Here is a 223,294-nt window from a genome sequence, read left to right on the forward strand (position 1 = left end):
GGCAGTTACACGCTGGACGACTTCGACCGCGCGCTGCGCCATGGCATCGCCGCCAATGGCAACAGCCTGTACCCGGCCATGCCGTATCCGGCTTACGCGCGAACCAGCGATGACGACGTGCGGGCGCTGTACGCGTACTTCATGCACGGTGTCGCGCCGGTCTATGCAGAAAACCGCGCCAACGACGTGCCCTGGCCGTTGTCGATGCGCTGGCCGCTGGCGGTGTGGCGCAAGGTCTTCGCACCCGCCCCGCAAGACGTGGCGTTCAACCCGGCGCGGTATCAGGATCCGCAAGTGGCGCGCGGCGCCTATCTGGTGCAAGGGCTGGGGCATTGCGGCAGTTGCCACACGCCACGGGCGCTGACCCTGCAGGAGAAGGCGCTGGATGAATCCGGCGACGCCTTCCTGTCGGGTGGGCCAGTGATTGATGGCTGGCTGGCCGTGAACCTGCGTGGCAATCCTGCGGACGGTCTGGGTAATTGGAGCGCCGATGACATCGTGGCCACCCTGCGCAGCGCGCGCAGCGAGACCCACGCGGTACTCGGCGGGGCGATGGGCGACGTGGTGGTGCACAGCACTCAGCACCTCAACGACCAAGACCTGAAGGCTGTGGCCGCCTACCTGAAAACCCTGCCGGGGAGTGCTCGTCAGGTGTCCACGTTCGAGGCCGACCCGTCCACTGCCAAGGCCCTGCAAGCGGGGCAAGAGGGCAGTCGTGGTGCCGAGCTGTACGTCGACAACTGCGCAGCTTGCCACCGCACCGACGGCCAGGGTTATCAGCGGGTGTTCCCGAAAATCGCCGGCAACTCGTCGGTGCTCTCGGAAGACCCTGTGTCGATGATCCGCCTGGTGCTAGCGGGCAGCAAACTGCCAGCCACCGCCACTGCGCCTTCGGAACTGGGTATGCCCGGTTTTGCCTGGAGGATGTCGGATGAGGAAGTGGCGCAGCTGCTGACCTTCATCCGCGGCAGCTGGGGTAACCACGCGCCTGTCGTCAACGCAGGGCAGGTGGCGCAGCTGCGGGCGACCTTGCCCGAGACGTCGCCGGCGGTGGACCGTACGGACATAGCCAAGCCGTAACCACGTGAAGCGATCATCCGGACGCTGCAACGGTGTCTGGACGGTCGCATCGCGAATACATTAGCTCTCACAGGTTTGCGCGCGATTTCGCCATGCGATCTACCCTGTGGGAGCGAATTCATTCGCAAACGGTTTTTCAGGCGAAATCAATGGCACGGACGAGCCATGGCATCAGATATCCGTCGACTTGGTCACCGCTTCCCACGCCGTGATCTCAGCCTGCAGCTGTTCCAACTTGTCCCGCACCAGCTTCAACGCATCGCTGCCCAGCAACAAATGCGCGGGCGGGGCGTCGCTGGCGATCAGCGTCAGGATCGCGTTCGCGGCCTTGACCGGATCACCCGGTTGCTTGCCGCTGCGCTCTTCCCGGGCCTTGCGGATCGGGTTGAAAGACTCATCGTAATCGGCGATCTGCCGGGGCGAGCGCTGCATCGAGCGACCGGCCCAGTCGGTGCGGAAACCGCCCGGTGCGACGGCGGTCACGAATACGTTGAAGGGCTTCAATTCCTTGCCCAGCGTCTCGGAAATGCCTTCCAGCGCGAACTTGCTGCCGTGGTAGAACGAGATCCCCGGCATGGTGATGAAGCCGCCCATGGACGTGATGTTGATGATGTGCCCGCTGCGGCGCTGGCGGAACAGCGGGACGAAGGCTTTGGTGATCGCCACGGCGCCGAACACGTTGACGTCGAACTGGTGACGCATTTCCTCCAGCGTCGACTCCTCGAACACGCCTTCGTGGCCGTAGCCTGCGTTGTTGACCAGCACGTCCACCGGGCCAAAGGCCTTGTCGACATCGTTGACCACACTGTCGATGGCGGCGAATTCAGTCACGTCCAGCAGCACGCCGTGGGCGCGGCCAGGGGCCTGGGCTTCGAAGTTTTCGATGGCGTCCTGATTGCGCAGCGTGCCGATGACCTTGTGTCCCGCCGCCAGTGCCTGAGCGGCCAGTGCCTTGCCGAAACCTGTGCTGACGCCGGTGATGAACAGGGTTTTTGTCGAACTCATAGCGTTTCCCTCTCGAAGCGTGTTGCGGTTACTGAAAGTCCCCATGGTAGGAACAGCAGACCGAAACCCGCTCACCCAGTTCTACGCGATGATTGCCTGATTCTGCCGTGGCTATCGACAACGCCACACGCCCTCTGTGGGAGCGAATTTAGTCGCGAATGGATTCAGGCGGTGGAGACGGGTGGCGTGAACCGGCCCTTCCTCGGATTGCCGCCCAACATGAAGTCGCTCCCACAGGTTCTGTGCCGGTTGCCTGATCGGGGCTCAGACCCGAGGATTCGCCGTGTTTTTAGTCACCAACCGCAACCCGCTGGCAATACTGCCCACCGCCGCGAACCCCGCACCAATGCTCAACGCCAGCACCGGCCCGTGGGCGTTGGAAATGCCGAAACTCAACGCCACCAACGCCGCGCCGGTGGCTTGCCCGATCAAACGGGCGGTGGCGATGGTGCCGCTGGCACCGCTGGAGCGTTCCTTCGGCGCGCTGGTCATCAGGGCTTTCTGGTTCGGCGCCTGGAAGAACCCGAAACCGATGCCGCACAGAATCATCCGCACGATGATCGAGATCACGCTGGCGTCGGCCGGCATGGTCGCCAGGGAAATCATGCCGACGCAGAGCATCGCCAGCCCGATCCCGCCCAACAGCCCCGGCGGATAACGGTCCGACATACGCCCGGCAAACGGCGCGATCATCGCCACCACCACCGACCACGGCGTCATCAGAAACCCGGTCTGCACCGGGTCGCGGCCCAGCGTGGTTTCAAAAAAGAACGGCAGCGACACGAACGCCAGGCCTTGGGTTGCGAACGAACAGAAGGCTGTCAGCGCCGAGAGGGCGAACATCGGGCGTTTCAACAGATCCAGCGGAAACATCGGCGCCGGATGCCCGGCCTCGCGCTTGAGCATCGCCGCGCCGCCCACCAGAAAGATCGCCAGCGCAATCAACACGCTGCTCATCGACCCCAATTGCGCTGCCTGGCTCAAGGCGAAAATCAGGGCGCCGAAGGTGATGACGTTGAGGATTGCAGTCACGCGGTCGAAGGTCAGGCTGCCGGGTTTGGTCACCGGCAACGAATTCCAGGCGAACACCAGCGCGAAAATACCGATAGGCAAGTTGATCGCGAACAGCCACGGCCAATGGGCCACCGACAACACCAGCGAGGCGATGGTCGGGCCGATGGAGAACGACGTGCCGACCACCAGCGCGTTCATCCCCAGCCCGCGCCCGAGGCGTTCGGCGGGGAAGATCGAGCTGATCAGCCCGGCGTTGACGCTCATGATCGCGCTGGCGCCGATGCCTTGCAGCACGCGGGCGACGGTCAGGGTCGGCAACGACCAGGAAAAGGTGCACAACGCCGACGACACCACGAACAGAATCAGGCCGCCGAGGTACACCTTGCGCTGACCCAGCACTCCGCCCAACGCCGCGAAGGGCAGCAGCGTTGCCACCGCCGCCAATTGGTAGGCGTTGATGATCCACACCGACGCGGCGGGGGAAGCGTTGAGGTCGGCGGCAATGGCCGGCAGGGCGGTGTTGGCGATGGCCGTATCGAGGGTGGCGAGGGCGATGGACAGCAGAATCGCCACCATGCCGCGAAATTCTCGAGACGTGAGTTTATCGCTGACGCGCGGCGGATTTTGAGGGGCGGGCTGAGGGACAGGTTGGACCATTATCGACAACGCTCCGGGAAAAAGTGCAAGCAAGGCTGCATACGCAACCAGAAGCGTGATGGTGCCGGTTTGTTAGGGGGCTATGCAATGGACAGAGCGCAGGAATTGAAGCGGATTATTGGATGATTCAAAGGAGGGGGTAAGCGATCTCCTACGCGGGATCACGATCACCTGTAGGAGCCGGCTTGCTGGCGAAGGCGGTGGGTCAGACACGAGCAGGGTGCCTGATACACCGTCTTCGCCAGCAAGCCGGCTCCTACAACGATTTGTGGTGTGGATTAACCCCCGGGCGTATCGATGTCCCGATCCGTCTCACCCGTTTGCGACTCGTCCTTGGTCTTGTCCGGCGACTCGTGCTCTTCCGGCTCGAAGTCCGGGGTGAAGCTGTTCTCGCCTGAACGGTTGCCGTTGTTCTCCTGGCTTTGCGCGCCGTTGTTGCTCTGGCTTTGCGACCCTCCCGACGCCGGTGGCTTGTCCTGACCCATGTGATTGTCAGGGGTGTCCGGGTCGATGGCCGGGTCGTTGCGGTCGTTGGTTTGACGCGTGTCTTGGGTAGCCATATGCACCTCTTCTTGATACCGGATTCTCCGGGGCTTACCGATATCGAGGGCATTGCGAGGCTGGCGTTCGATGAATCTGCCGAGCGGTTGTCAGCTGTCGCGGTAAGCGCCAGTCACGGGCAGGCGGCTGCCGAGGCGATAGCGGGATGAGGGGTGAGCGAGGCGCACGTAGGTGACGACGCGGCCGTTGTTCCAGGTGCGGCGGATCAACACCAGACAGGGTTCGTCGGCCTCGATTTGCAGGTGCTTGAGCTCGTCGGGAGAGGGGTGGCTGGCCTCGACGATGTGCTCCATTTCGTCCGGCTGGATGATTTTCAGCAGGTAGCGCGCCGACTGCAAGGTGTCGCCGAACGGCTGTTGCAGGAACTCCGGTGCGCTCTGCGGATTGACGTAGCGGTCTTCCAGCTGGACCGCCACGTCGTCTTCATAGTGCACGCACAGCAGATGAAACACCGACGCGCCGGTGGGCAACGACAGCGCTGACGCAATAGGCATCGACGCCGATTCCCGCGCCAGGTGCAGCACGTGGCAACGATAGCGGTGGCCCCGGGCGAGGATTTCGTCGGCGATGTTGGTGATGTGCAGCAGGTTTGACTGCGGTTTGCTCTCGGCGACGAACGTACCGACCCCGGAGATTCGCAGCAGACGGCCTTCTTCGGTCAGCTCGCGCAGCGCCCGGTTGACCGTCATGCGCGACATGCCCAGCTCCAGCACCAGCCGGTTCTCCGACGGGATCAGGTCGCCCGGTTTCCATTCCCCGGACACCAGCTTGCCCTGCACGAAATCCTTGGCCTGGCGATACAGGGCCTGGGGTGCGGGTTTGTCCATCATTGACCTCCCAGGACCTGTAGGAGTGAGCTTGCTCGCGATGAAGATTTACCTGTCAACGCATGCGTCTCACACACCTCTATCGCGAGCAAGCTCATTCCTACAGGATTCGCGTGTATTCAGATCGACCCGTCTACGATTTTCCGTCCTGCCAAAACGCGTTGCGGTCCAGATAATTCTGCAAAAACTGCTGCAACCTCGGCTGTTCGGCGTTGTGGAAGATCTGCTGCGGTGTACCCCGAGCGACCACTTCGCCTTGATCGAGGAAGATCACCGAATCCGCCACCTGCGCGGCAAAGCCCATTTCGTGGGTCACCACGACCATGGTCATGCCTTCTTTGGCGAGGGTCTTCATCACCTGCAGCACTTCGCCCACCAGTTCCGGGTCCAGCGCCGAGGTCGGCTCATCGAACAGCATGATGTGCGGCTCCATCGCCAGCGCCCGGGCAATCGCCACGCGCTGCTGCTGACCGCCCGACAACTGCGCCGGGTAGGCCGTGGCCTTGTGCGCCAGCCCGACCTTATCCAGCATCGCCATGCCGCGTTTGTTCGCTTCATCGGCGGACAATTTACGCACCCGGCGCAGGGCCTCGCAGACGTTGCCGATGGCGGTCATGTGCGGCCACAGGTTGAATTGCTGGAACACCATGCCGACGTTGCGGCGCACCTGATTGATCTGCGATTGCGGCGCGCGGCGACGGCCCTTGTCGGTGTCCTGCCAGCCGAGCAGCTGACCTTCGATGTGAATCGAGCCTTCGTCGTACTCCTCAAGGAACGCCATGCTGCGCAACAGCGTGCTCTTGCCGGAGCCGGACGGGCCGATCAGGCACACCACTTCCGAGCGCTGCACCTGCAAATCGATGCCCTTGAGCACACGCAGGGTGCCGAAGCTTTTGCCGACCTTGTTCAGCGTCAGAATGGTGGGCTGCTCGCCGGGTGGGCTTGCCGAAGTCTTCATGCGTTCACCTTGTTTCTCGCGTGTATTGTCGGACACGGCGCCGCTGGGAATCAGGAGGCTGTTCATCGTGGTTGCTTGTTCATGAAGCGGCCGACACGGCTTTCCAGGAACATGCCCAGCCGCGAGCACAGTTCCACCAGAATCAGGTAGCCGATGCACAGCATCAGCAGGGTTTCGACGAAAGCGAAGGTCTCCGAACCGATGCCGGTCAGGACCATCGTCAGCTCCGGAATGGTGATGATCGACAGTACGGCGGTCTCCTTGCACAGCACGGTGATCATGTTGATCAGCGCCGGAAGGATGATCACCAGCATCTGCGGCACCTGAATCCGCCAGATGCATTGCAGGCGGGTGATGCCCAGGCAATCCGCTGCTTCCAGTTGACCGCGGGCGACCGAATCGAAACCGGAGCGGAAGATTTCGGCGAAATACACGCTGCCGTACACGCCCAGACCGAGGATACCCGCCGGGATCGGATCGAGGCTCAGGCCGAACGACGGGCCGCCGTAATAAACGAGGAACAACTGCACCAGAAACGGCGTGCTGCGGATCAGTTCGATGAACACCCGCAGCGGGGCGCGCACCAGGTTGTTGCCGAAGATTTGCGCGACGGCGATCAGCATGCCCAGCACGATGCCGAGCACCACGCCGCTGCTCCAGGTGCCGAGGGTGACCAGAAAGCCCGAACCAATGTCGTCCAGGTGATCGGTGATGATTTGCGGGTCGAAGATCATGCGCCTTGCTCCTTCAACCGGCGTTCCAGCACGCCGCCAAAATACGCCAGCGGGATGTTGATCAGGCAATAGAAGCCCGCGAGCATTAGGTAATCCTGCACGAACATGTAGTCGCTGGCGGCGAGGTTTTGCGCGGTGCGGGTCAGGTCAGCCAGGCCAACCACCGACACCAGCGACGAGGCCTTGATCAGCAGGATCATTTCGTTGACCAGCGCGGGCAGGGTCAGGCGCACGGCCTGGGGCACGCGGATGCGCACCAGCATCTGGCTGGCGCTCAGGCCCAGCAGACCGGCGGCTTCCAGTTGGCCGCCCGGAATGGCCAGGAATCCACCCCGCAGAATTTCAGCGGTATAGGCGCCTGCCGCCAGCGACAGGCCGATCACGGCGGCCACGGTGGGCGAGACGTTGGGCAGGCCGACGCGGGGCAGGAAGTAATAAATGAACAGCAATTGCACCAGCAGCGGAATGCCGCGGAACACGAAAATATAGGCCCCGCCCAAACGACGGAACAGGGGAATCGGCGACAGGCGCAACGCCCCGACGACCACGCCAATGACGAAGCCGATCGCCAGCGCGGCGATGGACACCTGCAACGTCACCCACAGGGCGCCGAGCAATAAAGGTGCGTTCTGTTGCAGCAAGGGCCAATCAAACACGGTGTGACTCCAGCTGTGGATCGGTGCTTATGGAAAATCTCGGCAGTCAGATCGCGCTCAATCTTGACCACTGCTAAAAACACTGTAGGAGTGAGCTTGCTCGCGATAGCAGCGGGTAAAACACATCATCGGCTATAACCAAGCTCCGATCGCGAGCAAGCTCACTCCTACAGAGAGGTGCGTCCTTCCCGCGAAAATGGAACGACGCCAAGGCTTACCAGGTCGGTTCGAAATCACCCTTCGGCACGTCCATCTCGGCGCCCAGCCATTTTTTCTGCAGGGCAGCCAGGCGGCCGTCGTCGTGCATTTTGTTCACGGCGGCATCGAGCGCGGCGATCAGGCTGTCGGCATCGGCGTCCTTGCGGCCCAGGTAGGCGAAATAGGATTTCTTGCCGAACGGCGGCTGCACCACTTTGTACAGATTGGCTTTCTGGGCGGCGACGAACGAGATGTTCGGCAGCGAGTTGGCCACCGCGACAATACGCTTGGCGGCGAGGTCGGCGTAGGCCTGGTTGTTGTCGACGTATTCGCGAATGGTGACCTTCTCTGGCAGCGTCGCGGCGAAGGTTTTCAACTCTTCCAGTTGCGCCGAGCCTTTGCCTGCCCCGACGGTCTTGCCCGCGATGTCTTCAGGCTTCTTGATGCTGTCGTCCTTGGCGCCGACCATCAGCGCCACGGTCGCTTCGGCAATCGGCGAGACGAAGTGGTAGCGCTCTTTGCGCGCCTTGGTCACGATGATCGGACCGGCCACGACGTCGAATTTCTTCGCCTCCAGGCCCGGCAGCACGCTTGGCCATGGCAGGTCGAGGAACTTGATCTTGACCCCCAGTTCCTTGCCCAGCTCGGCGAACAGCTCGGCGTTCAGACCCTGCTGTTTGCCTGCTTCGAGAAAGTCGAACGGGGCGAACTGCATTTCCGTACCGACCACCAGCTCACCGGCTTTCTTCACATCGGCCAGTTGGTCGGCGTGGGCGGCCAGAGGCAACAGGGCGAGTGCCACTGCCATGCTCAGGTTTTTAACTGTCTTGCTGAACACGTGTGTACCGAAGCGGGAATCGAGTTGCATGGGGTCACTCCTCATTCATCAGATGCAGTGTGGTGTCGTCGTGATCGGGGTCAGGTGGAACGGTTGTGTGATGTGAATGTGCAGTTAGCGTGCCATACCGGTCTATACAACCCGCACAGCGTTTAACCGAAGATTTTTCCCGGATTCAAAATGCCGTTGGGGTCAAAGCTGCGCTTGAGCTCGGCCATGGTTTGCAACGCTTCGGCGCTCACGGAGTGGTGCAGAAACTCGCGCTTGAGCAGGCCGATGCCATGCTCCGCCGACACCGCGCCGCCCAGTTGGCCCACGGCGCGGTACACAAGGTCTTCGATTTCAAAGACCGGCGCGGGCTGGGGCAGGCTGTTCAGGTCCACCGTGAGGTGCAGGTTGCTGTCACCGATGTGGCCGAAATACACGCTGTGATTGCCCGGCCAACTCAGGTCCAGACGCTGGCGACACAGGTCGGCGAATTCACCGATCTGGCCGATGGGCAGGCTGATGTCGAAGTTCAGCGGCGCCAGGCGCACCGGGAATTCGCCGGTGGCTTCGCGAATCTTCCACAGGCTGCGGGCCTGGGCCTGCGAGCTGGCGAGGATCGCATCCACCACTTCACCGGCCTCAAGGGCCGCGTTCAACGTCTGTTCCAGCACCTCGGCACTGGCCGATGATTCCAGCAGCACGTACAGCGGATGATGATCGGGCATCGGCGCGACGGGGTTTTCAAGCCATGACACGCCCATGCGGTAGAAGTCCTGCCACATCAATTCGTAGGCTTGCGGTGTCCCGGCGCTGCGCTGCACACGACGCAAAAAGGCGACGGCGCTGGCGTAGTCGGGCAGGGCGCACAACAGCGTGGTGCTGTGGCCGGGTTGCGGCGCCATTTTCAGCACGGCGCGGGTGATCACCCCAAGGGTGCCTTCGCTGCCGATGAAGCACTGTTTCAGGTCATAACCGCAGTTGTTCTTGATCATCTTGTTCATCAGGTTCAACACGCGACCGTCGGCCAGCACCACTTCCAGGCCGAGCACCAGATCGCGGGTCATGCCGTAGCGAATCACCGCGTTGCCGCCGGCATTGGTCGCGATGTTGCCGCCGATCTGACACGAACCCCGCGCACCCAGATCCAGCGGAAACAGATAGCCCGCGTCGGCGACGGCCTGTTGAATCGCCTGTAATGTGGTGCCCGCTTTCACGGTCACGGTGGCCGCCGCTTCGTCGATCTCTTCGATGCCTTGCAAGCGATCCAGCGACAGCGCGATGTCGGCGGGACGTGGGACCGCGCCGCCCGCCAGGCCGGTCATGCCGCCTTGGGGCACCACCGATTGGCGCGCCGCGTTGCAGATGCGCAGGGCCGTGGCGACTTGCTCGGTGTCCGTGGGCAGGATCAAGGCCGCCGGACAGGCGGGTGCGTGACGGGTCCAGTCGGTGTGATGACGCGGGCTGATGGCGTCGCCGGTCAGCACCTGGGCATCACCCAGCGCGGCGCGTAGTTCTTTGAGGGTGTGTTGCACGTCACTCATAGGGTCAACTCACGGAAAAGGTCGCGTCAGCCTTCGGGCTCACACGCAATTGATTCAGGTCGGGCTGGCCGAGCAGGGTCAGGGCCAGGTGCAGTTCCCGGCTCAGCAGGTCCAGCGCATGCCCGGCACCGGCCTGACCGCCTACCGCCACGCCATACAACGTGGCGCGGCCCAGCAGCACGGCATCGGCGCCCAACGCGCAGGCCTTGAGAATGTCGGTGCCGCGACGAATGCCGCTGTCCAGCAGGATGCTCAACTTGCCCTTGGCCACGTCCGCGATGGCGGGCAGGCAATCGAGGCTGGCGGGCACGCCGTCCAGCTGTCGGCCGCCGTGGTTGGTAACGACAATGCCGTCCAGCCCCAGCTGCACGGCCTGCTCGGCGTCCTGCGGGTGCATCACGCCCTTGAGCAGCAGACGATGAGGCCAGCGGTCGCGCAGGCGGGCGAGGAAGTCCCAGCTCAGCTGATTCTCCATCTTCGCGCCGATGAAATGCGCGGCCCCTGCGGCATTGCGCTGATCGGCGGGCAGGTAGCGGTCGAGGTTGGCCATGCTTGGCATGCCGTGGGGCCAGAGGGTTTGCCGGACCCAGCGCGGGCGGCGCAACACGTCGAGCTTGTTGCGCAGGCTCAACTGGCGCGGCCGGGAGAAATTGCGTTTGTCCCATTCGCGATTGCCCAGCAGCACGGCGTCGGTGGTCAGCAGCAGCGTGCGACAGCCCACGGCGTCGGCCCGTGCGAGCAAGTCTTCCTGCACTTGCGGGTCGCTCATGGCGTAGAGCTGAAACCACAGGTTGACGTCCGGGACGGCCGCGACAATCTGCTCCAGCGAGCTGGTCGACACGGTGCTGAGGGTGAACGGCAGGCCGCGCTCGGTGGCGGCCCGGGCCAAGTGAATGTCGGCGTCGCGGTGCAGCATGCCGTTGTAGCCGGTGGGGGCGATCACCATCGGCATCGGTTGTTCGCGGCCGAACAGGGTGCGGCGTGTGTCGGGCGTCTTCCACGGCACCAGCGTGCGCGGCAACAGACTGACGTCCGCGAAGGCCTGACGGTTACGGGCCAGGGTCAGCTCTTCTTCAGCGCCGCCGTTGAGGTATTCCCACGCGAAATGCGGCAGCCGCCGACGGGCCATGTCGGCCAGTTCGGCAATGCTGTGCGCGCGCAGGCAATCGGAACCGGTGTGATAACGACGCATGGGAGTCCTTGGACGAGCTGTATAGACAGCTGAGGCAAGATGCAGGCCAGTTGAGATTAGCCAGCGCCCCTCCCGTGGCAGGGCCGTTCGGTTCAGACGAGGTGAGAAAGGTGTCACCAAAAGTTGCACCGAATGGGCCTGGCGTGCCCGCTGTTGGGGCGTTGCGAAACCGGCCACGTCACAGACGGTAGGAGCGCGCTTGCCCGCGATGGTGGTGTGTCAGAGATCGATGTGGTGTCTGATCCCTCCATTCGCGGGCAAGCGCGCTCCTACAAACCCTGCATTCGGCGCGCGGCATACAAAATGCTTCCTCCTGTCTATACAGCCCTATTTCCCCCTTCACAGGAGCCCCCATGACTGTCACTGCCAATCTCCCGCTGATCGACATGGCCGGTGTACACGAAGGCGACGAGGCCGCGCTGCATCGGGCCGGCGAGGCCATTCGCAAGGCCTGTAGCGAAACCGGGTTTTTTTACATCATTAACCACGGAGTGCCGCAAGCGGTGATCGATGCGGCGATGGCGGCGGCGAAAACCTTCTTTGCCTTCCCGCCCGAAGTGAAGCGCCAGGTGGCGGTGAACAAACGCCATCGCGGCTGGCACGCGTTGGGCGGGGCGTTGATGTACGAGGCGACCAAGCCGGATTTCAAGGAATTCTTCAGCATGGGGCTGGAGCTGCCGGAAGACGATCCGTGCGTCCTGGCGGGGGAGGCGCTGCGCGGGCCGAACCAGTGGCCGGATTTCATGCCGGAACTGCGCTTGGCGCTGGACGCCTATTACGAGGCGATGGGTCGGGCGGGGGCGGATTTGTTGCGAGCGGTGGCGGTGGGGCTGGGCATCGAGCCGGAGTTTTTTTCGCCGAAATACGGCAAGCGTTTGCAGCGCACGCAGATGGTGTATTACCCGCCGCATCCCCCGATGGCAGAGTCCGATCAGTTCGGCGTCGCGCCGCACACCGATTACGGGTGCATCACGTTGTTGTATCAGGACAACAGCGGCGGGTTGCAAGTGCGTGAATTGTCCACTGACAGCTGGATCGATGCGACGCCGATCGAAGGCAGCCTGGTGGTGAACGTGGGGGATCTGTTGGCGCGCTGGTCCAACGACCGCTTCCGCTCGACGTTGCACCGGGTCATCAATAAGTCCGGGCATGAACGGTATTCGATTGCGACGTTTTACGACCCGACGTTCAGTGCGGTGGTCGATCCCTGTGATTTGGGCGTGGACACCGGGTCATACCCTCCGGTGACAGCCGGGGCCTATATATTGAAGCGGATCGATGATTCGATGGCCTACCGAAAAAAGGCGCAATAACGCCTTTTCATTAAGGCGAAGCCCCATACCCGCCTCACTGCCGCACGCGCGGCGCACGAGCCACTGCTGACGGGCCTCGATCCCGTCTGCGCATGACTCTTTACGCTTTCTTTATGGGTTTGGCGCCCCGTCGATCTCGTTCCTTTACACCCTCCGATCCGACAATTCCCTCACACGGCAATCGCCGTATGACGGAGAGTTTTTCATGAGCGTTCTGGATGGGGTGTCTCTGCTGTTGGCGGCAGGGTTGTTCGTGTATTTGCTGGTGGCGCTGCTGCGTGCCGGCCGGGTCGAGGAGTGACGGCCATGCACGGGTATGACTATCTGCTGATTCTGGCGTTCTTCGCGCTGGTGCTGTTGCCCGCGCCGCTGTTGGGCCGCTTCTATTACAAGGTCATGGAAGGCAAGCGCACGTGGCTGAGCCCGGTGATGGGGCCGGTGGAGCGTGTGTGTTATCGCCTGTCCGGCGTCGATCCCACGGTCGAGCAAAACTGGAAAACCTACACACTGGCCCTGCTGGCGTTCAACCTGGCGGGCTTTGTCGTGCTGTTCGCGATTTTGCTGTTCCAGGGCGCGCTGCCCCTCAATCCGCAAGGCCTGCCGGGGATGGAGTGGTCGTTGGCGTTCAACACGGCAATGAGTTTCGTCACCAACACCAACTGGCAGAGCTACAGCGGCGAATCGTCCCTGAGCTACCTGAGCCAGATGGCGGGCCTGACGGTGCAGAACTTTGTCAGCGCCGCCACCGGCATTGCCGTGCTGGTTGCGTTCTGTCGCGGGATCGCCCGTCGCTCGACGCAGCACCTCGGCAACTTCTGGACCGACATGACCCGCGCCACGCTCTACGGCCTGCTGCCGCTGTGCATCGTGCTGGCGCTGTTTCTGGTCTGGCAGGGCGTGCCGCAAACCTTCGCCCATTACGTCGATGCCGTGACGCTGCAAGGCGCCGACCAGACAATTCCCCTCGGCCCGGCCGCCAGCCAGATCGCGATCAAGCAACTGGGCACCAACGGCGGCGGCTTCTTCGGCGTCAACTCCGCGCACCCGTTCGAGAACCCCACCGCGTGGAGCAACCTGTTCGAGATGGCATCGATCATTTTGATCCCGGTGGCGCTGGTGTTCACCTTCGGCCATTACGTCAAAGACCTGCGCCAGAGCCGCGCCATTCTGGCCTGCATGCTGGTGCTGTTCCTGATCGGCGGGGCCACGGCGTTGTGGGCCGAATACCAACCCAACCCGACGCTGAACCTGGCCTCGGTCGAGCAGACCGCGCCGATGGAAGGCAAGGAAACCCGCTTCGGCACCACCGCCACCGTGCTGTGGGCAACCACCACGACGGCGGCCTCCAATGGTTCGGTCAACGGCATGCACGACAGCCTCAACCCGCTGACCGGCATGATCGCGCTGGCCAACATGATGGTCGGCGAAGTGATCTTCGGCGGCGTCGGCGCAGGCTTGTACGGGATGCTGCTGAACGTGCTGATCGCCGTGTTTCTCGCCGGATTGATGATTGGCCGCACGCCGGAATACCTCGGCAAGAAATTGCAGGCCCGAGAAGTGAAACTGCTGGTGGCGACCCTGATCGTCATGCCCGTCGGTGTGCTGGTGTTCGGTGCGCTGGCGGCGTCGTTGCCCGGCCCTGCGGGAGCGGTGAGCAACCCCGGCGCCCACGGCTTCAGCCAGCTGCTGTACACCTACACCTCGGCCACGGCGAACAACGGTTCGGCGTTCGGCGGGTTCAGCGCCAACACCCTGTTCCACAACCTGATGCTCAGCCTGTCGATGTTCATTGGCCGCTTCGGCTACATCCTGCCGGTGCTGGCGCTGGCCGGTAGCCTGGCGGCGAAAAAGACCGCGCCCCTTGGACTGAACAGCTTCCCGACCCACGGCCCGCTGTTCGTCACCCTGTTGACCGTGACCATTTTGCTGGTGGGGGGCCTGACGTTCCTGCCGACCCTGGCGTTGGGACCGATTGCCGAACACTTGAGTCTGGGCTTCTGAGGACCGAATCATGAACATGCATGCGCCTGTGACAAAGAACCCCGAGCACACCGCCGAACCTGCGAAAACCGCCATCGCCGCCTTGTGGCGTCCGGCGCTGGTTCAGGCCTTCGTCAAACTTGACCCGCGCCAGCTGCAACGTGCGCCGGTGATGCTGGTGGTCGAGCTGACCGCGATCCTCACCACCATCCTGTGCCTGATCCCCAACCCGGCCGTGCCGACCTTCGTCGCGGTGCAGATTGCGGTGTGGCTGTGGTTCACCGTGCTGTTCGCCAACTTCGCCGAGGCCTTGGCCGAAGGCCGTGGCAAGGCCAGGGCGGACAGCCTGAAAGCCGGGAGCGAAGGCCTGAAAGCCCGCCTGCAAGGGGCGAACGGCGCGTTTATCACGGTCAACGCCAGCACCTTGCGCAAGGGCGACGTGGTGCGCGTCGAAGCGGGGGAGCTGATTCCCGGCGACGGCGAGGTCATCGAAGGCATCGCGGCGGTCAACGAAGCGGCGATCACCGGTGAGTCTGCGCCGGTGATTCGCGAGTCCGGCGGCGACCGTTCCGCTGTCACCGGCAACACCCGGCTGGTCTCGGACTGGCTGCTGGTGCGCATCAGCGCCAACCCCGGCGAGTCAACGCTGGACCGCATGATCGCGTTGGTGGAAGGCGCCAAACGCCAGAAAACCCCCAACGAAGTCGCACTGGACATCCTGCTGATCGGCCTGACCCTGATCTTTCTGCTCGTGGTCGTGACCCTGCAACCCTTCGCCCATTTCGCCGGGGGCAGCCTGCCGTTGGTGTTTCTGGTGGCGCTGCTGGTAACGCTGATTCCCACCACCATTGGCGGCTTGCTGTCGGCCATCGGCATCGCGGGGATGGACCGATTGGTGCGCCTGAACGTCATCGCCAAATCCGGCCGGGCCGTGGAAGCGGCGGGGGACGTGCACGTGTTGCTGCTGGACAAGACCGGCACCATCACCTTCGGTAATCGTCGCTGCGCAGCGGTCTATGCGGCGCCCGGCGTGAGCGGCAAGGAGCTGAGCGAAGGCACGCTGCTGGCCTCGCTGGCCGACGACACTGCCGAGGGCAAGTCGATTGTCGAGTACCTGCGGGGCCTGCACCCGATGGCCGAGCCAGCACCGAGCCAGTTGACCGCCGTGCCGTTCAGCGCTGAAACGCGGCTGTCCGGGGTGGACTTCAACGGCCGCGTGTACCGCAAAGGCGCTGTCGATTCGCTGCTGACATTCATTGGCCGTGACCGCGCCGACTTGCCGCAAAGCTTGGCGCGGGAGATCGACAAGATCGCCAAGACCGGGGGCACGCCGCTGCTGGTATCGGTGGATCACACGCTGCTGGGCGCGATTCACCTCAAGGACGTGGTCAAGCCAGGCATCCGCGAGCGTTTCGACGAGCTGCGCAAACTGGGGATTCGCACGGTCATGGTCACCGGCGACAACCCGTTGACCGCCGCCGCCATTGCTGCTGAAGCGGGGGTAGACGACGTGCTGGCCGAGGCCACGCCGGAGAAAAAACTGGAGCGCATTCGTCAGGAACAGAACGACGGGCGTCTGGTGGCGATGTGCGGCGACGGCGCCAACGACGCCCCGGCGCTGGCCCAGGCGGACGTCGGCATGGCGATGAACGACGGCACCCAGGCGGCGCGGGAAGCGGCCAACATGGTCGATCTGGACAGCGACCCCACCAAGCTGCTGGACGTGGTGCAAGTGGGCAAGGAATTGCTGGTCACCCGAGGTGCGCTGACCACGTTCTCCATCGCCAACGACGTGGCCAAATACTTCGCAATCCTGCCCGCGCTGTTCGCGGCGATCTACCCACAATTAGGCGTGCTCAACATCATGGGTTTGGCGAGCCCGCAGAGCGCGATTTTGTCGGCCATCGTGTTCAACGCGCTGATCATCGTGGTGCTGATTCCGCTGGCCTTGCGCGGGGTGCGGGTGCAGGCGGCGAGTGCGGCGCACCTGCTGCGTCGCAACCTGTTGATCTATGGATTGGGTGGGATTCTCGTGCCGTTCGTGGGGATCAAGGCGATCGACCTGCTGTTGACCGGTCTGCATCTGGTGTAAGCGCTGTTTTTCGGCGGCGGAGTTGGCGTGTCCTGCCTCGTCGCGACCCGATTTGATTGAGGAATGAATGATGTTGACTATAGTGCGTCCCGCTGTGAGCCTGATCGTGCTGATGACCCTGATCACCGGCGTGGCTTATCCGCTGGTGGTGACGGGCGTTGCGCAAGTGGCGTTCCCGGAACAGGCCAACGGCAGCCTGGTGTATGACGATCAGGACAAGGTGCGCGGCTCGGAATTGATCGCGCAGAATTTTACCGGCGAAGAATGGTTTCACCCGCGTCCGTCGGCCGGGGCTTATGCCACGGTGGCGAGCGGCGCGAGTAACCTGGCCCCGAGCAATCCTGCGCTGGCGACCCGGATCAGTGATGATGCGGCGAAAGAACAGGTGGAGGGGCAGGGGCCGGTGCCGTTGAACCTGCTGACCACGTCGGGCAGCGGTCTCGACCCTCATCTGTCCCCAGCCGCTGCCGATTATCAAGTGACGCGGGTGGCGGCGGCGCGGCATGTGTCTCGGGAGACCGTGCAGCGGCTGGTTGTCGCCAACACCGAAAGCCCGTTGATTGGCCCGGCGGTGGTGAATGTGCTGGCGTTGAACCAGCGTTTGGGTGAGCTGCGGGTTGGCCAGTAGCTGGATGCGTCCGCCCTTCTCCTGTAGGAGTGAGCTTGCTCGCGATGGCGATGTATCTGTAGGAATTGCAATGACGGCACGACGCATCGCGAGCAAGCTCACTCCTACAGGGTATGCGTACGGCGAAAGCGATCAGGCGTAGCAAGATACAGGGACAAAACGTGAACCGCGTTATTACATCAGGACAACCCCCCGTGAACTCAGACACCCGCGCCGATGCCTTGCTGGCCACGCTTCCTCGGGATGACCGTGGCCGCTTGAAGGTGTTTCTCGGCGCTGCTCCCGGCGTGGGCAAGACCTTCGCCATGTTGCAGGCCGCGCACACGCAACTGCGCCAAGGGGTGTCGTTGTTGGCCGGAGTGGTCGAAACCCATGGCCGCGCCGAAACCGAAGCGCTGCTCGGCGGCCTGCCACAACTGCCCATGCTGCGCTCGGAATACCGGGGCGTGGTGCTGGAAGAAATGGACCTCGACGGCCTGCTCGCGGCCCGGCCAAAGCTGGTGCTGGTGGATGAACTGGCCCACAGCAACGCGCCGGGCAGCCGCCACGCCAAACGCTGGCAGGACATTCAAGAGCTGCTATCGGCGGGGATCGACGTCTACACCACGGTCAACGTGCAACACCTCGAAAGCCTCAATGATCAGGTGCGCGGCATCACGGGCGTGCAGGTCCGCGAAACCCTGCCGGACTGGGTGCTGCAGGAAGCCTACGAATTGGTGCTGATCGACCTGCCGCCGCGAGAACTGCTGGAGCGGCTGCGCGACGGCAAGGTCTACGTGCCGGAGCAGGCGCGGGCCGCCATCGACGCGTTCTTCACCCAGACCAACCTCACCGCCCTGCGCGAACTGGCGATGCAAACCGCAGCGGCCCAGGTCGATAACGATCTGGCGCTGGGTTATCGGCAATTGGGCCAGTCGGCGCCTGCCGTTCGTGGACGCTTGCTGGTGGGGGTCGATGGCGATGCCCAGGCCGAGCGTCTCGTGCGACACGCCAGCCGCGTGGCTCAGCGCAGGCATCTGCCGTGGACGCTGGTGCACGTCGACAATGGCCGGTTTTTCGACGAACTGGCGCGCAGCCGCCTGCAAAGCGCGCAGCAGCTGGTGGAACGGTTGGGCGGCGAAGTCGTGGTCCTGCGGGCCCCGGAGGTGGCGAAAACCCTGATCCAGCACGCCGCCGAACGCCGCGCCAGTCTGGTGCTGGTGGGGCAGTCGCGGCCTTTATTGCGTCGGCGGGTGTTCGGCGGTGGGCTGGCGTCGCGTCTGCTGCGTAACGCCCACGGCCTGGAAATCAACGTGCTCGACAGCGAAGCACGTCCGGATCAGCCGCACTCCACCACGCCCCGCACGCTTAGCGGATTCGACTATCTGTTGGCCGTGCTGGCGACGATCTGCGCCAGTGCGCTGGCCTGGGCGGTGTCCAGTGTCTTGGCCTTGCCGAACATCTCACTGGTGTTTCTCGCAGCGGTGTTGCTGGTGGCGGTGCGCAGCACCGTGGGCCCGGCGATGGTTTGTTCGGTGCTGTCGTTTCTGGCCTATGACTTTCTGTTCATCCCGCCGAATTTCTCCCTGAGCATTCAGCGCGAAGAAGACGTGCTGACCCTGCTGTTCTTCCTGATGATGGCCGCGCTGACCGGCAATCTCGCCGCCCGCCAGCGTCGCCAATTGCAGGCGTTGCGCGACACCCAGGAAGAGACCAGCGAGTTGCTCGACCTGTCGAAACGCCTCACCGCTGCGACCGACCGGCAAGCCGTGCTCAGCGCCGCCGACCATCACCTGGCGGGCTGGAAAGAGCTGAGCGTCTGCATGCTCGACCGGGACGGTGATCAAGGCTGGAAGGTCGAGGTCGGCGGCGCGCTGGAGTTTTCCGAGTTCGAACGCGCCGCCGCCGACTGGGCCTGGCAACACGGCCAGCCCGCAGGCCGAGGCACCGGCACGCTGCCGTCGGGTGAGTGGTGGTGGCTGCCGTTGTGGGTCGATGAGGCGCCGCTGGCGCTGCTCGGCGTTCGGGCGCGTCCGGGGCAGACGTTCAGCGCCCAGCGTCGGCGATTGTTGACGGCGTTGAGTCAGCCGCTCGGGCAAGCCTTGGCCCGTGCGCGACTGGCCGAAGACCTGGAAGCCGCGCGTCTTCACGGCGAAACCGAACAATTGCGCAGCGCCTTGCTGGCCTCGGTGTCCCACGACCTGCGCACCCCGCTGACCGCGATGCGCGGCAGCATCGACAGCCTGTTGGCGCTGGGCGAGGCGATTCCGATGAACGACCGCCGCGAGCTGTTGGAAGGCACTCGCGACGAGGCCGAGCGGCTGGACCGCTACATCCAGAACCTGCTGGACATGACCCGACTGGGCCACGGCGCGCTGAAACTGGCGCGGGACTGGGTCTCGCCGGGAGACATCGTCGGCAGCACCCTCAACCGCTTGCGTGCGGTGCTGGCGCCGTTGCAGGTCAGCACGGAACTCTCCGCCGAACTGCCGCTGCTGTACGTGCACGCGGCGCTGATCGAACAAGCGCTGATCAACGTGGTGGAAAACGCCGCGCGCTTCTCGCCGAGCCAGGGCCGCCTGCAGATTCGGGTCGCCGCGTCGAGCGATGAGCTGACCTTTGCGGTCAGCGACGAAGGGCCGGGGATTCCGGAAGCCGAGCGGGCGAAGATTTTCGACATGTTCTACACCGCCGCCCGGGGGGATCGCGGCGGGCAGGGCACCGGGCTGGGGCTGGCTATCTGTCAGGGCATGGTCGGTGCCCATGGCGGGCGGATCAGCGTCGGCGAGGGCATCGACGGACGCGGCACCTGCATCTCGCTGCACCTGCCGTTGCAGGCCCAGCCGCAGGCGGACGTGGAGCAGGTTGTTTGAGCCGGCAATGGGTTACGCTTGTTGGCGACAACACGCCCACATACGTGGAATGGACGGGCTTGTCGGCATGGCACATGAGTCTGTAGGAGCGAATTCATTCGCGAGAGGCCGGTACATTCGATACAAATGGGTCGTCTGTGGAGCCGTCTCGCGAATGAATTCGCTCCTACAGGGTCGTGCTCTGCTACAGGCCAAGGGTGACAACGTGACAGGAAAACCATGAGCCAGACCGCAACCATTCTGGTGATCGACGACGAACCGCAGATCCGCAAATTCCTGCGCATCAGCCTCGCCTCACAAGGCTACACCGTGATCGAAGCCGGAACCGGCACCGAAGGCCTCACCCAGGCGGCGCTGAACAAGCCGGATCTGCTGGTGCTCGACCTCGGTTTGCCGGACATCGACGGACAAGACGTGCTGAGCCAGTTTCGCGAATGGTCGACCGTGCCGGTGCTGGTGCTGTCCGTGCGCGCCAGCGAGGCTGAAAAGGTCCGCGCGCTCGACGCCGGGGCCAACGATTACGTGACCAAACCGTTCGGAATTCAGGAGTTTCTGGCGCGGATTCGCGCATTGTTGCGGCAGGCACCGGACACCGGGCAGGCCGACTCGGCGCTGGTGATCGGCCAGCTGACCGTGGACCTTGCGTATCGGCGGGTGCTCCTGGACGGCAACGAAGTCGCTCTGACCAAAAAGGAATACGCGGTGTTGGCACAACTCGCGCGGCATCCGGGGCGGGTCATCACCCAGCAGCAATTGCTCAAGGACATCTGGGGCCCGACCCATGTGGAAGACACCCATTACCTGCGCATCGTCGTCGGGCACTTGAGGCAGAAACTGGCGGATGACCCCGCTGCACCCCGGTTCATCCTGACCGAGGCGGGGGTGGGGTATCGGTTGGTGGGGGGCTAATGTTTGCTCGGGACCGCACCCTTTTCGTGGAGGCCACTCAGGTTCCGGACATGACCTTGGACTGTGGGAGCCGGCTTGCTGGCGAATGCGGTGGACCGGTCAGAGATAAATGGGCTGACCGAACGCTTTCGCCAGCAAGCCGGCTTGTATGTTTAGACTTGATGGGGTGGGAGGGACGGAAAGCCGAATCTGACTCTAGCCAGTACAGACCGTTGGGAGACTTCCAGCCCCACCCTGTCACCTACAAGCGCCGATATGGAATGCATCGGCCTGGACCGACGATAGAAGCAAGCCAGCGCTTACGGTGAACCCCCAGCAAGCTCTTCAACCCTAACTCGGAGGGTGTGACATGGCAATCCTTGATGCAGCGGCGATTGTGGGTGTCGATGTGGCGATGGCGGAACTTGTCACCGCTCAGCGTGGTGTGGATAAAACTCATTGTTTGGTCAATGAGCGAACTTCGATTCACCACTGGCTCAAGACATTGCCTCAAGGCAGTGCCATCGCCCTCGAGGCGACCAATACCTACCATCTGGACCTAGTGGAAATGGCCCATGACATGGGGCACCTGGTGTTTGTCGTCGATGCGGCACGCGTAAGCAAATATCGAGAAAGTCTGGGCAAGCGCGCCAAAACAGATGCGTGCGATGCACATCTGCTGGCTCGCTATCTGGAAAAGGAAGGTGACGAGCTGCGTCAGTGGAGCCCGCCACCCCAGTTGCACACCCAGCTCAAGCATCTGCTGCATCGCAGGGCCTCGCTGGTCAATAGCCAGACGTCACTGCGCCAAGGCTGGAAGGATGAAAAAGACCTCAGGAAGGGGTTCGAGAAGTTGATGCGTCGCTTCAGCCATCTGATCAAAGATATCGAGAAACAGCTCAAGCAAGTGCTGATCAAGTCCGGTGAAATGGATCAGGTCAAACGTTGCCAGGGCATCGAAGGCGTCGGGTTCCTGACCGCCACAGCGCTGTTTGCGGCATTCCTTCGAGGCGAATTCAAAAACGTAGATGCGTACATCGCCTATCTGGGGCTGGATTTGCGGGTGTCGGATTCCGGGAACAAATCCGGTCGCCGCCGGCTAAGCAAGAAAGGCGACCCCGAGGTACGCCGGCTAGGCTACAACGCTTCAATGGCCGCCTGCCGATCGGCGACATGGAAACCGTATTACGAGAAGAAAATAGGCGAGGGGAAAGCCAGAACTGAAGCGTTGACGATATTGAGCAGGAAGCTCGCAGGGGTGGCCTTCTCGCTGATGAAGAAACGGGAAGAGTACGACTCTACGAAACGTTTGGGGGTTGCCCCCCAAACATAGAATCTCCTACAAGGGATCGGGGGTGCAGGCCAAATCCTCTTCCATCGCTGAACCTGTGGGAGATGCCGGAGGTTATGTCGGCACGGGCCGCGATCGGGCGAAGGCGGTGCATCAGTCTCACCCTTGCTCTCAATGCTCCCGCTCATACCGATCCAGCGTATCCCGCGCAATCTCCCGTCCCAGTGCGATCAGCTCCGGGGCCTTGTAGAACTCGAAAAACCGGCACACGCGCTTGGGCACGTTGATCAGGATGTCTGGCGGATACCCGGCGATCTTGTACTGCGCCAGGGACGTCTGCATTACCTCGAAACTCTGGTTGATCAAATCGAGCAGGGACGCAGGCCCGACGTTGTCGATGATCACCGAGCCGCTGGCCGACTTCGGAGCGCCCGGTTCGGTCGGCGCGGCGGCGGGTTGCTGGCCTTGGGGATCAGCAGCGTCGGCGTCGTGTTGGCCCAGCCAGGAGTCGGGCAGGGTGGCCGCCGTGGTCTTGAGGCTGTCCTGTTCCAGACGCAACACATCGCCCGCCGCCACGTCCATTTTGCGGCGAAACGGCAGGTGCGAGCCGATGGAGTTGATCAGGGCGTCGAAGCGTTTCTTCACGGCTGGCGGGCGTTCGATCACCGGCAAGTGGTACTGCTTCTGGTTGGTGGAGTTGAGGTTGACCGCCACGATAAGGTCGCAGTGGCTGGACACCACCGGCACGATGGGCAGCGGATTGAGCAGGCCGCCGTCCACCAGCGTGCGATTGCCCTGAACCACCGGGGTGAACAGGCTGGGAATCGCCGCCGAGGCACGCATGGCCGAGTGCAGGTTGCCTTCCTGGAACCAGATTTCCTGTTGGTTGGTGAGGTCCGTGGCCACGGCGGTGTAGGGAATACGCAGGTCTTCGATGTTGATCTCGCCGACGATCTCCCGAATCTGCCCGAAGACTTTTTCCCCGCGAATCGCCCCCAGCCGAAAGCTCACGTCCACCAGCCGCAGCACGTCGAGGTAATCCAGGCTCTCGATCCAGGCTTTGTATTCCGGCAGTTTGCCCGCTGCGTAAATCCCCCCGATCACCGCGCCCATCGAGCAACCCGCGATGCAGGCGATGTCGTAGCCGCGCCGCTCCAGTTCTTCGATCACCCCGATGTGTGCATAGCCTCTGGCGCCCCCGGACCCCAAGACCAGCGCGATTCTTTTTTTCATTCGCAGGCTCCCCGTTTCAGTGGCTCTACCCTACGCCCAAGGGTGCTGTTTTTCATCCGGCGCGTGTATAACCGCTACGACAAAAAACAACGGCCCTGCGACCTGTCGTTATGGCACTTTTACATCGCCGCATCGTCAAACCCGCATCGTTGATTCCATTGTTGACTTTCCACCCTTGAGGAACACCCGATGAAAGCCTGGATCTGCCTGCCACTGCTCGCCCTTGTTCTCACAGGCTGCGCGGGGAAAACCGCTTATCGCGACAGTTGCGCCACCAACCTGGACGCCGCCTGGCACGAACTGGACCTCGCCAAAGCCGAAGGTTTTGCCGGGACCGTCAGCTACTCCAAAGCGCTTTCGCTGTTGACCGGCGCCAAGACCCAGCAACAGTTCGAAGCGTTCGAAGGCTGCAATGAGAAAGCCGAGAAGGCGCGTTTCTACATCCGCGAGTCCCGCGCCGGGCGATAAGCCTCGCTGTCGGCTGATGCGCCGGTATTAGCGGACACGCACATCCCCTGTGGGAGCGAATTCATTCGCGAAAGGATTTGGCCGGCCCTCATCTGTGCCAGACGTACCGCCTTCGCGAATGAATTTGCTCCTACAGAGAGGGCCAAAGGGAGATGCATCCGCGAATCCCGCGCCGGGCGTTGATGCTTTCCTGCCAATGCCGAATGATTCGGGGCCGGTGATCTGTAGGAGCGAATTCATTCGCGAGACACGGGGACAGACGATAGAAACCTGTCGAACGTACTGGCCTCTCGCGAATGAATTCGCTCCTACAGGTCCCGGCCAGGCCTGAAAATCTCGCGTCAGAACGCCTGTCCCCGCATCCTCCTCATAAATCCTCCCGATTCCCCTCATCCGCTCTGGCGAAAAGGCCTACGCTGACTTTAAAGTGGCTGCACGTCTGGCATCTGCTGCAGTCCTATTAGCCAAGAGCTGTCGCCTGGGGAGGCTTTCCGATGGGCAGAAAACTGGATGCGTGTCTCAACGCAATCAATGAAGTGGTGTTGGGCAAGGAGCCTCAAGTCCGTCTGGCCCTGACCTGTCTGTTGGGCGGCGGTCATCTGCTGATCGAAGATTTGCCCGGCATGGGCAAGACCACCCTGAGCCACACGCTGGCGCGGGTGCTAGGGTTGAGCTTTCAGCGGATTCAATTCACCTCCGACCTGTTGCCGGGAGACATCCTCGGCACGTCGATTTTCGACCGGGAAACAGGGCAGTTCACCTTCCATCCCGGGCCGATCTTCGCCGAACTGGTGCTGGCGGACGAGATCAACCGCGCCACGCCGAAAAGCCAGAGCGCGTTGCTCGAAGCCATGGAAGAGGGGCAGGTGACCATCGAAGGCGCCACCCGGTTGCTGCCTGATCCGTTTTTTGTCATCGCCACGCAAAACCCGTTCAGCCAGGGTGGCACCTTCGCGTTGCCCGAGTCGCAACTGGATCGCTTTCTGATGCGACTGTCGTTGGGCTATCCGGCGCGCTCGGCTGAAAAAGCGTTGCTGCTGGGCGAATCGCGGCGGGAACTGCTGCCGCGCATCGAGCCGATTCTCGACCACACTGAACTGGTGACCTTGCAAGCGGAAGCCCGTCGGGTGCGAGCCAGCGACGCGCTGGTGGATTACGTGTTGCGGTTGGTGGACGCCACCCGCAGTCAGCCGCAGTTCGCCTACGGCCTGTCGCCCCGGGCGAGCCTGGCGATCCTCTCGGCGGCGCGTGCGTGGGCACTGCTGATCGGGCGCGATTACGTGATACCGGAAGACGTTCAAGCGATCCTGCCCGCAGTGATCGGTCATCGCCTGCGCGACCGCAGCGACCCGACCGGGCATGGCGGCGGGGCGTTGGTTCAATGGCTGCTGCGTGAGGTGCCGGTGCTTTGATGCCCCAATTCAAGCCGTTCTGGCAGCGCTGGGTGGGCCGTCGCATCCCCCCGGCTTCGCGGATCGAGCTGAATCACCGTCAAATCTTCATCCTGCCGACCCGGGCGGGGGGCACGTTCATGCTCGTGCTGTTTCTGCTGCTGTTGGTGTCGATCAACTACCAGAACAGCCTCGCCTACGGCCTGACGTTCCTGATGTCGTCGGTGGGCATCCTCGGCATTCTCCATACCTACCGCAATTTCAGCGGGCTGGTGCTTAGCGCGACCCATGCCCGTTCGGTGTTTGTCGGCGAGCCGGTCCAGTTGCGTCTGCGTCTGGAGAGCGCGTCCAACGGTCATCAGGCTATCGCCTTGGGCTGGGACACCGAAAAACTGGAGCAAACCGATGTCGAGCCTGAACAGCAGGTGGAGGTGGCGCTGACCTTGCCCGCGCTCAATCGCGGCTGGTTGCGGGCACCGCGTCTGCGGGTCGAGAGCGTGTTTCCGCTGGGTATCTTCCGTGCCTGGAGCTGGCTGGACCTGGAGCAGACGGTGTTGATTTACCCGCGCCCGGTGGCGGGCAGTCTGCCGTTGCTGCAAGGGGTTCAGCCCCACGCCGACGACGATGGCCAGGCGACCCAGGGGCAGGGCGTTGATGATTATCAAGGCTTGCGCCCTTGGCAGCCGGGGGATTCCATGCGTCGCATGCACTGGAAAGCCTGGTCGCGGGGGCAAGGGTTGATGGTCAAGGAATTCACTGACCTGAGCGGCCACGACCTGTGCCTGGACTTCATGGCCTTGGGCGGCGACATCGAAGAACGCCTGTCGCGGCTGTGCTATTGGGTGCTGGAGTTGTCCCACCGACAGCAGCCGTTCGCCCTTCGCTTGCCGGGTTTTCTGTCGGCGGTGGACAGCGGCGACGCTCACCGCGAGGCCTGCCTGCGGCAATTGGCGCTGTACGGGGTGCGGGCATGAAACCGAGCCTCAAGGTGGCGCAGGCATGACCTCCGCCAACCTTGCCCAGCCGATTCCCCGGGTCAGCCTCAACTGGCTGCTGATCGCTCAGGCCCTGGTCATCGTGCCGTTTTCGATGCACATCCCTATCGCCTTAGTGGTGCTGTGGCTGGTGTGCAGTTTCTGGCGCATCCAGATTTTTCGCATGCGTGTGCGGATGCCTGGTACCTGGATCAAATCCGGGCTGCTGGTGGGCACGGCGGGCGGGATTTTTCTGGCGCGGGGCAGTCTGGTCGGGCTCGACGCTGGCGCCGCGCTGCTGATCGCCGCGTTCATCCTCAAGATGCTGGAAATGCAGACCCGGCGAGACGCGCTGGTGCTGATCTTTCTCGGCTTTTTTTGCGTGGCGGTGGGCTACCTGTTCGAAGACGCGCTGCTCTGGGGCCTGTTTACGCTGCTGCCAGTGGCAACCCTGTTGGCGGGGCTGATCGGCCTGCAGCAGTCCAGCCTGTCCAGCAAACCGGCGGGCACCCTGAAACTGGCGGGCAAACTGCTGTTGCAGGCAGTGCCACTGATGTTGCTGCTGTTTCTGTTCTTTCCCCGTCTTGACCCCCTGTGGTCCCTGCCGCAGCCCAGCAACAAGGGGCTGACAGGGCTTTCTGACACGATGGCGCCGGGGGACGTGGCCGAGCTGAGCCGGTCGGCGGCGCTGGTGTTTCGCGCCAGTTTCGAAGGGCCGGTTCCACCGCGCAATCAGCAGTATTGGCGCGGCCTGACCTTGGAGCAGTTCGACGGGCGTCGCTGGTCGCAATCGTCCCGCGCGCTGGTGCCCGATGCGCCTGACTGGCGGAAGACCGGTGAAAAAGTCAGCTACAGCGTGGTCATGGAACCCAGCGGCAAGCCGTGGCTGATGACCCTGGACGTCGGCGAAACCGACCTTGTCGGTGCGCGACAGATGAGCGATTTCCGCTGGCAGCGTCGGCGGCCCATTGAGCAGTCGGTGCTGTACAGCGTCAACGCATGGCCCGCTGCGGTGCGGGAAACCAGCCTCAGTGACGGAGCGCGCTCCCAGGATTTGCAACTGCCCGCCAAAGGCAATCCTGAGGCCCGGGAATGGGCGGCGGACATGCACCGGCGCCACCCCAAGCCTGACGCGCTGGTAGAGAGCCTGCTGGCGTACTTCACCGAACAGCCGTTCCGCTACACCCTGAAACCGCCGACCCTCGGGCCGAACGGCATCGATGATTTCCTGTTCGGCAGCCGCGCCGGGTTCTGTGAGCACTACGCGGGGGCCATGACCTTCGTGCTGCGGGCAGCGGGCATTCCCGCGCGGGTGGTCGCGGGCTATCAGGGCGGAGAGCTGAACCCGGACGGCAATTACATCAGCGTGCGCCAGTTCGATGCCCACGCCTGGGTCGAGTATTGGCAGGCGGGTGTCGGCTGGCGCAGCGTCGACCCGACCGCCGCCGTGTCACCGGCCCGGATCGAACAGGGGCTGGAAGCGGCACTTGGCGATGATGAAGCGTTTCTTGCAGATTCGCCGATGTCAGTGCTGCGTTACCGTCACCTGGCCTGGATCAATTCGATTCGCTTGAGTTGGGATAACCTCAACTACGGCTGGCAGCGCTGGGTGCTGGGGTATCAGGGGCAGCAGCAATTGCAGGTGCTGGGCCGTTGGTTTTCGGGCTTTCAGGCGCCGGTGTTCGCGGGCGGCGCGGTGGTCATTCTCGGGCTGCTGGCGCTGTGGCTGTTCAAGCCGTGGCGGCGGGAGAGCGATTCGCAGCTGCGCCTGTTCAACAGGTTCGAACGTCTGTTGGCGCGGCACGGTCTAAAACGTCAGCCGGGGGAAGGGGCTCGGGCCTTCGCATCCCGCGCCGCCCAGCGCTTCCCGAATCATGCCGAGGCCATCGAAGGGTTCGCTCAGGAATTCGAAGCCCAGCGTTATGCCGGTGTGTCCGGTTCGGTGGGGCACCTGCGTCGGCGTCTCAAACACTTGCGTCGCCGTTTGCCCTGGCGCTTGTCAGCGGTCAAAGACAAGCCGTCGTCATGAAAAACCAAGGAGTGTTCAATGTCTGCCATGGTCGATCACCTGATCGCCGAGATTCTCAGTCTCAATGTCAAGCTGCTGGCATGCCATGCCAGGTTGGCCGCGTCCACCGACAGCGAAGCGCTGCATGACCTGCGCACCACGGTTCGGCGTCTGCGCAGTGTGCTGCGGCCTTTGCGCGGGTTGCCCGGATTGGACCAGGTCGAAGAAGCCGCCAAGGGTGTCGGTGCCCTGACCACGCCGCTGCGTGACATGCAGGTGCTGGCCGCGTTTTTGGTGGAGCAGGGCCAGGGTCAGGCGGCGCTCAAACGCACGACGTTTCTGAACACCGCCTGCCCTCAGGTCGCAACGTCTCCGGAATTGAACCGGCTGTTCGGGGTGCTCGATCAACTGCCCGCGTTCCTGCGCGCCCAACAGCGTCACGGGTTGCTCAAGAAACTGCGCCAGCGCATTGAAAAGCGCATGGACAAACAGTGGAAGAAACTGCGCGAAGCCATGGCCGACCCGGCTCACGATCGGCATCGTCTGCGGCTGTTGATCAAGCGCGTGCGTTACGCCGCCGAAGCCTACCCCGAACTCAGTCACCAACCCGACGGCATGCAGAAACGCTTGAAGTCGGCGCAAGGGGCGCTGGGCGACTGGCACGATCACCTGCAATGGCTCGCCCAGGCGGAACATCAGGACGACCTTTCGCCCTGTGTGGCGGGCTGGGAATTGGGCATCCTGCGTGCCGAAGAGAAGTCGGATAAGGCATTGGACAAGCTCGCCCACGCTTGCTTTGGCGATGCCCCGAGGCATTGATCCCGATCAGGCCGCAGAATTGGCAGTTATGAGCGCTGTTCGGGAAGCAGCGTCTCGCTAAGATCCGGGCATGTTTCCAGTGAACCCCACGGAGTGCCCATGACCTTTTCCGAACTGCTCGACGCCGTTCGCGCCCACCCGCAGGCCGTGACGATTCCGGCGTCCTGGTCCCAGGGGCGCTCCTGTTTTGGCGGCTTGATGGCGGCACTGCAATTCGAGGCCATGCGCGCCAAAGTGCCCGCCGACCGCCCGGTGCGTTCGCTGGCCATCTGTTTTGTCGGCCCTCCCGCCATTGATGTGCCGATCTCGTTCGAGGTGGAAATCCTGCGCGAAGGCAAGGCGGTCAGTCAGGTGCTGGGGCGGGCGGTGCAGAACGGCGAGACGGTGACCTTGATTCAAGGCAGCTTCGGCGCGCCTCGGGAGTCATCGATTGCCGTCGCGGCCGAGCCTGCGCCCACGTTGAAACCCGTGGAGGACGTATCGCCGTTCCCGTTCATTGCGGGCGTGATGCCGGAATATTTGAAATTCATCGAGATGCGTTGGGCGCTGGGCGGCTTTCCGTACAGCGGCACGCCATCGCCAGCGATTGGCGGGTATGCGCGGTTGCGGGACGTGAAGGACGAGCCGTTGACCGAGGCCCATCTGCTGGCGCTGGTCGACACCTGGCCGCCTGCGGTCCTGCCGCACCTGAGCAAACCGGCACCGGGCAGTTCGTTGACCTGGACGATTGAATTCGTGCAACCGCTACCGGCCCTGACCACCCATGACTGGACGCACTACAAGGCGGTGATCGAGCACGCGCGGGATGGTTACGGCCATGTGGCCGCCGGGTTGTGGACGCCGAGCGGGGAGTTGGTCGCGATCAGCCGTCAGACGGTGACCGTGTTTGGCTGATGGACAAGTGGGGAGGGAGCATCCCGAGACCGTTACTGGCCTCGGGTTTTGATCGCCTGCGCGGCAATGAGCCCCAGAATGCCGATGCCCGCCGAGGCGATGCTGGCGCTCAGCGCACCGTCGAGCAGCAACAGGCCCGAGACGATCGACAGCGGAAACGCCAGAGACGACAGCACCAGATTCGACGACAGCCCGGACTTATGGGCGCTGGAGAAGAACTCTTCAAGGTGCAGGTTTGCAATGAATTTGGGCATGACGTTGACCTCACAAAGCCTAATAAGAACCGTTTTCGATGGGTTCAGAATAGGCCCGTGATCGCACGGCGGCGAATCGAGGTTTGCTATGGGCGTCATAGGTGGAATGGAGGAAAGCAATCGACCCCACGCAGCCTTGTAGGAGCGCGCTTGCCCGCAAAGGCGGTGTGCCTGTGATGGATGATGCGCCTGACGCAGCGCTTTCGCGGGCAAGCGCGCTCCTACAGTCGTGTGTCGACCACCCGTTCGGGTTCCACCCAAAAAACCTCCGGCGTCTTCCACAGGGAGTGGGTTGAACCTTGCAAATGTGCTCGGCGGGTCAACCCCGCAATTTCAGCTGCCCGATCGCCGTATTCAATTCCCCCGCCAGGGTCGCCAGTTCATCACTGGTATTCGCTGAATCCACCGTCTGGCGCACGGTGCGTTCGGTGACGTCGCGGATGCTGACCACTGCCCGGTTCATCTCTTCCGCCACCTGACTCTGCTGCTGCGCCGCAACGGCAATCTGCGTGTTGCTTTCACGCATCTGGGCGACGGCATCGGCAATGGCCGTCAGGGCCTCACCGGCTTCCTGAGCGTGCTGCACACAGTCATCGGCCTTGTACGAACTCTCCTGCATGAAATCCACCGCATCGCGGGTGCCTGCCTGCAACGCGGCGACCATGGTGGTGATTTCGTCGGTGGAGGTCTGCACGCGCTTGGCGAGGTTGCGCACTTCGTCGGCGACCACCGCAAAACCCCGCCCCATTTCCCCGGCCCGGGCCGCTTCGATGGCGGCGTTGAGGGCCAAAAGGTTGGTCTGCTCGGCGATGCTGTGGATCACGTTGACCACGCCGTTGATCTTCTGGCTGTCTTCGGCCAGGCGCTGAATCATTCCTGCTGTTTGCTGTACGCCGCTGGACAGCCCGGCAATCGAACTCTGCACCCGGTCCACCACGGCCTTGCCGCTGCCTGCCAGGGCGTCGGCGCTTTGCGATTGGTCGCGGGTGGCGTTGGCATGTTGGGCGATGTGATAGACCGTGGCGGTCATTTCGTTGATCGCCGTGGCGACCTGGTCGGTTTCGCTTTGCTGACCGAGCATGCCTTCGCGCACATCGCTCATGCCGGTCGCCAAGTGCACCGCGCCCTGATCCAGCCGCGCCGCCGACTGCGCGACAGTGCCGACGATGCGCTGATAACCGGCCTGCATGGCGTTGAACGCCTTGGCCATTTGCCCGACTTCGTCTTCGCCCATGAGGGGCACACGCGCCGACAGATCGCCGGTGCGCTCGACGTGCAGCATCACGTCTTTGAGAGTGTTGAGGTGGGTCAGGAGAAAACGGATCAACAACTGCGACGCGCTGAGCATGGCGAGCATCAGCACCAGCACGGCCACCGCGTATTCGGTGAAATGTTCGGCCAGCAGGTCGTTGAGTCCCGGGACGACGGGGAGCGGCGGGGGCGTGGGCGTCGGCTGCCCGGCAGGCCACGCGGCCAACAACTGCGCCTGAGCCTGGGCCGCGACCCTGGCATCCTCGGCGCGGCTGTGCTGCTCCAGGTTCAGTGCGTAAAGCACCAACAGCAAGGTGGTGATGAACGCGACGGCGTTGACCGCCCAAAATTTGTATTTCAGCGAGATGTTGCTCAACCAGCGGCCCATGAGGAAGCTCTTCTGTGATCGCACGTGATAAGGCAAGGTGCCACCAGTGTTTCAGCTGTGCATGACAGACGTGTTGATCTGTATCAATTTCCCGAATCGCTGGGACTCGCAATGTTTTCGTGCGACGCCGAACGTGTGGGAGCAGCCGGAGGTTACGACGGCCGCGAATGCGTTGGATCAGCACAGGATGAGGCGCCTGATACTCCGCTTCGCTGCCGTCGTAACCTCCGGCGTCTCCCACAGAAATCGGGCGCGACGTAGGCTTCGTGGTGGGCGCGGATGGCGACCCTCGATCACATCACAGGCAGCGAAAAGAACGCACGCGCACAGGCGGTGGTGTGGGCAGCGAGGTCTTCCGGGGTTTCGCCCCGGTGCAACGCCACTTCCCGCAGCACTTCCGGCAGGTACGCCGGTTCGTTGCGGCCGTTTTTCGGTTTGGGCCGCAGGGTGCGCGGCAGCAGATATGGCGCGTCGCTTTCCAGCATCAGGCGGCCTTGCGGAATTTCGCGCACCAGCGGGTGCAGGTGGGTGCCCCGGCGTTCGTCGCAGATCCACCCGGTGATGCCGATGTACAGGTCCATGTCCAGATAATTGAACAGCGCGCGTTTTTCGCCGGTGAAGCAATGCACCACCGCGCCGGGCAAGTGATCGCGATACTCGCGCAAGATCGCCAGCAACCGTTCGTCGGCATTACGCTCATGAAGAAAGACCGGCATGTTCAAGGCCACGGCCAGCGCCAGATGGGCTTCCAGTACCTTTTCCTGTTGCGGGCGTGGGGAGAAGTCACGGTTGAAATCGAGCCCGCATTCACCCACCGCGCACACCGAACTTTCTTTCAGGAGGCCGTGCAACTGTTTTTCAGTGTCCAGTGTCCAATCGCTCGCCGAATGGGGGTGAACCCCGGCGGTGCTGAACAATCGCTGGCCGCTTTCGTCCAGTTGGCGACACATCTGCAAGGCCTGTTCGCTGCCCTCGACGCTGGTACCGGTGAGGATCAATTGGTCCACGTGGGCGGCGTAGGCGCGGTCGAGAACGTCGCGTTCCTTACCCGCAAAACTGGGATTCACAAGATTGACGCCGATATCAATTAGTTGCATGGTTCATCCTCAGCGAGACGGTGTAAAAACTGCTGCGCTCGGCGATGCTGCGTTAAAAACGGGTTCGGAATGCTCATTTAGGGGCCTAAACTCCGCTTCCTCACCCGTTTTTGCCTTGCCTAGCCTTCGCTCGCGACGTTTTTACAGCGTCTCGAGGAGGCCGAGAAGAATACCAGAGCGATTGAAGCCATAAAAAATCAAGCAGCCTCAACTGCTTGGCATGATTAGAACCCTGTGATGTTGCCAGCTCAGGCGCACGCCTGAAGCGAACGCAGCTGCCTGACACAGACTTCAAGCCCGTTTTTTCGGCATTTTCCCGGAGCGTCAATGATCCGAGCCTCATTCATTTCGCTGTGCCTGCTGCTCATCAGCCATCCGGCATCCGCCCAGGCCTCGACCCGCCCGGCAGGGCCACCGGTCATCGTCAAGAAAACCCAGATTCGCGACCTGTCGGCCATTCGCAGCAGCAAAGTCCTGCGCGTCCTCGTCAATCAGAGCCGCAACAGCTCCGGTGAAGTGCAGGGTGAGCCGATTGGCGTCGAATACCGCCGCCTGCAAGCCTTCGAAAAATACCTCAACGGCCACGCCCGCGACGGCCAGAAAGTCTCGATCAAACTGATCCCCAAAGCCAAGGACCAACTGCTCGCTGCGCTGCAACGTGGCGACGGGGACATGGTGGCCCCTGGCGAACTGCTCGACGCCAGTGCTGCCCATTACGTCGATGCCACTGAACCGGTGGTGAGCCATGTGCCGCTGGTCGTGGTCGGTGTGCGGGGCGAGCGGGTGTTCAAGCGCCCAGAGCAACTGTCCGGCCGGACGGTCATGCTGACCAATGGCAGCGCCGCCGACGAAGCCCTCGTGCAACTGAACCAGAAGCTGGCCTTGCGCAAACTGCCGCCGGTGAAAATCGAATGGGTCGATCCCAGCCTTGCCGTCGAAGACGTGCTGGAAATGGTGCAGGCCGGAATCTACCACCTGACCGTGGTCGAACAGCCGATTGCCGAGCGCTGGGCGCGGGTGATGCCCAAACTGCGTGTCGATCGTGGGCTGTCGCTGAGCGATCCGGGGGACATGAGTTGGTTCGTGCGCAAGGACGCGGTGATGCTCCACGCCACGGTGGACCGTTTCCTCGAAACCTACGAACCGCCCGCCAATCAAGACGCTGCGTTCCAGAAGGCTTACAAGGATTTGTATCGCGTTCACTATCCGCTGGCCCGTGAAGACCGCCAGCGACTGGAAAAACTGCGTCCGACCCTGCAACGCCACGCCGATGCGCAGAAAATGGACTGGCTGGACCTGGCAGCGCTGGCGTTCAAGGAGTCTCAGCTCAACCCGAGCGCCAAGGGCGGCAGCGGCGCGACGGGTTTGCTGCAAATCACCCCGTCGGCGGCGCAACGGGTCGGCGTGGGCAATATCCACGACGTCGATGGCAACGTGCAGGCCGCGAGCAAGTATTTGGCGATGATTCGTCACAAGTTCTTTGCCAGCCCGAAGATCAACGAACGCGAGCGCATGGCATTTACCCTGGCCGCCTACAACCTGGGTCCGGAGCGGGTTCAAGCGATGCGCACCGAAGCGAAGCGTCAGGGCCTGAACCCCAATCAGTGGTTCTTTCAGGTGGAGCGGGTAGCGATGGAGCAGGTGGGGATGAACGTGGTCACCTACGTCAACAGCGTGAACAAGTACTACCTCGCTTACGATCAGGAACGCAGTTCGCTGGAGAGCCCTTCGCCGCGCAAGGTGGCGATCCGCGAATGAATGTTCCCGAAACAATCGACAAACCCTGACACACTCAATTGACAATCCCCGTGCGGCTTCTCTAGGATGCCGCTCATGCGCCGATTTAAACAGCTACTTGCGGGGCGCCGGGTGTCGTGAACAACGATACCGAAATACCGCTAAAGCGCTGGTTCGGTGTTGCCTCTCACCGCTGCCCAGCGGAACACTGAGGCCGAGAAACGACACTATGAGCAGTAATTCCAGCCCCCGCCCCCTCGTTCGTCTGGCGCCCATCGGCAGCCAGTTCAGCCGTCGCAATCCGAAAATCCTGCTGGGCGGTTCTCACCAGCCCACGCTGTTGCGCTACCTCGATGGCTGGCCCCGTCGCCAGCACGGCCCCCACGCCTTTCTCATTCAATTCATAGACCTTCACGACACCCTTGAGCGGTTTGGCAATGACCAGTTCGACCTGGCCGTCGTTCAGTCGCCGACCGCCGAAGACGCCGACGGGGTGATCCGCCATCTGACGCGCATTGCACGGCAAGGGCTGATCACTCGCACCTGAATCAGCCGCTGAGGGCGGTATTGGCTACGGCTGCATGCCGGAACGCTTTACCGCACCCGCAACACTACACGGCCCCTCACTGGGTCCTCGTCCAGATGGTTGTGCGCCTTGCCGAACTGTTCGAACGGCCAGGTGCGATGAATGTCAGGCTTGAGCTGCCCGTTGACGGTCAGTTCATTGATGACCTCCAGAGCGCGTTTCATCGCCGCGCTGTCCTGTTCGATCCCCAACTCCGCTTTACCGGTGAAGTTTTCCAGGCAGTGCACGAAGAAGCGCATGTTCTTCTTGAACGCCTGCAGGGCCGGGAACGGCGTGCGGTTGCCACCGCGCAGGCCGTACAGCACCAGGCTGCCCCGAGGCGCAAGAACGTCACCGAGCATCGACATCTGCATGCCGCCAAAACCGTCAAACACGGCTTCGATGCCTTGGCCCTGGGTCAGGGCGTCGATGCGCAGACAGATGTCGTCCTCATCGGTCACGATCACCCGCTCCGCGCCGTTGGCGAGCAGGTATTCGCGGTCTTCGGCGTGCTGAGTGGCCGCAATCACCCGCAGGCCGAGCGCCTTGCCCAACTGTACGAACGCGATGCCCGGGCTGTAGGCGGCATCAGTGACCAGCACGGTCTGACCCGCCTGAACATGGGCCAGGTCGACAAGGGCGAAGTAGGCCAGCAGCATGGGCGTGTAGTGAACGCTGGCTTCCACCGGCGTCAATACGTCGGGGTAGCGGACCAGAGCGTTGCGCGGCACCAGCACGTGGTCGCCACACACCGGGTAGTCGTTGGCGCTCATCGCCTTGAAGCTGGCGACCTTGTCGCCGACTTTCAGATCGGTGACGTCCGGGCCTACAGCCTCGACGATACCGGCCATTTCGCTGCCAATGCCCGCAGGCAGTTGAACGGGGGCGAGGGCCAGGTTCTGCCGCCACAACACATCGTCCCAGCTGATGCCGATGGCTTCGGCACGAACCAGCACTTCCTGTGGACCGGGTGACCGGTCAGGCTGCTCCTCGCAACTGAGCACATCGGCTTTGCCGAAGCGATGAAATTTGATGGCGCGGGACATTTCCAACCTCGACTCATGTGATTAGGGTTGTAATGACTTTACGGAGGTAGGGCTTTATCGACTATTTCTGTCTGTCGATACCGGACATGCCCGTTATCAATTGGGGTTTTTGGAACTCTCGGCACCGGCGTCCACATAACGTGTTTTTCGCGGCGCCCATCGCGACGTTCTTTCATCGTTCAACCACAGCAACAGGAATCAGGAACCGGCCATGTCGTGTGATCTTCGCTTCAAACAGGCGTGCGAGCAGTTGGGTTATGACTTCGAGGGCGAGATCAAGATCGGCGGCAATTACGTGCCGTTGGTGCGCCATGAGGACCAGCTGTACATCAGTGGGCAGATTCCTCGGGTCGGCGATACCGTCATGGTGACCGGGCGCGCGGGGGGCGATGTCACCCTGGAACAGGCGCAGTTGGGTGCGAAGATCAGCGCCCTGCGCGCCATCGCATTGTTGCAGCGCAGCCTGGGCAGCCTCGACCAGGTTAAACGGGTGCTGCGCATGACCCTGTTCGTGCAGTGCACCGACAGTTTCACCCAGCAGAGTGAAGTGGCGGACGGCGCCTCTGAGTTGCTGTTCTTCGTGTTCGGCGAGGCGGGGGCTCACACGCGCAGTTCGGTGGGGGTGTACCAATTGCCGAAGAACGCGACGGTGGAAATGGATTTGATTGCGGTGGCGGGGTAGCGAAATTCACCTTAGCTTCCTGTGGCGTGCCCGGATGTCGGCGCATGAACCCCATCCCCCGCGCCGCCAGGGGCACTATCCCAGCACGCCGCATACCTTGTGGGAGACGCCGGAAATACGACGGCAGCGACAGCGTCGTGTCAGGGTTGAATGCATTCGCTGACACACCGCCTTCGCGGCCGTCGCACAGCTCCGGCTGCTCCCACAGGTTTTGTGCCAGGCCCCACTTCCGTAGCGACGGAGATTCTGTAGGAGACGCCGGAGGTACGACGGCTGCGACAGCGTCGGGTCAGGGTTGAATGCATTCGCTGACACACCGCCTTCGCGGCCGTCGCACAGCTCCGGCTGCTCCCACAGGTTTTGTGCCAGGCACCACTTCCGTAGCGACGGAGATTCTGTAGGAGACGCCGGAGGTACGACGGCAGCGACAGCGTCGGGTCAGGGTTGAATGCATTCGCTGACACACCGCCTTCGCGGCCGTCGCACAGCTCCGGCTGCTCCCACAGGTTTTGTGCCAGGCCCCACTTCCGTAGCGACGGAGATTCTGTAGGAGACGCCGGAGGTACGACGGCAGCGACAGCGTCGTGTCAGGGTTGAATGCATCCGCTGACACACCGCCTTCGCGGCCGTCGCACAGCTCCGGCTGCTCCCACAGGTTTTGTGGCAGGCACCACTTTCGTAGCGACGGAGATTCTGTAGGAGACGCCGGAGGTACGACGGCAGCGACAGCGTCGGGTCAGGGTTGAATGCATTCGCTGACACACCGCCTTCGCGGCCGTCGCACAGCTCCGGCAGCTCCCACAGGTTTTGTGCCAGGCCCCAATTACGTAGCGACGGAGATACTGTGGGAGACGCCGGAGGTACGACGGCAGCGACAGCGTCGGGTCAGGGTTGAATGCATTCGCTGACACACCGCCTTCGCGGCCGTCGCACAGCTCCGGCTGCTCCCACAGGTTTTGTGCCAGGCACCACTTTCGTAGCGACGGAGATTCTGTAGGAGACGCCGGAGGTACGACGGCAGCGACAGCGTCGTGTCAGGGTTGAATGCATTCGCTGACACACCGCCTTCGCGGTCGTCGCACAGCTCCGGCTGCTCCCACAGGTGCGGTGTTGGTCGCAGACTTTGAGCCACCCCCGCTGCGGCGTGCCCGGTTCCGGCTTTTCATTTCCCCCACGCCGCCAGGGCGCTCTCGACGAAATGCCTGACCTTGGGCAGTCGGTAGCGGTCCTGGGGGTACATCAGCCACATCGGGCGGCTCGGTGGCGTGTAGGCCTGCAATAACGGAATCAGGGTGCCGGCCTTCAAATCCTCGCTGATCAGCACGTCCGGCAGCATCGCCACGCCCATGCCCGCCAAGGCCGCCTGACGCAGGGCGGGGGAGCTGTTGACGATCATCGGGCCGGACACCGGAATTTCCATCACGCCTTCAGGCCCTGTCAGCTTCCACAGCTTGTCGGCGGCGCGCCAGTCGTCGCCTGCGGGGTAGGCGAACGCCAGGCAGTTGTGATCGCGCAGGTCGTCTGCCGTGTGCGGCGTGCCCCGGCGGTTCAGGTAATCCTGCGACGCGCAGATGGTCAGGGTGTAGTCGCGCAGGGGGCGGGCGATCAAGGCCGATGACTCGGGGACGCCCAAGCGGATCGCGGCGTCAAACCCGTGCTCGACCAGGTCCATCAATTGGTTGCTCAGCACCAGTTCCACCTTGATTTCCGGGTAGCGCTGGGTGAACGCACTGAGCATCGGCGACAGCCGTTCAGCGCCAAACGCCGGGGCTGCCGTGAGGCGCAACGTGCCGCTGGGCTGGGTCTGCACGTGTTCGGCCATGCGCTCGGAGTCATTGACCAGCCCCAGCACCTCGACACAACGGCGGTAATACTGAATGCCGAATTCCGTCAGGTTCTGGCGACGGGTCGTACGCTGCAACAGGCTCACGCCCAGACGTTGCTCCAGCGCCTTGAGGTGATTGCCTACCATTGTCGTCGACATTTCGCACTGGCGGGCGGCCGCGGTCATGCTGCCGGTCTCCACCACTTTCACGAACACGGTCATCGCCTGGAACACGTCCATTATCAAGTCCTGCTTAAAAGTCACTCAAGAATGTCGATCTTTATACAGGAAAACGGGTTAACGATACTGGCGTCACACACCACTGCTGGAGCGAAACCCATGACCGCCGCCTGCCTGATGAACACTTACAAATCGATGCCCTTGAGTTTCGTCAGAGGCGAAGGCGCGCAACTCTGGGACGACACCGGTCGCCAATACCTCGATGCCGTGGCGGGCGTCGCCGTGACCAACGTCGGCCACAGCCATCCGCAGATCGTCGCAGCCATCACCGAGCAGGCGGGTTTGCTGCTGCACACCTCCAACCATTACCGCATCGACTGGCAGCAGCAACTGGCGGCCAGACTGACGCAGCTTGCCGGGCTGGATCAGGCGTTCTTCAACAATTCCGGCGCCGAGGCCAATGAAACGGCGCTCAAACTGGCGCGGCTGTATGGCTGGGCCAAGGGCATCGAGCAACCGCTGGTGCTGGTGATGGACAACGCGTTTCATGGCCGCACGCTCGGGACGTTATCGGCCAGTGACAACGGTGCGGCGCGGCTGGGGTATCAGCCGATGTCCGGGGAATTCATCAAGGTGCCGTTCGGCGACATGGGCGCGATCAAACAGGCCGCCGCGATTTACGGCGAACGGATCGTCGCAGTGATGCTGGAGCCGGTGCAAGGCGAGGGCGGCGTGGCCGTGCCGCCGCCGGGGTATTTGAAAGCCGTGCGCGCCCATTGCACGCAGAACGCCTGGCTGATGATCCTCGACGAAATCCAGACCGGCATCGGGCGCACCGGGCGCTGGTTCGCGTACCAACACGACGGCATCGTTCCGGATGTCGTGACACTGGCGAAAGCGCTGGGCAATGGCATCCCCATTGGCGCCTGCCTTGCCACCACGGCTGTGGCCCGGCTGTTCACCCCTGGCAGCCACGGCAGCACCTTCGGCGGCAACCCGATGGCGTGCCGGGTCGGCTGCACGGTGCTGGACATCATCGAACGCGAAGGCCTGCTGAACAACGCGGCCGGGCAGGGCGAACGGCTGCTGACCCTGCTGCGCGATGCCTTGGCCGGGCACCCGAATGTGGTGCAGGTGCGCGGGATGGGGTTGATGGTGGGGATCGAGTTGAAGGCGCCGGTGCGGGATCTGTGCCTGATGGTGGCGCAGGAATATGGCGTGTTGATCAACGTGACGCGGGGCCAGACCATTCGGTTGCTGCCGCCGTTGATCATTGATGACGGGGATGTGGAGCGGATCGTGGCGGCTATGCTGGGAGTGTTGGGTGGAACGGGCAGGGATTGATGTTGTTTTCGTCTGGCGAGGTGTGTCAGGCAGACCGTGTGCACAGGGTTTGCTGTCGCTTCGCGACAGATCGCGAGCAAGCTTGCTCCCACGGCCTCCGGCCAGAAGCAGGAGCCATGGCCGCGTCGTGCCCAGCTTCTGCCGAAAGCGTGGGACTGCCGGGGTGGCACCCCACCTTGCTTGCGATCTGCCGGGAACCGGCAGCAGGACCGGATACCTCGATTGCATCAGGCAGACCTTACTTCTCCGCCGACAACGTCATGATCATCGCCGCCGACAGGTACAGCCTCGGGGCGATGCTGGTCAGGTCGGAATACTCGTCATCCGCATGTAGCCCGGCGCCGACGACGCCCAAGGTTTCCAGCACGGCAGGCTTCTGGTTGTCCGGGACGTAGGCGTAACCGGCATCGGTGCCAAAGCGCATGGCGATGGGTTCGATGGAGCGACCGATCTTGCCGTACAGCGTCTGTGCGGTTTTGGCGAGGTCTTCGCTGGCGGGGTTTTTCACCAGGGGTGGACGGCCCTTTTCGAGGCGGAAGGTGACCTCGGTCCCGTCGATCAGCTTGTCTTTCACGATGCGTTCACCGTCGGCCTGCACCCGGTCCGATTCACTCAGGTCCGAATAACGCATGTCACCCTCGGCCGAGGCGCTGGAAGGAATAATGTTGCGCTTTTCGCCACCCTTGATCAGCGTCCAGTTCACGGTCGTGCCCTTGGCCGGGTCGCCCAGGTCCTTGAGTTGAACCAGCTGGTGGGCCAACTCCATCGCCGCGTTGCGGCCCGCTTCAGGCGCCGATCCTGCGTGGGACGACTTGCCCTTGACGTCGACGAACACCCCGTTGATGCCGTTGGTGGCGACGGTCACGGCGTCTTTGTCCGGCGGCTCGTACGAGAACACGTAGTCGTGCTTGCGCGCGAGGTCGGCGATCAGTTTTTTCGAGCCTGCCGAGCCGGTTTCTTCATCGGGGTTAAACAGCACGGTAATCGTGCCGAAACCTTTGAATTTTTGATCTTGCAGCAGTTTCAGCGTGTGCAAGACCATCGCCACGCCACCCTTGGCATCCGCCACGCCCGGACCGTAGGCCCGGTCGCCATCGATGCGGAACGGGCGCTTGGCGGCAGTGCCCGGGCCGAACACGGTGTCGTAGTGAATCATCAGCAGAAAAGTCTTGTTGCCGGTGCCTTTGATTGTGCCGACGATGTTGTCCCCGGCAGACGGGGTGGCTGGCGTCGTCTCGACCGTGGCGCCCAGCGACTTGAGCCGGTCCACCAAGACCGCGCTGACGGTTTTCAGCCCCGGCGCCTGGCCGGTGCCAGTGTCGATGTCCACCAATTGCTTGACGGTGGCCAGGTAAGGCTTCTGTTCAGCTTCGGCTTTTTTCAGCAGTTGATCGGGCGGCAGGTCGGCCGCGAAGGCCATGGAGCAAAGCAGCGAGGCGGCCACGGCGGTCGCCAGGGAAGTACGTCGAACGAGCATGCTGGATCCCTCAGATGATGTGCGAGTCTCGTAGGGTCTGATCACCCGTGGTTCGGCATTGTTCCCCTCGAATGAATGGGTGAGCCGTGAAGAGGCGTGTACGACGCGCTTTCCCACACCGATCCCCGTAGAATCCCACCTCGGCACGTGAGTTTTCGAGGTTGCAGCGGTGGATTTACAGCAGGGCTTTGTCCTGACCCGGCAATGGCGTGATACGGACGCGGGGACGGAGGTGGACGTCTGGTTGGCCACCGACGACGGCCCGCGTCACCTGCGCTTGCCCCTTCAAACTTCCACGGCGTTCATTCCGGAACAGCACCGGGCGAGGGCCGAGGCGGTGTTGCGGCAGGAACAGGGCGTCGAGCTCAAGCCATTGCAGCTCTGCGATTTTCGCCACCGTCCGGTGCTGGGCCTTTACACACAGCACCATCGCCAATTGATGGGGTTGGAGAAAGCGCTGCGTCAGGCCAGTGTCGACGTCTACGAAGCCGACATCCGTCCGCCCGAGCGCTACCTGATGGAGCGTTTCATCACCGCGCCGGTGCAGTTCAGCGGCACCCCCGATGCCGACGGTATCTGGCAGAACGCGCAACTCAAACCCGATCCTCACTATCGCCCGCGCCTGAAACTGGTGTCTTTGGACATCGAAACCACCGAGCGCGGGGAGCTGTATTCCATCGGACTGGAAGGCTGCGGCGAGCGGCAGGTGTACATGCTTGGCCCGCCCAATGGCGATGATTCCATCGTCGATTTCAAACTCGATTATTGCGACAGTCGCGCGCAGTTGCTGGAACGGCTCAATGACTGGATGGCCTTGCACGACCCCGACGCAATTATCGGCTGGAACGTCGTGCAATTCGATTTGCGCGTGTTGCACGAACACTCCCGCCGCCTCAACGTGCCGCTGCGTCTGGGGCGTGACGGCGAGGCCATGGGCTGGCGTGAACATGGCGCGCGCAACAGCCATTTCTTCGCCTCGGCAGCGGGGCGTCTGATCATCGACGGGATCGAGGGCCTGCGCTCGGCGACCTGGAGTTTTCCGTCGTTCAGCCTGGAAAACGTGTCGCAGACCCTGCTGGGCGAAGGCAAGGCCATCGACACGCCTTACCAGCGCATGGACGAAATCAACCGCATGTTCGCTGAGGACAAGCCCGCACTGGCGCGCTACAACCTCAAGGACTGCGAGCTGGTGACGCGGATTTTCGAAAAGACCGAGCTGCTGACATTTCTGCTCGAACGCGCCACGGTCACCGGCTTGCCTGCCGACCGCAGCGGCGGTTCAGTGGCGGCGTTCGAGCATCTTTACATGCCGTTGATGCACCGGCAGGGTTTCGTCGCGCCGAACCTCGGCGAACGCATGCCCGAAGCCAGCCCCGGCGGGTTCGTCATGGATTCTCGCCCTGGCCTGTACGAGTCGGTGCTGGTGCTGGACTACAAGAGCCTGTACCCGTCGATCATTCGCAGTTTTCTCATCGACCCGGTGGGCCTGATCGAAGGCCTGAAACACCCTGATGACAGCAAGTCCGTGGAAGGCTTTCGCGGCGGGCGTTTTTCCCGCACCCGGCATTGCCTGCCAGCCATCGTCGCCCGGGTCGCCGAGGGCCGCGAGGTCGCCAAACGCGAGCGCAACGCGCCGCTGTCCCAAGCCCTGAAAATCATCATGAACGCTTTCTACGGCGTGCTCGGTTCCAGCGGCTGCCGCTTCTTCGACACCCGGCTCGCGTCGTCCATCACGATGCGCGGCCATCAGATCATGCGACGGACCCGCGAACTCATCGAAGCCCAAGGCTACGAGGTGATCTACGGCGACACCGACTCGACCTTCGTCTGGCTCAAGCGGCGTCACGGTCAGGAAGAGGCGGCGCAGATCGGCAACGCGCTGGTCAAGGGCGTCAACGACTGGTGGCGCGAGCATCTGCAGGCAGAATACGGCCTGGAAAGCGCCCTTGAATTGCAATTCGAAACCCACTTCAAACGCTTTCTGATGCCGACCATTCGCGGCGCGGAAGAGGGCAGTAAAAAGCGTTACGCCGGGCTGGTCACCCGCGCCAATGGCGAAGACGAGATGGTCTACAAAGGCCTGGAGGTGGTGCGCACCGACTGGTCGCCGCTGGCCCAGACCTTCCAGAAAGAACTCTATCTGCGCATCTTCAACAGCCGGCCGTTCGACGACTATGTGCGTGATTACGTGCGTCGCACCCTTGCCGGGGAACTGGACGACCAGTTGATCTACCGCAAACGCCTGCGCCGTCCGCTGGACGACTACGAACGCAACGTCCCACCCCACGTCCGCGCCGCCCGCCTGGCCGATGAATACAACCGTCAGCAGGGGCGCCCGTTGCAATACCAGAACCGGGGCTGGATCAGCTACGTCATCACCCTGGCCGGGCCGGAGCCGCTGGAAGTCCGCACCGCGCCGATCGACTACGACCACTACATCACCCGGCAGCTGCAGCCGATTGCAGATGCGATTTTGCCGTTCGTGCAGGAAGATTTCGCGACGTTGATTGGGGGGCAGATGGGGTTGTTTTGAACCTGGAGGGCCGTTGAAAACCAAGGTATCCGGTCTGATATGACGAGACCCACAATCAGCCCGCCTTTCATCGCCCTCAAAAAGCAAGCGCTTGCGTGAATCGATTCAGCTGTTCTAGAGTGTTTCAACGTTATTCCCGAGCGCCACCCGAACATGAGGTGGATCGCCGATAAGAACAAGAAACCTCGGAGAGACCCATGAACAGCTTTTTGGCTGGATTTTCGCGTGTTTTCCCTGCGCTTTATGCGCTGTTTTCCCCTGTTTCAGGCACTCTCACATGAGTGCCGTCCTCGCTGAACATCCCTTGCCCGTGCTGGAAATGAACGCCATTTCCAAGACCTTCAACGGCCTGCGCGTGTTGAAAAATGTCGCCCTGAAAGTCTATGCCGGTGAAGTCCATGCGCTGATGGGCGAGAACGGTGCGGGCAAGTCAACATTGATGAAAATCCTCTCGGGCGCCTATCAGGCCGATGCTGGGGGTGAGATTCGCATTGGCGGTCAGACGCTGGCGGCGTTCGATCCGCTCACTGCCAAAGCGCAAGGCATTGCGGTGATTTATCAGGAACTGAGCCTGTGCCCGAACCTCAGCGTCGCCGAAAACATTTATCTGGGAAGAGAACTGCGTCGCGGCTGGAGCATTGATCGCAAGGCGATGGAGGCCGGTTGCGTCGAGGTGCTGATCCGCTTGGGTGCGGATTTCAAACCTTCGACCAAGGTCAGCGTGTTGTCGATCGCCGAGCGCCAACTGGTGGAGATCGCCCGCGCCTTGCACGCCAACGCGAAGATTCTGGTAATGGACGAGCCCACCACCCCGCTGTCGTCCCGGGAGACGGACCGGCTGTTTGCGTTGATCAAACAGCTGCGGGATCAGGGGCTGGCGATCATTTACATCAGCCATCGCATGGCGGAAATCTACGAGCTGTCGGATCGCGTGTCGGTGCTGCGCGACGGCGAGTACGTGGGCATGTTACAGCGCGACGGGCTGTCGGCGGACGTGCTGGTGAAGATGATGGTGGGCCGCGATCTGTCCGGGTTTTACAAAAAAGAACACGCGGCGTACGACCCTGGCGAAGTGGTGATGCGCGTCCGCGACATGGCCGACGGCAAGCGGGTCAAGGCGTGCAGTTTCGACCTGCACGCGGGTGAGGTGCTGGGCATCGCCGGGTTGGTCGGGGCAGGGCGCACAGAGCTGGCACGACTGATTTTTGCCGCCGACCCGCGCACCTCGGGCACGCTGGAAGTCGCCGGAAAACCGGTCACGGAGCTGCGCAATCCCACCGATGCCATTCGTGCGGGTGTGGTGTATCTGACTGAGGATCGCAAGGCTCAGGGCCTGTTTCTGGACATGAGCGTGCGCGACAACATCAACGTCTGCGCCTGTGTGCCCGATGCCCATGCCGGTGGCGTGCTGGATCGTGGACGCGGGGCGCAGCGGGCGGTGGAAGCGATTCGTTCGCTGTCGATTCGCGTGGCGTCGGGCAAGGTCAACGTCGGCGCGCTGTCCGGTGGCAATCAGCAGAAAGTGCTGCTGGCGCGGCTGCTGGAGGTCAAACCTCACGTGCTTATTCTCGACGAACCGACCCGTGGCGTGGACATCGGCTCGAAATCGGAGATTTACCGGATCATCAACGAACTGGCCAAGGCCGGGGTCGGCATCGTGGTGATTTCCAGCGAGCTGCCAGAGATCATCGGCACCTGTGATCGGGTGCTGATCATGCGCGAAGGACAGTTGGTGGCGGAGGTCGGCGGCGCGTCGGGGCGAGCGATTTCTCAGGAGCGGATCATTGATCTGGCGACCGGTGGCGAGCAGGTACCGGGTATCACAGCCACCGCGTGACCTGTAGGAGTGAGCTTGCTCGCGATGACGTGGGCTCGGACGCATGAGATGTTTCGGATGTACCGGCCTCTTCGCGAGCAAGCTCACTCCTACAAGGGATCTGCGCCCGCTCTAAACATTATCTACAACAATAAAAAGGAACCCAGGCCATGAGTCTGCCTCTGGAGAACTCGCCCACCGTCGCCGCGATCAGCAAGCGCGAGCGGGTGCGTGAGCTGATGCGCACCATCGGCATGTTGCCGGTGTTGATCCTGCTGCTGATCGGCTTCGCGCTGATGACTGACAGCTTCATGACCCTGCAGAACCTCTCGATCATCACCCAGCAGGCGTCGGTGAACGTGGTGTTGGCGGCGGGCATGACGTTCGTGATTCTGACGGCGGGGATCGACCTGTCGGTGGGCGCCATTCTCGCGGCGTCGGCGGTGGTGGCGTTGCAGGCCTCGATGTCGCCCCAATGGGGCATGCTCGGGATTTTCGCCGGGGTCGGGTTCGGCCTGTTGCTGGGGCTGGTCAACGGCGGACTGATCGCCTTCATGCGCCTGCCTCCCTTCATCGTCACCCTCGGCGCACTGACCGCCATGCGCGGCCTGGCGCGATTGCTGGCCGACGACAAGACCGTGTTCAACCCCGATTTGCCCTTTGCCTTCATCGGCAACGATTCGGTGCTCGGCGTGCCGTGGCTGGTGATCATCGCCGTGGCCGTCATCGTGATCTCCTGGTTCATTTTGCGGCGCACGGTCATGGGCGTGCAGATCTATTCCGTGGGCGGCAACCCCGAGGCGGCGCGGCTGTCCGGGATCAAGGTGTGGAAGGTCTTGCTGTTCGTCTACGCCGTGTCCGGTGCGTTGGCGGGGCTAGGGGCGGTGATGAGTGCGTCACGCCTGTTCGCCGCCAATGGCCTGCAACTGGGGCAGTCCTACGAGTTGGACGCAATTGCAGCAGTGATCCTCGGCGGCACCAGTTTCACCGGCGGCGTTGGCACCATCGGCGGCACGTTGATCGGCGCGCTGATCATTGCAGTGTTGACCAACGGCCTGGTGCTGCTCGGCGTCTCGGACATCTGGCAATACATCATCAAAGGCATCGTGATCATCGGCGCGGTGGCGCTGGATCGTTATCGCCAGTCCGGTGCGCGGACCTGATTCGTCATTCTGGCTGTACGCGTTTCATCCTTTGGCTCTGACAATAACCACAAGAGAGGCATCATGAACTTTAAGCGCAAATTCCCTGCTGTCGTGTCCCTGTGCCTGGCGGCGCTGTTGTCCCAGGGCGTCGAGGCCCGCGAACTGAAATCCGTGGGCATCAGCCTGGGTTCATTGGGCAACCCGTATTTCGTGACCCTGGCCGACGGTGCCAAGGCCAAGGCGTTGGAGATCAACCCCAACGCCAAGGTCACCTCGGTGTCCGCCGATTACGACCTGAGCAAGCAGTTCTCACAGATCGATAACTTCATTGCGGCGGGGGTGGACCTGATCCTGATCAACGCCGTGGACCCGAAAGCCATCGCGTCGGCGATCAAGAAAGCCCAGGCGGCAGGTATCAAAGTCGTGGCCGTTGACGTCAGCGCCACCGGTGTGGACGCCACGGTGCAGACCGACAACGTCGAAGCGGGCAAGCTGGCCTGCCAGTTCATCGTCGACAAGCTCTCGGGCAAGGGCAACGTGATCATCGAAAATGGCCCGCAAGTGACCGCTGTGACTGACCGCGTGACCGGCTGTAAATCGGCCTTCGCTGCGGCGCCGGACATCAAGGTGCTGTCCGACGATCAGGACGCCAAAGGCTCCCGCGACGGCGGCTTGAACGCGATGCAGGGCTACCTCACGCGCTTCCCGAAAATCGACGGCCTGTTTGCAATCAACGACCCGCAAGCCATCGGCAGCGACCTCGCGGCCCGTCAGCTCAAACGCAGCGGCATCGTCATCACTTCCGTGGACGGCGCGCCGGACATCGAACACGCATTGAAATCCGAATCGTCGATTCAGGCCTCCGCGAGCCAGGACCCGTGGGCCATGGCGCAGCAAGCCGTGGTCATCGGCAATGACCTGCTCAACGACAAGAAACCGGCCGAAGCCGTCACGCAACTGACGCCGAAGCTGATCACCCGTGACAACGTCGGTTCGTACACTGGCTGGTCGAGCAAGCGCTGAAACGGAAAGCGGAGGGAGTGAACGCAGTGGTCAAAATGGAGGACGTGGCGCGACGGGCGCGGGTGTCGACGTCGACGGTGTCTCACGTGCTGAACGGCACGCGCAAGGTGAGCCCGGAAACGGTGGAGGCGGTGCAGCAGGCGGTGCGGGAGTTGGGCTACATCCCCAACACCCTCGCGCGCTCGCTGGCCCGCTCGCGCACCAACACCATCGGCGTGGCGATTTCGGCGCTGTCCAACCACTACTTCAGCGAGACTGTTCACGCCATAGAGACCGAGTGTGCGCGCCACGGCATCATGATGCTGTTCGTCGACACCCACGACGACCCCGCGCAGGAATTGCGCGTGGTCAGGGCGCTGCACCATCGGCGGGTGGACGGCATCCTCCTGGCCCCCTCCAGCGATCCCGAACAGGCGGCGCTGGCCTATCTCCAGGCCAATGCCATCCCCACGGTGCTGGTGGATCGGCTCGCGGCAGACGGCTTCGATCAGGTCGGCGTGGAGAACCGCGACTCGACGCGCGAACTGGTGACGCACCTGATCGGCCACGGTCACAGCCGCATCGCCATGATCGCCGGCCATCGCGGCCTCAGCACCACCGAGGAACGCATCGACGGTTATCGCCTTGCACTGGAGGATGCCGGTCTTGCGTTCGACGACACGCTGCTGGTGAATGGCGAATCCAACAGCGAGTCGGCGCGCAAGGCGGCTGCGGGATTACTGGCTCTGGCCACGCCACCGACCGCGATCATGGCCGCCAACAACCTGATGACCATCGGCGCGATGCACGCCTTGCGAGACGCAAACATCGCCGTGCCCGAGCAGATGGCGTTGGTGGGTTTTGACGATTTCGACTGGGCGGATTTTTTCCTGCCACGTTTGAGTGTCATTGCGCAGCCGGTGCAAGCCTTGGGTGAGCGCGCTGTGCAACTGCTGCTGCAACGCATCGACAACCCGGAGGGCCGACGAGGCTCGGAGCGATTGGCCGCGACGTTACGCATCCGAAACTCATGTGGATGCCCTTGAGCCTCTTTCGCTGACAGGAACTGAACAACGATGAGTCATGCTGTTTCTCTGGGCATCGATCTGGGCACCTCGGAACTCAAGGCCGTGCTGATGAGCGCCGAGACTGAGGTGTTGGGGCAGGCGGGGGCGCGGATCAGCGTGTCGCGCCGCCAATCCGGCTGGTCGGAGCAGAATCCTGCCGATTGGTGGCAGGCCTGCGTGACCGCGCTGGATCAACTGCGCGCCGAACAGCCCGAGGCGTGGAAACGCATCGAATGCATTGGACTGTCGGGGCAGATGCACGGCGCGGTGTTGCTCGATCAGGCAAACGAGGTGCTTTATCCCGCCATCCTCTGGGACGATTCCCGAGCGATGGCGCAAGCCGAGCAATTGAACCGCGACTTTCCCGATTATGCCGAAGCGACCGGCAGCCTGGCGATGGCCGGGCTGACGGCGCCGAAGCTGTTGTGGCTCAAGCAGCACGAGCCCGCGTTGTTCGCCCGTATCCACTGCGTTTTGTCCCCCAAGGATTACCTGCAATTGCTGCTGACCGGCGAGCGGGTCAGCGACATGTCGGATGCGGCGGGCACTCTCTGGCTCGACGTGGCCAGGCGCGAATGGTACGCGCCGATGCTCCACGCTACCGGCTTGACCCTGGCACAGATGCCGCGCCTGCTGGAAGCCGATCAATTGTCGGGCCACCTGACGACTGAAGCGGCCTGGCAGCTCGAACTCCCCGTGAGCCTGCCCGTAGCGGCCGGGGGCGGGGACAACCCGGTTTCGGCGGTGGGCATCGGCGCCGTCAACGCCGGGGATGCGTTCGTCACCCTCGGCACCAGCGCCGCCATCGTCGCGATCACCGATCACGCAGCGGGTCATCCACCGAGCGCCGTGCACAGTTTCTGCCATGCGCTGCCGAACCGCTGGTACACCATGGGCGCGATGCTCGCGGGCGCCAGTTGTCTGCGCTGGGTGACACGCTTGCTCGGTCAGCCGGACGAACAAACGCTGCTGACGCTGGTGCAGACAGCCCTGCCAGTGGACCAGCCTGTCGCCGAAAACGCACCGCTTTTCTTGCCGTACCTGGCAGGTGAGCGCACGCCACACAATGACCCGTTGCTGCGGGGCGGTTTCATGAACCTGGGTCACGACAGTACGCCCGCGATGCTCGGTTACGCGGTGCTGGAAGGCGTCGGTTTCGGGTTGCTGGATGCAATGAACGCCGCGCTGTCGGCAGGCGCATCGGTCAACGCCTGCGCGCTGGTGGGCGGTGGCGCGCGCAGCGAATACTGGGCGCAGTTGCTGGCCAACATTTTGGAGCGGGAAGTCTTCACCTTGCAGGGCAGCGAATTGAGCGCGTGCATCGGGGCCGCGAAACTCGGGTTCATGGCGATCGGGCAGGGGGCCGATCTGCCACGGCAAGGTCTGCCGATCAAGGCGCGGTATCAGCCCATGCTATCGACACAACCCGTTTTGCAGGCGCGGTACAGGAAGTTTCGGGGGCTGCTGCCCGCTGCACGCGGGTTGCACGACTGAAAAACGGCGGACCAGAGCGCTCTGGTGGCTTTTTTTTTGGAACCCGTTCAGCGGGGCGGTCGTGAAAGAAGGCCAAAAGGCCGTGCCGTCAGTGGGAGAAGACCGCTGAATGTGCCTTGCCAAGGCCTTCGAGGCGGTGCACGGTCCGCGATTCGAGTCATCAAACGAGTGCACCGCGATGACCATGGTTCCATTGCGGAGCGGGGCGTGGGCAATTTCGCAGAAGAAGGTGGGTCATCGACGATCCATTGAAAACCCTCCACCTCCTCGCACGGCCATGTAAAGCGCGAGAAACGCCATCAACACCGGGTATTCGATGCCCCGGTCGACCCACGGCCAGGTTGGCCCCAACGCAAGGCTGATGCCGACCATTTCCATCGCCACGATCAGCGCCACCGGTCGAGTCCACCAGCCGACAGCGAGCATGATGGCGCCCAGCGTTTCCAGCAGCATGACAAGGAACGCCAGTTCTTGGGCGAATGGCAGCCCAAGCACGTTCTCCATCAAGTTGATCGAACCCGCCATTGGATCGGCCATGGAACCATGGGAGATTCCGAGGGCTTTCGGCAGACCGTGGGTGAACAGAATCACCCCGAAGCTTGCACGCAACAGCGCGTACAGGACGGGTTCGGCGCGTGCGTAAAGCGGCGCCAAAGACGGAATCAGCAGGCGTTCCGGGTCGAGGCCCGCGTGCGGGCGGCGCGACCGGTTTTCAGGTGTCGAGGTGTTCATGGTCACAGCTCCTTGCTGTTGCGGAGGATGGAAATGAACTGGCGGTGACCTTGCTCACCGACTCTGCGCCCAGCAGGTTGATCAGTTCGCCTAGGGCAGGGTGGTGGAAGTGGCGCTCCATGGCCTGCGTGGATTCCCAAAGGCCGGTGATGATCCAGAGACCGCTTCGTCCAGGGTTGTGCAGCGCCTGATAGGTGATGCACCCCGGCGCGTCGAGCATGAGGGTCGCGAGCGACGAGAGCTGCGACGCGCACGACGAGGCGGCAAGGTGTCGGGTGTGAACCTCGATAATGCTGATCGCTTCTGTCACGGGGGCATTCCTCATGGGATCGTCTCAGGCGAAGCCGCCGTTGGCGCGCAGCACTTGCGAATTGATCCAGCCGCCGTCCGGGCCTGCCAGAAAGGCCACCGCACAGGCGATGTCTTCCGGTGTGCCAAGGCGTTCCAGCGGGGCCAGTTGCGCGATGTGCTGAATCTGCTCCGGGGTTTTGCCATCAAGGAACAGATCGGTGCCGACAGGGCCGGGGGCCACGGCGTTGACGGTGATGCGACGACCGCGCAGCTCATTCGCGAGCACGTGGACCAGCCCTTCGACACCGGCCTTGGAGGCGATGTACGGACCGTAAGCCGGGAACGATTTGGCGATCACGCTGGTGGACAACGCAATGATGCGGCCGCCGTCTTCGACATGAGCGGCAGCCTGGGCCAGCACTAGAAACGCGCCGCGCAAATTGGTTGCGATCACCTTGTCAAAGTCAGCGAGGCTGGCTTCGCTGATGGTCGCCATCGGCATGACGCCAGCGCTGTTGACCACCACATCGATCCTGCCGAACGCGTCTTTGGCGGCGCCGAACAAGGCGGCGACTTCGTCCGGCTGACCGACGTCGGCCTGCACTGCGATGGCTTTTCCGCCTGCCGCCTCGATGGTCGCGACCGTTTCCTGCGCCTTGGTAGCGTTGTGGGTGAAGTTGACCACCACGGCGAACCCGTCGGCGGCCAGGCGAGTGGCGATGGCTTGGCCGATGCCACGGGAACCACCGGTGACGATGGCGGTGTGCACAATCTTGTCGGTCATGAAGAACTCCAGTCATTCGAGTGGGTGGGCATGTACGCCCTGTGATGCCCATGGTGCTTGTTTGCGGCTGCCGGATAAATATGTCTAGATTGGCAACACTATTCAGCCGGGGACAACAATGCATGGACCGTTTCGACTCGCTTCAGCTGTTCACCCGCATCGTCGAGCTGAGCAGTTTCAGCCGGGCGGCGGCGGTGCTGAACATCCCCCGCGCAACCGCGACCCACGCGATCAAGGCACTTGAGAACAGGCTGGGCATCCGCTTGCTGGAACGCACCACGCGACACGTGCGCCCGACCGTCGACGGACAGGCGTTCTACGAGCGCTGCGTGTTTGTGCTGAGCGAGCTGGACGACGCCGAGTCATCGCTGCGCCACGTCGCTTCGAATCCGCAAGGCGTGTTGCGGGTGGACATGCATGGCACGCACGCCACCAAAATCGTGCTGCCGAGAATCGACGAATTCAGGGCGCGCTACCCTGGCATCGAACTGACCGCCAGCGGGGGAGACCGGCTGGTCGATCTGGTCCAGGAAGGGGTGGATTGCGTCGTGCGCGCTGGCACCCCTCGCGACTCGACGCTGGTCGCTCGACCGCTGGCCGTGATGCCACAAATCATCTGCGCCAGCCCGGACTACCTGAAGCGGTTCGGCACTCCCCGGACGCCGGACGACCTGGCGACCCAACAGGTCGTCAAATTCTTCTCCAGCACCGGGACGTCGAGTTTCCCTCTGGAGCTGATCATCGACGGCCAGATCCGCCCGTTCGACCTCGACGGCTGGATGGCGGTCAACGACGCGGAAAGCTACGTGGTCTGTGCACTGCGCGGATGCGGCTTGATTCAGGTGCCGCGTTACCACATTGAGGAGGCGTTGAATGATGGGCGACTGGTCGAGGTCTTGCGTGATTGCCAAAGCCCGGGCCTGTCGGTGTCCGCGATGTACCCGCACCACAGGCATCTGTCGCCGAGGGTGCGGGTGTTTATCGACTGGTTGAGCGAGGTGTACCGCGACCGGTTTGGGACGTTGTCGGGGGATTATCGGAAGGCGACGTGAGTCGCTCGGCGTTGGCGCGGGGGATTGCTGCTGGCGTGCCGTTGTTGCAACCTCGTCGTTCATTTATCTACGAGGTGGGGCATGGACTGGAGCGACATGCGGATCTTCCTGGCGATTGCCCGCAGCGGCTCGCTGGGTGGCGCTGCCCGGCAGTTGGGGGTGAGTCATCCGACGGTCGGGCGTCGGTTGCAGGTGCTTGAGCAGACCAGTGGGCAGCCATTTTTTCTGCGGACTGCGCAAGGGCTGGTCCTCACCGACAGCGGTGAGCGAATTCTCGGTCTGGCGCAAGACATGGAACACAGCGCGCTGGCCATCGAACGTCGTCTGGCAGGAGACAGCGATCAGCCGGAAGGGCTGTTGCGCATCTCATCGGCCGACTGGTTCGCTTGTCATGTGTTGTCACCGGTCCTGAGCGAACTGGTGCGTCGGTATCCATTGATCGTTCCCGAAGTCATTGCCGGGCATCGACTGTTCGACCTTGCCCGGCGGGATGCCGACATCGCCTTCCGCATCGTGCCCTTCACCGAACCCGACGTCGTGCACCGCAAGTTGACAACCTTGCCATACGGACTCTATGCCGCTGTGCATGCGCCGGCGCCCCACCCGGAGGGCGAAGGTGTGGGCCTGATCCTCATGAGCGTCGCCCAGGCTCACTACCCGGACGTGCTCTGGCTTCAGCAGCGCTATCCGCAGGCGCGCACCGTGTTCACCAGCAGCAGCCGGACCGTCCAGGCGCAGATGTGCGCGATGGGCCATGGGATTGCCGTATTGCCACGCGTCCTGGGCGATTCGGTGCCGGGACTGCGACTGCTGGATGGGCACGAGCCCCCGCCGGGTCGGGACATCTGGATGGGGTATCACCAGGACATGCGCCAGATGGACCGCCTGCGAGCGCTGGCCGACCTTGCGTCGAGCATGATCGGCTCGGGTTAGAGCGTCCATGCCCTTCAGGACGAGCGAACCCCTGACACCTCCGATGCCAGGGTCGACTCCCGCGCCAGGGTCAGGCTCAGCGCAGCACCGACCGCCAGGCAAGCCGCGATGCACAGCACCGAAATCGTAAACGCGTGAGTGATGTTGGCCGCGGTTGTCTGGTCTCCCAGCAAGGTATAAAAAACGCCGCCGATCAATGCGACGCTCAGCGATGTGCTGATCTGCAACGTGGCGCTGGTGATGCCCGCAATCATCCCGGAATACGCCGGTGCGACCCGGCTGGTCACCATGCGCATCAAGGTCGGCAAGGCCAGCCCTTGTCCAAAGCCGATCAAGAAAAGAATGGCGGCCAGCGACGTGAGCGGCGGGGCGAGGGCAGGTGGCGTCACTGAAACGAGCCAGCCCAGCCATAGAAACCCCGCCACTTCCAGTGCCATGCCCACGGGATTCACGTAGCCGCCAAGGACGCGTCTGAGTTGAGGGACCGACAGGGGGCCCAGCAGGAATCCTGCGCCAAATGGCAGGAAAATCAGCCCGGCTTGCAGCGCGGTCATTCGTAGCGCGCCTTGCATGTACATCGAGAACAGCAGGAAAAATACCCCGATGGCATAGAAGCACAGCGCGACCAGTAGCGCTCGGCCCAGGCCGGGTGCTTTCAGGGCGGCGGGCGCGAGGATGGGGGTTCCGCCAGCACGGTGCAGCTGGCTTTCGTAACGCCAGAACACGACTGCCAGCACGGCAGCGGCGGCGAGCGACAACCATGCCCATAGAGGCCATCCCGCCTCACGGCCTTCAATCAACGGCACGACGAGGGCGGTCAGGCTCAACATCGACAATGCTGTGCCTACCAGATCCAGCTTGCTGGCGTGCCGGGCGCGGGTTTCCTTGAGCAGAGGGACACCGAACGCAATGACCAGCAAAGCGATCGGCAGGTTGACCAGGAAAATCGCCCGCCACCCCATGCCCAACACGTCGACCGCAATCAAAACGCCGCCCAGCGCTTGACCGATCACAGACGCCAGCCCAAACACCGCTCCGTACATGCTCAATGCCAATGGCCTTTCCGACGCCGGGAAAATGGCCTGTACCGAAGCAAGCGCCTGAGGCGCCATCACGGCAGCAGTGACGCCTTGCAAGGCGCGTCCGAGGATGAGGACCCAGGGCGACGCCGCCAGGCCGCAGATCAAGGATGCGGCAGCGAAGCCCAGCAGGCCAAGAAAGAACATCCGCCCGCGACCGTACAGATCACCGAGCCGGCCGCCGGTAATCAGCGTCACGGCGTAGAGCGTTGCATAGGAAGAGATCACGAGCTGCTCGGCAGAGGACCCGGTACCCAGATCTCCCTGTATCGAGGGCAGCGCGACATTCACGATGAAGAAGTCCAGGGGGGGCAGAAATGCGCCGACGAGCAAGATGGCGAACATCACCCAGCGCCGTGGCTCGGACACTTCGGCTTCAATTTGAGACATGACAGGCATCCTGTGTGGCCACTCAGGTTTCACGGCGAACGAGCGACGTCGATTGAAAAACAGGCTCGGTCGAGCAGGTTTTTCGCCGACTCGGGTCAAGCCGATTGCCGCCGATTTTGAAGATCACTCGCCGTTTTTGCGCCTTACAAAACTGCACGGCCGTCGTTCATTCGTGGCAGTGCCGCTCCGCTCCAGGGATGTTCACCATGGGCGTGTCGTTCCAAACGACCGTTTATTAATGTGGATCAATCAGGGGCATTCAGCCCCACAGGAGAACACCATGGACATCGAAACCCTGAGCGCTCGACTCGACGCACTGGAAAGCCGCGCCGCGATCGATCGACTCATCAGCGCTTACTCGAACGCATTCGACCGCATCGATGCGAGGCTCTTGAAGGACATCTGGCACCTCGACGCCAGCCTCGATCTACCGGGGTTCGGCACCGCGACGGGCCGTGATGGAATCCTCGCCATGGCTGAAAACAGCTGGCGCCAGATGCCCCACATGCACCACTGGATGGCCAATCCTCTGATCGAGATCGCAGGGGACAGCGCGACAGGCACCGTCGCCGCGGACTGCCTGTTTCATGACGTCGACAAAGGCCCGGTGCAAGTCAGCGGGCTCTATCACGACCGGTTCGAACGCCGGGCAGGGAAATGGGCGTTCGTGTCCAGGCGGTTCGAGCTTCACTTCCTGACCCCATTGAACGACTGGCAGCCCATTGCAGGCGTGGAGTCATTTGCAACGCTGCCACCAGAGCCACCGCAGGGTTGAGCGCGGCATGCGGTCCGGTGCCGTGTCATTCAAGCGCGAGCTCAATGCACCGCCCAAGACCGCGGCGCAGGCGTATGGGAAAACTTCGAAATCCCTTTCACCCAGAATCGCCGGTGAGAGGTCTGGTCCGGTGGTAGCAGCGGCTGGCTGGACCATTGATGCTGACGTTTCGATTCTTCGCGGTAGGCCTTCCACTCCATCGCTTCTGCCGTGTCTTTGGCCGCGCGCTCGTCATCGAACCAGCCCAAAACGGAAACTTCGCCCTGATCGCGGCCGTGTTCTACCAGCAGATAAATGTCGTACATGCCTGTGCCTTTCGTTCATCAAGTCCGGCCCGGTGTTCGGGCTCTACTGATGGCTTATCGACAGTTGACCGAAAAAATTGAGTGCTGCGTGATGGGGCGCTGACCGGCGGCGCCGTGTGCCAGAGCGCCGCGAGGGTCGACGTCGAGGTTACTGCGGCAGTGGCGTCAGCACCTCGCCGTTGTCGTCCAGCAGGATGAACACCAGCAATTTCGCCGGTTGTGTGGCACTGGCGTTGCGCGATTCGTAATGTTTCGATCCAGCGGGTTCGTACCAGGTTTGCCCTGCCTTGTAGGTGATCGCCTTGCCGTCGTTGACCCGTGAAACGACTTCGCCTTCGAGCACATAGGCAATGGCGCTGCCAGTGTGGCTATGGGGAATGGACGCCTGGCCGGGCGTGTAATCGACGGTCAGGACCATGGCCTTTTTGCCCGGCGCGTTGAGCATCGGGTGATTTTCCAGGATCGTGATTTTTTCGTGTGTGTCGTCGTGGGCTTGCGCGTTGAAGGACAGCGACAGGGAAAGCGCGAGGCAGGAGAGGGTGGCGGCCAGCAGTTTCATGAAGGGTGCTCCGAAAAGGGGTGACAGGTGACACGCTATGCCTCGCGTGCCACCGGTCACACTGCCAATCCGGGGAAAGATCAGGGGGCCAATTGCAGTGCCCCGTTTTAGAGGACAGAAATGGGGTAGTCGACGATCAGGCGAAATTCGTTCTGATCCCCCTCGGCCTGATCGGCGTTGCCGCGATGCCAGGCCTGGCGGATGCGGAATGACAGATCCTTCGCCGGGCCGTCCTGAATCACGTATTTGGCTTCCAGGTTGGTCTCGTGATGTTTGCCGTCCTCACCGTAGCCATAGGCGCGGTAGGGGCTGTCGGCGGCCATTTTGGTGCCGTCGATGTCGCGGCCGTTAATGTAACGCGCCATGAAACTCAAGCCGGGCACGCCATACGTCGCCATCGACAAGTCATACCGGGCTTGCCACGATTTCTCGCCCGGGCCGTTGAAGTCTGAATACTGCACGGAGTTGGCGAGGAAGATCGAGTCGCCAGTGGTGCCCGGGCCGTTGTCGCCGAAAGACACGTAGTCGAACGGCTCGTCGCCATGGACTTTCTGGTAGGCGAGGGTGAAGGTGTGTCCCGCCAGAAAACTGTAGGCGGCCGCCAGCGACCAGGTGGTGTTATTGATTTCGCCAGCCTTGGCCTGACCTTCGTCGTTGGTGCGGTAGAGGTTGAAGTCAAAGGTCACCGACTGATCGCTGGGCATCGCCAGCACGTAGTTGGCGTTGGCGTAGTACTGACGCCAGACGTCTTCGAATTCGGAACCGTATAACTGAACGGACAAGCTGTCGTTGATCGCGTACTTGCCACCGACGAAATCGACGCTGCTCGTGGTCACCCCGGCATAACTGGCGTACAGCTCGCCGCTAGAGCTGGTGTGCTGCGGCCCGTTGCCTGCGGTGAAGTGGCCGCCTTCAAGGTCAAGCCCTTGTATCTCGCTGCTTTGCAGGCTGAAACCGGTGGCGGTCTGCGGGAACAGCCGGGTGCCGCCTGCCGCAAAAACCGGCGCGGTGGGCTGCATCGTGCCCCACTTGAGTTCGGTCTTGGAGATGCGCGCTTTGATTGCACCGCCAGCGGTGGCGAATTCGTCTTCAGGGTTGCCGCTGCTGTCGACCGGAATATTGCCCGTGCCGGAGTGGCCCGCGCCGCCGTCGAGTTTCAGGCCGTACCAGCCGTAGGCATCGACGCCGAAACCGACCGTGCCGGGCGTGAAACCGGAGCTGAAGTTGGCCATGGCCGCCTGGGACCAGTCCCGACGATCCCCGGCACCGCTCTTGCCATCCCGGTTGAAGTAATAGTTGCGCAACAGCACGTTGAGTTTGGCGTCCTCGACGAAGGCCTTGGCATCGGCCTGGTCACTGACAAACGCCTCGGCGGCTTCCACCGATTGGACATATCCCGCTGAAACCGCCAGTGCGATCAAGCTCAGACTTAGCATTCTCATAATGGCATGACCTCTCAATTTCCTGAGGCAACGTGCTATCACGGTGTGCGTGTGATAGCGCCCACTTGCCTGCAAGAGCAGAAGCGTAATCCGGCTTTTTGAGTTCGCCACTTTCCGCGCGCAATCAGCCCCTCCACAGGCAGTTTTTCTGACGATTGGTTTAGTTAACAGGCAATTAAGCGGGGTCGTTAAAGTGTTTGTTCAAGGGGAATTACTGCCCGGACGCTCAACGGCTTGTTGGAAAGTTGCAATGTTCAGCGTCGCTCTCAAACGCCACCTGACGCACGAAGCAGTTGCTTAGCAAGCCGTTCAAGCCTTCATTGCTCGGTTTGGCGAAGTGGGCGGCCATGACTTCGCAGGACGGCCAGCGCACGTCGATGATCCACAGATCCTGGTCTGCTTCGTCGCGGTTGAGGGTGCTGCTCAGGCAGCCGGACACGGAAGGGAGGTTTTTGACGACACTGGCCAGGTACTCGCCCAGTTCTTGAGAGCGGCCATGAGCGGCGTGAATCCGAACGGTGTTGCAGGTTTCCAGGGTCATGCGAATGTCTCCGTCACAAACGATATCGTCTTTCAACGGAGCCATATTAGTGGGGGACGGCGCAAATGCCAGTGGCCAATTGGAGGATTGGGCGGGAGGCCAATGCTGTGGGAGGGAGGTAAGGTCCTGAGGGAGTGTCAGAAACGGCGGGGGAGCGAATCATCTCGCTCCCCCTTACTGCGATTCAAGACTGCTCATAGACAGTCGCAACAGCGCGCACAGCTTGGGGCTTACAGCTCGCCACTCAAGGCTGGCAGCTCGCTGCCCTTTATTTGCTACCGCTGGAGCCGCCGGTGCCGCCCGCGCCACCGCCGCTGCCGCCCATGCCGCTGCCATTGCTCATGCCGCCGCCCTGGCCAGCGGCGCCATTACCGTCCGAGCTGCCCATGCCTTTGGTGCCTGGGGTGGAACTGTTGCCGGCTTTCGGCGTGCCGTCTGTATTAGGGCCAGCGCTGCTATTACGTGGGCCGGTGGTGCTGGAGTTGGTATCAACCGGATTGGTCGGGCCGGTGGACCCTGCAAACGCAGAACCGGTTGCGATCGCCATCAGGCTGGCAAGGGTCAGAGCCGTCAGTTTTTTCATGATCATGATGTGAATCCCTTTCTGTTGTGGATACACATTGGTCTGGTAGCCGTTCGTAGACGTGCCGTGGTCCCGACGAACGGTCATTTCGAGCGGTCTGAAAAACCTGGAAACACCTTTACGACTTCATCGCAACGTTCTGTTGACCCATCGCACGCAAGACCGACATCAACACCGGTCATCCTGACACCGTTTTGTCATCTTCACGCCGAAAACACGGGGTTTCAGAGCCGTTATCGAGCCGATTGTGGCGCATTGATATTAATTTCTAAAACGTGGACAACCCGGTTGGGAGTCAATGAATTCGGGGGTTTTGTTTTAACAGGGTGTAGGAAATAACCTACAAAATCGCCTCGATTCAAGGGTATGTCCCAAGACTGTCATCAAACAGAAATGTTTCGGGTTTTAAATCTGCATCGGGTCTTCAACTGCGACCACACATACACATTCTCTTGCTGAGGTATTGCCGTGAATCTGCTGACAAAAACACGCCTGTCACTCCTGCTGGCTTCGATGGCCTTGTCCGGAATGGCACACGCTACGGACGTCACTGGTGCTGGTTCGAGCTTCGTGTTCCCAGTCATCTCGAAATGGGCGACCGAGTACAGCGCAAAGTCCGGCAACAAAGTTAACTACCAGTCGATCGGTTCCGGCGGCGGTATCGCACAAATCAAGGCAGCCACCGTTGACTTCGGTGCTTCCGACGCCCCCCTGAAAGCCGAAGACCTGCAGGCTGCTGGCCTGGGTCAGTTCCCAAGCGTGATCGGCGGTATCGTTCCAGTCATCAACGTTGAAGGCATCGAAACCGGCAAGCTGGAACTGAGCGGCAAAGTTTTGGCTGACATCTTCCAGGGCAAGATCACCAAGTGGAACGATCCAGCCATCGTTGCGCTGAACAAAGGCGTGAAACTGCCAGAAACCGCGATCACCGTGGTTCACCGTTCGGACGGTTCGGGTACTTCGTTCAACTTCACCAACTACCTGAGCAAAGTCAGCCCGGACTGGAAAGCCGGTCCTGGCGAAGGTTCGGCTGTTCAGTGGCCAGTCGGTGTGGGTGGCAAGGGTAACGAAGGTGTGGCTGCTTACGTGAAGCAGATCAAGGGTTCGATCGGCTACGTGGAATTCGCCTACGCCAAGACCAACAACATTTCCTACGTCAAGCTGGAAAACGCTGCTGGCAAAACGGTCGAGCCTAGCGCCAAAGCGTTCGCCGCTGCCGCTGCTACTGCTGACTGGGCAAGCGCCAAGGACTTCAACCTGATCATGACCAACGCCCCGGGCGCTGAGGCATGGCCAATCACTGCCACCACCTGGATCATCATGTACAAGCAGCCGAAGAAGGCTGAAGAAAGCAAAGCCGCTTTCGACTTCTTCAAGTGGTCTCTGGAAAGCGGTCAGGCTCAAGCCGAGTCGCTGGACTACGTTCCACTGCCTAAAGAGCTGGTCAGCAAGATCGAAACCTACTGGAAAGCCGAGTTCAAGTAAGAACTCGACGTTATCCGGCTAACCCCTGTCACCGAGCGCTCGGTGACAGGGTTTCCTTGCGAGTGGACCCACCATGACTGAGAACACCCAATATATGTCCGCTGTGATTCCGGATGCTGAATCCGAGAGCGAAAAACGCGCGGCCCGCGATCACCGACACGACGCCTGGTTCCGGCGCACGATGCTGGGAGCGGCTCTGTTGGTGCTGCTGTTGCTGGCGAGCATCGCTGGCTCGACGCTCTGGGGCGGTGCCCTGGCGTTTAAAACCTTTGGCTTCGAATTTCTTACCAGTACCGAATGGGACCCGGTCGCCGGTCATTTCGGCGCATTAGTGCCAATCTACGGCACGCTGGTCACCTCTTTCCTCGCGCTGCTGATCGCCGTTCCGGTGAGTTTCGGCATCGCGATTTTTCTGACTGAAGTGGCGCCGCCCTGGCTGCGCACACCGATTGCTTCCGCTGTCGAGTTGCTGGCGGGCATCCCCTCCATCATCTACGGCATGTGGGGCCTGTTCGTCTTCGGCCCCTTCATGGCGGCCTACCTGGCGCCCTGGATCAACGACAACCTCGGCGCATTGCCGCTGATCGGTCCGGTCTTCCAAGGCCCGCCGCTCGGCATCGGCATGCTCACCGCCGGTATCGTGCTGGCGATCATGATCACGCCGTTCATTACCTCCGTCATGACGGAAGTGTTCCGCAGCGTGCCAGTGGCCCTGAAAGAGTCGGCCTACGCACTGGGCGGCACGACTTGGGAAGTGGTCTGGGACATCGTCCTGCCCTACACCCGCTCGGCGGTGGTCGGCGGCGTCTTTCTGGGGCTGGGTCGCGCACTGGGTGAAACCATGGCCGTGACGTTCGTACTGGGTAACGCCCACCAGTTCTCCGCATCACTGATGATGCCAAGCAGTTCGATTGCGTCTGTGATCGCCAACGAATTCAGTGAGGCGTACACCGACCTGCATCGCTCGTCGCTGATCGCCCTGGGCTTCTTGCTGTTCGTTGTTACGTTCATCGTGCTGGCCATTGCCCGCCTGATGCTGTCCCGTCTGTCGCGCAAGGAGGGCCTATGAGTAAGGTCGACAACGAAAACCTGTATCGGATGCGGGCTTTCAAAAACAAGCTGGCGATGGTCCTGAGTTGCGGCGCGACCGTGTTCGGTCTGCTGTGGCTGGTGTGGATTCTGATCACCACCCTGGTCAACGGTTTCCAGGCGCTGAACCTGCGCCTGTTCACCGAAATGACCCCGCCGCCAGGCGCTGAGGGCGGTCTGGCCAACGCGTTCTACGGCAGCTTCCTGATGTCCGGCATCGGTCTGTTGATCGGCACCCCTATCGGCCTGATGGCCGGTATCTGGCTGGCGGAATTCGCGCGCCACACCAAGCTGGGCAACGCCGTTCGCTTCATCAACGACATCTTGCTGTCGGCGCCGTCGATCGTACTCGGTCTGTTTGTCTACACCGCCGTGATCCTGCCGATCAGTGCCGTGACCGACCACCGCATAGGCTTTTCGGCCTTCGCCGGTGCGCTCGCTCTGGCGTTGCTGGTGATTCCGGTCGTGGTGCGTACCACCGACGAAATGCTGCAACTGCAACCGGCGACCATGCGTGAAGCGGCGCTGGCCCTTGGCGTTCCGCAGTGGAAACTGACCCTGCAGATCGTCCTGCGTGCCGCCCGTGCCGGTGTCATCACCGGTATCTTGCTGGCCCTGGCGCGCATCACCGGCGAGACCGCGCCGTTGCTGTTCACAGCATTTGGTAACCAGTTCTGGAGCGGTAACCTGCTCAAGCCGATCGCCAGCATTCCCGTCGTGATTTTCCAGTACGCCATGAGCCCGTTCGATGACTGGCACTCACTGGCCTGGGCCGGTGCCCTGATCATGACCCTGTTCGTACTGTTGCTGAGCCTCAGCTCCCGTCTCCTTCTTCTGCGCAATAAGGCATCCTGATGAATAACCTTTCGCTTGCCGACGAAAAAACCAAGATCCAGGTTCGCAACCTCGACTTCTACTACAACGGCCACCAGTCGTTGAAGTCCATCAACATGACCATTCCCGAGAAGCGCATCACGGCGATCATCGGCCCGTCGGGTTGCGGCAAGTCGACCATGCTGCGTGTGTTCAACCGGATCTACTCGATGTACCCGAAGCTGGAAGCCAAGGGCGAAGTGCTGCTCAACGGCGAAAACATTCTGGCGCCGGGCTACTCGATGAACCGTTTGCGCAGCCACGTTGGCATGGTGTTCCAGAAGCCGGTGCCGTTCCCGATGTCGATCTACGACAACATTTCGTATGCCGTGAAGCACCACGAAAAGCTGTCGCGTCGTGAGATGGAAGAGCGTGTCGAAGAAGCCCTGCGCGGGGCCGCGCTGTGGGATGAAGTGAAAGACAAGCTCAAGCAAAGCGCTCAGAGCCTGTCCGGTGGTCAGCAGCAGCGTCTGTGCATCGCCCGCACCATCGCACTGCGCCCGCAAGTGCTGCTGTTGGACGAACCGACTTCGGCACTCGACCCGATCTCCACCGGTCGCATCGAGCAACTGATCACGGAGCTGAAAGAACAGTTCACGGTGGTTATCGTGACCCACAACATGCAACAGGCCGCGCGCTGCTCGGACTACACCGCGTTCATGTTCCTGGGCGAGTTGATCGAACACGGCGACACCGACACCATCTTCACCAAGCCGACCAAGACCCAGACCGAAGATTACATCACCGGTCGTTTCGGCTGATTCACGCTCCACGCCGTTGCCTGTGGCCGCTCAACCGGGTTGCCACAGGCACGACCCCGAACATCTTGTAGACCTGCAGCACCACGAAACCCCTGTAGGAGCGAATTCATTCGCGAAGGGCCGGTACATCCGACACTGCTCTATCGGATGTTTGAACGCCTAGCGAATGAATTCGCTCCTACAGTTGGGCTTGCTTCACCTCAGCCTTTGGGCAGCGGCGGAATCGGGCTGTAATCCCCCATGAACTGCTCCAGTCGCTTGCGCAGCCAGCGCTCGGCCGGATCAGTGTCCATCACGCTCAGCCAGACCATCGACAGCTCCAGGTTCGGGGTAATGAACGGCAGCGGCTCCCCCCTCAATAGTCCCGAATTGCCCATCGCCAACGTCAGATGATCCGGCAGGTTGCACAACAGGTCGGTCCCGGCCATCAGAGCGGGCAGGGTGCTGTATTGCGGCACAGACAGGACGGCCTTGCGCTTGCGCCCGATGGCCGCCAGCCACTCATCCGCGAAGCTTGAAATGTTCGCCACGTGAGAAACCACCACATGCGGCCGTGAGCAGTATTCGTCCAGGGTCAAGGGTTCGGGCGAATCGTCTGCCCGCACCACCATCGGCTGCACGCTGCGCAGCAACTTGCGCTTGGCGTTGGCCGGAAGTTCGCGGGTCAGGCACACACCGACCGTGATCTCACCGGACATGAGCAATTCGGAGACATTCCAGTAGCTGACCTGCTGAATGACGATCACGACGCCCGGTGCTTCCTGGCGAATGGCGCGCAACAGGGGCGGCAACAGGCTGTATTCGACATCGTCGGACAGACCGATGCGGAAGGTCATGTCGCTGCTGGCGGGATCGAAGTCGCGGGTCAGGCTCAGCGCCACCGACATCGCGTCCAGCGCCGGCGAGAGGTGATGGATGATCTCGTTAGCGCGGGCCGTGGGTTCCATGCGATGGCCAACGCGGATGAACAAGGGATCGTTGAACAACGCTCGAAGCCGGTTCAGGGCGGCGCTGATGGTGGGCTGGCCAAGGAACAGCTTCTCGGCGGCTCGGGTCACGTTGCGCTCTTGCATCAAGGTCTCGAACACCACCATCAGGTTGATGTCGGCCTTGCGCAGCTCGTTGCGATTCATACCTGATCCCCGTTACGCGACATTCGTCACCCTGCTCGTTGAAAGCCTGCGAAATGATGACCGGCAGTTTATGAAGCACCGTCATCCGCCGTCCAGCGTAACCGTATGTTTCGCGGACCGGTTGGTTAACGAAGGGCTCTGCGCCCTGTGGCTGTCGACCGACGCACAGACCTGTGGGAGCGAATTCATTCGCGAAAACGGTATGCCAGGCGAAGGAGATGCAGCGTCTGCGCCGACGATTCGCGAATGAATTCGCTCCCACAGCGGTTTACCTGCGCTGCGGCGTCTGAGCCAGACACAAACCTCCCAAAGGTTTGGATCGTGTCCAGCCTGGCGACATCCGCAATGAACTTCCATCCAAGGCCATCAGTCAGCATTTAAACGCTCATCTGAGGCTCGACATTCCATGCAGATTTCCTTGAAAGGCCAGGTCGCGCTGGTAACCGGTGCCAGCTCTGGCTTGGGCCTGGGCGCGGCCCGAGGGCTGGCGGCTTCCGGCGCCGCGGTCGTGGTCAATTACCACTCCCAACCCGAACCCGCAGAAAAACTGGTAGATGAGATATTGAAAGCAGGCGGCCAAGCCATTGCCGTCCGCGCCGACGTGTCGAAAGAGGAGGAGGTCGAGGCCCTGTTCGCCGAAACCCTCAAGGCGTTCGGTCGGCTGGACATCCTGCTCGCCAACTCGGGCCTGCAAAAAGATGCCCCTATTGCCGAACTCAGCCTCGACGACTGGAACACCGTGATCAGCGTCAACCTCACCGGCCAGTTTCTCTGCGCCCGTGCGGCGTTGCGCCAGTTCGCCAAACAGGAAATCCGCCCCGAGATTTCCCGCGCACTGGGCAAGATCATTCATATGAGTTCCGTGCACCAGGTGATTCCTTGGGCCGGGCATGTCAACTACGCCGCCTCTAAAGGCGGAGTGGACCTGCTGATGCGCTCCATTGCCCAGGAAGTCGGCGAGCAGCGCATCCGCGTCAACAGCATCGCGCCGGGAGCCATTCGCACGGCGATCAACACCAAGGCCACCACCGGCGATGCTGAGAAAGCACTCCTGAAACTGATCCCCTACGGCCGCGTGGGCGAAGCCGAAGACGTCGCCAACGCCGTGGTCTGGCTAGCCTCCGACGCCTCCGATTACGTGCACGGCACGACGCTGTTCATTGATGGCGGCATGAGCCTGTACCCGGAGTTCCGCAACAATGGCTGAGCCTTCCCGCACGCAACACGACCCGCGTGACGAGCCGCAGAATGCCATCGAGAACCACGGCATCATCGGCGACATGCGCAGCGCCGCATTGGTGGCCGATACCGGCAGCATCGACTTCTGCTGCTGGCCGGATTTCGACAGCCCGAGCATCTTCACTGCGCTGTTGGACACCCCGGACGCCGGGATCTTCCAGCTGTCGCCCATCCTTCCCGACGCACGCCGTCAGCAGTTGTACCTGCCTGAAACCAATGTGTTGATGACCCGCTGGATCGCCAAGGATGCCGTGGTCGAAGTCACCGATCTGATGCCCATCGCTGACGAAGTCGAGGACCTGCCACGGCTGGTGCGGCGCATTCACGTGCGCCATGGCACGACGAAAGTGCGGATGCTGTGCCGCGTCCGCCACGACTACAGCCGCGCGGAAACCACCGCGCAGATGGAGGGCAAGGACGTGCGCTTCGAAGCCCAGGGCCAACCGGCCATGCGCCTCTGCGCTACGGTGGACCTGTCGCTGGACGGACACGCCGCCATTGCCGAATTTGAGATGAAGCAGGGCGATATCGTCGAATTCATGCTCGGCGGGGCGGACGACGAAAACGTCCGCGCCACGCAATGCGATTGCGACCTCAAAAGCACCGTCGATTACTGGCAGCACTGGAGCCGCCACTCCAATTACCGGGGTCGTTGGCGCGAGACCGTCAACCGCTCCGCGCTGGCCCTCAAGCTCCTGACCTCGCGCAAGCATGGCGGCATCGTCGCGGCGGCCACGTTCGGGCTGCCGGAAGAAGAGGGCGGCGAGCGCAACTGGGACTACCGCTACACCTGGATTCGTGACGCGTCGTTCACGGTCTACGCCTTCATGCGCCTGGGCTACACCGACGAAGCCAACGCGTTCATGCACTGGGTCCGCGAGCGCATGGGCGACTGCTGCGACGACTCGACCAAGCTCGGCATTCTCTACTCCCTCGCGGGCCAGGAGGAACTGCCCGAAGAAAACCTGACGCACCTGTCCGGCTACGGCGGCGCGACCCCGGTGCGCATCGGCAATGAAGCCTACAAGCAAACGCAGCTCGATATTTACGGCGAGCTGCTGGACGCCGTGTACCTGGCCAACAAATACGGCGAGGCCATCTCCCACGAAGGCTGGAAGCACGCCACTCGATTGGTCAACGAACTCTGCGAAAACTGGCGCAGCAAGGACGTCGGCATCTGGGAAATGCGCGGCGACGACCAGCATTTCCTGCACTCGCGACTGATGTGCTGGGTGGCGCTGGATCGCGCGCTTCGTCTGTCGTTCAAGCGTTCGCTGCCTGCGCCGTTCGAGCGCTGGACCAACGAGCGTCAGGCCATTCACGACGACATCTGGGAAAACTTCTGGGACGCCGACCTGGGGCATTTCGTCCAGCACAAAGGCAGCAAAAACCTCGACGCCTCGATGCTGCTCATGCCGCTGGTGCGGTTCGTCGGCGCCAGCGACCCGAAATGGCTGCAAACCCTCGACGCCATCGAACGCACCCTGGTGCGCGACGGCATGGTCTTCCGCTACCGCAATGACGATGATTACGGCGACGGCCTCGACGGCCTCGACGGCGATGAAGGCGCGTTCGTCGCCTGCTCGTTCTGGTACGTCGAATGCCTGGCCCGCGCCGGGCGCGTGGAGCAGGCGCACCTTGAATTCGAACAGTTGCTGCGCTACGCCAATCCTTTGGGCCTCTACGCGGAAGAGTTCGACACCCATGGTCATCACCTCGGCAACACCCCGCAGGCGCTGAGCCACTTGGCCCTCATCAGCGCCGCCACCTTCCTCGACCGCAAACTCGAAGGCAGCCAGACCCTCTGGCAACCCTGAGCGTTAACAAGGAGCAACCCTATGACCCATAAATTTAAAAAAGGCGATCACGTGCGCTGGAACTCAGACGTGGGGCATGTGGTGGGGGTGGTCACCAAGGTGCACACCAAGGATGTTGAGTTCATGGGCAAACACCGCCCTGCGTCGGAAGATGAGCCGCAATATGAAGTGAAGAGCGACAAGACCGGGCATCTGGCGATGCATAAGGAAGGGGCGTTGGTCAACGTCTGATCCTGTTCTGTCTCCCTACTGCCTGTCTGTACCCCGGATCTAAACCTGTAGGAGCGAATTCATTCGCGATGCTGCTTTCCTGGCGATATGGATGCGTCGCCTGCCACATTTTTTCGCGAATGACTTCGCTCCCACAGTGAATCGCGGGGTCTTCGAAACCATGCTACTTCACCCGCAACTCATACCCCACCGGCAACGTCTCCAACGTAAACCGATCCGCAATCATCCCGCAGTAACTCGTCCGCGCCAGATACGCCCCTGGCCCTTTCAAATACGCATCAATATCCTGCACTTCCTCACACAACTCAAACGTCCTTCCCTTCAGCAAGCCACTGGCCTGGGCCGAGCGCAACGCGCCGTTGGGGGTCCAATCGGCGATGATGAGGGCGCCTTCGGGGGCGGAGATTTCGTAGCTGCGCACGAACTCTTCGGCGGAGCGGTCGGTCAGGTACGGCACCATGAAGTAGTGAATGTCGTCGCGAAACGGCAGGGTTTCCTTGTGCACGGGCAGCTGAATGGCGCCACTGGCGTAAACGGCGAACACCGCGAGGATGACCACGGGCGCGGCGAGGGGCGAGGCGGTGGCAAGACCTGTGGCGTTGCGCGGCAGCAGGGCGTACAGCTGAATCACGCCGATGATGCTCAGCAGCACGGCCCCTGGCAGGAAGAACGTGAAGCGGTCGGTGACGTTGTAGGAGACCGCGAAGATGAAGTTCATCATTGCCGCCGCCCACAGCACCCGCACCGCCGGACGCTTGGGAAACAGAAGCAGGCCGACGAGTTGCGGGCCGATCAGCGACAGCATCAGCAACACCACCGAGTTTTTCTCGTGCCACATGTCGTCGAAGCGGAACAGCGAGCCTTGCCAGCTCTGCTCGGTGGTCCGGTCGGGGATGCCGATCAGGTAACGATGGCCGATGTCGTAGAGGCTCAGCCCGTTATGCATTTCGTTGATGACGCCGGGGATTGCCACCCCGAAACCCACCACGAAACCCGGCACGGTGATGAGAATCCGCGCCTTGTGCTGCCAGAGCATCTGCACGTACAGCGGGAACAATACGATGAAGGTCAGTTGGTGAATCGCAGCGGCGAGGCCGGTCAATACGCCGATCAGGAACAGCGCGGGCATCACGCCCAGTCGCTGTTTGTCGTTGAACTGGATCATGTAGGCGAAGATCACCAGCACCGTGTGCAGGATGTAGACCTCGGCCTTGGTCGAGACCCAGAACACGCAATGACACAGCACGGCAGCGGCCACGGCGATCAGCGCCTGCTGGGTGGTGGCGCCGACCCCTTTGGCCAGGCGGTAGATCGCCCAGCCCAGCGGGATCAACAACAGCGAATTCATGAAGCTCAAGACCAGCGGCCCGAAGCCGGCAAACAGCGCGGTGCTCACGAATAGATAAAGCGGGTGGTCCAGCGGGCCAAGGGTTTGGCTGAAGAAATGGCCTTGGGACGCATCGGCGAGGAACATGCCGTTGTCCATCCACTGGATGGGCCCGCTTGACGCGAGAAAGCTGGCGAGAATCGCCCCGATCATCAACAGCGCGGAAATCAGCATTGATCGATTGCGTACGGCTGCCACCATGAGTTGCACTCCTGTCCCTGTTTTTGCATGACGCGCAGCCGAACGGCGGTGCGCGTGAACCTTACTGAACCGCTTCGCGCCGAGGCGCCGTTTCACCTTTGAGCTTGAACAACATGACTGCGCCGATAGCCACGGCGAACCACAACGTCGCCAATCGAATCAGCACCGTCGCGGCCACGGCGTCGGCACTGTTCATGCCTTTCCACACCAGCAGCCCGACCATCACGGCTTCTGCGCCACCGAGGCCGCCCGGCATGAAGCTCACCGCCCCCGCGAGCATCGCCAAGGCGTACACGAACACCGCGAAGGTCAGCGGAATCTCGGCGCCCATCCAGTGCAGAATCCAGTCGAAGGCCAACGCTTCCGCGCTCCAGGCCACGACGCTCAACGCGGTCAGGCCGAGCATCAAGCGCAGGCGGTGACATTGCTGGGCATGCACCAGCACTTGCAGCAGATGACGTAACAGACCGATGACCTTGCCGCCCTCGGTGGGCACCATCAGCATCAGGCGCTCCAGCAAGCGCCGCTGCGACAGCACCAGCAGACCCACCAGCACCAGGCTGACGGCGACCACGATCATCGGCATCGCCTCGGGGTACAGCGACAGGCCGAACAGGGTCAGCAGCACCACGGCGAACAGGTCCGACAGGCGCTCGCTGAAGAACGCCGCGAAGCTTTGCGGGTAGGGCACGCCCCAGCGTTTCAGCAGTACGCCGCGCAACGCTTCTCCGGCCTTACCGGGCGTGGTGGTCAGGGCGAACCCGGCCAGGTAAATGTTCAGGCTCGGGCGCCACGGCATGGGATGACCCAGCACCTTGAGGTACGCCTGCCAGCGCACGAAACGCAGGCCGTAGTTCACCGACGACATGAACAGCGCGATGACGATGCCGATCAGGCCGACTTCGCGCACGGCAGCCCCCACCGCCTGCCAGCCGCCCCACAGCGAGAAGGCCAGATAACCCAGCGCCGAGCCCACCACTGACAGCACGACAGCGCGGTAGCGCCAGCCCGAGAGCTGGACCGGTTCTTCGGAGGCTGTCGCGTTCACAGGTTCAGCCTCTTGAACACCGGCTGCGGGATCGAGCGGATGATCAGCATGATCAAGGCCCAGAACCCTGGCGCGTACAGGGTCGGCACTTTGTTAGCGATGCCTTTGACGATCCGTTGCGCGACCTGTGCCGGTTGCGCCAACAGCGCGGCGGGCAGCGACAGGCCTTGGGTCATCGGGGTATCGACGAAGCCCGGCTTGATCGTGGTGACGTGTACGCCGAGCTTGAACAGCCGTGCTTGCAGCCCTTCGCAGTAGGTCGAGACCGCTGCCTTGGCGCTGCCGTACAGGTAGTTCGACGGTCGCCCGCGATCCGCCGCCACCGACGAAATGATCGCCAGGCTGCCACAGCGCTGGGTCTCGAATTGCGTTGCCAGCACCGTCAACAAGGCGATCACCGACGTGCAATTGTTGGCGAATTCACGCAAGGCCAGATGCACATCGCGTTCGCAGGCTTTCTGGTCGGGGAGGGTGCCGTGGGCGATCAGCGCGATGTCGATCTGGCCCAGGGCGGTCAGGCAGCGGCCCATCATCAGCGGGTGGGCATCGATGTCGTTGGCGTCCATTTCATGCAGTGTGACGTTCTTCGCGCCCCGGGCCTTGAGATCTGCGGCGGTCTGTTGAAGTTTGTCGACGTTGCGCGCGACCAGAAAGAAATCGCTGCCCTCGGTGGCCCACAAACGGGCGCAGGCGGTGGCGATGGCCGATGTCGCGCCAATGATCAGCACTTTTTTCATGTGGGGTGTGTTCATAGCAGCACGCGGCTCCAGAAACGGGACATCAGAGAGGGATCGCGCAACGCTTCCAGTCGCTCCCAGTCGGGGTACGCCCGACGAAAGTCCGCGCCGCTCATATGGGCATCCTTGGCCGGATACAAGCGGCCTCCCGCAGCCCGAACGATGTCATCCAGGCGCGGGAATACAACGTCTTCCAGGTGTTCGCTCTGGGGGAAATCCAGCGCCAGCGAGGTGCCCGGCATCGGGAACGACAGCAAGCCCGGCGAGCGTACGTCGCCGCAGCGCTTGAGCACCGCGAGAAACGAGCCCTGCCCCGCATCGGCGATGGCGCGCAACAACTCACCCATTGCCGCTTCGGCGTTGGCGGTGGGAATCACGCATTGATACTGCTGAAACCCCCGGCGACCGTAGATGCGGTTCCAGTGCAGGATGCGATCCAACGGGTAGAAAAACGGTTCGTAGGCGCTGCGCCCTGGTGTGCGCTTGCTTGGATGCACGCGCCAATACAGGTTGTTGAAGGCGCTCAGGGACAGCTTGTTGATCAGCGACACCGGCGGCGTGACCGGGATGCTCAATTTGGCGCGAGACTCGGTAGCCAGCGACCCGTACTGCGCGTGATCGCCGACGATGAACACCCCGCGCCCGGTTTCGGCGCCTTTGGCCAGGCAATCGACCCAGGCGACGCTGTACTCGTGTTTGTCGTCCAGTTCATCCGAGAGCGCGAAGAATTCGGCGAGGTTGGCGAAGCGCACGGTGGTGGTGTCGATCTGGCTGGCGCGGATCGGCATCAATTGGATTTGCGCCCAATGAATGATCCCGGTCAGCCCCAGACCGCCAATGCTGGCTGCGAATAATGACGCGTTGACGCTGGGAGAACAGACCATCTCCGGCTGGCCATGGCGCAGCAGACCGAAGCTGCGCACGTGACGGCCAAAGGTGCCGCGCACGTGGTGATTCTTGCCGTGTACGTCGTTGGCGATGGCGCCGCCGACGGTGGCGAATTGGGTGCCGGGGGTGACCGGGAGAAACCAGCCGTGGGGAATCGCGACGCTCAGGACTTCGGCGAGGGTGATACCCGTTTCGACCTTGAGCACGCCGTTGTCCCAGTCGGCCTCGATCAGCCGGTCCAGCGAGCGCATGTGCAGCACCTGATCGCTGGCCGCGAGGCAACTGTCGCCGTAGCTGCGGCCATTGCCATAAGGCAGGCTGCTGCGGTGATCATCGATCACCCGGTCGAGGTGCGCGGGCAGGTCGTCGAGCCAGACACAGCTGTGACCCCGTTGCGGACTCTGGGGGAAACGGCCCCAGGAATACAGGGGTGTGCTCATGCGGCGATCCAGAACATCAACAGGAAAATTGCGCCGATCAACTGGCTGGTGCGGTCGCGGATGGCGAACACCACCGGGTCTTCGTTCATCTGCCCGCGATGGGTCAGCATCCACACGCGGGTGACCCAGAACAGCAGCAGCGGGCACGCCAGCCAGATCACGTGAGGCGTGACGTACAGCGCGGTGGTCTTGGCGTCCTGGATGTACAGCGCCAGGACCATCACCGCCAGGTAGCCGGACGACGCGCCGAGGGAGGCGATCATGTCCAGGTCGCCGGGGTAATAGCCGCGTCCTCGGGCGAAGGTGTTCACTTCCCGAGCGCGGGCGTCGCGCAGCTCGGCGTAACGCTTGACCATCGCCAGGCTCAGAAAGATGAACATCGAGAACGCCAGGATCCAGAAGGTCAACGTCAGGTTGAACGCGGCAACCCCGGCGATGATGCGTGCGGTGTAAAGCATTGCCAGCGCGATCACGTCCCAGGCCATCAGCCGTTTCAGCTTCAGCGAGTAGGCCAGCGTGAGGCCGTAATACGCGGCCATGACCGCCGAGAACTGCCAGGGCAACAACAGCAACGCGGCGCCGAAGGCGGTGAGCAATAGCGTCGGGACGAGAATCAACCCGGCCTTGATCGACAGCCGCCCGCTGGCGAACGGGCGGTTGCATTTGCTCTTGTGGTGGCGGTCGTCGCACAGGTCCAGCAGGTCATTGAGGATGTAGACGCTGGAGGCGCACAGGCCGAAACAGAAGAAGGCGAAGACCCCGTCGCGCATCAGGTCGAATTGCGCCAGGCGGTGGGACGCCAGCAGTGGCACGAAGATAAGGGCGTTTTTCAGCCACTGGTGCATGCGCAGCGCCTTGCGCCAATCCCGCAGGCTGGCGGTGTTGGTGCGAATCGTCGGTTCGACTTGGGTCATGGCCTCGACGCGGGACTCAACCCCTGAATCCGGGTTTACCACATAGGCTTGGCGGGAGACTTTCCAGATCGGCAAATCATCTTTCGAGTTGCCGATGTAATCGAAGCCGCCTTCACCGTAGTGCGCAACTAAGAGGTCACGTTTGTTATTGCCGGACAAGTTGCGATTGGCATTGGACGCTAATACCAGATCAAACAGTTGAAGGTGTTCGGCAATCTTCTCCGCCAGACTGACATGGCTCGCCGTGGCCAATACGATCATCCGTCCCTTGGCTCTTTCGGCCTGGATCATTTCAATGATCTGGGGATCGTACGGTAATACGGATACATCGATTTCCGTCCCCAGCGCCAAGCCTTCCTTGAGCGCCGCCTTGCCTTTGAGCAACCACCGAAGGAGGCTGAACGCCTTGAGTGGCGTACCTCTGACAAAGGCCATGGCCGTTTCCATCAGCAGATCGGAACGTAACAATGTGCCGTCCAGATCAACGACCAGCGGGGGAAACGTTTCCTGAACTCTTCCCTGAATTCTTGCCATGTTCGGGTGCTCCTTTGGGGATCAGCCCGACTATAAACAAAAATGTTTTCTCGAAACTTCATTTAAATTAAAGGGTCTCGCGCGGTGCGACGAGTGTCTGACGTCAGAATAAAACAGCGATTTAAATCGGCACTATGCAGTGCAAATGTCTCAAGGGTGAAACAGCGCGCGGCGATTAATTGGCGACCAACTAATGACGTACGCCCGGGCGGTTGCGTGGGTGAAATCGTGCGAATTGGCCCTGGCGGCGCTTCGGGCCAGTGTCATAATGACAACGTTTTTTCGGCGCTTAACCGTGTTCTGGAGTTCTATGACCCACCCCTTGCTGCTGGCCCTCGTGCCCCTTGTGGCGGACTTGTCCCGCGATTTGCCAGACCAGGAACGTTATCGGCGGCTGTTGCGCTCGCTGCGACAGTTGCTGCCCTGTGATGCCGTCGCGTTGCTCCGGCTTGAGGAGGACGTGCTGGTGCCGTTGTCGGTCGAGGGATTGAGCCCTGACACCCTGGGCCGCCGCTTTCGGCTTGGCGAGCACCCGCGGCTGGACATCATCGTGCAAAACCGCGAGCCCACGCGCTTTTCCACCGACTGTGACTTGCCGGACCCCTACGACGGTCTGGTAGACGGCGTGCATGGGGACCTCGAAGTGCACGATTGCCTCGGCTGTCCGCTGTACGTGCAGGACACGTTATGGGGCGTCATCACGCTGGACTCGCTGGACCCGGCGCGTTTCGGCAGCGCTGATCTACGTGATCTGCAAGCGTTTGCCAGCCTCGCTGCGGCGACGGTCATGGCCAGCGAACGCATGAGCCTGCTGGCCCGCAGCGTCGAAGATCAGCGGCAACTGGCTGAAGTCTACAAACGCGCTGCGGGAGGGCGCGGGCCCCGAGAGTTGATTGGGCAAAGTGCGGTGCATCGCCGCTTGCAGCAGGAAATCCAGCTGGTGGGCAACAGCCCGCTGACGGTGTTGATCACTGGGGAAACCGGGGTCGGCAAGGAGCTGGTGGCCGAAGCCATTCACCTGCAATCGCCTCGTGCCCAGAAGCCGCTGATCAGCCTCAATTGCGCCGCGCTCCCTGAGTTACTGGTGGAAAGCGAACTGTTTGGCCACGTCAAAGGCGCGTTTTCGGGGGCCATCAGTGGGCGCAGCGGCAAGTTCGAACTGGCCGACGGGGGCTCGATCTTCCTCGACGAAGTAGGGGAGTTGCCGCTGCCGGTGCAATCCAAGTTGCTGCGGGTGTTGCAGAGCGGGCAATTGCAGCGGGTGGGGTCCGATCAGGAGCATCGCGTGGACGTGCGCATCATCGCCGCGACTAATCGTGATCTCGCGGAGGAGGTGCGCGCCGGGCGTTTCCGGGCTGACCTCTATCACCGTCTGAGCGTGTACCCGTTGGTGGTGCCGCCCTTGCGCGAGCGAGGCCGGGATGTGTTGCTGCTCGCCGGGTATTTTCTGGAAGAGAACCGCGCGCGGATGGGCTTGCGCAGCCTACGGATGAGTCCCGAGGCGCAAGGGGTGTTGCTGGGTTATTCATGGCCGGGCAACGTGCGCGAACTGGAGCACCTGATCAGCCGCGCTGTGCTGAAAGCGCTGTCGGCCCACAGCGAAAGGCCGCGCATTCTGACCATCGAGGCGCCCGCGCTGGGGCTGGAGGATGAATCGCCCGTCGCCCTCGGTACGCCATCGCTGCTCGCGGACGTGCACCCGGTGGTCAAGCCGGGCGAAGGGCTGAAAGAGGCGGTCGACGGGTTTCAGACGATGTTGATCAACGAGGCGTTGAGTCGGCACAACGGCAAATGGGCCGAGGTGGCGCGAGAGCTGAACCTGGACCGCGCCAACCTCAGTCGGTTGGCGAAGCGGTTGGGGATCAGGTGAGGCGGTAGGCCGTCGCATCAGACATCCTGGCCATCGCCGAAATTTGTGGGAGCAGCCGGAGGTTACGACGGCCGCGAAAGCAATGGTTCAGTGACTAATCCGTTGGCTGACACACCGCTTTCGCTGCCGTCGTAACCTCCGGCGTCTCCCACATGCAATGGCGGCGTGGCGGGAAGCCAGTGAACAGTGCGGCTCCCCCTCACCGATGCGCAATATCCTCCAGCGCCAGGTTCCGCGTTTTCGGCCCGAACGCGCCGATGGTGATGATCACGATCAGCATGCTGACGACGATGAAGGTCAACACCCCCGGCGTGCCGAAATGGTCGAGGAACAGGCCGATCAACAGGCTGCTGAACACCGTCGACAACCGACTGAACGAATAGCAGAACCCCACGGCGCGGGCGCGGATGTTGGTGGGGAACAGTTCGCTCTGGTACGAGTGATAGGCGAAGCTCAGCCACGCATTGCAGAACGTGATCATCACCCCGCAGACAATCAGCCCCACCGCCGTACTCTGTTGCGCGAAGAGGGTGCCGAAGATCATGGCCCCCAGCGCTGAGCCGACGATCTGCCACTTGTTCTCGAAACGGTTGGCGAACTTCACGAACAGCAGCGGCCCCAGCGGGTAGGCGAGGGTGATGATGAAGGCGTATGCCAGGCTGTGGGTGACGCTGACGCCTTGACCCGAGAGCAAGGCCGGCAGCCAGTTGCCGAAGCCGAAAAAGCCGATGGCCTGGAACACATGAAACACAATGAGCATCAGCGCGCGACGGCGGTAGGGCGGCTGCCAGATGTCAGCGAAACGGCCTTTGCCTTCGACGGCGACGTTGTGGGTTTCCGGGGCGTCCAGCGCCTGGCCATGGTCTTTCACGCAGCGCGCTTCAAGGTCGTCCATGATCTTCTCGGCCTCGGCAAATCGTCCGTGCTGCGCCAGCCAGCGCGGCGATTCCGGCAACCGTGAACGCAACCACCAGATGAACAGCGCGAACACCGCACTGGCGATCACCACCCAACGCCAGCCCGCAATGCCGAACGGGTCCTGCGGCACTAGCCACCAGGACATCAGTGCCACCGACGGCACCGACAGAAACTGCACAAAGAACGCAAAGGCGAACGCCGAACTGCGCATGCGCTTGGGCACCAGTTCCGAGAGGTAGGCGTCGATGGTCACCAGCTCGATGCCCAGGCCGATGCCCACCAGAAAACGCATGCAGATGATGCCCAGCGCTGAGGTCTGGATGCCCATCAGCACCGTGGCGACGGTGTACCAGATCAGCGCGAAGGTGAAGATTGCACGGCGGCCAAAGCGATCGGCAATCGGGCTCAGCAGGCTGGCGCCGAGAAACAGGCCGAGAAAGGTCGCCGAGGCGAAGGCGGCCTGGTCGGAAAAGCCAAACACACCTTGTGCGCCCGTGGCGAAGAGGCCGTCGCGAATCAGACCGGGGCTGATGTAGGCGGTCTGGAACAGGTCGTAGAGTTCGAAGAAGCCGCCGATGGACAGCAACGCCACCAGTTTCCAGATCGTTGAAACGGCAGGGAGGCGATCGATGCGCGCAGAAATCCGGGGGGCGCGAACGGGGTCGATGCCATCCATTAGGGTTTGGGCAGGGTCGGAGGAGGGCGAAAGCGAAGACATTATTGTTTTCCAGTTCCGTGGGACGACGCATGTTAGAGCTTTTGCAGAGATTCAAGACAAAATATTTCCCGGCGTTTAAGCTTCATGGCTGATCGCAATCACCCGCCGGACTCCCGTGAAATACAAACTCCCCACCACCGCCACCGCGCCGTTTTGCCCCTCTGCCGTGACCGACAGCGTCGCGATTCCGGCCAATGCTTCGTTCCTGCGCAAGCTGATGTTGTTCGTCGGGCCGGGCCTGCTGATCTCCATTGGCTACATGGACCCCGGCAATTGGGCGACGGCCATCGAAGCGGGGTCGCGTTTTGGGTACGCGCTGCTGTTCGTGGTGGTGCTGGCGAGCCTGTCAGGGATGGTGTTGCAGAACCTGTGTTCGCGGCTGGGGATCGCCACCGGGCGCGACTTGGCGCAGCTGTCGGCTGAACGCTACAGCCGTCGTGTGGGGATGGGGCAGTGGATTCTGGCCGAGCTGTCGATTCTCGCGACGGACCTGGCGGAAGTATTGGGCGCGGCGCTGGCCTTTCACTTGCTGCTCGGCGTGTCGATCACCACGGGCGTGGCGTTGACGGCGTTCGACACGGTGATTGTGCTGGCGTTGCAGGGCGCCAATTTTCGTCGTCTGGAAGCGATCATTCTGGGCCTGATCGCGACCATCGCTACGTGTTTTTTCATCGAGCTGGTGCTGATCAAACCCTTCTGGCCGGACGTCGTGGCAGGCCTCAAACCCTCGTGGGATGTGCTGAGCCAGCAAGAGCCGTTGTACATCGCCATCGGCATTCTGGGCGCGACCGTGATGCCCCATAACCTCTATTTGCATTCGTCAGTGGTGCAGACCCGGGTCAACGGCACCTCTGTCGAGAGCAAGGCCAGTGCGATTCGTTATGCGCGTGTCGACACCATCGCCTCCCTGAGCCTGGCGCTGGTGATCAACGCGGCGATCCTGATCCTTGCTGCGGCGGCCTTTCATGGCAACGGCCATTCCGACGTGGTGGAAATTCAGGACGCCTACCACCTGCTCGATCCGCTGGTGGGCGGCGCCCTGGCCAGCGTGCTGTTCGGGATTGCGCTGCTGGCGGCGGGACAGAGTTCGACGTTCACCGGGACCATCGCCGGTCAGGTGGTGCTGGAGGGTTTCCTCAACGCCAAGATCCCGTGCTGGCAACGCCGCCTGATCACCCGGGCGCTGGCGCTGATTCCGGCACTGGCCGGTGTGATCTGGTTCGGCGACGGGGCGGTGGGCAAGATGCTGGTGCTGAGCCAGGTCGTCCTCAGCCTGCAACTGCCGTTCGCGTTGTGGCCGCTGATCCGCTTCACCAGCGACAAACAGCTCATGGGACTGTTTGCCAATAACGCCGTGACCAAGGTGCTGACGTGGGGGCTGTTCGGCCTGATCTCGCTGGCGAACGTGATGTTGATGGTGTTTTGGGTGAGTTAAGAGAGGTCGTGGTCCGTCTCGGTAGTGAACCTTCGTTTGTGGGCATCCTCAGGTCCGCGATGATGCGTCGGTCCCATTTAGGCGGAACGAAGAAAATCCCGTGGGAGCCGCCGGAGGCACGACGGCCGCGAAGCGGTGGGTCAGGCAATGGACAGCCGTCGCCTGATCGATCGCCGTCGCTGCCGTCGTGCCTCCGGCGTCTCCCACGGGAACAGTGTTGAGCCTATGTTTATTGGCATCCTCAGGTCCGCGATGATGCGTCGGTCCCGTTTAGGCGGACCGGAGAAAATCCCGTGGGAGCCGCCGGAGGGACGACGGCCGCGAAGCGGTGGGTCAGGCAATGGACAGCCGTCGCCTGATCGATCGCCATCGCTGCCGTCGTCCCTCCGGCATCTCCCACAGGTTATGCGTCGCGCGATGGCTGGATGCTCAGCTCAACAAAATCCCTCGCGCCATCCCCGTCGCCGCAACCACGATAATCACCATCAACGCCGCTTCCATGTGGCTGATGCGGGCGAAACGCCGGGAGCGGGAGGTGTCGATGGGTTGCTGTTTTTTGAACGCGATGCGCCATTTGATCAGGGCGAACATCGGCACGACTTCCAGCGCCAGAATCGCCACGAAGGCCGTAATCTTCAGGTGAAACAACGGTTGGTGCAGGTAGTAGAACGAGCCCTTCTCCAGCCCGCCGAACGCACGAAAGGCGCCGGTGATCAGTAGAATCCCCGCTGACACCGCCCAGATGTTGTCGACCACGAACACGTCGCGAAAGGAACGGGGATCGTCCGTGCGCAATCTGCGCAGTGCGCGCCCTCTTGCCAGAACCGCCGCCAGCGCGAAACCGAACGCCAACAGATGCAACGCAGCCACTATCCACTTGACGACCATGGTGCTACTCCCCCGAGCGGTATCCGAAACAAGCCGATACACCTCAAGCGTAGCGGGTCGCGGCCATTATGCGCGGCAGGATTGATGAAACTGTTGTCAGTTCCGCAGCTTAGCGCTGTCCGGGGGGCGGGGAAGATGGCGCCTTGACGGGCGCCAACGAGGGCAAATCCGATGAAGCGAAGCGTCGAATCAATCCGAGGCTTGCAGGCCTTTCTGCTTCATGACCAGATTCTTTTCCTTCTTGTACTGCAACGCGACTTCCGGCGCCGGACCGCTCTTGCCGGTCTCCATCCACAGGCGCATACGGCTGGCGTCCGCGAAGTGGGTGAATTTGCCGAAGGCGTCCAGAATCACCACCGACACCTGACGGTTGGCCATGCTGGTCAGCAGCACCAGACAATGCCCGGCCTGGTTGGTGAAGCCGGTTTTGGTCAGCTTGATGTCCCAGTTGGACTTGCGCACCAAGTGATCCGTGTTGCTGAAACCCAAGGTGTAGTTGGGTTTGCGGAAACTCACGGTTTTCTCCTGGGTGGTGCTCAGCTCACGCAGTAATGGGTAGTTGCGCGCCGCCAGGGCCAGTTTGGTCAGGTCGCGGGCGGTGGACACGTTGAACACCGACAGACCGGTCGGCTCCATGTACACGGTGTGGCTCATGCCCAGTGCCTTGGCCTTGGCGTTCATGGCTTTGATGAACGCCGGATAGCCGCCCGGGTAGCTGTGTGCGAGGCTCGCCGCTGCGCGGTTTTCCGACGACATCAGGGTGATCAGCAGCATGTCGCGGCGGTTGAGTTCACTGCCCAGTTTCACGCGGGAAAACACGCCTTTCATTTCGGCGGTCTGGGAGATGTCGACCTTGACCATCTCGTCCATCGGCAACTTGGCGTCGAGGGTGACCATGGCGGTCATCAGTTTGGTGACCGAAGCAATCGGCACGATGACGTCGGGATTGCTGGAGTACAGGACCTGGCCGGTTTGCAGGTCGGTGATCATGGCGCTGCCGGAAGCCAGATGAAGATTGGCCGGGTCACGATTGAAAGCGGCGGGTTCGTTCGCAAGGGCACCGGTGGAAAGTGCCGAGCCTGTGAGCGCAAAAAACAGGCCGATGAGGGTTGTGCGAATGTTCAAGAGCGAAGCTCACTTAAAAAGAATGGAGAGGGCGTGGACAGTCGGACTTTTTTCAAGAGCGACAACAAGATGGGCGCATTTTAGGAGCATGTTTCTAACTATGTCGATGGCCGGCATAGGACGTTTTGGTATTAAAAACCCCTTGTATGGCGTCCGTTCAGGTTAAGGGCGGAAAAAACCTGTATTTGCGGTGGGCGCGTCGATATTCATGGCACGGCGGCCAGTCACGAATTAGCATTCGACGCCATTGATGTTTATTCCTCAAATGACCTAGGAGTTGTGCAATGCCCAAAGGGTTTATCAGCAAGGATTACGCGTCGTTGGTGTTCGGTGCGGCCATCGTTGCGGTGCTCTTGCTCGTCGCGGGCCTGTTCGTGCGACCGTCGGACTGGGCGGGCTGGATTCAGGCCATCGGCCTGATCGTCGGTCTGATGATGGCGATTGCGGTGCCTGCGATTCAGAAACGTCAGGACTTGGCGTTGCAGCGCAAGCAATTGCGGGATCGCGAAACCGGCTATGCGCGGCGGATGCAGTACCTGTGTGGCGAGCTCAATGAGCTGCTGGCGAAAATTACGGTGAACCTGGTGCATTTGCGGGCGGCGGATCGGCATCGTTTGCAGCGCACGCTTGAGGATTACCTGCACCGGCTGTTCGAGTCGCACAAGCTGGACCAGAACGACGACCGTGTGGTGATCGCTCATGAACTGCGGTTAGTGGCGAATGAGATGATCGAAGAACTGGAAAGTGGCCGTTCGGACCGGGTCGTCCTCGGGGCGTTGGAAAAACGGTTGCAGAAATTGGCACATCGCTGCCAGGTGAATGCGACCCAGGCTGAGCGGGTTTGATTCTGTTAAACAGGCGGATTCCGCCGGCGTCTACCGCGAAAAAAAAAGCCCGCATCTGGGATGCGGGCTAAAGGGAAGTGCGGAGCAACGCACGATTCAGGGAGTAACGAATTCAGTTCAGCTGTTGAGCTTGCGGGTTTCAAATTGCTGGGACAGGGCTTGGGCCGCAGGCAACGAGGGCAGAGGACCGCTGACCGGTTCGCCGTTCTGGACCAGGTACCAGCAGGCCAGCAAGCCGCGTTCGCGAAGCGATGCGGGAACTGCGCTGCCGACAACCGACATGATCTGAACCTTGGTCATAAGTGCCTCCATCAATCTATGGCGCTACTTTACGGCGCGATCCCGATCAGCAGAAATCACCGCTCTCGATAGTCGTCATTGATGAGTGACAGGTCAGTTTTTTTGCTGCCGGGGCAAAGGAATTGTGCATCCGTTCTCATCCGAAGCCTGTGACCCCTTCAGAATCGAGCGCCACGGTCGACACTCAGCAGAAACGAAAACCCCGCCGGTTAGGCGGGGTCTGGTATTCGGGAGGCTGCCGATCGAAGACCGGCAGTTTGGATTCAGGGCATCGCTGTTACCAGCGACCGCCACCGTGATAACCGTGGTAGTAGCCCGGTGGTGGGCCGTAGTAGCGTGGCGGACCGTAGTAGCGTGGGCCATAAACGACGGGACGCTCAACCACGTAGGCCGGTTGATAGTAAACAGGCGGTGGCGGCGGTGCGTAGTACACCGGCGCTGGCGCTGCATACACCGGAGCCGGTGCCGCGTAGACAGGGCCGGAAGCCACGGCTGCACCCACCACGCCGCCGACGACTGCGCCGATCACTGCCGCTCCACCCCAGCCTGGGCCGCCGCCATGGGCTTCAGCCTGACCTGCGAGGGCGAGGGCACCTAACAACAAGGCAACCTTGGGGATGTGACGAATCATGACTGTTCCTCGGTGTTCAGTCCCGTTGTCGCGAGCCTGCGTTACGCTCAGGCACTGCCACGGGATAACTGATCAGACAGCGACTTTCGGGAAATCTGCGAAGCCGCTGCGTAAATTTTGTGTAAGGTATTCGGTGACTTTGATGACAATTGCTTCGGTTAATGCCGCAAGCAACTGAATTCTACGCTTTTCTCAGGGCGTAAACGCATACCGTTCGGGAGATTTCATGTTAGTGACTGCAAGCAAGGAAACGCTGTTATGTATGTCCCTCGCCGGGCGCCCCGGCAACTTTGGGGTGCGGTTTCATAACTATCTGTATCAACTGTTGGGCCTCAACTTTTATTACAAGGCCTTTTCCCCGACTGACTTGCCAGCCGCCATCGCGGGCATGCGCTCCCTGGGCATTCGCGGGTGTGGTGTGTCGATGCCGTTCAAGGAGGCCAGCATTCCGTTGATCGATGAGATGGACCCCTCGGCGGCGGCGATTCAATCGATAAACACCATCGTCAATACCGACGGACATCTGAAGGCTTACAACACCGATTACATTGCCGTCGCTCAGTTGGTGGATACCCATGCCGTGCCACGTACCCGGTTTGCTTTGCGCGGCAGCGGTGGCATGGCGAAAGCCGTAGCCTGCGCGATGCGGGATGCCGGTTTTACCGATGGCCTGATCGTGGCGCGCAATGAACAGGCGGGCAGGGCGCTGGCGAAGACCTGCGGGTTTGAATGGCAAGCGGACTTGGGCAGCGAGCGGCCGCCCTTGTTGGTCAATGTGACGCCCTTGGGGATGGCCGGGGATCAGGCGGATGCCTTGGCCTTCGAGAAAGCGGCCATTGAAGCCGCCGACACCGCGTTCGACGTCGTCGCCACCCCGGCCCGTACGCCTTTTATCGTCGCGGCGGAAAAAGCGGGCAAGCGTTTGATCACAGGGGATGAAGTCGCCGCGATTCAAGCGCTGGAGCAGTTCGTGCTCTACACCGGCGTCCGCCCCACCGATGAGCAATATCAAGCCGCGGCGACTTTTGCTCGCGGCTGACGCGTACAGCCAACACATGGGTGTCGCCTGATAAGCCTTTCGCGAATAAATTCGCTCCCACAGGAATCCGTGCGCATCGAGATGTTGGGTCTGACGCAGCTCAACTGTGGGAGCGAATTCATTCGCGATGCGGCGGACCAGGCGACAGAGACAGATCGCTCAGACAATCAAGTCGCGGCTGTCTGTAGCCGTTCAACCTCCAGCTTCGCCAGCCGCTCTTCCAGCTCGTTAATCCGCGCTTCTAGCGCTTCGACCCGTTCCGCCAGCGCCGAGCTGCCGCCACTGGAACGCTCCAGCGGAGTCTGCCGCGCTGCAAGAATGGCCTCCATGTCTGCCGGATCCCCCAGCGCGTGCATGTAACGGTCTTCCCGTTGCCCGGCCTGTTTCGGGATCAGCACCGCCAGCCCGCGACCGATCAGGCGCTCCAGTTGATGGATCACCGCGTCGGTGTCTTCAAAATCGTGCATGCGGTTGCTGCGCGTCAGCAGTTCGTTGACGGTTTGCGGGCCGCGCAGTAGCAACAAGCCGGTGAGGATGACCTGCGCCGGAACCAGCTCCAGCGTCTTGTCAGCCCGGTGTTCCCAGCGGTCGGCGCGGCTGCCCATCACCAGGCGTGTCAATTGCAGGCTTTCCAGCGCCCGCAGGCTTTGGCCGACCTGACCGGGCGTCAGGTTCATCACCGGCTCGCGGCTGGTCTTCTGGTTGCAGGCCAGGACCAGTGCGTTGAGGGTCAAGGGGTAGGTTTCAGGGTTGGTCGCCTGCTTCTCGATCAGGCAGCCCAAAATACGCACTTCGGTGCTGTTCAGCTGCAGCGTGTCTGCGTCGTCGCGACCGTTATCGGAATCCAGCTCGGTGGACATGGCCCGTTCCCTGTGTGTTGAAAAGGCTATGAGGGTAGGGGGTGGATGAGGTAAAAGACAAGCCGCGTTCGCATGTCACTCATGCCTCCTCAATGCGACTCACTCCATCAGGAACTGTCATGACCATTTCTCTGTACGCCGCTTCGATTCCTGTCTTCAAGCAAATGCTCACCGCGCTGAGCGCCGTGCTGGCCAAGGGTGAAGCCCACGCCACCGCGAAAAACATCCAGCCAGACGCACTGCTGCAGGCGCGTCTGTTCCCGGACATGTTCCAACTGGTCCGTCAGGTGCAGATCGCCGTCGACTTCGCCAAGGGCGCGAGCGCGCGTCTGTCGGGCATCGAGCCGCCGAAGTACGAAGACACCGAAGTCACCTTCGCCGACCTGCAAGCCCTGTTGACCAAAGTGCTGGCCTTCATCGACACCGTCACCCCTGAACAGGTCGACGGTCACGAAGAGCGCGAAATCGTGTTGCGCCCAGGCACCGACAAAGAGAAGCGCATGAGCACTCAGAAATACCTGCTGCACTACTCGCTGCCTCAGTTCTTCTTCCACGTCACCACCGCGTACGACCTGCTGCGTCACAACGGTGTGGAAGTGGGCAAGCGCGACTACATGGGCACCTACTGATACAGCCCGTCAGCCTGCGCTGAACCTCTGAATCCGGCCGCCGTCCGATCTGTTCGGGCGGCGGTTTTGTTTTTGTGCGCCGGTCGACCGACCCTGGCGCCGATGTCTGGTACCCTCCGCGCTTCGCACTACGTCATTCCGATTGGCCACTCCGCAAGGACTGGTCTCTTGGTCGTTTTTGGAGATTTCATGTTTTTCCCTATTTACCTGTTGTCGGCCGCTGGCTTTACCGTGCTGACCACAGAGTTCGTCATCGTCGGCCTGTTGCCTGCCATCGCCCGCGACCTGGCCGTGACGATCCCGCAAGCCGGTCTCCTGGTGACCCTGTTCGCCTTCACCGTGGCCTGCTTTGGCCCATTCCTGACCGCGTATTTTTCGCGCTTCGAGCGCAAGCGTCTGTTCATTTCGGTGCTGATCATGTTCGGCGTCGCCAATGTGGTCGCGGCGTTCGCGCCGAATATCTGGGTGATGGCCGTAGCCCGGCTGATTCCGGCGCTCGGGTTGCCGGTGTTCTGGGCGCTGGCCAGTGAAACGGCGGTCGATATCGTCGGCCCCGATCACGCAGGACGGGCGATCGCCAAAATCGGCTTCGGTATCGTCTGCGCCACGGTGTTCGGGATTCCCGTGGGCACGCTGATTTCCGACGGGTTCGGCTGGCGCGCCGCGTTCGTGGTGCTGGCGGTGATGGCCTTCGCCAAGGCGTTGCTGCTGTTTATTTACCTGCCGAAGAGCATGCACAAGGATCAAGCGTCGTTCAGCAGCCAGTTTCGCATCTTGCGCAGCCCCATCATGCAGGGCCACGTGCTGCTCTCGGTGCTGGTCTTCAGCGGCATGTTCACGGCCTACACGTACCTGGCCGACATGCTGGAACGCCTGGCCGGGTTCAACGGCACCGTGGTGGGATGGTGCCTCATGGGCTTCGGCGCCGTGGGCCTGCTGGGCAACTCGCTAGGTGGCCGCCTGGTGGACCGGCATCCGCTGATCGCCAGCCTGACGTTCTGCACGTTCATGATTGGCGGGATGGTGATGGTGGCGCCGAGCATGCATTCGCTGCCTGCCCTGGCGTTGGCCCTCGCAGTCTGGGGCGTGACGCAGGCGGCGTTGTTCCTGGTCAGCCATGTCCGCTTGATGAAAGCCGCCCCGGAAGCCCCGGCATTTGCCGCGTCGCTGAACATTGCCGGGGCGAATCTGGGGATCGGTATCGGTGCCATCGTCGGTGGACGGGTGATCGACCACCTCGGTCTGGCCAACCTCGGGTTCGCCGCCGCCGGGATTATCCTGCTGTCGATTCTGCTGGCCCTGCTGCTGATGACCTTCAAGCCGCGCCCCGTCGGCTGCAACGCTTAGTCGGTGAACAACTGGCGTCGCGCGCCTTCGGTGATGGCGACGATGCCGGGGTGCTTGACCTTGCGCTCGACCGAGATCGCGTAAAACGACTCGGTCACCGCATCGGTCTGGCCGATCAGTTCGACGTCGTACTGAGCCATCACTTCATCGGCGATCACGCTCGGTGCGATGAAGATGCCACTGCCGGACTTGCCAAACGCCTTCATGAGCGCGCTGTCATCGAACTCGCCGACGATCCTCGGCTGCACGTTCTGTTCGGCGAACCAGCGCATCAATCGGCTTCGCACCACGGTCTGCTGGCCGGGAATCAACAGCGGCGCGCCCTGCATGCCGTGGGGGAAATCCTGGCCGTAGGTGCGCGCCAAGGCAGCCGTGGCGAAGAAGCTCACCCCGCATTCCCCCAGTTTCTGGCTGTAGCCCTTGATGTCCAGATGCGAAGGCATGGGGCTGTCGGAAATCACCAGATCCAGCCGCTGAATGGCGAGGTCGGCCAGCAGGCGTTCCAGTTGGTCTTCTCGGCAGGTGATGCGAATCGGCTCGCTCAATTCCATCGTCGGAGCGATCAGCCGGTAAACGATGGATTTGGGCACCACGTCCGCGACACCGACCCGGAACAAAATCTGCTGCTCATCCGGTTGTGCCCGGAGCAATGCTTCCAGATCGCCCCCCAACTGAAACATCTGCTCGGCATAGGGCAGGGCGATGCGGCCCATCTCCGTCAGCTCCAACTGGCGTCCCACCCGCTTGAACAGCTCCACCCCGTAGGTTTGCTCCAACAGGCTAAGCTGACCACTGATGGTTTGCGGCGTGAGGTTCAGTTGCTCGCACGCACGCACGATGCTGCCAGTCTTGGCCACCACCCAGAAATAGTGCAACTGACGGTAATTGAGCATAGGTTTGCCTGTCTCTGACACTTCGTAAAAAGCGAAGTATACGCCTGATAAATACGAATTTTTCTGAAGTGTTTCAGTCCCTAGAATGCGGCCTTGTCTCATCAACGCGACCCAAATGGATACCGGCACATGGAATACCTTTTAGAACTGGCTGCAAGCCCCACCGCGTGGATCGCCCTGGCCACGCTGGTGGTCATGGAAATTGTCCTCGGCATCGACAACCTGATCTTTATCTCGATCCTGACCAACAAGCTGCCGGTTCATCAGCGCACGAAGGCGCGCCGCATCGGCATCAGCATGGCGCTGATTCTGCGGCTGGGCTTGCTCAGCACGGTGGCGTGGATCGTCCAGTTGACCGAGCCGGTCATTGATGTGTTCGGTCAGGTGTTCTCGTGGAAAGACATGATCCTCATCGCCGGTGGCTTGTTCCTGGTGTGGAAGGCGACCACCGAAATTCATCACAGCATGGACATCAAGACCGAGGAAGAGGCCGCGATTTCCAAAACCGTCGTGATGAGCATGGCGGCCGCCATCGGGCAGATCCTCATGCTGGACCTGGTGTTCTCTATCGACAGCATCGTCACCGCCGTCGGCATGACCGAGCATTTGCCGATCATGGTCATCGCTGTGATTGCCGCTGTAATCGTGATGCTGGTCGCGTCCGAGCCCTTGGCGAAGTTCATTAACGAAAACCCGACGGTGGTCATGCTGGCCCTGGGCTTCTTGATCATGATCGGCATGACGCTGATTGCCGAAGGTTTCGGCGCTCACGTACCGAAGGGCTATGTCTACACGGCGATGGCGTTCTCGGCGCTGATCGAAGTGCTGAACATGCTGGTGCGTCGTTCCCGGCAGCGTAAGCTCGACGCGCAAGCAGCGGCGGTTAAAAGCTAAAGGGCGGGCGTAATGAAAACGGTCGGGATGGGAACTCCATCACCGACCGTTTTTTTAGGCTTTTTTTTGTGATCCGATCAGATCGGATGGGCGTCAATGCGCCGTGGCATGACGGGGTTTGCGCGCATTCATGGGCGCGGATTTTGGGGTGGTTTCTGGGGTCCGATAATGCGGGTGATGACGACGGGAAATCCGCATCACCCCCCACAGCATGGCACCGGCCACAGCCAGCCAGGCAGCGATCAACATCACAATGGTCATTCCGAGGCTCATGTGTTCCTCCGGCTCTGCGCTCTTCGTTCTCTCAGTAATCGACAGTCTAGTACGTGGGTTGTTGCTGAAAATTGACCGATGGTAGGAATTCTGTGACCGATTTGTTCTATCCAGTTCCACCGACTGTGCAGAGAGGCTATACCCGGGCCCTCGGCGGCTCTATGATCGGCGTCCAGGCCGGGTTGCAGGTTGCCCCGGCACCTGACAAGTGAGTGAAGAATGTCTCGAATGGAAGTCTCTGGAAGCAAACGGATGTGGTGGGGCCTGGCGTTGACGTTGATGCTGGCGGGGTGTGCCGACCCTCACGCGTACAAGCCGGGTTATCCGCCGGTCTATAAAAGCCTGCCGGACCGGGTCGAGCTCAACTCGGTGCCGTTCTTCCGGGGCAAGTCTTACCAGAGCGGACCGTTCGCGTTGGCGAGCATGCTGAGCGTGCGCGGCGTGCAGACCACGCCTGGCTTGCTGGAAAAGCCGCTGAAGCTGCCGGCGTCGGAGAAAACCCTCGAACTGAGCATGACGAACGTGGCGCGCGAATACGGTTTCGTGGTGTACCCGGTCGATCATCAACTGCCTGATCTGCTGGCGCAGGTGTCCGCCGGTTATCCGGTCATGGTGCGGTTCAGCGAGGGCTCGTTCTGGTGGAAAGAGCAACGCTATGGCGTGCTTGTCGGGTTCAACCAGAACAAACGCAACATGCTGATCTACACCGGGCTGGGCCGCTTGACCGTGAGTTTCGACGAGTTCACTTCGGACTGGGACAACGCGGGCAACTGGGCGATTTTGGTGCAGGGGCCTCGTCAGTTGCCGTCCCCGGTGGATCGCGAACGTTGGCTCAAGGCTGCGAATGATCTCGCGCAGGCGGGGCAGGAGCAGGCGGCGGGTGAGGCGGTGAAGGCGTTGAATGCCGCGCATTGAGAATGCGGCCTACGCCAGCACGTCGATGATGGGCATTTTGGCTACAGGGTTCAGGTCGGGCGCAAGAAGCCCGGCGCAGCCCACCTGTGGGAGCGAATTCATTCGCGAATAGGCCCGTGCAGGCCACGCACCTCCAGCGCCTGAAAGATCTTTCGTCGGATTGCCGCCCAGAATGACTTCGCTTTCACAGTGGAAAACACGTCATAAAGGGGGCATCTCATCGCCCCCGAGACCTTTTGCCGCGTGGATTGATCAGAACCCCAGCTTGTCCCGCAAACTGTAATACCAGGCACCCAGCGCCGTCAGCGGCGTGCGCAGCAGCTGCCCGCCAGGGAAGGGGTAGTGCGGCAGTCCGGCGAACGCATCGAAGCGCTCCGCCTGCCCGCGCAGCGCTTCGGCCAGCACTTTGCCCGCCAAGTGGGTGTACGTCACCCCATGGCCGCTGCAACCCTGCGAGTAATAGATGTTGTCGCCCAGACGGCCGACTTGTGGTAGGCGCGACAGGGTCAGCAGGAAATTGCCGGTCCACGCGTAATCGATTTTCACGTCCTTCAGCTGCGGAAACGCTTTGAGCATTTTGGGACGGATGATGGATTCGATGTTCGCCGGGTCGCGCGCGCCATATACCACGCCGCCGCCGAAGATCAGGCGCTTGTCAGCGGAAAGACGGTAATAATCCAGCAGGTAATTGCAGTCTTCGACGCAGTAGTCTTGCGGCAACAGCGTGCTCGCAAGCTCCTCGCTCAGCGGCTCGGTCGTGATGACCTGCGTGCCGCACGGCATCGATTTCGCGGCCAGTTCCGGTACCAGATTGCCCAGATAAGCATTGCCCGCAACGATGATGAACTTCGCCCGCACCTTGCCTTGGGCGGTGTGCACCACCGGGCTGGCGCCACGATCGATCTTGATGGCGGCCGATTGCTCGTAAATCACGCCGCCCAGCGACTCGACGACCGCCGCTTCACCGAGTGCCAGGTTCAGCGGATGGATGTGGCCGCCGCTCATGTCCAGCATGCCGCCGATGTATTCATCGCAGGCCACCACTTCGCGGATGCGGCGTTGGTCCATCAGCTCCAGCTGGGTATGGCCATAGCGCTCCCAGAGTTTTTTCTGCGCCTCCAGATGACCCATTTGCTTAGGGGTGATGGCTGCGAACACACCGCCGTCTTTCAGGTCGCACTGAATCTGGTATTTGGCCACGCGTTCACGGATGATACGTCCGCCTTCAAACGCCATCTCGCCCATCAACTGCGCCTGTCTTGCACCGACCGTGCGCTCGATGACGTCGATGTCGCGGCTGTAACTGTTGACGATCTGGCCACCGTTCCGGCCCGACGCGCCGAAGCCTACCTTGGCCGCTTCCAGCACCGTGACCTTGAAGCCGTTCTCCAACAGGAATAGCGCGCTCGACAGCCCGGTATAACCGGCGCCGATCACGCACACATCCGTCTCCACCTCGCCTTGCAGCGACGGACGTTCAGGGGCGTGATTGGCGGACGCGGCGTAATAAGACTGAGGGTAAGCGGTGTTCGTCATCGAGTGGCCCTGTTTAATATTTTTTACGAATGGGGCGATCCTACCTGAGATAAATGGCGGTCACCAGCGGGAAAAAGGCCGTTGGGTGTCTTATATATGTGCCACTTGGCATGAGTGTTCTGCAAAAAACGATAGTTATCAGCCGGTTAGAAAAAATACCCCGTTGACAGGCTGTTGAATATCCGTAGAATGCCGCTCCACAGCAGGCACGTAGCTCAGTTGGTTAGAGCACCACCTTGACATGGTGGGGGTCGTTGGTTCGAGTCCAATCGCGCCTACCAGTTGTAAGCCCCGAAATACGCGGGCTGTAGAAGGGCGATCAGAAATGGTCGCCCTTTTTTTTGCAAAACTTTTGCAAAACCCCCACCCATATTTCGGGTAAGAGGTGCATTTCTGGCCCGGCCTGCGAGGGCAGAGGGCGAGTCCTGCACCTACCTCGACGTACTCGATTTCCTTGGTGCGATGTCCCACCTGGTATTCTTTCGTCATCTTCTCATCAGCGTGGCCCATGAGAGCCTGAACATGATCCGCGAGCGCGGCGCGCTGTCCGACATTCTCGTCGGCAACATCGCCGCCGCGATCGACAAGGTGTCGAACATCTGCGCAAGTCTGCCAGGTGCTGGTTATGGCAAGCACGAACACCGGCTAGAAGATTTGCTGGCGCGATATCAGGCGGCGGGCGGGATACTGGCCCCTTCGGTTTAATCGAATGCATCCATCCATCATTTCAGGTGATGAAAGAGTGAATTGTGGTGGGCGCGAGTTCTGCACCAAAAAAGATCGGCAGATACTCCATCGCCTGGCCATAGGCCAACCCTCTTTTCTTAATCTTGATGGAAAACCCCATGCTCGGTCGCACGTTCCCCCTAGCTGTTCTCATCAGTTTCGCCACTGCTTTTTCTTCGGCCTTCGCCGCTTCTAACGCTGCGCCAGATACCACCCTGACGGTACCCGTCAGTGCAATGCACTTCTATCAGAACAAAGAGGGGCTGACTATTGCGAATGGCTGGGGCGACCCAGCAACGGGAGAGCACAGTAACTTCATCAAAATGCCGGGTAATACGGCAAGCCCGCTGCATAGTCACAGTTTCAGCTATTACGGTGTTGTCATTAATGGCGTCGTTGCAAATGAGCCTGCCGTTAATTCACCAGACCATCCCTTGGCTGCCGGATCGTACTGGTATCAAAAAGGCGGCGAATCGCACGTCACCAAATGCATATCTCAGACAGAATGCCTGTTCTTCGTGACATCCAAAGGCGCGTTCGATTTCAGCAAAACTAAATGAGTGGCGTTGATCCAGGAGGTGATATGTCTAAATCCGACGATCATGGGCAAAACCCATTGTTCGAACCCATCCGGGTAGGTCCGTATCTGTTGCGTAATCGTATCGTCAAATCGCCAATGTCGCGCATGCGTGCCGCGCAAAACGATATGCCAACAACCCTCATGGCCGAGTATTACAGCCAGCGAGCAAGTGCCGGTCTGATCATCACTGAATCAGTGCAGATATCGCGTCAGGGCAAGGGTTATCGCAACTCTCCTGGCATTTATAACGACGAGCAGATGAGGGCTTGGAAAACCATCGCAGACGGCGTGCACGCGCGCGGCGCGGTGATCTTTATGCAATTGTGGCATTGCGGCAGGCTCTCTCACCCAGATCTACAGCTGAATGGTGGCCAACCTGTTGGTCCTTCAGCTATTCGGCCTAACGTAGAGGTCTACACCGACTCCGGCCCGCAAGCGGTGCCAGAGCCCCACGAAATGGACTCTGACGAAATCGCGCAGGTTGTTGATCAGTATTTTCAAGCTTCGCTACGGGCCAAGAAAGCCAACGTCGACGGCATTGAGGTCCATGCAGGGAATGGTTTCTTGCTGGATCAATTTCTTCGAGATGGCACCAATCGACGAACAGATCATTACGGAGGCTCTGTCGAAAACCGAGTTCGGCTTCTGATCGAGGTCGTGGAAGCGATCATCCCGATCTGGGGGGCCGATAGAATTGGTGTAAAGATGTCTCCGCTGTCGACCTACGGCGATATCCGTGACAGCAGCCCCGAAGCGCTGTACTCGCATCTGGTTAGTCGACTGAACGGGTATGGGCTGGCCTATCTGCATTTCGCGGAAGGGGAGTTGCTGTCCAGTCGAGATGTTCCGGGTTTGGATTTCGCTCGATTACGCAGGATGTTTCATGGCCCCGTCATTGGCAACAACTGTTACGACTTGGTCCAAGCCACCGAAGCACTGCAAAGTGGCAAAGTCGACATGATTGCCTTCGCTCGCTTATTCGCCGCCAACCCAGATCTCGTTGAGCGGTTTCGACTCGGTGCTGAATTAAATGAGCTTGACGTGACTACGTTGCAGTCCGGCGGAGCCAAAGGTTACACAGATTACCCAAAGCTGCTTTAGAACAGCTGTCGAAAACTGCGGATTCACTGTAATTATCCCGTATAAGGACTTGACCTTCATGTTCGAAGCAATGTTCAAATTCAAGCAGAAATCCAATCGTGAAGCACTTGAGGGCCTTGCCAAATCAGGTACTGAAATAAGCCAGCCTGATGGCCTTACTGCATTCCGATTCATGAACCACATAAATGTTGTAGATCAGATTTTCAAGGCGCATCTCACAAACACGCCCCATCCTTTTGAGGCCGCGAACACGCCGGAAACTCCAAGCCTCGATGAGCTTCGAGCGCGAATTACAGAGCTTGATGAGTGGTTCGTTGGTTACGCGTCGTCGATGACGACAGAGCAATTGAATGAGCCAATCGAATTTACTTTCACTGACGGCAAACAAGGTCGCATGTTGCGGGAAGAAATCCTGCTCCATGTTTTGGCTCACGGGATTTACCACCGAGGAGCCGTAGGATTGATCTTGCAACGGCAGGGTGCGATGCCGCCTCCCGAGACGTTTACACGGTACCTGCATGAGTTGGAGCCGTTCAGGCGAGACGCCGTTTGATAGATGGCCTGATACTGGCGAAAACTCAAACGTTCACACGTTAACCGAACACTTATTCAGGCCTGAAGAATTTGCAAAACCCCCTCGTAAGTTATTGATTCTTATGGAGTGAAAGGGGCGTTTTTGAAGGTGGCCGTTTAGGTGGTGATTTCCAATGAAATCAGCAAGTTAGATGTGATTTGCCGCCCACCTTGACATGGCGGGGGTCGTTGGTTCGAGTCCAATCGCGCCTACCAAACAAATCCGCTCTGCTGGGCGGTCATGAGAAGGGCGATCCGAGAGGGTCGCCCTTTTTTGTTGTCGAACGTGTCGAGCCTGAACACGCTAGGTCTCCGCTTTTCCCCGCGTAATCCGTCCCGCCTTGATCTCATCCACATACGCCCGTAACCGATCCGCGTCCTTGTACTGCTGGTTCATCAGGTGCAGCACCGCCACGACGTCTACATCGTTGATACGCTCGGCCAAACGGCTGATTTCCCCGGCTGTGCGTTCAAGATTACCGGCGATGGCGTTGAGGTCGCGCTTGAGTTCCAGCGCTGATTTTTTCATTCCCACGATCATGTTCCCCAGCTATCGACAGGGCAGGGCGAGAGGTTCTGCCTTTAATACCCCTGCGATGTAACAGGGATGTGATGATACGTCAGTTCCGGCTTTTTTCCGGCCATGAAAAAGGCGCCGATCGGGCGCCTTTTCATGAGAGGGGGCCTGGGTCAGCCACCAGCACCGCCTGCGCTGGAGGAGCCGCCTGACGAGCCTTTGGAACCGCTGCCAGACGAACCGCTGCCGGTGGTTGAGCCGCCTGGCAAATCGACGTCATTGCTGCCGCCGGTGCCGTTGCTCATTGCGCCGGTGTTCATGCCGCGACGAATGCCGTTGGCTGGATTCGCTGGGTCCATGTCAGTACCTTGTCGTTCGATGTCCGCGCCTTGTGTCCGTGGATCCTGGCCCGTCTGCGAGGGGGGTGGTCCCACGGAGGGAGACGCCGCGCCAGCCAGCGCTGCCATCGAACCACACGCCAGCGCACAACCCAGCGCCAGTGCCGCAAATGATTTGTTCATCGGGAGATCTCCATGTCTAGGGTCCTGTCTTGACTTGGGCTCTCGGGAATCGAACGGAGTGCCGTCATGGCGACCAACGGTCATGGGGCGGATCGGAGCGCGGTGGAAACGCGTCCGCGACGCCTCTGCAAAAAATTCGCATATTCATAGGGTTAACGTGAAAAAAGACGTTGACACACATTTGAATATCCGTAGAATGCCGACCCACAGCAGGCACGTAGCTCAGTTGGTTAGAGCACCACCTTGACATGGTGGGGGTCGTTGGTTCGAGTCCAATCGCGCCTACCAAACAAAATCCGCTCTGCTGGGCGGTCGCGAAAAGGGTGAGTCGAAAGACTCACCCTTTTTTGTTGTCGGTGGTTTTACGTTCCTCGAAAAGCTCCGGCTCAGGTGTGCCGGTGGCTTCAGGCATTTCTCGTCTATTTCTCAAACCCTTACGCAGAAAAAAATCCTGATTTTTCAGTCTCTCGGCTGGACCTTTTGCCACGATGCGCGATCATCAGTGCATGGAAATCGAAAGGAGGTGCGTATGTTTACTCGGTCGCTGACCCTTGCCGTTCTGTTGGCTGTTGCCGGTCCCCTATTGGCAGCGGATGCAGACACCCCACTGGCGCAGGAGCGTGGCAAGTCGCGTCCGCTGATCATCATCGCTTCCAGTTCTGTGGACCCGACGCTGGTGACGCTGAAGAAAAGCCTCGATGAGCCTGCCAATAAAGAAGCCTTCGCCAAGCGCAACATGGTGCTCTACACCATCGTCTCTCTGGCCGGGCAGCGGAACGGTAAGGACATGGACGCGCAGTCGACCATGGCGCTGATCCGGGAATTGAAACTCGGCGTGCTGGACAAAAGCCAGGCCCAGGTGATTCTGGTGGGCAAGGACGGCGAGAAGAAGATCGATCACAAAGGCGCGATCGATCCCAAGGAGATTTTCAGCACCATCGACCAGATGCCGATGGCTGAGAAAGAGGCCGCAGCCGCTGCACCGGTCGCGCCCGCGGCAGAGCCCAAAGCCGCGACTCAGGGTGGCAAACCGGGCAAGGCAGGTAAAGCGGCCCCTGCCGCGCCCCCCGCCGGGCTGGATGACTGATCAGGCGCAGTCAACGCAGGCAATGCGCATCATGTCAGTAGGGCATGGGTACGCTTGCTGGTAAGATCGCTCCTTTTTTATCGAAGGGACTGTCATGAAACATTGGGCGGGAGCTGTGGCGTTGGCGCTGCTGACGGGGTGCATGGGCTTGAATCAAACGCGTTCGGCCGGGCCTGCGCAGGTGTATGCGAGCCAAAAACCCGCCGCTGCGGTGGCCGAATGTATCAAGGTCAGTTGGGGCAATGTGCAGCTGTTCGGTGATGTCGCCGATGTCTTCATGGAGCAGGGCAAGCCTGGGGAGTTCACGGTGTACACCACCGAAGGCGAGTACTTCGCGGACGTGAGTGCGAAGGGCGGCTCCACCGCAATCAGCTTCTACGCCAAACCGGGCGGCAAGGCGGTGGACCAGCGTGGAGCAATGGTGGCGACGTGCTTGTGAGGCATGCCCTCTGCTTACTGAAACGCTGTTTAAGCGCTTTTGATTCTGGCCACCCGGCCAGAATCAAAGCGGCGTGAGTGTCTCACATCGGCGGTGTCACGCCATTCTCACCCGCAGAAATCGACAGCGCGCTCAACGAGCCGTCCGCTGCCGGTTGTGCTTGCACGATGGCCTTCACGCCCGGCTTGAGCAGGCTGCGGTCGCCGGGGACCAGATTGACGATGGGCACGTCGTCCGGGATCACGATCTTCTTCTGACCACCTTTGTAGTTGACGGTAATGGTGCGGCCGTTGCTGGTCACCAGATCGCCCACCGAGCCATTGGTCATCGTGCTGTCCTTGCCCAGGTCGAACGCCCGATGGCCGTCGCCTGTACCTGCCATTTCCGGCGGGAACACGTGCACTTCCAGCGCTTTCAGCGTGCCGTCGGCCTGGGGCACGGCGGCTGAACCCACGTAACTGCCCGGTTTGATATCGGCGACCTGTGCCAGCGTCACGCCGCGCACTTGTGTGTCTTTGGTCAGCTTGACCAGCAGGTCTTCGTTGCGGTTGCTGTGAATCTTCAGTACATCGCCGTCAATCGCGGTGATTGCCCCGCGGACGCGGGTCGGCTTCGCATCTTCTGCCTGAGAGGGTCCGGCCATCAGCATGGCGGATGCCAACAGACTGGAAATCAGCAGGGTGTCACGCAGTCGCTTGCCTGTTGTGATCTTCATGGTGCCGCAATCCTGTGTGGTGAATCAGAACGCCGAGCTTAGCGTTACCCGCACAGGAAGTGGATGACATCACTGTCAGAATTGGCAGCCTGCGCTTGAAGCGTGTCAGGGCATGGCGCGGGAAATGGGGGCGCGAGGCCGTGCAAAGCAGAGAGGGGAGTCAGGCGCGCCGTCGTGAGACACGACAGCGCGCCGCTCGAAGGGCGTATTACTGTTGCAGCGAGATGGACGTGTTGGCCAGTTTTGGCTGATTGAACATGCTCACCAGCACTTCATCGAGAATCGACGAGGCACCCCATGGGCGAGCGTCGTTGAGGATCGCGACCACGACCCAGGTGTTGCCGTTGCTGTCCCGACTGAACCCGGCGATGGCGCGAACGGTATTCAGGGTGCCGGTCTTGATGTGCGCTTCCCCGCGCAGCGCGGTGCGTTTCAGGCGTTTGCGCATGGTGCCGTCCATACCCGCCAGCGGCAGCGAGCTCATGAACTCGGCCTGGTACGAGCTGTTCCACGCGGCCTGAAGCATTTGCGCCATTTCACGAGCGCTCACCCGTTCAGCCCGGGACAGGCCAGAACCGTTCTCCATCACCAAATGCGGCGCGGTGATGCCTTTCTTCGCCAGCCACTGACGGATCACCCGTTGCGCGGCCTTGGCGTCATCGCCATCCGCTTCGTTGCGGAACTCGGAACCCAGGCTCAGGAACAGTTGCTGGGCCATCGTGTTGTTACTGAACTTGTTGATGTCGCGAATGATTTCCGCGAGGTCCGGGGAGTAGGCCTTGGCCAGCAGCTTGGCGCTGCCCGGCACGACGTCCAGACGGTCCTTGCCGAGAATGGTGCCGCCCAGTTCTTGCCAGATGGCGCGCACGGCACCGGCGGTGTAGGTCGGGTGGTCGAGCAGCGACAGGTAAGTCTGCGAGTTGCAGCCGTCGCCTAACTGACCGGACACCGTGACGGTGATGCCGCCATCGGCCTCAGGGACCGGGTTGTACAGCACATCGCCGGTACACTTGTTCGACGACAGCGCCTTGACCTGATTGTTGATGTGAATGGCGGCGATCGGTGGCTCGACCGACACCAGAATCTTGCCGCCGTCATTGCGGGTCACGAAGCGCAGGGCCTTGAGGTTGACCATAAGCGAATCGGGGCGGACCAGGAACGGTTTGTTCTTGTCATTACCGTCGTCGTCGAACACCGGCAGTTGCGGCTGGATGAAATGGCTGCGGTCCAGCACCAGATCGCCCGTCACTTGCTGCACGCCATTGGCGCGCAGGTCACGCATCAACAGCCAGAGTTTTTCCATGTTCAGCTTCGGATCACCGCCGCCCTTGAGGAACAGATTGCCGCGCAGGACGCCGCTGCTCAGGGTGCCATCGGTGTAGAACTCGGTCTTCCACTGGTGGGTCGGGCCGAGCATTTCCAGTGACGCGTAGGTGGTGATCAGTTTCATGGTCGACGCCGGGTTCACCGAGACGTCAGCGTTGAAGACGGTGGGAGTGCCAGGACCGGTCACCGGGAGCATGACCAGCGAGAGCGCATCGTTGTTGAGTTTGGCGGCCTTCATGGCCTCCTGGACCTTGGGGGGTAACGCGGTGTTGATCGGGGCAGCAGCGACAGACAGCGAAATCGGTAGAAGCAGGGTGGCAAAAAACAACGGACGCAAAGACTTGATCATTCAATAAACCCTACTGCAATGAAGAGGGACAACCGGAGGGGATGGATTCCCTCGTGACATGAAAACGGCCGCGACTGAAAAGTGTCCCAGCCCTACGGGCAGAAAATAGCGCCCGGTGACAGTGCGGCATTATGCCCCAAGCTTTCGTGACTTGCGCCGGGGGACAGCCGTCAAACCGCGCTATTTTTTCAAATCGTGTCGAATTGTCACGTGAAACGACAGGCTTCTGTCTGTTTTCGCGAAATCGGCGGCCGTGAAAAACCACCTTTCAGGGGGGCTTCTTGTCTTGGCAGAGGCGGAGGAAATCAAGAATCCCGGCTCAGCGCACCCGTCAATAAGGTGTGCCCTGATCCCTTTGCTGACGCAACGCCTCGGCATACCACTCGAACTCATCGAGAAACCTGTCCATCTGCTTCAACGTCCGCTCATCTTTCGGTTGACCGTCATCGGCCAACGCCTCGCCAATGCGCGGGATGGAAAAGAGGCTTGGAATGCTCGGCATGCCCAGCTCCCCCAAAATCATTCGAAGCTGCATCGCCGCACGCACGCCGCCGAAACCACCTGCCGAGTAGCAGGCAATCGCAGAAGGCCGCCACAGGTACTCTTCCAGAAAATGGTCCAGCAGGTTTTTCAATGCAGGGGGGACGCCGTGGTTGTATTCGGCACTCACTAGCAGAAAACCATCGGCACGGCGATAAAGCGCGGCCAGGTTTTCCAGATCGGCAGGTGCGGACCCTTTGGGGTATTCCTTGTACATGCGGTCCAGCAACGGAAGGCGCGTGACCATCGGGTCAACGAGAACGGCTTCATGTCCTCGCGCTTCGAGGGCGGTCAGGAGCAATCGAGCAGCCTTTATGCCTTGTCTGTCACTGCGAACCGAGCCTAAGAGAACCGCGACGGTGAGGGGGGGTGGGGTCGGCATGGGGTGCTCCTGAATCATGGGTCTTGGCGAATGTGTAACGCTGAACTCCAACACTGGACCTGCCCTAGGTTTGACGCGGATGACCCCGGGCAAGGCTTTAAGAAGCTATAGACCATGAGAGAAGGAAGCATGCAGATCGGCAACCGTTCAGGATGGCCCGTGCGCGCTGATTCAAACGCGGCAGGCCGCAATCAGCAGGCAGTGCGTCGCGGCGTCAAAGATCACCAGCCATCCTGACGCCTGACTCTGGTAGACTCCGCGCCGTAATTACTTAGAGGATTATTTCATGGCTACCAATCGCTCCCGCCGCCTGCGCAAAAAGCTCTGCGTGGATGAATTTCAAGAGTTGGGTTTCGAACTGAATCTGGAATTCAAGGAAGACCTGTCCGACGAGGCGATTGACGCGTTCCTGGACGCTTTCCTCTCCGACGCGATGGACGCCAACGGTCTGGATTATGTCGGTGGTGATGACTACGGCCTGGTGTGCCTGGCCAACCGCGGCTCCGTGACCGAAGAGCAGCGCGCCACCGTGGAAGCCTGGCTGAAAGGCCGTAGCGAACTCGTGAAGGTTGAAGTGAGCCCGCTGATTGACGCCTGGTACCCGGAGAAGCCGATCGAAGCTGCAAAGTAATCGCGCCTTGATCCGGCTTTTAATGCCGGGTCTCGATCACGCCACCCTGACGGGTGGCTTTTTTTTGTCTCGATCCGGGCGAAACACCCTTCATCCCGCCGTGCGCCCTGTCAGTCAAGTGCTTGCGCGTGCCCTGCGTCTGCCTGTCTTTCAGCCGGGCTCGACCCTGTGTTTCTCCGCGCATCTTCCCGTTTTGATCCAAGGTCCTTCGCAGTCTGGCCGGATTATCAATGAAGCGACGAGCGCTCATAGTTCGATCCCTTGAAATGACGTGCGCCACAGGGGATCGACCGTGTCACGACTCACCGTTCCAACCCGCGATGATGCGCCCGAAGGGGCACGACCGCTGTTGGACGACATTTACCGACAGTTTGGCCGGGTGCCTGCCGTCTACCGGCTGATGGCGACGAGCCCGGAAATCCTCAAGGTTTTTTTTGCGATGGGCAGCGCCATCGATTCGACTCTGGATCTGAAATTGCGCCTGCGCATTTCCATCGCTGTCGCTCAGGCCAACGGCTGTGACTATTGCCTGTCGGCCAACCGCTTCGTGGCGGTCAATCGCGCGCGTATCGGTCCGGACGAAATCGAGCTGAATCGTCAGGGCGCATCTTCGGATCCGGTTTCCGACGTGGCGGTCCGGTTCGCGACCCAGGTCACGCATCGCAGAGGTCGGGTCGCTGACGACGAGGTGCGACAGGTCCGCGATGCGGGCTACAGCGAAGCCCAGATTGTCGAGATCGTCGCGTTGGTGGCGCATTGTACGTTTGCCAATTACCTCAACGAAGTGGCGCAAACGGACATCGATTTCCCTGTACTTCGCACGCAAGAGCTCAAGTCCTGACGGCGGCGTCACCCGTTGCCGTCATTCACGCACAGCGCTGACCACACCCAGCGTTCGTACAGTTGTTCATCCCCCTCCACCGAGGAGTATCACTATGGATCGGCGCCTGCTTGCTTTGGCGATGAGTATGTTTTCACTGGGCACCGGCGGTTTTATCGTGGCCGGACTGCTGCCACAAATCGCCGTCTCGTTCAGCGTTTCAGTGGGCGTCGCGGCGCAAATGCTGACGGTGTTCGCAGTGTCTTACGCGCTGCTGGCTCCCACCGTCGCCGCGCTCGCGGCAGGTATTCCCAGGAAAAAGCTGTTGCTGAGCGGCCTCGCACTTTTCGTGATTGCCAACCTCGCGACAGCCCTTGCCCCCAACTTCGGGTTTGCGTTGGTCGCCCGCGCGATCGCCGGACTGGGCGCGGCCATGTTCGCGCCGACAGCCACCAGCGCCGCGACCCTTTTGGTCCCGCCGGAAAAGCGCGGCTTCGCGCTGTCGATGGTGGTGGCAGGGCTGACTGCGTCGACTGCGCTCGGCTCTCCCATCGGCACCGTGATCGGAGGATTAGGTGACTGGCGCTGGTCGATGGTCTTTGTGGCCTTCATGTCGGCGATGGCGGGGCTGGGGGTGATGGTATTGATCAAGGACATTCCGATGCCGCCAAAGGTGACCTTGCTCAAGCGACTCGCCCCGATGGTCGATCCTCGCATCGCGCTGACCCTGTTCACGACCTTTTGCATTTTGTCTGCCATTTTCGTCGTATACACCTACTTCGCCATCGTCTTCGACCGCGCCTACAACGGCAACTCGTTGATCCTCGCGCTGTTGCTCGTGTTATGGGGTGCGGGTGGCACCATCACGAATCTGGCGGCGGGTCGAGTCATCGACACCATCGGCGAACGCAAGGTGCTGATCGTGATGCTGACGCTGATGATCCTCGACCTGCTGACCCTGCCGTGGACCAGCGCGAACCTCTGGACGGCCGGCGTGGCCATTCTGATCTGGGGTGCCTGCGGCTGGGGTTTGCTCGTGCCACAGCAGCACCGGCTGGTCTCCATTGCGCCTGATGCCGCAGCGATGGTGTTGGGCCTCAACGTGTCGTTCACCTACCTCGGCATTTCGGCCGCAGGTGTGATTGGCGCCTTCTTCATTCCGCTGGTGGGGGGCTACAACCTGGGACTCATCGGCGCAGGCTTCGCCGTGCTGGCCTTTGCGTTGTCGGAGCTGGCGACCCAAGTCATCCATGCTCGTTTTTGCGTGGCCGAGATCTAAGGGGAGGGGGCGAACACCGGCTGATCGCGGAATAAAAAAGATGACGTGCCAAACCGGAGCGGCACGTCATCTGGCGTGGTTAATACCTCGATTGTCCCAGAACATCGAGGCGTGTAACCGAAGAGGGATGCCGTAAATTAGAAGAAACGGTCATTCACGTAAAATGATGATTTGTGATCCTTTGAATCACAAAAAATGAAGCCAGGAAGGCTGTCACTTCTCGCCTCTGGGCGTTGATTCAACCCTGCTTTTGCAGCCATTTGGCACGTTCAGCCAGCCGCCTTTTCCATTCCTCGTTCAAGCCGCGCGTCGCCTGCAAGTCGAGCAAATCGTCGATGTTGGGCCGATGCTGCAACTGGATGTTCCAGAACTCATCAATCGAAAAACGGTGAGTGGCTCGGTCCAGCAGATGAATCAGATCCCCCTCCTGAATCAGACCCGGCTGAATGACCCGGTAATACCAGCCGGTTATTCGCTCCCTAGCGATAAACAGGGACATGTGTTCCGTGTCGAAGCGATGATTGATTTTCCAGCACGGCGTACGGGGTTGTGATACTTGAAGAATGCTGGTGCCTAACAGGTAAATGTCGCCGATGAATACGGTTTTTTCGGTCAAGTCATAGGCCGAGATATTTTCACCCAAACTTCCTGGCACGCATTCATCGGCACAGTGGGTGAAGCGAGCTGCCAGTTTTGAGTAATGTTCGGCGGGATAGTGATGCACGGCTTTTTCCGGGCCGCCGTGTACTCGGGTATCGGCATGTTGGTCCCCAACGATACCGTTTTTCTGTACATGCACGGCGCCAGACACTGGCCGCTTGTACATGCCGGTGGTTTGGCCTTCGGGTTTGAGTATTCCCAACCCGCCAGCACAGAGACGTTCTATTTTGGACACTAATGTCATGGGGGAAGACCATTATCATCTGCAAGTTTTAATGACTTTACGCACCCTCGCGGAACGCCGTAAACTAATGACTCCTGATGCGAATCATCACTTTTAATGATGGATGGCAATAATCATGGAAATGCGTCAACTAAAAATATTTTGTGCCGTGGCCGATCTGGGCAGCTTCACCTCAGCCGCCTTGCAGGTGAACACGGTTCAATCCAATGTGACGATGCGGGTCAAAGAGCTTGAGATCGAACTTGATCGGGAACTGTTCGTTCGCAAGAAGTCAGGTGTCGTTCTGACGGCAGCGGGTGAAACCTTTCTGGGGTACGCCAGGCGCATCCTGCAGTTGACCGATGAGAGCCGCAGCGCGCTGATGGACACCGGTACTCCGGTGGGCCTGCTCCGTCTGGGGTCCATGGAAACCACTGCCGCCATCCGCCTGCCACAGATCCTCACCAAATACCGTGAGAGTTTCCCTTCTGTTCAGCTTTCACTGCAAACGGGCACGACCTCGGAATTGCTCAAGGCCGTGGAAAGTTATCGCCTTGACGGTGCGTTTGTGGGGGGCTATCACCAGAACGCGGCATTGGTACAGGAAGGCGTATTCGAAGAAGAGTTGGTATTGGTCAGCAGCCATGCGTTCACGTCATTGGCGACGTTGATCGAGAAAATGCCCCAGCAAACCGTGCTGGTCTTTCGCACCGGTTGTTTTTACCGTTCGACCCTTGAAAACTGGTTTTACCAAGTTGGGCTTATTCCTAATCAAATCATGGAAATGGGAACCCTTGACGGCATCTTGTCATGCGTGGCTGCGGGCATGGGGGTGACGTTATTGCCGAAAGCCGTGGCTGAAAGTTCAAGTTTGCGGCATTCAATTCATTGTCATGCTCTGCCACCCGAGTTTGCACATATTTCAACCGTGTTCGTGCGTCGGAGTGATTCATTGATGACTTCCGCGATGAGCGCGTTCATTGAGTTGGCGCAACATCAACTTCCTGTTGCCGCTGTTGCCTGATGATCAATAACGGCCCGGAATGACCGGGCCGTTTAACAGACGTTCTTATTGTTTCAGTGCCATCCCAGGGGGCGAACGATATTGGATTCGTTATGCAGGGCGTAAGGAAGTTCAAACACTTCCTGCCGAAGTCGCGTGACCGACGAAGGCAACCCCAGCGCCAACTCCGCTACCCGCTCCGCCGCTGGCACCACGCCGTGAATCTTGCCGACGCCCTGGCCCGCATACAGTGACAGTTTCTTTGCCATCCTGGCTTTGTCGATGGCCCGGGCGCCGCCGCCGATCAGGCGAAGCAGGTTCCACTTGTCGCGATTGGGGATCACTCGATGCGGCGTTCCCCATGTCCAACCGAACGAATAGCCGGTGCGGTATTCGGTGTCGTCGGTGGTCGCCTCCACGATCTTCTGTTTATAGAGCGGGTGCGCGTTCGATTCGTCCGTCGCCACGAACGCCGTGCCCACAGTCACGCCGGATGCACCCAGGGACATCAGCGCCCGCACATCGTCGCGGTTGACGACGCCACCCGCTGCCAAAACGGGCCGACCTTGCGCGACCTCGATGATCGAAGGCAGCAGCGACATGATGCTGATGGTGCCGCGATTCAAATGGCCGCCGCTCTCACTGCCTTGGGCAATGATGATGTCGGCACCGTTGGCGATGGCTTTTCTCGCCAACGCCACGGAACCGGCTTGCACCATCACGATCATCCCTGCGTCCTTGGCGCGGGGAATCATGTCGGCGGCGTAGGCTTCGGCGTAGAACAGGGACAGCAGCCTGGGTTTTTCCTTGAGCACTACCTGAAATTGCGCCTCGAACACATCGGGACCGCCGAACTGAGGGACGAGGTTTACCCCGAACGGCTTGTCGGTGAGCGATCGGGCTTCCTGAAGCCAGCGGCGCAGAGTCAGGGGTGGAAGACGAAGGCCGCCCAGCACCCCCATTCCACCTGCGTTGGCCACGGCCGCCACCAGTGGCGGACTGGAAATGGCGGCCATACCGCCGAGAAAAATGGGGTACTGCACCCCACAGAGTCGCGTCAATGCATTGCCTGAAAATGTGACTTCATTCATGGTCATAACTCCACATGTTTTCCGAGCATCCGTTTCAGCGTGGTGTTTTTCAGCAGGAAGTGATTTTTGATGGCGCCAAATAGATGCAGCGCCAGCCCTGCCACGAACAGCGTGGCGCCGATGTTGAACAGCACGTCCACCAGGCTTTTCAGCCCTGGACTGGTGGGCAGCAGCGCCGGAATCGACAGGCCGCCAGGCAGGACGGTCGGTTCACCCCCTGCGGCCCTCGACGCCCAGATGGCGATGGGCAGCAGCACCATTGCCAGCGCCAGGCCAGCTGCCACGGAGCGGCTGACGATGACCTCAATAGGGTTGGGTGTCCCGACCGGCAACGGGTGATAAGACGTGACCCGCGCCCAGAATCGGTAGATCGACACCAGAAACAGGATCAGCCCCACCAGGTTTTGCAGGTGAGAAAACGAGGCGCGTGCGGCCTCATCCGAGGTGAACGCGATCTGGATCTGCAGGCCCAGCAGTGCCAGCAGCGTGAACGCGACCAGCCAGTGGAGCGCGATAGTGATGGGCGAAAAGCGTAAACCGGTATCTCGCAGTTGCATGACAGCCTCCTGATGGCCCGAGCAGCCAAGGACAGAGATGCGCTATTGAATGGGGTGAAGCCGACGCGTCAGTGGTTGACGGCCTGAGCGGCGCCGATACCCGTTCGGGCACGGACCAGTTGGTCGTCGAACGCGCCTCGCTCTCGTTGCGCCGCGACACTGCGGTCCGTAACGGAACCGAGCCAGGTGAAGAAGAACGCCACGTTCATCGAGATGATGGCCGGGTAGTCGAACGGAAAGATGGCATCGGGATGACCGAGCACCTTGACCCACACGGCAGGGGACAGGATCACCAGCGTGACCGAACTGATCAGACCGGCAACGCCGCCGATGAGCGCACCACGGGTCGTGAGGCCTTTCCAGTACATCGAGAGCGCAAGGATCGGGAAGTTGACCGAAGCTGCGACGCCAAAGGTGAGGGCGACCAGGAACGCGATGTTCTGGTCCTTGAACAAAATCCCGAGGACCACGGCGACGATGCCGATCCCCACCGACGCGATCCTCGATACGCGGCGCTCATCACTGGCCCCGGCGCGGCCTTTTTTGTAGACCATCAAATAGAGGTCGTGGGAAATCGCCGAGGTCCCCGCCATGGTCAACCCTGAAACGACGGCCAGAATGGTTGCGAACGCCACGGCGGAGATGAACCCCAGCAGCCAATCGCCACCCACTGCCTGCGCCAGGTGCATGACAGGCATGTTGCTGCCGCCGATCAGCTTGCCGCCGACGATGCCACCTTCATAAAAAGCCGGGTCTTTTCCGACAATGACGATGGCCGCCAGGCCCAGGATGCCTACGATGAGGTAGAAGAAGCCGATGAAACCGGTGGCCACGAATACCGATTTTCGAGCTTCCCGAGCATCGGGAACGGTGAAGAAACGCATGAGGATGTGAGGCAGGCCCGCCGTACCGAACACCAGCCCGACCGACAGCGAAATCAGCGCCAACGGATCAGCCACCAGCTTGCTCGGCAGCAGAATATGCTCGCCGTCCTTGTGCGCGGCCACGGCACTTTGAAAGAGCGACTCGAACGAAAAACCGAATCTGCTCATCGCCAGGATCGCCAGCAGCGTGCCGCCGATGAGCAGCAAGCCGGCCTTGATGATTTGCACCCACGTGGTGGCAACCATGCCTCCGAACGTCACGTACACCGCCATCAACAGCCCGACCGCGATGACTGCGTAGTGATAGGGCAGGCCGAACAGCAGTTGTATCAGTTGCCCCGCGCCCACCATTTGCACCACGAGGTAGAAGCACACCACGGTCAACGATCCGAATGCCGTCAATGTCCGGATGCGGTCCCGGTCCAGTCGAAACGACGCGATGTCGGAAATGGTGATGCGTCCGAGGTTGCGGATGCGTTCGGCGAACAGGAACAGCAGCAACGGCCATGCGACGAAGAAGCTGATCGAATACAGCACTCCGTCAAAACCGTTGAAGAAGAACATGCTGGTCACGCCCAACAGTGCGGCCGCCGACATGTAATCCCCAGCGAGCGCCAGGCCGTTTTGAAAGCCGGTGATCCCGCCGCCGGCGTTGTAGAAGTCATCCATCGACCGGGTTTTCGAGGCTGCCCAATAGGTGATCCCCAGGGTGACCGCGACGAACACCAGAAACATCGAAATGGCCGTCACGTTGATCGGCTGTTTCACGACGTTTTGCAGTGCCTCAGCCGATGAAGCGGCGGTGGAGAACAGGCCTGACACGGCCAACGAAATGAAGCCGCGAGTGAGCGCTTTCATGCCAGTGCTCCTTCGCGAAGTTCAGCATTGACTTGGGCGGACTCGCGAAGCTCGGCGTTGAGTCGGGTGAACTCGCCGTTCGAGCGAAGAATGTAAAGCCCTGTGAACAGCCAAGCCAGAATGATGAAGGCGGCTCCCAGCGGCCAGCCGATGCTGATCATGCTGGTGGGGGAGAGTTTCAGGGAAAGCAGGTGAGGGGAAAACGCTGCGACGAGTATGAAACTGAAGTAGGGGACCAGTGTGGCCGCTGTCAGTATCGCAACGAAATTTCGCTGCTTGGACACCAGTTCCTGATAACGGGGATGATTACGGATACGGATTGATTCATGGTCGTTATTCACGATGACTCCGTGGTGCAGTGGAAAATTATTGTTGTTCCACAACCTCAGATCCGATGAGAATCTGCCACTGGTTGCGGTTTGAGTGCCAGGTCAACGTAAGCCCGTGTATGCATCATGTAAATTAATTAATCGAGATGCTATCGATCTGTTTTCGTGAATCGAGACGTGCGGGGGGGGTATGAAGCGGTGGGGTAGCGATCAAGTGTCCGCCCCCGCCGTGGCGCTGATCGAAAGCGCAGAGCTGCCGTCACAGGGCGAACCTCTTGAGCACCTCATTCACGCCCGTGGCCAGTTGCGTCAGTTGAACGCTGGCGACAGCCCGGAGAATGGGTTAACGCGGGTGCAACAGGGCGTCGCCGGGAAGCGTGAGCGGTCGGGCATCACGTCGCGGGACGCCCGGGGCAGCCTATCCGCTACGCACTCAGAACCATTCTGAAATGCCGCTCAATGGCTGAGCGAAAATGTACAGAGGTCCCGCGGATGATCAATCCAGCGCTGGCAACGCCTCCAGGTTCGGTCGACTTGCCGGATCGGTGTCCTTGAACGTCGCGGGGCTGATGCGGCGGCGGTCGATGGTCAGGTCGAACACGTCGAAGCGGTTGTAGTAGCCGGTGATGTCGTGAAACTGCTTCGGCTCGATGCAATCGTTGAGGTTGAACGTGGCATACGCCAAGCCTTCCTCGTTCTGTAGAGTATCGCCAATGGTCGCGCCGGTGGGGTCGAGGAACTGCGTCGCGGCGCGAGGGCTGTTGTCGAGCACATCGATGGCCACCGGGTCGCCACTCTTTTTCAGCAGGTCGAGCATCGAATCATCGACGAAACCGGCGTTGAGGATGCCAAACACTTTCGCTTCGAACGAGTGAGCGCCCGCACGAATGCGGTTTGCCGCCAGGTTATCGAAGTTCTGGCCTCCGGGTTTGCGCGTCGGCCAGATGGCCGGCCACGCGGAAATGTGGATGTGTTCGCCTTGCGCCGCCAGCGAATAGCGGGCGAGGGGGTTGGTGTTTTCGCCGCAGATGAGCGCGCCGATGTTGCCGATACGCGTATTCGAGACCTGCAGGCCGTGGCCGTCGCCAGGTGCCCAAACCATCTTTTCGTAGAAGGTCGGGACGAGCTTGCGGTGGTGATTGAGGACCGTGCCTTCCTCGTCGATCAGGACGTTCGAGTTCCAGATGCAACCCACGCTTGCCCGTGTCGATTCGCTGAAACCCAACGACACGATGATCTTGTGGCGACGGGCTGCGGAACGGATCGCGGTGATTTCCGGGCCGTCGATCATCACGCTGTTTTCCACCATCAGACGAAACCAGTCGTGGTTGTAGATGGGGGCCCAGAGTGCCGCCCAGACCGGGAAACCGGGGATGAACGATTCCGGAAACACGACGAGCTCCGCGCCGTTGGCGGCGGCCTCTGCGATGAACGAACAGGCTTTGTCGACGCAGGCGGCCTTGTTCATGTAAACGGACGCGGCGTGCGCGGCGGCGACTTTGACAGTGGGGAGTGCCATAACCTTTACCTTATTCAAACGATTTAGTGATGTGCCGCTTCGGCGACGCCCAGCCCGGTCTCGCGCCGGACGGAAAATTCAACCCAGCGCGACTGAGAGAGCTGGCTCGGGAACAGCAGCGAAAACAGCACCACCAGCAAGAAGCCCAACGGGATGGAAATCAGGCCGGGGTTGCGAAGCTGGATCAACGGCTCGCTCAGGCCGACAAGGCTGGTGGCCAAGGCTGGAATCCCGTTCGCGATGGCCGTTTGCGCGGCGGCATCGCTGACCCATTTGGCGCGCTCTTCCGGTGTCGCTTGCAGGCTGCCGTTGTCGATCTTCTCGACCTTGGTGCTGGCGGCCGTCGCCGCGCTGATCGCCGCCTGTTTTTGCATCAGCGGGTAGGTCATGTTCGGCGACACCAGTACCAGTCCGATGGACAGGATCGTCCCGCCCAGCAACCCGGCCACCACGCCAGCGGTGCTGCAGCGTTTCCAGTACAACGTCAGCAGGAGGGCAGGCAGGTTCGCCGACGCTGCTACCGCATAACCAAGGCCGACGAGCTGCGCGACGTTCTGACCCTTGGCGGAGATGCCCGCCAGAATGGCCACGGCGGCGATGGCCAGGGTCGCGATGCGTGCGGCGTTGGTCTGCTCCCGTTCGGTGGCCTTGCCTTGGCGAACCGCCCCGACGTACACGTCATGGGCCAGGGTGGACGCGGCGGCGAGGGTGAGGCCTGCAACCACCGCGACGATGGTGGCGAAGGACACCGCCGCGACGAAGGCCAGCATCAGGTTGCCGGCGAGGCTGTCAGGGCCGCCCCCGAGGAATTGCGCGAGCATCGGCGCTGCGAGGTTGCCGCCTTTGTCCATGGAAACTACCGCGAACGGCCCGAGGTGCAGCGCGGCGGAGAAGCCGATCACCACGATGAACAGGTGGCAGAGGCCGATGAGCAGCATCGCGGTCAGCGCCGAGGTTCGGGCCTGCTGGGCGTCGCGCACCGTGAAGAAGCGCATCAGAATGTGTGGCATGGCGGCCGTGCCCAGCACCAGCGCCAGGCTCAGCGAGATCTGCTCAACCGGGTTTTTCAGGTACAGGCCAGGCTCCATGAAGCGTTGGCCGGCCTGTTCAAACGACAGATTCGACACCCCGTTCAGCAGCGTTCCGAGCACATGTTTCTGTACGGCGGCGTTGCCAACAAGGTCGCTGAAAAACGCGCTGATATTGAAGCCATAGGGTGCCCAACTCAGCACCACCAGCAAGAAGCAGAACGAGATCAGCAGGGTGGCTTTGAGAATCTGTACCGAGGTAGTCGCCCGCATGCCGCCGAACAGCACATAAATCAACATCAGACCGCCCACCGACACCACCGATATCTCGAACGGAATGCCAATCAACGCGGCGATGATGACGGCGCCGCCGACGATTTGCGGGACCATGTAAAACAGCGCCACCAGCACGCTTGATATGGCCACGGCAGACTTGGACGCACGGAAGCTGTTGCGGAAGGCGAGCACGTCACCGAGGGTGAACTTGCCCAGATTGCGGCAAGGTTCTGCCACTAATAAAAGGACCGGAATGAAAGAGATGAAGAAGCCGATGACGTAGGTGATGCCGTCCAGGCCGTAAATGGCAATCAGGCCGGACACGCCAAGAAATGCGGCAGCGGACAAGTAATCACCCGCAATTGCCAGCCCGTTCATTTTCCCGGAGAGCGCACCGCCGGCGGTGTAGAAATCCTTGACGGAATTGTTCTTTCGCGCAGCCCAGTAAGTAATCGCCAGGGTAATAAAGAACAACAGTGCGAACACGCTAAAGGTCATGGCCCGGTTGCCGTCCGACACTAAGGTCGCGGCCTGGCTGTGAGTGGCAACCACGGAAAGTAGGGCAGCCGCCAGGAGTTTCGCCTTGCCTGAAACATGAGCGGATGCGCGAGGGGAGCAGAGGAGGCGTGCGGAATTAATGTTTGACATGTTCATCCTGGAATCTCACGGAAACTTCAGTCACGAGGGAGGCGGCCATGCGATCAATGCCTTTCAGGCGATAGGCGTAGAGCACGGCAATGGCGGCGCCGAAAAAGTACTGGCCCACGAGATAAATCAATCCGACGTTAATTGCGCCGATGACCTTGTAAGCCAGAAACTCGGGGAAGTAGGCGGACAGGACCGGGATCGCGAAGTACACGGCCATGCTGACAAACATCAAAAGAGACACCAGCCTTCTTCGGCGTCTAATCAATACGGCGAAATCGGGGTGCGCATAAATGGCGTTCCAGATGTTTTCAGGTTTCATGAACAGGCCTCGCAAGTGTGCAGTACGTTGGCGAGTCTAAATCAATGAAATGCTTCGCCAATCAGCAATGCCACAAGGCCTGTTGCATTCCTGCATCCCTATCTCAGTGCCCTGAAACCGGATGTGCGACACTTTGGTGCGATTTGAAAATGCGAGGTGCTGACGGCGGCTAAATGGGCTGTCAGTGCACTGCTTAAAGGCGGGTTGAGAATAAGGTCGGGACGATCGGGCGCACGTGGGCGGGGCAGCGTGTTTGCATGCGCTGGGTTTTAAACACTAAGAAAGGGGTAGGCCTGTACTAAGCGTTTTGGAAATGCTCGTCGTTTTTAAACAGCCGGGTCAAATAAGCGGTCATGGTTTTGATGCGGGCAATGTAACGCAGGTCCTGATGAACGCTCAGCCAGAGTTCTCGGGTAATGGCTGGGGTCGTCAGTTCGATTTTCCGAAGGCCGAAGCGCTCGGCTTCAGAAAACGACGGCAACATGACCAGGCCCACGCCCGCCGCCGCGGCGAACATCTGCGACAGCATGCTATTGGAGTAAAACACGATGTTCGGCTTTTGGATCAGGTCATCCAGCCAGCGCACGGCGCTGATCTCGATCAGCTCTTCGACGTAACCGACGAAATCGTGTTCGGCCAGATTCTGCGCATCTGGCAAGCCTTTCTGGGCGATGTAATCGTCTGAGGCGTAGAGGTTCAGTTCAAAGCTGGCCAGCCGTTCGGAATGGAAGCCATGACCCTTGGGTTCGAAGAAGCCGAGGAAGACGTCAGCCTCGCGCCGGGTGACCTGCAATTGATGGGTCGACGTCACCAGCTCCAGGGTCACGTTCGGGTGCAGCGCTTGAAGCCTGGGAATCTGCCGGGTGAGGTACAGCGAAGCGAGCCCTTCCATTGTGCCGACTCTGACGCGGCCCGCGATTTCGTTGGTGCCTGTGTACAGCTCGTCCAGCAGCCCGGAAAAACCGGCGCCCATCAGTTCGACCTGCGCCAGCAGCCGGGCGCCCTGATCATTCAGTTGCAGCCCGGTGTTGCCGCGTTCGAACAGGCTGAACCCCAGGCTGTATTCCAAGTGATTGAGTCGACGGCTCACCGTCGATTGATCGACCTTGAGCTGCTTGCTGGCCTTGGACAGGTTTTCGCAGCGGGCCACGTGCATGAAAATCCGGAGGTCGTCCCAGCTTAGATTTTCAGCTCTCATCGATACGTCCTGGCGGGAGAAAGGCGAGGCTCATTATCGAGTGGCCCTTGCTCAAGCTCAAGGGCGTATATCACCGGGGCGTCTGGCCTGATCAGGTCACCTTGAAACGCTGCACCAGCGCCGTGAGTTCGATGCTCAGGCGCGACAGTTCGGCACTCGCCTCTGTGGTCCTCAAGCTGTTTTCCACCGACTCGTCCGCGATGTCGCGCACCTGCACCAGACGGCTGCTGATCTGTTTCGAGGCTTCGGTTTGCTGGTCCGCCGCGGCTGCAATGTTCAGGTTCATGCTGTGAATCGACGCCACCGAGCCGCGGATTTCGCTCAGCACCTGTCCGGCAGCCCGGGCCAGTTCCACGCTGGAGTGGCTCATGCTTTCGCTTTGCGCCATCAGCGCCGTGGCGTCCCGTGCCCCGTTCTGCAATGACAGGATGAGTTGCTCGATCTCTTGAGTGGATTGCTGCGTGCGCTGTGCGAGGCCGCGAACTTCATCGGCCACGACCGCAAACCCTCGTCCACTTTCGCCTGCACGTGCGGCTTCGATGGCCGCATTGAGGGCGAGCAGGTTGGTCTGGTCGGCGACTTCGCGAATGACGCCCAACACCCCGTCGATCTGTTCGCTGTCATGGCGCAAGCGAGTCATGGCCGTGCTGCATTGCGTCACGTGGGTCAGCAACTGATCGAAGTGAAGCAAGGCCTGGGCGATGATCTGGTCGCCCTCGACAGTGCGTTGCTCCGTCACCTCGGTGGCGTGGGAGGTGTCTCGGGCGTTTTGCGCAACGTGCTGCGCGCTGGCGACCATGTCTGCGACCGCCACGGCCACTTGCGAGGTCTGCTCCCGTTGCTGTCCGGCACCCACGTCGTTTTGCGTGGTGATAACAGACAGTGCCTGGGCGGCCGAGGTCAGGCGCTCGGCACCGCCGCCAATACGGCCGATGATTTGCCGAAGCTGTTCGCCCATGTCCTGCATGGCCGTCATCATCTGGCCGATCTCGTCCCGGTTGTCGGTGCTGAATTCGCTCGACCCGAACTGGCCGGTCTTGCGCTCGCCGGTCACATCCCCCGACGCGATCTGACGGGCAAGCAGCAGGGCGCGGTTCAACGGCGGGATGATTTGTCGCGTGATGAGCCACGCGGCGCCCAGCCCCAACAACAGCGTCAGCGTGGCGGTGGTGAAGAGGAACCATTGCGCGAAACGCACATCCGCCTGACGCCCCTCGACATGCTGGCGATAGAGGGTGTCGCCCAGAGTTTGCAGCTCCTTCGCCTGTGCAAGCATCTGCGCCTTGGCCTCCAGGCTGGTTTGCATGTCCTGACGGAATTGCGCCACCTGATCCTGATACACCAGCACGGTGCTGAGGGCTTCTTCCAACAGTTGCTGGAGGTTTTCGTTCGGCAACTGCTCCCACAAGTCGTTGCCCTGCTGGCGAATGCTGTCAGCACTGGAGGACAGCATGCGGTGAGCGTCGTCTGTCGGGTTCTGCACGTAACTGTCGACCTGATCCTGCAACGTGGCAGTCAGTGATTGCAGTGTCACGGCGGACTGAAGGGCGGCGCCAATGCGCACAGGGTCACCCGCCAGCGCGTCGAACAGTCCGCCGGTGACGTGCTCCAGTCGGCTTTTGATCTTGCCGATCACCGGCGTCATCAGGTGTTGGGCGTCTTGAGCGTGACGACGGGCCGCGACGAATTGGTTGAACGTGTCCTGATAGTGACCGCGCACGGCCCTGATGCGCTGGACGGACGCCAGAGCGCGGTCACCGGAATCGCTCTGGACGCTGGCGACGATCTGGTCGAACCGTTCGATTTCCTGGTGAAAGGCTTCAACCGCCGACGCCTCCATGCCGCGGTCGAAGTCATGCTCCTGAAGGCGAATCTTCGCGATCTGACTGTCCAGGGAAATGCTGTCCACCAGCGACTGGCTGCGGGTGGCGAGTTGGTTGACGTTATACAGCGCGCTCCAGGTCAGCAGCGCGGTCAACAGCAGTACCGCACCAAACCCGGCGATCAATTTGCCCCTGACCGACGTCATCATGCCGGGCCTGCCTGCACCAGACGGATGTCCACTTCCCGGTCGACGAATTGCCATTCCGCCGATTCGCGCAATTGCGCCAGCAGATCGTCGAACGCGGCACTGTCCGCAGGGGCAAACTCGAACCAGGTGACGAAATCAAAGGGCTGAGCCATGGCAAGGTCGCGGCAGTGGTACAGCCGGCGGGCGATGGCGGGGAGGTAGCGCATGCCGATGGCAATGTGGTTGGACTGCGTTTCGATGATCGCTCGGCGCTCGTCCTGGGTCAGCGCCCACCACGCCGGATTCTTGCGCAGCGCGATCAAGGCCGCGCAGGTGGCGGCGGGGCGCCCGAGATCGGGCTGGCGGGCAGCGAGCGCGGTTTTCTCATCGCGGGTCACGTAGCGCTCGTTGCTGGTAATGCCTTGCAGGTGCCAGACGGACACGCGTGGGGCCTCACCTGCGACGCCCGGCAGAACCGACACGCGCGCGGCATCTGGCAACGGCGCCCCCGTAAGGTTTGTCTGACGCTGAATCTGCCAGGACCCTTGTTCCCCGCCGATAAAACTGAACAGCCGTTGTGATGTTGCGCTCATCGTGAATACTCGAAGAAGACTGCACGGCTCGGGTGCAGCGTGTGGATGAACATCAGGCAGCCACCGACGGTGTGAGCCGTTGGGCGAGGTGCTGGATCAACGCCTGATCGGGGACCGGTTTCAACTGGTCAGCCGTGCCTTTTTTGCCGGTGCCACGGACCCTGAGCAGGTTCCCCTGATCGGGCCGATAAAGTTCGTAACCCATTTCGCAGGCCGGGCAGAACACCAGATCGCCTGCGCCATGGGTGCGCGACACGACGACCGTGGGCCCGCAGTTCTCGCAGCGCCTGAGCGGAATGCCGGCATCGGTATGGCCCAAAATGTGCTGCAACCCGCCTTCACGGCCCAGGCTGACGAACAAATGCGCATAAGCCTCGTGAAACTGGCTGCCTGCGCTGTCCTCGACGATCTTCAGTGCGTCATCGAGTGGCATGCCCTTGCGATAGGGCCGGTCGCTGGTCATTGCGTCGAAGGCATCGCAAATGCCGGTGATGGCGGCCATTCGCGGAATCTGGTCGCCGCTCAGTCCTCGCGGATAGCCCCGTCCGTTGGGCATTTCGTGGTGGGACCAGACCGCATCCATTACCAGCCCGGCCAGCGGGTGGGTTTCCAGTAAACGTTTGCCGATCTCGGGATGGGTCTTGATGACGTCGTATTCGTTCTCCTCAAGCCGACCTGCTTTGCGCAGCACCGCATCGGGAATGCCGATCTTGCCCAGGTCATGAACAAAACCTCCCAGCGCGATCAATTGCACCTCGGTCGCGGGCAGACCGGCTTTATCTGCCAGCAGCGCGCAATACTGAGAAACCCGCCACAAATGCCCGCCGGTGTAGGGGTCCCGTGCTTCCACCAACCAGGCCATCGACAACAGGCTCGCCAACAATGGCGTGTCGGCGGAGGGCGATGGGGGCACTGGCGTTCCCAGCCAGTCGTTCAACCTTTGCATCAGTTTCATGGGGTATCGGCTTCCGAAGGAGGAGTGAGCACGGCTGGCTTTGTGCCGCTATGCCACCCATTTCGTTGGCGAAGAGCGTTTGGTTACAGGCCTTTGAAATATTTTTTTGGGGGCGGCGTGGAGGTGGCAATTTTGGTGAGTCGGCTGTGGCACAGGCTGAGCAAGCTCATCGGAGCCTGTGCATTTTTTATCAGCCGTTGAGATCAGATGGTGAATTTTCAAGTGCCTTTGGCGAACCTAAAATCGACTCCCCTGTTTGAATACGGCTGTTCTGCAATGACCTGCCGATCTTTTTTGGAGAGTAGAACCATGAGAAATTCGCAAAAAGTCGCCATCGTCACCGGCGCATCCCAAGGTCTTGGCGCGGCAATCGTCGCGGGCTATCGCAATGCCGGTTTTGCCGTGATCGCGAATTCCCGGAACATCAAGCCATCGTCGGACGCGGGCGTTATCGCCGTGCCGGGTGACATCGCCAGCCGCGAAACGGCGCAGAAGCTGATCGACACCGCCATTGAACGTTTCGGTCGCGTCGACACGCTGATCAACAATGCCGGCATCTTTATCGGTAAGCCGTTCACGGAATACACCGCCGATGACCTGGCCCGCATGCTGCAAACCAATATTCACGGCTTCTTCAACATTACCCAGCTGGCCATCCCGGAAATGCTGAAGCACAAGAACGGCCACATCGTTCAAATCACGACCACCTTGGTCAACCAGGCGTTGACTGATATTCCAGCGGGCCTGGCACTGATCACCAAAGGGGGCCTGGACGCGGTCACTCGCGGTCTGGCCATCGAATACGCGACTCAGGGCATCCGCGTGAATTCCGTGGCACCCGGCATTATCAAGACGCCAATGCACGGTCCGGAAAATCATGAGTTCCTGGGCAAGCTGCACCCAATGGGCCGTATGGGTGAAGAGCAGGAAATCGTTGATGCCGTGATGTACTTGGAAAACGGCGCGTTCGTCACCGGCGAGCGCTTGAACGTCGACGGCGGCCAGCACGCCGGTCGCTGGTAATCGACGGCTTGTCGACGCGGGTCGTGGATCACGCGGCGCCGCTCTGAATGCGCGGCTCGCAGCACGGTGTTTGGTGTCGCACTTGAGAGCGAGTCGGGGGTGGTTTCGGAATGAAGGGCGGGGCGGGAACTCGCGGCCTCGCTTGATTTCGAAAGGGCCACACCCGGTTGTCATTCCGGGCCCAGGCCTCACGCTTTAACGCTGTCTTAACCAGCGAGTGGAAGCCTGCCTTTTTTCAGAGGGCTTTTCATGTTGCGATCAGAACTCTCGCGCCTGGCGTTCGCCTGTGCGTTCATTGTCACGGCAACCACCGCCGCTGCGGCCGATGCTTCCACGTCCCGCTATGGGGAAAATCTGGAAGGCTTCAAATACCCTTATCCGTTGCATTATTTCGCCTTCGAATCCCAAGGCACCCAGCTGCAAATGGGCTACATGGACGTGCCGCCCACAGCGAACGCCAACGGTCGAACGGCGGTGTTGATGCACGGCAAGAATTTTTGCGGCGCCACCTGGGAAGACAGCATCAAATCCCTGAGCGCTGGCGGATATCGCGTGGTCGTGCCCGACCAGATCGGCTTTTGCACCTCGACCAAACCGGATCACTATCAATACAGTTTCCATCAGCTGGCGGACAACACCCATGGGTTGCTGGCCAGCCTCGGCATCAAGAACGCTGACATCATCGGTCACTCTACGGGCGGCATGCTTGCCGCTCGCTACGCGCTGAGCTACCCCGAGCAGACCGCTAAACTCGTCATGGTCAACCCCATCGGCCTGGAAGACTGGAAAGCGAAAGGGGTGCCGTGGCGCAGCGTCGATCAGTGGTATCAGCGTGAAATGAAGCTTAATGCCGACGGCATTCGCAAATACGAGCAGGCGACCTATTACGCTGGCCACTGGAAGACGGAATACGAGCGCTGGGTGGACATGCTCGCGGGGCTGAACGCGGGTGCCGGGCATCAGAAAGTGGCGTGGAACTCCGCGCTGATCTACGACATGATTTTCACCCAGCCGGTCGTTTACGAGTTGCCCAGCCTCAAGGTGCCCACGGTGTTGCTGATCGGTGATGCCGACACCACGGCGATTGGCAGCGACATTGCGCCACCCGAGGTGAAAGCCCGGATCGGGCATTACAACGTCCTGGGCAAAGAAACCGCCAAGCTCATCCCGGGCGCCAGGCTGGTGGAGTTCCCCGGGAAAGGACACGCACCACAAATGGAAGATCCGGTGCTGTTCAACAAGACGCTGCTCACCGAGCTGGACCGCAACTGATAGCGTGAGGTGCGTAAAGGGAAGCCGCTGTCGGGGGGCTTCCCTTTTTTGTATTCGGTTCTCAGCGCTCACCGCTAGGATTGGCGGTGCTGAAGCAATGCGCGTTCGAGCCTCATCAGTGCGCCTCTCAATGCCTGTGCGTGATCCTTCAGCGTGATCGGCGGGCTTTCGTCGTCACAGGCGTGTTCAAGCTGGTCGCAAAGAGCAATGACCTCACTGGCGCTGATGATCCGCGCGGCGCCTTTGATCTTGTGTGCAATGTCGCGCATCTCCTGGCGATTGCCCCGTGTGCTCACGTCGTTCAGCTCTTGGGCATCGTCACGACAGCTGCTGATCAACTGTTTGATCAGGTGTTCGATCATCGTCGGACGGTCGCCGGTCAGCGCCAGGATACTGCCCATGTCGAATGGTGGATTTTCGGTCTTGAGCCCCCGGTAGCGCTGCCCGACCCCGATTCGTGACAGCCGATCATTGAGCGCGGTGAGGCTGATCGGCTTGAACAGGCAATCGTCCATGCCGGCCTCGCGGCAGCGCAGGATCTCCTCGGGTTGTGCATTGGCGGTGAAGCCGAGAATGGTGCACGGTTGCTGACCACCCTCACGTTCGTGGGTGCGGATTGCCCGTGTCAGGTCGTACCCATTCATGACGGGCATGTTGCAATCGACGATCACCAGATCGAAGTGTCGGGCCAGCCAATGCTCCAACCCTTGGGCCCCCTGTTCGGCCACCTCGCAACGATGCCCCAGGAACTCCAGTTGCTGGCAGAGCAACAGGCGGTTGGCGGGATGATCGTCGACCACCAGAATGTCCAGCGTCGCGCTGTCATGCTCGCCGTTCTCCTTGACCACGGGAAGGTTGGCCAGCGGGTCGAGAGGCGTCAGGTCGAACATCATGTGCACGCGGGTGCCCTGGCCGGGCTCACTGTCGAGGGTCAGGGTGCCGCCCATCATTTCGCACAGACTGCGACAGATGACCAGTCCCAGCCCGGCGCCGGTTCGGGCCAGTTGCCCGCTGTTGTCCGCCTGAGCGAAGGGCGCGAACAGCCGGGCCTGATCCTCCCGTGTAATGCCGATGCCGCTGTCCTGGATGACCACGTGCAGGCGAACCTGTTGCTCGGTGGCGGAGTCCTCGGCTTGCAGGCTGATGCGGACCTGGCCCTGCTGGGTGAACTTGATCGCGTTGCTGATGAGGTTGGAAAGAATCTGCTTGAAGCGCAGGGGATCGATGAGCACATCGATGTTGATGCGGCTGTCCAGGTCCAGTTGCAGCGACAGGCTTTTTTGCCGGGCAAGGCCGTCGAAAACCCGGACCACCGACTCTACCAACTGCCGAAGATTCGCCCGCTCAGGACTGAGGGTCAGGCGGCCCGATTCGATGCGCGCGATGTCGAGAATGTCGCCAATCAGCTCCAGCAGGTCCTTGGCGGAGCTGTACGCCACTTCAATGGCAGGACGGTCGAGCTGACCCTGATCCGCACGTTTGAGGGCCAGTTCGAGCATGCCAATGACAGCGTTCATTGGTGTCCGGATTTCATGGCTCATGGTCGCCAGAAAAGTACTCTTGGCGCGGTTCGCGTCGTCAGCCTGTTGTTTGGCTGTTTGCAGTTCCTCGATCAATTGGCGGCGTTCGCTGATGTCGATCCAGCCGCCGATAATGCCTTGTACCTTGCCGAGGGAATCCCGGAACGGAAGAATCCAGTGGTAGATGGTTAATGAGCGATCACCGATGTGCAGCGAACGGTCGAGGATCAGCGGCGTGTCGTTCTGCATGACCTGTTGATAGTCAGCAACGTACTGCCGGGCTTCCTGGGCATCGCTCAGCACCCCGTCGAGGATGCTCTTGCCGATCACGTCTTCGCGGTTAGCCGAAAAGGCGGTCAGGTAGCTGTCGTTGCACAGTTGCAGCAACCCGGCACTGTCGCGCACGTAGATGGGGTGGGGCGTGCCGTTGACCAGCGCGCTCATGAATTCGAACTGGTCACCCAGCGCACGTTCGGCACGTACGCGCTGCTTGATCTGACGCCGCATCCAGGCGTTCCAGGCCAGCAAGCCGAGCAGCAACAGGCCCGCGCCGATGACGATCTGATAAATCAGCAGTTGATAGTCCTGCCAGGCGCCACCCCCTGAAGGGACATAAGTGCGCCAGCGGTTGTTGATCACCGCCAGGTCTTCCGGCGCAATGCTCGACAGCGCCTTGTCGATGATGCCGCTCAGTTCCGGGGCGTTGCGCGACGTTGCCATGGCGATGCGCGCCGGGTCACGGCCCACCGTTACCCGCATCTGCAAGGCATCGCTCAGCCCGCGTGATGAGATGAAATAATTGGCGCTGAACAACGAGGTGATAGCCCCTTCCACGCGACCATGGGCCAGCATGTCGAGCGCCTGGGCGGGATTGTCGACTTCCACGGGGTAAATGCGCGGGTACGCTTGCTGGAGGTATTCCATCACCGGGCTGCCGAGGGTGAGGGCAATACGTTTGTCTTCCAGTTGATCGAGATTGGATGGACTGGACGTTTCCTTGCGGGTCACCAGCACAAAGGCGTTGTCCATGTAGGGGCGACTGAAGTTGAAGCGGTTTTCGCGTTCGTCGCTGGGCACCATGGCGCCGATAAGGTCGGCCTGCCCTTGGGTCAGCCGGTTCATCATGTCGCGCATGCTCGGCGCGTGACTGACCTCGAAGCGCAGCCCGGTGCGCAGCTTGACAAGGTCCAGCAGGTCCGCCGTCAGGCCGCGAAAGTTACCGTTGACGTCGAAAAAAGTCAGCGGTGCGTAAGCGTCGTTGATCACCACCCGAACCGTTGGATGCTGGGCGATCCAGCGTTCCTCGCGTTGGGTCAGTTGCAGTTTCTGGTCAGTGAGCAGCAGGTCGGCCCCTGCACCCCAGCGTTTGGAAATGGCGATGCGTTCCTCGATGGGAATGCCTTTGAGGACCAGGTTGACGATCTCCAGCAGCGCTGTGTTGTCGCCTTTGACGGCAAAGCTGAACCCGTTGGGCTCGTGCTTGCCAAAGTTGGCCATCTGAACGTTGTTGAGGTAACCCTTGTTGATGACGTAGTGGGTTGAAATGGCGTCGCCCAGAAAGACGTCGGCCTGATTGAACGCGACCGCATTGATCGCGCTCTGGAATGACGGGAATGTCTGCAAGCTCGCCTTGGGGTAAAGCGCGCTGATTTCGTCCGGAGGCAGGTAGTGATAGACCATGCTCAGGCGCAGGCCATTGAGACCATCGGTCAGACTCCGGTTCTCGCCCGTACGCGTCACCAGTACCGGCTGGTCAACGGCGTACGGAGACGAAAGCTTGAGTTCGGACGCAGCGGCCTCGTAACCGTTGGCGCTGCCCAGCAGGTCGATTTCCCCGCTCAGCAGTGCGTCGATGGCCGCGTTCCTTGAGTCATAGCGCAGGACCCTGATGGGCAGGTCCAGTGCCCGCCCCAGAATACCCGTGTAGTCGGCGGTGAAGCCTTCGTAATCACGGCCGGTGAGGGTCATGTCGAAAGGGGGGTAGTCCGGAGCGGAAGTGCCCAGAACCAGCTCGCGCTTGTTGCGCACCCACTGCCACTGCGTCCGGTCCAGCGTCACATCCATGTGCGCCGGGTTGGCACGGCTGAGCAGGGTATAGCGTTCGGCCGCAGCCGATCCGGCATGAATACCCATGCTCAGGCACGCCAACACGCATGCTATCCAATAGTCCTTTAGCCCCTTAGACATCCTATCTCTCACACTAGCGAATTGCGTTTTGCCATCTCGATAAGTTCTACGAGCGTCTTGACTTTCAATTTTTGCATCAGACGGGTTTTATAAGTGCTCACCGTCTTGTTGCTGAGAAACATGCCTTTGGCGATTTCCTTGTTTGTCCGCCCCTGGGCAAATAGCTGAAGGACCATCAGTTCTCGGTCATTGACTATTTTGAAGCGCTCCAGTTCTTCGGGAATTCCGTCTGTCTGCAACCTTCCCAGCGCCTGACTCGGGAAATAATTGTAGCCAGAGAGTACCGCTTTCACCGAACTGACAAGTTCGCTGAGGTCTTCTTGCTTGCATACATAGCCCGCGGCGCCGTTTTGCATGCAACGGATGGCGAACAAACTGGGTGCTTGTCCGGTCAGTACCAGAATCTTTGCTGGCAGATTCATGGCATTGAAGCGCGTCAGGACCTCAAGGCCGTCGAGTTTGGGAATGCTGATGTCCAGGATGATCAGGTCCGGCATGCATTCGCGGACCATCTGCATGGCATCCACCCCGTTGTCGGTCTCGCCCACGATCTCGTAATTCTCATTCTCAAGCAGCATCCGGATGGCGAGACGAATCACAGGATGATCATCGATGATAAAAACTGTTTTCATAATTCAATCCATAACGAGCAACGAAGAAAGCGCGCACCTTATCTCAGAAACTAGAGGGCGCGCATGAGCTGAAAGGGCTCATGGCTGTATATAGGAAATGTCCTACAAAAAATGGCGTATTGCCGTACGTCATTACTCAAGCGGCTCAAAAAAGTTTAAAAAACGAGGGATATAGTCGTCGAAAAAAAGTTATCAGGCGCATGGCGTTTATTGCGAATCGGAATGATCCTACATTGAAGTCAGGCGCTGACTACATATTTAAACCACTCAAAAAGGTGATGCAGCAACGCCTACCCTCAAAATGGGGTATTCATTAACGACTGGGCAGCGTGATGTTATTAACTTGCCAGCGATGCAAGTGCCAATGAGATGCCGCGATAGCGTCAGCAGTCACCGGGAACGGAAGAAATAAGTCGGAACAGTTCCAGCGTGTTCAACGGTTTGATCAGGCAACCGAGTAATGGGATGCCGTTTCTGATGGCCTGGGTTTCGATATCCCGCAACTGCGACGGTTCCAGACCACTCAGCAAGACGGCCTCTCTTACCAGGCACTGTCGGCTTGCCTGTTCGATCAATTCGATGCCGCTCATGTCCGGCAGGCGTTGATCGCAGAGCAGGAGGTCGTAAGGGATGTCGCTGCGCTCCATTGCCGCCAGCGCTTCACTGGCGGTCAGGGCGGGGGTCACGCGGTAGAAGCCGTGGTTGTTGAGCAGGATCTGCAGCGCGATGAGCTGAAACGGATGATCCTCTACCAGCAAAATGCGAAGGGTGTGTCTGGACATCGTGGGTACCTGGCAGAGCGAGGGGTTCGCATCGATGCGCAGCCTTGGCGCAGTAGATGGGAACACACAGGATTGAAGCGCCTTGGCGGGCGAATAAGCGGCGCCCCCAGCGTTTGAGGGCTGCCGGATTATTCGGTAGCGGTCTGAGGGCTGCGATAGGGTATTTCCTGATCGCGTGTAGGACGTTTCCGAAGATTCTGTTTTCTTTTCTCTTGAGCACGCAAAGAAAAGCCCGAACTCCAATAGGATTTCGGGCTGTGAAGGCAGCGTCCGGTCGTGGGATCAGTGGATCGGGTTCGAGCGCCCGGTCATTTCCCTCGCCATCTCGCTGGCGTAGCTGTCAGTCATGCCGGCGATGAAGTCGATGACCCTGAGGAATGAGGTGTGTAGCGACCAGTCGGGATCAGGCGCATTGTTGCCCAGCAGGTCAAGGATGCGGCGGCTCTTGAATGACGGCGTGTGGCCACCGAACTGTTCCAGCGCAGCGCCGCAAAAAGCGTTCAGCAGGATTTCCAGCGTGGTGTAGGCGCCGATTTCGTGGAGGGTTTTGCGTTTGTCCTGAAAGATCTTCTTGCGGGCCATGTCCTTGGCGCTGAGGACGCAGCGTTTGGCCGGGCCGTGCATGTGCTCGACCAGATCGCCTTGCAAGGTGCCTGCGAGCAGGGCGTCCTGCTGTTCGACGAAGGCACGGGCTGCGGCGTTGGTCAGGTGTTCGATCGCCTTGCCACGCAGGATCGCCAGTTTGCGTCGGCGCGAGTCATTGGGCCCCAGTTGGCGGTACGTCTCCGGCAGGTCATCACCCACCAGCCCCAGCAGCAGGGACTCGACTTCCGGGTAGCTCAGCAGCTCCATCTCAAGGCCGTCTTCGAGGTCGATGAGCGCGTAGCAGATGTCGTCGGCCGCTTCCATCAGGTAGACCAACGGGTGCCGCGCCCAGCGTTGTTCTTCCAGTTGCGGCAGTCCGAGCTTATGGGCGATCTGTTCGAGGATCGGCAGTTCGCTCTGGTAACAACCGAATTTGTGTTTTTTGTAGCCCAGCGAGTCGGCGTGGCGGGCGGTCCACGGGTATTTGAGGTACGTGCCGAGGGTGGCGTACGTCAGCCGGGTGCCGCCTTCGAACTGGTGGTATTCCAGTTGCGTCAACACGCGAAAGCCCTGAGCGTTGCCCTCGAAATTGAGGAAGTCATTGCGCTCGACGTCGGTCATCGCGTCAAGCCAGCCGCGGCCCGCTGCCTGTTTGAACCAGTTGCGGATGGCGTCTTCGCCGGAGTGGCCGAACGGCGGGTTGCCGATGTCGTGGGCCAGACAGGCCGATTGCACGACCATGCCCAGGTCGCTTGGCTCGCACCAGTCGGGCAGGGCGCCGCGCAGGGTTTCACCGACGCGCATGCCCAGCGAGCGGCCCACGCAGCTGACTTCCAGCGAATGGGTCAGGCGCGTGTGGATATGGTCGTTGCTGGTCACCGGGTGGACTTGGGTCTTGCGTCCCAGCCGCCGGAACGCCCCGGAAAAAATGATGCGGTCATGGTCCTTGTGGAACGGGCTTCGCCCCAGTTCTTCAGGGCTGTGCAGGGTCTTGCCGAGGCGCTCGCGGGTGAGCAGGGTCTGCCAATCCAAGGCCGGTACTCCATCGAGTGATTACCGGGCTAGCTTCCCGGTTCGTCTGTCGGGCTGCAAGCAGAACATCATGGAGCCGATGAATCAAAAGCCGGCGGCGTCGACGTCAATCAGCAGCAAGCGCTGGCCGTTATTGAAGAACTGCCCGGCGGTCAGGCAATACTGATTGCTCGTCGCGTCGCGGTAGGTGTTGGAGAGGGTCAGACGACGCTCGTGCCAGCCCTCGGCGAGCAGGTGATAGAAGTATGGCCGCCACGACCAGTTGTGCCCCATGTAGCGGGTGTCTGCGACCCATGCGCCTCGGCGCCATTCGAGGTTGGGGGTGAGTTGCGTGCCGTGTCGGTCGCATTGGTAAAACCGCAGCAGCCAAGGGTAATCGTCCACGTCCGGCAGATGGCCCAGCGGCTCGTCGCCCTCGGCCCAGGCCTGCAAGCGCTGCATGAGCTGGCTAAGCTGTTTGCGCAGATTCATCCAGCGTTCGCGGTCCACCACTTTTTGCATGACGTAGCGGTCGCGCAATTCGGCGAAGCGCTCGACGAAGGCGTCGGCGGCGAAGAAGTTTTCTTCGGCCTGTGCGAACAGGAAGCCTTGAACGTAGCGGGAGCCGCATTCCAGCGCGAAATGCAGTTCGGCTTCGGTTTCCACGCCTTCGGCGATGATCCAGCAACCGGTCTTCTCCGCCATCTGCGCCAGGGCCTTGACCACGTCGCTGCTGGGGCCACCACGGGCCGCCGCCTGAAACAGACGCATGTCGAGTTTGAGGATGTCAGGTTGCAAGGCCAGCACCCGGTCCAACTGCGAATAGCCCGCGCCAAAGTCATCAATGGCGATGCGCGCGCCCGCTTCCCGGTAGCGCGCGACCACCTCGCTCAAGCGCTGGCTGTCGCCGCCCAACTCGGTGATCTCGAAGACGATACGTTGCGCGGGGATACCGTGTTGCTGCAATTGTTTGAGGCTCGGCAGCGGCTGGCCGGGGCGCAGGCGGCTGATCCAGCGTGGGGAAATATTGATGCTCAGAAACCAGTCATTCGGGACTTCATGCAACCGCCCCAGCGCGTTGTCGCGTATCAATCGGTCCAGTCGGCGGAGCTCGGCCGCAGGCCTTCTCGGGTCGGCGAACAACGGGCCTACGGACTGCAGGCGCCCGTCAGATTGACGCAGACGTCCCAGTGCTTCGATTCCTGCAATACGGCCGGTGGCGGTATCGATGAACGGCTGAAAACACGCTAGCGGTTGCCCATCGATCACAGGGTGTCCTCAATGATTATTGGCTTTATGGTCAGGCGTAGGCGCACCTTAGCCCCGTGAATAAACACGGGGCAAAAGCGCGGACAAGATTTGTTGCAAGAATGCAGCCAAATGGCCAGCTCAGGGACGACGCCCCGAGGTTTGAAGGATGAGACGAATGATTGGCATCAGACTGGCGCTGAGTTTGATCAACCGCGTGACGCTGCCAGTGCGTTTGCTGCGGGCGCCCTTGCCGGTCAGGAAGCCCAGCAGCGAAACGATGCCGACACCCCACAGCGGCGCGTGTTTAATGCCTAGGGAACCGGGCAAGTCATGGGCCATGCCGCGCATGCGGTGCAGGGGGCGTAGCAACTGCGCGGACTCGTGGCGGATTTCTTGACGATGCATCTCCATGCGCAGGCGGATCAGGGCTTTGCGCAGTTCCCGGCGGTTATGAGTCTGGGGCGAATCGGGGTGGCTCATGGCATCAGTCGCTCGCGGTCGTTGGCCAGTTCTTCCAGCGTCGAATGGAAGGGCGAGGATTCATCGAAGATCGCGGAGCGCAGACGCATCGCACAGAACAGCGCAGCCAGCGTATAGAAGACGCACAGCCCAATGATGCCGCTGAGTCGATAGCTGTCCCACACCAGAATCAGCAGCAACGCCGAGAGCCCGATGAGCAACAACAGCGCGAACACCAGCGCCAGACCCGCAAACAGCAGAAGGCTCACGGTGCGCGCTTTCTGCTCCTGCAATTCAATGCCGAACAGCTCGACATGGCTGTGGAGCAAGCCGAGAAAGGCCGCGCCCAGTCGACGAGGCGAAGACGTGTTATCGGTCTCGGATGGACCTGTTCCTAGGGTCATATCAGTCAGCGCCTTGTAGCCAGCAGACCCAGCAAGAAGCCGACGCCAGCGGCAATGCCCACGGATTGCCATGGATTGGCTTGCACGTATTCTTCGGTGGCGACAACGGCTTCCTGGCTGCGGTTGCGCAGCGCTTCTTCCGCCAGAGCCAAGGTTTCGCGGGCACGTACCAGGCTGTCGTTGATCTGATCACGCAAGACGTCAGCCTGCTCACCGGCCAACGACGCGGTGTGCGCCAGCAGCTTTTCGGTGTCGGCCACCAATGTCTGGAAATCTGCCATCAAAATATCCTGGGCTTTCTCTGCGGTCGGGCGAGCCATGGGTGTTCTCCGTAGGGGTGGCAATATTGGCTTTCGAGTATGGCCTATTCGCGAAGGTTCATTCCAATTGCCCTGCATTGCGATCTGTTTGGCTGGTACAGGTTTTGCTTTGCGTTGGTGCGCCAGGGAGGCGGCGCGCTCCATTGCGGAGCGTGGCAGTCGGCGAATGCGCCGACACGTTGATCCAAAACCATAAAACCGAGAAAAACCCTTAAGCGTTCAATTTTTCTGTCGATAAGCGTGCGCCAAACCGGTTCGTGCAGCGGTGCTCGTGCGCCAGATTGGTGCTGTTTGCCGAGTGCGATAGAAACGTTGTGCCGCTTTGGTGCTTTTCATCACTTGCAGGCCTGCCTCTCGATGGAAAATGTGCAAAGCGCGGTGGACACCCTGGTCCACAGCTCCAATACCCTGTTCATTCTGATCGGCGCGGTCATGGTTCTGGCCATGCATGCCGGTTTTGCCTTTCTGGAAGTCGGGACCGTCCGGCAAAAAAACCAGGTCAACGCGCTGTCCAAGATTCTCAGCGACTTTGCGGTCTCGACCCTGGCGTATTTCTTCGTGGGGTACTGGATTTCCTACGGCGTCAGCTTCCTGCAACCGGCGAGTGTGCTCGCGACCGACCATGGCTACGGCCTGGTGAAATTCTTTTTTCTGCTGACTTTCGCGGCGGCCATCCCGGCGATCATTTCCGGCGGCATTGCCGAACGTGCCCGATTCGCCCCGCAATTGTGCGCGACAGTGTTGATCGTTGCGTTTGTTTACCCGTTCTTCGAAGGCATGGTGTGGAACGGCAACTTTGGCCTGCAGGCTTGGCTGTTGAAGTCTTTTGGGGCGAGCTTTCATGATTTCGCCGGCTCAGTGGTGGTGCACGCGATGGGAGGCTGGCTGGCGCTGGCGGCCGTGACCCTGCTCGGCGCGCGCCACGGCAGGTATCGCGAGGGCAGGCTGGTGGCTTATCCGCCGTCGAGCATCCCGTTCCTGGCGCTGGGCTCGTGGATTCTCATCGTCGGCTGGTTCGGCTTCAACGTCATGAGCGCCCAGACGCTGGACGGCGTGAGCGGTCTGGTGGCAGTCAATTCGCTGATGGCGATGGTCGGCGGCACCGTTGCGGCGTTGATCGTCGGCCGCAACGACCCTGGCTTTCTGCACAACGGCCCGCTGGCCGGGTTGGTCGCCGTGTGCGCGGGTTCCGACCTGATGCACCCGGTAGGCGCGTTGGTCACCGGCATTATTGCTGGCGCCTTGTTCGTCTGGTGTTTCACCGCCGCGCAAGTGAAGTGGAAGATTGACGACGTGCTGGGCGTGTGGCCGTTGCACGGTCTGTGCGGTGTATGGGGCGGGATTGCCTGTGGCATTTTCGGTCAGACGAGCTGGGGCGGTATCGGTGGCGTCAGCCTGATCAGCCAGTTGATCGGCAGCGCGCTGGGTGTGGCGATTGCCCTGGTGGGGGGCTTCCTGGTCTATGGCGTGATCAAACTGTGCCTGGGGTTGCGGCTCAGTCAGGAACAGGAGTACTACGGCGCCGACCTGTCGATCCACAAGATCGGGGCTGTCAGTCACGACTGAAGCGTGATACCCACCGTTGGCTATGCTTGTTCCCCAATGGGGCAGGCATGGCCAAAAGCGCCTGCCCCCGACATGCCGGATTTGTCGCGATCCTTGAGGACCGCGTCCGCAGTAGGAGCAGTCGATGGAACGTATCTATTCCCTTCAGGGGTTGAGGGGCGTGGCGGTGTTGGGGGTGGTGCTGTTCCACATGACCGCCGTAGAGCACAAATATTCGGGCGGCGACATTCTGCTGCCGCCGTTGCTGGATTTCTTTCAACTGGGCGTGGACCTGTTCTTCATCATCAGCGGTTTCGTGATGGTGATCGTCAGCCGGGGCCGATTTCAGAAAGCCGCCGAATCCAAGCGCTTTCTGTTCAATCGCGTGTCGCGCATTTATCCCACGTACTGGCTCTATTTCTTCCTCACCCTGGCGGTGGTGCTGGTGCAGCCGAACATGGTGAACAGCACCCACGGTTCGTCCAACCTGCTGATGTCCTTCCTGCTGCTGCCCAACGACAAAGTGTTGCTGGTGATGGTCGCCTGGTCGCTGCTGTTCGAGCTGTGGTTCTACCTGGTCTTCACCGGATTGATGCTGTTTCGTGAGCGCTGGCTGCCTGCGTTTTTGGCCGTCTGGGCGCTCGTCCTGATCGTGTTCAATTGCGTCCAGGACTGGCGGGACTACAACGCGGCGCTGAGGATCATCCTTCATCCGTACTCGCTGGAATTCATGGTTGGCGTGGCCTTGGCATTGCTGTTTTACGGCCCGCACAGCGCACGCATTCCAACGCGTGCCGTCGTCATCGCGCTGATCGCCGCGTTACTCCCGGGCATCGGGCTCATCGGTTATTACCGCCTGTTTGACGATGACGGCCTGCTGCGCATGTTCGCGGTGGGCGGGGTGTTTGGCACGCTGATCCTCGGGTTCGCCTTGCTGGAGCGCCGTCGTCACTTGCGCATGCCGCCATTTCTGGTGGCTGTCGGAGACATGTCCTACACCGTTTACTTGTCGCATTTGTTGGTGCTGGGGGTGATCGGGCGCGCCTGGCAGATCGTGGGAAGTCGGCCTGACAGCCTGTGGGACAACGTCTTGTTCACCGTGCTGATGATGGCCGCGGTGCTCTGCTATGGGTGGGTTGGCTATCGCTGGTTCGAGAAGCCGGTGCTGGACCGTTCCAACGACTTCTCTCGACGTCGGTTCCGGCTCGACGGCATTTCAGGGCGGGCCTAAACTGGCGTTCAGCCGTTGAAATCCCCATGCAGAGGGTCACGACATGCCGCCAGAGTGCCAACTTTTCGGGACGTTAGGGTGTTATTTGTGCGAGGTTGCCGAGGCCGAGCTGATGCCCCTGGTAGAGCACGGCTTGTTGGTCGAATTGGTCGATATTGCGGAGAGTGACGCGCTGAATGACGCGTACGGTTTGCGCATTCCGGTGTTGCGGCGCACTGACACCGGTGCCGAACTGGACTGGCCGTTCGACACCGGGCAGGTGGTGATGTTTTTGCGTGACTGAGGCCGGGCGGTCTCTCAGTCCGGGGCGCTCAATCCAGGTCGGTCAATCAGAGATATTGCGTGTCCACGACCATCGCTTTCGCAACGGCTTCTTTCTGCGCTTCGCTCATGCCGTCCCATACGTGCACTTTGGCGTAGTAGCCAAGGCCCGCGACGATGTACAGGCTCAGGGTGAAGACGATGAACACCGACATGAAAGTCCAGCGACCGACATCGCTTTCTTCGTCCTGGAAGGATTGCGAGTAGCGCTCTTCGCTTTCGGCCGGTGTGCCGGTGGAAAGACGTTTGATCCATTGAAACAGTTGAACCAGCATGGGTGTCACCTCAAAGTTTGAAATACAAAATCTGTCGTGGGCAGTGAGAACACCGGGGTGTCCTGGGTCTTCAGTGCCGACGTTGCGAGTCCGGCGGTCGCGCTCGATGCGCTGAACAAACGCTGAAAACGAAAAAAGCCCGTCGAGGACGGGCTTTCTTTTTATGAGTTCAGGTCCGGCAGGCGTTTACGGATTCGGTCATCGGGCGGGTCTGTAGAGGCCCGGTTGATGTCGATCGGTGTCGCGCCTGCTTGCCGATTTGGAAACATTTTAGGACAAATCAGTTGTCGCTTCTAGCGCTGTCATATGGATGTCTGACAACTGGTACTGAAACGGGCTGCGACAAATCGTCACGGCAGTGTCCACTATACCGTCATCCCTGTTGCAGCTCTGCTCGCGCAACGCGGCGGGGCTGGGCGATAATGCCGGGCTTGTCGTGTCAGTCCGTCCGATCACAGATTCTGAGCCCCTCATGTCCGAACCCGCTTTCATCGCCGCCGAACGCCAGGCCAGCACCCTTTATCTTCCACCGGGGCCGTGGCTGACGGTGGTCGATTGCCTGTGCGAACGCTTCAGCGCCATCAGCCGGGAGCAATGGCTGGACCGGATTGCCCGTGGTCGAGTCCTGGACGGTGAAGGACAGCCCATCGCACTGGACCTGCCGTACCGCGAAGGCCTGCGCATTCATTACTTTCGAGAAGTGCCCAATGAAGTGCCGATTCCCGTGCAAGAGACGATTCTGTATGCCGACGAGCATCTGGTGGTCGCAGACAAGCCGCATTTCCTGCCGGTCACGCCTGCCGGGGAGTACGTCGAACAGACGTTGCTGCGGCGTTTGATTCGCACGCTCGACAATCCCAATCTGGTGCCGCTGCACCGGATCGACCGCCACACCGCAGGTCTGGTGCTGTTCTCCGCGAATAAAGACAGCCGCTCGGCGTATCAAGCGCTGTTTCCCACCCGGAAAATCGACAAACGCTACGAAGCCATCGCCCGCGCCTTGCCTGAGCTGGAGTTTCCTCGGGTGCACAAGAGCCGTCTGGTGGATGGCGAGCCGTTTTTTCGCATGCAGGAAGGGGAAGGGCAGAGCAACACCGAAACCCGCATCGAAGTCTGTGAGCGCAAGGGCGACCTGTGGCGTTATGGCTTGTACCCGGTAACCGGCAAGAAGCACCAATTGCGGGTGCACATGGCGGCGCTGGGCGCAGGAATTTGCAATGACCCTTTCTATCCCGAGGTGATCAAGGACGCCGTGGATGATTACGACCGGCCGCTGAAATTGCTGGCGCAGGGGTTGCGGTTCGTCGATCCGGTGACGGGGGAGGAGCGAGTGTTCGAGAGCCGCATCAGGTTGGAGTGGTAAATGAAACGGGTGCAATCAGCAGCGCCCGCCTGACGTTGTGCGTTAATCTACGCCCTCAACCCGACCCCAAGAGCCACCATGAGCGAAGACCTTCTGCCATCACCTGATGCGCCGCCGATGCAACCGGCGCAACGTCGCGAGATGATCATTCGCAGGCTTCGGCGCGAGCAGACGTTAAGCGTCGTGCAGCTCACGGAAATCTTCAATTGTTCGCACATGACCGTGCGCCGGGACATCGCGCTGCTGGAGCAGGAGGGCCTGGTGTTTTCAGTGCCCGGCGGCGTGCGCCTGGCGAGTCAGATGGCCAACGAGCCGAGCCACCACAAGCGGGTGATTCTCGAATCCGAGCAGAAGCAGCGCATGGCCGTGATCGCCGCGCAGTACCTCAAGCCGGGGATGGTGGTTTACCTCGATGCGGGCACGACGACGCTGTGTCTCGTGCCGCACATCATCGCGCTGGAAGGCATCACCGTGGTCACCAACGATTTCAGCATCGTCATCGCTCTGTCGGAAGCGCGGCACGTCAAAGTGATTCACACCGGCGGCGTGCTGGACCACGACAACATCACCGGCATCGGCACCCTCGCTGCCGACACCCTGCGCAATCTCGCCACCGACATCGCTTTCATTTCCAGCAGTTCCTGGGATCTGCAACGGGGCATCACCACCCCGTCAGAGGCCAAAGTCGAGGTCAAGAAGGCCGCCATGGCCGGGTCGTCGCAGGTGGTGTTGATGGCCACCAGCTCCAAATACGGCACCTTCGGCATGTACCGCGTCGCCGGTCTTGACCGCTTCGATCCGATCATTTCCGACGACGGGCTGACGACCGATTCCGCCGCTGGCATTCGCCGTTCGGGCATCGAACTGATCCTCGCCTGATCGCCGTTGACGCCGCCGTACGGTCAGCGGCTTCCATCCAGCGCCGTGCTGACCCGCATCCAGGCAAATTGGCCATCGCGCACCATCAGCACCTGGTCCTGCGGGATTTCCAGCAGCGGCACCTCGTCATCCCGCACGTCGGTGAGCAACGCCAGGCAACTGCGCAACACCCCGGCGTGGGCGACCAGAACCGTGTCCCGCTGCAATGAACCCAGCAGGCTGCCGACGCGCTCGAACACGTGGGGGTAATTCTCGCCCTCGGTGGGCATGAAATTCAGCGGATCAGCCTGCCGTGCGGCGTAACGCTCCGGCTGACGCTCGGCGATCTGCTGCCAGTCCAGTCCTTCCCACTCGCCAAAGTTGATCTCCACCAGCCGTTCATCGGTCTGGTAACCCCCGGCGTCCAGCCCCATTCGCTGACGGATGATTTCCATGGTCTCGCGGGTACGGCCCAACGGGCTGGCGATGAAATCGGTGTTCGACGCGTCTGGCAGCAGCCACTTGAGACAGGTACCGGATACCGCCGCCTGGCCTTTACCCACAGCGTTCAAAGGGATGTCGCGACGCCCCTGCAACAGGCGTTTGGCGTTCCAGTCGGTTTCGCCGTGGCGGATCAGGTAGAGCGTGCGGTGGGTCTGTTCATCAGTGTCCATCGAGAATCCTGAGTGTGAAAAGTGATAGCTTGCGCTGTTAAATCTTAACGCAGATTGCTTGACATTGTGAAAAAATAACAAATACTGTGAGCTGCTCACATGCAACAGCCACACGCCACAACGCGTCGCTCATGACAGAGCGCTAGCCAGAGGGCCTGAACAGGCCATTCCGCGCGCTTTGCCTACCCCAATAAGAATAACGGAGGCAGCTTCATGTCTACACTCGACGGTACCCTGGGAGGCAGCACCTCTGCGCCCAACACCGAGCCGGTTGCGCAATCGGCGCAACCCACCGCTCACCAGCTCAAACAGCGCCGCCGGGCTTCGGTGGGCAGTCTGATCGGCACCACCATCGAGTGGTACGAGTATTACATCTACGGTGCGACGGCCGCGCTGGTGTTCCCTCTGTTATTTTTTCCCACCCATGACCGACTCGTCTCCTTGATGCTGTCGTTCGCCTCCTTTGCCATCGCCTTCGCGATTCGCCCCATCGGCGCGGCAGTTTTCGGCCACTACGGCGATCGCGTCGGGCGCAAGACCACGTTGATCGTCACGCTGGTGATGACCGGGTTGGCGACCTTTCTCATCGGATTTTTGCCCACGTACGAGAGTATCGGGCTGTGGGCGCCGGTGATCCTGATCATCCTGCGTCTGGTCCAGGGCTTCGGCGTGGGCGGTGAGTGGGGCGGTGCGGCGTTGATGTCGCTGGAATGGGGCGATCAGAAGAAGCGCGGTGCGGCGGGCGCCTGGCCGCAACTGGGCACGTCCATCGGCCTGATCCTGTCGACCTCGGCGGTGATGGGGTCGAGCTATTTTACCGGCGAGCATTTCCTTGATTGGGGCTGGCGTATTCCGTTCCTGCTGTCGGGGATCCTGGTGGTGGTCGGCTTGCTCGTGCGTCTCTCCATTGAAGAGACGCCGTCCTTCGCGGCGAAGAAGCAGAACCAGCAAATCGAGAAGAGCCCCCTCAAGTTCGTGGTCAAACACCACTGGCGCGAGATCGTCAAAGTGGCGTTCCTGCGCATGTCCGAGCAGATGCCGTTCTACATCTTCACGGCGTTCATCCTCGATTACGCGACGCAAACAGCTCACGTGTCGCGCACTTTTGTGCTGCTTGGGACGTTGTCCGCAGCGATCCTCGACCTGATCCTTTTGCCGATTTTCTCCAACCTCGCGGACCGGGTAGGTCGCCGCAACATGTATTACGTCGGGTGTGCGGTGCTGATCCTCATGGCGTTCCCGTACTTCTGGGTGCTGAATTCGGGCAACGAAACCTGGATTTTCATCGCCATTACCCTGTCGCTGGTGCCTCATGCCATTCAGTACGGCGCTCAGGCGTCGCTGATCTCCGAGCAGTTTCCGGTGCACGTTCGCTACACGGGTGCGGGGGTCGGCTACCAGATGTCCTCGCTGGTGGCCGGTGGCCCGGCGCCGCTGATCGCGTCGTTCCTGCTGGTCAGTTTCGGTTCGGGCTATGCGGTGGCGGCTTATCTGGCGGCGGGCGGCGTGATTGCCGCACTGGCTTTGTCGAGTCTCAAGGACCGCAGCGATCAGCATCTCTGATCGCCGGGTCTGTCATTCAAGAATAGGAGTTGCAGCATGACGATCAAGAAAGTGGCCGTAGTCGGTTCGGGCTACATGGGCGGCGGTATCGCTCAAGTGTTGGCCTTGGGCGGCGCGCAGGTGGTCTTGGGCGATCTGTCCGCCAGCGTGGCGAAGGACAATCTGGAGCGCCTGCTCAAACAGGGCAAGGCGTTCGCCGAGGCCGGGCTGTTTCCGGAAGATGCCCATGCGCGGCTGAGCGCGAACCTGACGGCGGCGGGTTCCATTGAGGAAGCGGTCGAGGGCGTGGATTATGTGACCGAGGCGGTGTTCGAATCGATGGACGTCAAGCGCGATGTGCTGGGGCGCGTGTCGGCGGCGGCCGCAGCGGACACCCTCATCGGCACCAACACGTCGGCGATTCCGATTGGCGAACTGGCGAAGTTCGTCACTCACCCGGAGCGTTTTCTGGGCGTTCACTGGATGAACCCGGCGCCGTTCATTCCGAGCGTCGAGCTGATTGCCAGCGAACACACATTGCCCGCTCACGTCGACACGCTGGAAGCGCTGATTCGCGCGGTCGGCAAGGTGCCTGCGCGGGTCGCGGACACCCCGGGCTTCGTTGCCAACCGTTTGCAGTTCGCGCTCTATAAAGAAGCGGTGATGGTGGTGGAAGAAGGGTTGGCGACGCCGGAGCAGGTCGATCTGGTGGTGAGCAATGCCTTCGGTTTCCGTCTGGCGCTGTTCGGGCCGTTCGCGATTGGTGACATGGCCGGGCTGGACGTTTATGCGTCTTCCTACAAAACGCTGTCGGGCACGTATGGCGACCGTCTGGCGGCGCCGAAAGCCCTGCAGGACTTGGTGGACGGCGGCAATTACGGCCTCAAGTCCGGGCACGGTTTTCTCGATATCGACCCGGATAAACGCGCCGAACTGCTGGCGTATCGCGACAAGGCCTACGCAGCGTTGAGCAAGTTGCGTGCGGAGTTGGGGCCTGCGCCAGGTTTGGTGAGCTGAGGTCAGTCAGTGGCGGCGGTCAGATAGGTCGCCATCGTAGCCGTCGTCCCCCCGGCGTCTCCCACGGGGTTTGCGGTGCGTGAGGATTTCGCGACCGGCCTGAACCTTGTGGGAGCAGCCCGAGCTGTGCGACGGCCGCGAAGCGGTGGGTCAGGCGTTGCACAGCCGGCTGACCCACCACAGGCTTGAATCACGGGCTGCCGAACTCGGCGCGCAGTTTTACAGCCGCCTGCTCGAACGCCACTTTCATCGCATCAATCACTTCATCCCCGTGGTCGAACGAGATGTAGATCCGTCCATAGGGTGACGGCATCATCAGCACACCGGCTTCGCGCAGGGCGAGGTGGAGGGCTTTGGTGAAGGCGGGGTTGGCGACCTTTGAAGCTTCTTCATACGTAATGGGCGCAACGTCGGCGTGCCAGATGCCGAATACGTTGCCATACCCACTGGTCACGGCCTGGATGCCCTGGGCCTCGAAAATCTCTTCGATCGCCACACGCAGCTGCTCGCCGCGCTGCACCAACTGCTCGTAATCGCTTTGATCCAGCAACGCCAAGGTGCTGCTGACCGCCGCGCAGGCCAGCGGGTTACCGCTGAACGTGCCGCCCCGGGCGACGCGGCCTTCTTCGAAGCCCTGCAAGATATGCGGCTTGCCGACGACCGCCGAGACCGGCACGCCGTTACCGATCGCCTTGCCGACGCTGGCCAGGTCCGGGTCCAGGCCTTCGCGCAAACCCGCCAGCCCGGCAAACAGACGAAAGCCCATCAACACTTCATCGCAGATCACCAGCGCGCCGTGTGCGTGCGCGATGTCCTGGACGTGCTTGAGGTAACCGGGCACCGGCATGATGCAGCCCGCGTTGGCGAGCATCGGTTCAAGGATCACCGCCGCAATATCGCCGTCTTCCGCAAACAGCCGCTCGACGTCAGCGAAGTCGTTGAAGCGCAGCAGCGTGGTGCGTTCGGTCGCGGGGCGAGCGCCGTCTTCGAAACGCGCTTCGTTGGAGGTCACGTTGCCAAAGCTCACGTCATCGAACCAGCCGTCGAACCCCGCTGCCATCTTGGCGATTCTGCCGCGCCCGGTGTACGCACGGGCGGCTCGGCAGGCGAGGTGTACGGCTTCGCTGCCGGAGTTGGTGAACATCACTTTGGTCAGTTCGCCGGTGTGCTTCGCCAGCGCCGTCGCTGCCGCGTGTTCGCGCACGTGGGCCCAGGACGGCGCGGCACTGTCGCTCAATGCGCGCGTCACGGCCTCGTTGACGGTGTCGTTGGCGTGACCCAACAGCACCGCGCCGAAACCCAGCGCGGTATCGATGTACCGACGCCCTTTGTCATCCCAGAGCCAGGCGCCTTTGCCTTTCTGGATGAACAGCTTTTCACCGTTCAGTTCCGGCAGGATACGCGCGGCGCTGGATACATCGCCCACTAAGTTAGCCATTCTCAACCTCTGAATCCGGACAGTCGTTTGCCGCCCTGGCACGGGGTCGGGGCGGCCTCACATGGTTTTCAATACGTCCCGAACAAGGGACTGCCGCCTGTTTATTGTTGTTTGACCTTCAATTTTTCGTTACGCCGCCGCAGCACCTCCAGCGTCAGCAGCATCAAGACCGACAGCACGACCATGATGGTGGCGACGGCGGCGATATTCGGGCTGATGTTCTCGCGAATCCCGGCGAACATTTGCAGCGGCAAGGTGCGTTGCGAAGGGCTGGCGAGGAACAGCGTCACCACCACTTCATCGAACGAGGTGGCGAAGGCGAACAGCCCCCCGGAGATGACGCCGGGCGCGATCAGCGGCAGTACGACGCGAAAGAACACCGTCAGCGGCGGGGCACCCAGGCTCGCGGCCGCACGGCTCAGGTTGGTGTTGAAACCTTGCAGCGTCGCGTTGACCGTGATCACCACGAACGGCACGCCGAGCATGGCGTGGGCCAGCACCAGGCCGAGGTAGCTGTTGAGCAACTGCAGCTTGGCGAAGAAGAAATACAGCCCCACCGCGACAATGATCAGCGGCACGATCATTGGCGAAATCAGGAACGCCATGACCACGCTCTTGCCGCGAAAGTCACCGCGGCACAGCCCGACCGAGGCCATGGTGCCGAACACCATCGCCAGCAGCGTCGCACCGGGCGCGATGATGAAGCTGTTTTTGAACGCCTGCCGCCATTCTTCCGAAGACATCAATTCCTGGTACCAACGCATGGAAAACCCGTCCATGGGGTACGTCAGGAACGACGACGAGTTAAACGACAGCGGGATGATCACCAGGATCGGCACGATCAGAAACAGCAGGATCAGGATCGACACCGAAACCAGTCCGAAGCGGGCGAGTTTTTCGGCGGGGGATGCGTAGGGTTGCAACATGTCAATTACCTCGCCTGAGTCGGGTTGGTGAGTTTGCCGTACACCACGTAGAGCAGCAGGGTGGCGATCAGCAACAGGCTGCCAAGGGCAGAAGCCATGCCCCAATTCACGGTCTTGTTGGTGTAGAACGCGACGAAGTAGCTGACCATCTGATCCGCTGCACCGCCCACCAGCGCCGGGGTCACGTAGTAACCGATGGCGAGGATGAACGTGAGCAGAGCGCCCGCCGCCAGGCCCGCGAAGGTCTGCGGCACGTACACCCGCCAGAACGCCACGAACGGATGCGCGCCCAGGGAAATGGCGGCCCGCACGTAGTTCGTCGGGATGCTTTTCATCACGCTGTACAGCGGCAGAATCATGAACGGCAGCAGCACGTGGGTCATTGCGATGATCACTCCGGTGCGGTTGAACACCAGTTGGATCGGCGCATCGGCGATGCCGAAAAACATCAGTGTGCGATTGATCAAACCGTCCGATTGCAGCAGGACGATCCACGCGGCGGTGCGCACGATCAGCGAGGTCCAGAACGGCAGCAGCACGCAGATCATCAGCAGGTTGCTTTTGCCCTCCGGCAAAATGGCCAGCCAGTAGGCCACCGGGAAACCCAGGATCAGGCACAGCACGGTGACGATGGCGCCGATGTAAAAGGTGCGGGCAAAAATGTCCACGTAGATCGACTGATTTGGCTCCGCCTTCACCAGATTGCCCGTCGCCGAATCCAGCCGATGATCGACGGACGCCAGCAGGTAATAGGGCGTCAGTTTCGACGACGCCTGTTTCAGCGCTTTCCAGTACGCGACATCGCCCCAGGCTTTGTCGACCTCGATCAGCGCCTCGCGTTTCGAGGCCGCGCCGTCGTCCGGCAACTTGCGCAGGGTTTTGGTGATGACGGTGCGGTAGTCGGGAATCTCGTAACTCAGGCGCTTGCTCAAGGCGAGGATCTGACCGTTTTCCTTGGCGCTGGCAAGGTCTTTGATCAACGCGGCGTAGGTGCTTTCGCCGGGCAACTCGGTGCCTTCCCAGCCGCTCAAGGCAGCGGTGGTGGCGGGCATGGCAGTGTTGACTTCGGGGTTGTCGACGCTGCGGCTGAGCAGGGTGCCGATGGGGAAGGCAAAGCACACCAGCACGAACAGGAACAGCGGCGCGATCAGCGCCAGCGACTTCAATTTGTACGTGCGTTGGGACCTTCTGAGTTTGGTCCTCAGGTCGACGGGGTCTTCGTCGCGGTGCAACAGAACGGCGGTCTGACTCATGATCGACGCCTCAGTGCTGAATGACGTCGAGCGCACGAATGTGCTCGGGCGCCCAGGACAGGGAGATGGAACTGCCGACGGTCCAGCTGCTGTCCATTTGGGTGGCGGGCAGTTTGATCATGAAGTCAGGTTGCCCTGCGATTTCAGTGATCATGCGCACGTGATCGCCGAGGTAGATGTATTCGCGAATCCGTGCGGTCAGGGGCGTACTGCCTGCTGCGCTGACAAGCACGCGTTCAGGACGGATGCACAGCGCGACAGCTTCTCCCGGCTGCGCGCCGGTCACGGTGATCGCCTGAACCAGACTGCCGTCCTTCAAGCGAACGGTGGAGTGGGTGGCGTCCTGGGACAGCACCGTGCCGTGCAGGGTGTTGTTCTCACCGATGAACTGGGCCACGAAGCTTTTGGTCGGGGTTTCGTAGATCGCCGCCGGGGTGTCGATCTGCTGGATCACGCCGTCATTGAACACGGCCACGCGGTCCGACATTGTCAGCGCTTCGCTCTGGTCGTGGGTCACGTAAACGACCGTCAGCCCCAACTGTTTGTGCAGGTGCTTGATCTCCAGCTGCATGTGCTCGCGCAGCTGTTTGTCGAGGGCGCCCAAGGGCTCGTCCATCAACACCAGCTTGGGCTCGAACACCAGCGCGCGGGCCAGGGCAACACGCTGTTGCTGGCCACCGGACATCTGCGCCGGGTAGCGTTTGGCGAAGTCGTTGAGGCGCACCATGTCGAGGGCGCGGCGCACTTTCTCGGCGCGCTCGATGCGGTTCATCTTGCGCACTGACAGCGGAAACGCGAGGTTCTCCTCGATGGTCATGTGCGGGAACAGTGCGTAATTCTGGAACACCATGCCGATGTCACGTTTGTGCGGCGGCAGGTTGTGCAGCGGTTTGTCTTTCAGAAAGATCTCGCCCTGAGTCGGTGTTTCAAAACCGGCGAGCATCATCAGACTGGTGGTCTTGCCCGAGCCGGAAGGGCCGAGCAGGGTGACGAATTCTCCTTCGGCGATGTCCAGGTTCAGGTCTTTCACGACCGGACGAAAGCCGTCGTAGGTTTTCTGGATGTTCTTGAAGCTGACCAGGTGTTTCATGTCGCAGCCCTCATCAGGGTGTAGGCAGGTGCCGTCTTCGCTACTCATCTGCCTGTTCACGCAAAATGAAGAAGCAATCAGTGGCCGTCACGTCGCGCACGGGCGCGCGACATGGCGGAGGTTTGCAGGGTGAGCCGCCACGCTGGAACGGGTGGCGGAAAATGCGCCGGAATTACTTCTGGGCGATCCAGGCGTTGAAGCGCTCGGTCAGCGATTCGGTGTTGTCGACCCAGAACTCGACGTCCAGCGGCAGCGCGGCGGCGAGGTTGTCCGGGGTGGTCGGCAGGTCGGCCTTCAGGTCCGCAGGAACAAGCTCGTTGGCCTTCTTGTTCGGCAAGCCGTAGGCAATGAATTTCGGCAGTTTGGAGAGGTTTTCCGGCTTGCTGGCGAAGCTGATGAAGTCCATCGCAGCGGTTTTGTTTTCACTGCCTTTGAGCACGGTCCAGGAGTCGATGGCTGAGACGCTGCCGTTCCACAGGAATTTGAAGTGCTTGCCTTCGTTGCGGTTGAAACCGGTGATGCGGCCGTTGTAAGCCGAGCTCATCACCACGTCACCGGCCGAGAGCATTTGCAGCGGCTGCGCGCCCGCTTCCCACCAGACGATGCTGGATTTGATGCTGTTGAGCTTGTTGAACGCACGGTCCACGCCTTCCGGGGTGCGCAGGACTTTGTAAACGTCAGCGGGCTTCACGCCGTCGGCGATCAGGGCGAACTCCAGCGAGTATTTCGGGCCTTTGCGCAGGCCGCGTTTGCCGGGGAATTTCTGGGTGTCGAAGAAATCGGCCCAAGAGGTCGGGGCGGTTTTCAGCTTGTCGCCGTCCCACGCCACACCGGTGTTCCAGACGATGGCGCCCACGCCGCAATCGTTCACCGCTTCCGGAATGAAATCAGCCTTGTTGCCGACCTTGGCCCAGTCGATTTTTTCGTAGAGGCCGGTGTCGCAGCCCAGCGCAAGGTCTTCGGCTTCCACTTCGACCACGTCCCAGTTCGGGTTGCCGACTTTCACCTTGGCGTCGAGTACGCCGACGCCACCGTCCCAGCTCTGGTCGAGGACTTTTTTGCCGGTCTGTTCGCCGAATGGCTTGAAGAAAATCTCACGTTGCGCGTCCTGAAAGTTTCCTCCCCAGGAAACGATGGTCAGGTCACGGGCGCTTGCCGACTGTGCAGCGGCAAGTCCGGCAACGGTCAACGCGAGAGCGGCTAAAGCGTGGCACGGCTTGTGCTTCTTGTGCATGTGGAACCTCGACGCAGATGGTGTTGTGTGGTGGTGGTAAAAATATTTACCACCTGCAAATCTGCGAAGCAAGTTTTATTTTTCCGTGCCCCCGAAAACTAAAATCGCCCGGATGACCGGTAAGCGGTTGTTTTTTCACGCCCGGCTTTTGCGCTCAGGCCAGCCGTCAAGCTCACGCCGTTCGGGGCATCGAGCCCACGGCCACGCCCGCGTCCGGTGATCGGTCGTCAGCGGTTGTTACTTTTGCGCTTGTCAGCTGACGCCGGTTGGTGCGAAATACCCAACTTGGTGCACCGCGACCCTTCAGGCATCGACGGATGCACGCCGTCTCATACGCGCATTCACGCGGCGTCGGCCCGTGACATGCCGAGTTCATTCGAGGACACAACCGTGACAGATTCGCCGGCGATCAGCCGCAACCCCCACGCGCCGGAAGAGCCCGTCGAAGACGAGGTCCCGAGCGAAGACACGGCGTCGGTCGGCGAACGGCTCAAGGCGCTGCGTCAGAGCCGGGGGTTGTCGATCCGTGGTCTTGCCGAACTGGCGGGCGTTCCCCATGCCACGCTGTCGATCATCGAACGCGACAAATCCAGCCCGTCAGTCAGTATTCTCAAGCGCCTGCTCAAGCCGCTGAACGTCACCCTGAGCGTGTTTTTCTCCGACTCGGCGGTCGTCGACCGTGCGGTGTTCTACAAGGCCCATGAACTGGTCGAACTGGCGGACGGCAAAATGCTGTCCTACCGGCAAGTCGGGGCCAACCTGACCAACAGCTCGATGATGATTCTTCACGAACGCTACGAACCCGGCGCCGACACCGGCCAGGAAGGCGAAGAGTTGTACTCCCACGAAGCCGAGGAGGGCGGCATCATCATCGAAGGTCGTCTGGAAATGACTGTCGGCGATGAGGTCCGCATCCTTGCGCCAGGCGACGCCTATTACTTCGACAGCCGCTTGCCGCACCGCATGCGCAATCCGTTCGACGAAGTGTGCGTGGTGGTCAGCGCGGTTTCGCCGCCGACGTTTTGATCGGCGTGCTCATTCCCATGGATGTTCCTTCAGCTTGTCTTCCAGGAAATCGCGGAACACGCGGATTCTCGGGCTCAGGTGCTTCCTGTTCGAATAAATCAGGTAAATCGGCTCTTTACCCGGCAGGTTAAAGTCGCTTAGCAGCGGGACCAATCGACCCTGCCGGATGTCCTCGCCGATGTGAAACTGCGCCAGCTTGACGATCCCCGCGCCGTTCAAGGCCATCTCCCGCAGCAAGTCACCTTGGGCAAAAACGGCCTTGGGGGCAATCGGCAGGGTGACGATGCCCGCCTCGGCGTCGCCTGTCCCGGCACGAAATTGCCAGGTGTTCCAGGCGCTGTGAAAGCCGAAGTTGAAGCAGTCGTGGTTCAGTAAGTCCTGCGGCTGAGCAGGCGTCCCTTTGCGCGCCAGGTAATCCGGTGACGCGCAGGTAACCCACGCGCTTTCACCGATCTTCCGCGCGATTCGCGAAGAGTCTGGCAGTCCGCCGCTGTGAATTGCCACGTCCAGCCCCTGATCGAACAGGTCCACGTACTGCGGCCCCACTTGCACATCCACCGTCAGGCCGGGGTAACGCGCCAGGAATTCCGGCAGCCACGGCAGGATCTGGTGTTTGGCGAACGTGGTCATCGTGTGAATCCGCAGCGCGCCGCTGACCCGGCCGGGAAATGCTTCCGCCAGCGAGTCCGCTTCAGCCATCGCATAGATCACCGCCCGCGCACTGACCAGATAGGCCGAGCCTTCCTCGGTCAGGGTCAACGTGCGGGTGCCGCGCTGAAACAGCCGCACCTGCAAACGGTCTTCAAGCCGGGTGATCAGCTTGCTGATGGCCGAAGGGGTCAGGCCGTTGGCCCGCGCCGCCGCCGAGAAATTGCCATGTTCGGTCGCCCACATGAAGGCCAGCATCTGTGAGTAGTTATCCATCTGCACGCTCGCGACAGGCTACGGTGGGCGCAGCCTGCCAGCATTCGGGCACACGAACAAGCCACACGCCCGTCGCCGGAGATCGGCCTGTCAGCGAATGAACTGCTCGATGTATTCGTCCGGCAGCCCCAGGGATTTGTAATGTTTGCGTGCGGTTTCGAGCTTGGTGAACACGTCCTCGTACCCCACGGCCACGCCTTGCGGGTCAACGTACGTGTAACCGCCCTGGACGTGGAACCAGGTGATCATTTCTTCCACGTCTTCCGGCACGAACAGGGTGTGGGTTTCCCCTGGCGGCTCGTAGGCGAAAGAACCTTCGGTGGCCACCCAATCGTGTTCGAGGTAATACCAGCGACCTTTAAGGACCAGCGCATGCACGCCGCCGCTGTGGCGATGACGGGACAGCACGCCGCTCTGGCGGACGCGCAGCAGGTTGATGTAATAGCCGCCGGTGGTGCTGAGCAACAGGGGTTTGAACGAGACCGACGCGGTGACCGGCACCCATAGATTGTCGTCTTGCAGCCAGTCGGTGAGGACGCCAGCGTGCACCATGTCCGGCGTCATGAACGGCACTTGGGGCAGTTGATAAGGGATTGCGAGTTCATCTGGCTTGGGGGCTGTGCTCATCGGTCTCTTTCCACGGTCAGTGATCAGAATCCCCAGAAGCATGTGTGTCCGGGGTTGAGCACAGCGTAGGCGAGGGTTCAGGGCAATAAAACACCACAGATGGCACAGCCAGTGTGAATGCTCGTCACAGGTGGGCGCGTTAAAAATGAGTCAATGCAGCATGCGTCTGACGTCGGCCAGCCCATCCTTGAGAATGGCATTGAGTTCCCGCCAGGGGTAACGGGCTCCGGCCGCAGAGACCTCGCAGGTCTCGGTGTGTTTGAACGGTTGCTCGTTCAACGCGGGGCACTGCCCGGCACCACAGGACCGGCACACCAGTTTGTGGCCATGGATGATCCAGTCCTTGTTCCAGCAATCCAGGGTGAAAGGGGGACGTTTGCTCGACATACATACACCTCCCGAAGTGAGAAACGGCATGGGTGATTCGGTTGATGGGGCGGGGATTGTCTGGGGGCGAGCGGACGGCTGGGCGTCATCCCCGAGAAAGACATAAAGAGTGTAGGAGGGTTTTGCAAGGTGAGCAGGCAACTGGTCGGATCGCCGCGGCGCCCGCGAAGGCCCGGCAGGACCTCAACGATCTGTTCGTTCTTCTGGATGACACCGTGGTGGTGCATAACCCCTGAAGGCGTGTCGTCGTGCGCAGCAGGCGCAAACCCCGCGTGAGCGAGCGTGGTTTGCGTCTCTGCGGCTGTACACGCGCCGAACGGTGACGTTCTTAATCATGGCAACGGGGAGATTTAGGTACTATCTGCGCACTGCGACCCGATCAAGGCGAGCGGGATTAGAGCGTCTGGCGGGGTTGATTAAGCATGCAGGGAACTGAAGAAAGTCTTGAGCAGAAGTCGTTCGCTCAATTGCGGCCGCTCAAGATATCCAGCGAGATTCTGGCCGCCGTGGCGTGCTGCGTGGTGTTGTTCGTGGCCAGCCGGACCCAGCCCATATCGCCTTGGTTGTATGGCTACTGCGCCATTGCCGGGGTCATCTGTTTTCTCACGTACCGCGCCCGCACCACTCGGGAGTTGTGGCTGACCGGGCTGCTGCTGTTGTGCACCTGCACCGCGTGCCTCGGTTCACTGGCCATCGCCCTGGGCAATCCGCTGCTCTGGTTCCTGCCCATCGGGCTGGTCTTGAGCTTGCCGGTGTCGGCCATGCATTTTCATCCGCTGCAGGCCTTGAGCACCGGCGCGGCCATCTGGGCCACGCTGTTTTACACGGTGCAACCGGCCTTTGATCGGCAACTGGACCTGACCCTGACACTGATCCTCATCACCGGCAGCCTGCTGGTGGCCACGTTGGTGTGCCAGACGTTTTGCCTGATTCGCAAGGATGTGTTCGACCTGCAACATCAACTGCACGGCATGGCCTACAAGGACACCCTGACCGGGCTGCCCAACCGGCGCGCCTTCATCGAACGGCTCACCGCCACCGTGGAAGACGGAAGCGCCACGTCGCCGCTGTTCTTCCTGATGCTCGACATCGACGATTTCAAGAAGATCAACGACGGCTACGGTCACGACGTCGGCGACCGGGTATTGGTCGAAGTCGGCAGGCTGTTGAAGGACCGGAGCCAGAGCCATAACTTCGCCCGGCTAGGCGGCGAAGAGTTCGCCGTCGCGGCTCAAGTGCACGACCTCGCGGCGGCACAAGGGCTGGCACTGGCCATCGTCGAAGCCGTCAACACCAGCCCGTTATACGGCCTGACGTTGTCGATCAGCGTGGGCGTAGCGGAGCGTGAGCCAGGCGAGTCGATGTTCAGCCTGATGCGCCGCGCCGACCTGGCGTTGTACGACGCGAAAAGTGCGGGCAAGAACCGCTTCGCGATGGCCCCGTCGGAAGCGGCCAACGCCTGATCTTCACGGGTTTTACCGGGTCATGTGCGCAATCGTGGCTCGCTGTGAACGCACTCGACCAGAAAATCCATCACCGCCTTGACCGACGGCGAGCGCCGAAGATCGGGGTACACCGTCAGCCACAGATCACGGGCGGGCCCTTCGCTGTCGACCGTCAGACGGCGCAGCGCCGGGTCGCCGTCGCCCACGGTGGTCGGCAGCACCACCGCCCCCAATCCGGACCGGGCCGCCACCTGCTGAGACATCAAGTCGCTGGCGGCAAACACCACCGGGCGATGACGACGAATCTGGTGCAACCACGCCTGCTGCGGGAGGTGATCGCGGCTTGCGTCGTAACCGATGAACGTCCATTGCTCGGCGGGCTGCTCGGCAAACGCAGCGCTGGCGTAGAGCGCGAACCGCACCACGCCGACCTTGCGACGGACCAACGCGTCTTCCTCGGGCCGCACCGTGCGCAAGGCGATGTCGGCTTCGCCTTTGTCCAGCGCCGCCAGCGACAGCGAGGGCAACAGTTCCACGTTCAAGCGAGGGTGCTGGCGTCGCAGCTCGGCCATGCGTGGCGCAAGGGTGTGAATGGCCAGCGATGGCGGCGCGCTGACCTTGACCGTGCCCGCCACGTCGATGGACGCCACCCGCGACAACTGCTGCACTTCACTGGCAATCCCGGGCAGCGCTTCCAGAATCCGGCTCAAGGCCCGGCCGTCCTCCGTCAGCGGCCGACTGCGGGGCAAACGGTCGACCAGACGCAGGCACAGCGCTTTTTCCAGTGCGTCGAGGCGCCGTCCCACGGTCGCGTGCTCTACTTGCAATTCGCGGGCGGCCGCGGACAGCGACTGCGTGCGGGCCAGCACCGAAAACACGTACAGATCCTGCCAATCGAACATCGGGTTATTTCCGAACGGAGAGTGGGAAAGTTTGGGGAATTATCGAACCGACTGCTGCGTTTTAACATGGATCGCATCGACGACGACAACCGTCCCGGAACTGACCCAGGAGTAACCTCCGATGAAAGGCATCATGATCCAGACCTACGGCGGACCCGAGGTCGTGCAATTGCGCAACGACCTGCCCACACCCGAGGTCACGCCGGGCCACGTAGTGGTCAAGGTCGCTTACGCCGGGATCAACTTCATGGACGTGCACACCCGTCAGGGCAAGTACGCGTCCTCCGCCACCTACCCGGTGCGAGCGCCCTGCACGCTAGGCATGGAGGGCGCCGGGAGAATCGTCGAGGTGGGCGAGGGCGTTACGCACTTGGCGGTCGGTGATCGGGTGGCGTGGTGCATCGCGTGGGGCAGCTATGCCGAGTACGCCAGCGTGCCTGCTGAAAAAGTCGCAAAAATCCCCGATGCCATTCCCTACGACCTGGCCGCTGCGACGATTTTTCAGGGCGCGACCGCGCATTACTTGGTGGACGACATCGCCCGATTGGGGCCAGAGAGCACCTGCCTGATTCACGCCGGGTCCGGCAGCATCGGCCAGTTGCTGATCCAGATGGCCAAGGCACGGGGCGCCGACATTTTCGCCACCGCCAGCAGCGATCGGAAATGCGCGATTGCCACCGAGCGCGGCGCCCATCACGCGATGCGCTACGACGAAGGCGGTTTTGCGGATCGCATTCGTGAAGCGACACAAGGCAAAGGCGTGGATGTGGTGTTCGATTCGGTGGGCAAAACCACCTTGCGCGACAGCTTCAGGGCGTGCCGCACTCGCGGGCTGATTGTCAATTACGGCAACGTCTCCGGCTCGGTCACCGACCTCGACCCCATCGAACTCGGGGAGGGCGGTTCACTGTTTCTCACCCGGCCTCGGCTGGCGGATCACATGGCCGACAGAGCCACGGTTCAACGCCGCGCCGATGCCGTGTTCGGGGCCATTCTCGACGGAACGCTGAAGATCGAGATCGAAGGTCGTTACCGGATGGAAGACGTCCAGACCGTTCACGCCCGGATCGAAGCCCGGGAGCAGATCGGCAAGTCGGTGCTGTGGGTGGCGGATGTGGATTGAACGTTAAGGTCGCCGCTTCTTTGCGCGATCAGTTGTTCGATTCAGTCTGCGGGCTCGGCTCGGCAGCGGCTTCAGCCTCAAGCTTTGCCCGGTCGGCCTTGCTGATGTAGGTGGACTTTTTCTTCGGGGCCAGTTTGGCGCTGGCTTTTTTGGCCTTGGCCTTGAACAACTGTTGGAGCTTTTTCTGACGGTTCATCTTCGACTCGGCGCGTTCGGGCGGTGATGCGGAGGGACGCGCATTGTAGCGGTGGCGTGCCCTGGCCGATAGCAGCCGTCCTGCCAACCGACGAGCCGACGCCCTCTGCTACTATCGCCAGCCTGTAAACGTCATCCCATGATCTTCGTGAGGCCGAGGAAATGAACAAGGATCAAGCCGATTTCGAGGGCAGCTGCCACTGCGGCACCGTGCGCTTTCGCGTCCGACTCGCCGATGGACTGCACACCGCCCGTCGTTGCAACTGCTCGTACTGCAGGATGCGTGGCGCGGTCGCCGTGACTGCCCGTCAGGAAGACCTGCAGATCGTGACAGGCGAAGACGCCCTCACGCTGTACGAATTCAACACGCGCACGGCCAGGCATTACTTCTGTTCCAGGTGCGGCATCTACACCCACCATCAACGCCGCTCCAACCCCACACAACTGGGGATCAATGCCGCGTGCCTGAGTGGCATCAGCCCGTTCGATTTTGCCGAGGTGCCGGTGAACGACGGGGTCAATCATCCTTCCGACAGAAAACGTGAAGGCGGGAGCGGCATTCTCGGGGTGTTGCGCTTTGAGCCGACGGAGGAAAAAGACCGCTAAGAAAGGGTCTGACTGTCGGACACATTCCGGCGCTGCCATCACCGGCTTGTATGATCAGCCCTGACGGTATTCCTTCGTGGTCTTGCCGGTCCAGCGCTTGAAGGCACGCCTGAAGTTGGTGGGCTCCGAGAAACCGAGCAGTAGGGCAATGTCATCAGTGCTCATCACGGTCGTCTTCAAGTATTCGACCGCCAGTGAACAGCGGACGTCATCGACGATGGCGGCGAACGACGTGTCTTCCATCTGCAGCTTGCGGCGCAGGCTGCGGGTGGTCATGTGCAAATGCTCGGCCACCGCTTCCATGCTCGGAAACTCTCCTGGCGTCTGCATCATCATCTGATAGACCTCTCCGGCAATGCCCGCCGACACCTTCGCCTGCCCGATCAATCGTTCACAGGTTTCCTGGAGCACGGTCGCGGTCAGGCGATGGGCAAGGTGCGGCTTCTGATCGAGAATCGCGCTGTCGTAATGCAGCTCGCATTGCGGGTGGTCGAACACGCACGGACACCCCAGATAGTCGGGGTAGAGGTGGGCATAGGCGGGCGCGGGGTAGGAAAAGCAGGCTTTGGTCGGCGGGCAGCTCTGGCCGAACACGTCTTGAAGATGAGTGACGTGCTGGGTGAATTGCTGCTCGATCCAGAACTGTTTGATTTCCCGGGACGGGCTCGGTGTAGAAGCATCGGGAAACGTCCACACCGTGCGGTCTTCGTATTCCTGCCATTCAATGGTCAGCGTCGGCGTGGCCAGCGCGTGGTATTTCACTCCCAGCCGAAAATAATCACGCAATGACAGGCACGACATCAGCGCATATCCATACATGCCGTAGGCAGACAAGTGCAGGCGTGCGCCAGTCTTGAACGGGGTGGCCGGGTCTTTGGACAGCGACACGGCATTGCCGCACACGGTCGCGTACTGGCGGACCGAGGTGAGGGCAGTGGCGTCGTTGATCTGGTCTTCCGTTATGCCGCTGCCTTTCAGGCTGTCGGCAGGGGCGATCCCTTGTTCACCGAGGACTTCCACCAACGCTGCAATCTTGTAAGGGGCATAGATGCGTTCGTTGAACAGCGGCAGTTTTCGTGACATTCATGGGGCTCCGCTCAATGTCCTTCAGGGATTCTTTAGTGTCCGGTAAGGATCTTACTGCGAATGCGCAAACGCAATAAGCTGATCTCGACACGCGCCGCGCCTGCCTGACGTCATTCGCGATGGCGCCCACGCCAATAAAAACAAAGGTTGTCCTTCATGAGCTCGCCGAACCGAAAGGTCATCATTTCCTGCGCGATCACTGGCGCTACCCACACGCCGTCGATGTCCGAGTACCTGCCCCTGACGCCCGCCGAGATCGAACGACACGCCATCGAGGCCGCCGAGGCAGGCGCGGCGATTCTCCATCTGCACGCCCGAGACCCTGAAGACGGGCGCCCCACGCCCGATCCCGACGTGTTCGCCCGATTCGTACCCGCGATTGCCCGCGCCACCGACGCCGTCATCAATATCACCACGGGTGGCAGCACTCGGATGACGCTGGCCGAACGGCTGGCGTATCCCCTGACGGCTCAACCGGAGCTGTGCTCGTTGAACATGGGCTCGATGAATTTCTCGATCCATCCGATCGCCCGCAAGATTGCGTCGTGGACGTATGACTGGGAGCGTGAACACGTCGAGGGCATGGAAGATGTGGTGTTCAAGAACACGTTCAAGGACATCCGCCAAATCATGCAGCAACTGGGCGAATGCGGCACGCGGTTCGAGTTCGAATGCTACGACGTCGGGCACCTCTACAACCTGGCGCATTTCGTCGAGCAAGGGCTGGTCAAGCCACCGCTGTTCATCCAGTCCTGCTTCGGGATTCTGGGTGGACTGGGTGCCGACCCGGAAAACATGCTGCTCATGCGCACCACGGCCGACCGGCTGTTCGGGCGCGAGAACTACGAGTTTTCAATCCTTGGCGCAGGGCGTCACCAGCTGCCTTTCGTGACCATGGGTGCGATCATGGGCGGCCATGTGCGGGTGGGCCTGGAAGACAGCATCTACCTCGCCAAAGGGGTCAAGGCCAAGACCAACGCCGAACAGGTGCGCAAGGTTCGGCACATTCTCGAGGAACTGTCATTCGAGATTGCCACCCCGCAGGAAGCCCGCCAGATGCTGGGCCTCAAGGGCCGTCAAAACGTGCACCTGCAGTGATGCGACGCGGCCAGACTATCGAGCAGTCAGAACAACAAGAAGAGGTTTGATCATGACGGTCATGTCCAACGCTGCGCAGCTCCATGCGCTCGCGACCCGGCGAGCGATGGTTCGATTGATACCGTTGATGTGCGCCATTTATTTCATGTCCTACCTGGACCGTACCAACGTTGCACTGGCGAAGGCGGCGCTCAATGCTGACCTGGGGATCAGCGCGGCGGCGTTCGGACTGGGCGCGGGCATTTTTTTCATCGGCTACGCCTTGCTCGAAGTCCCCAGCAATCTGCTCGCCCACCGCATCGGGCCACGACGCTGGATTGCCAGGATTGCAGTGACTTGGGGCGTGCTGTCTTCTGCGATGATGTTCGTGCAGGGCGAGGCGTCGTTTTACCTGCTGCGGGTGCTGCTGGGCATTGCCGAGGCCGGTCTGTTTCCGGCCTTGATGTACATGGTGACCCTGTGGTTCGCGCCCAAGGACCGCGGCATCGCCATCGGCTGGATTTACATCGCCCCGGCGCTGGCGCTGGTCATTGGCAACCCGATCGGCGGCGCGTTGATGCGGCTGGACGGGGTGAGCGGTTTGCACGGCTGGCAATGGATGTTTTTGCTGGAAGGCCTGCCGAGTGTGGTGGTTGGCGTGATCCTCTGGTTCAAATTGCCGGACCGGCCACGGGATGCGCGCTGGCTGAATGCGGCGCAGGCGCAATCGCTGGAGACCCACGCACTGCTACCGGGGCAGGGTGAGCCTCATCGCTATTCCGGGCAGTGGATGAAGGCGTTGACGCGGCCGACCACGATCCTCATCGGCCTGATTTACTTCCTTAACCAAGTAGCGTTCGTGGGCCTCGTGTTCTTCACGCCGTCGATCATCCAACAGATGCAGATCACCTCGCCGCTCACCGTGGGCCTGTTGTCCAGCAGCGTCGGCTTCGGTTTTCTCGCGGGGGTTCTGGTGCTGCCGAGGGTGCATCGCACCGTGGATCGTGACACGTATTGCCTGAGTCTGTTCACTGTGGGGCTGATCGCCAGTTCAGTGGCGTTCACCGTGATCGATGACGCGATAAGCCGCATTGCGCTGTTCACGGCCACCTCAGTCTTCGCCGGTGGCGTATTGCCGACTTATTGGGCCATCGCGATGAAACGGCTGCAGGGCATCGAAGCGGCCGCCGGGCTGGCCTTCATCAACACGCTCGGTTTGCTGGGTGGTTTCGTCGGCCCGTTTCTGTTTGGCCTGGCGGAGAAGGCATCAGGACTCAGTTCGTCCGGCTTTTACGTGATCGTGGCCGCCGCCGTGCTCGGCTTGCTCCTCGTACCCTTGTTGGGCATGGCGATCAACGCGCAAGCGGGTCGCCCATTGACTGAACCTGCCATTGAAGGAAGGGAAGCGCTGTGAAGATTGTCGATTTGCTCAAACCGCCCGCGGGTCTGAAAGTTTTGATCACCGGGGGCGCCGCTGGAATCGGTGCGGTCATTGCCAGGGCCTTCCACGAAGTCGAGGCCCAGGTGTATATCTGCGACATCGACGGCGAGGCCGTGGAACGGATGAAGCGCGAACACCCCGGCTTACGGGGCAGCGTGGCGGATGTTGGCGTCCGGCACGACGTGGACCGCATGATGGACGAGGCGACGTCATCGCTCGGCGGCGTGGACGTGCTGGTCAACAATGCCGGCATCGCAGGCCCCACCGGCAACCTCGAGGATCTGGATCCGGACGCGTGGGAGCACACCGTCTCGACCAACCTCAACAGTCAGTATTACGTGCTGCGCAAGGCTGTGCCCTGGCTGAAAATGTCAAACTGCAACCCCCACATCATCGCCATGTCGTCGGTTGCCGGTCGCCTCGGTTATCCCTTCAGAACGCCTTACGCCTCAACCAAATGGGCGATCATCGGGCTCATGAAGTCGCTGACCGGCGAACTGGGGCCAGACAACGTCAGGGTCAACGCTATCTTGCCGGGCGTGGTGGCGGGCGAGCGCATGAACCGGGTCATCGATGCACGGGCGCAGACGCTGGGGATCGGCTTCGACGCGATGCGGGACCAGTATCTGGAAAAGATTTCCCTGCGCCGCATGGTGACCATGGAAGACGTCGCAGCCATGGCGCTGTTCCTTTCCTCTCCCGCTGCGGTCAACATCAGCGGCCAGGCAATCAGCGTGGACGGGAACGTCGAATACCTGTGAGCGTACCCCGCTAGCCGAGGGCTACGCCAACTGCTGTTCAATCGTCTTGCTCAACGGCGTCTCGACGTCGCCGGTGTGCAGGGTGTCCATCGGCTCGATCAGCACGATCCAGCATTCCTCGTCGGCCACCGGGTTGTGCAGCACGCCTTTGGGCACGACGTGGATCGACCCGGCAGGCAACTGGGAGACGCGGCCCCCTTCGTATTCGATTTTCAGGTGGCCGCGCAGGACGTAGAACAGCTCGTCCTGTTCCGCGTGGTTGTGCCAGACGAATTGCCCCAGCAATTTCGCTACTTTGACGTATTGGTTGTTCACTTGCGCCACGACCTTCGGCGACCAGTGTTCGGTGATGTCGTCGAAGCAGGCATTCAGGTCGAAGGATTCGGCAAACGGCAGGCTGAGCATGGTCAACTCCAGGTGGGAATGATGGACAAAACGAGCAGGGCGGCCATGGCCAGGTTGAACACTCGCCAGTGATACGACGTGCGCAGCAGCCGCGCCAACAGCACGCCGAGCCAGCACCAGAGGGTCAGCGAGGCACACGCGGCGAGGCCGAACGACACGCCCAATAACGCTGCAAATCCGGCAGGGTAGGTCGCCAGAGGGGAAAACGCGGCGGCCGCGCTGACGGTCATGGCCCAGCTTTTCGGGTTCAACAAGAGAAGCGGAATGGCGTTGGTAAAACCCAGCGGCTCATCCGATCCGGCGCCAGGCCCTGCACCTGTCGAAGGTGCGCCGCTGCGAGCGATGCGCCACGCCAGCCACAGCAGATAGGCTGAGCCCGCGACCTTGACCGCGAGTTCCAGTCCGGGTGCTTGAGCGATCAGGTTGCCGAGGCCGAACGCGGCGATCGTGGCGACAAACGCGAGGCTGAAGGCGATCCCGAGGATCAGCGGCAGGGAACGGCTTAAACCGAATCGCGCACCGGAGGCGGTGGCAAGGGATGTTGCGCCGCCAGGAGACAGTGTCGAAGCGGCGACGAACAGAAACAGGGGCAACAGCGTGGGCATCGGCCTTTCATCCGGCAGTTGAATGCCGCCGACAGTACGGCTGGCTCGCGGATTAGAAAATCGAATATCTTTAATGCCTGACATTACTGATCGTAATCCCGCCATGACCCGAAACCTCGACCTCAGTTTGATTCGCACCTTCGTCGTTGTCGCCGATCACGGCAGCATGACCGCCGCCGCCAATGCGCTGTTCATGACCCAGGGTGCGGTCAGTCAGCAGGTGAAGCGCCTTGAAGAAACCCTCGGCTGCCAGTTGCTGATTCGCAAACCCCGGCAATTGGAGCTGTCGCAACAGGGCGAGCTGTTTCTGGCCAAGGCCCGGCAGTTGCTGCAATTGAACGACGACATCTGGGCGGACACCGTCGAAGGGCCGATTCGCGGGCATCTGCGGGTCGGCGCACCGCCTGATCTCATCACTTCGCTGGCACCGGCCATGAAAGCGTTTACCGACGCCCACCCGCTGGTGGAGTTGTCGTTGAAATGCGAGCCGTCGCCGGTGCTGCACGAAGCCATCGACAACGGTCATCTCGACGTGGCGCTGATCGAATACCTCACCCCCAACGCCCAAGGTCGGGTGATTCGCACCGAGCCGCTGGTGTGGGTGGGAAGTCGCAGCAGCGAGGTCTGGAAAACCCGGCCGTTGCCACTGTCATTGGTGGACGAGCGCTGCGTGTTTCGCCCATTGGTGCTGGGCGCGCTGGCGAAGGAGGGGATTGCCTGGCGGACCGTGTTCGAGAACGGCAGCTTCGAAGCCACCGCGTCCACCGTGCGGGTCGGTCTGGCGATTACCGCATGGCTGGCGTCCACCGTGCCGGAGGACCTGAAAGTGTTGCCGGACGACATCGGGTTGCCCGAACTGCCCGCGTTCGCCATTTGCTTGCGCTTGCCTGCGACCGTTCAGCCGGTGGCCGAGGCGTTCGCGCAATGCCTGTTGGACAGCTTGCGCCACGAAGACATCGAGCGGATCGAGGAACCGGCAATGGCCTGATCGCTCAGGTCATTGCCGGGAATGTTTTAGCGCAGGCCGCCCGACACGACGAGCAGTTCGCCGGTCACCCAACGCGATGCATCCGAGGCGAGGAAGGTCGCCACATCGGCGATGTCATCCGGTTGCCCGGCACGGCCCAGCGGGGTCAGGGCCACGAAATGTTTCTCCATGTCTGAACCGGTAATACCGCCCGCGTGGGTGCCTTCGGTCTCGGTGTAGCCGGGGTTGATGGCGTTGACGCGGATCTTGCGCGGCGCCAGCTCGTTGGCCAGCACGCCAGTAATGGCGTCCACGGCGCCCTTGGTGCCGGTGTAGATGGCACTGGTGGCTGGGGACAGCGAGGTGACGCTGGAGCTGATGTTGATCACGCTGGACCCTTCGCTCAAGTGTTTGGACGCCGCCTGCGTCACCAACAACAGGCCGAGGACGTTGGTGTTGAACTGGCGGTGAAACTCGTCTTCGGTGATCTCTTCCAGCGACGAAAACGCATAGACGCCGGAGTTGTTGACCACGATGTCGAGGCGCCCGTAAGCGTCGATGGCGGTTTGCACGAACTTCTGCGCATCGGCCGCTTTTGTGACGTCGCCGCCGACCACGGTGGCCTTGCCGCCGCTTTCAACGATCTTCGCCGCCACGGCTTCCGCCGCTGACTGAGCGCTGGCGTAGGTCACCACCACCGCCGCGCCTTCAGCGGCCAGCGCCTTGGCAATGGCCGCGCCGATGCCTTTGGAAGCGCCGGTGACGAGTGCAACTTTTCCTTCTAACTGAGCCATGATGTTCTCGCATCTGAATGAAGCATTTAGGGAATGAAGCGACTGCGTTGGCCTCGTGGCCGTGTGGCCTCGGAGTGCCGGGTGAAATCGAAAGGGGTCGTCAATGGCGGTCTATGAGTGAATCCCGGATCTGACGCTCCTGAAAAGAAAGAGAAAAATTGTGCGTTCAAAGACAACAATTAGCGGCAAAAAAAAAATCACGGACCGTCTTCGATGGCCGTCACGATTTGAGAGAGGGTGTGTTGCGCAAGGCCCTGTTCGAATGACGTTTGTGCGCTGCACAGCACGCCTTCGAGGCAGCCTTTGATATTGCGACTGACGTGACAGCCCTCGGCGACGGCATACCCGTGGACCACATAGGCCTTGGGCGCATCGCTGGCGTTGTAAATGTCGAGCAGGGTGATCTCAGTGGCGGGTCGCGCCAGCATGCAGGACCCTGTTTTGCCTCGGGTGGTGGTGACCAGACCGGCCTTGGCCAGCTTGGAAATCACCCGCCGCACAAAGCTGGGGTCGGCGTTGACACTGCTGGCCAGATCGGACGAACGCGTGGGCTCGCCGGGGCGGACCGCCAGCGAAGCCATGATGTGCGAAGCGACTGAGAACTGAACGTTGGGCTGAGGCATATTGTGAAACTAATCGTCACAATTCTGTTTGTCAACTAAGGATGGCGGGCTGCGCGAAACGGGCTGCGTTTGAAACCTTGGGTGTTTCAGGTGCAGCGCGTATGCCGTGTTTACTGCCGCTGCGCGGCAGGCATCCAGACAACTCAAAATCCGGTTGCGCGCACAGTCCTGTGGGAGTTGGCTTGCCTGCGATCTGCCGCGCAGCGGCAGCAAAACCGGTGCATGCAATGGCGCTGGCACGGCGCAGGGGGCGGCTTCAGGGATTCCACCGCCACACCGGGTTCGAAAGGTGCTCGGCGAAAAAATCCGACAGCGCGCGGATTTTTGCGGGGCGGCTTCGCGCCGAGGGGGTGACAAAATACAGTCCGCCCCGGGCCATGCTCCAGCCCGGCAGGAGCGTGACCAGTCGGCCATCCGCGAGGTATTCGGCGGCAATGAACTCGGGGAGTTCGGCAATCGCCAGCCCCTCCAGCAGCACCGGGAGCAGCGCGTCCGAGTTGGTGACCCGCAACCGGCCTTTCGGCGCCACGTCTTCTTCCGTGCCGTCGGTGTGGGTGAAACGCCACAGGTCACTGCGCGCCCGATAGGCATAACTGAGGCATGACCGATCGGCGAGCTCTCGCGGATGCGCCGGATGCCCGTGCTCCGCCAGGTAACCCGGCGAGGCCACCAGAAATTGCGTCACAGAACACAGTCGGCGCGCCACCAATGAGGAGTCGGGCAATACGGCGATGCGCAGTGCGGCATCGAAACCCTCGGCGATCAAGTCCACCGATGCGTCAGAAAGGTGAAGGTCCACCGACAGCTCAGGGTATTGGCGCAGCAGTTGGGGCAACAACGGCGCGACCCAGCGCAGACCGAACGCCATCGGCATCGCCAGGCGGACTTGCCCGCGAGGCTGGACGGCCAGATCCTGCGCCTCACTCTCCACCTCTTCGGCCTGCCGATAGATCTCCCCGGCCTTCGCCGCCATGCTTGAACCGAACTCGGTCAATGCCAGTTGCCGAGAAGTCCGGTTGAACAGCCGACCGCCCAGACGCTCCTCCAGCCGGGCCACCGCCCGCGAAACGGTAGGGACGGAAACGCCCATCAGCCGCGCCGCTGCCGCGAATGACCCTTCTTCCGCCACCTTGGCGAACATGGCGAGACCTTCGAAATCGGGGAGTTTGCTCATTTCATTTCTGCAATGATGGATTGCGGACAATTCTATTTTGAAAGGTGTCAGTCGTCGATAAGCTTCTCCTCACCGAAACACCTTACCGAACTCACTGACTGACCTTTCTGGAGAAACACCATGGCTCGCAAACTCGAAGGCAAAATCGCACTGGTGACCGGCGGCACCACGGGCATCGGCTTGGCCACCGCCAAACGCTTCGCCGAAGAAGGCGCCCACGTTTACCTCACCGGCCGCCGTCAGGCCGAACTCGACGCCGCCGTCGCACAAGTCGGTAACGCCACCGGCGTTCGAGTGGACTCCACTCGCCTCGATCAACTCGACGCGCTTTATGCACAGATCGGCGCGGAGAAAAGGCACCTTGACGTGCTGTTCGCCAACGCCGGTGGCGGTTCAATGGTGCCGCTGGGCGAGATCACCGAAGCGCACTACGACGACACGTTCGAGCGCAACGTGAAAGGCGTGCTGTTCACGGTCCAGAAAGCCCTGCCGCTGCTGGCGAAAAACGCCTCAGTGATCCTCACCGGTTCGACCGCTGGCAGCTCAGGCACTGCGGCCTTCAGCGTGTACTCGGCCTCGAAAGCCGCTGTGCGCGCCTTCGCCCGCAGCTGGATTCTCGACCTCAAGGACCGCAACGTACGCGTCAACACCTTGAGCCCTGGCGCCACCAAAACCCCTGGCTTGGTTGACCTGGCCGGCCCGGATGCCGCGCAACAGCAGGGCCTGCTCGACTACCTCGCTTCGCAAGTGCCGATGGGCCGTGTGGGTGAACCGGTAGAAATCGCCAACGCCGCGGTGTTCCTCGCATCAGACGACGCGAGTTTCGTGAATGGCATCGAGCTGTTCGTCGATGGCGGCCAAGCGCAGGTGTGATGGATTAACGCGGGAGGGGAATGCCCCGGCTGTCATCGACGGGCGGCGCAAGAAGTGATGAAAACACCTGGCCAGGCGAGCGAATGCTCAGCCTGGCCAGCGTCATGGGCAAATCAGAACCTGCTATTACTCGTCAGTGCTACCGGCGCCCGACGGGCTTTTGTTGCCAGGGCTGGAGTTGCCGCCGCTGCCCGCTTCGCCACCGGAGCCTGGCAGCGCCGTGCCTTTGGTCTTGGCGCCGTTGGTGCCGGCTGCCTGTTTGTCGGTGTGAGTGGATGTGGTATGGGTCTGGCTCGCTTTGGTTTTGTGGGTGTCGCTAGGGGCAGTGGTGGTGCTGCTCGCGGCCATTACCGGCAGCGAAAGAATGCAGGTCAGTCCTGCCAGGGCGAACGCGGAACTCAGTTTCTTATTCATGTCGTCAAGCCTCATGGTCACTAAATTCAGAGCGCATGCATGCTGACGAGGGCGTCAGCAGCTCTAGTGTTTGGGGCATTGAGGGCGGGGAAAAGTTTGTGAAATTAATCCCCCGGCGATGAACGGTCAGATGTCGGGTGGTAACCCGACGCCCGTACGATGCATTCCCGACCCCGCGAAATCTTGCAGGGAAGGGAATGGCCGGGTGTCAGACCAGACGCGCGCCGCTGGCCTTGTCGAACACATGAACATGGTCGCAACTGCCCCGCAGCGTCAGCTGTTGGCCCAGTTGAAGGTCGCCCTTGCGTGGAAGAGAGGCCACGACCGGAGTCGTACCCGACCTGCCATAGACGTGGCTTTCCGCCCCGGTCGGTTCGATCAGGTCGATAGTGAACGGCAGGCTGAAATCCGACGCCTGCGCGCTGCCGAGGCTGAAATGCTCGGGCCGGATGCCCATCACCACCGGGCTTGCGCTCGCCAGATCGACGCGGCGACCAAGGTCCATCTTCTGATCGCCCACAAGCACCACCGACGTCGAATCCTCCTGCACCAGAATGCCGTCGATCAGGTTCATCGCCGGAGAGCCGATGAACGTGGCGACGAACAGGTTGGCGGGGCGGTCGTAGACCTCAATCGGGGTGCCGACCTGTTCGATGCGCCCGGCGTTCATCACCACGATCAGGTCGGACATGGTCATGGCCTCCATCTGATCGTGGGTCACGTAAATCGCCGTGGTGCCCAGCCGACGCTGCAAGGTGCGGATTTCGATGCGCATCTGCACCCGCAGTTTGGCGTCGAGGTTCGACAGCGGTTCATCGAACAGAAACACCTGCGGCTGACGCACGATGGCCCGGCCCATGGCGACCCGTTGACGCTGCCCGCCGGACAACGCCTTGGGATAACGATCAAGGTAGTTGGAAAGCCCGAGCATGGCGGCCGTTTCTTTGACCGCCGCCGCGATGCGGGCAGGCGATTCCTTGCGCAACTGCAGGCTGAACCCCATGTTCTGGGCCACGGTCATGTGCGGGTACAGCGCGTAGTTCTGGAACACCATGGCGATGTCCCGGTCCTTGGGCGACAGGTCGTTGATGACGCCGCCATTGAGTTCGATGGTCCCGGAAGACACCGATTCCAGACCCGCGATCATCCGCAGGAGCGTGGATTTCCCGCAGCCCGATGCCCCGACCAGCGAGACGAACTGACCGTCGGCAATGCTCAGGTCGATGCCGTGCAACACCGGGATCGTGCCGTAGTTCTTGCGAAGTTGCTGAATGTTTACGGTTGCCATTTCGGGACACTACCTCTGCCGGGCCACTGCTTCAGGAAAGACGTACAACCTTGGTGAGGTGGCGCGGGGCCGTGCTGTCGAGGCCTTTGTGCCGGGCCAGACGCTCACCGAACAGTTGCAGCGCCGGCAGGATCGCCAGGCTTCGGTCCAGACCGGTTTCGCTGACCTCGACGTGCAGGTCGCCGGGGCCGCCCACGCCAATCACCAGCGCGCCTTTTACCTTGAGTTCGCTGTACAACTGGGTCTCTTCCTCGTGGGTTTGCGGGCTGTAGATCAGCACCACGCAGGTTTTTTCATCCACCAGGCTGACCGGGCCATGACGGTATTCCAGCGGGTGGAACACCTGGGTGTAGGTCAGGCTCATTTCCTGGAGTTTCAACGCGCCTTCGCTGGCCAGACCGTAGTAAGCGCCACCGCCGAGGTACACAAAGTGCGTGCGGGACAGCACGGTGGTGTCGACCTGACGATCCAGCGTCTGCATCGCGCGTTCAGCGGTGGCAGCGATGTGAGCGTCAACCGGAGACCCGGCAAGTCGCAGACCCAGCAGCAGCATCAGGCTGGCGGAGCTGCTCATGACGATGCCTTCAGAGGGGTGGGTCGGCGCGAACACCACTTGATCGCTGCCTTTCGCCAGGCTGCTTTCGCTTTCGCAGGTGATGCCGATGGTCTTCAAGCCACGGGCGCGGCTGGCCTGCACGGCCTCGACCGTCTCGGTGGATTCGCCACTGCGGGAGAGGGCGATGACCAGCGCGTCCTGATAGTGCGCCAGATACGCGTCCGGACGACGCGCCCATTCGCCGCCAGGCACGGCGATGGCGCGCTTGCCGTTGAGATTGAACGCGCTGGCCACCGTTTGCGCCAGGTAATACGAAGTGCCACAGCCGACGACCACCACGATGGGGGCGTCCACGGTCGGGAGGGGTTGAGTCAACGCGGCTTGCCAGAAGGGAAACTGCTCGACGATGACGCGTTCGGTAACGTTCATGTGCGGGTCCTTATGAGGTTATTTGGTCGCGCCGGCGATGAGGCCGCGCACGAGGAAACGGTTGAGAAAGATCACCAGCAACACGGGCGGCAGCATGGCGATGACCCCGGCCGCATTCATCAGGCCGTAGTCGACGTAGTTGCGGGTGACGAATTCGGGAATCAGGACGGTCAGCGACTTGGTGGCCAATGAAGGCGAGAACACCAGCGGCACCATGAACTGCCCCCAGGCGCTGAGAAACGTGAGGATGGCGGTGGCGATCAGGCCGGGCGCCGCCAGCGGCAGAACGATGCGGATCAGCGTGTACGTGCGGCCCGCGCCGTCCAGCCAGGCGGCCTCTTCGAGTGACACCGGCAGCGATTGATAGACGCTGCGCATGAGCCACAACGCCAGCGGCAGAAACGCGGACACGTAAATCAGCGTGACGCCCAGGTACGTGTCGATCAGGTGCAGCGAAATCATCAGGCGATACAGCGGAATCATCACCGTGTACGCCGGTACCGCCATGCTCGCGACCACCAGCCCGAACAGTAGGTTTCGGCCCGGAAAGCGCAGCCGCACGAAGGCGTAGCCCCCGAACGCGGCCGCGACCAATGTCACCAGCGTCGCCGCGACCGAGGTCACCAGACTGTTGATGAACGCCCGGGAGAATTGCGGCCAGACCGACTGCACTTCGTTGCCCTGTGAGATGCTGCTGGCGCCGAACAGCTTGGCGAAGTGTTGCAGCGTCGGGTGTTCGGGCCACAGCGTCAGGTGCTGACTCAGCATGTCCTTCGGGTCGGTGAAACTGGTCATCACGGCCCAGTACACCGGGCCCAGCGACCAGATCAGCAGGACCAGTACGGCGAGGGCGAATCCGGCCTTGCCCAGCCATTGCAGGGTAAGTTTGCGCATCAGTCGAACCTCGTCTCGCGGTAGACCTTGAGGACGTAAATCATCGACACCACCAGCGACGCAATCATGGCCAGCACCGACAGCGCCATCCCGTAGGAGAACTTCAGGTTCTGGAACGCCGACATGTACACCTGAGTGATCAGGCTGCGGGTGTCCAGGCTGGAGCCGTTGAGAATCCAGGCCTCGTCGAACAGGTTGAACGCGAATACCGTGGACTGGCTCAGCGCAATGGCCAGCCCGCCTGCAATCAGCGGCAGCGTGATCATGCGAAAGCATTTGAGCGGACCCGCGCCGTCGAGCTTGGCGGCTTCGTACAGATCGCCCGGAATCGCCTGCAATGCCGCGAGCAGAATGATCGCGGTGAGGGGCAGCATCCTCCAGACGTGCACCAGGGCCACCAGCAGCAAGGCGGTGTTGTGGTCGTTGAACCACACCACGTTTTCGTCGAGCAGCCCGACCGCTTTGAGCAGGTTGTTGAGCAGGCCGTAACTGGGGTTGTAGATCCACAGCCAGACCAGCGCATTCACCACCGGCGGCAGGCACCACGGCAGCACCAAAGCTGCCAGCAGCCATTGGCGCCCGTGACGGACCTTGTTCAGCAGCAGGGCGGCGCCCAGTCCTCCGACCGTTTCCAGGACCACGGCCAACACCACGTAAATCAGCGTGTTCCAGGTGGCGTGCTGCACGTTGGTGTCGGTGGCCAGGTTCTGGTAATTGAGCAGCCCGATGAAGGGGCTGCCCGGGCGCATCGGATCGATGCGGTACAGGCTGTCGAGCACCGTGGTCACCAGCGGCACGAACACCAGACTGGCCATGACCACAATGATCGGCAGCACGTACACCAGCCCGAGCCAGGTCTCGCCCGGCACCGGACGCAGCCGTTCTCTGATCGTGTTCAGATTCATCACGGCTGCATCGCACTCTGGGCTTCGCGGGCGATCTGGGCCACCGCTTGATCGACCGTCAACTCACCTTTGGCGGCCTGATTCAGCGCACTGGAGACCGCGCTGGTGAACTGCGGGTACCAGACCGGCGTGCCTTGCTTGAACAGCGGGTCCACCAGACCGGCCTGTTGCAGGATCACGTCACCGCTCTTGAGCTTGCCCTCACTGTTCAGTTGCTTGAGGACGCTGGTGCGGGTCGGCAGGTTGCCCAGGGTTTCATAGCTCTCGATCTGGTTCTGCGGCTTGATGAACCAATTGATGAACGCCTTCGCCCCTTCCTTGTTTTTTGCGGTGGCCGGTATGCCGACCGCTTCCGGCAAACCGATGGTGCGCGCGGTCCCGGTGGTGGTGAGCATGAGGGCGGCCGCGACGTGATCCGCAACCTGGGATTTGGCCGGGTCGCTGTAGACCGCCACGTTGCCTGCCCAACCGGCGAGGTCGAAGGAGGCATCGCCTTTCTTGAACAGCTCCTGGACTTCCACGTCTTTGAGGCCTGTCGCGGCGGGGCTGATCAGCCCGGCCTTGAGGGCTTCGACCTCGAACGCCATCGCCTTGTAACCCGCCGAATCCGGCTTGACGAACTGCGGCTCCAGTTTGTCGTTGAACAGCTCGCCGCCGAACACCTTGGTCAGCAAGTACCAGGCGGTGGCGCTGCCTTCTGTGGCCGACAGGGGAAGAGCGATCGGGTATTGGGTGATGTTCTTGGCCTTGATCGCCTTGGCATCTGCCAGCAGTTGATCCGGGGTGGTCGGCGCCGCGCTGATGCCTGCGCGTTGCAGGTGATCGCGGTTGTAGATCAGCACGCGGAAGTCGTTGGCGTACGGAATCGCCAGCAACTGACCGTCGAACACGAACAGCTTGGCAGACGGGATGTCGGCCACGGTGGCCGCGTCCACCGCGCCGTCCAGCGGTTCGTACCACTTGGCAGTGCCGAACTGCCCGACCCACGACCAGTCCACTTCCGTCGCGTCCGCCGGTGGGCTGCCCGCGATCATCGAGGTCGCGACCTTGGTCAGAATCTGATCCCAGCCCAGGGTCTGGGTTTCCAGCGTGAGGTGGGTCTCGGCTGTCAGTCGATCCGTCATCGCCTTGGGCAAGGTGCCCCAAGGTGGCAACAGCACTTCGGTGGCGCTGGCCGCGCTGGCGAGCGGGACGAACGCCGGGGTGGCGAACGTCAGGGGCAACAGCGCGAGCGAAGCGATCAGGTGGCGTCGGAGCATGGCAAAACCTCTAGATCGGATAGGGGGAGGTAGATGGCAGTGCAAGCGTGTGATTCAGGTGTGAGGCGAGCGTGTTGATCCAGTTGTTATCCGGGTTCCATCCCGCGTTGTGTGCTGCGCGCCAGAGTGCGCCACCCACCGGTGGCAGACGCGGCGTGACAGGGGCCGCGGACAGCAGCCGCGTCATCTGACGGGTAATGTCGGGATGGCTGAAGACGCCCCCGGCATGGCTCCAGACCGGAGCGTTCACACCGCCGATGCGCTGCCAGGCCGTCGCGACGTGTTCAGCGAGGTGGCGGGCGGCGGCGTTCAACAGTTCGAGGGCGTCCGGATCACCGGCGTCGGCCCATGCCGAGACCTGAGCGGCCAGCGCCGCGACGCCCGCACGGCGGTTGCTCAGGCCGTACACCCAATCGATCAATTCATCGGGCGTCAGCCCGAGATGGCTGAGCAACGCCTGGGTCATGCGCGCGGCATGGGCCCGTCCATCCAGCGTGCGACTGGCCAATGCCAAGGCCTGAATACCGATCCAGTGCGCGCTGCCTTCGTCGCCGAACACATCCCCCCAACCCCCCACACGCAGGTGTGGAGCGTCGTCTTCGTTCCGACTCGCCCAGGCCATGGACCCGGTGCCCGCAAGGATCAGCACCCCTGCGTGAGCGCCGGTGAATGCGCCGTCGAAGGCGATGCGCACGTCGTTCTCGACGGTCACGGGGCAGGGCAATGCCTGCCGGGCGATGTCGGTTTGCTCAACGGACACGGCGTCGAGTTCGCCATGCAACGGCAGTCCCAGAACGGCGGCGGCGAGGGGCGTACCCGCGGCTTTTGCCAGCAGCGCCCGCAGCTGTTCGCGCCATTGCGGATGAGTCACCGGGTCGAGCCCTTCGCTCGTTCCCCATTGCACGACGCGGCCCTGACGATCAGCCACGACCCACTGAGTTTTCGAGCCTCCGCTGTCCAGGCCCAGGATGCAGGTGTTCATGCCGTGTGGTCCTCGGCGGCCATCGACTGACTGGAGCCGGTCAGCAGCCCGCAGCCCAGTTCCTGCAGCCGGGCCTGCCACTTGCTGCTCAACAGTTCGTCGCTGACCACGGTGAGCGCTTCAGTCAAAGGGGCGACGCGGTAGGTCAGGCGTTGGTCGAATTTGCTGGAGTCCACGAGCAGCCAGGTGCTGCCAGCGCGGGCCAGCATCTTCTGGTTCAACTGGGCTTCGCTGGCGTCGAGGCTGTAGATGCACGCGTCCGGGGCAATCGCGCCCGCACCCAGAAACAGCTGATCGAACCAGAGGTTTTCGATCATCGCCTCGGCCAGCGCACCGACCATCGACGCGTTCTCGGCGCGTAATTGCCCGCCCAGCAGGACGATGGTGATGCCGGGGGTGTTCATCAGCACTTGCGCGACGTTCAGGCAGTTGGTGAAGACCGACAGCGGCACCGGGTCGAGACGCAGACGCCGCGCCAGTTGCAGCACCGTGGTGCCTGCATCGAGGAAGACAGTGGAGCCGGGAACGATCCGCTCATAGGCCACTTCGGCAATGGCGCGCTTGGCGTAGAGGTTCTGGTTTTCCCGCAGATCGAATGCAACCTCGACGCCTGCATTTTTGGCAATGCGTGCGCCGCCGTGGGTGCGATGAATCGTGCCGTCCGCTTCCAGGGTCAGCAGGTCCCGGCGAATGGTCGCCAGGGACGCCTCGGTCACATCCGCGATGGCCTGGATCGTGCTTTCGCCATGGCTGTAGAGGTGCTGGCAGATCAGCGATAAACGCTCGTCTTTAGTCACTGTGATTGCTCTTTAGTGATTCATGGGAATGAAATATAAGCCTTAAAAAATCACTGTCAATCAAAAATATGATTGATTGTGATCGTTTGGCTCTCTATGGTGACGCTTCAACGTCATCCAGAGGCTTTGGTCATGCAGGCTCATTATCTTCAGGAATTGGTGAAAGCTCACGCACAGGCTCGACCTGTCGGCATCACGTCCATTTGTTCGGCGCACCCGTTGGTGATTGAAGCGGCGCTGCGTGAGGCGACAGGGCATCAGGGGCCCGTGCTGATCGAGGCCACGTGCAATCAGGTCAATCACGAGGGGGGCTATACGGGCATGACCCCTGCGGACTTTCGCCAGTTCGTTCTCGACATCGCGCAGCGCGTGGGCTTCGACGCCGAGCGCCTGATTCTGGGAGGGGATCATTTAGGGCCCAACCCCTGGAAGGACTTGCCCGCCGAGACGGCGATGGTGAAGGCCGAAGCGATGCTCGACGCGTATGCCCGCGCCGGCTTTTCGAAGATTCACCTCGACGCCAGCATGGCCTGCGCGGGAGACGCCGAGCCGTTGCCGGGGGCGTTGATCGCCGAGCGTGCCGCGCGTTTGGCAGCCGTGGTGGAGCGGGCGGTCACGCGCTCCGGCATGCCGCCACCGGTGTACGTCGTCGGCACCGAAGTCCCGGTGCCTGGCGGTGCGCTGGAGAAGGTCGAAGACCTTGCCGTGACCACGCCGCAGGACGCCCAGGCGACTCTGGCGCTCCACCGTGAGGCGTTTGCCGCCCTCGGTCTGCAAGAGGCCTACGGGCGGATTGTCGGGTTGGTGGTGCAGCCCGGCGTCGAGTTCGGCAATGAAAACGTGGTGGTGTACGACGCTCCCAAGGCGCGTGCGTTGAGTGCGGTCTTGCAGAGCGAAAGGCAGGTGGTGTTCGAGGCCCATTCCACCGACTACCAGCCGCTGACGGCCCTCGGTGAACTGGTCCGCGACGGTTTCGCCATTCTCAAGGTCGGCCCCGGCCTGACGTTCGCGCTGCGCGAAGCCTTGTATGCCCTCGAACAGATCGCCGCGACGCTGCAGGTCTTGCCGGAACAGGGCCACGTGCATGACGTCATGGAAAACCTGATGCGTCAGCAGCCCCAGCACTGGAATCGCTATTACCACGGCGACGAATCGGCGCTGCGCCTGCAACGGCACTTCAGCTACAGCGATCGCATCCGTTACTACTGGCCGTCGGAACCGGCGAGCGAAGCGGTGGAGGTCCTGTTTCAGGCGCTGGGAGAGCAGCCGATCAGCGAAACCCTGATCAGCCAGTTCCTGCCACACCTCTATCCCCATGTGGCGAACGGCAAAGGCGACAGCTCGGCGAAAGGCCTTGTGCTGGCGGCGATTGCCCATGTGCTGAAGCAATACCGACACGCGTGCGAGGGCGAGCAACAGCGCATGGCGTCCTGACGTGCCGTGACGAATGGGTCATGGATGACCCTCATGAACCTGCGCGTTCTGCCTCCGAAACGGGCAGCGGTCAAAAAGTCCGAACTCCTTTCGCCCACGCAAAGTCCACCCTAGACGCGCACGTTGCGTCTGGACTTTTAAAGGAGAGCACCATGACCGATTACCCGAAACCACCGTTCAAGCCTCAACAGCAGCCGGTGCCCGGTGATCAGAGCCGAATGGACCCGTACCCGGATTGCGGCGAAAACAGCTACAAAGGTTCGGGCCGCCTGGCCAACAAGATCGCGCTGATTACCGGCGCCGACAGCGGCATTGGCCGCGCCGTCGCCATCGCGTTTGCCCGTGAAGGCGCCGACGTGGCGCTGTCGTACCTCGACGAGCATGAGGATGCGAAAGAGACCGCGCGTTGGGTGGAAGAAGCGGGGCGGCAGTGCCTGCTGCTGCCGGGGGACCTGGCGAAAAAAGAGCAGTGCTCGGCCATTGTCGATGCCACCGTGAAAGCGTTTGGCCGCATCGACGTGTTGGTCAACAACGCTGCCTTCCAGATGACCCATGACAGCCTCGAAGACATTACCGACGAGGAGTGGGTGAAGACCTTCGACATCAACATCACTGCCATTTTTCGCATCTGCAAGGCGGCGCTGCCGTCGATGGCACGTGGCAGTTCGATCATCAACACCAGCTCGGTGAATTCGGATTCGCCCAAGCCGACGCTGCTGCCTTACGCCACTACCAAAGGCGCCATTGCCAACTTCAGCGCCGGTCTGGCACAGATGCTGGGGCCGAAAGGTATCCGCGTGAACAGCGTCGCGCCGGGACCGATCTGGACGCCGCTGATCGTTGCGACCATGACCGATGACGACGTCAAAAGCTTCGGTGAAGAAACGCCTCTTGGCAGACCCGGTCAGCCTGTCGAAGTGGCGCCGATTTACGTCCTGCTGGCGTCCGACGAGGCCAGTTACATTTCCGGCACCCGCTACGGCGTGACGGGGGGCAAGCCGATTCTCTGACCTGACCCCCCAGAGCCATAACCTTCAACACCCGGTTCGCCTGCTTCTCATGCCGGTTTTGGTTTGTCTCAATGACGGCCGAAATCGGGGTGGTCAGGGGCGGGAACGGGTGTTCGTCTGCCTTCCGAAAAATACTGGGAATTTCCTGCGAACCGGCACTGTCCACCGACCACACAATAAAGGTCACCAAGGAACACGGACATGGCCATCTCCACGCTCGAACTTCGCCACATCATTGAATCTGCCTTTCTGCCCATGCGCTCCACCTGTTCGGCCTCGGCCAACGGTGAGCTGACCATTGAAATCATCGACCCGGCCACGGGGTTGAATGTCGTGTTCGGCGGCATTCCCATGGCGTCCCTCGGCACCAGTCGGGCGATTTCCGATCTGATTGCCCAGCTTCGTGCACAGGTCTGTCGTCCAGCCCGACACGCCAATGCCTATCGGCCCCGCGCGATGGGGTGAACGCTGCTGAGGCGCGACTTGACGGCAGAGAGTGCTGGGCGCGGTCATCCGGAAGGGTGGGTGCAGCCTGACGCCGATGTGTCGCCTGCCGGGTCGTTTCGCGAATGAATTCGCTCCCACAGGCGTTCGGCGTCGTCGCTGATAGCAAGGCATGACGCAGGTTCCACAGAATGCTTGGCGTCGCCGCTGGCTGCGTGGCATGACGCGGATTCCACTGTGGGAGCGAATTCATTCGCGAAGGTCTTCAATACGCAGCCTATGTTACATTTGCCCCTGTTTTCACCAGGCGCCACCCTAAGCCTCTCCCCACGACCAGCCCCTTTCAGGACATCCATGACCGACCAGTTCGCGGCGTTGCGCGTGTTCGTTCGCCTTGCGCAGACCGGCAGTTTTTCCAGAACGGCACGGGAGCTGAAACTGTCGCAACCCACCACCTCGCGCATGATTTCTGATCTGGAAGCGCATCTGGGCGTGACCCTGTTCAATCGCACCACCCGCGCCGTGGCGCTGACCCAGGCCGGGGCGGACTACCTCGCGGACATCCAGCCGATTCTCGATGCCTTGACCGAAGCCGATTACCGCATTCGCGGCAGTGGCGAGTTGCGCGGAGAGTTGCGGGTGAGCATGGCGTCCATTATTGCGTCACGCATCATCCTGCCGCGCTTGAAGAGTTTCATGGCCGAACACCCGCATCTCACTGTTCTGCTTTCGACCGAGGACCGACGTCAGGACCTTATTCTGGAAGGCATTGACGTGGCGCTGCGCTTCGGCACGCTGGCCGATTCCAGTGCGTTGGCGCGCAAGGTGGGCAGTTGGCCGCTGATCATGGCGGGCGCCCCGGATTACCTCCGCCAACAGGGCACGCCCTCATCGCCGTCCGATCTGACTGCGCACCGCTTCGTCGTGGCGGGACCGGTGGCCGCCCGAACGCTGTTGATCGAACAGAACGGGCTGGAAATACCCGTTGAAATCCACGGCAACCTGACCGTCACGGGAACGGATGCGGGGGTCGTCGCGGGGAAGGAAGGCCTTGGGCTGGTGGTCGCGACCGTTCCCGCGCTTATCGCCGATATTGAAACCGGCAGTCTGGTGCGGGTCATGGCCGACTGGAATCTGGGTGCGGTGGACGCCTACGCGCTTTATCCGGGAGGGCAGACGCCGAAACCCGCCGCCCGGGTATTCGTGGAGTTCATGATCGACGCGCTGAGCGATGTCGATCTCTGCCCCGAGTGAGTCAAGCTAGAACGCGACCCGCGCAGACCCTAACCGCTGCGGTGTTCGTGTAACACCTAAATATCTGAATAAGTCTTATACCTCGCCCGCCGTCGGAACTGGAGGACGCCGATGTTATCGTTCGGCTTCACCTGTATCGCCCGACAGGCAGACTTTTCGTCAACTTCGGGCTGTCCTGTATTTGGAGTCGTTGTCATGATCAAGATGAGTTTATTCCTCACCCGCCGTTCGGATCTCACGTTCGAACAATTCAGCGAATACTGGGCAAATGTGCACTGGCCCATCGTACAAACAGTGCCAGAAGTGTTGGAGCACACCATTCGTTATGTGCAGCAGCACAACGTCGGCGGCCTCCCGGAAGGCGTGCCTGCGGCCCCGTTCGACGGTTATGCGGAAGCCTGGATCGCCAACAAGGAAGCCATTTATAAAGTGATCGGTTCTCCGAAGTGGGACGAAATCGTTGCGGTCGATGACGAGAACTTTCTCGACCGTTCAAAGACACTCGTATTGTTCACTGAAGAGAAAGTCGATTACGTCGCTTGAGACGTATAAGCGTTGTACAACGCGGTAAACGTTGAACTAAGGAGTCTCTGTGAAGAGGCTCTTTTTTGTGGCTGCATGGTCAAGAACCGGTACGCATGAAGGGCGTTTCCAGTCCCGACAGGCTAGTCGTGACCTGAAGGCAATCTGCATCGCGATTCGAGGGGTTTGCTGGTAGTCTGCCACCCGTGAATACGGGCTCCACAGGAGCAGCCATGACCCCTCTAAACGCCATCCCTACAGCACCTTTGTCCGCCGCGTCCGCGACGTCAAAGGATAACCTGTCCGACATCGAACTGCTGCACACCATCAGCATGGCGCTGATAGGCGAGCAGGACCTTGAAGCCCTGTACGGCAAGATCGTCGATGCAGCGGTGTCCATTACCGGTTCGCAGTTCGGCACGATGCAGAAACTTTGCCCTCCCGACCACGCGTCAGGGCATGGGGGCGAGCTTCAACTGCTGGCTTCTCGGGGCCTGCCCCCCGAAGCCATCGGATTCTGGCAATGGGTCAGCCCCACGGCCTACAGCAGTTGCACGATGGCGCTGAAACTGGGCGAACGAGCCGTCATCCCCGACTTCGAACAATGGGCCGACATTTCAGGCACCGAAGACCTGCAAGCCTTTCGCCGCACCGGCATCCGTGCCGCGCAGACGACGCCGCTGCTGTCGCGCAGTGGCGACCTGCTGGGCATGATTTCCACCCATTGGAGCCAACCTCACCAGCCGTCCGAGCGCGACTTGAGGTTGCTGGACATTCTGTCGCGCCAGGCTGCCGACCTTCTCGAACGCACGGTTGCAGAAGAGTCGTTGCGTGCGCGGGAACAGGAACTGGCACGCACCTGCACCATGCTGCTGGAAATCGAAGAGCAGCAGCGTCGAGGCGCCGCCGAGCTGCGCCGCCTGAACGAAACCCTGGAACAGCGCGTCGCCGAACGCACCGCCGATCTGATGCAGGCCGAAGAAAAACTGCGTCAGTCGCAAAAAATGGAGGCCGTTGGGCAACTGACGGGCGGCCTGGCCCACGACTTCAACAACCTGCTGGCGGGCATTTCGGGCTCCCTCGAACTCATGGGCAAACGGATCGTTCAGGGCCGGCTGGCCGAGGTGGACAAATACATGGCCGCCGCTCAGGGTGGCGCAAAGCGGGCCGCCGCGCTTACCCATCGCCTGCTGGCCTTCTCGCGACGCCAGGCCCTCGAACCGCGCGCCACCCACGTCAACACGCTGATGCACGGGATGATCGAGCTGGTCCAGCGGACCGTCGGCCCCGGCATCACGCTGGAAACCGCCGGTGCCGCTGATTTGTGGCCGGCGTTTGTCGACGCGAGCCAGCTGGAAAACGCGTTACTCAACCTGTGCATCAACGCCCGGGATGCCATGCCCGACGGCGGATGCATCACGCTCAGGACGTCCAACGAATACGTCAATCGCGAGACCGCGCTTGCTCACGACATGTCGGAAGGGCACTACCTGTGTCTGTGCGTCAGCGACACCGGCATCGGCATGACGCCGGAGGTGATCGCCCATGCCTTCGAACCGTTCTTCACCACCAAACCCATGGGGCAGGGCACAGGGCTTGGGCTGTCGATGATCTACGGTTTCGCCCAACAGTCGGGCGGGCAGGTGCGGATTCAGTCCCGCGTGGGCGAGGGCACGAGCGTGTTCATCTACCTGCCGCGCCACCATGAAGAAGGGGTGCCGGAAGCGTCGCCCCGGAAAATCTCTGCCGTAGATGTCGCGCAGCACGGGGAAACGGTGTTGCTGGTAGACGACGAACCCACCGTGCGCATGCTGCTGGCGGACGTATTGGGTGAACTCGGTTACACCGTGATCGAAGCTGCCGACAGCCTCGCCGGACTCAGGCTGCTGCGCTCGGACATGCACATCGACGTGCTGGTCACCGACATCGGCCTGCCGGGCGGCATGAATGGTTGGCAAATGGCCGACGCGGGACGGGAAGTGCGACCCGCGCTCAAGACGCTGTTCGTGACCGGGTACGCCGAAAGTTTCGTGCTCGACAGCGGTCAGCTTCAGCCGGGTATGCAGTTGCTGACCAAGCCGTTCGAGATCGACACCCTCGGTGGCCGCCTGCGCGACCTGCTGTCCTCATAACGGGTGGCGGCGGGTCACGCGGCTGGCACCTGCGGCGTTGTGAACCAGGCCTCGGAGGGCGTAGGAAAGCGCATCTTCTCTCGAAGCCGTGCAGCGTTGCTCGCGTTGGTCAGCATCTCGACCAGCAAAAATGCCACTTCCGACGCCGTGCCCGGTCCAGTGGATGTGATCAGCTTCCCGTCTCGCACCACCGGTTGGTCGACGAACGTGGCACCGGTCTCCACCAGTTGCTGCTTTCGGCGTCCGCCCACCTGGTGATAAACCGTGGCCTGGCGCGCGTGCAGCACGCCCGCCCGGCCCAGGCATAACGAGGAGACACAGACGCTGGCGACGAGCTTGTCGGCCTCGACGAAGTGGCGGATCGTCTCCAGAAACGGCTCACTCAGCGCTTCCTCGTAAAACCCGCTGGGTTCGAAACCGCCCGGCAATGCCAGGGAGTCGAACGCATTCAGGTCCAGATCGGCCAACTGCCGATTGGGGCGAATCACCAGGCCAAACGTCGAGGTGATTTCCTCCCGCAGCCCCGCAATCACCAGTTCGATCTTTTCGTCTCCTACCAAGTCGGCCCAACCCAGAATGTCGGTGAACGCCGCCATTTCCATGGGTTCAACGCCATTGGCGAGCAACATCAAAACCTTTTTCACATCGTCTCTCCATTCACGTGGACGCACCTCCGGCTTGCAAGCCGTCAGTCATGAACGGAATGGTTGATGTTCGGGCGGCTGGGGACAATCCCTTGGAATCGCAATTGATCATTCCACCCGATGAAATAACCGCTGGCGAACACCGGGTGGTCAGATCACACCGTTAAGACTTCACGGTCTCGGCACTGGCCAATTCGAGGAACAGGGCGACATGCACAGGTGGCAGCCCCTCAAGAGTGCCGCCCACGGGAGAAGGGCGCTCGGCGGTCTCGATCAGCTTGCGCGCAGCAGTGGGAGAAAGTGGACTTGCGCTCTGCCGGTACAGCCGCTTCGCTTCGTCCTCTGACAGATGGCCGGGGATGGCAGGAGCATAGGGCCAAAAATAAATCGGTGTATTTGGCTCGATGCGCCAGCTGTCGGCCAGTAAGCCCGCATCGACCACGTTGTAGCCAATATCCTCGATGAAGCGTGCCACGACGCCTTTCGCGCCATGGTTGTCCCCGGCGATGGGTAATGTGGTGCGTTCGACATCACCTCTGGCGCGGGCGTTGTGCTGCATGTGAATCCAGCCCAGGTTGTGAAGGCCTTTCACCACGTTAGCCCCTGGCAAATGGCGTTGCATCAGTTCACTGGAGGTCAGCGCTGCGCGATCGAGGTCGGTCTGTCGGAAACCACCCACGTCAGGGTAATAATTCGTGTGATCGATGACGACTTTGCCTACGAACTGGCTGGCAGGCAAGGACTCGAATGCCGCCAGCGGGATGGCGATGGAGACGATGTCCCCGGCAGTGATCACCTCCGTGACAGTGCCGGCGCGAGCGAGCGGTCCCAGTTCCTCGACCAATGCTGCCAGCGATTCCGGGCCGCGAGAGTTACCGATGACCACGTGATAACCCGCTGCGACCGCGAGGTGCGCAACGGCTTTGCCGACGAGGCCGGAGCCGATGATTCCGATTGTTTGAGTCATGTGTCTAGAGCCTTTCTCAAGGAGCGACGGGCGACCGCCGCCGGGTTCATGCAAACGCTGCATGGACGAACTCTAGGGAACACTAGAAAATTGATAAATAGAGACAAAGCTCACAGACTGTTGCGCATGAATACATCAATCGATCTTTCGGAAATGAGGACGTTCGTCGCGGTGGTGACGGAAGGTTCGTTTACGCTGGCCGCACAACGACTCGGCACTGACAAGGCTCGGGTGAGCCGTGTCGTGACCCGCATGGAGGAGAAACTCAGCGCCCGGCTGCTGACGCGTTCGACGCGTCGGCTGAATGTGACCGAGGTCGGGCGTGATTATTTCGAACGCGCCGTGTGCATTCTCACTGCCGCCGAGGCCGCTGAAGCCGCCGTCGCCGAGCAGTCCAGAGAGCCAAAAGGGTTACTCAGGATCACAGCGGGTTCCGAATTCGGCACGCTGGTCGTCGATGGCTGGATCGCGACATTCCTGAAGCGCGCGCCGAAGGTCACCGTGGACACCGAGTACACCAACCGTCTGGTGGACATTATTCACGAGGGCGTAGATGTCGCCGTGCGTGTCGGCGTATTGCAGGACTCGGGCCTGTCGGCACGCAAGCTGGGGGAGGTGACCTACGGGCTGTACGCAGCCCCTGATTATTTGCACGACAAGGCCACGTTGTCGGCGGTGAGCGATCTCCAGCATCACGACCTGATTATGAAAGCCCCACGCACACGTCCGGACTGGACGCTGTTCAATGGCGTCGACACGGAAACCTTCAGCCAGGCACCTCGCGCCACGGTCAACAGCACCATCGGTGCGAAAAACCTGACGCTGGCCGGTATCGGCATTGCCCAGTTGCCGCGGTTTATGGCGGCGCCTTATGTGGCGAAAGGCTCGCTGGTACGTGTTTTGCCCGCCTGGTATCACGCGCCGGTGCCGGTGCACGCGGTCTTCGCATCCAGCCGTTACATGGACCCGAAAGTACGCAGCTTTGTCGATTTTTCATTAAGCGAATTCGCCAGAACCGTCGGCTGATTCCGGACCCCACCGCAGAGCCTTGCATCTTGCCCGGACGCCAGTGTTGCCCGTGAACTGTTGCGCTCACGGACAACGCTCCGTTGCGTTTCGACCTGTTTATCGACGCCAAAGCCTAGACCTACAGTAGGGATCACAGGCGGCGACAGGCCCCTGAATGCTGAGAGAGCACGGAGCCGGAATCGATTCCGACGGCTCTGGAAACTGGATCGTCAAACAGTGGGAAAGCAATGAATATAGGCATTTTGAATACCGGCAACATCGGGAGCCGACTGGCCCGCGCCTGGGCGGCAGCAGGTCATTCATTGGTGCTGGCCAAGGACGGCGAGGATCGCAAGATTGCACCGCTGCTCACCGAACTGGGCCACAGCGCTCGGCTTGGTACTCAACGAGACGCGGCCGAATTCGGCCAAGCGGTGCTGTTCTCGGTGTATTGGCCCAGGGCCGATGCAATGATCGATGCCGTAGGTGACGCCCTCGACGGCAAGGTCGTGATCGAAACCATGAACCCCCTCGGTGTGACCTCCGATTTCGTCCACTTTCACGATCATGGGTTCATGAGGAACAACTCGACCGCCGAGTACCTTCAAGCGCGTCTGCCCGATGCGCGGGTGGTCAAGGCGTTCAGCCTGTTGGCCGCACCCGTGCTCGAAGCGGGGGCGTGGACAACGTCGCCGATCAAGCCCAGTGTCTTCTATGTCACCGATGATCACGAAGCCGGGCAGATCACCCGGCGATTGATCGAAGACGCAGGCTTGATTCCAGTCAACGCCGGTCCTTTGATGATCGCCCGCCAACTCGAGCAGTTGGGCGTCCTCATGCATCAGATTTCGCAGAATGAATATGAGGGCGACACCGATCTGGTGCGTCTGGCAATGACCGTCATCGAGGCCAGCCCTGGTCCCTTGGTGCGCTGACACTTCCCCCCAAAAAAATTTACTTCCAGGGCAGACTTGTCTTGCCCATCGAGGACATTCATATGCCGACATCACTTATTGGAAAAACCGCACTGGTGACGGGCGGCTCCCGAGGCATTGGTCGCGCCATTGCCGAACGACTTGCTCAAGAGGGAGCCGTCGTTGCGCTGACCTACAACACCGACAGGGCCAGCGCCGACAGGGTGGTCGCGGCCATCGAACACGCAGGGGGCCGTGCCTTCGCGCTTCAGGCGGACCTGACAGATGCCCACGCCATCCCGACCGTCTTCGAGACGCTCGACCGTCAGTTCACCGAGCGTCAGGGCAGTACTCGGCTCGATATCCTGGTCAACAACGCCGGGAATGCGGGCTGGGGAGCGCTGGTCAATGCCACGCCGGAAAGCTGGGACACGCTGTTCGCCGTCCACGCCCGCGCACCGTTTTTTGTCGTTCAATCGGCCTTGACTCGTCTGGCCCAAGGCGGACGGATCATCAACATCTCGTCGGCGACTGGCTCGCGTCCGTTGGCGGCGGTCCCGATTTATTCCATGGCCAAGGCCAGCATCAACAACCTGACCCACGCTCTCGCCTCGGAACTGGGGCCTCGGAGTATTACCGTCAACGCCATCGCGCCGGGCTGGGTTCGCACCGACATGAATGCCGCCGTCCGTGAGGACGCCGGGATGGTCAAGGCCATCGAGGCCGATACCGCATTGGGGCGTTTCGGGGAGACCGATGACGTCGCTGCCATCGTGGCCTTTCTGGCGTCGGAGGAGGGGCGCTGGATCACGGCCCAGGTGATAGAAGCGAGTGGGGGTTACAAACTCTGACGGCTCTGCGAGTGCCCATTTCTCGACAGTGGGCCCTCGCTTACCGCTGCTGCAACGCCACCTTCAATCCCAACCCCACAAACAGTGTGCCGATCAGTTTGCCTTCCCAGCGACGGAGTTTCGCCAGGCCTTTGATACACCGCCCCAATGGGCGGATGGCAATTGCGATGAGGCTGGTGTACGCAACGCTCAGCCCGGAGAAAATCAGCCCCAGCAGGGCGAACTGCACCAATGAAGAATCAGCTCCGGCGTGAACGAACTGGGGCAGAAAGGCGAGGAAGAAGATCGCCGTTTTCGGGTTCAGGACTTCGGTGCCCACGGCTTGCAAGAACGCCTGTTTCGCGCTGACGGTGGGCAGGTCTGGGTGGCTTGTGGCGCCGTGTTTGGCGACGATCGCCCGGACACCGAGGTAAATCAGATAACAGGCGCCGACCAGTTTTACCGTGTTGAACGCGGTGGCCGACGTCATCAGAATCGCCGACAACCCGAGTGCGGCGCTCAAAGTGTGAAGCAGATCTCCCGCCGCAATCCCCAACCCCGTCGCAATGCCCAGCTTTCGACCGCCTTGCAGTGTGCGGGTGATCACCAGCAATACCGCTGGACCGGGAATCAGAAACAGACCGAGGACGACAGCGACGTAGGTCACGAGAGAGGCGGGGTCGAACATGGCGATTGGCTCGGTAAGGGTGGGATCACAGTAATCCCCAGCTGATACGCGAATGCAAGTGGTGAGGCGGGCAGTCCGATGTCACACCCTTTTCACGTTCCTGGTACGTTCGCCTTTCGTCACGACGACCAAAATTTGAACATCACCGCTCTCCCTTGATCTGTACCAGTTTGCCTCCTTCAAATCTCAGGTACTGATACATTCCGCTACGAGGCCCATAGACCCATTGTTCAATTGTCGTGTATTTGCGGCGATCAATGTCGCGTCTGTCTTCGCCAGTCGCGATCTGTTCGCGGCTGGCGGGGGAGCCGCATTTTTGAATGACCTGTGCCATGGCGTCGCCTTCGGAGGCGATTCCGTTGTCGCATCGCATCGAGGCCTCGGCGCAGAGTGTGACAAGAGACAGCAATGCAATGCTGGCGATTCGTTTCGCGAGACGTGGCATTAATTCAATTCCTCAACTAAAAAGTCGATCAGCGCTCGCGCTGAAGGTTTGATGGGTTGCCCCGGGGGGTAAATGGCGTGAACGGCCTTGCTGCCCATCTCCCAGTCGGGGAGTACCTCCACGAGCCGACCGCTTTCGATGTCTGCCCGGCATCCCCACAACCCCGTGGAAATGATGCCCAGGTGTGCCAGCGCCGCTGCTGTAGCGGCCTCGTTGACCGACACTGTGATTCTGCCCTCTACTCGCACCGTCATGGTTTGCCCATCGCGTTGGAAAACCCATGCCTCCCTCGAAAACCCCGATGGGCCCATGATGATCGAGTGCGAGGCCAGATCGGCTGGGGACTTGGGTGCACCGAATCGATTGAGGTACGCGGGCGACGCTGCCAAAAAGCGCCGCGGCGTGCCAATGAGGCGAGCCACCGCAGACGAGTCTTCGAGTGTTCCAAAGCGTAGGGCGACATCAATCGAATCCGAGATTAGATCTTGTAGGTGGTCCGAAAATACGAAAGCAATGCGCAGTCTGGGGTGTGATTCCAAAAAATGGCCTAGACGAGGGATCACCTCCCGGGCCGCAAAACTGATGGAGGCGCCGACTCGCAACTGCCCGCTGAGCTCGCCGTTCCCGCGCACGGCGTGATCGGCATCGTCAATCGCAAGCAGAATAGGATCGATGCGCTCAAGGTAAAGTTTTCCTGCATCCGTCAGGGTCACGGCTCGCGTCGATCGGGCCAGCAACACCACACCGACCTCATCTTCCAGGTTCGCCAGGATCCGTGAAGCGGACGGCTGCGAAAGCCCCATCTCGCGACCTGCCGCAGAAAAACTGCCCGTGCGCGCCACGCGGGCAAACAGCCTTAATGCGGCAAGACGATCACTCATGGCTCAGTCCGTAACGTTTCCGAGACTTTATTGTTCACTCGCAACCTCATCGACTAGCCCTGCCTTTTGTCGTTTGGAAACATGAAACGCCACGCGTCAAAGCGCATTTTCCGTCTCACGATAAACACCTGCGTTTTCCAGCAACGCGTCCAGTACCGGTAGCAGCTCTTCAGGCTCCGGGCGCCGTGTGTAGTCTGGATTAATCTCCGCGTAAGCGATGACGCCTCGGGTATCGATGATGTAGCGCCCCGGTATAGGCAATGTCCAGCTGGGCTCACCATTGAACGTTTCCAGGTTCACCCCGAACTGTTCGTAGAGCGTTCGGATGCTGCCCTCTAGCGTCCAGCGAATGCCGAACTCGGCAGCGACGACACCGCACTTATCGATCAAGATAGGGAACCCCAGAGCGTTGTCTCGGCGGGACGCACGACTGTTTCCCGGGGTCTGCTGAGAAATCGCAATCAGTGTCGCGCCTCTGGCCTGAATGTCTGTTCGCATGCCCTCAAGCGCTTGCAGTTCAAGATTGCAGTAAGGGCACCATACGCCTCGATAGAAGGTGATGACGATGGGCCCCTTTAAGCGCAGGTCATGGGACGTGAAGACGGTACCTTCCGAATCAGGGAGCGCGAATTCAGGTGCGTGATCACCTGTTTGGAGCGCACGCCGTGCATGCCCGGATGCAATCAGTGCATCGGTTGACGCGTGCATGACGGCCAAGGCGTTAGATGGAATCTTCGATTCGAAATCTTGCCTGACGGCATCGAGTTTGGCCTGGAGTGACATCTTGGGTTTCCTGCGTAATGGATTCACGACGGATGATTCCTGACTTGAAACAAGGTCTGTAGCCCTCGGCGGCAACTTTCTTTTATTCGAAATACAAATGCTGCGAGCGAGTGTTTTTCCGTCGAGGGCAGGGTAATGTTCAGGGGGTTTGCGCCGCTGCGAGTCAGCGGAGCCCGCCTGACGCATTGATGCGCTCGCCTGTCAGCCAAGCGGCGTCATCCGAGGCAAGGAATACAACCGTGGGGGCGATGTCTTCGGGCCGGCCGAAACGCCCCAGCGGTGTGGCTGCGGCCATGATCCGTTGTTGCTCGCTGCCTACCAGCCCAATGCGCTCCGTGCCTTCGGTTTCAGTTCCACCGGGTGCCACGACATTAACGCGGATGTTGCGCGGTCCCAGTTCTTTCGCCAGTCCTGCCGACAAGGCATCCACCGCGCCTTTGGTGGAGGAATAGAGCACTGCTGTGGGGACAGGGTTCTTGCTTGAAATCGAGCTGATGTTAATCACGCTACCCCCGGCTTCCGGGAAATATTTGATCGCTTCTTGAATGGTCAGGATCGGACCGAGGACGTTGGTGTTGTATTCCTTGTGAAATTCCGTTTCTGTCACCCGTTCGAATGGCTCGAACTCGAATGTTGCCGCATTGTTGACGAGAATCGACGGAGCGCCAAAGGCCGCCTTTGTTTCTTGAAACAAGCGCTTTACATCGACGGACGAGCCAACATCACCTTGGACGGCAATCGCTTTTCCACCGTTGTTCACAATTTCCAATACGGTGCGTTCGGCCCCGGATCGGCTTGAAGCGTAGTTCACAGCGACTGCCGCACCCGCGGATGCAAGCGCTTTGGCGATGGCCGCACCGATGCCTTTTGAAGCACCGGTGACGATGGCAACTTTTCCGGTCAAATCATTCATATTTGCTAGATCTCGAAGAGGAGGGATGGAGAAGTCAGGCTGTTCAGCCAAGGGGTAACTCAGGTGCCTGGTGTTCACACGGCTGTGAATCCGCCGTCGACCACGAGGTCGGAGCCGGTCATGAACGAGGCAGAATCAGAAATCAGAAAGGCGATCGCTTCTGATATTTCGGCAGGCGCCGCTGCGCGTTTCATCAGCGTGGTACCCAGCAACTCTCGGGTAAGCTCGGGGTTTTTGAAGAACTCGGCGGCCATCGGCGTCTGGACGACACCGGGGTGAACTGAGTTGACGCGGATGTTGTACTTCGCCAAGTCGGAAGCGACGGCTTTGGTCAGCATTTTGATCGCGCCTTTGCTGGCGCAGTAAGCGACCTCCCCATCGAGGTTGGCCACCAGCGCGGCAATCGATCCGGTGTTTACGATCACCCCGCCCCCAAGCCTGCGCATGATCGGTGCAACCGCCTTGCACCCGAGGAATGTGCCATTGACATTGATCTCCATCACCTCGGCGAATTGCTTGCTGGAGAGGTCTTCGAGGGGGGCACGCAGGTAGATGCCGGCATTGTTCACCAAGGCATCGATCCGATGATGCCGATCCATCACATCTTCGACCACTTGAGCCCAATTGGCTCCATCACGCACATCCAGTTTCTGGAAGCTGGCGACGAGCCCCTTGGCCGTCAGCTCCTGCGCCAGTTCCAGCCCGGCGATGGAGTCGATATCGGCGATGACGACTGATGCACCGCGCCCTGCGAATAGCCGGGAATGAGCTTCGCCCAACCCTTGAGCGCCGCCCGTAATCAGGATTACTTTTCCGCCCAGTTTGCTCATTGGAGTCACTCCGATTTAAGGTGATGAACATCCTAATGGGTAGGTTTCTTATCGCTATCCTCCAAATAGTCGTATCTTTTGTGCCTGGAATGCTCGAATGGTCACCATCGTGGAAAAAACCGCCGGGCTTGTTGCTTTCGTACGGACTGTCGACGCGGGTTCGTTCAGCGGAGCGGGGAGATTGCTCGGTGCGAGTCCTTCCGCAGTGTCAAAAAGTGTGGCGCGGTTGGAAAAGAGACTGGGCGTGTTGTTGTTGCGGCGCTCCACTCGAACCCTGAATCTCACGGCCGAAGGCAGTGTGTATTACGACTTTGTCGCGCCACTGCTCCAAGGCATCGAAAGCGCCGAAGACGTGGTGCAATCCAGCGCATCGGCGCGAGGACTTTTACGTATCAGTGTGCCAGTCCTGGTGGGGCGAACGCTGGTCTCGGGATGGGTTAAAGCGTTCGCGTCACGCTCTCCGAACATCAAGCTGGAAGTTACCGTCACAGACCGCAATGTTGATTTGATTCGCGAAGGTTATGACGTGGCGATACGCATCGGTCGACTAGACGACACTGGCCTCATTGGTCGGCATCTCGCTGACACGGCCTACACCCTGGCCGCTTCTCCTGAATATCTCGCTCGGCGAGGTTACCCCGAAACCGTTCAGGATTTGGAAGACCATGAGAGCGTGCGATACCTGCTCGCTGGGCGACCGTTTCCCTTCGTGTTTGCTGACGGTCGCCGTGTGCTGCCGGAAGGAGGCTTCGACACCGATGATGCCGTCACGCTTTTGCAGGCGGCGCTGGATGGGATGGGCGTGATCCAGCTGCCAGCGTTTGCGCTGCTGGACGATCTGGAGCAGGGTCGGCTGGTTCGCGTGCTGCCCCACGAGCCAATGGAGACCACGTCGATTCATGTACTGCATGCGTTTGGAAGGCAGGTGCCGATGCGGGTTCGGTTGTTTATCGATTATCTGCTGGAGACTCGCGAGCGCTTTGAGCGGCTGGGCATGCAGACCTGAGATTGAGCACATCTGATGCCTCACCACCCCCGATGGTGCTCCAGCAAGAAATCCACGAATACCCGAACCCGCGCTGTCATGGTCGAGCCGCCCACGAACACGGCGTGGATCGGTTCGCGGTCGCCGGGGTTGTAGTCTTCCAGCAGGGGAACGAGCAGACCGCGTTCGATGTCCTCGGCCACGGAGAACGCGCCGATGCGCGCGATGCCCGCGCCGAGTATCGCCAGTTGTGAAAGCGCTTCACCGCTGCTGCATTCGAGGCTGCCGCTGACTTTAAGGGAAAAATGTTCGCCGTTGCGACAGAACGGCCAACCGTCTGCGACGCGGCGAAAATTGAAGCGCAAGCAGTTGTGGCGGGTGAGGTCTTCGGGTTCGAGGGGCAGGCCGTGTTGTTCGACATAGCCGGGGGAGGCGACGATCACCTGGCCGGTTTCGCCGATGCAGCGGGCAGTCAAGGGGCTGTCGGGCAGGTCACCGAAGCGGATCGCCACGTCGGCCTGGCCCGCGAGAATGTCGACGATTTCATCGCCCAGGGTCAGATCCACGAGGATTTCCGGGTACTGCGCGCTGAACGCGGCGATCAGCGGCACGATGGTAAGGCGACCGTGTGCCAGCGCTGCGCTGACCCTCAGGCGCCCTCGTGGGACACCTTGGCTTGTGATGGCTTCTTCGACTTCGGCCATGTCCGCCAGAATGCGCCGCGCACCGCGCAGGTACGTTTCGCCTTCGGCGGTGAGGGCAATCGCCCGGGTCGTGCGCAACAGCAGGCGGGTTCCAATGCGTTGCTCGGTACGGGCGATGATCCGGCTGACGGCCGAGGGCGTGAGGTCCAGTGCCCGGGCAGCCGCTGAGAAGCTTCCCGTCTGGGCCACCTTGGCGAACACCTCCATCTCACCCGACTTACCGTTGAGGTCCATTTGTGCTCCTGACGCAAAAGTGCTTGTACAGAAAGCGGTCTACCGCCTTTAAAGCGGTGATCGTAGCATTTGCGGCATAGATAAGGAGCTTCTCATGCGTATCAATCCACCCCTCATCGCGCTCTCGATCGGTGCCTTTGGCATCGGCGTGACCGAGTTTGCGCCCATGGGCATGTTGCCCGGTATTGCCGCCGACCTCGGCGTTTCCATCCCAACCGCCGGGCTGCTGGTCAGCGCCTATGCATTGGGCGTGCTCATCGGCGCGCCCCTGATGACCCTGACCACCGGAAAAATTCCACGGCGTGCTCTGCTGATCGGCTTGATGGCCATTTTCACGTTGGGCAACCTGATGTCGGCGCTGGCGACCAACTACGAAAGTCTGCTCATCGCCCGGGTGGTGACCTCACTGAACCACGGCGCGTTTTTCGGCATTGGCTCGATTGTCGCTGCCAGCGTGGTGGCGCTTGAGAAACGGGCAGGGGCCGTCGCCGCCATGTTCATGGGGCTGACCATCGCTACGATTGGCGGGGTGCCGCTGGCCAGTTGGTTCGGCGAAATGCTGGGTTGGCGAACGGCGTTCTGGGGCATTGCCGGTCTCGGTTTTGTGGCAATGATTTCCCTCTGGTTCGCCTTGCCTAACCTGCCGCTGCCGAAGAGTGACGGCGTGATGGCGGAGGTTCGGGTGTTGCTCCGGGGATCGGTGCTGTCTGCCTTGGCGCTGACGGTCATCGGCTCGGGCGCGATGTTCACGGTGTTCACCTACATCGCGCCGATCCTGCAAAGTGAAACCCACGCCTCCACCGGGTTCATTACCGCCATGCTGGTGCTGTTCGGTGTGGGCCTGACGCTGGGCAATGTGTGGGGTGGCAAGGCGGCGGATCGCTCGGTCGACCGGACATTGATCGTCTCGCTGGTGGTGTTGATCGTGGTGTTGCTGGCGTTCTCGGTGCTCATGCGCTGGCCGCTGCCGACCGCGCTGGCGATTCTGGTCTGGGGCGCGGCGAGCTTTGCCTTGGTGCCGCCGTTGCAGATGCGGGTGATGGAAGCCGCGAAAGACGCACCGAACCTGGCCTCGGCGGTGAACATCGGCGCGTTCAACTTCGGCAATGCCATCGGTGCTGTGTTGGGCGGCGCGGTGATCAATGCGGGTCTGGGCTACCCCGCGATTTCGCTGGCGGGAGCCATGATGGCGGGGCTGGGCCTGTTGATGGTGTTGGGGTTTGCCTGGCGCGCGCGGTCCCGCTCGGTAGGGTATGCCTGACAAGGCGAGTGCGCCCGGATGTGCTGCCACGCCGCAGCACATCCGGGCGAAGCGGTGCCCGTCGTTATTCCATCGCTTCCGCGACCCCCTGATCCTCCCCCAGAAACCCGCCGCTCTGGTGCTGCCAGAGCCGTGCGTAGGTGCCGTTCTTTTCGAGCAATTCGGCGTGAGTGCCTTGTTCGATGATCCGGCCTTCATCCATGACGATCAGCCGATCCATCGCCGCGATGGTGGACAGCCGGTGGGCGATGGCGATCACGGTCTTGCCCTGCATCATTTCATCGAGGCTTTCCTGAATGGCGACCTCGACTTCCGAATCCAGCGCGCTGGTGGCTTCGTCCAGCAGCAGGATCGGCGCGTTCTTGAGCATCACTCGCGCGATTGCCACGCGTTGGCGCTGGCCGCCGGAGAGTTTGATGCCGCGTTCGCCGACCAGCGTGTCGTAGCCAGAGTGGCCTTGCTTGTCGCTCAACTGACGGATAAACCCATCGGCCTGGGCCATGCGGGCGGCTTCGTAAACGTGCTCGTCGGTGGCGTCGGGCCGGCCGTAGGCGATGTTGTCGCGGATGGAGCGGTGCAGCAGCGAGGTGTCCTGCGTGACCATGCCGATAGCGCTGCGCAGGCTGTCCTGAGTGACGTGGGCGATATCTTGGCCATCGATGTGAATCCGGCCTTTGTCCACATCATAGAAGCGCAGCAGCAAGTTGATCAGCGTGGATTTGCCGGCGCCGGAACGACCCACCAGGCCGATCTTTTCACCCGCACGAATGCTCAGGCTCAAGCCGTCGAGCACCTGGCGTTCGCCGTTGTAGTTAAAGCTCACGTTGTCGAAGGTGACGGCGCCGCCGGAGGTCGCCAGTACACTTGCGTCGGGCGCGTCCTGCACCTTGGGGCCGCGCGTGAAAGTGGTCATGCCGTCCTGCACGGTGCCGATGCTCTCGAACAGCGAGGTCATCTGCCACATGATCCAGTGAGACATGCCGTTGATGCGCAAGGCCATGGCCGTGATCGCCGCCACTGCACCCGCACCGACGTCGCCCTGATGCCAGAGCCACAGCGCGTAGCCACCGGCGCCGAAGATCAACCCGACCACCAGCGCCTGATTGACGATCTCGAACTGGCTCACCAGACGCATCTGGCGAAAGCCCGTGTGCTTGAAGTCTTCCATTGCCGCGCGGGCGAAGTGCGCCTCACGCTTGGAGTGAGAAAACAGCTTCACGGTGGTGATGTTGGTGTACGCATCGGAGATGCGCCCGGTCATCGACGAACGTGCGTGGGCCTGTTCCTGCCCGACCTTGCCCAGACGCGGCACGAAGTACCACATCGCCAGGCCAAACAGCACGATCCAGGCAATGAAAGGCAGCATCAGCTTCAGCGCGAAGCCACCGGCCAGCGCAATGATCGCGATGAAATACACGCCGATGCCGGGGGCGATTTCGATCAGGGTGAACAGCACTTCGCGCACGGCCAGGGCAGTCTGCATCACCTTCGTGGTGACCCGGCCCGAGAACTCGTCAGAAAAAAACGATAGGCTTTGCCGCAGCATCAGGCGGTGAAAGTCCCAGCGCAGCCGCAGTGGCAAGTTAATCGCCAGCACCTGGTGCTGCACCATTGTGCGCAAGGCCACCAGCCCGACGCTGGTCACCAGCACGATGCCGATGCCCCACAGTACGCGGCTTTCCTGCGCGACCGCCGCGTCTCCGCCGTCTTTCCAGGAAGAGAGCAGGTCCACCACTTGGCCCAGAAAGGAAAACAGCCAGGCTTCGTAGATCGAGACCCCGGCGCTGAGCAGGGCGAGGGCGAGCACATAGCCACGAGCGCCACGGGTGCAGGCCCACAAAAACCGCACCAGACCGTCCGGTGGCGGCGGGACTTCGTCTGGCGGGAAAGGGTCGAGCCATCGTTCAAATGCGCGAAGCATTGGGTTCTCCATCACGTTTCAGTCGGGGGATTTTGCCATTGAACGGTATCGATGAGGGGATAACCGCTCTCGCGCACCGATATCGAGAGGCGTCCTGCACTTTCGTCTCGCATCGTCGAGCGCGTTGCGACTCAGCGCACACGCAATCGACTCTGCACGGCAAGGTCCAGTGCTTTCTGCATGTCCAGCCGGGCCGAGCGCCCCACATCCTTGTCGTTCAAACGATGGTCACGCTCCGAGGGGAGGATCGGTGCCGTCAGGTCTTCTGCGTCCATGGGCTCGAAATCGTAATTGTCACCGAGGGTCAGCGCGCTGCGCCGCAATAGCATGCGCAGCTGCTCGGGTGTCAGGTCGGGGTTGATTGACAGCATGGCCGCCACGACGCCGGTGACCATTGGCGTCGCGTAAGACGTACCGCAATGCACGGCGCCGGTCTGATCGGGGGCTTGGGTGGAGGCGTGGACGCAGGCCGAGGCCGTGATATCCACGCGCATGTCGATGTTCGAGCTGTTGCGTTTGACCGCGTAAGCCGGGTCATCGACGGAGAGGTCGGCCCGGTCGCTTCGCTGGTGTCCGCCCACCACCAACAGCTGGTCGGTGATGAATGACGACGGCAGGCGGTACTCATCCGTGCCCGAAAACGAGGCGCCGTTCCCGGCGGAATTGATCACGATCACGTCCGGGTGTTCCTTGCGCAGCCACAGGAAAAACTCCTCCAGCAGTTCTTCGTAACCGCTCATGGCGATGCCCGAGCGCAGCAACGAATCGACGTCGTCGCCGTTGACGTTCTTCGCGCCGACGCGGTGAATCCCCCAACTCCAGTTCAGCACCCGCACACCGTCTTCGACGAGGTTCACCGAGGCGGCAATGTTGGCGGTGATGCCTGCGTCGGAATTACGCTCGACGATCACCTCGAAGCCGCCGCTGGCCGGGTCGAGCCCCTTGAGAAAACCCGTATTGCCGCCGTTGTCCCACGCGGCGGCAAGAATGCCCGCGACCGTAGTGCCGTGGCCATCGGGTTTTTGCGCGTCCCGGGCGTACACGCAGGTGCGCGGCACGCTGCAATCACCGAGGTAGCCCGCGAAGTCAGCCGTGTCGAAGTCGACATCTCGCTCGATCAGGCCAATGCGCATCGGTTGAGGATGAAGGGGGGCTTGCGACGCCGGGATGCGGCGCCGGTAGTAATTCACGGCATCCAGAAAACGGTTCGCCGCCCACTCATCCGAGTCCACGTCAGGCTTGTCGGCGACCGGGCGGGGGGCGTCGGCTTCCTCGTTTTTTTCTGGCGCTGATTCTTCGACCACCACCGCGTCCACGCTGGTTTCGCTGCCCAACCGCAGCACCAGCGCGTCCCGCTCCACCAGGTTTTTCGCGGGCAGGCGCAGTTGATACAGGTTCAGCGGCGCAATGCTGCCCACCACCGTCGCGCCGTATTTGGCCGCCAGACGCGTGGCCTCCTGACGGCCATCGTGGTCCTCCTCGATCAACAGGCTCACCAGATCGACGTACGTGGTCAGGCCGTCCATGTTTTTGGCCACTTCGTTCGGTTTCGCAGCGACCACGTGGCTGCCCTGGGCGGTCAGCCACACTGCGTTGCTCGAACGGTCGCCCTGTTTCACCACCAGCGGTCCGCTGGCGTGGTCGCGCGCGTTCAGGCGGATGTTCAGGCTGTCGCCGTCGCGCTGTACCGTTTGCGCGGGTAACGGCTTGCCGTCGAGGGTCAGGGTCGCAGTGTCCGGGGTCAGGCCCCGCACCTCAGCGCACCACGTGGAATGCTCGCGGTCCAGCAGGTCGCCGCACCGGTTCAGGCGTTCCAGCCGTAGCGGCACCTGCGCGTCGACCAGCGGGCTGAACGCCAGGAAAAAGAAGGCGCTGAAGGTGGCAAGAGAGTAGGGCATCGGCCGATGGCTCATTAAAGAAAGGGCTGGTATTCCGACTGAAAGCCAGTGTGCTTCGTTCAATACCATGCCCAGACAACGGCCTCGGATTACCCTGGCTTCAGCGCGAGCCTACCTTCTGTGGAAAGCGCCTCGAATCACACGGCGGAAGATGAGAATCTCGCGCACAGCATTGCGGCGATGCCGGCAACTATTGCGATGAGGGCTGCGACGACGGGAATGGCCACCATCGCGTAACCCGCGGACAGCACGAGGCTGCCCGCCCAGGACCCCAGTGCCACGCCAACGTTGAACGCCGAAATATTCAAGGTCGAGACCAGGTTGGGTGCTCCGGTGCCAAATCGCATCACGTTGACCTGGGTGACCGGGATGGCCGCGAAGGTGGCAACGCCCCACAGGAACCAGTTGAGTTGCGATAACAGCCAGTACGGGCTGCTCCATCTCAGCGTCAGCGAAACCACCGAAATGGCGACCGCGATCAGAATCAGAGCACGATTGACGTTCCAGTCGGCCAACTTTCCTCCGAGCAGGCTACCCACGGTCATGCCGACGCCGACCAGGAAAAGGCTTCGCGTCACGCCGTCTCCGGTGAGCCCCGTGACGTCCCGCAACAGGGGGGCGATGAACGTGAACAACGGAAACGCGCAGCCTGTGAACAGTGCGGTCACGCCCAGCGTCGCCCATATGCGCAGATCCTTGAGCGCCCGCAGTTCTGCCCGTAGATCGGGTTTTGCATCGTTGTCGTTGGCTGGAATGAGCATCGACAGACCGATCACGGCGAGGACGCCCACGCCCGCAATGGCCCAGAACGGAGTGCGCCAGCCGTCCCATTGCCCCAGTGCCGTGCCTATCGGAACGCCTGCGATGGTGGCCAGGGTCAAGCCGAGAAACATGGTGGCAATGGCCGTTGCTTTGCGATGTTCCGGGACGAGATTGGCGGCCATGACTGCACCAATGCCGAAAAAAGCACCTTGCCCGAGGGACGTCACCACGCGTGCCGCCAGCAGTGAGACATAGCTCGCCGCAAGCACGCAAAGCAGGTTGCCGATCACGAACAGAACCATGAGGGCCATCAACGAGCTCTTGCGGGAAAACCGTGACGTGATGAGGCTCATGATCGGCCCACCGACAGCGATTCCCAGTGCGTAGGCGGTGACCACCCACCCGGCCATCGGCACCGAGACCTGCAGATCGGCGGCGATGTCAGGCAGCAAGCCCATCATCACGAATTCACACGTGCCCAGAATAAAGGTGGCGAGTGTGAGGACGAAGACGGCGATCGGAATTCGATCGTTCGCCTTGCGTATGGCTGAGGTGTCTTGCACGTGAGCTCCTGCGACCCGTGTCGCTGCGGATAGAGAAAAAGGGAAGGAGGGGGAACGCCCTTGTTTCAAGCAAGCCCGAGGGTTTATCCACGGCCACTTCTACAAGGGCGGGCAGGCTTAGGCGCCGTAGCCGCCGTCGACAGCAAATCCGGCGCCAGTGATGTGCCCGGCGGTGGAACCGCTCAAAAAGGCCACCATCGCTGCAACGTCTTCGGTCTTGCCGTAGCGACCCAGCGCGATGGCGTCACGCATGGCGTCGGAACCTTCGCCGTCGGCGGGGTTCATGTCGGTGTCGGTCGGGCCGGGATGGACGATGTTGACGGTGATGCCACGCGGCCCCAAGTCCCGCGCCAGTCCCTTGGTGAAGGCAATCAGCGCCGCCTTGCTCATCGAATAGATGCTCAGGTTGGGCATCGGCACGCGCTCGGCCAGAACGCTGCCAAGGTTGATGATGCGGCCGCCGTCGGGCAAGTGCGGCAGTGCCGCCTGGCTGGCCAGGATCACCGACTTGATGTTGATGTCGACGACACTGTTCAGCGTCGCCAGATCAAGCGCCTCCAATGGCCCGTACTGGAAGATCCCGGCGTTGTTGATCAGGATGTCCAGGCCGCCCAGTGCGTCGACGGCCTGGTCGATCGAATCTTTCACCGCTTGTGGGTCGGCACTGTTGGCTTGAAACGCAAAGGCCTTGCGCCCGGTTGCGTTGATCTCTGCGACCAGCGCTTCGGCTTTGTCGCGGGACCGTTCGTAGGTAATGGCGACATCCGCACCTTCGGCAGCCAGCGCCAAGGCAATGGACTTGCCGATGCCGCGACTGGCGCCGGTCACCAAAGCTCGTTTTCCGTTAAGAGTGGACATCTTCTTTTCTCCTGACATAAATGAGGCGGCCGCCCTGTCACATGTGAACAGTTCAGCCGCCTGTTGGTAGTGCGTTATTACCGTGTTGATCGCCGCCAATCGACGGGTCTGAAGTCGACGCATGTTGTCTCCATCAATCCAATGAAAGAGTTCAACCGTTATAAAAAGAGCTTGTTAAATAAGTGCGTGGTTGAACGCGAAACACCGTGCTCAACTCACTGTGAGTACGATCGTTAACGTGAGCCGATCTAAACGTGGCCATAAGTTCAGAGACGAGCGTGCGGTGCGTCAGACCTTTATATGAAGATTGCCCTGTTGGGCGCTGGCAGCCTGGCCCTGTTGTTGAAGCGAGGACGTTGCACGTTGTCTGGCGTTTTGTATTCGGGCGAAGTCGTCGAGGTTCTGCAGTGCATGGACCGTTTTGATGTAGTCCGGCACGACATGAAAACCGTATTCATCAAGGCCTGAAGTCGCGGTGCGCAGGCTCGAGATTCGTGCGGCAAAGTAATCGAGTGCATTCATTTTCTCGTTCGGCCGTGTCTGATTGCCAAGTGCATCGAGGTGCGTTCCTGCCGCGACCATCAAATTGGCCGTGATTTTATCGATCAAGCCCAACGCATAAAGATTTTTGCTGATCAAACCTAATTCGACAGGTGTGACGGCGCTGATATCGAATTGCGAAAAGCTGGCGCCTAGCCCCAACTTCTCCAGCGCAGCGGTGTCCAGAACACCCTCCTTCTTTCCGATCTCTCTTAATACCTGTTGCGTGGTAAACGATGAACTTGCACGCGTCGTTGCACTGGCCATTTTAATGGACACGGCGCCAAGCGAAGTTCCGACGGCACTGGGCATTTCATCACCTTTACAAGAGTCGATAGTGTGTCGGGTGCAGCGAGGTGCCACCGGGGGTGGGAGCGGCGAAAGTTCCGCGTACGCCTGTCACGAATACATCAGGGCCGTATCCGGTGAACTGTCATCGTCATCATCCGGCGACAGCCCTGACTGGGCCTTTTGGCTCAGTGCCTCCAACCATATTTCGTGCTGTTCGATGAGGCCCTGCGTGAAGCGGTCGGTGGCCCAGATCCCCAGCGTGCTGATCTGCGTTTCATCGGTGATGACCAAGGTCTGAGTCTCGGAAAGCGGGTGCAAATACCAGGTGTGATAAGCCATGACCCCTTCGGCACGTGCGACCCATCCCAAACGTTTTTCGAATTCGAAATCATGAACGGTGGAGGTGAGGCGGAACCCGAACGTCGACCATTTGAAGACAGAGCCCGCCTTCAGCGCAGGGCCGGGCCAGATGACAAATTCCACGTCCTGAGCGTTGGCGTACCACTGGGGCCAACGCCGGGCATAGGTGAGCCATGCCCATACCTTGGACACTGGCGCCGGGATCACCTTCTCATTGCGAGCGCACAGTGGTGCGTTCCTCGGATGGTAGGCCTCGGGCCAATGAATGTCGGCTCTCAGGGTCGGCAGCAATGCATGAAGTGCCTGTTTATCCATGGGGCTTACCTCGAGTGAGATTGAAGAACGGTATGGATGAAGCATTTGGGGTTCACGAGGCTCTGATCGGAGATCGCGGGACGACATGTTCGCCCGACGCCAGAAGCACCTCGGCGGCAGGGCGCTGCCCGAATCTCGGTCGAGACGTGATGCAGCGCAGACTAGGATTGCCGTGATACAACTACAAACAATCGTTTTTTGTATGAGATACAAATATGAACAAGGTATCCCGGCTGGGCGTCAGGCAACTGCGCATCTTCGCTGCGTTGCTCAAGACGCGAAACCTGAGTGCCGTTGCTGACCAGATGGGGCTGACGCAGCAGGCGGTCAGCGCCAACCTGACGACGTTGCGTGAGGTCTTCAGCGATCCATTGTTTGCCCGCACCGGCCGAGGTGTGATGCCCACGGCACTGGCGCTCGAACTGCGCGGCGAAGTGGATGACATTCTTGCGGCACTCGAGCGGCTGGTAGAGCGCGCTCCGTTCGATCCCGCTCAAGTGGTCGGCACATTGAACGTCTCGGCGTCGGATTACGCCCATCAAGTTGTCATTGCGCCCAAGCTGGCTCAGATCCGGCAACAGGCGCCCGGTCTGAAGCTGATCCTCAGCGAAATGCTGGTCGATGCGGTGGCCAACAAGATGGCGAGCGGCGAAATCGATCTGGTCATTTCCTTGAATGATTACGTTCCGGCGCATTTCTCCCGGCAAACGCTGTTCGACGAGCACTACGTCTGTGTCGCAGGGGCGGGCTCACCCCTCGCAAAAGGGCGCATCAGCCTGTCGACATTGGCTCGACAACCCCATGTCGTGGTATCCCCGGCGCGGGCTAATCTCATCGGTTCCGCCGATGGCTGGTTCCAGGCCCGTGGCCTCACGCGTGAGGTGATTCTGTCGGTCCCGCATTTTCTGCTGGTGCCGTCGATGGTCAGCACCGCGAACGCGGTCGCGTTCCTTCCCTCGCGCTTACTGCCATCCCCCGGCCTGGTGGCGCTGCGGCTGGAGGATGATGCTTGCCCGCCTGGCTATCAACTCATTGCGGCGTGGCACCCTCGCTCCAATTCGAATCCGCTGATCAACTGGCTCGTCGGGTTGCTGTCTTCCTGAGCAGGCGGTGCGAGTCAAGGTCGTGATAGTGGCGGCAAACGCCACAATCAGTGTCCGCATGCGTCGTTTATCAATCCACCGCCCCCTCCCACAATGGCCGCCCTCGGTTCCCTTGGCATCAGCGGGGAACAATACAGCCAGGGCGCTAGGCCCTCAGGCTTCAAATCCGGACAGTGGAAAATATGACGATGTCAGCGAATCGCAGGCGGTGGGGTGTGGCAGTGACGGCCGTGTTAATCGTGGGTGGCGGGTTGGGTGTGGGCTCGTCGCAGAGAACGCCTCACGGGGTGATCGGTTTTGCCGAAGCGGCAGGCGCGGTCCAGGCTACGGAAGTGGGTGTGGCGGTGGTCAACGCGCAGCCGGTCACGGAGCGTCAGGGGTATTCCGGCCGACTACAGGCTATCGACGACATTGCGATTCGGCCGCTGGTGTCCGGGACCCTCGTCGGTGTGCATTTCAAAGACGGCAGTCTGGTGAAGCGGGGCGACGTGCTGTTCAGCATCGACCCCAAGCCGTATCAGGCCGAAGTGGACCGTGCGGCGGGTGTCCTCGCCGCCTCCCAGGCTCGCGTGGCATTCGCATCCGCCGATGCGGCACGCGCCGAGCGGCTCATTGCAAGCAACGCCATCTCCAAACGGGACCTGGACGAGAAGGTCAACGCGTTGCGCGAGACACAGGCGAACGTCAAGACCGCGACGGCGGCACTGGACGCCGCCAACATCAATCTTGGCTATACGCGTGTGAAAGCACCGGTGGCGGGGCGGGTGTCGCGGGCGGAACTGACCGTGGGCAATACCGTAGCCAGTGGCGCCTCTGCTCCGGTGCTGACGACGCTGGTTTCGGTGTCACCGATTTATGCGGCGTTCGACGTCGACGAGCAGACCTACCTGGCGTACCTGTGTTGTTCATCGGGTGCTCCGGTGCCAGTGTCCCTCGGTTTGGCGAACGAGACCGGTTATTCCCGCAGCGGCGTGATCGATTCTGTCGACAACCAGATGAACAGCGGCTCCGGCACCATCCGCGTGCGCGCCCGCTTCGATAACCTCGATGGTGCGCTGTTGCCGGGCCTCTATGCGCGCATTCAGGTGTCGGCAGGCCGAGCCCACGATCGGGTGTTGATCAACGATGCGGCGGTGGGGACCGATCAGACCCGCAAGTACGTGCTGGTCGTCGATGAGCAAGAGCGGGCGCAGTATCGGCAGGTCGAACTGGGCAACCTCCACGACGGATTGCGCATCGTTCTAAGCGGGCTTCAGCCGGGTGAACGGATCATCGTCAACGGCGTGCAGCGCGTGCGGCCCCAGGAAAAGGTCAGTGTTCAAACCGTCGACATGGCGAATCTGAGCCCTTCCATCAAGCCTGCAGCCTAAGCGACGGATTCTTTCATGAACATCTCGAGATTTTTTATCGACCGGCCGATCTTCGCCGGTGTGTTGTCCGTGCTGGTGGTGCTCGCCGGGCTGATCGCGCTGGCCAGGCTGCCGTCCGCCGAATACCCCGAAGTGGTGCCGCCTTCTGTGCTGGTGCATGCGCAATACCCGGGCGCCAGTTCGAAGGTCATTGCCGAAACCGTTGCCTCTCCGATCGAAGAGCAGATCAATGGTGTCGAGGACATGCTTTATATGCAGTCGCAGGCGACCAGCGACGGCCAGATGACCACCACCGTGACATTCAAGCTCGGGACCAACCCTGACCTGGCGCAGCAACTGGTGCAAACCCGCGTGGCGCAGGCGTTGCCGCGTCTGCCCGAGGACGTCCAGCGCCTGGGGGTGACCTCGATCAAGTCCTCGCCGACGCTCACCATTGCGGTGAACCTGGTGTCACCCGACCGTCGCTACGACCGGGCTTACCTGCGCAATTACCTGTTGATCAACGTGCGCGATCGCCTGGCGCGGATTCCCGGCGTCGGCGAGGCGCGGCTCTGGGGCGGTGGCGATTACGCGATGCGCGTCTGGCTGGACCCGCAAAAGATTGCGCGGCTGGACATGACTGCTTCCGATGTGGTGAACGCCATCCGTGAGCAAAACGTTCAAGTGGCAGCGGGCATGGTCGGCGGTTCCCCCATGATCGCCAACGTTCCGCAGCAGCTGACCATCGACGCCCAGGGGCGGTTGAAAACCGAGCAAGAGTTCCTCGACATCATCTTGAAGTCATCCCCCGGCGGCGCGATTACGCGACTCTCGGATGTGGCGCGGGTCGAGATGGGCGCTGCCGAATACGGCCTTCGTTCATTGCTCGACAATGAGCAGTCGGCTCAGGTGGTGATCTTCCAGCAGCCCAACGCCAACTCGCTGCAGATTTCCAAAGACGTGCGCGCCGCCATGGCTGAGTTGCGCGCGGACATGCCCGAGGACATGGATTACCGGATTGCCTACGACCCCAGTCAGTTCGTCCAGGAAAGCATCAACGCGGTGATCATGACCTTGCTCGAGGCCATCGCGTTGGTGGTGCTGGTGGTCATTGTCTTCCTGCAAACCTGGCGCGCCTCGCTCATCCCTTTGCTAGCGGTGCCGGTCTCGATCATCGGGACGTTCGCCCTGTTACTCGCCTTCGGATTCACCATCAATGCGCTGTCACTGTTCGGTATGGTGTTGGCGATCGGCATCGTGGTTGATGACGCCATCGTCGTGGTCGAGAACGTCGAGCGCAACATCGAAGCCGGCCTTTCGCCCCGCGATGCGACGTACAAAGCCATGCAGGAAGTCAGTGGTCCGATCATCGCCATCGCACTGACGCTGGTGGCCGTGTTCGTGCCGCTGGCGTTCATGTCCGGACTGACGGGCCAGTTCTACCAACAATTCGCGATGACGATTGCCATTTCCACGGTCATCTCCGCGTTCAACTCACTGACCCTTTCGCCCGCGCTGGCAGCGATTTTGTTGAAGGGACACGGCGCCCCCAGAGACTGGCTGACCCGGATCATGGATCGCCTGTTCGGGCGCTTTTTCGATGGCTTCAACCGGTTGTTCAACCGCGGGTCCGAGGCTTACGGGCGCGGCGTGGGCCGCATGATCAATCGCAAGGTCGTGATGCTCGCCCTTTACGGTCTACTGGCCGCAGGGGCGGTGTACATGGGCAAGGTCGTGCCCGGTGGTTTCGTACCCCAGCAAGACAAGGATTACGTGCTGGCGGTCGCTCAACTGCCCAATGGGGCATCGATGGAGCGCACCGAGCAGGTCGTGCGGGAAATGGCCGACATCGCCTTGAAACTGCCAGGCGTAGAACGGGCCGTTCAATACCCTGGCATGTCGATCAACGGCTTTACGCATTCCTCCAGCGCGGGTTTGATTTTCATGATCCTCAAGCCTTCGCGGCAACGGGGAGAGGGTGAATCGACGGCGGATATCGTGAAGGCATTGAACGCCCGCTACGGCAAGATCAAAGAGGCCAGCGTCGCCGCGTTTCCTCCACCGCCCGTCTTGGGACTGGGGACCTTGGGCGGATTCAAATTGCAGCTCGAAGACCGTGGTTCGTTGGGCTACGAGGCGTTGAACGCGGCCACCCAGGCGTTTCTGGCCAAGGCTGCAGAGGCGCCTGAGCTGGGGCCTGCGTTCTCTACTTTCCAGATCAACGTGCCACAGCTGAACGTCGAGCTCGATCGGGTGAAGGCCAAGCAATTGGGCGTGTCTGTGACCGATGTGTTCGAGACACTGCAGATCTACCTGGGCTCCACCTACATCAACGACTTCAACAAATTCGGGCGGGTCTATCAGGTGAGGGCGCAGGCCGACGCGCCGTTCCGTGCCACGGCTGCTGACATTGGTTTGCTGAAAGTGCGCAATGGGGCGGGTGAGATGGTGCCGCTGTCTACTCTCATCACAGTGACCACGACCTATGGTCCGGAGTCGGTCGTGCGTTACAACGGTTTTCCCGCGGCCGATATCAATGGCGGACCTGCGCCGGGCTACTCCTCCGATCAGGCGCAGGCGGCAGTGGAACGCATCGCCAACGAAGTCTTGCCGCGAGGCATTCGCTTTGAGTGGACAGACCTGACGTACCAACAGGTGCTGGTGGGCAATGCATCGCTGTGGGTATTCCCGATCAGTCTGATTCTGGTGTTTCTGGTGCTGGCCGCGCTTTACGAAAGCCTCACCTTGCCGTTGGCAATCATTCTGATCGTGCCCATGAGCCTGCTGTCCGCCCTGGTCGGGGTATGGCTGACCGACGGCGACAACAACATTTTTACCCAAATCGGTCTGATGGTGCTGGTGGGGCTGTCGGTGAAAAACGCGATCCTCATCGTGGAGTTCGCGAGGGAGTTGGAGATGCAAGGGCGCACTATCGTGCAAGCCGCCGTGGAGGCGAGCCGTCTGAGACTGCGCCCCATTCTGATGACGTCCATCGCCTTCATCATGGGTGTCGTTCCGTTGGTGTTTTCTTCTGGTGCGGGGGCCGAAATGCGAGCCGCGATGGGTATCGCCGTGTTCTTCGGCATGCTGGGGGTGACCTTGTTCGGGCTCATGCTCACGCCGGTTTTCTACGTGCTGTTGCGCAAGCTGTCCGGGGTCGAGCATCTGGTCGATAAACATGGCATGCACCCAAACCTTCAAAGCGTGGCCGCCGGGCACCCGCACCACGACGAGCGGTCCCTTGTGCGCGCAGCGTCTCCCGAGTATTCGAAGTGAGTGGCGGAATGAGAAAACAGTCGATCAATAAACCGAACGTGAAGGCGATGTGGCTGTTGTCCACGCTGATGCTCGCAGGCTGCGCGCAAACCCCTGACTACCTGAAGCCTGAGATGGTGCTGCCCCCATCGTTCAAGGAAACGTCCGCATTGCCGGACCCTGAAGCGGGCGAGTGGAAGAGGGCGCAGCCTTCCGAGGAGGTCGCCAGGGGGCAGTGGTGGAAAGTCTTTGACGACCCGTTGCTGGATAAGTTGGAGGAAGAAGCGCAACTGCAAAATCAGAACCTGCTGGCCGCCGTGGCACGTCTCAAACAAGCCAGAGGTTTCGGTCAGATGGCCAATGCGGATCGGTTTCCCACCCTGAGCGGCGGGATAGGGCCCTCTCGGCAACGGCTGTCGTCCGAGACTCAACCCGAGGCAGGCGGTGGGCTGCAACAGACCTTCTGGCGCGCTCAGGCAGGGGCTTCGTACGAAGTCGACCTGTTTGGCCGTGTTTCCGCGTCGGTTGCAGCCGCCAATGCCGATACGGAGCGAGGGGTGGCCCTGCTTCGGTCCGTGTTGCTGAGTGTGCAGGCGGACGTGGCACAGCATTATTTTGCGTTGCGTCAACTGGATGCCGAGCTGGAAGTATTTGCCGGCGCCGTGACCTTGCGCGAGCAAGCGCTGGCACTTATCGAGCACCGGTTTGCGATGGGCGATATCGGCGAGCTGGATGTGGCTCGTGCCAAGGCGGAACTGGCGACCACGCGATCCGACGCGATGTCGGCCCAACGGCTGCGCGCTGTGTCGGAACATCGCTTGGCCCTGTTATTGGGAAAGATGCCTTCACAGTTCTCGATCACGGCTCACCCGCTTAAGGACATTCAGGTCGAGGTCCCTGCCAGCTTGCCCTCTTCACTGTTGGAGCGTCGCCCCGACATTGCAGCCGCTGAACGCACCATGGCCGCAGCCAACGCGCGCATCGGCATGGCCAACGCGGCGTTTTTCCCGTCGCTCACGTTGACGGCCGCCGCAGGCTTCGAGTCAGGTTCCTTGAGCAATCTGTTCAACTGGAGCAGCCGCACGTTCCTGCTGGGCCCATTGGTGGGGACGGCGTTGAACATGCCTCTGTTCGATGGCGGCTTTCGCAAGGGCAATCTTGCGGTGGCCAAAGCGGTCTACGAAGAAGACGTGGCGCGATATCGTGAGCAGGTGCTGCTGGCGTTCCAGGAGGTCGAGGACAATCTCTCGGAGCTGCGGATCTTGCGTGAGCAAGCGGTGGAGCAGGCCCGCGCGGTCGACGCTTCTCAGCGCGCGGCCACGATTGCGCGCACGCAATACGACGAAGGGGACGTCATCTACCTGTCGGTGCTCGACGCGGAGCGCACGGCGTTGCAGTCCAGGCGCAGTGCTATTCAGTTACAAGGAGGCCGGGCGACGGCGACGGTCAATCTGATCCGGGCCTTGGGCGGGGGCTGGGACGCGCCGGGACAGACCATGGCGATCGCCGATTAATCAATCACCCCGTCCGGCATGACAAAAACCCTGGCGCGCTGCACATCGCGGGCCTGGGTTTCTTTGTATCTCATACAAGAAAGGATTGTTGGTACAGGGCGTCTGGCTTTCGCACAATCACGCCCCGTCAGTCAGGTGTTCGTGAGCGTCTTGTCAGGCACGAAGGGGAGAGCAGGGATTCGATGCTGTGCATCGCGGGCAGGAGGACGGCGGCAATCGCGTCAGCGCCCGAGGTGGGGCGCATCTTGCGGCCCGCGCGAATGAACAGTGGGTCGTTGAAATGCAACCTCAGTTTTGCCAGGGAGTTACTGACCGCCGGCTGGCCAACTTCTAGCCGCATCGCGGTATGGGTGACGCTGCGCTCCCGGTAGAGCACTGAAAAGGTGAGCATGAGATTCAGGTCGACATTCCGGAAACGCGTCTCGTCGATCGCCATCAGACGGCACGTCCGAAGGATTCGATCACATAACTGTTGAACTCCATGGAAAACACGCTCTCGAGTTTGATCAGCGAGATGAAGTATTCACCGGCAGGGTGATGGAACGAGGCCCGCATTTCGTACACCGATTTCCAGTGCCCGGTGATGATCCATAAGTGCGGATTGAAGTGGCTTCGGGCGACTTGATACAGCACGCAGCCTGGCAGCCGTTTGACGTTCTCGCCTGCCAACAGCAGGGCCTTGCCCAACTCATCGCTTCGCTCGGGCAGCGAGCGTATGTGGATGGTATTGATCGCCTGCGTCAACATGCTTTGTTCCTTATAGGTAGTTTCTGAATGATAAAGATGGCGTATAGGGCGATAAACGACGCCAAACGAGTTTCTCCGTGGCGACGGAGGCGACAATGAGCAAGCGCAGTGATCTTTCACTCGCCGACATCGTGACGTTCACGGCAGTGGCTCAGGCCGGCAGTTTTACCCGGGCCGCCGAAGCGCTCGGCACGGACAAATCGAATGTGGGCAAAGCCGTGCAACGGCTGGAAAACCGCCTGGGCACGCAGCTGTTTCAACGCACCACGCGGGCGATACGCCTGACGGATGATGGAGAGACGTACCTGAGGGGCGCGTTGATCGCGCTGGACAGTTTTCAGGAAGTCGAGCATGCGTTGGCTATTCGAAGGACTGAACCGGTAGGCCGCGTGAGGCTCAATCTTCCGGCCAGTTTCGGGCGATTGTTGCTACCGTCTTTTGTTGCGCTGGGGGAGCGTTATCCGGGGCTGACTCTGGAGCTGGCGATCACCGACCAAGTGTCCGACCCGGTTGCCGACGGCTGGGACATCGTGGTCCGCATTGGTGAATTGCCCGCTGACAGTGAGATGACCGTGCGCAAGCTTTGCGACACGCATTTCGGGATTTACGCCGCTCCGGCATATCTGACGCGCAAGGGCCCACTCGATTCGGTTGAACAACTCACCCATCACTCGGCAATCATTTTCAAAGGCCGGAACGGCCGACTCAGGCCGTGGACCGTTCTGGATGGCGATCAGGTGAAAGACATCAAACCCGAGCCCGCCATCATCATGTCTGACACGCAAGTGATGATTGACGCGATGGTCCAGGGGCTTGGGGTGGGGCAAGTCCTCGACCGGATGGCCGCCCCCTACGTCCGGGAAGGGCGGCTGGTGCACCTGCTCCCGGGCTGCGACACGCCGGGAATGCCTATCCACGCGTTGATCCCTCTGGGGCAAAAGATGTCGGCGCGAACCCGGCTGGTGCTCAACCATTTGTCAGAGCATTTGCGGGTGGGCTGAGCGCGGTTCAAGTGCAAGGGCCGGAGAATCCCGGTCAGCCCGCTCATTCGGTGAGCCGCGATCAGAATATCGGTGGGCCGCTATGCATAGTCCCCGATAAGCGTGAGTACATCGTCGATAAACCGCCCCTCGACAGGGTCGGTGCCTTCTCGAAGGTAGCCCGGCAGCCGCTGTTGAAATTCGCTTCGGTCGGCCGGTTTGAACTCCAGCAGGGCCTCAAGCATCGCAGGGCGGAGCAGGCGTCGGTTGTCCGGTGTATCGGGGAGGGCCGGACGGATGATGTGCAGGTCGAGGTAGAGCAGTTTCTCGCGAAGCGTCGTGTCTCCTTCCTGGGTGATGCGTTCGGCGTGTTGGCTCTGTTTCTCGGCGACCTGCTGGATGATTTGTTCTTCAGCCTGATTCGATTCCATTGAGATAGGTAAAAGGCGGATGCAGAGCGAGCTTGCCCAGGAGGCAACCATGATCGGAGAGGGCGGGCAGCATTCAGGACGCTGAGATACTTGCTGAAGCCGTCCTTGGGATCGTTTGGCGAAGCTTTGACTGCGGTGGCGCCACATTAGCGGCTGGGCCGGATGGGGTAAAGCGCGGAAAGGATAGCGATGCGCTGTTTATTCCTCGTCGCCCGCTACGTCGCAGACAAGACAGAATCCCTGCGCCCTACGGATTGAACTCTATATGAGGACTGTAATCTCTACCAGTACCACATTCATTTTCGGGAGCGTTCCATGCACATCACCGAACAGCCGTTTCAGGGTACACGCGTACGATTGACGTCCTCTAGAGCGGTCGAGTCTGTGCTCCATTCGCTTCTTGAAGACATCGGCCACATTCCGGTGAATATGGAAGAAATAACCGCACGCCACGAGACGTGGGAGGCTTTTCGCGATCATCTGCAACAGCTCGAAGGGCCGAGTGGTTTCATGCTGTTCGGTCTTGTCGACCACGGCGCCTGGACGCGCAAGGCAGGGCTTTCCCGCCGAGCGGTCAGGGTGATTCTGGGTAATCCGTTGATCGCGATCACGATGCTCAAACACGACTCGCAAGCAGGACTGTTTGCTCCGGTCGAGATGTTGCTGCTCGAAGAGCCTGGCAATACCAGCAGTCTGCTCTATGTGAAGCCGTCGTCGCTGATAGTGGTGGACGCCAACCCGCCGCTTCACGAGGCCGCTGCCGTGCTGGACCGCAAGCTTGCGGCGCTCGCTGATAAAGTGGCCGGCCAGTAAGGTGGTCCTGAGCGCCGGCGGCTCCTGAAACCGCAGTCGGCGAGTGGCGTTCACTTACCAGGGCAGCTCGGTCCCGTGGCGGTCGGTGAAGCGAAGGCCGGGTTTCCCCGTGTTTCGGGCGACGACGTCCACGACCAGAGGGATGCTCTCCGACACCTCTAACGATGCGCTCTGGGTGCCCATGTCCGTACGAACCCAGCCTGGGGCAACCAGAAGAAGTGCGCGGCTGTCGTGTGGGTGACGCGCATGGAAGCTCTTCATCAGCATGTTCAGTGCTGCCTTGCTGGAGCTGTAGAGCTCCCAGAAGCCGGTACTTTGCGTGATGCTGCCCAATTCAGAGGACATCACCGCGAGGACGCCGTTGGGTTTGACGCGGTCATGGAAGATCTCGATGACGCGCATGGGGCTCAATGCGTTGGTCAACAGCATGTCCAGATAATCTTTTTCTGGCACCTGCAGGGGCGTCAGCGCACTGGCTTTGCAGATACCCGCGTTGACGAACAACACGTCCAGGGTTCGACCTTGTTGACGACGATGCAGCGCCTGAACGGCGTCGAGATCCACGATATCGACCTGTTCGATTTCGAGGCAAGCGCCGAAGCGTTTTTCGAGGTCGCTGAGGCCTTCAGATGGACGACGGGTGGTCGCGACGACGTGCCAGCCCCGAGACAGATATTCTTCTGCGAGGGCCAGGCCAAGTCCGCGTGAAGCCCCGACGATCAAGGCAGCAGGTTGAGTGCTCATCATGTTCTCCTTGGGTAGCGCCCCGTCAGGAGGACGGGCGCAAACGAGGGGGAGAAAGTAGCAGCCGCGTTCTTGAGCAACGATGCCTCAACGGTCATCGCAGTCATGACGGCCTGTCATCAATCCCGCCACGATCGCGACGGGAATATCGCTGTATTCGGGCAACAGGCTTGCCGAGGCTTGGCCAGTATCCTAGAGGAAGCCGGGTGTCTTGAATGCTCACTGATGTCGCGGTTTGCCAGGGCTTACCCGTGCGACCCTCAGGTATCGGGACTGAGCACACCCGCCATTCTGGCTTCTACCTCGTCACGGGTTGCAGCCCAGGCCGGTACGGTTTCGAGCAGACGTTGTTGCCAGCGCAGCATATTTGGAAATGCTTCGAACGGTGCGCCGGTACGTGTGTACTGCGAGAAGGGCGCTGCGATGTCGATGTCCGCCAGGGTCAGGGCATCGCCGACGATGAAATTCCGGGTCGCGAGGTGAGCGTCCAGGACACGTGCGGCATTACGGATATTCGTCATCGCCAATTCGACGATGGCGTCGGTTTTTGGTTTGTCCATGAACGTCGCGCCTGCCCACTCGTTGAACAGAAGCGTGGAGAATACCCGCCACTGTTCCCCTGCCCAGAACATCCATTGCAGCACCTGGAGCCTGTCCGCCGGCGTTTCTCCGAGCAGTTTGGCGTTTGTTTTCTCGGCCAGGTAGAGGTTGATGGCCGACGCTTCCCAGATGACGGTATCCCCGTCCTGAAGGACAGGCGTGAGCCCGTGCGGATTGAGCTTCAGAAATTCAGGGGTATGACTCTCCCCCTTGAACAAGTCGATATTAATACGCTCGATGTCGAGGTTCATGATCGCGGCTGCGGTGGTCACGCGGCGAAGGCTACCGGAGCCAGGATCGCCGTAGATTTTGATGGACATGGTTTCTTCTCGCTTATTGAAAGGTGGATGTTCAAAAGCTCGCTAGGGATTGACGAGACCACGGTAAACCTTTTCTTCCCGCAAAATTATACTGTCGTTTGGCAGAACACTTATTTGGAATACGAATGACTGACCGTTGGCTGGAGATCAAGGTGTTCACGCGGATAGCCGAGTCCGGAAGTTTCTCCCGCGCCGCTCAGGAGCTTGGCCTGTCGCAGCCGTCCACCTCCCGTATCGTTACAGGCCTGGAGACTCGGCTGGGTGTGAAATTACTGTTGCGCACGACCCGTAACGTCGCACTCACTGACGCGGGCGTAGCGTTTCTGGAGAGGGCGCGTCAGGCGGCGGCTGACCTGGAAGACGCCGAAGATGCAGCGCGTGGAATCGACTCCCTCCGAGGCACCCTCCGAGTCGCAGTGCCTATTGTGTACGGCAGCCGTGCGATCATCCCCGCGTTGCCGGCGTTCCTGGCGCGCTACCCCGATCTGCGCGTCGAAATCACGATGCGGGACGAGCGGCAGAACCTGGTGGCCGCGGGTGTCGACGTGGCAATCCGCATGGGCACGCTTGAGGATTCCACGTTTGGCGCCCGCCAACTGGCTTCCGTGGCGCGGGTTTTGGTGGCATCGCCTTCCTACCTGGCCAGCAGAGGGGTGCCCCAAACGCCTGAAGATCTGCCGTTTCATGACGCACTTCTCCACGAACAAAGCTTTCCAGAGAAGAGCACATTGAAGGTGTGCAAAGCGGGCATCGAGCAGGTGGTGATGTTGCGCGGGAGACTCAAGGTCGATGCGGCGCCCGGTATTCTGGCGGCTGCACTGGCGGGCCTTGGCATCGCCAATGTCACCACGATCATGGCCGCAGAAGCGCTGCGCGAAGGCCGCCTCGTGCAGCTGTTGCCGGACTACGACATCGAGCCATTGAAGGCGTTTGCCGTCTTTCCTTCCGGCCCGAAACCCTCTGCCAAGGTGCGCGCACTGGTCACCCACCTCATCGCGTCCTTGGCGGAGGGCGAACCGGTTTAGCGTTTGATCAGAAGCGACAACACCGCACTCGCGGAGCACAACCCGGCCACGATGGGAAAGATGATCGATGTGTCGCCACTGGCATCGATCAGATGCCCGATGATCGGCTCACCAATGCCAGCGAATACATAGGATGCGGTGTTGAGTACCCCGGTAGCCGTTCCAGCGGCGCTTCGGCCGAAAATATCAGGACAAAGCGCCCAGAACGAAGAGGCAGGGCCAAAGACGAAGAAACCGCACGCGAACAACAACGCAATGGCCAACAGGCTGCCATGGGGGATGAACATCATGACGATGGCGGTTATTGAAGCGAGCACCATGTAGGAGACGATTGCCAGATAGCGGCGCCCATTGAACACGGTATCGGAAATCCAACTATTGGACAGCGCGCCCAGGGCCATGCCGATGGGTAACGCCACCGTTATCCATTTGGGGTCGATGACGGCTGAAGACGTTTTCCAGTCAAGCCCCAGAAAGTGGACAGGCACCCAGACCACCAATGCATAGCGCGCCGCATTCTGAAAGCCGATTGCCAACCCCGTGATGTAGAGCTTCCAGTTTCGCAACACCATGACGTAGCGGTCGGCGCTGCTTAATGCTTCCTCCGGTGCCACGGACAAGTTGCTCGAAAGACTGCCTTCGGCCTGTTCTGACACCGTATCTTCGGGACGTTCGGAGACGAACAGCCACAGCACCAGCGCGCCCACTAACATCGTGAGCGGCGCCAGTCTGAATATCCAGATCCAATCCAGGTTCATCGCGCCCAAAATAATGATGGGCAATATAAAAGCGAGGACAGAGGAGAAGCCTGAGAAGCCGACATAGATGCCATAGACAAAACCGCGATGCTGATGTCCCCACCAGTTGGACAACAATCGACTGCCTGGCGCAAAGCCCATGGATTGAAAGTAACCATTGGCTCCCCAAGCCAGCATGAAAAACCAGAAAGAGTGACCAAAACTGAATAACCAGTTCGCCGCAAGCGACAAAATAACGCCGGCGATCATCATGCGTTTCCCGCCCAGTTTGTCCCCCAGATTACCGTTGATAAATTGCCCGCTGGCGTAGCACCACAACATCGTTGCACTGATCCAGCCAATCTCGTACTTCGACAACCCATAATCATGCTGCAAGCCAGGCACGGCGAAGCCCAATGTCTGGCGCCCGGTGTAATAAAACAAATAACAGAACGTCACGCCGATCAAGGCGCGCCATTTATAGCGGTCGTAAGTTGCGCGGCGGTTTGAAGCGGAATAGTCCAGGGTATCAACGGTTTTTATTGTCATGCCTGTCTCCGGGCGGCGCGCCGTATTCGCGGCGCTAACCTTTTTTTAGGCGAAGGGGCGGCCTGCAATCCGGACGGCGCCCCTCATTGTTTTGTTGTTACGCAAGGTGGTTCAAGGCGAGGTCGATGATGTCGAAGTTGCGCAGACGTCCTTTCTTGACAAGTCCCGTCAGGCGGCGATTGAAGATCAACGGTACTTTCTGCTCGGATACGCCGCCGTGGGAACGAAGCGGTACAGTCAATCCCGTCAAATCGTGTTTGTCGGCGGCGGTCCCCAGCACAGTCAGGCGCTCTCCCACGACCACCAGATCGCCAATCCGGTCCCCAGGCAGTTCAAATCGTTCGCAGGCTTGGGCACGTGTCAGCACTTGCTCAACCCCGGCGATGGAAGACAGAAACGCTGACAACGCTTCATGGCGGTCGGCATTTCTGACATACACGGTGGCGAACGATCCCAGCGCGCCGTGGTGGACGACATAAGGGTCAGTGATGGGCAGGAGTACTCGCGCTTCTTCAGATCCAAAATGTGCATCGAGCAGGTCTTGCAAATACAAAATATTGGGTCGCCCAATGGCGTTGGTCTTTGCATTCATCCCATGATCGGCAGTGATGGCAACGACAGCACCTTCGTCGTGATAGCGTTTGAAATAACTGTCCATCATGGCGTAGAACTGATTCGCTTCGGGTGTTCCAGGTGCGTGCTTATGCTGCACGTAGTCAGTGGTGGAAAGGTACATGAAGTCCGGCCGTTCTTTGGTCAAGAGGGCGAGGCCCGCCGCAAATACGAACTCTGAAAGTTGTGCGCTATAGACCGAAGGCACCGGCATGCCAACCCGCTCCACAATGCCTTCGATGCCGTGCTCCTCAAGGTTGACCTGGTCGGCTTTTTCAGCCGAAAAACAAATGCCTTCCAAGCGATGTCCGAGAAGACTGCGTAACTTGTCTTTTGCCGTCACGACTGCCACTCGCTGACCGGCCTTCGCCATCTCAGCCAGTACAGTAGGTGCACGCAAGTATTTGGCATCGTTCATGAGCACTTCTTCTTGAGTGTCCAGATCAAAGAAGAAATTGCCGCAGATCCCGTGAACCGAAGGCGGTGCTCCCGTCACGATGGACAAGTTATTGGGATTCGTGAAAGACGGAATCACGCAGTCGCCCGTCAATACGGTTCCGAAATTCGCCAACTCGGCAAGAAAGGGAGCATGGCCGGACTGTATGGCTTGGTTGATGTATTCCTGCTCGCACCCGTCAACGCAAATGACGATAGTTGGGGTAGTGGGCAGACGATAATCTCGCGAATTGACAGTGATGGTCTGTGTCATGGTCAGGCCTATAGTGGGTTTTTTAAATGGGCGCCTGGATAACCGTTGCGCCTTAACGCACTTCAGGTTTCAGAGATGCGTGAAGTCACCGTAAAATGCGTGCCCTCCTCACACAATCGAATTAAAGTATCGAACCCTGTGCGCGAGACTCACACATGAGACAGAAACTGCCGCCTCTGCATGCGCTTAAAATCTTTGAGGTCGCCGCTCGAGCGGGCAGCTACACCGCGGCTTCCAAAGAACTCAATTTGACCCACGGGGCGGTCAGCCGACAGATCGCTGTCCTGGAGGATTGGCTTGGCCAGCCACTTTTTGTGCGGGAGGGGCAGAGCATGGTCGCCTCTTCCCATGCGCGTGCGCTTGCGAGAGAGATCAGCGCTGCGTTCGATCACATCTCGGATGCGGCCGAACGCTACGGCAAGAGCCAACAGCTGAAGGTTATTCGCGTCAGTGCGCCCGCGACATTCGCCATGCGCTGGCTCATCCCGCACTTAAACGCGTTCGCCGAGCGATGCCCTGGCATCGACGTGAGGGTTTCGACCGTGCTGTCCACGCAGCCGATGCTGAGCGGAAGTTTCGACGTCGCCATACGGAGGGAACCCTTGAACGCGGGCCAGTACCAGGTGCTACCGTTGTTCAGCGAAACCAACACGATCATTGCCAGCCCGTCACTCCTCGCACGCAGAGGGATCATCGACGTCGAGCAATTGGCCGAAGAGACGTGGCTGACCACCGAGACTCGGCCTGGTGACTGGGAAGCGTGGACGCGCGCGACCCATCATTCAGCGCTCAGGGCCAACAGGATGCTTCGCTTCGATCACTATTTCGTCACGTTACAAGCGGTGATGGACGGCTTGGGATTTGGTATCGGGCCCTTTCCGACATTGGCCATCGAGTGCGCGAACGGTCGCCTCGCGCAGCCATTTCCTTCCCTCTGCGTCCCGGGCTCGAAATACCATGCGATGGTGCCGCTCGATGCCGATAAACCTGCGCATCTGCGGGCGTTTCTGGAATGGTTGCAGTCAGTTTGCCCTGAGCCCTGATCCGGCTGATACCGATTGCGCAGACGCCCAGCAGGGGATCAGCCCGTCAGGGGGGGCGTGCGGTGCCTGTGATCAAGGCGGACACTCACAAGACCTTCTCAAATGGCCCGCTGGTTGACGCGTGCAGAGAGCTGTTCGGCTGACTCTCTACGCTCTGAGTATCGGTCCACCAGGAAGTCTTTGCGGTCGCGAAGCAACACGGTGAATTTCACCAGTTCCTCCATCACATCCACGATCCGGTCGTAGTACGCAGACGCTTTCATTCGGTCGGCCTCGTCAAATTCCAGGTAGGCCTTGGGCACCGAAGACTGGTTGGGGATGGTAAACATCCGCATCCACCGGCCAAGCACACGCAGTTGATTCACCACGTTGAACGACTGTGAGCCACCGCAAACCTGCATGACCGCGAGGGTCTTGCCCTGCGTCGGGCGAACGGCGCCGAGCGTCAGAGGAATCCAGTCGATCTGCGCCTTGAACACGGCCGACATGGCGCCATGACGCTCGGGTGAACACCACACCTGGCCTTCCGACCACTGCACAAGGTCGCGCAAGGCTTGCACCTTGGGGTGTTCAACCGGCGCGTCGTCCGGCAGTGGCAGGCCAGACGGATCGAAGATGCGCGTCTCGGCCCCGAAGTGCTCCAGCAGGCGCGCGGCTTCCTCGACCAGCAAGCGGCTGAATGAGCGCTCCCGCGTCGATCCATAGAGCAGGAGGATGCGTGGCTTGTGAGTGCTTGAAGGTGTTGCGGGTGCCTTGATGTCGAACAGACTGAGATCGAGGTTGTGAAGTTCTTCGGACATGTGTCCTCCTGCTTACAGGGTGGCGATGCGATTCAGCTCGCGCTTGAGGGCTTCCGAATCAAGGGACCTGAATGGAAGCTCGAAGAAGGCTCGGCAGCGTCGTTCGATACGTCCGAGGGTGGCGAGAAAGGCCGCATTCACTGTTTCCTCGTCACCGATGGCATCGGAGGGATCCTCCAACCCCCAATGCGCCTTCAGTGCGGGGCCGAAATAGACCGGACAGGATTCGCCAGCGGCCTTGTCGCAGACCGTAATGACGATATCCGGGGGACAATGCTCGAACGCGTCGTTGCCCTTGCTGCTCAGCCCCTCGGTAGAGATGCCAGACTGCTGCAGGGTGCTCAGGCTGCGAGGCAGCACCTGGCCCTTGGGAAAGCTTCCGGAACTCACGGCTTCAAAACCAGCGGGAGCCAGGTGGTTGAACATCGCCTCGGACAAGATGCTGCGGCAGCTGTTGGCCGTGCACATGAACAACACTCTCATGAAAAGCTCCTGCCGCACTGAGGCGGACGTCGATGGTCGGTGTGTCAGCAGCAGGCGGACGCGCGAACCGGGCGCCCATCCATCTGCCGCAAGCGTTCTGCATTGATCTGGAGCCACTGGGCGTTGGCCAGGGACGTCACGTCCAGAATCTCGTTCACCCACGTTGGCAGATCAGGGTTGAGGCGGTAGTAAACCCACTGGCCTTGACGACGATCCAGCAACAGACCGTTGCTGCGCAGCTGTGCGAGGTGGCGACTGATCTTCGGTTGGCTGTCATCCAGTGCACACATCAGCTCGCACACACACAACTCGCCTTGGCTGGCGATCAGCAACGTGGCGCGAGCGCGCGTTTCGTCCGCAAGGCTCTTGAAGACTTCGGGAGGGGTGAGCATGGCTGTGCCTTCTACATATGGATGCACGAATATACGGATACCCATATATATTAGGCAAGCGCTGAATGCGCGGGCGCGGCAGTTGGCGTTCAATGACGGCCTGTGCTGCGCTCGCGTTTGGGGTCAATGCAGCGTGGAGGTAGACACTATGCTTCGTTGAGCGCTGCGGCGAAGGTAGCGGTAAATGTCGTGCCACCGACAGTGTCCGAGCGCACTGTCACGTCGCCGCCGTGAGCCTTGGCGATTTCCCTGACAATAAAAAGGCCCAGGCCCACGCTCCTGACATCGTCATCTCGGTCACTGTGGCGGGTCATCGGTTCGAACAGGCTGGCAATTGCCACCTCGTGAATGACAGTCCCCCAGTTATGCACCGCCACGGTAGCGACCCCGTTCTCCACGGTCGACGCTACCGTAATCGCCTGATGAGGATCGCCATACGCGACACTGTTGGCCACCAGATTGCCGACCAGTTGTTGGATACGGTCAGCGTCCAGCTCGGCGCTTGCGTCACCAGAGCTCTGATGCAGAAGTTGCGCCTCAGGAAACGCCAGGTGAAGTTCGTTCAGGCTCTGACTGACCACTTTGTGCAGCTCGACCGCAGACCGCGTGATACCGATCCCGTTGCCCACCCTCACCAGCGCGAGGTCCAGCAGGTCCGCGATCATGCGCTGGGCTCGGTCGGAGGATTTGCCGATGTGTTCCAGCAGTTTGGTCTCTTTGGCCGTACGTTCGCCGCGGACGAGCATGTCGGTGGCCATGCGAATGGCCGTCAGCGGGTTTTTCAGGTCGTGGCTGGCAATTGCGACCATCTGTTCTGCAAACAAGGCTCTGCGCTGAGACTTTTCGTAGGCAATGCTCAGGTCTATTTTTGCCTGTCGCAGCGCCGATTCGGCGGCTGTCTTTTCTTTAAGCAGTTCTTCGGCGTGCTTGCGGGCGCTGAGCAGTTCACGCTCGTACCGGTCGCGATCGGTCGTGCCGAATAGGGCCAGCTCGTAAAACGCCCCGTTGACGTGATCACGCCGCACGCCGTTGAGCAGCATGGTGACGGTGTGTCCATCACGGTGAAGCAGGTCCAATTTCACTTCCGCCACGGAACCCTGCATCTGCATCAGCGGTGCCCAGTGGGTCTGGTGGAAGATACGCCCACCCATGGTGAGCAGCGCCTGGAAGCGGCGACCTTGAAGCTCGGCGTGTTCAACGCCGATCCACTCGCAGACGATTCTGTTCGTACGCAGGATCGTTCCGTCTTCAGTGGTGACGATCAAGCCACAGGGCGCGCCTTCAAACAGGGCCTCGAAGTCCGGCGGTTCAGGGAGTTCAGCGGACATGTGCGCCTGCCCATGGCGCCAGAAACGCGTCCATGGCCTCAGAGCAGGCACTAGGCGCACTCATGTGTGGGCAGTGCCCTACGTTAGGCACGATACAGAGGGTGCTGCCCGGCAGCACATTGTGCAAATACTCACCCACGGCAACCGGCGCGATGAGGTCTTCGGTCGATTGCAGGATCAATGTCGGGGTGGTGAGGCCGGCAATGTCGGCGCGGTTATCCGACATGAACGTGACGCGGGCGAACTGCTTGGCGATTTCAGGCTCGGTACGGCAGAAGCTATTGGTAAGCTCTTCGCTGAGAGCAGGCTGCCCCGGCGAGCCCATGATCACGGGCGCCATGGTGCTGGACCAGCCGAGGTAGTTGCTGTCGAGAGTGTCCAGCAGCGAGTGAATGTCTTCCAGCTTGAACCCGCCGACATAATCGCCCGAATCGATGTAACAAGGAGAGGGGCCGACCATGACGTGCGCCGCAATACGCCCTGGGACCAAGCGATCTGCCAAGGCGCTGATCATGGCGCTCACCGAATGACTCACCAGAATGACCGGTCCGATGGCGTATTCATCGATAATTTCACTCAGGTCCTGAGCATACCCGGCCAGTGAGCCGTATTTGCCAGCGTCATATGCGTCCAGATCAGACTGGCCTGCGCCGACAAGGTCATACATCACCACGCGGAACCGGTCTGTGAAGTGGCGATACAGGTAGCTCCACATGGTCTGGTCGCAGCCGAAACCGTGGGAAAGAATCAGCGTCGCAGGGCCATTCCCCTCGACTCTGACGTGATTGCGTTGGCGAAGGCTCATTGCGACGTTCCGGTTAGCCAGGGTCACATTGGCCCCGGTGTGGCAATAGTGCTTGTCCAGACAAACAGGAGCAAGCCTGTGCTGCCTTTGAAATCACCTGAAAAGAGCGCTCAACCTACGTCAGATTCAATCCGCCGTCTGACAGCAGCACCTCACCGGTCAAATAGTCCGAATCCACCAACATTAAAACCGCGTTTGCAATGTCATCCGGGCTCGCTGCCCTGCGCATTGGGGCGCGATCTCGCCACAATGCCTGGGCATCTGTCCACTCTGCGGTCATGGGCGTGTCTACTAGGCCGGGCGCCACAGCATTGACGCGAATGTCCGGCCCGAGTGACACCGCGAGCAGGCGGGTCATGTGATTGAGCGCCGCTTTGCTCACCGCGTAGGGAATGGATGCGCCCTTGGGACGGACACCCGCATGGGAACTGATGTTTACGACGCAACCTGCTCGGCGTTCACGGGCAGCATCGCGTAGGGCCGATTCGGCCAATGCGACCAGATGGAACGGCGCCACCACATTGATTTCGTTGAGTTCGTGCCACACCGCTGAGGTAGCCGCGGAAAGGTCGGTGTGCGGAATAACCCTGCTGATGCCAGCGTTATTGACCAATACGTCGAGCTGACCCCACGCGGCGATCGCGTCGCTGACAAGCCTGACCCTGTCCGCTTCGATAGCAAGATCAGCTTGTATGTAGATAGCCTGTTTCATGTCGGCAGCCATCGCGCGCCCCGTGTCCGCAGAGTTTCGCGAATGGAGGATCACCGCATAGCCTGCCCGGCTCAGCGCACGTGCGATGGCTGCGCCGATACCGGAGGTAGAGCCTGTGACCAAGGCGACGCGCAGTGCGTTATCGAGTGGCGGACTGGATTTCATAGTGAGATCTCGAATGGGTGGCTAGAGAGTCTCCATCGCAGCATTATGCGTTGCCGGAGGTAGAGATGCCTTCCTGTTGGCTGGTCGTTCCCGCCCCGTAGTTCTTCGTGTCATTCGGGTTTCAGGTCGCGGACTTGATATTTGATTACGTACAGCAGCTGGAGGTCTGAACGCCCCAACCACAAGGCGTTCAACGGCCTCCCCACTCGCGTCCATCTCGGATGCAGCGCCTTCGCTCATTCGGTAAAGGGCAATGACGTTACCGGGCCCACAATCCGTGTGGCCGCAAAGGGCGTTGGCTCCCGGGCTGGTTGAGCGGTTCGGCAATCCGCACCATACCTCATCCACGCGTCTTCAATAGTCGCCTGCGCACGGAAACCTCTACACTGCTCATCCCATCGATCAAGAGCGTCCCACGCGATGCGTTTTTTCCCCCTCTTTTTATTGATTCTGCCTTCTCTCGCTGTTGCGCTCCCGGCCCTGAAAGACACCGAACTGTTCAGCAGCAAGGCGACGGACTGTCACGATGTGGACCTCGGGACCTGGCAGCACCCGGCCCGCGCGGTGTTAGAGAAACATGACATCAAGCTGGAACGGGTGCAGCTGTGCAACGGCGATCACTACCCGGTGTTCACCGGGGAGGTGCCGTACGATCCGACGGGGCAGACCAAAGACTATTTCCTTCCGCTGTATCAGGAAATGAGGAAGGCTAACGGAAAATGGCCGTACGCAATCGTGGCCATCAGCGACGATATCGTGGTGTACGTCAGCTACCCGGCCAGTGACGGGATTTCGCTGGACTACGAGCAATTTGCTGCGCCGTAGGCGAGGATCGATTCACCTCTCGTTCAAGCATTCCTGCACTGGCACATTTTGCGGCTGTCCATCCTGGCCTCTAATAATCGGCAAGAAGCGGCCGATAGCCTGATGACAACCTTACGTCAGTGCCTAGCGATGATCCTTTATGCCTGAACCTTCCACCGCCATCGCCAGCCCAGTGCCGCGCCGCTCGAGTGTGAGCATCATTCGGGCCTCTGTGCTCAAATTCGTCGGCCTGCTGACGGGGGTGTTTCTCCTTGCCGGTTATCTGGTGCTGTATCTGGCCCATGACCTGGATCGCAACGAGGAAACCGAAAGCGCGTTTTATACCCAGAAAGCCGTGCGAGCCCTCGAAAAATCCATAGCCGCCACGGTCAAGGATTATGCGTTCTGGGGCGATGCCTATAAGCATCTGCACACGAGGATCGATACCGATTGGGCGTACGTGCGACAAAACGTCGGGCCCACGCTTTATGCCGACTTTGGATTCCGGGGCATATTCGTCGTCGACGCCGCTGACCACACGGCGTATTCCGTCGTCGATGGGCAGCTGTCGTCGGTCGACGCTTCCACTTGGCTGAAGCACGGGCTTCCCGACCTCTTGACTCAAGCACGGGCGGGCGCTGAAGCCGAAACCCCTACGACCCTGTTCGCCAGCATCGACGGTCGACCCGCGCTGGTGGGGGCTGCGGCGATCACCCCCGGCACAGACCCGACCGTGACACCGGATGACGGGCCGCCGTCGGTATTGATCTTCGTCGACATCCTCGGAGACGACAGGCTGGGCACACTGGGCAAGGATTACGGCGTGGATGAGTTGCGCATCGCCACGGCCGCCGAACTTAACGGGCCGTCGGTCTTCGTGCTGGGTGAAAACGGGGTCGCGGGGAGCTTGCACTGGAATCCGCCGAAACCGGGCGAACGCCTGCTTGGCCTGGGCTTGCCCTTGATCGGTATTGCCGCGTTGCTGGTGTGCCTGATGGCGTGGGCGATATTGCGTCGCACAACGGCGAGCGCCCGAGCGCTGGATGCCAGTTACCAGTCTTTGCAAAGCAGCCAGTCGGCGCTGGCGATCAGCGAGGCACGCTTTCGGGACGTCGTCGAAGCCAGTTCCGATTGGATCTGGGAGATCGACCATGCGGGCCGCTTTACGTACTTGTCTGAGCGATTCGAAAGTGTGACCGGTCTGACCCGGCCCGAGTGGCTCGGCGCACCCATGGATCAACTGCTGTGCACGGAACTGGGCACAGTGAGTCAGTGGCTGAGCATCCCTAATCGACGGCCGGACATCAGCGTTCAGTGCCGATACGTGGACACCCAAGGGCAGGAACGCATTACCCGCTTGTCGGCCCGGGCGATGGCCGACCAGGGATTTCGCGGCACTGCGACGGATGTCACGGAAGAAGTCGAGTCCCGTCGGCGCATCGAATTTCTGTCTCAACACGACTCACTCACGGGACTGCCAAACAGAACCCGGCTCAGAGAGTTCCTCGATGGCAAGCTCAAGACGCAGCCCAGCGCCGAGCGACCGCTGGTCATGCTCAGTCTGGACCTCGATCGATTCAAGTCAGTGAATGATCTGCTGGGCCACGCTGCGGGCGATGCGGTATTGAACGAAATCTCCAGCCGTCTGGCGAACCGCGTTCGCCATGGGGATCTGGTTGCGCGTATCGGTGGCGACGAATTCGTACTGATATTGACGGACCTCAAAGGTCAAGACGAAGTAGAAATGCTGTGTCAGCGGCTGATTGAATCGATTGAAAGTCCGATTCGGATCGGCGAACAGGAAGTGTTCGTCGGCGCGAGTATCGGTATCGCGATGGCCCCCACGGACGCCACCGAAGCCACCGAGTTACTTCGCTACGCCGATATCGCGCTGTACGAGGCCAAGTCGGGTGGGCGCAACACCTGGCGATTTTATGCCGGCGACATGAACTCGAAGATTGTCGAGCGCCGCCGCCTGGAGAGTGACCTGCGTTTCGCGATCAAGCATGGCGAGCTGCGCTTGCATTTCCAGCCGCGCTTTCGCATTGCCGATGGAAAAATGGTGGGCGCTGAGGCGTTGGTGCGCTGGCAGCATCCGGAGCGTGGCTTGATCCCCCCTGACACGTTCATTCCGATCGCTGAAGAAACCGGCTTGATCCTGGCATTGAGCAACTGGGTCATGGAGACCGCTTTTCAGTACGCTTCAAGCTGGCCTGATCAGCTGTTCGTGTCGGTCAATCTGTCTCCCTCCGAGTTCAAGCGCGGCAGTCTGGTTGAGCGTGTGCAACGGGCAGTGCAGCAGTCGCGGATCGAGCCGGGTCGGGTCGAACTTGAAATCACCGAAAACGTCATGTTGGACGATGCGCCCGGTGCGCTGGAGATCATGCGAACGCTGAAACGCCTGGGCATTCGTATCGCCATGGATGACTTCGGCACCGGGTATTCATCACTGAGCTACCTGCGCACTTTCCCCTTCGACGGGCTGAAGATCGACCGCAGTTTTCTGTCTCGGTTGACCGCCACCGAGGACGACCGGCCTGTGATCGAAGCGATCGTCGGGCTGGGTCACGCGCTTTCTCTGACCGTGACAGCCGAGGGGATAGAAACGCCAGAGCATCTCGAATTGTTGCGGTCCGTACTCTGCGATGAGGGCCAAGGCTACTTCCTTAGCCGCCCCTTGGATATGGAGGGTTTCAGCGCTTTGATCCGGGTCACCGAGACCACTGGCGAAACCTGAAGGACACCCTCACCGCCAGGGCGGACTGGGCCGAAACGATTCTTGAAGGAAACGCATGAAGTTGCGCGTCCGCTCCGGCAGTCCCTCTCGCTGATGGGTCAGCGCCACGATGTCGGCATCGGGCAGTTTCCATCCCGGCAGCAAGCGCACAAGCGACCCGTCTTTCAAGGCGTCGGCCACGTCCCACTCCGAGCGCAGGATGACACCGAGCCCCTCACACCCCCATTGCCGGATCACATGGCCGTCGTTGCTGCTCAGGGACGGCTGGATGCGCACGCTCTGGGTGTTTCGCCCTCGGGTGAAGTGCCAGAGCGTGACGTCTTCGTTGTTTTCCCGCAGGGCGATGCAGGGCAGTTGAGTCAGGTGTTCGGGGCTTTCGACAGGGCCGTGACTGGCGAGGAAAGCGGGGGAGGCGCAGACGAAACGACGGTTCGGGGCCAGCGTGCGACAGACCAGGTTGGACACGCCAAGCTGGCCGATATGGATGACCACGTCGAAGCGATCGGCCGCTTCCAGCATAGGCTGATCCGACAGGGTCAAGGCGATCTCGACTTCCGGGTGCAACTGTTTGAACGCGGCCACCGACGGTGCCACGTACGCTCTGCCAAAGCCGAAAGGGGCGTTGATTTTCAGTTTTCCGACAAATCCCCGGCGTCGTTCGTGCAAGTCTTCCAACAGAGTATCGAACTGCTCAAGCAGCTCGGCGCCCCGCACGCACAAGAGTTCACCTTCGTCGGTGAAGCGCAGTTGACGGGCGGAACGGTCCACCAATCGTACGTCGAGTTTCTTCTCCATTTGCTGAAGGCGCTGACTGACGGCAGAAGGCGTCAGGCCCAGTTTTCGGGAGGCCTCCAACAGGCTTTTACTTTCACGAATCACCAACAAAAAGCGAATTTCAAGGGCGTCTGTCATTAAGAATTACTGAATCATAGAGTTAATGAGATTAACGTTCACGACGGTTTTGACGGCTTAGAATAGCGCCATTACCGGAGAGAACCTATGGCTGAACTACCTGAAACGCCCTTGCTGTTACTGGACCGTGAACGACTCGACGCCAACATCTTGCGCATGCGCAGCGCATTGGCGCCCCACAACGTCACCCTGCGACCCCACGTCAAAACCAATAAGTGCCTTGAAGTCACCCAGCGTTTCTTCGCTGACGGCAAAGGGCCCATCACCGTCTCTACGTTGCGTGAGGCGGATGTGTTCTTCGCCGCAGGCTTCACCGACATCTTGTATGGCGTCGGTATCGCGCCCAACAAATTTGAGCACGCGGCAGGGTTGCTGGCGCAAGGGGCAGACCTGAAGCTGGTGCTGGACAATCTGGAAAGCGCGCGGCTCCTGGCGGATTACGCCCGCTCAAGCGTGCAGCGGTTCAATGTGCTGTTGGAGATCGATTGCGACGGGCACCGTTCAGGCATCCCTCCGAACTCCCCTGTGCTGGTCGAGATTGCACGCGTGCTCGAAGGCAGCGGCGTGACGGTGGGCGGCGTGATGACCCACGCCGGCAATTCTTATGACAGCCGATCAATTGCCGAGATCGAAGCCTTCGCCCGACAAGAGCGCGACGCGGTGGTGGAAGCGGCCCAGCGGTTGCGCGACGCCGGATTCGAGCTTTCCGTGGTCAGTGTGGGGTCGACGCCCACGGCACTGTTCGCTCAGGGTCTGAGCGGGGTCACCGAAGTGCGCGCAGGGGTGTTTGCGTTCTTCGATCTGGTGATGGCCGGGCTGGGGGTTTGCAGGGTGCAGGATATTGCCGTCTCGGTGCTTGCGACCGTCATCGGTCTTCAGCCGGAGAAAGGCTGGGTCCTGATCGATGCAGGCTGGATGGCGCTGTCTCGCGACCGTGGCACGGCCAAACAGCCTGTGGATCAAGGTTATGGCGTCGTCTGCGATGTGTCAGGCCAGCCGTTGGGCGACCTGATCGTGACGGCCGCGAATCAGGAGCACGGCATCATTTCGTCCCGCTCGGGGCATCTTGACAACTTCACCGCTCTGCCGGTGGGCACACAGCTGCGCATCCTGCCCAATCATGCGTGCGCCACCGCCGCGCAGCATGCTGGCTATCACGTCCTGACCGAGGGACGCCGCCTCGGTTACTGGCCCCGCATCGCGGGTTGGTGAACAGCGCCTTCTTCTCACTGCCGCCTATTAATCTCATAACAGTAAGGGCGTTAAACCTATGAAAAACCTTTCAGTCTGGATCGTGATCGGGATGCTGCTGGGCGCCGCCATTGGCGGTTTTCTGCACCCCGTTTTGAGTGAGTCCACCGCACAGGTCGTGGTGTCCCAGTACTTGTCGATACTGACGGACCTGTTCTTGCGAGCGATCAAAATGATCATCGCGCCGTTGGTCTTTTGTGGCCTGGTGTCGGGGGTGGCCAACTTGCAGGACACACACGCCATTGGCCGCATGGGGCTGCGTGCGCTGGCCTGGTTTCTGTGCGCGTCGTTCATCTCCCTGCTGATCGGCATCCTGGCGTGCAATCTGCTTGATCTGGGCGGCGAGATGGCGAGTCACCTGCCCGTAGCTGCGGAGAGTTCAGGCATCAACGTTGCGCCTTTCAACCTCAAGTCCTTCATCACAAACATCATTCCGCAGAGCGTGATCAGTGCGATGGCCAGCAACGATATTTTGCAGATCGTGCTCTTTGCATTGCTGTTCGGTATTGCCACCGCGGCGGTTGGCGGGCCGTTGAAAGTCAGGATCCTGGAACTGACGGATGCGGTCTTCGACATCATGTTGAAGCTCACGGGTTACATCATGTGGTTGGCACCCCTGGGCGTCGGGGCCGCGCTGTGTTCCATCGTCACGACCCGTGGGCTCGGCGTGTTGGCGACCTACGGAAAACTGTTGGGCGGCTATTACTTCGCGCTGTTTCTGCTGGCATTGCTGTTGATCGGGGCAGGGCGGGTGATTCTGGGACCTCGGGTTTTTCACCTCTTGAGGCTGATTCGTGATCCGCTGCTGATCGGCTTTTCGACGTCGAGCAGTGAGGCGACGTTCCCCAAGACCATCGAGCAATTGCAGCGTTTCGGGGTGTCGCGTCGGGTGTCCGGGTTCGTGCTGCCGTTGGGGTATTCGTTCAATCTGGACGGCGCGATGCTTTATCAAGCCTTTGCCGTCATTTTCATCGCCCAGGCGTTTCATATCGACATGACGTTCACCCAGCAGGTCGGGGTGCTGCTGGTGATGCTCTTGACCAGCAAAGGCATGGCTGGCGTTCCCCGTGCTTCTCTGGTGGTGGTCGCAGCCTCGTTGCCTTCGTTGGGCTTGCCAGCCTCCGG

General features: G+C 61.0%; 217 protein-coding genes and 2 tRNA genes (2 of these 219 cut by a window edge). 97 read left to right on the forward strand and 122 right to left on the reverse strand.

Going from position 1 to position 223,294, the window contains the following annotated elements; genetic code table 11:
- On the forward strand, window positions 1–1,080 hold the 3' portion of the coding sequence (locus tag AAEO81_RS12825) for a cytochrome c (RefSeq protein WP_341963981.1). It extends 282 nt beyond the left edge of the window; only the last 1,080 of its 1,362 coding nucleotides appear in the window; its start codon lies beyond the left edge, outside the window; its stop codon occupies window positions 1,078–1,080.
- A 171-nt stretch (window positions 1,081–1,251) separates the two neighbouring features.
- Here the strand turns inward: AAEO81_RS12825 and AAEO81_RS12830 are convergent, their stop codons facing one another.
- The 10 genes from AAEO81_RS12830 to AAEO81_RS12875 form a co-directional block, all read right to left on the reverse strand.
- On the reverse strand, window positions 1,252–2,085 hold the full coding sequence (locus AAEO81_RS12830) for an oxidoreductase (RefSeq protein ID WP_341963982.1): 834 nt from the start codon (window positions 2,083–2,085) through the stop codon (window positions 1,252–1,254).
- A gap of 264 nt (window positions 2,086–2,349) precedes the next feature.
- A complete protein-coding gene (locus AAEO81_RS12835) occupies window positions 2,350–3,675 on the reverse strand; it encodes an MFS transporter (RefSeq protein WP_341963983.1) in 1,326 nt (441 codons plus the stop codon).
- 359 nt (window positions 3,676–4,034) lie between these two features.
- Window positions 4,035–4,316, reverse strand: a complete 282-nt coding sequence (locus AAEO81_RS12840) for a hypothetical protein (RefSeq protein ID WP_341963984.1) — start codon at window positions 4,314–4,316, stop codon at window positions 4,035–4,037.
- A 90-nt stretch (window positions 4,317–4,406) separates the two neighbouring features.
- Complete coding sequence (hutC, locus tag AAEO81_RS12845; RefSeq protein WP_341963985.1) at window positions 4,407–5,147, reverse strand: histidine utilization repressor; 741 nt, start codon at window positions 5,145–5,147, stop codon at window positions 4,407–4,409.
- Window positions 5,148–5,277: 130 nt separating this feature from the next.
- Window positions 5,278–6,102 (reverse strand): amino acid ABC transporter ATP-binding protein, encoded by an 825-nt coding sequence (locus AAEO81_RS12850; protein WP_341963986.1) that lies wholly within the window; start codon window positions 6,100–6,102, stop codon window positions 5,278–5,280.
- Window positions 6,103–6,164: 62 nt separating this feature from the next.
- Complete coding sequence (locus tag AAEO81_RS12855; protein WP_341963987.1) at window positions 6,165–6,836, reverse strand: amino acid ABC transporter permease; 672 nt, start codon at window positions 6,834–6,836, stop codon at window positions 6,165–6,167.
- The gene (locus tag AAEO81_RS12860) at window positions 6,833–7,492 is read right to left on the reverse strand and encodes an amino acid ABC transporter permease (protein WP_341963988.1); all 660 of its coding nucleotides are present in this window, start codon (window positions 7,490–7,492) and stop codon (window positions 6,833–6,835) included. Before AAEO81_RS12860 ends, AAEO81_RS12855 begins: the two co-directional genes overlap by 4 nt.
- Before the next feature lie 214 nt (window positions 7,493–7,706).
- Window positions 7,707–8,558 (reverse strand): transporter substrate-binding domain-containing protein, encoded by an 852-nt coding sequence (locus tag AAEO81_RS12865; RefSeq protein ID WP_341963989.1) that lies wholly within the window; start codon window positions 8,556–8,558, stop codon window positions 7,707–7,709.
- Window positions 8,559–8,680: 122 nt separating this feature from the next.
- Window positions 8,681–10,057: an FAD-binding oxidoreductase gene (locus tag AAEO81_RS12870; RefSeq protein WP_341963990.1), complete on the reverse strand. Its 1,377-nt coding sequence runs from the start codon at window positions 10,055–10,057 to the stop codon at window positions 8,681–8,683.
- 4 nt (window positions 10,058–10,061) lie between these two features.
- Window positions 10,062–11,249 carry an alpha-hydroxy acid oxidase gene (locus AAEO81_RS12875; protein ID WP_166595202.1) on the reverse strand — a complete coding sequence of 396 codons (1,188 nt, stop codon included), beginning with the start codon at window positions 11,247–11,249 and terminating at the stop codon, window positions 10,062–10,064.
- A gap of 353 nt (window positions 11,250–11,602) precedes the next feature.
- On the opposite strand from AAEO81_RS12875, the gene AAEO81_RS12880 reads away from it, so the two are divergent.
- The 8 genes from AAEO81_RS12880 (at window position 11,603) to AAEO81_RS12915 (ending at window position 22,335) form a co-directional block, all read left to right on the forward strand.
- Window positions 11,603–12,562, forward strand: a complete 960-nt coding sequence (locus tag AAEO81_RS12880) for a 2-oxoglutarate and iron-dependent oxygenase domain-containing protein (protein ID WP_341963991.1) — start codon at window positions 11,603–11,605, stop codon at window positions 12,560–12,562.
- 205 nt (window positions 12,563–12,767) lie between these two features.
- Window positions 12,768–12,863 carry a K(+)-transporting ATPase subunit F gene (gene kdpF, locus AAEO81_RS12885; protein WP_037009437.1) on the forward strand — a complete coding sequence of 32 codons (96 nt, stop codon included), beginning with the start codon at window positions 12,768–12,770 and terminating at the stop codon, window positions 12,861–12,863.
- Window positions 12,864–12,868: 5 nt separating this feature from the next.
- A complete protein-coding gene (gene kdpA / locus AAEO81_RS12890) occupies window positions 12,869–14,563 on the forward strand; it encodes a potassium-transporting ATPase subunit KdpA (RefSeq protein WP_341963992.1) in 1,695 nt (564 codons plus the stop codon).
- 10 nt (window positions 14,564–14,573) lie between these two features.
- The gene (kdpB, locus tag AAEO81_RS12895) at window positions 14,574–16,634 is read left to right on the forward strand and encodes a potassium-transporting ATPase subunit KdpB (protein WP_341963993.1); all 2,061 of its coding nucleotides are present in this window, start codon (window positions 14,574–14,576) and stop codon (window positions 16,632–16,634) included.
- A gap of 70 nt (window positions 16,635–16,704) precedes the next feature.
- Window positions 16,705–17,262, forward strand: a complete 558-nt coding sequence (kdpC, locus tag AAEO81_RS12900) for a potassium-transporting ATPase subunit KdpC (protein ID WP_341964528.1) — start codon at window positions 16,705–16,707, stop codon at window positions 17,260–17,262.
- A gap of 194 nt (window positions 17,263–17,456) precedes the next feature.
- Window positions 17,457–20,114 (forward strand): sensor histidine kinase KdpD, encoded by a 2,658-nt coding sequence (locus tag AAEO81_RS12905; RefSeq protein ID WP_341963994.1) that lies wholly within the window; start codon window positions 17,457–17,459, stop codon window positions 20,112–20,114.
- Window positions 20,115–20,333: 219 nt separating this feature from the next.
- Entirely contained in the window at window positions 20,334–21,023 is a 690-nt protein-coding gene (locus tag AAEO81_RS12910; protein ID WP_341963995.1) for a response regulator, read from the forward strand.
- A 349-nt stretch (window positions 21,024–21,372) separates the two neighbouring features.
- A complete protein-coding gene (locus AAEO81_RS12915) occupies window positions 21,373–22,335 on the forward strand; it encodes an IS110 family transposase (protein ID WP_341958274.1) in 963 nt (320 codons plus the stop codon).
- Window positions 22,336–22,464: 129 nt separating this feature from the next.
- On the opposite strand, the gene AAEO81_RS12920 is transcribed toward AAEO81_RS12915, so the two are convergent.
- Window positions 22,465–23,526 (reverse strand): patatin-like phospholipase family protein, encoded by a 1,062-nt coding sequence (locus tag AAEO81_RS12920; RefSeq protein ID WP_341963996.1) that lies wholly within the window; start codon window positions 23,524–23,526, stop codon window positions 22,465–22,467.
- A gap of 189 nt (window positions 23,527–23,715) precedes the next feature.
- On the opposite strand from AAEO81_RS12920, the gene AAEO81_RS12925 reads away from it, so the two are divergent.
- The 6 genes from AAEO81_RS12925 (at window position 23,716) to AAEO81_RS12950 (ending at window position 30,080) form a co-directional block, all read left to right on the forward strand.
- Window positions 23,716–23,994, forward strand: a complete 279-nt coding sequence (locus AAEO81_RS12925; protein WP_166595210.1) for a hypothetical protein — start codon at window positions 23,716–23,718, stop codon at window positions 23,992–23,994.
- A 494-nt stretch (window positions 23,995–24,488) separates the two neighbouring features.
- Window positions 24,489–25,406 carry a MoxR family ATPase gene (locus AAEO81_RS12930; RefSeq protein WP_341963997.1) on the forward strand — a complete coding sequence of 306 codons (918 nt, stop codon included), beginning with the start codon at window positions 24,489–24,491 and terminating at the stop codon, window positions 25,404–25,406.
- Window positions 25,403–26,359 carry a DUF58 domain-containing protein gene (locus tag AAEO81_RS12935; RefSeq protein WP_341963998.1) on the forward strand — a complete coding sequence of 319 codons (957 nt, stop codon included), beginning with the start codon at window positions 25,403–25,405 and terminating at the stop codon, window positions 26,357–26,359. The genes AAEO81_RS12930 and AAEO81_RS12935 overlap by 4 nt, the downstream gene beginning before the upstream one ends.
- 25 nt (window positions 26,360–26,384) lie before the next feature.
- Entirely contained in the window at window positions 26,385–28,388 is a 2,004-nt protein-coding gene (locus tag AAEO81_RS12940; protein WP_341963999.1) for a DUF3488 and DUF4129 domain-containing transglutaminase family protein, read from the forward strand.
- 18 nt (window positions 28,389–28,406) lie between these two features.
- Window positions 28,407–29,186, forward strand: a complete 780-nt coding sequence (locus AAEO81_RS12945) for a CHAD domain-containing protein (RefSeq protein WP_341964000.1) — start codon at window positions 28,407–28,409, stop codon at window positions 29,184–29,186.
- Window positions 29,187–29,285: 99 nt separating this feature from the next.
- The gene (locus AAEO81_RS12950; RefSeq protein ID WP_341964001.1) at window positions 29,286–30,080 is read left to right on the forward strand and encodes a thioesterase family protein; all 795 of its coding nucleotides are present in this window, start codon (window positions 29,286–29,288) and stop codon (window positions 30,078–30,080) included.
- A 32-nt stretch (window positions 30,081–30,112) separates the two neighbouring features.
- Here the strand turns inward: AAEO81_RS12950 and AAEO81_RS12955 are convergent, their stop codons facing one another.
- The 3 genes from AAEO81_RS12955 to AAEO81_RS12965 form a co-directional block, all read right to left on the reverse strand.
- Window positions 30,113–30,334: a hypothetical protein gene (locus tag AAEO81_RS12955; RefSeq protein ID WP_341964002.1), complete on the reverse strand. Its 222-nt coding sequence runs from the start codon at window positions 30,332–30,334 to the stop codon at window positions 30,113–30,115.
- Window positions 30,335–30,653: 319 nt separating this feature from the next.
- Window positions 30,654–31,973 (reverse strand): methyl-accepting chemotaxis protein, encoded by a 1,320-nt coding sequence (locus tag AAEO81_RS12960; RefSeq protein ID WP_341964003.1) that lies wholly within the window; start codon window positions 31,971–31,973, stop codon window positions 30,654–30,656.
- A 293-nt stretch (window positions 31,974–32,266) separates the two neighbouring features.
- Window positions 32,267–33,070: a TatD family hydrolase gene (locus AAEO81_RS12965; RefSeq protein ID WP_341964004.1), complete on the reverse strand. Its 804-nt coding sequence runs from the start codon at window positions 33,068–33,070 to the stop codon at window positions 32,267–32,269.
- Between the two features lie 327 nt (window positions 33,071–33,397).
- Between AAEO81_RS12965 and AAEO81_RS12970 the strand changes: the two genes are divergently transcribed.
- The gene (locus tag AAEO81_RS12970; RefSeq protein ID WP_341964005.1) at window positions 33,398–34,828 is read left to right on the forward strand and encodes a transglycosylase SLT domain-containing protein; all 1,431 of its coding nucleotides are present in this window, start codon (window positions 33,398–33,400) and stop codon (window positions 34,826–34,828) included.
- A gap of 208 nt (window positions 34,829–35,036) precedes the next feature.
- Window positions 35,037–35,354 carry a class I SAM-dependent methyltransferase gene (locus AAEO81_RS12975; RefSeq protein WP_341964006.1) on the forward strand — a complete coding sequence of 106 codons (318 nt, stop codon included), beginning with the start codon at window positions 35,037–35,039 and terminating at the stop codon, window positions 35,352–35,354.
- A 47-nt stretch (window positions 35,355–35,401) separates the two neighbouring features.
- Here AAEO81_RS12975 and AAEO81_RS12980 read toward each other — a convergent pair whose 3' ends face one another.
- Window positions 35,402–36,418 carry a zinc-dependent alcohol dehydrogenase family protein gene (locus AAEO81_RS12980; protein WP_341964007.1) on the reverse strand — a complete coding sequence of 339 codons (1,017 nt, stop codon included), beginning with the start codon at window positions 36,416–36,418 and terminating at the stop codon, window positions 35,402–35,404.
- A gap of 211 nt (window positions 36,419–36,629) precedes the next feature.
- Between AAEO81_RS12980 and AAEO81_RS12985 the strand changes: the two genes are divergently transcribed.
- The gene (locus AAEO81_RS12985) at window positions 36,630–37,100 is read left to right on the forward strand and encodes a RidA family protein (RefSeq protein WP_341964008.1); all 471 of its coding nucleotides are present in this window, start codon (window positions 36,630–36,632) and stop codon (window positions 37,098–37,100) included.
- A gap of 1,162 nt (window positions 37,101–38,262) precedes the next feature.
- Here AAEO81_RS12985 and AAEO81_RS12990 read toward each other — a convergent pair.
- Window positions 38,263–39,165: a LysR family transcriptional regulator gene (locus tag AAEO81_RS12990; RefSeq protein ID WP_166595223.1), complete on the reverse strand. Its 903-nt coding sequence runs from the start codon at window positions 39,163–39,165 to the stop codon at window positions 38,263–38,265.
- 99 nt (window positions 39,166–39,264) lie between these two features.
- Between AAEO81_RS12990 and AAEO81_RS12995 the strand changes: the two genes are divergently transcribed.
- The gene (locus tag AAEO81_RS12995) at window positions 39,265–40,449 is read left to right on the forward strand and encodes an aspartate aminotransferase family protein (protein ID WP_341964009.1); all 1,185 of its coding nucleotides are present in this window, start codon (window positions 39,265–39,267) and stop codon (window positions 40,447–40,449) included.
- 238 nt (window positions 40,450–40,687) lie between these two features.
- Here the strand turns inward: AAEO81_RS12995 and AAEO81_RS13000 are convergent, their stop codons facing one another.
- Entirely contained in the window at window positions 40,688–41,926 is a 1,239-nt protein-coding gene (locus AAEO81_RS13000; RefSeq protein WP_341964010.1) for a M20/M25/M40 family metallo-hydrolase, read from the reverse strand.
- Between the two features lie 169 nt (window positions 41,927–42,095).
- Between AAEO81_RS13000 and AAEO81_RS13005 the strand changes: the two genes are divergently transcribed.
- From AAEO81_RS13005 to xylB, 6 genes are all read left to right on the forward strand, one after another.
- Window positions 42,096–44,459, forward strand: coding sequence for a DNA polymerase II (locus AAEO81_RS13005; RefSeq protein ID WP_341964011.1), 2,364 nt, complete (start codon window positions 42,096–42,098; stop codon window positions 44,457–44,459).
- Window positions 44,460–44,736: 277 nt separating this feature from the next.
- Entirely contained in the window at window positions 44,737–46,296 is a 1,560-nt protein-coding gene (locus tag AAEO81_RS13010; protein ID WP_341964012.1) for a sugar ABC transporter ATP-binding protein, read from the forward strand.
- A 149-nt stretch (window positions 46,297–46,445) separates the two neighbouring features.
- The gene (locus AAEO81_RS13015; RefSeq protein WP_166595227.1) at window positions 46,446–47,438 is read left to right on the forward strand and encodes a ribose ABC transporter permease; all 993 of its coding nucleotides are present in this window, start codon (window positions 46,446–46,448) and stop codon (window positions 47,436–47,438) included.
- Window positions 47,439–47,501: 63 nt separating this feature from the next.
- Window positions 47,502–48,443: an ABC transporter substrate-binding protein gene (locus tag AAEO81_RS13020; protein WP_341964013.1), complete on the forward strand. Its 942-nt coding sequence runs from the start codon at window positions 47,502–47,504 to the stop codon at window positions 48,441–48,443.
- Window positions 48,444–48,469: 26 nt separating this feature from the next.
- Complete coding sequence (locus tag AAEO81_RS13025) at window positions 48,470–49,468, forward strand: LacI family DNA-binding transcriptional regulator (RefSeq protein ID WP_341964014.1); 999 nt, start codon at window positions 48,470–48,472, stop codon at window positions 49,466–49,468.
- A 30-nt stretch (window positions 49,469–49,498) separates the two neighbouring features.
- Entirely contained in the window at window positions 49,499–50,983 is a 1,485-nt protein-coding gene (xylB, locus tag AAEO81_RS13030; RefSeq protein WP_341964015.1) for a xylulokinase, read from the forward strand.
- Between the two features lie 234 nt (window positions 50,984–51,217).
- On the opposite strand, the gene AAEO81_RS13035 is transcribed toward xylB, so the two are convergent.
- Genes AAEO81_RS13035 through AAEO81_RS13045 form a run of 3 tightly spaced genes read right to left on the reverse strand, consistent with a single transcriptional unit; the run spans window position 51,218 to window position 52,790 of the window.
- Window positions 51,218–51,715: a DoxX family protein gene (locus AAEO81_RS13035; RefSeq protein WP_341964016.1), complete on the reverse strand. Its 498-nt coding sequence runs from the start codon at window positions 51,713–51,715 to the stop codon at window positions 51,218–51,220.
- On the reverse strand, window positions 51,696–52,025 hold the full coding sequence (locus AAEO81_RS13040) for an antibiotic biosynthesis monooxygenase family protein (protein WP_341964017.1): 330 nt from the start codon (window positions 52,023–52,025) through the stop codon (window positions 51,696–51,698). The genes AAEO81_RS13035 and AAEO81_RS13040 overlap by 20 nt, the downstream gene beginning before the upstream one ends.
- Window positions 52,026–52,049: 24 nt before the next feature.
- Window positions 52,050–52,790 carry an SDR family oxidoreductase gene (locus AAEO81_RS13045; RefSeq protein WP_341964018.1) on the reverse strand — a complete coding sequence of 247 codons (741 nt, stop codon included), beginning with the start codon at window positions 52,788–52,790 and terminating at the stop codon, window positions 52,050–52,052.
- A 122-nt stretch (window positions 52,791–52,912) separates the two neighbouring features.
- Here AAEO81_RS13045 and AAEO81_RS13050 point away from each other — a divergent pair, with 122 nt between their 5' ends.
- Window positions 52,913–53,842, forward strand: coding sequence for a LysR family transcriptional regulator (locus AAEO81_RS13050; RefSeq protein ID WP_341964019.1), 930 nt, complete (start codon window positions 52,913–52,915; stop codon window positions 53,840–53,842).
- Between the two features lie 81 nt (window positions 53,843–53,923).
- A complete protein-coding gene (locus tag AAEO81_RS13055; protein WP_341964020.1) occupies window positions 53,924–54,775 on the forward strand; it encodes a LysR family transcriptional regulator in 852 nt (283 codons plus the stop codon).
- 14 nt (window positions 54,776–54,789) lie between these two features.
- Here AAEO81_RS13055 and AAEO81_RS13060 read toward each other — a convergent pair whose 3' ends face one another.
- A complete protein-coding gene (locus AAEO81_RS13060) occupies window positions 54,790–56,244 on the reverse strand; it encodes an MFS transporter (RefSeq protein ID WP_341964021.1) in 1,455 nt (484 codons plus the stop codon).
- Window positions 56,245–56,524: 280 nt separating this feature from the next.
- Between AAEO81_RS13060 and AAEO81_RS13065 the strand changes: the two genes are divergently transcribed.
- The gene (locus tag AAEO81_RS13065) at window positions 56,525–57,019 is read left to right on the forward strand and encodes a nuclear transport factor 2 family protein (RefSeq protein ID WP_341964022.1); all 495 of its coding nucleotides are present in this window, start codon (window positions 56,525–56,527) and stop codon (window positions 57,017–57,019) included.
- A gap of 41 nt (window positions 57,020–57,060) precedes the next feature.
- Here AAEO81_RS13065 and AAEO81_RS13070 read toward each other — a convergent pair whose 3' ends face one another.
- From AAEO81_RS13070 to AAEO81_RS13090, 5 genes are all read right to left on the reverse strand, one after another.
- The gene (locus tag AAEO81_RS13070) at window positions 57,061–57,324 is read right to left on the reverse strand and encodes a hypothetical protein (protein ID WP_166595241.1); all 264 of its coding nucleotides are present in this window, start codon (window positions 57,322–57,324) and stop codon (window positions 57,061–57,063) included.
- 148 nt (window positions 57,325–57,472) lie between these two features.
- Window positions 57,473–57,883 (reverse strand): cupin domain-containing protein, encoded by a 411-nt coding sequence (locus AAEO81_RS13075; protein ID WP_341964023.1) that lies wholly within the window; start codon window positions 57,881–57,883, stop codon window positions 57,473–57,475.
- Window positions 57,884–57,990: 107 nt separating this feature from the next.
- Entirely contained in the window at window positions 57,991–59,325 is a 1,335-nt protein-coding gene (locus tag AAEO81_RS13080) for an OprD family porin (RefSeq protein ID WP_341964024.1), read from the reverse strand.
- Window positions 59,326–59,551: 226 nt separating this feature from the next.
- Complete coding sequence (locus AAEO81_RS13085; protein WP_341964025.1) at window positions 59,552–59,866, reverse strand: antibiotic biosynthesis monooxygenase; 315 nt, start codon at window positions 59,864–59,866, stop codon at window positions 59,552–59,554.
- A gap of 268 nt (window positions 59,867–60,134) precedes the next feature.
- Complete coding sequence (locus AAEO81_RS13090; protein WP_341964026.1) at window positions 60,135–60,536, reverse strand: hypothetical protein; 402 nt, start codon at window positions 60,534–60,536, stop codon at window positions 60,135–60,137.
- Window positions 60,537–60,917: 381 nt separating this feature from the next.
- Between AAEO81_RS13090 and pstS the strand changes: the two genes are divergently transcribed.
- The 4 genes from pstS to pstB all read left to right on the forward strand — a co-directional run bounded on the left by pstS (window position 60,918) and on the right by pstB (window position 64,657).
- Window positions 60,918–61,934 (forward strand): phosphate ABC transporter substrate-binding protein PstS, encoded by a 1,017-nt coding sequence (pstS, locus tag AAEO81_RS13095; RefSeq protein WP_166595247.1) that lies wholly within the window; start codon window positions 60,918–60,920, stop codon window positions 61,932–61,934.
- Between the two features lie 73 nt (window positions 61,935–62,007).
- Complete coding sequence (gene pstC, locus AAEO81_RS13100; protein ID WP_166595248.1) at window positions 62,008–63,003, forward strand: phosphate ABC transporter permease subunit PstC; 996 nt, start codon at window positions 62,008–62,010, stop codon at window positions 63,001–63,003.
- On the forward strand, window positions 63,000–63,878 hold the full coding sequence (gene pstA, locus AAEO81_RS13105) for a phosphate ABC transporter permease PstA (RefSeq protein ID WP_166595249.1): 879 nt from the start codon (window positions 63,000–63,002) through the stop codon (window positions 63,876–63,878). Before pstC ends, pstA begins: the two co-directional genes overlap by 4 nt.
- Window positions 63,878–64,657 (forward strand): phosphate ABC transporter ATP-binding protein PstB, encoded by a 780-nt coding sequence (gene pstB / locus AAEO81_RS13110; RefSeq protein ID WP_166595250.1) that lies wholly within the window; start codon window positions 63,878–63,880, stop codon window positions 64,655–64,657. Before pstA ends, pstB begins: the two co-directional genes overlap by 1 nt.
- Window positions 64,658–64,857: 200 nt before the next feature.
- Here the strand turns inward: pstB and AAEO81_RS13115 are convergent, their stop codons facing one another.
- Complete coding sequence (locus AAEO81_RS13115; protein WP_341964027.1) at window positions 64,858–65,790, reverse strand: LysR substrate-binding domain-containing protein; 933 nt, start codon at window positions 65,788–65,790, stop codon at window positions 64,858–64,860.
- Window positions 65,791–66,196: 406 nt separating this feature from the next.
- On the opposite strand from AAEO81_RS13115, the gene AAEO81_RS13120 reads away from it, so the two are divergent.
- Genes AAEO81_RS13120 through AAEO81_RS13130 form a run of 3 tightly spaced genes read left to right on the forward strand, consistent with a single transcriptional unit; the run spans window position 66,197 to window position 69,077 of the window.
- Complete coding sequence (locus tag AAEO81_RS13120; protein WP_341964028.1) at window positions 66,197–66,997, forward strand: SDR family oxidoreductase; 801 nt, start codon at window positions 66,197–66,199, stop codon at window positions 66,995–66,997.
- Window positions 66,990–68,846 (forward strand): glycoside hydrolase family 15 protein, encoded by a 1,857-nt coding sequence (locus tag AAEO81_RS13125; protein WP_341964029.1) that lies wholly within the window; start codon window positions 66,990–66,992, stop codon window positions 68,844–68,846. Before AAEO81_RS13120 ends, AAEO81_RS13125 begins: the two co-directional genes overlap by 8 nt.
- 21 nt (window positions 68,847–68,867) lie before the next feature.
- Window positions 68,868–69,077, forward strand: a complete 210-nt coding sequence (locus AAEO81_RS13130) for a DUF2945 domain-containing protein (RefSeq protein WP_341964030.1) — start codon at window positions 68,868–68,870, stop codon at window positions 69,075–69,077.
- A 163-nt stretch (window positions 69,078–69,240) separates the two neighbouring features.
- On the opposite strand, the gene AAEO81_RS13135 is transcribed toward AAEO81_RS13130, so the two are convergent.
- From AAEO81_RS13135 to AAEO81_RS13155, 5 genes are all read right to left on the reverse strand, one after another.
- Window positions 69,241–70,665, reverse strand: coding sequence for a DUF2723 domain-containing protein (locus tag AAEO81_RS13135; protein ID WP_341964031.1), 1,425 nt, complete (start codon window positions 70,663–70,665; stop codon window positions 69,241–69,243).
- Window positions 70,666–70,726: 61 nt separating this feature from the next.
- Window positions 70,727–71,713: a lysylphosphatidylglycerol synthase transmembrane domain-containing protein gene (locus AAEO81_RS13140; protein WP_341964032.1), complete on the reverse strand. Its 987-nt coding sequence runs from the start codon at window positions 71,711–71,713 to the stop codon at window positions 70,727–70,729.
- A complete protein-coding gene (locus AAEO81_RS13145; protein ID WP_341964529.1) occupies window positions 71,710–72,450 on the reverse strand; it encodes an SDR family oxidoreductase in 741 nt (246 codons plus the stop codon). Before AAEO81_RS13145 ends, AAEO81_RS13140 begins: the two co-directional genes overlap by 4 nt.
- Window positions 72,451–72,461: 11 nt before the next feature.
- Window positions 72,462–73,778 (reverse strand): FAD-binding oxidoreductase, encoded by a 1,317-nt coding sequence (locus tag AAEO81_RS13150; protein WP_341964033.1) that lies wholly within the window; start codon window positions 73,776–73,778, stop codon window positions 72,462–72,464.
- On the reverse strand, window positions 73,775–75,226 hold the full coding sequence (locus AAEO81_RS13155) for a UbiA family prenyltransferase (protein ID WP_341964034.1): 1,452 nt from the start codon (window positions 75,224–75,226) through the stop codon (window positions 73,775–73,777). Before AAEO81_RS13155 ends, AAEO81_RS13150 begins: the two co-directional genes overlap by 4 nt.
- A gap of 310 nt (window positions 75,227–75,536) precedes the next feature.
- Between AAEO81_RS13155 and norR the strand changes: the two genes are divergently transcribed.
- The gene (gene norR / locus AAEO81_RS13160) at window positions 75,537–77,096 is read left to right on the forward strand and encodes a nitric oxide reductase transcriptional regulator NorR (protein WP_341964035.1); all 1,560 of its coding nucleotides are present in this window, start codon (window positions 75,537–75,539) and stop codon (window positions 77,094–77,096) included.
- Window positions 77,097–77,295: 199 nt separating this feature from the next.
- Here the strand turns inward: norR and AAEO81_RS13165 are convergent, their stop codons facing one another.
- Window positions 77,296–78,732, reverse strand: coding sequence for an MFS transporter (locus AAEO81_RS13165; protein ID WP_341964036.1), 1,437 nt, complete (start codon window positions 78,730–78,732; stop codon window positions 77,296–77,298).
- A gap of 115 nt (window positions 78,733–78,847) precedes the next feature.
- On the opposite strand from AAEO81_RS13165, the gene AAEO81_RS13170 reads away from it, so the two are divergent.
- Window positions 78,848–80,167: an Nramp family divalent metal transporter gene (locus AAEO81_RS13170; protein WP_341964037.1), complete on the forward strand. Its 1,320-nt coding sequence runs from the start codon at window positions 78,848–78,850 to the stop codon at window positions 80,165–80,167.
- Between the two features lie 429 nt (window positions 80,168–80,596).
- Here the strand turns inward: AAEO81_RS13170 and AAEO81_RS13175 are convergent, their stop codons facing one another.
- Window positions 80,597–81,055 (reverse strand): DUF2214 family protein, encoded by a 459-nt coding sequence (locus AAEO81_RS13175; protein WP_341964038.1) that lies wholly within the window; start codon window positions 81,053–81,055, stop codon window positions 80,597–80,599.
- A gap of 189 nt (window positions 81,056–81,244) precedes the next feature.
- Window positions 81,245–82,180 carry a D-alanyl-D-alanine endopeptidase gene (gene pbpG / locus AAEO81_RS13180; RefSeq protein ID WP_166595261.1) on the reverse strand — a complete coding sequence of 312 codons (936 nt, stop codon included), beginning with the start codon at window positions 82,178–82,180 and terminating at the stop codon, window positions 81,245–81,247.
- 284 nt (window positions 82,181–82,464) lie between these two features.
- Here pbpG and AAEO81_RS13185 point away from each other — a divergent pair, with 284 nt between their 5' ends.
- On the forward strand, window positions 82,465–83,025 hold the full coding sequence (locus tag AAEO81_RS13185; protein ID WP_166595262.1) for a hypothetical protein: 561 nt from the start codon (window positions 82,465–82,467) through the stop codon (window positions 83,023–83,025).
- Between the two features lie 117 nt (window positions 83,026–83,142).
- Here the strand turns inward: AAEO81_RS13185 and AAEO81_RS13190 are convergent, their stop codons facing one another.
- Both AAEO81_RS13190 and AAEO81_RS13195 read right to left on the reverse strand, forming a co-directional pair.
- A complete protein-coding gene (locus tag AAEO81_RS13190; RefSeq protein ID WP_341964039.1) occupies window positions 83,143–83,325 on the reverse strand; it encodes a hypothetical protein in 183 nt (60 codons plus the stop codon).
- A gap of 277 nt (window positions 83,326–83,602) precedes the next feature.
- Complete coding sequence (locus AAEO81_RS13195) at window positions 83,603–83,956, reverse strand: hypothetical protein (RefSeq protein WP_341964040.1); 354 nt, start codon at window positions 83,954–83,956, stop codon at window positions 83,603–83,605.
- Between the two features lie 226 nt (window positions 83,957–84,182).
- On the opposite strand from AAEO81_RS13195, the gene AAEO81_RS13200 reads away from it, so the two are divergent.
- Entirely contained in the window at window positions 84,183–84,995 is an 813-nt protein-coding gene (locus tag AAEO81_RS13200; protein ID WP_341964041.1) for a shikimate 5-dehydrogenase, read from the forward strand.
- 167 nt (window positions 84,996–85,162) lie between these two features.
- Here the strand turns inward: AAEO81_RS13200 and AAEO81_RS13205 are convergent, their stop codons facing one another.
- Window positions 85,163–85,855, reverse strand: a complete 693-nt coding sequence (locus AAEO81_RS13205) for a DUF480 domain-containing protein (RefSeq protein ID WP_341964042.1) — start codon at window positions 85,853–85,855, stop codon at window positions 85,163–85,165.
- 119 nt (window positions 85,856–85,974) lie between these two features.
- Between AAEO81_RS13205 and AAEO81_RS13210 the strand changes: the two genes are divergently transcribed.
- Both AAEO81_RS13210 and AAEO81_RS13215 read left to right on the forward strand, forming a co-directional pair.
- Window positions 85,975–86,484: a DUF1993 domain-containing protein gene (locus AAEO81_RS13210; RefSeq protein WP_341964043.1), complete on the forward strand. Its 510-nt coding sequence runs from the start codon at window positions 85,975–85,977 to the stop codon at window positions 86,482–86,484.
- 189 nt (window positions 86,485–86,673) lie between these two features.
- Window positions 86,674–87,831, forward strand: a complete 1,158-nt coding sequence (locus AAEO81_RS13215; protein ID WP_341964044.1) for an MFS transporter — start codon at window positions 86,674–86,676, stop codon at window positions 87,829–87,831.
- On the opposite strand, the gene nhaR is transcribed toward AAEO81_RS13215, so the two are convergent.
- A complete protein-coding gene (gene nhaR, locus AAEO81_RS13220; RefSeq protein ID WP_341964045.1) occupies window positions 87,828–88,724 on the reverse strand; it encodes a transcriptional activator NhaR in 897 nt (298 codons plus the stop codon). The genes AAEO81_RS13215 and nhaR overlap by 4 nt on opposite strands.
- Before the next feature lie 129 nt (window positions 88,725–88,853).
- On the opposite strand from nhaR, the gene AAEO81_RS13225 reads away from it, so the two are divergent.
- A complete protein-coding gene (locus AAEO81_RS13225) occupies window positions 88,854–89,618 on the forward strand; it encodes a TerC family protein (protein ID WP_341964046.1) in 765 nt (254 codons plus the stop codon).
- Window positions 89,619–89,711: 93 nt separating this feature from the next.
- Here AAEO81_RS13225 and AAEO81_RS13230 read toward each other — a convergent pair whose 3' ends face one another.
- Window positions 89,712–89,891, reverse strand: coding sequence for a hypothetical protein (locus tag AAEO81_RS13230; RefSeq protein ID WP_341964047.1), 180 nt, complete (start codon window positions 89,889–89,891; stop codon window positions 89,712–89,714).
- Window positions 89,892–90,170: 279 nt separating this feature from the next.
- On the opposite strand from AAEO81_RS13230, the gene AAEO81_RS13235 reads away from it, so the two are divergent.
- Window positions 90,171–90,806 carry a peptidase C39 family protein gene (locus tag AAEO81_RS13235; protein WP_341964530.1) on the forward strand — a complete coding sequence of 212 codons (636 nt, stop codon included), beginning with the start codon at window positions 90,171–90,173 and terminating at the stop codon, window positions 90,804–90,806.
- 252 nt (window positions 90,807–91,058) lie between these two features.
- Here the strand turns inward: AAEO81_RS13235 and AAEO81_RS13240 are convergent, their stop codons facing one another.
- The gene (locus tag AAEO81_RS13240) at window positions 91,059–92,342 is read right to left on the reverse strand and encodes an FAD-binding oxidoreductase (protein ID WP_341964048.1); all 1,284 of its coding nucleotides are present in this window, start codon (window positions 92,340–92,342) and stop codon (window positions 91,059–91,061) included.
- Between the two features lie 204 nt (window positions 92,343–92,546).
- On the opposite strand from AAEO81_RS13240, the gene AAEO81_RS13245 reads away from it, so the two are divergent.
- The 5 genes from AAEO81_RS13245 to AAEO81_RS13265 all read left to right on the forward strand — a co-directional run bounded on the left by AAEO81_RS13245 (window position 92,547) and on the right by AAEO81_RS13265 (window position 95,302).
- A tRNA-Val gene (locus AAEO81_RS13245) sits at window positions 92,547–92,623 on the forward strand.
- Between the two features lie 181 nt (window positions 92,624–92,804).
- Window positions 92,805–93,047: a hypothetical protein gene (locus tag AAEO81_RS13250; protein ID WP_341964049.1), complete on the forward strand. Its 243-nt coding sequence runs from the start codon at window positions 92,805–92,807 to the stop codon at window positions 93,045–93,047.
- 140 nt (window positions 93,048–93,187) lie between these two features.
- On the forward strand, window positions 93,188–93,628 hold the full coding sequence (locus tag AAEO81_RS13255) for a DUF4437 domain-containing protein (RefSeq protein WP_341964050.1): 441 nt from the start codon (window positions 93,188–93,190) through the stop codon (window positions 93,626–93,628).
- A gap of 23 nt (window positions 93,629–93,651) precedes the next feature.
- The gene (locus AAEO81_RS13260; RefSeq protein WP_341964051.1) at window positions 93,652–94,749 is read left to right on the forward strand and encodes an alkene reductase; all 1,098 of its coding nucleotides are present in this window, start codon (window positions 93,652–93,654) and stop codon (window positions 94,747–94,749) included.
- A gap of 58 nt (window positions 94,750–94,807) precedes the next feature.
- Window positions 94,808–95,302 carry a DinB family protein gene (locus AAEO81_RS13265; RefSeq protein ID WP_341964052.1) on the forward strand — a complete coding sequence of 165 codons (495 nt, stop codon included), beginning with the start codon at window positions 94,808–94,810 and terminating at the stop codon, window positions 95,300–95,302.
- Between the two features lie 324 nt (window positions 95,303–95,626).
- On the opposite strand, the gene AAEO81_RS13270 is transcribed toward AAEO81_RS13265, so the two are convergent.
- Window positions 95,627–95,857, reverse strand: a complete 231-nt coding sequence (locus AAEO81_RS13270; RefSeq protein ID WP_166595277.1) for a hypothetical protein — start codon at window positions 95,855–95,857, stop codon at window positions 95,627–95,629.
- A 155-nt stretch (window positions 95,858–96,012) separates the two neighbouring features.
- The gene (locus AAEO81_RS13275) at window positions 96,013–96,360 is read right to left on the reverse strand and encodes a hypothetical protein (RefSeq protein WP_341964053.1); all 348 of its coding nucleotides are present in this window, start codon (window positions 96,358–96,360) and stop codon (window positions 96,013–96,015) included.
- 211 nt (window positions 96,361–96,571) lie between these two features.
- Between AAEO81_RS13275 and AAEO81_RS13280 the strand changes: the two genes are divergently transcribed.
- Window positions 96,572–96,648 (forward strand) — tRNA-Val (locus tag AAEO81_RS13280).
- 49 nt (window positions 96,649–96,697) lie between these two features.
- On the opposite strand, the gene AAEO81_RS13285 is transcribed toward AAEO81_RS13280, so the two are convergent.
- Window positions 96,698–96,847, reverse strand: coding sequence for a hypothetical protein (locus AAEO81_RS13285; RefSeq protein ID WP_341964054.1), 150 nt, complete (start codon window positions 96,845–96,847; stop codon window positions 96,698–96,700).
- A gap of 42 nt (window positions 96,848–96,889) precedes the next feature.
- Between AAEO81_RS13285 and AAEO81_RS13290 the strand changes: the two genes are divergently transcribed.
- Both AAEO81_RS13290 and AAEO81_RS13295 read left to right on the forward strand, forming a co-directional pair.
- Complete coding sequence (locus AAEO81_RS13290; RefSeq protein WP_341964055.1) at window positions 96,890–97,447, forward strand: DUF4174 domain-containing protein; 558 nt, start codon at window positions 96,890–96,892, stop codon at window positions 97,445–97,447.
- Window positions 97,448–97,541: 94 nt separating this feature from the next.
- Entirely contained in the window at window positions 97,542–97,886 is a 345-nt protein-coding gene (locus AAEO81_RS13295; protein ID WP_166595280.1) for a 2-oxoacid ferredoxin oxidoreductase, read from the forward strand.
- A gap of 82 nt (window positions 97,887–97,968) precedes the next feature.
- Here the strand turns inward: AAEO81_RS13295 and AAEO81_RS13300 are convergent, their stop codons facing one another.
- The 3 genes from AAEO81_RS13300 to AAEO81_RS13310 form a co-directional block, all read right to left on the reverse strand.
- Window positions 97,969–98,601 carry a DUF5666 domain-containing protein gene (locus tag AAEO81_RS13300; RefSeq protein ID WP_341964056.1) on the reverse strand — a complete coding sequence of 211 codons (633 nt, stop codon included), beginning with the start codon at window positions 98,599–98,601 and terminating at the stop codon, window positions 97,969–97,971.
- 208 nt (window positions 98,602–98,809) lie between these two features.
- On the reverse strand, window positions 98,810–100,276 hold the full coding sequence (gene dacB, locus AAEO81_RS13305) for a D-alanyl-D-alanine carboxypeptidase/D-alanyl-D-alanine-endopeptidase (RefSeq protein WP_341964057.1): 1,467 nt from the start codon (window positions 100,274–100,276) through the stop codon (window positions 98,810–98,812).
- A gap of 331 nt (window positions 100,277–100,607) precedes the next feature.
- A complete protein-coding gene (locus AAEO81_RS13310; RefSeq protein ID WP_341964058.1) occupies window positions 100,608–101,198 on the reverse strand; it encodes an NAD(P)H-dependent oxidoreductase in 591 nt (196 codons plus the stop codon).
- A gap of 286 nt (window positions 101,199–101,484) precedes the next feature.
- Here AAEO81_RS13310 and AAEO81_RS13315 point away from each other — a divergent pair, with 286 nt between their 5' ends.
- The 3 genes from AAEO81_RS13315 (at window position 101,485) to AAEO81_RS13325 (ending at window position 103,928) form a co-directional block, all read left to right on the forward strand.
- Window positions 101,485–101,829 carry a YggL family protein gene (locus tag AAEO81_RS13315; protein WP_341964059.1) on the forward strand — a complete coding sequence of 115 codons (345 nt, stop codon included), beginning with the start codon at window positions 101,485–101,487 and terminating at the stop codon, window positions 101,827–101,829.
- A gap of 292 nt (window positions 101,830–102,121) precedes the next feature.
- Window positions 102,122–102,670: a carboxymuconolactone decarboxylase family protein gene (locus tag AAEO81_RS13320; RefSeq protein WP_341964060.1), complete on the forward strand. Its 549-nt coding sequence runs from the start codon at window positions 102,122–102,124 to the stop codon at window positions 102,668–102,670.
- A 94-nt stretch (window positions 102,671–102,764) separates the two neighbouring features.
- Window positions 102,765–103,928: an MFS transporter gene (locus tag AAEO81_RS13325; RefSeq protein ID WP_341964061.1), complete on the forward strand. Its 1,164-nt coding sequence runs from the start codon at window positions 102,765–102,767 to the stop codon at window positions 103,926–103,928.
- A 238-nt stretch (window positions 103,929–104,166) separates the two neighbouring features.
- On the opposite strand, the gene AAEO81_RS13330 is transcribed toward AAEO81_RS13325, so the two are convergent.
- Window positions 104,167–104,832 carry an MOSC domain-containing protein gene (locus AAEO81_RS13330; RefSeq protein WP_341964062.1) on the reverse strand — a complete coding sequence of 222 codons (666 nt, stop codon included), beginning with the start codon at window positions 104,830–104,832 and terminating at the stop codon, window positions 104,167–104,169.
- 115 nt (window positions 104,833–104,947) lie between these two features.
- On the opposite strand from AAEO81_RS13330, the gene AAEO81_RS13335 reads away from it, so the two are divergent.
- Entirely contained in the window at window positions 104,948–105,835 is an 888-nt protein-coding gene (locus AAEO81_RS13335) for a LysR substrate-binding domain-containing protein (RefSeq protein WP_341964063.1), read from the forward strand.
- A 53-nt stretch (window positions 105,836–105,888) separates the two neighbouring features.
- Here AAEO81_RS13335 and AAEO81_RS13340 read toward each other — a convergent pair whose 3' ends face one another.
- The 4 genes from AAEO81_RS13340 to AAEO81_RS13355 all read right to left on the reverse strand — a co-directional run bounded on the left by AAEO81_RS13340 (window position 105,889) and on the right by AAEO81_RS13355 (window position 109,545).
- Complete coding sequence (locus AAEO81_RS13340; RefSeq protein ID WP_341964064.1) at window positions 105,889–106,905, reverse strand: nitronate monooxygenase; 1,017 nt, start codon at window positions 106,903–106,905, stop codon at window positions 105,889–105,891.
- A gap of 2 nt (window positions 106,906–106,907) precedes the next feature.
- Complete coding sequence (locus AAEO81_RS13345) at window positions 106,908–107,462, reverse strand: cytochrome b/b6 domain-containing protein (RefSeq protein WP_341964065.1); 555 nt, start codon at window positions 107,460–107,462, stop codon at window positions 106,908–106,910.
- 68 nt (window positions 107,463–107,530) lie between these two features.
- On the reverse strand, window positions 107,531–109,204 hold the full coding sequence (actP, locus tag AAEO81_RS13350) for a cation/acetate symporter ActP (protein WP_341964066.1): 1,674 nt from the start codon (window positions 109,202–109,204) through the stop codon (window positions 107,531–107,533).
- Entirely contained in the window at window positions 109,201–109,545 is a 345-nt protein-coding gene (locus AAEO81_RS13355) for a DUF485 domain-containing protein (protein WP_341964067.1), read from the reverse strand. The genes actP and AAEO81_RS13355 overlap by 4 nt, the downstream gene beginning before the upstream one ends.
- A 178-nt stretch (window positions 109,546–109,723) precedes the next feature.
- On the opposite strand from AAEO81_RS13355, the gene AAEO81_RS13360 reads away from it, so the two are divergent.
- Window positions 109,724–109,981, forward strand: a complete 258-nt coding sequence (locus tag AAEO81_RS13360) for a hypothetical protein (protein WP_341964068.1) — start codon at window positions 109,724–109,726, stop codon at window positions 109,979–109,981.
- A 48-nt stretch (window positions 109,982–110,029) separates the two neighbouring features.
- On the opposite strand, the gene AAEO81_RS13365 is transcribed toward AAEO81_RS13360, so the two are convergent.
- The 7 genes from AAEO81_RS13365 to AAEO81_RS13395 all read right to left on the reverse strand — a co-directional run bounded on the left by AAEO81_RS13365 (window position 110,030) and on the right by AAEO81_RS13395 (window position 118,080).
- The gene (locus tag AAEO81_RS13365) at window positions 110,030–111,052 is read right to left on the reverse strand and encodes a carbon-nitrogen hydrolase family protein (protein ID WP_341964069.1); all 1,023 of its coding nucleotides are present in this window, start codon (window positions 111,050–111,052) and stop codon (window positions 110,030–110,032) included.
- A gap of 23 nt (window positions 111,053–111,075) precedes the next feature.
- Complete coding sequence (locus AAEO81_RS13370; RefSeq protein ID WP_341964070.1) at window positions 111,076–112,854, reverse strand: cation acetate symporter; 1,779 nt, start codon at window positions 112,852–112,854, stop codon at window positions 111,076–111,078.
- Between the two features lie 136 nt (window positions 112,855–112,990).
- Complete coding sequence (locus tag AAEO81_RS13375; protein ID WP_166595285.1) at window positions 112,991–113,323, reverse strand: DUF485 domain-containing protein; 333 nt, start codon at window positions 113,321–113,323, stop codon at window positions 112,991–112,993.
- Between the two features lie 298 nt (window positions 113,324–113,621).
- The gene (locus tag AAEO81_RS13380; protein WP_341964071.1) at window positions 113,622–114,521 is read right to left on the reverse strand and encodes a LysR family transcriptional regulator; all 900 of its coding nucleotides are present in this window, start codon (window positions 114,519–114,521) and stop codon (window positions 113,622–113,624) included.
- Between the two features lie 91 nt (window positions 114,522–114,612).
- The gene (locus AAEO81_RS13385; protein WP_341964072.1) at window positions 114,613–116,553 is read right to left on the reverse strand and encodes a methyl-accepting chemotaxis protein; all 1,941 of its coding nucleotides are present in this window, start codon (window positions 116,551–116,553) and stop codon (window positions 114,613–114,615) included.
- Window positions 116,550–117,125: a chlorite dismutase family protein gene (locus AAEO81_RS13390; RefSeq protein ID WP_341964073.1), complete on the reverse strand. Its 576-nt coding sequence runs from the start codon at window positions 117,123–117,125 to the stop codon at window positions 116,550–116,552. The genes AAEO81_RS13385 and AAEO81_RS13390 overlap by 4 nt, the downstream gene beginning before the upstream one ends.
- Before the next feature lie 52 nt (window positions 117,126–117,177).
- Entirely contained in the window at window positions 117,178–118,080 is a 903-nt protein-coding gene (locus AAEO81_RS13395; protein WP_341964074.1) for an HD-GYP domain-containing protein, read from the reverse strand.
- 309 nt (window positions 118,081–118,389) lie between these two features.
- Here AAEO81_RS13395 and AAEO81_RS13400 point away from each other — a divergent pair, with 309 nt between their 5' ends.
- Both AAEO81_RS13400 and AAEO81_RS13405 read left to right on the forward strand, forming a co-directional pair.
- Window positions 118,390–119,103 carry an SDR family oxidoreductase gene (locus AAEO81_RS13400; RefSeq protein WP_341964075.1) on the forward strand — a complete coding sequence of 238 codons (714 nt, stop codon included), beginning with the start codon at window positions 118,390–118,392 and terminating at the stop codon, window positions 119,101–119,103.
- A 249-nt stretch (window positions 119,104–119,352) separates the two neighbouring features.
- Window positions 119,353–120,375 (forward strand): alpha/beta hydrolase, encoded by a 1,023-nt coding sequence (locus AAEO81_RS13405; protein ID WP_341964076.1) that lies wholly within the window; start codon window positions 119,353–119,355, stop codon window positions 120,373–120,375.
- A 74-nt stretch (window positions 120,376–120,449) separates the two neighbouring features.
- On the opposite strand, the gene AAEO81_RS13410 is transcribed toward AAEO81_RS13405, so the two are convergent.
- The 8 genes from AAEO81_RS13410 to AAEO81_RS13445 all read right to left on the reverse strand — a co-directional run bounded on the left by AAEO81_RS13410 (window position 120,450) and on the right by AAEO81_RS13445 (window position 129,526).
- Window positions 120,450–124,028 carry a transporter substrate-binding domain-containing protein gene (locus AAEO81_RS13410; protein ID WP_341964077.1) on the reverse strand — a complete coding sequence of 1,193 codons (3,579 nt, stop codon included), beginning with the start codon at window positions 124,026–124,028 and terminating at the stop codon, window positions 120,450–120,452.
- A gap of 62 nt (window positions 124,029–124,090) precedes the next feature.
- Window positions 124,091–124,714 (reverse strand): response regulator transcription factor, encoded by a 624-nt coding sequence (locus AAEO81_RS13415; RefSeq protein WP_341964078.1) that lies wholly within the window; start codon window positions 124,712–124,714, stop codon window positions 124,091–124,093.
- Window positions 124,715–125,097: 383 nt separating this feature from the next.
- Entirely contained in the window at window positions 125,098–125,496 is a 399-nt protein-coding gene (locus tag AAEO81_RS13420; RefSeq protein WP_341964079.1) for a response regulator, read from the reverse strand.
- A gap of 282 nt (window positions 125,497–125,778) precedes the next feature.
- Window positions 125,779–127,113: a deoxyguanosinetriphosphate triphosphohydrolase gene (locus AAEO81_RS13425; RefSeq protein WP_166595292.1), complete on the reverse strand. Its 1,335-nt coding sequence runs from the start codon at window positions 127,111–127,113 to the stop codon at window positions 125,779–125,781.
- An 84-nt stretch (window positions 127,114–127,197) separates the two neighbouring features.
- Window positions 127,198–128,361 carry an EAL domain-containing protein gene (locus AAEO81_RS13430; RefSeq protein WP_341964080.1) on the reverse strand — a complete coding sequence of 388 codons (1,164 nt, stop codon included), beginning with the start codon at window positions 128,359–128,361 and terminating at the stop codon, window positions 127,198–127,200.
- A 120-nt stretch (window positions 128,362–128,481) separates the two neighbouring features.
- Window positions 128,482–128,823, reverse strand: coding sequence for a hypothetical protein (locus tag AAEO81_RS13435; protein ID WP_166595294.1), 342 nt, complete (start codon window positions 128,821–128,823; stop codon window positions 128,482–128,484).
- Window positions 128,820–129,206 (reverse strand): phage holin family protein, encoded by a 387-nt coding sequence (locus AAEO81_RS13440; protein ID WP_166595295.1) that lies wholly within the window; start codon window positions 129,204–129,206, stop codon window positions 128,820–128,822. Before AAEO81_RS13440 ends, AAEO81_RS13435 begins: the two co-directional genes overlap by 4 nt.
- Window positions 129,207–129,211: 5 nt before the next feature.
- Window positions 129,212–129,526, reverse strand: coding sequence for a DUF883 family protein (locus AAEO81_RS13445; RefSeq protein WP_166595296.1), 315 nt, complete (start codon window positions 129,524–129,526; stop codon window positions 129,212–129,214).
- 357 nt (window positions 129,527–129,883) lie between these two features.
- Here AAEO81_RS13445 and AAEO81_RS13450 point away from each other — a divergent pair, with 357 nt between their 5' ends.
- The 3 genes from AAEO81_RS13450 (at window position 129,884) to AAEO81_RS13460 (ending at window position 132,585) form a co-directional block, all read left to right on the forward strand.
- Window positions 129,884–131,092, forward strand: a complete 1,209-nt coding sequence (locus tag AAEO81_RS13450; RefSeq protein ID WP_166595297.1) for an ammonium transporter — start codon at window positions 129,884–129,886, stop codon at window positions 131,090–131,092.
- Window positions 131,093–131,216: 124 nt separating this feature from the next.
- On the forward strand, window positions 131,217–132,302 hold the full coding sequence (locus AAEO81_RS13455; RefSeq protein ID WP_341964081.1) for an acyltransferase: 1,086 nt from the start codon (window positions 131,217–131,219) through the stop codon (window positions 132,300–132,302).
- Window positions 132,303–132,345: 43 nt separating this feature from the next.
- Window positions 132,346–132,585: a glutaredoxin family protein gene (locus AAEO81_RS13460; RefSeq protein WP_166595299.1), complete on the forward strand. Its 240-nt coding sequence runs from the start codon at window positions 132,346–132,348 to the stop codon at window positions 132,583–132,585.
- Between the two features lie 46 nt (window positions 132,586–132,631).
- On the opposite strand, the gene AAEO81_RS13465 is transcribed toward AAEO81_RS13460, so the two are convergent.
- Window positions 132,632–132,898: a hypothetical protein gene (locus tag AAEO81_RS13465; RefSeq protein WP_341964082.1), complete on the reverse strand. Its 267-nt coding sequence runs from the start codon at window positions 132,896–132,898 to the stop codon at window positions 132,632–132,634.
- 472 nt (window positions 132,899–133,370) lie between these two features.
- Here AAEO81_RS13465 and AAEO81_RS13470 point away from each other — a divergent pair, with 472 nt between their 5' ends.
- Window positions 133,371–134,261 carry a pseudouridine synthase gene (locus tag AAEO81_RS13470; protein WP_341964083.1) on the forward strand — a complete coding sequence of 297 codons (891 nt, stop codon included), beginning with the start codon at window positions 133,371–133,373 and terminating at the stop codon, window positions 134,259–134,261.
- Between the two features lie 78 nt (window positions 134,262–134,339).
- Window positions 134,340–135,140 (forward strand): DeoR/GlpR family DNA-binding transcription regulator, encoded by an 801-nt coding sequence (locus AAEO81_RS13475; RefSeq protein ID WP_341964084.1) that lies wholly within the window; start codon window positions 134,340–134,342, stop codon window positions 135,138–135,140.
- Between the two features lie 23 nt (window positions 135,141–135,163).
- Here AAEO81_RS13475 and AAEO81_RS13480 read toward each other — a convergent pair whose 3' ends face one another.
- Window positions 135,164–135,793 carry a histidine phosphatase family protein gene (locus tag AAEO81_RS13480; protein WP_341964085.1) on the reverse strand — a complete coding sequence of 210 codons (630 nt, stop codon included), beginning with the start codon at window positions 135,791–135,793 and terminating at the stop codon, window positions 135,164–135,166.
- Between the two features lie 213 nt (window positions 135,794–136,006).
- Here AAEO81_RS13480 and AAEO81_RS13485 point away from each other — a divergent pair, with 213 nt between their 5' ends.
- Window positions 136,007–137,356 carry an MFS transporter gene (locus AAEO81_RS13485; protein ID WP_341964086.1) on the forward strand — a complete coding sequence of 450 codons (1,350 nt, stop codon included), beginning with the start codon at window positions 136,007–136,009 and terminating at the stop codon, window positions 137,354–137,356.
- Window positions 137,357–137,392: 36 nt separating this feature from the next.
- On the forward strand, window positions 137,393–138,352 hold the full coding sequence (locus tag AAEO81_RS13490; RefSeq protein ID WP_341964087.1) for a 3-hydroxyacyl-CoA dehydrogenase family protein: 960 nt from the start codon (window positions 137,393–137,395) through the stop codon (window positions 138,350–138,352).
- A 190-nt stretch (window positions 138,353–138,542) separates the two neighbouring features.
- Here the strand turns inward: AAEO81_RS13490 and AAEO81_RS13495 are convergent, their stop codons facing one another.
- The 5 genes from AAEO81_RS13495 to AAEO81_RS13515 all read right to left on the reverse strand — a co-directional run bounded on the left by AAEO81_RS13495 (window position 138,543) and on the right by AAEO81_RS13515 (window position 144,293).
- Complete coding sequence (locus tag AAEO81_RS13495) at window positions 138,543–139,790, reverse strand: aminotransferase class III-fold pyridoxal phosphate-dependent enzyme (protein ID WP_341964088.1); 1,248 nt, start codon at window positions 139,788–139,790, stop codon at window positions 138,543–138,545.
- Window positions 139,791–139,891: 101 nt separating this feature from the next.
- Window positions 139,892–140,716, reverse strand: coding sequence for an ABC transporter permease (locus tag AAEO81_RS13500; protein WP_166595306.1), 825 nt, complete (start codon window positions 140,714–140,716; stop codon window positions 139,892–139,894).
- A 5-nt stretch (window positions 140,717–140,721) separates the two neighbouring features.
- Window positions 140,722–141,969 carry an ABC transporter permease gene (locus tag AAEO81_RS13505; RefSeq protein ID WP_341964089.1) on the reverse strand — a complete coding sequence of 416 codons (1,248 nt, stop codon included), beginning with the start codon at window positions 141,967–141,969 and terminating at the stop codon, window positions 140,722–140,724.
- A gap of 10 nt (window positions 141,970–141,979) precedes the next feature.
- Complete coding sequence (locus AAEO81_RS13510; protein WP_341964090.1) at window positions 141,980–143,059, reverse strand: ABC transporter ATP-binding protein; 1,080 nt, start codon at window positions 143,057–143,059, stop codon at window positions 141,980–141,982.
- 172 nt (window positions 143,060–143,231) lie between these two features.
- Window positions 143,232–144,293: an ABC transporter substrate-binding protein gene (locus AAEO81_RS13515; protein ID WP_341964091.1), complete on the reverse strand. Its 1,062-nt coding sequence runs from the start codon at window positions 144,291–144,293 to the stop codon at window positions 143,232–143,234.
- A 390-nt stretch (window positions 144,294–144,683) separates the two neighbouring features.
- Between AAEO81_RS13515 and AAEO81_RS13520 the strand changes: the two genes are divergently transcribed.
- On the forward strand, window positions 144,684–145,319 hold the full coding sequence (locus AAEO81_RS13520; protein WP_341964092.1) for a cupin domain-containing protein: 636 nt from the start codon (window positions 144,684–144,686) through the stop codon (window positions 145,317–145,319).
- Window positions 145,320–145,328: 9 nt separating this feature from the next.
- Here the strand turns inward: AAEO81_RS13520 and AAEO81_RS13525 are convergent, their stop codons facing one another.
- The 3 genes from AAEO81_RS13525 to AAEO81_RS13535 all read right to left on the reverse strand — a co-directional run bounded on the left by AAEO81_RS13525 (window position 145,329) and on the right by AAEO81_RS13535 (window position 147,257).
- Window positions 145,329–146,243 carry a LysR family transcriptional regulator gene (locus AAEO81_RS13525; protein ID WP_341964093.1) on the reverse strand — a complete coding sequence of 305 codons (915 nt, stop codon included), beginning with the start codon at window positions 146,241–146,243 and terminating at the stop codon, window positions 145,329–145,331.
- A gap of 90 nt (window positions 146,244–146,333) precedes the next feature.
- Entirely contained in the window at window positions 146,334–146,870 is a 537-nt protein-coding gene (locus tag AAEO81_RS13530; RefSeq protein ID WP_166595312.1) for a 2,4'-dihydroxyacetophenone dioxygenase family protein, read from the reverse strand.
- A 150-nt stretch (window positions 146,871–147,020) separates the two neighbouring features.
- On the reverse strand, window positions 147,021–147,257 hold the full coding sequence (locus AAEO81_RS13535) for a hypothetical protein (protein ID WP_341964094.1): 237 nt from the start codon (window positions 147,255–147,257) through the stop codon (window positions 147,021–147,023).
- A 422-nt stretch (window positions 147,258–147,679) separates the two neighbouring features.
- Here AAEO81_RS13535 and AAEO81_RS13540 point away from each other — a divergent pair, with 422 nt between their 5' ends.
- Window positions 147,680–148,720 carry a GGDEF domain-containing protein gene (locus tag AAEO81_RS13540; RefSeq protein ID WP_341964095.1) on the forward strand — a complete coding sequence of 347 codons (1,041 nt, stop codon included), beginning with the start codon at window positions 147,680–147,682 and terminating at the stop codon, window positions 148,718–148,720.
- Window positions 148,721–148,740: 20 nt separating this feature from the next.
- On the opposite strand, the gene AAEO81_RS13545 is transcribed toward AAEO81_RS13540, so the two are convergent.
- Window positions 148,741–149,604: a LysR family transcriptional regulator gene (locus AAEO81_RS13545; protein ID WP_341964096.1), complete on the reverse strand. Its 864-nt coding sequence runs from the start codon at window positions 149,602–149,604 to the stop codon at window positions 148,741–148,743.
- A 121-nt stretch (window positions 149,605–149,725) separates the two neighbouring features.
- Between AAEO81_RS13545 and AAEO81_RS13550 the strand changes: the two genes are divergently transcribed.
- On the forward strand, window positions 149,726–150,727 hold the full coding sequence (locus AAEO81_RS13550; protein ID WP_341964097.1) for a quinone oxidoreductase: 1,002 nt from the start codon (window positions 149,726–149,728) through the stop codon (window positions 150,725–150,727).
- A gap of 28 nt (window positions 150,728–150,755) precedes the next feature.
- On the opposite strand, the gene AAEO81_RS13555 is transcribed toward AAEO81_RS13550, so the two are convergent.
- On the reverse strand, window positions 150,756–150,923 hold the full coding sequence (locus tag AAEO81_RS13555; RefSeq protein ID WP_341964098.1) for a DUF2986 domain-containing protein: 168 nt from the start codon (window positions 150,921–150,923) through the stop codon (window positions 150,756–150,758).
- 161 nt (window positions 150,924–151,084) lie between these two features.
- Here AAEO81_RS13555 and AAEO81_RS13560 point away from each other — a divergent pair, with 161 nt between their 5' ends.
- Complete coding sequence (locus AAEO81_RS13560; protein WP_341964099.1) at window positions 151,085–151,528, forward strand: GFA family protein; 444 nt, start codon at window positions 151,085–151,087, stop codon at window positions 151,526–151,528.
- A gap of 54 nt (window positions 151,529–151,582) precedes the next feature.
- On the opposite strand, the gene AAEO81_RS13565 is transcribed toward AAEO81_RS13560, so the two are convergent.
- Window positions 151,583–152,611: an AraC family transcriptional regulator gene (locus tag AAEO81_RS13565; RefSeq protein WP_341964100.1), complete on the reverse strand. Its 1,029-nt coding sequence runs from the start codon at window positions 152,609–152,611 to the stop codon at window positions 151,583–151,585.
- Window positions 152,612–152,770: 159 nt separating this feature from the next.
- On the opposite strand from AAEO81_RS13565, the gene AAEO81_RS13570 reads away from it, so the two are divergent.
- Genes AAEO81_RS13570 through AAEO81_RS13580 form a run of 3 tightly spaced genes read left to right on the forward strand, consistent with a single transcriptional unit; the run spans window position 152,771 to window position 155,893 of the window.
- Entirely contained in the window at window positions 152,771–153,712 is a 942-nt protein-coding gene (locus AAEO81_RS13570; RefSeq protein WP_341964101.1) for a 3-keto-5-aminohexanoate cleavage protein, read from the forward strand.
- 52 nt (window positions 153,713–153,764) lie between these two features.
- Window positions 153,765–155,105, forward strand: coding sequence for an MFS transporter (locus AAEO81_RS13575; RefSeq protein ID WP_341964102.1), 1,341 nt, complete (start codon window positions 153,765–153,767; stop codon window positions 155,103–155,105).
- Window positions 155,102–155,893, forward strand: coding sequence for an SDR family oxidoreductase (locus tag AAEO81_RS13580; RefSeq protein ID WP_341964103.1), 792 nt, complete (start codon window positions 155,102–155,104; stop codon window positions 155,891–155,893). The genes AAEO81_RS13575 and AAEO81_RS13580 overlap by 4 nt, the downstream gene beginning before the upstream one ends.
- Window positions 155,894–155,914: 21 nt before the next feature.
- Here the strand turns inward: AAEO81_RS13580 and AAEO81_RS13585 are convergent, their stop codons facing one another.
- Both AAEO81_RS13585 and AAEO81_RS13590 read right to left on the reverse strand, forming a co-directional pair.
- Entirely contained in the window at window positions 155,915–156,298 is a 384-nt protein-coding gene (locus tag AAEO81_RS13585; RefSeq protein ID WP_341964104.1) for a cupin domain-containing protein, read from the reverse strand.
- A 2-nt stretch (window positions 156,299–156,300) separates the two neighbouring features.
- Window positions 156,301–156,903 carry a LysE family translocator gene (locus AAEO81_RS13590; protein WP_341964105.1) on the reverse strand — a complete coding sequence of 201 codons (603 nt, stop codon included), beginning with the start codon at window positions 156,901–156,903 and terminating at the stop codon, window positions 156,301–156,303.
- Window positions 156,904–156,976: 73 nt separating this feature from the next.
- On the opposite strand from AAEO81_RS13590, the gene AAEO81_RS13595 reads away from it, so the two are divergent.
- On the forward strand, window positions 156,977–157,891 hold the full coding sequence (locus AAEO81_RS13595; protein ID WP_341964106.1) for a LysR substrate-binding domain-containing protein: 915 nt from the start codon (window positions 156,977–156,979) through the stop codon (window positions 157,889–157,891).
- A gap of 26 nt (window positions 157,892–157,917) precedes the next feature.
- Here the strand turns inward: AAEO81_RS13595 and AAEO81_RS13600 are convergent, their stop codons facing one another.
- The 3 genes from AAEO81_RS13600 to AAEO81_RS13610 form a co-directional block, all read right to left on the reverse strand.
- Window positions 157,918–158,664, reverse strand: a complete 747-nt coding sequence (locus AAEO81_RS13600) for a glucose 1-dehydrogenase (RefSeq protein ID WP_341964107.1) — start codon at window positions 158,662–158,664, stop codon at window positions 157,918–157,920.
- Between the two features lie 197 nt (window positions 158,665–158,861).
- On the reverse strand, window positions 158,862–159,287 hold the full coding sequence (locus tag AAEO81_RS13605) for an Rrf2 family transcriptional regulator (protein WP_166595327.1): 426 nt from the start codon (window positions 159,285–159,287) through the stop codon (window positions 158,862–158,864).
- 256 nt (window positions 159,288–159,543) lie between these two features.
- Window positions 159,544–160,461 carry a LysR family transcriptional regulator gene (locus AAEO81_RS13610; protein ID WP_341964108.1) on the reverse strand — a complete coding sequence of 306 codons (918 nt, stop codon included), beginning with the start codon at window positions 160,459–160,461 and terminating at the stop codon, window positions 159,544–159,546.
- 120 nt (window positions 160,462–160,581) lie between these two features.
- On the opposite strand from AAEO81_RS13610, the gene AAEO81_RS13615 reads away from it, so the two are divergent.
- Window positions 160,582–161,334, forward strand: coding sequence for an SDR family oxidoreductase (locus AAEO81_RS13615; RefSeq protein ID WP_341964109.1), 753 nt, complete (start codon window positions 160,582–160,584; stop codon window positions 161,332–161,334).
- Between the two features lie 126 nt (window positions 161,335–161,460).
- On the opposite strand, the gene AAEO81_RS13620 is transcribed toward AAEO81_RS13615, so the two are convergent.
- The 8 genes from AAEO81_RS13620 to AAEO81_RS13655 form a co-directional block, all read right to left on the reverse strand.
- Window positions 161,461–161,748 carry a hypothetical protein gene (locus AAEO81_RS13620; RefSeq protein WP_341964110.1) on the reverse strand — a complete coding sequence of 96 codons (288 nt, stop codon included), beginning with the start codon at window positions 161,746–161,748 and terminating at the stop codon, window positions 161,461–161,463.
- A 208-nt stretch (window positions 161,749–161,956) separates the two neighbouring features.
- Entirely contained in the window at window positions 161,957–163,036 is a 1,080-nt protein-coding gene (gene ugpC, locus AAEO81_RS13625; protein WP_341964111.1) for a sn-glycerol-3-phosphate ABC transporter ATP-binding protein UgpC, read from the reverse strand.
- A 31-nt stretch (window positions 163,037–163,067) separates the two neighbouring features.
- Window positions 163,068–164,021: an SIS domain-containing protein gene (locus AAEO81_RS13630; protein ID WP_341964112.1), complete on the reverse strand. Its 954-nt coding sequence runs from the start codon at window positions 164,019–164,021 to the stop codon at window positions 163,068–163,070.
- 18 nt (window positions 164,022–164,039) lie between these two features.
- Window positions 164,040–164,915 carry a carbohydrate ABC transporter permease gene (locus tag AAEO81_RS13635; protein WP_341964113.1) on the reverse strand — a complete coding sequence of 292 codons (876 nt, stop codon included), beginning with the start codon at window positions 164,913–164,915 and terminating at the stop codon, window positions 164,040–164,042.
- Entirely contained in the window at window positions 164,915–165,820 is a 906-nt protein-coding gene (locus tag AAEO81_RS13640; protein WP_341964114.1) for a sugar ABC transporter permease, read from the reverse strand. The genes AAEO81_RS13635 and AAEO81_RS13640 overlap by 1 nt, the downstream gene beginning before the upstream one ends.
- Complete coding sequence (locus AAEO81_RS13645) at window positions 165,820–167,079, reverse strand: extracellular solute-binding protein (RefSeq protein ID WP_341964115.1); 1,260 nt, start codon at window positions 167,077–167,079, stop codon at window positions 165,820–165,822. The genes AAEO81_RS13640 and AAEO81_RS13645 overlap by 1 nt, the downstream gene beginning before the upstream one ends.
- Before the next feature lie 10 nt (window positions 167,080–167,089).
- Window positions 167,090–168,061, reverse strand: a complete 972-nt coding sequence (locus AAEO81_RS13650; RefSeq protein WP_341964116.1) for a BadF/BadG/BcrA/BcrD ATPase family protein — start codon at window positions 168,059–168,061, stop codon at window positions 167,090–167,092.
- A complete protein-coding gene (locus tag AAEO81_RS13655; RefSeq protein ID WP_341964117.1) occupies window positions 168,058–168,858 on the reverse strand; it encodes a DeoR/GlpR family DNA-binding transcription regulator in 801 nt (266 codons plus the stop codon). Before AAEO81_RS13655 ends, AAEO81_RS13650 begins: the two co-directional genes overlap by 4 nt.
- Before the next feature lie 132 nt (window positions 168,859–168,990).
- On the opposite strand from AAEO81_RS13655, the gene AAEO81_RS13660 reads away from it, so the two are divergent.
- The 6 genes from AAEO81_RS13660 to AAEO81_RS13685 all read left to right on the forward strand — a co-directional run bounded on the left by AAEO81_RS13660 (window position 168,991) and on the right by AAEO81_RS13685 (window position 175,654).
- Window positions 168,991–170,292 carry a D-tagatose-bisphosphate aldolase, class II, non-catalytic subunit gene (locus tag AAEO81_RS13660; protein ID WP_341964118.1) on the forward strand — a complete coding sequence of 434 codons (1,302 nt, stop codon included), beginning with the start codon at window positions 168,991–168,993 and terminating at the stop codon, window positions 170,290–170,292.
- Window positions 170,293–170,444: 152 nt separating this feature from the next.
- Window positions 170,445–171,302 (forward strand): SDR family oxidoreductase, encoded by an 858-nt coding sequence (locus tag AAEO81_RS13665; RefSeq protein ID WP_166595339.1) that lies wholly within the window; start codon window positions 170,445–170,447, stop codon window positions 171,300–171,302.
- 201 nt (window positions 171,303–171,503) lie between these two features.
- A complete protein-coding gene (locus AAEO81_RS13670; protein ID WP_341964119.1) occupies window positions 171,504–171,767 on the forward strand; it encodes a DUF1652 domain-containing protein in 264 nt (87 codons plus the stop codon).
- Window positions 171,768–172,100: 333 nt separating this feature from the next.
- Window positions 172,101–173,000, forward strand: coding sequence for a LysR family transcriptional regulator (locus tag AAEO81_RS13675; protein ID WP_341964120.1), 900 nt, complete (start codon window positions 172,101–172,103; stop codon window positions 172,998–173,000).
- A gap of 195 nt (window positions 173,001–173,195) precedes the next feature.
- The gene (locus AAEO81_RS13680; RefSeq protein ID WP_341964121.1) at window positions 173,196–173,543 is read left to right on the forward strand and encodes an EthD domain-containing protein; all 348 of its coding nucleotides are present in this window, start codon (window positions 173,196–173,198) and stop codon (window positions 173,541–173,543) included.
- A gap of 212 nt (window positions 173,544–173,755) precedes the next feature.
- Complete coding sequence (locus AAEO81_RS13685; RefSeq protein ID WP_341964122.1) at window positions 173,756–175,654, forward strand: ATP-binding protein; 1,899 nt, start codon at window positions 173,756–173,758, stop codon at window positions 175,652–175,654.
- 14 nt (window positions 175,655–175,668) lie between these two features.
- On the opposite strand, the gene AAEO81_RS13690 is transcribed toward AAEO81_RS13685, so the two are convergent.
- On the reverse strand, window positions 175,669–176,298 hold the full coding sequence (locus AAEO81_RS13690; protein WP_341964123.1) for a DJ-1/PfpI family protein: 630 nt from the start codon (window positions 176,296–176,298) through the stop codon (window positions 175,669–175,671).
- Window positions 176,299–176,461: 163 nt separating this feature from the next.
- The gene (locus tag AAEO81_RS13695; protein ID WP_341964124.1) at window positions 176,462–177,265 is read right to left on the reverse strand and encodes an NADPH-dependent F420 reductase; all 804 of its coding nucleotides are present in this window, start codon (window positions 177,263–177,265) and stop codon (window positions 176,462–176,464) included.
- A gap of 126 nt (window positions 177,266–177,391) precedes the next feature.
- Between AAEO81_RS13695 and AAEO81_RS13700 the strand changes: the two genes are divergently transcribed.
- The 3 genes from AAEO81_RS13700 to AAEO81_RS13710 all read left to right on the forward strand — a co-directional run bounded on the left by AAEO81_RS13700 (window position 177,392) and on the right by AAEO81_RS13710 (window position 180,038).
- Window positions 177,392–178,291, forward strand: coding sequence for a LysR family transcriptional regulator (locus AAEO81_RS13700; RefSeq protein WP_341964125.1), 900 nt, complete (start codon window positions 177,392–177,394; stop codon window positions 178,289–178,291).
- Between the two features lie 230 nt (window positions 178,292–178,521).
- The gene (locus tag AAEO81_RS13705; RefSeq protein ID WP_341964126.1) at window positions 178,522–179,208 is read left to right on the forward strand and encodes an NAD(P)-binding domain-containing protein; all 687 of its coding nucleotides are present in this window, start codon (window positions 178,522–178,524) and stop codon (window positions 179,206–179,208) included.
- 62 nt (window positions 179,209–179,270) lie between these two features.
- Window positions 179,271–180,038 carry an SDR family oxidoreductase gene (locus tag AAEO81_RS13710; RefSeq protein WP_341964127.1) on the forward strand — a complete coding sequence of 256 codons (768 nt, stop codon included), beginning with the start codon at window positions 179,271–179,273 and terminating at the stop codon, window positions 180,036–180,038.
- 40 nt (window positions 180,039–180,078) lie between these two features.
- Here AAEO81_RS13710 and AAEO81_RS13715 read toward each other — a convergent pair whose 3' ends face one another.
- The 6 genes from AAEO81_RS13715 to AAEO81_RS13740 form a co-directional block, all read right to left on the reverse strand.
- Window positions 180,079–180,705 (reverse strand): LysE family translocator, encoded by a 627-nt coding sequence (locus AAEO81_RS13715; protein ID WP_341964128.1) that lies wholly within the window; start codon window positions 180,703–180,705, stop codon window positions 180,079–180,081.
- A 142-nt stretch (window positions 180,706–180,847) separates the two neighbouring features.
- On the reverse strand, window positions 180,848–181,150 hold the full coding sequence (locus tag AAEO81_RS13720; RefSeq protein ID WP_341964129.1) for a DUF2845 domain-containing protein: 303 nt from the start codon (window positions 181,148–181,150) through the stop codon (window positions 180,848–180,850).
- The gene (locus AAEO81_RS13725) at window positions 181,150–182,031 is read right to left on the reverse strand and encodes a LysR family transcriptional regulator (RefSeq protein ID WP_341964130.1); all 882 of its coding nucleotides are present in this window, start codon (window positions 182,029–182,031) and stop codon (window positions 181,150–181,152) included. The genes AAEO81_RS13720 and AAEO81_RS13725 overlap by 1 nt, the downstream gene beginning before the upstream one ends.
- A 96-nt stretch (window positions 182,032–182,127) precedes the next feature.
- The gene (locus tag AAEO81_RS13730) at window positions 182,128–182,841 is read right to left on the reverse strand and encodes a peroxiredoxin-like family protein (RefSeq protein ID WP_341964131.1); all 714 of its coding nucleotides are present in this window, start codon (window positions 182,839–182,841) and stop codon (window positions 182,128–182,130) included.
- 136 nt (window positions 182,842–182,977) lie between these two features.
- Complete coding sequence (locus AAEO81_RS13735) at window positions 182,978–183,727, reverse strand: glucose 1-dehydrogenase (protein ID WP_341964132.1); 750 nt, start codon at window positions 183,725–183,727, stop codon at window positions 182,978–182,980.
- Window positions 183,728–183,801: 74 nt separating this feature from the next.
- Complete coding sequence (locus tag AAEO81_RS13740; RefSeq protein ID WP_341964133.1) at window positions 183,802–184,557, reverse strand: glucose 1-dehydrogenase; 756 nt, start codon at window positions 184,555–184,557, stop codon at window positions 183,802–183,804.
- 97 nt (window positions 184,558–184,654) lie between these two features.
- On the opposite strand from AAEO81_RS13740, the gene AAEO81_RS13745 reads away from it, so the two are divergent.
- On the forward strand, window positions 184,655–185,563 hold the full coding sequence (locus AAEO81_RS13745) for a LysR family transcriptional regulator (protein WP_341964134.1): 909 nt from the start codon (window positions 184,655–184,657) through the stop codon (window positions 185,561–185,563).
- 20 nt (window positions 185,564–185,583) lie between these two features.
- Here AAEO81_RS13745 and AAEO81_RS13750 read toward each other — a convergent pair whose 3' ends face one another.
- On the reverse strand, window positions 185,584–186,480 hold the full coding sequence (locus AAEO81_RS13750) for a LysR family transcriptional regulator (protein WP_341964135.1): 897 nt from the start codon (window positions 186,478–186,480) through the stop codon (window positions 185,584–185,586).
- A 94-nt stretch (window positions 186,481–186,574) separates the two neighbouring features.
- On the opposite strand from AAEO81_RS13750, the gene AAEO81_RS13755 reads away from it, so the two are divergent.
- Window positions 186,575–187,741: an MFS transporter gene (locus AAEO81_RS13755; protein ID WP_341964136.1), complete on the forward strand. Its 1,167-nt coding sequence runs from the start codon at window positions 186,575–186,577 to the stop codon at window positions 187,739–187,741.
- 64 nt (window positions 187,742–187,805) lie between these two features.
- On the opposite strand, the gene AAEO81_RS13760 is transcribed toward AAEO81_RS13755, so the two are convergent.
- The 6 genes from AAEO81_RS13760 to AAEO81_RS13785 all read right to left on the reverse strand — a co-directional run bounded on the left by AAEO81_RS13760 (window position 187,806) and on the right by AAEO81_RS13785 (window position 195,249).
- Window positions 187,806–189,662 carry an ABC transporter ATP-binding protein gene (locus AAEO81_RS13760; protein WP_341964137.1) on the reverse strand — a complete coding sequence of 619 codons (1,857 nt, stop codon included), beginning with the start codon at window positions 189,660–189,662 and terminating at the stop codon, window positions 187,806–187,808.
- Window positions 189,663–189,793: 131 nt separating this feature from the next.
- On the reverse strand, window positions 189,794–191,560 hold the full coding sequence (locus AAEO81_RS13765) for a S8/S53 family peptidase (protein ID WP_341964138.1): 1,767 nt from the start codon (window positions 191,558–191,560) through the stop codon (window positions 189,794–189,796).
- 137 nt (window positions 191,561–191,697) lie between these two features.
- Window positions 191,698–192,846, reverse strand: a complete 1,149-nt coding sequence (locus AAEO81_RS13770; protein ID WP_341964531.1) for an MFS transporter — start codon at window positions 192,844–192,846, stop codon at window positions 191,698–191,700.
- A 156-nt stretch (window positions 192,847–193,002) separates the two neighbouring features.
- Window positions 193,003–193,743 carry a 3-oxoacyl-ACP reductase family protein gene (locus AAEO81_RS13775; protein ID WP_341964139.1) on the reverse strand — a complete coding sequence of 247 codons (741 nt, stop codon included), beginning with the start codon at window positions 193,741–193,743 and terminating at the stop codon, window positions 193,003–193,005.
- Between the two features lie 288 nt (window positions 193,744–194,031).
- Window positions 194,032–194,595 (reverse strand): hypothetical protein, encoded by a 564-nt coding sequence (locus AAEO81_RS13780; RefSeq protein ID WP_341964140.1) that lies wholly within the window; start codon window positions 194,593–194,595, stop codon window positions 194,032–194,034.
- Between the two features lie 87 nt (window positions 194,596–194,682).
- Window positions 194,683–195,249: an SRPBCC family protein gene (locus AAEO81_RS13785; protein ID WP_341964141.1), complete on the reverse strand. Its 567-nt coding sequence runs from the start codon at window positions 195,247–195,249 to the stop codon at window positions 194,683–194,685.
- A 215-nt stretch (window positions 195,250–195,464) separates the two neighbouring features.
- On the opposite strand from AAEO81_RS13785, the gene AAEO81_RS13790 reads away from it, so the two are divergent.
- The 4 genes from AAEO81_RS13790 to AAEO81_RS13805 all read left to right on the forward strand — a co-directional run bounded on the left by AAEO81_RS13790 (window position 195,465) and on the right by AAEO81_RS13805 (window position 202,470).
- Window positions 195,465–196,352, forward strand: coding sequence for a LysR family transcriptional regulator (locus AAEO81_RS13790; protein WP_341964143.1), 888 nt, complete (start codon window positions 195,465–195,467; stop codon window positions 196,350–196,352).
- A gap of 215 nt (window positions 196,353–196,567) precedes the next feature.
- Window positions 196,568–197,722, forward strand: a complete 1,155-nt coding sequence (locus tag AAEO81_RS13795) for an efflux RND transporter periplasmic adaptor subunit (protein WP_341964144.1) — start codon at window positions 196,568–196,570, stop codon at window positions 197,720–197,722.
- Window positions 197,723–197,737: 15 nt separating this feature from the next.
- A complete protein-coding gene (locus AAEO81_RS13800; RefSeq protein ID WP_341964145.1) occupies window positions 197,738–200,977 on the forward strand; it encodes an efflux RND transporter permease subunit in 3,240 nt (1,079 codons plus the stop codon).
- Window positions 200,978–200,985: 8 nt separating this feature from the next.
- Window positions 200,986–202,470 (forward strand): efflux transporter outer membrane subunit, encoded by a 1,485-nt coding sequence (locus AAEO81_RS13805; RefSeq protein WP_341964146.1) that lies wholly within the window; start codon window positions 200,986–200,988, stop codon window positions 202,468–202,470.
- Between the two features lie 127 nt (window positions 202,471–202,597).
- Here the strand turns inward: AAEO81_RS13805 and AAEO81_RS13810 are convergent, their stop codons facing one another.
- Window positions 202,598–202,906, reverse strand: a complete 309-nt coding sequence (locus tag AAEO81_RS13810; protein ID WP_341964147.1) for a LysR family transcriptional regulator — start codon at window positions 202,904–202,906, stop codon at window positions 202,598–202,600.
- Window positions 202,906–203,217, reverse strand: coding sequence for an antibiotic biosynthesis monooxygenase family protein (locus AAEO81_RS13815; protein ID WP_341964148.1), 312 nt, complete (start codon window positions 203,215–203,217; stop codon window positions 202,906–202,908). Before AAEO81_RS13815 ends, AAEO81_RS13810 begins: the two co-directional genes overlap by 1 nt.
- 95 nt (window positions 203,218–203,312) lie before the next feature.
- Between AAEO81_RS13815 and AAEO81_RS13820 the strand changes: the two genes are divergently transcribed.
- Window positions 203,313–204,218, forward strand: coding sequence for a LysR family transcriptional regulator (locus tag AAEO81_RS13820; protein ID WP_341964149.1), 906 nt, complete (start codon window positions 203,313–203,315; stop codon window positions 204,216–204,218).
- Window positions 204,219–204,298: 80 nt separating this feature from the next.
- Here AAEO81_RS13820 and AAEO81_RS13825 read toward each other — a convergent pair whose 3' ends face one another.
- Window positions 204,299–204,679 carry a hypothetical protein gene (locus AAEO81_RS13825; RefSeq protein ID WP_341964150.1) on the reverse strand — a complete coding sequence of 127 codons (381 nt, stop codon included), beginning with the start codon at window positions 204,677–204,679 and terminating at the stop codon, window positions 204,299–204,301.
- 264 nt (window positions 204,680–204,943) lie between these two features.
- Between AAEO81_RS13825 and AAEO81_RS13830 the strand changes: the two genes are divergently transcribed.
- Window positions 204,944–205,441 (forward strand): DUF302 domain-containing protein, encoded by a 498-nt coding sequence (locus tag AAEO81_RS13830; protein ID WP_341964151.1) that lies wholly within the window; start codon window positions 204,944–204,946, stop codon window positions 205,439–205,441.
- Window positions 205,442–205,495: 54 nt separating this feature from the next.
- Here AAEO81_RS13830 and AAEO81_RS13835 read toward each other — a convergent pair whose 3' ends face one another.
- Window positions 205,496–206,185 carry an SDR family NAD(P)-dependent oxidoreductase gene (locus AAEO81_RS13835; protein ID WP_341964152.1) on the reverse strand — a complete coding sequence of 230 codons (690 nt, stop codon included), beginning with the start codon at window positions 206,183–206,185 and terminating at the stop codon, window positions 205,496–205,498.
- 260 nt (window positions 206,186–206,445) lie between these two features.
- Window positions 206,446–207,105, reverse strand: coding sequence for a glutathione S-transferase family protein (locus AAEO81_RS13840; protein ID WP_341964153.1), 660 nt, complete (start codon window positions 207,103–207,105; stop codon window positions 206,446–206,448).
- A 125-nt stretch (window positions 207,106–207,230) separates the two neighbouring features.
- Between AAEO81_RS13840 and AAEO81_RS13845 the strand changes: the two genes are divergently transcribed.
- Window positions 207,231–208,130, forward strand: a complete 900-nt coding sequence (locus tag AAEO81_RS13845; RefSeq protein WP_341964154.1) for a LysR substrate-binding domain-containing protein — start codon at window positions 207,231–207,233, stop codon at window positions 208,128–208,130.
- On the opposite strand, the gene AAEO81_RS13850 is transcribed toward AAEO81_RS13845, so the two are convergent.
- Complete coding sequence (locus AAEO81_RS13850) at window positions 208,127–209,416, reverse strand: MFS transporter (protein ID WP_341964155.1); 1,290 nt, start codon at window positions 209,414–209,416, stop codon at window positions 208,127–208,129. The two genes, AAEO81_RS13845 and AAEO81_RS13850, sit on opposite strands and share 4 nt — an antisense overlap.
- Before the next feature lie 97 nt (window positions 209,417–209,513).
- Window positions 209,514–210,737, reverse strand: coding sequence for a phosphonoacetate hydrolase (gene phnA / locus AAEO81_RS13855; protein WP_341964156.1), 1,224 nt, complete (start codon window positions 210,735–210,737; stop codon window positions 209,514–209,516).
- Between the two features lie 155 nt (window positions 210,738–210,892).
- Between phnA and AAEO81_RS13860 the strand changes: the two genes are divergently transcribed.
- Window positions 210,893–211,780 carry a LysR substrate-binding domain-containing protein gene (locus AAEO81_RS13860; RefSeq protein ID WP_341964157.1) on the forward strand — a complete coding sequence of 296 codons (888 nt, stop codon included), beginning with the start codon at window positions 210,893–210,895 and terminating at the stop codon, window positions 211,778–211,780.
- A 98-nt stretch (window positions 211,781–211,878) separates the two neighbouring features.
- Here the strand turns inward: AAEO81_RS13860 and arsH are convergent, their stop codons facing one another.
- The 6 genes from arsH to AAEO81_RS13890 form a co-directional block, all read right to left on the reverse strand.
- On the reverse strand, window positions 211,879–212,580 hold the full coding sequence (arsH, locus tag AAEO81_RS13865; RefSeq protein ID WP_341964158.1) for an arsenical resistance protein ArsH: 702 nt from the start codon (window positions 212,578–212,580) through the stop codon (window positions 211,879–211,881).
- A 12-nt stretch (window positions 212,581–212,592) separates the two neighbouring features.
- Window positions 212,593–213,063, reverse strand: coding sequence for an arsenate reductase ArsC (locus tag AAEO81_RS13870; protein ID WP_341964159.1), 471 nt, complete (start codon window positions 213,061–213,063; stop codon window positions 212,593–212,595).
- Window positions 213,064–213,107: 44 nt separating this feature from the next.
- Window positions 213,108–213,455: a metalloregulator ArsR/SmtB family transcription factor gene (locus AAEO81_RS13875; protein ID WP_341964160.1), complete on the reverse strand. Its 348-nt coding sequence runs from the start codon at window positions 213,453–213,455 to the stop codon at window positions 213,108–213,110.
- 146 nt (window positions 213,456–213,601) lie between these two features.
- Window positions 213,602–214,783 (reverse strand): PAS domain-containing sensor histidine kinase, encoded by a 1,182-nt coding sequence (locus AAEO81_RS13880; protein WP_341964161.1) that lies wholly within the window; start codon window positions 214,781–214,783, stop codon window positions 213,602–213,604.
- Complete coding sequence (locus AAEO81_RS13885; RefSeq protein WP_341964162.1) at window positions 214,773–215,588, reverse strand: alpha/beta hydrolase; 816 nt, start codon at window positions 215,586–215,588, stop codon at window positions 214,773–214,775. The genes AAEO81_RS13880 and AAEO81_RS13885 overlap by 11 nt, the downstream gene beginning before the upstream one ends.
- A gap of 115 nt (window positions 215,589–215,703) precedes the next feature.
- Window positions 215,704–216,465 carry an SDR family oxidoreductase gene (locus AAEO81_RS13890; RefSeq protein WP_341964163.1) on the reverse strand — a complete coding sequence of 254 codons (762 nt, stop codon included), beginning with the start codon at window positions 216,463–216,465 and terminating at the stop codon, window positions 215,704–215,706.
- Window positions 216,466–216,885: 420 nt separating this feature from the next.
- Here AAEO81_RS13890 and AAEO81_RS13895 point away from each other — a divergent pair, with 420 nt between their 5' ends.
- Together AAEO81_RS13895 and AAEO81_RS13900 are read left to right on the forward strand one after the other, a co-directional pair.
- The gene (locus tag AAEO81_RS13895) at window positions 216,886–217,290 is read left to right on the forward strand and encodes a hypothetical protein (protein WP_341964164.1); all 405 of its coding nucleotides are present in this window, start codon (window positions 216,886–216,888) and stop codon (window positions 217,288–217,290) included.
- 139 nt (window positions 217,291–217,429) lie between these two features.
- Window positions 217,430–220,006: an EAL domain-containing protein gene (locus tag AAEO81_RS13900; RefSeq protein WP_341964165.1), complete on the forward strand. Its 2,577-nt coding sequence runs from the start codon at window positions 217,430–217,432 to the stop codon at window positions 220,004–220,006.
- Between the two features lie 9 nt (window positions 220,007–220,015).
- Here AAEO81_RS13900 and AAEO81_RS13905 read toward each other — a convergent pair whose 3' ends face one another.
- Window positions 220,016–220,918 carry a LysR family transcriptional regulator gene (locus tag AAEO81_RS13905; protein WP_341964166.1) on the reverse strand — a complete coding sequence of 301 codons (903 nt, stop codon included), beginning with the start codon at window positions 220,916–220,918 and terminating at the stop codon, window positions 220,016–220,018.
- Between the two features lie 87 nt (window positions 220,919–221,005).
- Here AAEO81_RS13905 and AAEO81_RS13910 point away from each other — a divergent pair, with 87 nt between their 5' ends.
- Together AAEO81_RS13910 and AAEO81_RS13915 are read left to right on the forward strand one after the other, a co-directional pair.
- Entirely contained in the window at window positions 221,006–222,130 is a 1,125-nt protein-coding gene (locus AAEO81_RS13910) for an alanine racemase (protein WP_341964167.1), read from the forward strand.
- 58 nt (window positions 222,131–222,188) lie between these two features.
- On the forward strand, window positions 222,189–223,294 hold the 5' portion of the coding sequence (locus AAEO81_RS13915) for a dicarboxylate/amino acid:cation symporter (RefSeq protein WP_341964168.1). 187 nt of this gene lie beyond the right edge of the window; only the first 1,106 of its 1,293 coding nucleotides appear in the window; its start codon is at window positions 222,189–222,191; its stop codon lies off the right edge, out of view.

Source organism: Pseudomonas sp. RC10, assembly GCF_038397775.1.
Taxonomy (GTDB): domain Bacteria; phylum Pseudomonadota; class Gammaproteobacteria; order Pseudomonadales; family Pseudomonadaceae; genus Aquipseudomonas; species Aquipseudomonas bambusae.

What these genes read in the sequence shown, in the direction of transcription:
- AAEO81_RS13480 (WP_341964085.1), bottom strand. Translation starts at nt 135,793, where the DNA reads ATGGACACTGATGAACAGACCCACCGCACGCTCTACCTGATCCGCCAC.
- AAEO81_RS12990 (WP_166595223.1), bottom strand. Translation starts at nt 39,165, where the DNA reads ATGGACGTGTTCCAGGCGATGACCGTGTTCGTGAAAGTGGTGGAGACC.
- AAEO81_RS13900 (WP_341964165.1), top strand. Translation starts at nt 217,430, where the DNA reads ATGCCTGAACCTTCCACCGCCATCGCCAGCCCAGTGCCGCGCCGCTCG.
- AAEO81_RS13400 (WP_341964075.1), top strand. Translation starts at nt 118,390, where the DNA reads ATGAGAAATTCGCAAAAAGTCGCCATCGTCACCGGCGCATCCCAAGGT.
- AAEO81_RS13745 (WP_341964134.1), top strand. Translation starts at nt 184,655, where the DNA reads ATGGTCACCATCGTGGAAAAAACCGCCGGGCTTGTTGCTTTCGTACGG.
- AAEO81_RS13735 (WP_341964132.1), bottom strand. Translation starts at nt 183,727, where the DNA reads ATGAATGATTTGACCGGAAAAGTTGCCATCGTCACCGGTGCTTCAAAA.
- AAEO81_RS13530 (WP_166595312.1), bottom strand. Translation starts at nt 146,870, where the DNA reads ATGAGCACAGCCCCCAAGCCAGATGAACTCGCAATCCCTTATCAACTG.
- AAEO81_RS13590 (WP_341964105.1), bottom strand. Translation starts at nt 156,903, where the DNA reads ATGCCCACGCTGTTGCCCCTGTTTCTGTTCGTCGCCGCTTCGACACTG.
- AAEO81_RS13440 (WP_166595295.1), bottom strand. Translation starts at nt 129,206, where the DNA reads ATGACCCTAGGAACAGGTCCATCCGAGACCGATAACACGTCTTCGCCT.
- AAEO81_RS13775 (WP_341964139.1), bottom strand. Translation starts at nt 193,743, where the DNA reads ATGTCCACTCTTAACGGAAAACGAGCTTTGGTGACCGGCGCCAGTCGC.
- AAEO81_RS13360 (WP_341964068.1), top strand. Translation starts at nt 109,724, where the DNA reads ATGAAGCGGTGGGGTAGCGATCAAGTGTCCGCCCCCGCCGTGGCGCTG.
- AAEO81_RS13640 (WP_341964114.1), bottom strand. Translation starts at nt 165,820, where the DNA reads ATGAATCTGAACACGATCAGAGAACGGCTGCGTCCGGTGCCGGGCGAG.
- AAEO81_RS12830 (WP_341963982.1), bottom strand. Translation starts at nt 2,085, where the DNA reads ATGAGTTCGACAAAAACCCTGTTCATCACCGGCGTCAGCACAGGTTTC.
- AAEO81_RS13060 (WP_341964021.1), bottom strand. Translation starts at nt 56,244, where the DNA reads ATGTCTCAAATTGAAGCCGAAGTGTCCGAGCCACGGCGCTGGGTGATG.
- AAEO81_RS13725 (WP_341964130.1), bottom strand. Translation starts at nt 182,031, where the DNA reads ATGAGTGATCGTCTTGCCGCATTAAGGCTGTTTGCCCGCGTGGCGCGC.
- AAEO81_RS13120 (WP_341964028.1), top strand. Translation starts at nt 66,197, where the DNA reads ATGCAGATTTCCTTGAAAGGCCAGGTCGCGCTGGTAACCGGTGCCAGC.
- AAEO81_RS13780 (WP_341964140.1), bottom strand. Translation starts at nt 194,595, where the DNA reads ATGCCCAGTGCCGTCGGAACTTCGCTTGGCGCCGTGTCCATTAAAATG.
- AAEO81_RS13375 (WP_166595285.1), bottom strand. Translation starts at nt 113,323, where the DNA reads ATGAAACCTGAAAACATCTGGAACGCCATTTATGCGCACCCCGATTTC.
- AAEO81_RS12840 (WP_341963984.1), bottom strand. Translation starts at nt 4,316, where the DNA reads ATGGCTACCCAAGACACGCGTCAAACCAACGACCGCAACGACCCGGCC.
- AAEO81_RS13740 (WP_341964133.1), bottom strand. Translation starts at nt 184,557, where the DNA reads ATGAGCAAACTGGGCGGAAAAGTAATCCTGATTACGGGCGGCGCTCAA.
- AAEO81_RS13205 (WP_341964042.1), bottom strand. Translation starts at nt 85,855, where the DNA reads ATGTCCACCGAGCTGGATTCCGATAACGGTCGCGACGACGCAGACACG.
- AAEO81_RS13470 (WP_341964083.1), top strand. Translation starts at nt 133,371, where the DNA reads ATGTCCGAACCCGCTTTCATCGCCGCCGAACGCCAGGCCAGCACCCTT.
- AAEO81_RS13000 (WP_341964010.1), bottom strand. Translation starts at nt 41,926, where the DNA reads ATGCTCGTTCGACGTACTTCCCTGGCGACCGCCGTGGCCGCCTCGCTG.
- AAEO81_RS13715 (WP_341964128.1), bottom strand. Translation starts at nt 180,705, where the DNA reads ATGTTCGACCCCGCCTCTCTCGTGACCTACGTCGCTGTCGTCCTCGGT.
- AAEO81_RS12835 (WP_341963983.1), bottom strand. Translation starts at nt 3,675, where the DNA reads ATGGTGGCGATTCTGCTGTCCATCGCCCTCGCCACCCTCGATACGGCC.
- AAEO81_RS13790 (WP_341964143.1), top strand. Translation starts at nt 195,465, where the DNA reads ATGAACAAGGTATCCCGGCTGGGCGTCAGGCAACTGCGCATCTTCGCT.
- AAEO81_RS13365 (WP_341964069.1), bottom strand. Translation starts at nt 111,052, where the DNA reads ATGGCACTCCCCACTGTCAAAGTCGCCGCCGCGCACGCCGCGTCCGTT.
- AAEO81_RS12980 (WP_341964007.1), bottom strand. Translation starts at nt 36,418, where the DNA reads ATGTCCCGCGCCATCAAATTTCATCGCTTCGGCAAAGCCGATGTGCTC.
- AAEO81_RS13195 (WP_341964040.1), bottom strand. Translation starts at nt 83,956, where the DNA reads ATGATTCGTCACATCCCCAAGGTTGCCTTGTTGTTAGGTGCCCTCGCC.
- AAEO81_RS13150 (WP_341964033.1), bottom strand. Translation starts at nt 73,778, where the DNA reads ATGAGCACACCCCTGTATTCCTGGGGCCGTTTCCCCCAGAGTCCGCAA.
- AAEO81_RS13325 (WP_341964061.1), top strand. Translation starts at nt 102,765, where the DNA reads ATGGATCGGCGCCTGCTTGCTTTGGCGATGAGTATGTTTTCACTGGGC.
- AAEO81_RS13750 (WP_341964135.1), bottom strand. Translation starts at nt 186,480, where the DNA reads ATGGACCTCAACGGTAAGTCGGGTGAGATGGAGGTGTTCGCCAAGGTG.
- AAEO81_RS12875 (WP_166595202.1), bottom strand. Translation starts at nt 11,249, where the DNA reads ATGCGTCGTTATCACACCGGTTCCGATTGCCTGCGCGCGCACAGCATT.
- AAEO81_RS13215 (WP_341964044.1), top strand. Translation starts at nt 86,674, where the DNA reads ATGTTTTTCCCTATTTACCTGTTGTCGGCCGCTGGCTTTACCGTGCTG.
- AAEO81_RS13050 (WP_341964019.1), top strand. Translation starts at nt 52,913, where the DNA reads ATGGACCGTTTCGACTCGCTTCAGCTGTTCACCCGCATCGTCGAGCTG.
- AAEO81_RS13265 (WP_341964052.1), top strand. Translation starts at nt 94,808, where the DNA reads ATGTTCGAAGCAATGTTCAAATTCAAGCAGAAATCCAATCGTGAAGCA.
- AAEO81_RS13175 (WP_341964038.1), bottom strand. Translation starts at nt 81,055, where the DNA reads ATGGTCGTCAAGTGGATAGTGGCTGCGTTGCATCTGTTGGCGTTCGGT.
- AAEO81_RS13415 (WP_341964078.1), bottom strand. Translation starts at nt 124,714, where the DNA reads ATGAAAACAGTTTTTATCATCGATGATCATCCTGTGATTCGTCTCGCC.
- AAEO81_RS13890 (WP_341964163.1), bottom strand. Translation starts at nt 216,465, where the DNA reads ATGAAATCCAGTCCGCCACTCGATAACGCACTGCGCGTCGCCTTGGTC.
- AAEO81_RS12940 (WP_341963999.1), top strand. Translation starts at nt 26,385, where the DNA reads ATGACCTCCGCCAACCTTGCCCAGCCGATTCCCCGGGTCAGCCTCAAC.
- AAEO81_RS13335 (WP_341964063.1), top strand. Translation starts at nt 104,948, where the DNA reads ATGGAAATGCGTCAACTAAAAATATTTTGTGCCGTGGCCGATCTGGGC.
- AAEO81_RS13695 (WP_341964124.1), bottom strand. Translation starts at nt 177,265, where the DNA reads ATGACTCAAACAATCGGAATCATCGGCTCCGGCCTCGTCGGCAAAGCC.
- AAEO81_RS12960 (WP_341964003.1), bottom strand. Translation starts at nt 31,973, where the DNA reads ATGGGCCGCTGGTTGAGCAACATCTCGCTGAAATACAAATTTTGGGCG.
- pstB (WP_166595250.1), top strand. Translation starts at nt 63,878, where the DNA reads ATGAATAACCTTTCGCTTGCCGACGAAAAAACCAAGATCCAGGTTCGC.
- ugpC (WP_341964111.1), bottom strand. Translation starts at nt 163,036, where the DNA reads ATGGCAACCGTAAACATTCAGCAACTTCGCAAGAACTACGGCACGATC.
- AAEO81_RS12955 (WP_341964002.1), bottom strand. Translation starts at nt 30,334, where the DNA reads ATGCCCAAATTCATTGCAAACCTGCACCTTGAAGAGTTCTTCTCCAGC.
- AAEO81_RS13875 (WP_341964160.1), bottom strand. Translation starts at nt 213,455, where the DNA reads ATGCTCACCCCTCCCGAAGTCTTCAAGAGCCTTGCGGACGAAACGCGC.
- AAEO81_RS13785 (WP_341964141.1), bottom strand. Translation starts at nt 195,249, where the DNA reads ATGGATAAACAGGCACTTCATGCATTGCTGCCGACCCTGAGAGCCGAC.
- AAEO81_RS13510 (WP_341964090.1), bottom strand. Translation starts at nt 143,059, where the DNA reads ATGAAACACCTGGTCAGCTTCAAGAACATCCAGAAAACCTACGACGGC.
- AAEO81_RS13670 (WP_341964119.1), top strand. Translation starts at nt 171,504, where the DNA reads ATGGCCATCTCCACGCTCGAACTTCGCCACATCATTGAATCTGCCTTT.
- AAEO81_RS13260 (WP_341964051.1), top strand. Translation starts at nt 93,652, where the DNA reads ATGTCTAAATCCGACGATCATGGGCAAAACCCATTGTTCGAACCCATC.
- AAEO81_RS13145 (WP_341964529.1), bottom strand. Translation starts at nt 72,450, where the DNA reads ATGAAAAAAGTGCTGATCATTGGCGCGACATCGGCCATCGCCACCGCC.
- AAEO81_RS13605 (WP_166595327.1), bottom strand. Translation starts at nt 159,287, where the DNA reads ATGCCTCAGCCCAACGTTCAGTTCTCAGTCGCTTCGCACATCATGGCT.
- AAEO81_RS13435 (WP_166595294.1), bottom strand. Translation starts at nt 128,823, where the DNA reads ATGAGCCACCCCGATTCGCCCCAGACTCATAACCGCCGGGAACTGCGC.
- AAEO81_RS13085 (WP_341964025.1), bottom strand. Translation starts at nt 59,866, where the DNA reads ATGACCCTGGAAACCTGCAACACCGTTCGGATTCACGCCGCTCATGGC.
- AAEO81_RS13905 (WP_341964166.1), bottom strand. Translation starts at nt 220,918, where the DNA reads ATGACAGACGCCCTTGAAATTCGCTTTTTGTTGGTGATTCGTGAAAGT.
- AAEO81_RS13500 (WP_166595306.1), bottom strand. Translation starts at nt 140,716, where the DNA reads ATGTTGCAACCCTACGCATCCCCCGCCGAAAAACTCGCCCGCTTCGGA.
- AAEO81_RS13395 (WP_341964074.1), bottom strand. Translation starts at nt 118,080, where the DNA reads ATGAAACTGATGCAAAGGTTGAACGACTGGCTGGGAACGCCAGTGCCC.
- AAEO81_RS13300 (WP_341964056.1), bottom strand. Translation starts at nt 98,601, where the DNA reads ATGAAGATCACAACAGGCAAGCGACTGCGTGACACCCTGCTGATTTCC.
- AAEO81_RS13405 (WP_341964076.1), top strand. Translation starts at nt 119,353, where the DNA reads ATGTTGCGATCAGAACTCTCGCGCCTGGCGTTCGCCTGTGCGTTCATT.
- AAEO81_RS12965 (WP_341964004.1), bottom strand. Translation starts at nt 33,070, where the DNA reads ATGCAACTAATTGATATCGGCGTCAATCTTGTGAATCCCAGTTTTGCG.
- AAEO81_RS13490 (WP_341964087.1), top strand. Translation starts at nt 137,393, where the DNA reads ATGACGATCAAGAAAGTGGCCGTAGTCGGTTCGGGCTACATGGGCGGC.
- AAEO81_RS12850 (WP_341963986.1), bottom strand. Translation starts at nt 6,102, where the DNA reads ATGAAGACTTCGGCAAGCCCACCCGGCGAGCAGCCCACCATTCTGACG.
- AAEO81_RS13800 (WP_341964145.1), top strand. Translation starts at nt 197,738, where the DNA reads ATGAACATCTCGAGATTTTTTATCGACCGGCCGATCTTCGCCGGTGTG.
- AAEO81_RS13560 (WP_341964099.1), top strand. Translation starts at nt 151,085, where the DNA reads ATGAACAAGGATCAAGCCGATTTCGAGGGCAGCTGCCACTGCGGCACC.
- AAEO81_RS12865 (WP_341963989.1), bottom strand. Translation starts at nt 8,558, where the DNA reads ATGCAACTCGATTCCCGCTTCGGTACACACGTGTTCAGCAAGACAGTT.
- AAEO81_RS12925 (WP_166595210.1), top strand. Translation starts at nt 23,716, where the DNA reads ATGAAAGCCTGGATCTGCCTGCCACTGCTCGCCCTTGTTCTCACAGGC.
- AAEO81_RS12920 (WP_341963996.1), bottom strand. Translation starts at nt 23,526, where the DNA reads ATGAAAAAAAGAATCGCGCTGGTCTTGGGGTCCGGGGGCGCCAGAGGC.
- pstA (WP_166595249.1), top strand. Translation starts at nt 63,000, where the DNA reads ATGAGTAAGGTCGACAACGAAAACCTGTATCGGATGCGGGCTTTCAAA.
- AAEO81_RS13820 (WP_341964149.1), top strand. Translation starts at nt 203,313, where the DNA reads ATGAGCAAGCGCAGTGATCTTTCACTCGCCGACATCGTGACGTTCACG.
- AAEO81_RS13815 (WP_341964148.1), bottom strand. Translation starts at nt 203,217, where the DNA reads ATGTTGACGCAGGCGATCAATACCATCCACATACGCTCGCTGCCCGAG.
- nhaR (WP_341964045.1), bottom strand. Translation starts at nt 88,724, where the DNA reads ATGCTCAATTACCGTCAGTTGCACTATTTCTGGGTGGTGGCCAAGACT.
- AAEO81_RS13660 (WP_341964118.1), top strand. Translation starts at nt 168,991, where the DNA reads ATGCAGGCTCATTATCTTCAGGAATTGGTGAAAGCTCACGCACAGGCT.
- arsH (WP_341964158.1), bottom strand. Translation starts at nt 212,580, where the DNA reads ATGTCCGAAGAACTTCACAACCTCGATCTCAGTCTGTTCGACATCAAG.
- phnA (WP_341964156.1), bottom strand. Translation starts at nt 210,737, where the DNA reads ATGACACAGACCATCACTGTCAATTCGCGAGATTATCGTCTGCCCACT.
- AAEO81_RS13020 (WP_341964013.1), top strand. Translation starts at nt 47,502, where the DNA reads ATGAACTTTAAGCGCAAATTCCCTGCTGTCGTGTCCCTGTGCCTGGCG.
- AAEO81_RS13315 (WP_341964059.1), top strand. Translation starts at nt 101,485, where the DNA reads ATGGCTACCAATCGCTCCCGCCGCCTGCGCAAAAAGCTCTGCGTGGAT.
- AAEO81_RS13830 (WP_341964151.1), top strand. Translation starts at nt 204,944, where the DNA reads ATGCACATCACCGAACAGCCGTTTCAGGGTACACGCGTACGATTGACG.
- AAEO81_RS12855 (WP_341963987.1), bottom strand. Translation starts at nt 6,836, where the DNA reads ATGATCTTCGACCCGCAAATCATCACCGATCACCTGGACGACATTGGT.
- AAEO81_RS13075 (WP_341964023.1), bottom strand. Translation starts at nt 57,883, where the DNA reads ATGAAACTGCTGGCCGCCACCCTCTCCTGCCTCGCGCTTTCCCTGTCG.
- AAEO81_RS13475 (WP_341964084.1), top strand. Translation starts at nt 134,340, where the DNA reads ATGAGCGAAGACCTTCTGCCATCACCTGATGCGCCGCCGATGCAACCG.
- AAEO81_RS13165 (WP_341964036.1), bottom strand. Translation starts at nt 78,732, where the DNA reads ATGTCTTCGCTTTCGCCCTCCTCCGACCCTGCCCAAACCCTAATGGAT.
- dacB (WP_341964057.1), bottom strand. Translation starts at nt 100,276, where the DNA reads ATGATCAAGTCTTTGCGTCCGTTGTTTTTTGCCACCCTGCTTCTACCG.
- kdpC (WP_341964528.1), top strand. Translation starts at nt 16,705, where the DNA reads ATGTTGACTATAGTGCGTCCCGCTGTGAGCCTGATCGTGCTGATGACC.
- AAEO81_RS13665 (WP_166595339.1), top strand. Translation starts at nt 170,445, where the DNA reads ATGACCGATTACCCGAAACCACCGTTCAAGCCTCAACAGCAGCCGGTG.
- AAEO81_RS13370 (WP_341964070.1), bottom strand. Translation starts at nt 112,854, where the DNA reads ATGACCTTTAGCGTGTTCGCACTGTTGTTCTTTATTACCCTGGCGATT.
- AAEO81_RS13585 (WP_341964104.1), bottom strand. Translation starts at nt 156,298, where the DNA reads ATGCTCAGCCTGCCGTTTGCCGAATCCTTCGACCTGAATGCCTGCTTC.
- AAEO81_RS13675 (WP_341964120.1), top strand. Translation starts at nt 172,101, where the DNA reads ATGACCGACCAGTTCGCGGCGTTGCGCGTGTTCGTTCGCCTTGCGCAG.
- AAEO81_RS13610 (WP_341964108.1), bottom strand. Translation starts at nt 160,461, where the DNA reads ATGAGCAAACTCCCCGATTTCGAAGGTCTCGCCATGTTCGCCAAGGTG.
- AAEO81_RS13700 (WP_341964125.1), top strand. Translation starts at nt 177,392, where the DNA reads ATGAATACATCAATCGATCTTTCGGAAATGAGGACGTTCGTCGCGGTG.
- AAEO81_RS13565 (WP_341964100.1), bottom strand. Translation starts at nt 152,611, where the DNA reads ATGTCACGAAAACTGCCGCTGTTCAACGAACGCATCTATGCCCCTTAC.
- AAEO81_RS13010 (WP_341964012.1), top strand. Translation starts at nt 44,737, where the DNA reads ATGAGTGCCGTCCTCGCTGAACATCCCTTGCCCGTGCTGGAAATGAAC.
- AAEO81_RS12995 (WP_341964009.1), top strand. Translation starts at nt 39,265, where the DNA reads ATGACCGCCGCCTGCCTGATGAACACTTACAAATCGATGCCCTTGAGT.
- AAEO81_RS13755 (WP_341964136.1), top strand. Translation starts at nt 186,575, where the DNA reads ATGCGTATCAATCCACCCCTCATCGCGCTCTCGATCGGTGCCTTTGGC.
- AAEO81_RS13540 (WP_341964095.1), top strand. Translation starts at nt 147,680, where the DNA reads ATGCAGGGAACTGAAGAAAGTCTTGAGCAGAAGTCGTTCGCTCAATTG.
- AAEO81_RS13250 (WP_341964049.1), top strand. Translation starts at nt 92,805, where the DNA reads ATGTCCCACCTGGTATTCTTTCGTCATCTTCTCATCAGCGTGGCCCAT.
- AAEO81_RS13545 (WP_341964096.1), bottom strand. Translation starts at nt 149,604, where the DNA reads ATGTTCGATTGGCAGGATCTGTACGTGTTTTCGGTGCTGGCCCGCACG.
- AAEO81_RS13255 (WP_341964050.1), top strand. Translation starts at nt 93,188, where the DNA reads ATGCTCGGTCGCACGTTCCCCCTAGCTGTTCTCATCAGTTTCGCCACT.
- norR (WP_341964035.1), top strand. Translation starts at nt 75,537, where the DNA reads ATGACCCACCCCTTGCTGCTGGCCCTCGTGCCCCTTGTGGCGGACTTG.
- AAEO81_RS13615 (WP_341964109.1), top strand. Translation starts at nt 160,582, where the DNA reads ATGGCTCGCAAACTCGAAGGCAAAATCGCACTGGTGACCGGCGGCACC.
- AAEO81_RS13055 (WP_341964020.1), top strand. Translation starts at nt 53,924, where the DNA reads ATGGACTGGAGCGACATGCGGATCTTCCTGGCGATTGCCCGCAGCGGC.
- AAEO81_RS13880 (WP_341964161.1), bottom strand. Translation starts at nt 214,783, where the DNA reads ATGTCCGCTGAACTCCCTGAACCGCCGGACTTCGAGGCCCTGTTTGAA.
- AAEO81_RS13910 (WP_341964167.1), top strand. Translation starts at nt 221,006, where the DNA reads ATGGCTGAACTACCTGAAACGCCCTTGCTGTTACTGGACCGTGAACGA.
- AAEO81_RS13290 (WP_341964055.1), top strand. Translation starts at nt 96,890, where the DNA reads ATGTTTACTCGGTCGCTGACCCTTGCCGTTCTGTTGGCTGTTGCCGGT.
- AAEO81_RS13330 (WP_341964062.1), bottom strand. Translation starts at nt 104,832, where the DNA reads ATGACATTAGTGTCCAAAATAGAACGTCTCTGTGCTGGCGGGTTGGGA.
- AAEO81_RS13210 (WP_341964043.1), top strand. Translation starts at nt 85,975, where the DNA reads ATGACCATTTCTCTGTACGCCGCTTCGATTCCTGTCTTCAAGCAAATG.
- AAEO81_RS13635 (WP_341964113.1), bottom strand. Translation starts at nt 164,915, where the DNA reads ATGCGCAAACTTACCCTGCAATGGCTGGGCAAGGCCGGATTCGCCCTC.
- AAEO81_RS13505 (WP_341964089.1), bottom strand. Translation starts at nt 141,969, where the DNA reads ATGAGTCAGACCGCCGTTCTGTTGCACCGCGACGAAGACCCCGTCGAC.
- AAEO81_RS13225 (WP_341964046.1), top strand. Translation starts at nt 88,854, where the DNA reads ATGGAATACCTTTTAGAACTGGCTGCAAGCCCCACCGCGTGGATCGCC.
- AAEO81_RS13620 (WP_341964110.1), bottom strand. Translation starts at nt 161,748, where the DNA reads ATGAATAAGAAACTGAGTTCCGCGTTCGCCCTGGCAGGACTGACCTGC.
- AAEO81_RS13870 (WP_341964159.1), bottom strand. Translation starts at nt 213,063, where the DNA reads ATGAGAGTGTTGTTCATGTGCACGGCCAACAGCTGCCGCAGCATCTTG.
- AAEO81_RS13885 (WP_341964162.1), bottom strand. Translation starts at nt 215,588, where the DNA reads ATGAGCCTTCGCCAACGCAATCACGTCAGAGTCGAGGGGAATGGCCCT.
- AAEO81_RS13810 (WP_341964147.1), bottom strand. Translation starts at nt 202,906, where the DNA reads ATGGCGATCGACGAGACGCGTTTCCGGAATGTCGACCTGAATCTCATG.
- AAEO81_RS13680 (WP_341964121.1), top strand. Translation starts at nt 173,196, where the DNA reads ATGATCAAGATGAGTTTATTCCTCACCCGCCGTTCGGATCTCACGTTC.
- pstC (WP_166595248.1), top strand. Translation starts at nt 62,008, where the DNA reads ATGACTGAGAACACCCAATATATGTCCGCTGTGATTCCGGATGCTGAA.
- AAEO81_RS13760 (WP_341964137.1), bottom strand. Translation starts at nt 189,662, where the DNA reads ATGCTTCGCGCATTTGAACGATGGCTCGACCCTTTCCCGCCAGACGAA.
- AAEO81_RS13185 (WP_166595262.1), top strand. Translation starts at nt 82,465, where the DNA reads ATGCCCAAAGGGTTTATCAGCAAGGATTACGCGTCGTTGGTGTTCGGT.
- AAEO81_RS13570 (WP_341964101.1), top strand. Translation starts at nt 152,771, where the DNA reads ATGAGCTCGCCGAACCGAAAGGTCATCATTTCCTGCGCGATCACTGGC.
- hutC (WP_341963985.1), bottom strand. Translation starts at nt 5,147, where the DNA reads ATGATGGACAAACCCGCACCCCAGGCCCTGTATCGCCAGGCCAAGGAT.
- AAEO81_RS13200 (WP_341964041.1), top strand. Translation starts at nt 84,183, where the DNA reads ATGTTAGTGACTGCAAGCAAGGAAACGCTGTTATGTATGTCCCTCGCC.
- AAEO81_RS13685 (WP_341964122.1), top strand. Translation starts at nt 173,756, where the DNA reads ATGACCCCTCTAAACGCCATCCCTACAGCACCTTTGTCCGCCGCGTCC.
- AAEO81_RS12975 (WP_341964006.1), top strand. Translation starts at nt 35,037, where the DNA reads ATGAGCAGTAATTCCAGCCCCCGCCCCCTCGTTCGTCTGGCGCCCATC.
- xylB (WP_341964015.1), top strand. Translation starts at nt 49,499, where the DNA reads ATGAGTCATGCTGTTTCTCTGGGCATCGATCTGGGCACCTCGGAACTC.
- AAEO81_RS12985 (WP_341964008.1), top strand. Translation starts at nt 36,630, where the DNA reads ATGTCGTGTGATCTTCGCTTCAAACAGGCGTGCGAGCAGTTGGGTTAT.
- AAEO81_RS12870 (WP_341963990.1), bottom strand. Translation starts at nt 10,057, where the DNA reads ATGAGTGACGTGCAACACACCCTCAAAGAACTACGCGCCGCGCTGGGT.
- actP (WP_341964066.1), bottom strand. Translation starts at nt 109,204, where the DNA reads ATGAAAGCGCTCACTCGCGGCTTCATTTCGTTGGCCGTGTCAGGCCTG.
- AAEO81_RS13895 (WP_341964164.1), top strand. Translation starts at nt 216,886, where the DNA reads ATGCGTTTTTTCCCCCTCTTTTTATTGATTCTGCCTTCTCTCGCTGTT.
- AAEO81_RS13485 (WP_341964086.1), top strand. Translation starts at nt 136,007, where the DNA reads ATGTCTACACTCGACGGTACCCTGGGAGGCAGCACCTCTGCGCCCAAC.
- AAEO81_RS13575 (WP_341964102.1), top strand. Translation starts at nt 153,765, where the DNA reads ATGACGGTCATGTCCAACGCTGCGCAGCTCCATGCGCTCGCGACCCGG.
- AAEO81_RS13385 (WP_341964072.1), bottom strand. Translation starts at nt 116,553, where the DNA reads ATGATGACGTCGGTCAGGGGCAAATTGATCGCCGGGTTTGGTGCGGTA.
- AAEO81_RS13765 (WP_341964138.1), bottom strand. Translation starts at nt 191,560, where the DNA reads ATGCCCTACTCTCTTGCCACCTTCAGCGCCTTCTTTTTCCTGGCGTTC.
- AAEO81_RS13840 (WP_341964153.1), bottom strand. Translation starts at nt 207,105, where the DNA reads ATGTCCATCAAAATCTACGGCGATCCTGGCTCCGGTAGCCTTCGCCGC.
- AAEO81_RS12915 (WP_341958274.1), top strand. Translation starts at nt 21,373, where the DNA reads ATGGCAATCCTTGATGCAGCGGCGATTGTGGGTGTCGATGTGGCGATG.
- AAEO81_RS13295 (WP_166595280.1), top strand. Translation starts at nt 97,542, where the DNA reads ATGAAACATTGGGCGGGAGCTGTGGCGTTGGCGCTGCTGACGGGGTGC.
- AAEO81_RS13065 (WP_341964022.1), top strand. Translation starts at nt 56,525, where the DNA reads ATGGACATCGAAACCCTGAGCGCTCGACTCGACGCACTGGAAAGCCGC.
- AAEO81_RS13450 (WP_166595297.1), top strand. Translation starts at nt 129,884, where the DNA reads ATGGAAAATGTGCAAAGCGCGGTGGACACCCTGGTCCACAGCTCCAAT.
- AAEO81_RS13705 (WP_341964126.1), top strand. Translation starts at nt 178,522, where the DNA reads ATGAATATAGGCATTTTGAATACCGGCAACATCGGGAGCCGACTGGCC.
- AAEO81_RS13240 (WP_341964048.1), bottom strand. Translation starts at nt 92,342, where the DNA reads ATGACGAACACCGCTTACCCTCAGTCTTATTACGCCGCGTCCGCCAAT.
- AAEO81_RS13845 (WP_341964154.1), top strand. Translation starts at nt 207,231, where the DNA reads ATGACTGACCGTTGGCTGGAGATCAAGGTGTTCACGCGGATAGCCGAG.
- AAEO81_RS13380 (WP_341964071.1), bottom strand. Translation starts at nt 114,521, where the DNA reads ATGAGAGCTGAAAATCTAAGCTGGGACGACCTCCGGATTTTCATGCAC.
- AAEO81_RS13445 (WP_166595296.1), bottom strand. Translation starts at nt 129,526, where the DNA reads ATGGCTCGCCCGACCGCAGAGAAAGCCCAGGATATTTTGATGGCAGAT.
- AAEO81_RS13710 (WP_341964127.1), top strand. Translation starts at nt 179,271, where the DNA reads ATGCCGACATCACTTATTGGAAAAACCGCACTGGTGACGGGCGGCTCC.
- AAEO81_RS13835 (WP_341964152.1), bottom strand. Translation starts at nt 206,185, where the DNA reads ATGAGCACTCAACCTGCTGCCTTGATCGTCGGGGCTTCACGCGGACTT.
- AAEO81_RS13045 (WP_341964018.1), bottom strand. Translation starts at nt 52,790, where the DNA reads ATGACCGACAAGATTGTGCACACCGCCATCGTCACCGGTGGTTCCCGT.
- AAEO81_RS13230 (WP_341964047.1), bottom strand. Translation starts at nt 89,891, where the DNA reads ATGAGCCTCGGAATGACCATTGTGATGTTGATCGCTGCCTGGCTGGCT.
- AAEO81_RS12880 (WP_341963991.1), top strand. Translation starts at nt 11,603, where the DNA reads ATGACTGTCACTGCCAATCTCCCGCTGATCGACATGGCCGGTGTACAC.
- AAEO81_RS13460 (WP_166595299.1), top strand. Translation starts at nt 132,346, where the DNA reads ATGCCGCCAGAGTGCCAACTTTTCGGGACGTTAGGGTGTTATTTGTGC.
- AAEO81_RS13015 (WP_166595227.1), top strand. Translation starts at nt 46,446, where the DNA reads ATGAGTCTGCCTCTGGAGAACTCGCCCACCGTCGCCGCGATCAGCAAG.
- AAEO81_RS13070 (WP_166595241.1), bottom strand. Translation starts at nt 57,324, where the DNA reads ATGTACGACATTTATCTGCTGGTAGAACACGGCCGCGATCAGGGCGAA.
- AAEO81_RS12910 (WP_341963995.1), top strand. Translation starts at nt 20,334, where the DNA reads ATGAGCCAGACCGCAACCATTCTGGTGATCGACGACGAACCGCAGATC.
- kdpA (WP_341963992.1), top strand. Translation starts at nt 12,869, where the DNA reads ATGCACGGGTATGACTATCTGCTGATTCTGGCGTTCTTCGCGCTGGTG.
- AAEO81_RS13190 (WP_341964039.1), bottom strand. Translation starts at nt 83,325, where the DNA reads ATGACCAAGGTTCAGATCATGTCGGTTGTCGGCAGCGCAGTTCCCGCA.
- AAEO81_RS13515 (WP_341964091.1), bottom strand. Translation starts at nt 144,293, where the DNA reads ATGCACAAGAAGCACAAGCCGTGCCACGCTTTAGCCGCTCTCGCGTTG.
- kdpB (WP_341963993.1), top strand. Translation starts at nt 14,574, where the DNA reads ATGAACATGCATGCGCCTGTGACAAAGAACCCCGAGCACACCGCCGAA.
- AAEO81_RS13135 (WP_341964031.1), bottom strand. Translation starts at nt 70,665, where the DNA reads ATGGTGGCAGCCGTACGCAATCGATCAATGCTGATTTCCGCGCTGTTG.
- AAEO81_RS13860 (WP_341964157.1), top strand. Translation starts at nt 210,893, where the DNA reads ATGAGACAGAAACTGCCGCCTCTGCATGCGCTTAAAATCTTTGAGGTC.
- AAEO81_RS13235 (WP_341964530.1), top strand. Translation starts at nt 90,171, where the DNA reads ATGCTGGCGGGGTGTGCCGACCCTCACGCGTACAAGCCGGGTTATCCG.
- AAEO81_RS13595 (WP_341964106.1), top strand. Translation starts at nt 156,977, where the DNA reads ATGCCTGACATTACTGATCGTAATCCCGCCATGACCCGAAACCTCGAC.
- kdpF (WP_037009437.1), top strand. Translation starts at nt 12,768, where the DNA reads ATGAGCGTTCTGGATGGGGTGTCTCTGCTGTTGGCGGCAGGGTTGTTC.
- AAEO81_RS13535 (WP_341964094.1), bottom strand. Translation starts at nt 147,257, where the DNA reads ATGTCGAGCAAACGTCCCCCTTTCACCCTGGATTGCTGGAACAAGGAC.
- AAEO81_RS13630 (WP_341964112.1), bottom strand. Translation starts at nt 164,021, where the DNA reads ATGAACGTTACCGAACGCGTCATCGTCGAGCAGTTTCCCTTCTGGCAA.
- AAEO81_RS13410 (WP_341964077.1), bottom strand. Translation starts at nt 124,028, where the DNA reads ATGGGTATTCATGCCGGATCGGCTGCGGCCGAACGCTATACCCTGCTC.
- AAEO81_RS13420 (WP_341964079.1), bottom strand. Translation starts at nt 125,496, where the DNA reads ATGTCCAGACACACCCTTCGCATTTTGCTGGTAGAGGATCATCCGTTT.
- AAEO81_RS13525 (WP_341964093.1), bottom strand. Translation starts at nt 146,243, where the DNA reads ATGGATAACTACTCACAGATGCTGGCCTTCATGTGGGCGACCGAACAT.
- AAEO81_RS13805 (WP_341964146.1), top strand. Translation starts at nt 200,986, where the DNA reads ATGAGAAAACAGTCGATCAATAAACCGAACGTGAAGGCGATGTGGCTG.
- AAEO81_RS12945 (WP_341964000.1), top strand. Translation starts at nt 28,407, where the DNA reads ATGTCTGCCATGGTCGATCACCTGATCGCCGAGATTCTCAGTCTCAAT.
- AAEO81_RS13720 (WP_341964129.1), bottom strand. Translation starts at nt 181,150, where the DNA reads ATGCCACGTCTCGCGAAACGAATCGCCAGCATTGCATTGCTGTCTCTT.
- AAEO81_RS13390 (WP_341964073.1), bottom strand. Translation starts at nt 117,125, where the DNA reads ATGAGCGCAACATCACAACGGCTGTTCAGTTTTATCGGCGGGGAACAA.
- AAEO81_RS13465 (WP_341964082.1), bottom strand. Translation starts at nt 132,898, where the DNA reads ATGCTGGTTCAACTGTTTCAATGGATCAAACGTCTTTCCACCGGCACA.
- AAEO81_RS13080 (WP_341964024.1), bottom strand. Translation starts at nt 59,325, where the DNA reads ATGAGAATGCTAAGTCTGAGCTTGATCGCACTGGCGGTTTCAGCGGGA.
- AAEO81_RS13345 (WP_341964065.1), bottom strand. Translation starts at nt 107,462, where the DNA reads ATGCAACTGCGAGATACCGGTTTACGCTTTTCGCCCATCACTATCGCG.
- AAEO81_RS13310 (WP_341964058.1), bottom strand. Translation starts at nt 101,198, where the DNA reads ATGCCGACCCCACCCCCCCTCACCGTCGCGGTTCTCTTAGGCTCGGTT.
- AAEO81_RS13645 (WP_341964115.1), bottom strand. Translation starts at nt 167,079, where the DNA reads ATGCTCCGACGCCACCTGATCGCTTCGCTCGCGCTGTTGCCCCTGACG.
- AAEO81_RS13555 (WP_341964098.1), bottom strand. Translation starts at nt 150,923, where the DNA reads ATGAACCGTCAGAAAAAGCTCCAACAGTTGTTCAAGGCCAAGGCCAAA.
- AAEO81_RS13650 (WP_341964116.1), bottom strand. Translation starts at nt 168,061, where the DNA reads ATGAACACCTGCATCCTGGGCCTGGACAGCGGAGGCTCGAAAACTCAG.
- AAEO81_RS13495 (WP_341964088.1), bottom strand. Translation starts at nt 139,790, where the DNA reads ATGGCTAACTTAGTGGGCGATGTATCCAGCGCCGCGCGTATCCTGCCG.
- AAEO81_RS13340 (WP_341964064.1), bottom strand. Translation starts at nt 106,905, where the DNA reads ATGAATGAAGTCACATTTTCAGGCAATGCATTGACGCGACTCTGTGGG.
- AAEO81_RS13115 (WP_341964027.1), bottom strand. Translation starts at nt 65,790, where the DNA reads ATGAATCGCAACGAGCTGCGCAAGGCCGACATCAACCTGATGGTGGTG.
- AAEO81_RS13155 (WP_341964034.1), bottom strand. Translation starts at nt 75,226, where the DNA reads ATGGCAAGAATTCAGGGAAGAGTTCAGGAAACGTTTCCCCCGCTGGTC.
- AAEO81_RS13125 (WP_341964029.1), top strand. Translation starts at nt 66,990, where the DNA reads ATGGCTGAGCCTTCCCGCACGCAACACGACCCGCGTGACGAGCCGCAG.
- AAEO81_RS13130 (WP_341964030.1), top strand. Translation starts at nt 68,868, where the DNA reads ATGACCCATAAATTTAAAAAAGGCGATCACGTGCGCTGGAACTCAGAC.
- AAEO81_RS13035 (WP_341964016.1), bottom strand. Translation starts at nt 51,715, where the DNA reads ATGAACACCTCGACACCTGAAAACCGGTCGCGCCGCCCGCACGCGGGC.
- AAEO81_RS13550 (WP_341964097.1), top strand. Translation starts at nt 149,726, where the DNA reads ATGAAAGGCATCATGATCCAGACCTACGGCGGACCCGAGGTCGTGCAA.
- AAEO81_RS13275 (WP_341964053.1), bottom strand. Translation starts at nt 96,360, where the DNA reads ATGAACAAATCATTTGCGGCACTGGCGCTGGGTTGTGCGCTGGCGTGT.
- AAEO81_RS12950 (WP_341964001.1), top strand. Translation starts at nt 29,286, where the DNA reads ATGACCTTTTCCGAACTGCTCGACGCCGTTCGCGCCCACCCGCAGGCC.
- AAEO81_RS13090 (WP_341964026.1), bottom strand. Translation starts at nt 60,536, where the DNA reads ATGACCGTTCGTCGGGACCACGGCACGTCTACGAACGGCTACCAGACC.
- AAEO81_RS12930 (WP_341963997.1), top strand. Translation starts at nt 24,489, where the DNA reads ATGGGCAGAAAACTGGATGCGTGTCTCAACGCAATCAATGAAGTGGTG.
- AAEO81_RS13850 (WP_341964155.1), bottom strand. Translation starts at nt 209,416, where the DNA reads ATGACAATAAAAACCGTTGATACCCTGGACTATTCCGCTTCAAACCGC.
- AAEO81_RS13600 (WP_341964107.1), bottom strand. Translation starts at nt 158,664, where the DNA reads ATGGCTCAGTTAGAAGGAAAAGTTGCACTCGTCACCGGCGCTTCCAAA.
- AAEO81_RS13455 (WP_341964081.1), top strand. Translation starts at nt 131,217, where the DNA reads ATGGAACGTATCTATTCCCTTCAGGGGTTGAGGGGCGTGGCGGTGTTG.
- AAEO81_RS12970 (WP_341964005.1), top strand. Translation starts at nt 33,398, where the DNA reads ATGATCCGAGCCTCATTCATTTCGCTGTGCCTGCTGCTCATCAGCCAT.
- AAEO81_RS13825 (WP_341964150.1), bottom strand. Translation starts at nt 204,679, where the DNA reads ATGGTTGCCTCCTGGGCAAGCTCGCTCTGCATCCGCCTTTTACCTATC.